Origin of the sequence: Solirubrum puertoriconensis (assembly GCF_001483135.1) — a bacterium.
In the GTDB taxonomy this organism is placed as follows: domain Bacteria; phylum Bacteroidota; class Bacteroidia; order Cytophagales; family Hymenobacteraceae; genus Solirubrum; species Solirubrum puertoriconensis.
Window position 1 is genome coordinate 513,413 of the sequence record NZ_LNAL01000007.1, and the last position, 229,180, is coordinate 742,592.

Annotated in this window: 201 protein-coding genes (2 of these 201 cut by a window edge); 98 read left to right on the forward strand and 103 right to left on the reverse strand. The window is 58.4% G+C overall.

The genetic code is table 11. The features are described from left to right. A protein-coding gene (locus tag ASU33_RS12680; RefSeq protein ID WP_059071200.1) for a peptidylprolyl isomerase crosses the window boundary here: on the reverse strand, positions 1-237 show its 5' portion. The gene continues 222 nt to the left of window position 1, outside the view; the window shows 237 of its 459 coding nt (coding positions 1-237); the start codon lies at positions 235-237; its stop codon lies off the left edge, out of view. Positions 238-425: 188 nt separating this feature from the next. On the opposite strand from ASU33_RS12680, the gene ASU33_RS12685 reads away from it, so the two are divergent. Continuing rightward, a complete protein-coding gene (locus ASU33_RS12685) occupies positions 426-1,046 on the forward strand; it encodes a fasciclin domain-containing protein (RefSeq protein ID WP_059071201.1) in 621 nt (206 codons plus the stop codon). A 79-nt stretch (positions 1,047-1,125) separates the two neighbouring features. On the opposite strand, the gene ASU33_RS12690 is transcribed toward ASU33_RS12685, so the two are convergent. The 6 genes from ASU33_RS12690 to ASU33_RS12715 form a co-directional block, all read right to left on the reverse strand. Then, the gene (locus ASU33_RS12690) at positions 1,126-2,019 is read right to left on the reverse strand and encodes an NAD(P)-dependent oxidoreductase (RefSeq protein WP_059071202.1); all 894 of its coding nucleotides are present in this window, start codon (positions 2,017-2,019) and stop codon (positions 1,126-1,128) included. 83 nt (positions 2,020-2,102) lie between these two features. Beyond that, positions 2,103-3,032, reverse strand: a complete 930-nt coding sequence (gene rsgA / locus ASU33_RS12695; protein ID WP_059071203.1) for a ribosome small subunit-dependent GTPase A — start codon at positions 3,030-3,032, stop codon at positions 2,103-2,105. A 64-nt stretch (positions 3,033-3,096) separates the two neighbouring features. Further along, entirely contained in the window at positions 3,097-4,347 is a 1,251-nt protein-coding gene (locus tag ASU33_RS12700) for a 3-deoxy-D-manno-octulosonic acid transferase (protein WP_059071204.1), read from the reverse strand. A gap of 187 nt (positions 4,348-4,534) precedes the next feature. Continuing rightward, on the reverse strand, positions 4,535-5,179 hold the full coding sequence (locus ASU33_RS12705) for a peroxiredoxin (protein WP_059071205.1): 645 nt from the start codon (positions 5,177-5,179) through the stop codon (positions 4,535-4,537). A 69-nt stretch (positions 5,180-5,248) separates the two neighbouring features. Next, a complete protein-coding gene (locus ASU33_RS12710; RefSeq protein ID WP_059071206.1) occupies positions 5,249-5,701 on the reverse strand; it encodes a Fur family transcriptional regulator in 453 nt (150 codons plus the stop codon). A gap of 255 nt (positions 5,702-5,956) precedes the next feature. Continuing rightward, positions 5,957-7,255 carry an aspartate kinase gene (locus ASU33_RS12715; protein WP_286130526.1) on the reverse strand — a complete coding sequence of 433 codons (1,299 nt, stop codon included), beginning with the start codon at positions 7,253-7,255 and terminating at the stop codon, positions 5,957-5,959. Positions 7,256-7,354: 99 nt separating this feature from the next. Between ASU33_RS12715 and fbp the strand changes: the two genes are divergently transcribed. Continuing rightward, positions 7,355-8,389 carry a class 1 fructose-bisphosphatase gene (gene fbp / locus ASU33_RS12720; protein WP_059071208.1) on the forward strand — a complete coding sequence of 345 codons (1,035 nt, stop codon included), beginning with the start codon at positions 7,355-7,357 and terminating at the stop codon, positions 8,387-8,389. Positions 8,390-8,463: 74 nt separating this feature from the next. Here the strand turns inward: fbp and ASU33_RS12725 are convergent, their stop codons facing one another. The 3 genes from ASU33_RS12725 to yihA form a co-directional block, all read right to left on the reverse strand. Then, positions 8,464-9,036: a DUF5606 family protein gene (locus ASU33_RS12725; RefSeq protein ID WP_059071209.1), complete on the reverse strand. Its 573-nt coding sequence runs from the start codon at positions 9,034-9,036 to the stop codon at positions 8,464-8,466. 42 nt (positions 9,037-9,078) lie between these two features. Beyond that, complete coding sequence (locus tag ASU33_RS12730) at positions 9,079-9,540, reverse strand: energy transducer TonB (protein WP_059071210.1); 462 nt, start codon at positions 9,538-9,540, stop codon at positions 9,079-9,081. Positions 9,541-9,614: 74 nt separating this feature from the next. Next, positions 9,615-10,232, reverse strand: a complete 618-nt coding sequence (gene yihA, locus ASU33_RS12735) for a ribosome biogenesis GTP-binding protein YihA/YsxC (RefSeq protein WP_059071211.1) — start codon at positions 10,230-10,232, stop codon at positions 9,615-9,617. A gap of 530 nt (positions 10,233-10,762) precedes the next feature. Here yihA and ASU33_RS12740 point away from each other — a divergent pair. The 4 genes from ASU33_RS12740 (at position 10,763) to ASU33_RS12755 (ending at position 15,464) form a co-directional block, all read left to right on the forward strand. Further along, the gene (locus ASU33_RS12740) at positions 10,763-13,015 is read left to right on the forward strand and encodes an OmpA family protein (protein WP_286130527.1); all 2,253 of its coding nucleotides are present in this window, start codon (positions 10,763-10,765) and stop codon (positions 13,013-13,015) included. 126 nt (positions 13,016-13,141) lie between these two features. Beyond that, positions 13,142-13,867, forward strand: coding sequence for a bifunctional demethylmenaquinone methyltransferase/2-methoxy-6-polyprenyl-1,4-benzoquinol methylase UbiE (gene ubiE, locus ASU33_RS12745; RefSeq protein ID WP_059071213.1), 726 nt, complete (start codon positions 13,142-13,144; stop codon positions 13,865-13,867). Further along, positions 13,816-14,613 (forward strand): type IX secretion/gliding motility protein PorT/SprT, encoded by a 798-nt coding sequence (porT, locus tag ASU33_RS12750; RefSeq protein ID WP_078063099.1) that lies wholly within the window; start codon positions 13,816-13,818, stop codon positions 14,611-14,613. The genes ubiE and porT overlap by 52 nt, the downstream gene beginning before the upstream one ends. 95 nt (positions 14,614-14,708) lie before the next feature. After that, positions 14,709-15,464 carry an SDR family NAD(P)-dependent oxidoreductase gene (locus tag ASU33_RS12755; protein WP_059071215.1) on the forward strand — a complete coding sequence of 252 codons (756 nt, stop codon included), beginning with the start codon at positions 14,709-14,711 and terminating at the stop codon, positions 15,462-15,464. Positions 15,465-15,492: 28 nt separating this feature from the next. Here ASU33_RS12755 and ASU33_RS12760 read toward each other — a convergent pair whose 3' ends face one another. Then, positions 15,493-16,161, reverse strand: coding sequence for an alpha/beta hydrolase (locus ASU33_RS12760; RefSeq protein ID WP_059071216.1), 669 nt, complete (start codon positions 16,159-16,161; stop codon positions 15,493-15,495). Further along, positions 16,161-16,649: a cytidine deaminase gene (locus tag ASU33_RS12765; RefSeq protein ID WP_059071217.1), complete on the reverse strand. Its 489-nt coding sequence runs from the start codon at positions 16,647-16,649 to the stop codon at positions 16,161-16,163. The genes ASU33_RS12760 and ASU33_RS12765 overlap by 1 nt, the downstream gene beginning before the upstream one ends. A gap of 205 nt (positions 16,650-16,854) precedes the next feature. Between ASU33_RS12765 and ASU33_RS12770 the strand changes: the two genes are divergently transcribed. Beyond that, complete coding sequence (locus tag ASU33_RS12770; protein ID WP_059071218.1) at positions 16,855-18,204, forward strand: saccharopine dehydrogenase family protein; 1,350 nt, start codon at positions 16,855-16,857, stop codon at positions 18,202-18,204. Between the two features lie 67 nt (positions 18,205-18,271). On the opposite strand, the gene ASU33_RS12775 is transcribed toward ASU33_RS12770, so the two are convergent. From ASU33_RS12775 to aroQ, 6 genes are all read right to left on the reverse strand, one after another. Further along, a complete protein-coding gene (locus tag ASU33_RS12775; RefSeq protein ID WP_059071219.1) occupies positions 18,272-18,937 on the reverse strand; it encodes a tRNA1(Val) (adenine(37)-N6)-methyltransferase in 666 nt (221 codons plus the stop codon). Beyond that, the gene (locus ASU33_RS12780) at positions 18,934-20,097 is read right to left on the reverse strand and encodes an acyltransferase family protein (RefSeq protein WP_078063100.1); all 1,164 of its coding nucleotides are present in this window, start codon (positions 20,095-20,097) and stop codon (positions 18,934-18,936) included. The genes ASU33_RS12775 and ASU33_RS12780 overlap by 4 nt, the downstream gene beginning before the upstream one ends. Before the next feature lie 99 nt (positions 20,098-20,196). Continuing rightward, complete coding sequence (gene rnhA, locus ASU33_RS12785) at positions 20,197-20,667, reverse strand: ribonuclease HI (RefSeq protein ID WP_059071221.1); 471 nt, start codon at positions 20,665-20,667, stop codon at positions 20,197-20,199. Positions 20,668-20,798: 131 nt separating this feature from the next. Next, on the reverse strand, positions 20,799-21,362 hold the full coding sequence (locus ASU33_RS12790) for a MarC family protein (protein ID WP_059071479.1): 564 nt from the start codon (positions 21,360-21,362) through the stop codon (positions 20,799-20,801). Positions 21,363-21,472: 110 nt separating this feature from the next. Further along, complete coding sequence (locus ASU33_RS12795; protein ID WP_059071222.1) at positions 21,473-22,534, reverse strand: aminotransferase class V-fold PLP-dependent enzyme; 1,062 nt, start codon at positions 22,532-22,534, stop codon at positions 21,473-21,475. A 214-nt stretch (positions 22,535-22,748) separates the two neighbouring features. Next, positions 22,749-23,195, reverse strand: coding sequence for a type II 3-dehydroquinate dehydratase (aroQ, locus tag ASU33_RS12800; RefSeq protein WP_059071223.1), 447 nt, complete (start codon positions 23,193-23,195; stop codon positions 22,749-22,751). 141 nt (positions 23,196-23,336) lie between these two features. On the opposite strand from aroQ, the gene xerD reads away from it, so the two are divergent. The 9 genes from xerD to ASU33_RS12845 all read left to right on the forward strand — a co-directional run bounded on the left by xerD (position 23,337) and on the right by ASU33_RS12845 (position 35,427). Beyond that, on the forward strand, positions 23,337-24,242 hold the full coding sequence (gene xerD / locus ASU33_RS12805; RefSeq protein ID WP_059071224.1) for a site-specific tyrosine recombinase XerD: 906 nt from the start codon (positions 23,337-23,339) through the stop codon (positions 24,240-24,242). A 126-nt stretch (positions 24,243-24,368) separates the two neighbouring features. After that, positions 24,369-26,105: a DUF6044 family protein gene (locus ASU33_RS12810; protein ID WP_059071225.1), complete on the forward strand. Its 1,737-nt coding sequence runs from the start codon at positions 24,369-24,371 to the stop codon at positions 26,103-26,105. 83 nt (positions 26,106-26,188) lie between these two features. Then, positions 26,189-29,143: an FtsK/SpoIIIE family DNA translocase gene (locus tag ASU33_RS21020; protein WP_078063101.1), complete on the forward strand. Its 2,955-nt coding sequence runs from the start codon at positions 26,189-26,191 to the stop codon at positions 29,141-29,143. 111 nt (positions 29,144-29,254) lie between these two features. Next, the gene (gene lolA1 / locus ASU33_RS12820; RefSeq protein ID WP_059071226.1) at positions 29,255-29,899 is read left to right on the forward strand and encodes an outer membrane lipoprotein periplasmic chaperone LolA1; all 645 of its coding nucleotides are present in this window, start codon (positions 29,255-29,257) and stop codon (positions 29,897-29,899) included. Between the two features lie 117 nt (positions 29,900-30,016). Next, complete coding sequence (locus ASU33_RS12825; RefSeq protein ID WP_078063102.1) at positions 30,017-31,321, forward strand: DUF2851 family protein; 1,305 nt, start codon at positions 30,017-30,019, stop codon at positions 31,319-31,321. A gap of 41 nt (positions 31,322-31,362) precedes the next feature. Further along, the gene (locus ASU33_RS12830) at positions 31,363-32,592 is read left to right on the forward strand and encodes a hypothetical protein (protein ID WP_160328190.1); all 1,230 of its coding nucleotides are present in this window, start codon (positions 31,363-31,365) and stop codon (positions 32,590-32,592) included. 118 nt (positions 32,593-32,710) lie between these two features. Then, positions 32,711-33,343 (forward strand): NeuD/PglB/VioB family sugar acetyltransferase, encoded by a 633-nt coding sequence (locus tag ASU33_RS12835; RefSeq protein WP_059071229.1) that lies wholly within the window; start codon positions 32,711-32,713, stop codon positions 33,341-33,343. Positions 33,344-33,444: 101 nt separating this feature from the next. Then, positions 33,445-34,401, forward strand: a complete 957-nt coding sequence (gene trhO / locus ASU33_RS12840; RefSeq protein ID WP_059071230.1) for an oxygen-dependent tRNA uridine(34) hydroxylase TrhO — start codon at positions 33,445-33,447, stop codon at positions 34,399-34,401. 153 nt (positions 34,402-34,554) lie between these two features. After that, positions 34,555-35,427, forward strand: coding sequence for a nucleoside phosphorylase (locus ASU33_RS12845; RefSeq protein WP_059071231.1), 873 nt, complete (start codon positions 34,555-34,557; stop codon positions 35,425-35,427). A gap of 80 nt (positions 35,428-35,507) precedes the next feature. On the opposite strand, the gene ASU33_RS12850 is transcribed toward ASU33_RS12845, so the two are convergent. Together ASU33_RS12850 and ASU33_RS12855 are read right to left on the reverse strand one after the other, a co-directional pair. Beyond that, the gene (locus ASU33_RS12850; protein WP_059071232.1) at positions 35,508-35,807 is read right to left on the reverse strand and encodes a hypothetical protein; all 300 of its coding nucleotides are present in this window, start codon (positions 35,805-35,807) and stop codon (positions 35,508-35,510) included. 113 nt (positions 35,808-35,920) lie between these two features. After that, a complete protein-coding gene (locus ASU33_RS12855; protein WP_059071233.1) occupies positions 35,921-36,937 on the reverse strand; it encodes an aldehyde dehydrogenase family protein in 1,017 nt (338 codons plus the stop codon). Positions 36,938-37,112: 175 nt separating this feature from the next. Here ASU33_RS12855 and ASU33_RS12860 point away from each other — a divergent pair, with 175 nt between their 5' ends. Next, the gene (locus ASU33_RS12860; RefSeq protein ID WP_059071234.1) at positions 37,113-37,463 is read left to right on the forward strand and encodes a 4Fe-4S dicluster domain-containing protein; all 351 of its coding nucleotides are present in this window, start codon (positions 37,113-37,115) and stop codon (positions 37,461-37,463) included. A gap of 174 nt (positions 37,464-37,637) precedes the next feature. Here the strand turns inward: ASU33_RS12860 and ASU33_RS12865 are convergent, their stop codons facing one another. Next, entirely contained in the window at positions 37,638-38,855 is a 1,218-nt protein-coding gene (locus ASU33_RS12865; RefSeq protein WP_059071235.1) for an N-acetyl sugar amidotransferase, read from the reverse strand. Positions 38,856-38,914: 59 nt separating this feature from the next. Continuing rightward, a complete protein-coding gene (locus tag ASU33_RS12870) occupies positions 38,915-39,850 on the reverse strand; it encodes a carbon-nitrogen hydrolase family protein (RefSeq protein ID WP_078063103.1) in 936 nt (311 codons plus the stop codon). Positions 39,851-40,065: 215 nt separating this feature from the next. Here ASU33_RS12870 and ASU33_RS12875 point away from each other — a divergent pair, with 215 nt between their 5' ends. Then, complete coding sequence (locus ASU33_RS12875) at positions 40,066-42,696, forward strand: valine--tRNA ligase (protein ID WP_059071236.1); 2,631 nt, start codon at positions 40,066-40,068, stop codon at positions 42,694-42,696. A gap of 83 nt (positions 42,697-42,779) precedes the next feature. Here ASU33_RS12875 and ASU33_RS12880 read toward each other — a convergent pair whose 3' ends face one another. From ASU33_RS12880 to ASU33_RS12890, 3 genes are all read right to left on the reverse strand, one after another. Beyond that, complete coding sequence (locus ASU33_RS12880; protein WP_059071237.1) at positions 42,780-42,998, reverse strand: hypothetical protein; 219 nt, start codon at positions 42,996-42,998, stop codon at positions 42,780-42,782. A gap of 101 nt (positions 42,999-43,099) precedes the next feature. Further along, complete coding sequence (locus ASU33_RS12885) at positions 43,100-44,509, reverse strand: dihydrolipoamide acetyltransferase family protein (RefSeq protein WP_059071238.1); 1,410 nt, start codon at positions 44,507-44,509, stop codon at positions 43,100-43,102. 199 nt (positions 44,510-44,708) lie between these two features. Continuing rightward, positions 44,709-45,965: a competence/damage-inducible protein A gene (locus tag ASU33_RS12890; protein ID WP_059071239.1), complete on the reverse strand. Its 1,257-nt coding sequence runs from the start codon at positions 45,963-45,965 to the stop codon at positions 44,709-44,711. Between the two features lie 97 nt (positions 45,966-46,062). Between ASU33_RS12890 and ASU33_RS12895 the strand changes: the two genes are divergently transcribed. After that, positions 46,063-46,890 carry a DUF4197 domain-containing protein gene (locus tag ASU33_RS12895; protein WP_059071240.1) on the forward strand — a complete coding sequence of 276 codons (828 nt, stop codon included), beginning with the start codon at positions 46,063-46,065 and terminating at the stop codon, positions 46,888-46,890. 96 nt (positions 46,891-46,986) lie between these two features. Then, a complete protein-coding gene (locus ASU33_RS12900) occupies positions 46,987-47,751 on the forward strand; it encodes a DUF4197 domain-containing protein (RefSeq protein ID WP_059071241.1) in 765 nt (254 codons plus the stop codon). An 88-nt stretch (positions 47,752-47,839) separates the two neighbouring features. On the opposite strand, the gene ASU33_RS12905 is transcribed toward ASU33_RS12900, so the two are convergent. The 6 genes from ASU33_RS12905 to ASU33_RS12930 form a co-directional block, all read right to left on the reverse strand. After that, a complete protein-coding gene (locus ASU33_RS12905; protein ID WP_059071242.1) occupies positions 47,840-48,217 on the reverse strand; it encodes a hypothetical protein in 378 nt (125 codons plus the stop codon). A gap of 201 nt (positions 48,218-48,418) precedes the next feature. Then, complete coding sequence (locus tag ASU33_RS12910; RefSeq protein WP_059071243.1) at positions 48,419-49,045, reverse strand: ABC transporter ATP-binding protein; 627 nt, start codon at positions 49,043-49,045, stop codon at positions 48,419-48,421. Continuing rightward, positions 49,035-49,832 carry an acyl-ACP--UDP-N-acetylglucosamine O-acyltransferase gene (gene lpxA, locus ASU33_RS12915; protein WP_059071244.1) on the reverse strand — a complete coding sequence of 266 codons (798 nt, stop codon included), beginning with the start codon at positions 49,830-49,832 and terminating at the stop codon, positions 49,035-49,037. Before lpxA ends, ASU33_RS12910 begins: the two co-directional genes overlap by 11 nt. Before the next feature lie 109 nt (positions 49,833-49,941). Continuing rightward, the gene (locus ASU33_RS12920; protein ID WP_059071245.1) at positions 49,942-51,336 is read right to left on the reverse strand and encodes a bifunctional UDP-3-O-[3-hydroxymyristoyl] N-acetylglucosamine deacetylase/3-hydroxyacyl-ACP dehydratase; all 1,395 of its coding nucleotides are present in this window, start codon (positions 51,334-51,336) and stop codon (positions 49,942-49,944) included. Positions 51,337-51,477: 141 nt separating this feature from the next. Beyond that, a complete protein-coding gene (gene lpxD, locus ASU33_RS12925) occupies positions 51,478-52,527 on the reverse strand; it encodes a UDP-3-O-(3-hydroxymyristoyl)glucosamine N-acyltransferase (protein ID WP_059071246.1) in 1,050 nt (349 codons plus the stop codon). Between the two features lie 163 nt (positions 52,528-52,690). Then, the gene (locus ASU33_RS12930; protein WP_059071247.1) at positions 52,691-53,926 is read right to left on the reverse strand and encodes an HD domain-containing protein; all 1,236 of its coding nucleotides are present in this window, start codon (positions 53,924-53,926) and stop codon (positions 52,691-52,693) included. Positions 53,927-54,390: 464 nt separating this feature from the next. On the opposite strand from ASU33_RS12930, the gene porX reads away from it, so the two are divergent. From porX to ASU33_RS12950, 3 genes are all read left to right on the forward strand, one after another. After that, complete coding sequence (porX, locus tag ASU33_RS12935; protein ID WP_059071248.1) at positions 54,391-55,962, forward strand: T9SS response regulator signal transducer PorX; 1,572 nt, start codon at positions 54,391-54,393, stop codon at positions 55,960-55,962. A 451-nt stretch (positions 55,963-56,413) separates the two neighbouring features. After that, positions 56,414-56,773, forward strand: coding sequence for a winged helix-turn-helix domain-containing protein (locus tag ASU33_RS12945; RefSeq protein WP_059071250.1), 360 nt, complete (start codon positions 56,414-56,416; stop codon positions 56,771-56,773). Positions 56,774-56,906: 133 nt separating this feature from the next. After that, positions 56,907-59,537 carry a TonB-dependent receptor gene (locus ASU33_RS12950; protein ID WP_078063146.1) on the forward strand — a complete coding sequence of 877 codons (2,631 nt, stop codon included), beginning with the start codon at positions 56,907-56,909 and terminating at the stop codon, positions 59,535-59,537. 4 nt (positions 59,538-59,541) lie between these two features. Here ASU33_RS12950 and ASU33_RS12955 read toward each other — a convergent pair whose 3' ends face one another. From ASU33_RS12955 to ASU33_RS12965, 3 genes are all read right to left on the reverse strand, one after another. Then, positions 59,542-60,054: a hypothetical protein gene (locus tag ASU33_RS12955; protein WP_059071251.1), complete on the reverse strand. Its 513-nt coding sequence runs from the start codon at positions 60,052-60,054 to the stop codon at positions 59,542-59,544. A 126-nt stretch (positions 60,055-60,180) separates the two neighbouring features. Next, positions 60,181-62,667: a TonB-dependent receptor gene (locus tag ASU33_RS12960; protein ID WP_078063104.1), complete on the reverse strand. Its 2,487-nt coding sequence runs from the start codon at positions 62,665-62,667 to the stop codon at positions 60,181-60,183. Between the two features lie 157 nt (positions 62,668-62,824). Further along, positions 62,825-63,256, reverse strand: a complete 432-nt coding sequence (locus tag ASU33_RS12965) for a MarR family winged helix-turn-helix transcriptional regulator (RefSeq protein ID WP_059071252.1) — start codon at positions 63,254-63,256, stop codon at positions 62,825-62,827. 319 nt (positions 63,257-63,575) lie between these two features. Between ASU33_RS12965 and ASU33_RS12970 the strand changes: the two genes are divergently transcribed. Further along, positions 63,576-63,893, forward strand: coding sequence for a VF530 family protein (locus ASU33_RS12970; RefSeq protein WP_059071253.1), 318 nt, complete (start codon positions 63,576-63,578; stop codon positions 63,891-63,893). Positions 63,894-64,007: 114 nt separating this feature from the next. On the opposite strand, the gene ASU33_RS12975 is transcribed toward ASU33_RS12970, so the two are convergent. Beyond that, entirely contained in the window at positions 64,008-65,264 is a 1,257-nt protein-coding gene (locus ASU33_RS12975) for a pyridoxal phosphate-dependent aminotransferase (RefSeq protein WP_059071254.1), read from the reverse strand. A gap of 136 nt (positions 65,265-65,400) precedes the next feature. Between ASU33_RS12975 and tsaE the strand changes: the two genes are divergently transcribed. The 4 genes from tsaE to ASU33_RS12995 all read left to right on the forward strand — a co-directional run bounded on the left by tsaE (position 65,401) and on the right by ASU33_RS12995 (position 69,606). Continuing rightward, positions 65,401-65,838: a tRNA (adenosine(37)-N6)-threonylcarbamoyltransferase complex ATPase subunit type 1 TsaE gene (gene tsaE / locus ASU33_RS12980; RefSeq protein WP_059071255.1), complete on the forward strand. Its 438-nt coding sequence runs from the start codon at positions 65,401-65,403 to the stop codon at positions 65,836-65,838. A 52-nt stretch (positions 65,839-65,890) separates the two neighbouring features. Continuing rightward, positions 65,891-67,126: an alanine dehydrogenase gene (locus tag ASU33_RS12985; protein WP_059071256.1), complete on the forward strand. Its 1,236-nt coding sequence runs from the start codon at positions 65,891-65,893 to the stop codon at positions 67,124-67,126. 165 nt (positions 67,127-67,291) lie between these two features. Then, positions 67,292-68,137, forward strand: a complete 846-nt coding sequence (locus ASU33_RS12990; protein ID WP_059071257.1) for a GNAT family N-acetyltransferase — start codon at positions 67,292-67,294, stop codon at positions 68,135-68,137. A gap of 353 nt (positions 68,138-68,490) precedes the next feature. Beyond that, complete coding sequence (locus ASU33_RS12995) at positions 68,491-69,606, forward strand: hypothetical protein (RefSeq protein WP_059071258.1); 1,116 nt, start codon at positions 68,491-68,493, stop codon at positions 69,604-69,606. 78 nt (positions 69,607-69,684) lie between these two features. Here ASU33_RS12995 and ASU33_RS13000 read toward each other — a convergent pair whose 3' ends face one another. Both ASU33_RS13000 and ASU33_RS13005 read right to left on the reverse strand, forming a co-directional pair. Further along, entirely contained in the window at positions 69,685-70,620 is a 936-nt protein-coding gene (locus ASU33_RS13000; protein ID WP_059071259.1) for a flavin reductase family protein, read from the reverse strand. Between the two features lie 56 nt (positions 70,621-70,676). Further along, a complete protein-coding gene (locus ASU33_RS13005; protein ID WP_059071260.1) occupies positions 70,677-71,210 on the reverse strand; it encodes a hypothetical protein in 534 nt (177 codons plus the stop codon). A 62-nt stretch (positions 71,211-71,272) separates the two neighbouring features. On the opposite strand from ASU33_RS13005, the gene ASU33_RS13010 reads away from it, so the two are divergent. Continuing rightward, positions 71,273-72,196 (forward strand): M28 family peptidase, encoded by a 924-nt coding sequence (locus ASU33_RS13010; protein WP_078063106.1) that lies wholly within the window; start codon positions 71,273-71,275, stop codon positions 72,194-72,196. 7 nt (positions 72,197-72,203) lie between these two features. Here ASU33_RS13010 and ASU33_RS13015 read toward each other — a convergent pair whose 3' ends face one another. Then, positions 72,204-72,779, reverse strand: a complete 576-nt coding sequence (locus ASU33_RS13015) for a hypothetical protein (RefSeq protein WP_059071261.1) — start codon at positions 72,777-72,779, stop codon at positions 72,204-72,206. A gap of 120 nt (positions 72,780-72,899) precedes the next feature. Here ASU33_RS13015 and ASU33_RS13020 point away from each other — a divergent pair, with 120 nt between their 5' ends. The 8 genes from ASU33_RS13020 (at position 72,900) to acs (ending at position 84,579) form a co-directional block, all read left to right on the forward strand. Further along, a complete protein-coding gene (locus ASU33_RS13020) occupies positions 72,900-73,322 on the forward strand; it encodes an IS1/IS1595 family N-terminal zinc-binding domain-containing protein (RefSeq protein ID WP_059071262.1) in 423 nt (140 codons plus the stop codon). Between the two features lie 146 nt (positions 73,323-73,468). Beyond that, positions 73,469-75,103, forward strand: a complete 1,635-nt coding sequence (locus ASU33_RS13025) for a hypothetical protein (protein ID WP_059071263.1) — start codon at positions 73,469-73,471, stop codon at positions 75,101-75,103. Between the two features lie 116 nt (positions 75,104-75,219). Further along, on the forward strand, positions 75,220-76,674 hold the full coding sequence (locus ASU33_RS13030) for an MFS transporter (protein WP_059071484.1): 1,455 nt from the start codon (positions 75,220-75,222) through the stop codon (positions 76,672-76,674). 170 nt (positions 76,675-76,844) lie between these two features. Beyond that, the gene (locus ASU33_RS13035; RefSeq protein ID WP_059071264.1) at positions 76,845-77,069 is read left to right on the forward strand and encodes a hypothetical protein; all 225 of its coding nucleotides are present in this window, start codon (positions 76,845-76,847) and stop codon (positions 77,067-77,069) included. Positions 77,070-77,143: 74 nt separating this feature from the next. Further along, the gene (locus ASU33_RS13040) at positions 77,144-79,927 is read left to right on the forward strand and encodes a sensor histidine kinase (protein ID WP_059071265.1); all 2,784 of its coding nucleotides are present in this window, start codon (positions 77,144-77,146) and stop codon (positions 79,925-79,927) included. 87 nt (positions 79,928-80,014) lie between these two features. Next, positions 80,015-80,404 (forward strand): response regulator transcription factor, encoded by a 390-nt coding sequence (locus ASU33_RS13045; RefSeq protein WP_059071266.1) that lies wholly within the window; start codon positions 80,015-80,017, stop codon positions 80,402-80,404. 146 nt (positions 80,405-80,550) lie between these two features. Next, a complete protein-coding gene (locus tag ASU33_RS13050) occupies positions 80,551-82,509 on the forward strand; it encodes a propionyl-CoA synthetase (protein ID WP_059071267.1) in 1,959 nt (652 codons plus the stop codon). Between the two features lie 141 nt (positions 82,510-82,650). Beyond that, complete coding sequence (gene acs, locus ASU33_RS13055; RefSeq protein WP_059071268.1) at positions 82,651-84,579, forward strand: acetate--CoA ligase; 1,929 nt, start codon at positions 82,651-82,653, stop codon at positions 84,577-84,579. An 84-nt stretch (positions 84,580-84,663) separates the two neighbouring features. Here acs and ASU33_RS13060 read toward each other — a convergent pair whose 3' ends face one another. Further along, the gene (locus tag ASU33_RS13060) at positions 84,664-85,254 is read right to left on the reverse strand and encodes a hypothetical protein (protein WP_286130529.1); all 591 of its coding nucleotides are present in this window, start codon (positions 85,252-85,254) and stop codon (positions 84,664-84,666) included. 19 nt (positions 85,255-85,273) lie between these two features. Then, positions 85,274-86,428, reverse strand: a complete 1,155-nt coding sequence (locus ASU33_RS13065) for a zinc-dependent alcohol dehydrogenase (RefSeq protein WP_059071269.1) — start codon at positions 86,426-86,428, stop codon at positions 85,274-85,276. 545 nt (positions 86,429-86,973) lie between these two features. On the opposite strand from ASU33_RS13065, the gene ASU33_RS13070 reads away from it, so the two are divergent. Further along, entirely contained in the window at positions 86,974-88,635 is a 1,662-nt protein-coding gene (locus ASU33_RS13070; protein WP_286130530.1) for a glycerol-3-phosphate dehydrogenase/oxidase, read from the forward strand. Positions 88,636-88,721: 86 nt separating this feature from the next. Here ASU33_RS13070 and fahA read toward each other — a convergent pair whose 3' ends face one another. After that, positions 88,722-90,005 (reverse strand): fumarylacetoacetase, encoded by a 1,284-nt coding sequence (gene fahA / locus ASU33_RS13075; protein WP_059071270.1) that lies wholly within the window; start codon positions 90,003-90,005, stop codon positions 88,722-88,724. 177 nt (positions 90,006-90,182) lie between these two features. Here fahA and ASU33_RS13080 point away from each other — a divergent pair, with 177 nt between their 5' ends. Further along, positions 90,183-91,049: a hypothetical protein gene (locus ASU33_RS13080; protein WP_216818567.1), complete on the forward strand. Its 867-nt coding sequence runs from the start codon at positions 90,183-90,185 to the stop codon at positions 91,047-91,049. 149 nt (positions 91,050-91,198) lie between these two features. Here the strand turns inward: ASU33_RS13080 and ASU33_RS13085 are convergent, their stop codons facing one another. Together ASU33_RS13085 and ASU33_RS13090 are read right to left on the reverse strand one after the other, a co-directional pair. Then, positions 91,199-91,528: a NifU family protein gene (locus tag ASU33_RS13085; protein WP_059071272.1), complete on the reverse strand. Its 330-nt coding sequence runs from the start codon at positions 91,526-91,528 to the stop codon at positions 91,199-91,201. Between the two features lie 59 nt (positions 91,529-91,587). After that, entirely contained in the window at positions 91,588-92,688 is a 1,101-nt protein-coding gene (locus ASU33_RS13090) for an Mrp/NBP35 family ATP-binding protein (RefSeq protein ID WP_059071273.1), read from the reverse strand. Between the two features lie 419 nt (positions 92,689-93,107). On the opposite strand from ASU33_RS13090, the gene ASU33_RS13095 reads away from it, so the two are divergent. From ASU33_RS13095 to dnaG, 4 genes are all read left to right on the forward strand, one after another. Continuing rightward, complete coding sequence (locus ASU33_RS13095; RefSeq protein WP_059071274.1) at positions 93,108-94,631, forward strand: hypothetical protein; 1,524 nt, start codon at positions 93,108-93,110, stop codon at positions 94,629-94,631. 109 nt (positions 94,632-94,740) lie between these two features. Continuing rightward, positions 94,741-96,504 carry a hypothetical protein gene (locus tag ASU33_RS13100; protein WP_059071275.1) on the forward strand — a complete coding sequence of 588 codons (1,764 nt, stop codon included), beginning with the start codon at positions 94,741-94,743 and terminating at the stop codon, positions 96,502-96,504. 42 nt (positions 96,505-96,546) lie between these two features. Beyond that, positions 96,547-97,374: a peptidoglycan-binding protein gene (locus tag ASU33_RS13105; protein ID WP_059071276.1), complete on the forward strand. Its 828-nt coding sequence runs from the start codon at positions 96,547-96,549 to the stop codon at positions 97,372-97,374. Between the two features lie 204 nt (positions 97,375-97,578). Next, complete coding sequence (gene dnaG / locus ASU33_RS13110; RefSeq protein WP_286130532.1) at positions 97,579-99,645, forward strand: DNA primase; 2,067 nt, start codon at positions 97,579-97,581, stop codon at positions 99,643-99,645. Positions 99,646-99,651: 6 nt separating this feature from the next. Here dnaG and ASU33_RS13115 read toward each other — a convergent pair whose 3' ends face one another. Continuing rightward, positions 99,652-100,179 (reverse strand): hypothetical protein, encoded by a 528-nt coding sequence (locus tag ASU33_RS13115; protein WP_149867200.1) that lies wholly within the window; start codon positions 100,177-100,179, stop codon positions 99,652-99,654. Between the two features lie 21 nt (positions 100,180-100,200). Further along, the gene (locus ASU33_RS13120; RefSeq protein ID WP_078063107.1) at positions 100,201-101,376 is read right to left on the reverse strand and encodes a metallophosphoesterase; all 1,176 of its coding nucleotides are present in this window, start codon (positions 101,374-101,376) and stop codon (positions 100,201-100,203) included. Positions 101,377-101,542: 166 nt separating this feature from the next. Between ASU33_RS13120 and ASU33_RS13125 the strand changes: the two genes are divergently transcribed. From ASU33_RS13125 to ASU33_RS13150, 6 genes are all read left to right on the forward strand, one after another. Continuing rightward, positions 101,543-102,565: a potassium channel family protein gene (locus ASU33_RS13125; protein ID WP_286130533.1), complete on the forward strand. Its 1,023-nt coding sequence runs from the start codon at positions 101,543-101,545 to the stop codon at positions 102,563-102,565. A gap of 162 nt (positions 102,566-102,727) precedes the next feature. Next, positions 102,728-103,948 carry a glycosyltransferase family 4 protein gene (locus ASU33_RS13130; RefSeq protein WP_059071279.1) on the forward strand — a complete coding sequence of 407 codons (1,221 nt, stop codon included), beginning with the start codon at positions 102,728-102,730 and terminating at the stop codon, positions 103,946-103,948. After that, on the forward strand, positions 103,945-105,138 hold the full coding sequence (locus ASU33_RS13135) for a glycosyltransferase (protein WP_059071280.1): 1,194 nt from the start codon (positions 103,945-103,947) through the stop codon (positions 105,136-105,138). Before ASU33_RS13130 ends, ASU33_RS13135 begins: the two co-directional genes overlap by 4 nt. Before the next feature lie 164 nt (positions 105,139-105,302). After that, positions 105,303-106,556 (forward strand): bifunctional 3,4-dihydroxy-2-butanone-4-phosphate synthase/GTP cyclohydrolase II, encoded by a 1,254-nt coding sequence (locus tag ASU33_RS13140; protein ID WP_059071281.1) that lies wholly within the window; start codon positions 105,303-105,305, stop codon positions 106,554-106,556. Between the two features lie 114 nt (positions 106,557-106,670). Next, positions 106,671-107,435: a hypothetical protein gene (locus tag ASU33_RS13145; RefSeq protein WP_149867201.1), complete on the forward strand. Its 765-nt coding sequence runs from the start codon at positions 106,671-106,673 to the stop codon at positions 107,433-107,435. Positions 107,436-107,692: 257 nt separating this feature from the next. Continuing rightward, positions 107,693-108,325, forward strand: a complete 633-nt coding sequence (locus ASU33_RS13150; protein ID WP_149867202.1) for a hypothetical protein — start codon at positions 107,693-107,695, stop codon at positions 108,323-108,325. A 78-nt stretch (positions 108,326-108,403) separates the two neighbouring features. Here ASU33_RS13150 and ASU33_RS13155 read toward each other — a convergent pair whose 3' ends face one another. The 6 genes from ASU33_RS13155 to ASU33_RS13180 all read right to left on the reverse strand — a co-directional run bounded on the left by ASU33_RS13155 (position 108,404) and on the right by ASU33_RS13180 (position 114,171). Continuing rightward, positions 108,404-109,180 carry a tetratricopeptide repeat protein gene (locus tag ASU33_RS13155; RefSeq protein WP_078063108.1) on the reverse strand — a complete coding sequence of 259 codons (777 nt, stop codon included), beginning with the start codon at positions 109,178-109,180 and terminating at the stop codon, positions 108,404-108,406. Between the two features lie 39 nt (positions 109,181-109,219). After that, positions 109,220-109,987 carry a DUF2705 family protein gene (locus tag ASU33_RS13160; protein WP_059071285.1) on the reverse strand — a complete coding sequence of 256 codons (768 nt, stop codon included), beginning with the start codon at positions 109,985-109,987 and terminating at the stop codon, positions 109,220-109,222. 15 nt (positions 109,988-110,002) lie between these two features. After that, positions 110,003-110,914: an ABC transporter ATP-binding protein gene (locus ASU33_RS13165; protein ID WP_059071286.1), complete on the reverse strand. Its 912-nt coding sequence runs from the start codon at positions 110,912-110,914 to the stop codon at positions 110,003-110,005. Positions 110,915-111,018: 104 nt separating this feature from the next. Next, positions 111,019-112,782 carry a M14 family metallopeptidase gene (locus ASU33_RS13170; protein ID WP_059071287.1) on the reverse strand — a complete coding sequence of 588 codons (1,764 nt, stop codon included), beginning with the start codon at positions 112,780-112,782 and terminating at the stop codon, positions 111,019-111,021. Positions 112,783-112,972: 190 nt separating this feature from the next. Further along, entirely contained in the window at positions 112,973-113,407 is a 435-nt protein-coding gene (locus ASU33_RS13175; RefSeq protein ID WP_059071288.1) for a DoxX family protein, read from the reverse strand. A 119-nt stretch (positions 113,408-113,526) separates the two neighbouring features. Beyond that, a complete protein-coding gene (locus ASU33_RS13180; RefSeq protein WP_059071289.1) occupies positions 113,527-114,171 on the reverse strand; it encodes a hypothetical protein in 645 nt (214 codons plus the stop codon). Positions 114,172-114,321: 150 nt separating this feature from the next. Between ASU33_RS13180 and surE the strand changes: the two genes are divergently transcribed. From surE to ASU33_RS13210, 6 genes are all read left to right on the forward strand, one after another. Continuing rightward, positions 114,322-115,197 (forward strand): 5'/3'-nucleotidase SurE, encoded by an 876-nt coding sequence (gene surE, locus ASU33_RS13185; RefSeq protein ID WP_059071488.1) that lies wholly within the window; start codon positions 114,322-114,324, stop codon positions 115,195-115,197. A 181-nt stretch (positions 115,198-115,378) separates the two neighbouring features. Then, complete coding sequence (locus tag ASU33_RS13190; protein WP_149867203.1) at positions 115,379-116,377, forward strand: DUF1028 domain-containing protein; 999 nt, start codon at positions 115,379-115,381, stop codon at positions 116,375-116,377. 59 nt (positions 116,378-116,436) lie between these two features. Beyond that, positions 116,437-116,979 carry a SixA phosphatase family protein gene (locus ASU33_RS13195; RefSeq protein ID WP_059071290.1) on the forward strand — a complete coding sequence of 181 codons (543 nt, stop codon included), beginning with the start codon at positions 116,437-116,439 and terminating at the stop codon, positions 116,977-116,979. Positions 116,980-117,252: 273 nt separating this feature from the next. Beyond that, a complete protein-coding gene (locus ASU33_RS13200) occupies positions 117,253-118,113 on the forward strand; it encodes a universal stress protein (protein WP_059071291.1) in 861 nt (286 codons plus the stop codon). A gap of 174 nt (positions 118,114-118,287) precedes the next feature. Then, positions 118,288-119,685, forward strand: coding sequence for a M28 family peptidase (locus ASU33_RS13205; protein ID WP_059071292.1), 1,398 nt, complete (start codon positions 118,288-118,290; stop codon positions 119,683-119,685). 47 nt (positions 119,686-119,732) lie between these two features. Beyond that, complete coding sequence (locus ASU33_RS13210) at positions 119,733-120,308, forward strand: 2'-5' RNA ligase family protein (protein WP_059071293.1); 576 nt, start codon at positions 119,733-119,735, stop codon at positions 120,306-120,308. Positions 120,309-120,385: 77 nt separating this feature from the next. Here the strand turns inward: ASU33_RS13210 and ASU33_RS13215 are convergent, their stop codons facing one another. Further along, positions 120,386-121,216, reverse strand: coding sequence for an OmpA/MotB family protein (locus tag ASU33_RS13215; RefSeq protein WP_059071294.1), 831 nt, complete (start codon positions 121,214-121,216; stop codon positions 120,386-120,388). A 156-nt stretch (positions 121,217-121,372) separates the two neighbouring features. Between ASU33_RS13215 and ASU33_RS13220 the strand changes: the two genes are divergently transcribed. The 3 genes from ASU33_RS13220 (at position 121,373) to ASU33_RS13230 (ending at position 124,621) form a co-directional block, all read left to right on the forward strand. Beyond that, positions 121,373-123,157 (forward strand): S8 family serine peptidase, encoded by a 1,785-nt coding sequence (locus ASU33_RS13220; RefSeq protein ID WP_059071295.1) that lies wholly within the window; start codon positions 121,373-121,375, stop codon positions 123,155-123,157. Continuing rightward, on the forward strand, positions 123,154-123,873 hold the full coding sequence (locus tag ASU33_RS13225; RefSeq protein WP_059071296.1) for a hypothetical protein: 720 nt from the start codon (positions 123,154-123,156) through the stop codon (positions 123,871-123,873). The genes ASU33_RS13220 and ASU33_RS13225 overlap by 4 nt, the downstream gene beginning before the upstream one ends. Before the next feature lie 142 nt (positions 123,874-124,015). Further along, positions 124,016-124,621 (forward strand): hypothetical protein, encoded by a 606-nt coding sequence (locus ASU33_RS13230; RefSeq protein WP_059071297.1) that lies wholly within the window; start codon positions 124,016-124,018, stop codon positions 124,619-124,621. 83 nt (positions 124,622-124,704) lie between these two features. Here the strand turns inward: ASU33_RS13230 and ASU33_RS13235 are convergent, their stop codons facing one another. Then, entirely contained in the window at positions 124,705-126,057 is a 1,353-nt protein-coding gene (locus ASU33_RS13235) for a M23 family metallopeptidase (RefSeq protein WP_059071298.1), read from the reverse strand. A gap of 154 nt (positions 126,058-126,211) precedes the next feature. On the opposite strand from ASU33_RS13235, the gene ASU33_RS21290 reads away from it, so the two are divergent. The 5 genes from ASU33_RS21290 to ASU33_RS13260 all read left to right on the forward strand — a co-directional run bounded on the left by ASU33_RS21290 (position 126,212) and on the right by ASU33_RS13260 (position 129,979). Next, positions 126,212-126,817, forward strand: coding sequence for a helix-turn-helix domain-containing protein (locus ASU33_RS21290; RefSeq protein WP_059071299.1), 606 nt, complete (start codon positions 126,212-126,214; stop codon positions 126,815-126,817). A gap of 111 nt (positions 126,818-126,928) precedes the next feature. Next, a complete protein-coding gene (locus ASU33_RS13245; protein WP_059071300.1) occupies positions 126,929-127,906 on the forward strand; it encodes a hypothetical protein in 978 nt (325 codons plus the stop codon). A gap of 72 nt (positions 127,907-127,978) precedes the next feature. Continuing rightward, complete coding sequence (locus tag ASU33_RS13250) at positions 127,979-128,830, forward strand: hydroxymethylglutaryl-CoA lyase (RefSeq protein WP_059071301.1); 852 nt, start codon at positions 127,979-127,981, stop codon at positions 128,828-128,830. 116 nt (positions 128,831-128,946) lie between these two features. Beyond that, positions 128,947-129,684 (forward strand): (Fe-S)-binding protein, encoded by a 738-nt coding sequence (locus ASU33_RS13255; protein WP_059071302.1) that lies wholly within the window; start codon positions 128,947-128,949, stop codon positions 129,682-129,684. Next, the gene (locus tag ASU33_RS13260; protein WP_149867204.1) at positions 129,662-129,979 is read left to right on the forward strand and encodes a hypothetical protein; all 318 of its coding nucleotides are present in this window, start codon (positions 129,662-129,664) and stop codon (positions 129,977-129,979) included. Before ASU33_RS13255 ends, ASU33_RS13260 begins: the two co-directional genes overlap by 23 nt. Before the next feature lie 116 nt (positions 129,980-130,095). On the opposite strand, the gene dapA is transcribed toward ASU33_RS13260, so the two are convergent. Next, positions 130,096-130,962 carry a 4-hydroxy-tetrahydrodipicolinate synthase gene (dapA, locus tag ASU33_RS13265; RefSeq protein ID WP_059071304.1) on the reverse strand — a complete coding sequence of 289 codons (867 nt, stop codon included), beginning with the start codon at positions 130,960-130,962 and terminating at the stop codon, positions 130,096-130,098. A 123-nt stretch (positions 130,963-131,085) separates the two neighbouring features. Here dapA and ASU33_RS13270 point away from each other — a divergent pair, with 123 nt between their 5' ends. After that, positions 131,086-132,015: a polysaccharide deacetylase family protein gene (locus ASU33_RS13270; protein WP_059071305.1), complete on the forward strand. Its 930-nt coding sequence runs from the start codon at positions 131,086-131,088 to the stop codon at positions 132,013-132,015. Positions 132,016-132,037: 22 nt separating this feature from the next. On the opposite strand, the gene ASU33_RS13275 is transcribed toward ASU33_RS13270, so the two are convergent. After that, positions 132,038-134,458, reverse strand: a complete 2,421-nt coding sequence (locus tag ASU33_RS13275; protein ID WP_286130535.1) for a glycosyltransferase family 2 protein — start codon at positions 134,456-134,458, stop codon at positions 132,038-132,040. Between the two features lie 201 nt (positions 134,459-134,659). Between ASU33_RS13275 and ASU33_RS13280 the strand changes: the two genes are divergently transcribed. Continuing rightward, positions 134,660-136,039 carry a glycoside hydrolase family 2 TIM barrel-domain containing protein gene (locus tag ASU33_RS13280; protein ID WP_059071307.1) on the forward strand — a complete coding sequence of 460 codons (1,380 nt, stop codon included), beginning with the start codon at positions 134,660-134,662 and terminating at the stop codon, positions 136,037-136,039. Between the two features lie 4 nt (positions 136,040-136,043). Here ASU33_RS13280 and ASU33_RS13285 read toward each other — a convergent pair whose 3' ends face one another. From ASU33_RS13285 to ASU33_RS13305, 5 genes are all read right to left on the reverse strand, one after another. Then, a complete protein-coding gene (locus tag ASU33_RS13285) occupies positions 136,044-137,939 on the reverse strand; it encodes a T9SS type A sorting domain-containing protein (protein WP_059071308.1) in 1,896 nt (631 codons plus the stop codon). Positions 137,940-138,280: 341 nt separating this feature from the next. Beyond that, the gene (locus ASU33_RS13290) at positions 138,281-138,637 is read right to left on the reverse strand and encodes a rhodanese-like domain-containing protein (RefSeq protein ID WP_059071309.1); all 357 of its coding nucleotides are present in this window, start codon (positions 138,635-138,637) and stop codon (positions 138,281-138,283) included. A gap of 109 nt (positions 138,638-138,746) precedes the next feature. Continuing rightward, positions 138,747-140,780 carry an NAD-dependent DNA ligase LigA gene (ligA, locus tag ASU33_RS13295; protein ID WP_059071310.1) on the reverse strand — a complete coding sequence of 678 codons (2,034 nt, stop codon included), beginning with the start codon at positions 140,778-140,780 and terminating at the stop codon, positions 138,747-138,749. A 126-nt stretch (positions 140,781-140,906) separates the two neighbouring features. Continuing rightward, positions 140,907-141,413 carry a DUF4920 domain-containing protein gene (locus tag ASU33_RS13300; protein WP_059071311.1) on the reverse strand — a complete coding sequence of 169 codons (507 nt, stop codon included), beginning with the start codon at positions 141,411-141,413 and terminating at the stop codon, positions 140,907-140,909. Between the two features lie 53 nt (positions 141,414-141,466). Then, positions 141,467-142,300, reverse strand: coding sequence for a TapB family protein (locus ASU33_RS13305; RefSeq protein WP_149867205.1), 834 nt, complete (start codon positions 142,298-142,300; stop codon positions 141,467-141,469). Between the two features lie 169 nt (positions 142,301-142,469). Between ASU33_RS13305 and ASU33_RS13310 the strand changes: the two genes are divergently transcribed. From ASU33_RS13310 to ASU33_RS13320, 3 genes are all read left to right on the forward strand, one after another. Further along, complete coding sequence (locus tag ASU33_RS13310; RefSeq protein ID WP_059071313.1) at positions 142,470-142,715, forward strand: hypothetical protein; 246 nt, start codon at positions 142,470-142,472, stop codon at positions 142,713-142,715. Next, positions 142,708-143,046, forward strand: coding sequence for a hypothetical protein (locus ASU33_RS13315; protein WP_059071314.1), 339 nt, complete (start codon positions 142,708-142,710; stop codon positions 143,044-143,046). Before ASU33_RS13310 ends, ASU33_RS13315 begins: the two co-directional genes overlap by 8 nt. Positions 143,047-143,195: 149 nt before the next feature. After that, positions 143,196-143,840, forward strand: a complete 645-nt coding sequence (locus ASU33_RS13320; protein ID WP_059071490.1) for a cytochrome c oxidase subunit 3 — start codon at positions 143,196-143,198, stop codon at positions 143,838-143,840. Between the two features lie 76 nt (positions 143,841-143,916). Here ASU33_RS13320 and ASU33_RS13325 read toward each other — a convergent pair whose 3' ends face one another. Continuing rightward, a complete protein-coding gene (locus ASU33_RS13325) occupies positions 143,917-146,154 on the reverse strand; it encodes a T9SS type B sorting domain-containing protein (protein ID WP_059071315.1) in 2,238 nt (745 codons plus the stop codon). 189 nt (positions 146,155-146,343) lie between these two features. Between ASU33_RS13325 and ASU33_RS13330 the strand changes: the two genes are divergently transcribed. Continuing rightward, on the forward strand, positions 146,344-148,377 hold the full coding sequence (locus tag ASU33_RS13330; protein ID WP_059071316.1) for a M1 family aminopeptidase: 2,034 nt from the start codon (positions 146,344-146,346) through the stop codon (positions 148,375-148,377). A gap of 81 nt (positions 148,378-148,458) precedes the next feature. Here the strand turns inward: ASU33_RS13330 and ASU33_RS13335 are convergent, their stop codons facing one another. The 5 genes from ASU33_RS13335 to ASU33_RS13355 form a co-directional block, all read right to left on the reverse strand. Beyond that, positions 148,459-149,049, reverse strand: coding sequence for a hypothetical protein (locus tag ASU33_RS13335; protein WP_059071317.1), 591 nt, complete (start codon positions 149,047-149,049; stop codon positions 148,459-148,461). 61 nt (positions 149,050-149,110) lie between these two features. Then, the gene (locus tag ASU33_RS13340; RefSeq protein WP_286130536.1) at positions 149,111-149,590 is read right to left on the reverse strand and encodes a DUF2147 domain-containing protein; all 480 of its coding nucleotides are present in this window, start codon (positions 149,588-149,590) and stop codon (positions 149,111-149,113) included. A 117-nt stretch (positions 149,591-149,707) separates the two neighbouring features. After that, positions 149,708-150,151 (reverse strand): DUF2147 domain-containing protein, encoded by a 444-nt coding sequence (locus ASU33_RS13345; RefSeq protein ID WP_059071318.1) that lies wholly within the window; start codon positions 150,149-150,151, stop codon positions 149,708-149,710. A 583-nt stretch (positions 150,152-150,734) separates the two neighbouring features. Beyond that, entirely contained in the window at positions 150,735-151,505 is a 771-nt protein-coding gene (locus ASU33_RS13350) for a hypothetical protein (protein ID WP_160328191.1), read from the reverse strand. 52 nt (positions 151,506-151,557) lie between these two features. Further along, entirely contained in the window at positions 151,558-152,082 is a 525-nt protein-coding gene (locus ASU33_RS13355; RefSeq protein WP_160328192.1) for a C40 family peptidase, read from the reverse strand. 221 nt (positions 152,083-152,303) lie between these two features. Here ASU33_RS13355 and ASU33_RS13360 point away from each other — a divergent pair, with 221 nt between their 5' ends. Both ASU33_RS13360 and ASU33_RS13365 read left to right on the forward strand, forming a co-directional pair. Beyond that, positions 152,304-154,109, forward strand: a complete 1,806-nt coding sequence (locus ASU33_RS13360; RefSeq protein ID WP_078063112.1) for a M61 family metallopeptidase — start codon at positions 152,304-152,306, stop codon at positions 154,107-154,109. A gap of 77 nt (positions 154,110-154,186) precedes the next feature. Further along, a complete protein-coding gene (locus ASU33_RS13365) occupies positions 154,187-154,825 on the forward strand; it encodes an NAD(P)H-dependent oxidoreductase (protein WP_059071493.1) in 639 nt (212 codons plus the stop codon). 83 nt (positions 154,826-154,908) lie between these two features. Here the strand turns inward: ASU33_RS13365 and ASU33_RS13370 are convergent, their stop codons facing one another. The 17 genes from ASU33_RS13370 to ASU33_RS13440 form a co-directional block, all read right to left on the reverse strand. Then, positions 154,909-156,483, reverse strand: a complete 1,575-nt coding sequence (locus ASU33_RS13370; protein WP_059071321.1) for a S8 family peptidase — start codon at positions 156,481-156,483, stop codon at positions 154,909-154,911. Positions 156,484-156,637: 154 nt separating this feature from the next. Beyond that, positions 156,638-158,608, reverse strand: coding sequence for a KUP/HAK/KT family potassium transporter (locus tag ASU33_RS13375; RefSeq protein ID WP_059071322.1), 1,971 nt, complete (start codon positions 158,606-158,608; stop codon positions 156,638-156,640). 104 nt (positions 158,609-158,712) lie between these two features. Further along, complete coding sequence (locus tag ASU33_RS13380; RefSeq protein ID WP_149867207.1) at positions 158,713-159,255, reverse strand: hypothetical protein; 543 nt, start codon at positions 159,253-159,255, stop codon at positions 158,713-158,715. 167 nt (positions 159,256-159,422) lie between these two features. Next, positions 159,423-160,049 carry a BamJ family beta-barrel-assembly machinery protein gene (gene bamJ, locus ASU33_RS13385; protein ID WP_059071324.1) on the reverse strand — a complete coding sequence of 209 codons (627 nt, stop codon included), beginning with the start codon at positions 160,047-160,049 and terminating at the stop codon, positions 159,423-159,425. Positions 160,050-160,375: 326 nt separating this feature from the next. Continuing rightward, positions 160,376-161,401, reverse strand: a complete 1,026-nt coding sequence (locus ASU33_RS13390) for an alpha/beta hydrolase (RefSeq protein WP_286130537.1) — start codon at positions 161,399-161,401, stop codon at positions 160,376-160,378. 135 nt (positions 161,402-161,536) lie between these two features. Beyond that, complete coding sequence (locus ASU33_RS21490; protein WP_160328193.1) at positions 161,537-161,674, reverse strand: hypothetical protein; 138 nt, start codon at positions 161,672-161,674, stop codon at positions 161,537-161,539. 202 nt (positions 161,675-161,876) lie between these two features. Continuing rightward, on the reverse strand, positions 161,877-163,580 hold the full coding sequence (locus ASU33_RS13395; RefSeq protein WP_059071325.1) for an OmpA family protein: 1,704 nt from the start codon (positions 163,578-163,580) through the stop codon (positions 161,877-161,879). Positions 163,581-163,831: 251 nt separating this feature from the next. Next, entirely contained in the window at positions 163,832-164,896 is a 1,065-nt protein-coding gene (locus ASU33_RS13400; protein WP_059071326.1) for an OmpA family protein, read from the reverse strand. Between the two features lie 118 nt (positions 164,897-165,014). Next, a complete protein-coding gene (locus ASU33_RS13405) occupies positions 165,015-165,890 on the reverse strand; it encodes an aldo/keto reductase (RefSeq protein ID WP_059071495.1) in 876 nt (291 codons plus the stop codon). A gap of 74 nt (positions 165,891-165,964) precedes the next feature. Continuing rightward, a complete protein-coding gene (locus ASU33_RS13410) occupies positions 165,965-166,372 on the reverse strand; it encodes a hypothetical protein (RefSeq protein ID WP_059071327.1) in 408 nt (135 codons plus the stop codon). Positions 166,373-166,626: 254 nt separating this feature from the next. Further along, the gene (locus ASU33_RS13415) at positions 166,627-168,459 is read right to left on the reverse strand and encodes a peptidoglycan D,D-transpeptidase FtsI family protein (protein ID WP_059071328.1); all 1,833 of its coding nucleotides are present in this window, start codon (positions 168,457-168,459) and stop codon (positions 166,627-166,629) included. A gap of 138 nt (positions 168,460-168,597) precedes the next feature. After that, entirely contained in the window at positions 168,598-170,034 is a 1,437-nt protein-coding gene (locus ASU33_RS13420; RefSeq protein ID WP_059071329.1) for an APC family permease, read from the reverse strand. A gap of 149 nt (positions 170,035-170,183) precedes the next feature. Next, positions 170,184-170,603 carry a hypothetical protein gene (locus ASU33_RS21295; RefSeq protein ID WP_149867208.1) on the reverse strand — a complete coding sequence of 140 codons (420 nt, stop codon included), beginning with the start codon at positions 170,601-170,603 and terminating at the stop codon, positions 170,184-170,186. Between the two features lie 73 nt (positions 170,604-170,676). Further along, positions 170,677-174,141 (reverse strand): methylmalonyl-CoA mutase family protein, encoded by a 3,465-nt coding sequence (locus tag ASU33_RS13425; RefSeq protein WP_059071330.1) that lies wholly within the window; start codon positions 174,139-174,141, stop codon positions 170,677-170,679. A gap of 262 nt (positions 174,142-174,403) precedes the next feature. Continuing rightward, a complete protein-coding gene (locus ASU33_RS13430; protein ID WP_059071331.1) occupies positions 174,404-175,279 on the reverse strand; it encodes a carboxypeptidase-like regulatory domain-containing protein in 876 nt (291 codons plus the stop codon). 128 nt (positions 175,280-175,407) lie between these two features. After that, positions 175,408-176,262: a carboxypeptidase-like regulatory domain-containing protein gene (locus tag ASU33_RS13435; protein WP_078063114.1), complete on the reverse strand. Its 855-nt coding sequence runs from the start codon at positions 176,260-176,262 to the stop codon at positions 175,408-175,410. 141 nt (positions 176,263-176,403) lie between these two features. After that, entirely contained in the window at positions 176,404-177,270 is an 867-nt protein-coding gene (locus ASU33_RS13440; RefSeq protein ID WP_059071333.1) for a carboxypeptidase-like regulatory domain-containing protein, read from the reverse strand. 282 nt (positions 177,271-177,552) lie between these two features. Between ASU33_RS13440 and lepA the strand changes: the two genes are divergently transcribed. The 7 genes from lepA (at position 177,553) to ASU33_RS13475 (ending at position 184,470) form a co-directional block, all read left to right on the forward strand. After that, positions 177,553-179,340, forward strand: coding sequence for a translation elongation factor 4 (gene lepA, locus ASU33_RS13445; RefSeq protein WP_059071334.1), 1,788 nt, complete (start codon positions 177,553-177,555; stop codon positions 179,338-179,340). 99 nt (positions 179,341-179,439) lie between these two features. After that, the gene (locus ASU33_RS13450; protein WP_059071335.1) at positions 179,440-179,628 is read left to right on the forward strand and encodes a hypothetical protein; all 189 of its coding nucleotides are present in this window, start codon (positions 179,440-179,442) and stop codon (positions 179,626-179,628) included. Between the two features lie 3 nt (positions 179,629-179,631). Beyond that, positions 179,632-180,543 carry a bifunctional 5,10-methylenetetrahydrofolate dehydrogenase/5,10-methenyltetrahydrofolate cyclohydrolase gene (locus ASU33_RS13455; RefSeq protein ID WP_059071336.1) on the forward strand — a complete coding sequence of 304 codons (912 nt, stop codon included), beginning with the start codon at positions 179,632-179,634 and terminating at the stop codon, positions 180,541-180,543. A gap of 216 nt (positions 180,544-180,759) precedes the next feature. Then, on the forward strand, positions 180,760-181,341 hold the full coding sequence (locus ASU33_RS13460) for a 7-carboxy-7-deazaguanine synthase QueE (protein WP_059071337.1): 582 nt from the start codon (positions 180,760-180,762) through the stop codon (positions 181,339-181,341). Between the two features lie 11 nt (positions 181,342-181,352). Beyond that, the gene (locus ASU33_RS13465) at positions 181,353-183,293 is read left to right on the forward strand and encodes an OmpA family protein (protein ID WP_286130538.1); all 1,941 of its coding nucleotides are present in this window, start codon (positions 181,353-181,355) and stop codon (positions 183,291-183,293) included. A gap of 344 nt (positions 183,294-183,637) precedes the next feature. After that, positions 183,638-184,012 carry a hypothetical protein gene (locus tag ASU33_RS13470; RefSeq protein WP_149867209.1) on the forward strand — a complete coding sequence of 125 codons (375 nt, stop codon included), beginning with the start codon at positions 183,638-183,640 and terminating at the stop codon, positions 184,010-184,012. A gap of 89 nt (positions 184,013-184,101) precedes the next feature. After that, a complete protein-coding gene (locus ASU33_RS13475) occupies positions 184,102-184,470 on the forward strand; it encodes a hypothetical protein (protein ID WP_059071339.1) in 369 nt (122 codons plus the stop codon). A 73-nt stretch (positions 184,471-184,543) separates the two neighbouring features. Here the strand turns inward: ASU33_RS13475 and ASU33_RS13480 are convergent, their stop codons facing one another. Further along, positions 184,544-185,836 (reverse strand): citrate synthase, encoded by a 1,293-nt coding sequence (locus tag ASU33_RS13480; protein WP_059071340.1) that lies wholly within the window; start codon positions 185,834-185,836, stop codon positions 184,544-184,546. A 320-nt stretch (positions 185,837-186,156) separates the two neighbouring features. Here ASU33_RS13480 and ASU33_RS13485 point away from each other — a divergent pair, with 320 nt between their 5' ends. Next, on the forward strand, positions 186,157-187,053 hold the full coding sequence (locus ASU33_RS13485; RefSeq protein WP_059071341.1) for an aldo/keto reductase: 897 nt from the start codon (positions 186,157-186,159) through the stop codon (positions 187,051-187,053). An 18-nt stretch (positions 187,054-187,071) separates the two neighbouring features. Here ASU33_RS13485 and mnmE read toward each other — a convergent pair whose 3' ends face one another. From mnmE to ASU33_RS13505, 4 genes are all read right to left on the reverse strand, one after another. Next, positions 187,072-188,454: a tRNA uridine-5-carboxymethylaminomethyl(34) synthesis GTPase MnmE gene (mnmE, locus tag ASU33_RS13490; RefSeq protein WP_059071342.1), complete on the reverse strand. Its 1,383-nt coding sequence runs from the start codon at positions 188,452-188,454 to the stop codon at positions 187,072-187,074. Positions 188,455-188,488: 34 nt separating this feature from the next. Beyond that, the gene (locus tag ASU33_RS13495; RefSeq protein WP_059071343.1) at positions 188,489-189,148 is read right to left on the reverse strand and encodes a metal-dependent transcriptional regulator; all 660 of its coding nucleotides are present in this window, start codon (positions 189,146-189,148) and stop codon (positions 188,489-188,491) included. Between the two features lie 145 nt (positions 189,149-189,293). Then, on the reverse strand, positions 189,294-190,304 hold the full coding sequence (locus ASU33_RS13500; protein WP_059071344.1) for a 3-oxoacyl-ACP synthase III family protein: 1,011 nt from the start codon (positions 190,302-190,304) through the stop codon (positions 189,294-189,296). Between the two features lie 78 nt (positions 190,305-190,382). After that, the gene (locus ASU33_RS13505; protein ID WP_160328194.1) at positions 190,383-191,597 is read right to left on the reverse strand and encodes a glycosyltransferase; all 1,215 of its coding nucleotides are present in this window, start codon (positions 191,595-191,597) and stop codon (positions 190,383-190,385) included. A gap of 70 nt (positions 191,598-191,667) precedes the next feature. Between ASU33_RS13505 and ASU33_RS13510 the strand changes: the two genes are divergently transcribed. Further along, complete coding sequence (locus ASU33_RS13510) at positions 191,668-192,486, forward strand: 2,3,4,5-tetrahydropyridine-2,6-dicarboxylate N-succinyltransferase (RefSeq protein ID WP_059071346.1); 819 nt, start codon at positions 191,668-191,670, stop codon at positions 192,484-192,486. A 69-nt stretch (positions 192,487-192,555) separates the two neighbouring features. Here the strand turns inward: ASU33_RS13510 and ASU33_RS13515 are convergent, their stop codons facing one another. The 3 genes from ASU33_RS13515 to ASU33_RS13525 form a co-directional block, all read right to left on the reverse strand. Continuing rightward, the gene (locus ASU33_RS13515) at positions 192,556-193,491 is read right to left on the reverse strand and encodes an isoaspartyl peptidase/L-asparaginase family protein (protein WP_059071347.1); all 936 of its coding nucleotides are present in this window, start codon (positions 193,489-193,491) and stop codon (positions 192,556-192,558) included. 175 nt (positions 193,492-193,666) lie between these two features. Then, a complete protein-coding gene (gene msrA, locus ASU33_RS13520; RefSeq protein ID WP_059071348.1) occupies positions 193,667-194,209 on the reverse strand; it encodes a peptide-methionine (S)-S-oxide reductase MsrA in 543 nt (180 codons plus the stop codon). A gap of 255 nt (positions 194,210-194,464) precedes the next feature. Then, positions 194,465-195,355 (reverse strand): 3-hydroxybutyryl-CoA dehydrogenase, encoded by an 891-nt coding sequence (locus ASU33_RS13525; RefSeq protein ID WP_059071349.1) that lies wholly within the window; start codon positions 195,353-195,355, stop codon positions 194,465-194,467. Positions 195,356-195,702: 347 nt separating this feature from the next. Here ASU33_RS13525 and ASU33_RS21300 point away from each other — a divergent pair, with 347 nt between their 5' ends. Further along, on the forward strand, positions 195,703-195,867 hold the full coding sequence (locus tag ASU33_RS21300; protein WP_149867210.1) for a lmo0937 family membrane protein: 165 nt from the start codon (positions 195,703-195,705) through the stop codon (positions 195,865-195,867). An 81-nt stretch (positions 195,868-195,948) separates the two neighbouring features. Here the strand turns inward: ASU33_RS21300 and ASU33_RS13530 are convergent, their stop codons facing one another. Together ASU33_RS13530 and ASU33_RS13535 are read right to left on the reverse strand one after the other, a co-directional pair. Further along, the gene (locus ASU33_RS13530) at positions 195,949-196,899 is read right to left on the reverse strand and encodes a hypothetical protein (RefSeq protein ID WP_059071350.1); all 951 of its coding nucleotides are present in this window, start codon (positions 196,897-196,899) and stop codon (positions 195,949-195,951) included. A 78-nt stretch (positions 196,900-196,977) separates the two neighbouring features. Next, complete coding sequence (locus ASU33_RS13535) at positions 196,978-198,603, reverse strand: ABC-F family ATP-binding cassette domain-containing protein (RefSeq protein ID WP_059071351.1); 1,626 nt, start codon at positions 198,601-198,603, stop codon at positions 196,978-196,980. A gap of 308 nt (positions 198,604-198,911) precedes the next feature. Here ASU33_RS13535 and ASU33_RS13540 point away from each other — a divergent pair, with 308 nt between their 5' ends. Together ASU33_RS13540 and ASU33_RS13545 are read left to right on the forward strand one after the other, a co-directional pair. Further along, positions 198,912-199,382: a DUF4199 domain-containing protein gene (locus tag ASU33_RS13540; RefSeq protein ID WP_059071352.1), complete on the forward strand. Its 471-nt coding sequence runs from the start codon at positions 198,912-198,914 to the stop codon at positions 199,380-199,382. Positions 199,383-199,614: 232 nt separating this feature from the next. Then, positions 199,615-200,016, forward strand: coding sequence for a hypothetical protein (locus ASU33_RS13545; protein ID WP_059071353.1), 402 nt, complete (start codon positions 199,615-199,617; stop codon positions 200,014-200,016). An 85-nt stretch (positions 200,017-200,101) separates the two neighbouring features. Here ASU33_RS13545 and ASU33_RS13550 read toward each other — a convergent pair whose 3' ends face one another. Further along, complete coding sequence (locus tag ASU33_RS13550; protein ID WP_149867212.1) at positions 200,102-200,506, reverse strand: hypothetical protein; 405 nt, start codon at positions 200,504-200,506, stop codon at positions 200,102-200,104. Between the two features lie 107 nt (positions 200,507-200,613). Between ASU33_RS13550 and ASU33_RS13555 the strand changes: the two genes are divergently transcribed. Continuing rightward, the gene (locus ASU33_RS13555; protein ID WP_059071355.1) at positions 200,614-201,402 is read left to right on the forward strand and encodes a murein L,D-transpeptidase catalytic domain family protein; all 789 of its coding nucleotides are present in this window, start codon (positions 200,614-200,616) and stop codon (positions 201,400-201,402) included. Positions 201,403-201,480: 78 nt separating this feature from the next. On the opposite strand, the gene ASU33_RS13560 is transcribed toward ASU33_RS13555, so the two are convergent. Then, the gene (locus tag ASU33_RS13560) at positions 201,481-201,672 is read right to left on the reverse strand and encodes a hypothetical protein (RefSeq protein WP_059071356.1); all 192 of its coding nucleotides are present in this window, start codon (positions 201,670-201,672) and stop codon (positions 201,481-201,483) included. A gap of 171 nt (positions 201,673-201,843) precedes the next feature. Here ASU33_RS13560 and ASU33_RS13565 point away from each other — a divergent pair, with 171 nt between their 5' ends. Together ASU33_RS13565 and ASU33_RS13570 are read left to right on the forward strand one after the other, a co-directional pair. Continuing rightward, positions 201,844-202,656 (forward strand): M48 family metalloprotease, encoded by an 813-nt coding sequence (locus ASU33_RS13565; protein ID WP_059071357.1) that lies wholly within the window; start codon positions 201,844-201,846, stop codon positions 202,654-202,656. A 100-nt stretch (positions 202,657-202,756) separates the two neighbouring features. After that, positions 202,757-203,671 carry a diacylglycerol/lipid kinase family protein gene (locus tag ASU33_RS13570; protein WP_059071358.1) on the forward strand — a complete coding sequence of 305 codons (915 nt, stop codon included), beginning with the start codon at positions 202,757-202,759 and terminating at the stop codon, positions 203,669-203,671. Here the strand turns inward: ASU33_RS13570 and ASU33_RS13575 are convergent. Further along, a complete protein-coding gene (locus ASU33_RS13575) occupies positions 203,622-204,845 on the reverse strand; it encodes a metallophosphoesterase (protein ID WP_286130548.1) in 1,224 nt (407 codons plus the stop codon). The two genes, ASU33_RS13570 and ASU33_RS13575, sit on opposite strands and share 50 nt — an antisense overlap. Before the next feature lie 152 nt (positions 204,846-204,997). Then, positions 204,998-205,636 (reverse strand): LON peptidase substrate-binding domain-containing protein, encoded by a 639-nt coding sequence (locus ASU33_RS13580; protein WP_059071360.1) that lies wholly within the window; start codon positions 205,634-205,636, stop codon positions 204,998-205,000. 121 nt (positions 205,637-205,757) lie between these two features. Here ASU33_RS13580 and mtgA point away from each other — a divergent pair, with 121 nt between their 5' ends. Together mtgA and ASU33_RS13590 are read left to right on the forward strand one after the other, a co-directional pair. Continuing rightward, positions 205,758-206,507 carry a monofunctional biosynthetic peptidoglycan transglycosylase gene (mtgA, locus tag ASU33_RS13585; RefSeq protein WP_059071361.1) on the forward strand — a complete coding sequence of 250 codons (750 nt, stop codon included), beginning with the start codon at positions 205,758-205,760 and terminating at the stop codon, positions 206,505-206,507. Positions 206,508-206,513: 6 nt separating this feature from the next. Beyond that, positions 206,514-206,975 carry a YybH family protein gene (locus tag ASU33_RS13590; RefSeq protein ID WP_078063117.1) on the forward strand — a complete coding sequence of 154 codons (462 nt, stop codon included), beginning with the start codon at positions 206,514-206,516 and terminating at the stop codon, positions 206,973-206,975. Between the two features lie 128 nt (positions 206,976-207,103). Here ASU33_RS13590 and ASU33_RS13595 read toward each other — a convergent pair whose 3' ends face one another. After that, positions 207,104-208,252, reverse strand: a complete 1,149-nt coding sequence (locus tag ASU33_RS13595; protein ID WP_059071362.1) for an App1 family protein phosphatidate phosphatase — start codon at positions 208,250-208,252, stop codon at positions 207,104-207,106. Positions 208,253-208,350: 98 nt separating this feature from the next. Between ASU33_RS13595 and ASU33_RS13600 the strand changes: the two genes are divergently transcribed. Beyond that, positions 208,351-208,878 (forward strand): hypothetical protein, encoded by a 528-nt coding sequence (locus tag ASU33_RS13600; protein WP_059071363.1) that lies wholly within the window; start codon positions 208,351-208,353, stop codon positions 208,876-208,878. A gap of 52 nt (positions 208,879-208,930) precedes the next feature. On the opposite strand, the gene ASU33_RS13605 is transcribed toward ASU33_RS13600, so the two are convergent. Continuing rightward, positions 208,931-209,749: a M48 family metalloprotease gene (locus tag ASU33_RS13605; RefSeq protein ID WP_059071364.1), complete on the reverse strand. Its 819-nt coding sequence runs from the start codon at positions 209,747-209,749 to the stop codon at positions 208,931-208,933. A gap of 230 nt (positions 209,750-209,979) precedes the next feature. On the opposite strand from ASU33_RS13605, the gene ASU33_RS13610 reads away from it, so the two are divergent. Continuing rightward, complete coding sequence (locus tag ASU33_RS13610) at positions 209,980-210,732, forward strand: carboxylesterase family protein (protein WP_059071365.1); 753 nt, start codon at positions 209,980-209,982, stop codon at positions 210,730-210,732. 79 nt (positions 210,733-210,811) lie between these two features. After that, on the forward strand, positions 210,812-211,927 hold the full coding sequence (locus ASU33_RS13615) for a DNA topoisomerase IB (RefSeq protein WP_286130551.1): 1,116 nt from the start codon (positions 210,812-210,814) through the stop codon (positions 211,925-211,927). A 135-nt stretch (positions 211,928-212,062) separates the two neighbouring features. Here the strand turns inward: ASU33_RS13615 and ASU33_RS13620 are convergent, their stop codons facing one another. Next, positions 212,063-213,670, reverse strand: a complete 1,608-nt coding sequence (locus ASU33_RS13620) for a hypothetical protein (protein ID WP_059071366.1) — start codon at positions 213,668-213,670, stop codon at positions 212,063-212,065. A gap of 166 nt (positions 213,671-213,836) precedes the next feature. Between ASU33_RS13620 and ASU33_RS13625 the strand changes: the two genes are divergently transcribed. Continuing rightward, positions 213,837-215,429, forward strand: a complete 1,593-nt coding sequence (locus ASU33_RS13625; RefSeq protein WP_149867213.1) for a hypothetical protein — start codon at positions 213,837-213,839, stop codon at positions 215,427-215,429. An 8-nt stretch (positions 215,430-215,437) separates the two neighbouring features. Here ASU33_RS13625 and ASU33_RS13630 read toward each other — a convergent pair whose 3' ends face one another. From ASU33_RS13630 to ASU33_RS13640, 3 genes are all read right to left on the reverse strand, one after another. Continuing rightward, entirely contained in the window at positions 215,438-216,913 is a 1,476-nt protein-coding gene (locus ASU33_RS13630; RefSeq protein WP_059071368.1) for an exonuclease domain-containing protein, read from the reverse strand. Positions 216,914-217,071: 158 nt separating this feature from the next. Next, entirely contained in the window at positions 217,072-217,545 is a 474-nt protein-coding gene (locus tag ASU33_RS13635; RefSeq protein ID WP_059071369.1) for a ferritin-like domain-containing protein, read from the reverse strand. A 148-nt stretch (positions 217,546-217,693) separates the two neighbouring features. Continuing rightward, the gene (locus ASU33_RS13640; protein ID WP_078063119.1) at positions 217,694-218,887 is read right to left on the reverse strand and encodes an AI-2E family transporter; all 1,194 of its coding nucleotides are present in this window, start codon (positions 218,885-218,887) and stop codon (positions 217,694-217,696) included. Positions 218,888-219,097: 210 nt separating this feature from the next. On the opposite strand from ASU33_RS13640, the gene ASU33_RS13645 reads away from it, so the two are divergent. From ASU33_RS13645 to ASU33_RS13670, 6 genes are all read left to right on the forward strand, one after another. Further along, on the forward strand, positions 219,098-221,029 hold the full coding sequence (locus tag ASU33_RS13645) for a DNA topoisomerase IV subunit B (protein WP_059071371.1): 1,932 nt from the start codon (positions 219,098-219,100) through the stop codon (positions 221,027-221,029). Between the two features lie 203 nt (positions 221,030-221,232). After that, positions 221,233-221,697, forward strand: a complete 465-nt coding sequence (locus ASU33_RS13650; RefSeq protein ID WP_059071372.1) for a BLUF domain-containing protein — start codon at positions 221,233-221,235, stop codon at positions 221,695-221,697. A gap of 117 nt (positions 221,698-221,814) precedes the next feature. Next, a complete protein-coding gene (locus tag ASU33_RS13655) occupies positions 221,815-223,680 on the forward strand; it encodes a PAS domain-containing sensor histidine kinase (protein ID WP_059071373.1) in 1,866 nt (621 codons plus the stop codon). A gap of 794 nt (positions 223,681-224,474) precedes the next feature. Next, positions 224,475-227,174: a DNA gyrase/topoisomerase IV subunit A gene (locus ASU33_RS13660; protein WP_286130559.1), complete on the forward strand. Its 2,700-nt coding sequence runs from the start codon at positions 224,475-224,477 to the stop codon at positions 227,172-227,174. Positions 227,175-227,444: 270 nt separating this feature from the next. Then, complete coding sequence (locus tag ASU33_RS13665) at positions 227,445-228,143, forward strand: tetratricopeptide repeat protein (protein WP_149867214.1); 699 nt, start codon at positions 227,445-227,447, stop codon at positions 228,141-228,143. 126 nt (positions 228,144-228,269) lie between these two features. Further along, positions 228,270-229,180: the 5' portion of a L,D-transpeptidase family protein gene (locus tag ASU33_RS13670; protein ID WP_059071375.1), read on the forward strand. It continues 529 nt past the right edge of the window; only the first 911 of its 1,440 coding nucleotides appear in the window; it begins with the start codon at positions 228,270-228,272; its stop codon lies off the right edge, out of view.

Below are 229,180 nucleotides of genomic sequence, written 5' to 3' on the forward strand. Positions count from 1 at the left end.
TTCGCAGGCAATTTTGTAGCCGGGGCCACCGGTGCCCGGAGCGCCTTTAGCGCCTTCGCGGGTGTTGGGGCAGCCGCCCTGAATAACAAAATTCGGGATTACGCGGTGAAACTTGAGGCCATCGTAGAAGCCCTGCTTGGCAAGGTCGGTGAAGTTCTTAACCGTGTTAGGGGCGTCTTGCTCGAAGAACTCGACCTTCATCACGCCTTTGTTGGTGTGGATTTCGGCTGTTTTCATGGGGTGCGTTTACGATTAACTTAGCCCGAAGGCTACTTGTAGGGGCGCAAAGGTAAGTTTTCGGCCGAAGACCTTGCTTGCGCCTTCCTCCAACAACTAGTGACCTTCAATGATTCAGCCTAGGTGGGAGTAACCCCCGTCCTTGGTCAGCACGTACTTTTGCCCATACTTAAACCCCACGATTCCGCATGTACCACCGCCTACTACCCTTGGCCGGCCTGCTGGCGCTGCTGGCGGCCTGCAACTCGGGCCCTACCGAAACCACTGGCGCGGCCGGCGCCGAAGAAGCCGCTGCCGCCGATACCACTAGCTACGACCCCGATGCCAGCACCGACTCGGCGCGCATGGGCAAAACCACCGGCGTAATGGTGGGCAACGTTTCGCTCACGCCCAACAAAACCCTGGCCCAAAACGCAGCCGCGAGCCCCGAGTTCAGCCAATTGGCGCAAGCTGCCAAGCAAACGGGCATAGCCGAAAACCTAGGCGGCGACGGGCCTTACACGATTTTCGCTCCTACGAATGCGGCCTTCGACAAACTGCCCTACGGAGCTATGGCTGGCTTGCTAAAGCCCGAAAGCAAGGAAAACCTAACCGGCGTGGTGAACTACCACATTATACAAAGCCGCTTGCTGGCCATGGACTTACGCGATGGGCAGGAGCTAACCACCATGAATGGGCAAAAGGTTAAAATCGGCGTGCAGGGGGGCAAAATCACCGTCAACGGAGCCAACGTTACCACATCCGATGTGGTGTCGAGCAACGGCATTATGCACGTAATCGACAAAGTATTGCTGCCGCCCCAAGAATAACCCGGCAGTTACAGCTACGCCACGCGGCCCGGCAACTCTGTGCAGTTGCCGGGCCGCGTGGCGTAGCTGTAACTGGGGCTCAGCGGCTGAACCCGGCGCCTTCGGAAATGCGGCGGGCAAAGGAAGTCCAGTCTTCGTCGGCGGAGGTGTGGCGGGCTACCGTAGCCGTTAGGTGGTCGAGCACGATGTTGGCCACGGGCATGGGCACTTTATGCTCGCGTGCTTCGGCCAGCGTTAGGCGCAAATCCTTCTGGAGCAGAAATGGCGCGGCACCGGCCGGTTTGTAGTCTTCGTCGGCAATCATGCGGCCGTAGCTGCGGTAGGCCGGGCTATCGAACAGCGACGTGGTCATGATTTCGTAGACTTGCTCGCGGCTCACCCCACACTTTTCGGCCAGCGTAAATGCTTCAGCCATAGCTTCAATGGCTGCGCCAAGCATGAAATTGCCGCAGAGCTTTACCACGTTGGCCGCGCCCACATCATCGCCTAGGTCGAAAGTGCCTTGGCTTAGCGGCAGCAGCAGGGGGGCAAGGCGGGCTTTGGCTTCCGCCGGGCCCGACAGGCACACCCACAATTGCCCGGTGGCCGCCACAATGGGTTTGCCAAATACCGGCGAGGCCACCAGGTGAGAGCCTTTTTCTGCGTGGGCCTGGGCAAGCTTAGCATTAGTACCCGGTGCCACGGTGCTGCACGAGGCGTGCACGGCTCCGGCACCTAGGGTTTCCAAAATGCCATCAGGGCCAGTGGTGAGTTCAACCAAGGCCTCATCGTCGGTCACCATCGTAAACACCACCTGTGCTTCGCGCACCGCATCGGCAGGCGAATCGGCCACGCGGGCGCCGCGTTCTTCGAGGGCGGTAGTGCGCCCCCCGGTGCGGTTGTAAACCGTAAGGCGATGGCCGGCCAGCAACAGGTTGGTAGCCATGGCCTGGCCCATGTGACCAAGGCCAATGAAAGCAATGTGTTCCTTCATAGGTGCGCGAAGTGAAGCCAGAGTAGGAGCTGCTGCCTCCGTATTCGCACCTAGGAGCACATTAGTTGTGGCCGGAGCTAGGTTTAGTGGCGATTGTCCTCGTCGGCCATCATGCTCAGGTAGCTGTCGTAGCGCGGCAAGGCTATTTTGCCTTTCTCCACGGCCTCGCGTACGGCGCAGCCTGGCTCCTCGAGGTGGCGGCAGTTGTGGTAGCGGCACTGGTTTAGTCGCTCGCGCATTTCAGGGAAATAATGCGCGAGCTCGCCCTGCTTCATATCCACAAGGCCCAGTTCTTTGATGCCCGGTGTGTCAATCAAGTACGTGCCGGGGCGCACTTCCAGCATTTCGGCAAAGGTGGTGGTGTGCTTGCCTTTGTCAGAGTACTCGCTGATTTCGGCCGTTTTCAAATCGAGGTCGGGCACCAGGGCGTTGATGAGCGTGCTTTTCCCCACGCCCGAGTGGCCCGATAGCAGCGTGGTTTTGCCATCGAGTAGCGCATCAATAGCGGCCACGCCTTCGCCGGTATGCGCCGAGCTGCGCAGGGTGGGGTAGCCGGTACGCTCGTACATTTTCTGCACTTGCCCTAGGTAGTCGAGCAGTTCTTCGTCGTAGATATCGACCTTGTTGAACACCAGCGTAGCCGGAATGCTATAAGCTTCGGCCGTTACCAAAAACCGATCAATAAACCCAAACGAGGTGGCCGGCGACGCCAGCGTAACCACCAGCATGGCCTGATCGAGGTTGGCTGCCACGATGTGCGAGTGCTCCGATTTGTGCACCGAGCGCCGGATGATGTAGTTGCGCCGCGGCTCGATGTGGTCGATAACGCCCGTGCCGGCGTCGCCGGTTTCGTCCGTTTCAAACTCCACCACGTCGCCAACGGCCAGGGGGTTACTCACCTTCAAGCCTTTGTGCTTGAAACGCCCGCGCAAACGGCAGCGGTGCAGGTGCAGGGTGGCGTGGTCGCGTACCACATACCACGAGCCCGTGGATTTGACGACGGTTCCGGTCATGTAAGGCTGGTTAAGAATTGAGCTGTTGGGAGTGAGCGAAAGGAAAGAATGGGTCGACTGAAACTTAGCGCGCCAGCAGTTTCTGCAAAGCCAGCATAATGCGGCCCGTCGCACCGGCCGACTCGTGTACATACGCGCGGGCCCGTTGCCCGAGTTCGGCGCGAAGCGCGGCATTGTTGAGCAGGAGGGCGAGTTGTTGCTCGGTTTCCTCGGCTGTGGTGAGGGTAGCCGCCGCGCCTAAGGCTACTAAGTCGCGGGCTTCTTTGAACTTCTGGTACCTAGGGCCGAATAACAGCGGCAGCCCAAATGCCGCGGCCTCCAAGGTGTTGTGCAAGCCCTTGCCGAAGGCGCCGCCAATATAGGCCACCGAGCCAACGCGGTACAGCTCGCGCAGCAGGCCTATGTTATCGATCAGCAACACGCGAGCCTGGGCCACAGCAGCCGGTGTGGCTTGCGAGTACCGCACTACCTGGCCCGGCAACACGGCCTCAACTTGCTGCAAATGCGCCTCGTTTATCTCGTGAGGCGCCACAATCGTGCGCAAGTTGGCCGACCAGCCTCGCAATGCCGGGGCCAGTGCTTCCACATCGGGCGGCCACACGCTGCCGGCTACCAGCACGGGGGCGCCATCGGCCACAAAGGCGGCTACCACGGGCAACGCACGCGCAGGAGCGGCAGCCGTGGCTACTACCGTATCGAAGCGCGTGTCGCCGGCAACGCTCACCTGCGTCAGGCCAATGCCGCGCAGCAGCTCGGCCGAAGCATCATCTTGGGTGAAAATGTGCGCTAACTGCCGCAACACACCTTTGAAGAAACCGCCCCAGGGCTTGAAAAACACCTGATCGGGCCGGAAAATAGCCGACACGCACACCGTGGGTATATCTTGGCGCCTCAGCTCGGCTAGGTGGTGGTACCAGAACTCGTACTTCACAAACACGGCCAGTTGCGGGCGTACAGCTGCCACAAACGCGCGGGCGTTGGTGGCGGTATCAAGCGGCAGGTAGTAAATGTAATCGGCACCCGGCCACTGTTTGCGCACCTCGTAGCCCGAGGGCGAGAAGAACGTCAGGACGATTTTATGGTGCGGATACTGCAAGCGCATTGCCTCCATGAGTGGGCGGCCTTGCTCAAACTCACCCAGGGAAGCGCAATGCACCCACAGCCGCGGAGTAATGTCGTTGCCAAGCTCGGTTGCTACGTGGGCCTGCCAGTTGCGGCGCCCCTCAACCCACTGCTTAGCCTTCGGGATAAAAGGAGCTACCAAGTGCAGCAGCAGGCCGTAGAGGCGGATGGCAAGCGAATACAGGAAAACCAAAACGAGAAGGGCAGAAGCGCAATACAGATTAGCTGGAACCGCTACTACCAAGGATTCGGCTGTCGGCTCGAGCTGCAAAGTTAGTCAGGTGGCACCTAGGGTAGCAGTCCACCAACACCTAGAACAAAAGAAAACAGCCCCGGCACGAGGCCGGGGCTGTTGACAAACTTGCGGAGCCTAGGCGCGATTAGCGCGAAGCCTCTTGCTTAGCCAAGTAGTTAGCTACGCCTTCGCGGGTGGCCGACATAGCGTCTTTGCCTTCTTCCCAGTTGGCGGGGCATACTTCGCCGTTTTTCTCGAAGTACTGCAGCGCGTCAACAAGGCGCATGGCTTCGTCGATCGAGCGGCCCAGCGGACCGTCGTTCACCAGCTGGTGACGCACGATGCCGTCGCGGTCGATCAGGAACAGGCCGCGGTAGGCTACCGGCGAGCCAACGAAGGTCATTTCGCCGGCGTCGTTGTAGTCGTAGTGGCCGCCCAGTACGTCGTAGTTGGCCGCAATGGTTTTGGTAGCATCGGCTACCAGCGGGTAGGTTACGCCAGCAATACCGCCGTTTTCGCGCGGGGTTTGCAGCCAAGCAAAGTGCGAGAAGTGCGAGTCGGTAGAGCAGCCAACAACGGCTACGCCTTTGGCCTCAAACTCGGCCAATTTCTCCTGAAACGCGATGATTTCGGTGGGGCAAACGAATGTGAAGTCAGCGGGGTAGAAGTAAAAAATCACGTGCTTCTTGCCCAGGTAGCGGTCGAGGCTGAAGTCCTCTTCGAAGTCTTCACCGTTTACGACTGCCATTGCCTTGAACGAAGGGGCACGCTTGCCTACGAGAACTGCCATTTGAAATGGATTTGTGTGTAAGTGGTAAGTGGGTGTGTCGGGAGGGGGCCGCTGATGCCGGTATGCCGGCTAGCGGGGCTTCACATCCTTGCGGGTATCAAGCTTGTTGCCGCTGATGTGAAGGGAAAAGGAGTGGGGCTGGAAGTTGTCGAAGCCCCGCGAGGCGAAGAACTCCTGCAGCAACTGATCCAGCTTGGGGTCGCAGTAATCGATAATTTCCTGCGTTTCCTGGCAAAACAGGTGGTGGTGGTTGGAGCAATCCGTATCGTAGCGGCGGCGGGTGCCGTCGGCATCCGCCACGCGCTTGAGCAAGCCGGCTGCCACAAATGAGTCGAGGGCTTTGTACACCGTGCCCAACGAAACCGTAGGGTTGGCCGGCCGCACGCTGCGGAACACCTGCTCGGCCGTGGGGTGGCCGGGCAGCACCAGCAGCGCTTCCAAAATGGCAATGCGCTGCTGCGTAGCACGCAACCCAGCGTCGGTAAGGCGCTGGTGCAGTTGGTCGCGGTTGGGGGCAGGCATTAGCTCAGTCGGGCTCACAGATAGGAATCATTCTCCGATGCAAAAGTAGTCCTATAAGCGTATGCCAAGCAAAAAGGTTTGCTTATCCCCCCAACACATGGCACAAAACCTCTCAAAGCACTCAGGTGCATCGGCTGCACGTAGTGGCATTAGCTCACCCTCAATGCCTACCAAGCTTTGAGGTATTTGAATTCCGAGCAAAGATTTCTGGAGCTAACTTCCTTGCTAATCGGCTTCTGGCTTTACTCCATCGACCTAGGCCGGCTGGCCCACAGCCCGCGAAACAAACTGGAACGTTTGGCGCGTGCGCTGCTCCAGCAGCAATTGGCGGCCATCGGTCAGTCGGCTGATGGCTTCAGACGTGTAGTTTTTAATGGTGTAGAGCTCCAGCCCGGTGTTGTAGTAAATGGTGAAATGTTCGCGCAGGTGCTCCAGCAGTTTGCGCAAGCGGTACTCGTGCCAGTCGGTACACACCGAAAACGAAATGGCCGAGTTTTGCATCAGATTGATTTTGAGCCGCACTTGCGCCAGTGCCCCAAAAATCACCTCCAGGTTTTCTTCCGATATAAACGTGAGGTCCTTCGACTCGAAGGAAATCAGGCACTGGTTGGTTTTCAGAATAAGTGCCGGGGCCAGCGTGCCGTGCTTGCAATCGTGGATTTTGGTGCCTTCCGCCTCGGGGTCGACAAACGACTTAACGTACAGTGGGATGCGCCGTACCGCCAGTGGTTTTATGGTTTTGGGGTGAATTACCGAAGCCCCGTAGTACGCCATTTCAATGGTTTCCTGGTAGCTGATTTCAGGATAGCGCACCGTGTTCGGGAAGATCTTGGGGTCGGCGTTGAGCAAGCCGGCTACGTCTTTCCAAATCGTTACCGACTCGGCACCTAGGCAATAGGCAAGTATGGCGGCCGTGTAATCGGAGCCTTCGCGCCCTAGGGTAGTAGTTTGCCCACTAGCCGTGCCACCCAGAAAACCTTGCGTAAGCACCACGCCTTGTTGCAGCAACGGCTGTACCTGCTCGCGCACGTTGCGTTCGGTGGTGGGCCAGTCCACGCGGGCTTCGCGCCACGAGTGGTCAGTTCGGATGAGCGGCCGCACATCAAGCCACTTAGCACCCACGGCAGCGGCCACAATGCACGTAGCTAATAGCTCGCCGTAGCTTACTACTTGGTCGTATTGCCGGTCGTATTCACCTTTGGTTAGGGTAGCCAGCTTATCGCCGAGCTCCTGCAACAAGCAGTGCAACGAGCCACTGCCCTCGCCGCATACCAAGCGCCCTTGCTCGTCGCGCGATGCCTCGGGCAGTAGGCCCTCGGCCACGCCTAGGTGAAATTGCCGTAGCTCCTCGAAGGGCAGGGTATAGTCCTGACCGGTATGCGCTAGGTGATATATGTGTTCCAGCGCGTTGGTAGTCTTGCCCATAGCCGAAACCACCACCAGTAAGGGCTGGATTGTGGGCTGGCGCTGCACAATGGCTTTGAGGTTGCGGATGGCGGCGGCATCCTTCACGGAGGCTCCACCGAATTTGTAAACACGAAGCGAATGCGACAAATGCATGCGCCAAAAGTAGAAAGCAGCCGCTAACTAAGGCCGAAAACCCTTAGTTTTGCCTAGCTTACTATATCCCGCCCCCGTTTTCTTCTTGCTTTTATGGAACACAACCCTGACCGCCTTGCGCTACCCGTCGGTACTACTCTCGACCGTTTCATCATGCGCAAGCAGGAGGACTTCCCGTACGCTACCGGTGAGTTGTCGCAGCTGCTGCGCGACATTGCCCTTGCGGCCAAAATCGTAAACCGCGAAATCAACCGCTCGGGCCTGATTGATGTTGCCGGGGCTTACGGCCAGCAGAACGTACAAGGCGAGGAGCAGCAAAAGCTCGATGTTATTGCCAATATCCGCTTCATCCGCGCGCTGCGCAATGGCGGCGAGGTGTGCACGGTTATTTCCGAAGAGGAAGAGGACATGATCCAAACCGGCAAAAACCAAGGCAAATACGTGGTGGCCATCGACCCGCTCGATGGCTCGTCGAACATTGACGTGAACGTATCTATCGGTACCATCTTCTCGATCTACCGTCGCCAGTCGGGCATCGGGCAAGAAGGCACCCTCGAAGACTGCCTCCAGAAAGGCATTCATCAGGTAGCAGCCGGCTACGTAATCTACGGCTCGAGCACCATGCTGGTGTACACCACCGGCGCTGGCGTAAACGGGTTCACCTACGAGGCCTCCCTAGGTGAGTTTTTCCTGTCGCACCCCAACATTACCACGCCCAAAACCGGCAACCTGTACTCGATCAACGAAGGCTCGTCGAACTCGTTCACGCCGGGCGTACGCGACTTCGTGCAGTACTGCAAGGATCAGAATTTTTCGGCTCGCTATATCGGCTCGCTCGTTGCCGATTTCCACCGTAACCTACTGAAAGGCGGTATCTACATCTACCCCTCAACCAACAAAGCTCCCAACGGCAAGCTGCGCCTGATGTACGAAGGCAACGCTTTGGCTTTCATTGTGGAGCAGGCAGGCGGCAAAGCTAGCAACGGCGCTAAGCGCCTGATGGAAATTGAGCCCTCTTCGCTGCACGAGCGTTGCCCGCTCTTTATTGGCTCCACCGAACTGGTAGAAAAAGCCGAAGAGTTCTTGACGAAAGAACGCCAGGCCGTGTCGGCCGCACAGGAGGCCTAGTAGCCAATTGCAAGCCCAACAAAAAAGCCCGCTGCATTGCTGCAGCGGGCTTTTTTGTTGGGCTAAACCAGCGTTTACTCCGATTTTTTGCGAGTGCTCTTAGCTTTGGTACCAGCAGCTTCGGGCGAGCCAGCAGCATCGTTTGCCTCGTCGTTCTGGGCCGGAATGGCGCCAGCGGTGCTCAACGTGTCGGTGGTGGGGTCCGTTTCTTCGGCTTGGGCAGCGGCTTCGTCGCCGGCGGCGGCTTCTGCCGATTGATACTGCAAGCGGCTGCTAACAGCGCCATACCAGGTGATGAGCTTACGAATGTCAGACATATACACGCGCTGACGATCGTACTCGGGCATAACCTCGGCCATAAAGTTGGAGAGGGCAGCATCGTCGGATTTGCTCGTCACGGGCAGTTGCTGGCCGTGTTTCTGATAAATCCGGTCGAACACCTCCGTCAGCGGAACAGTTTGATCCGGGTCTTCGGTGTAAATCGAGATTTCGTGCAGCAACGACACCTTGTTGCGGGCCGAAGCTACCGAGCGGCGGGCTTGGGCATCCAGAGTTTCGACCAGCACACCATTGTGAGCCGGACGTACCAGGCGGTACAAGCCGCTCATGCCGCTAATGGCAGCAATTTCCCTCAAGTCGTAGGGCATAGAAACGGAAAAAGGTTAGAAATTATCGATGGGTAGCGCGGGCTACTCAGCAACGTTGTTGCCAGCGGCGCCAAGCTTAAAGGCAATGGGCAAGCTGGTAAGGATGGGGTATTCGGGTTTCTTGAATTTAAGAAGCTTTACTACGCGCAGGGCCTCTTCGCCACAGCCCCCACCGATTTGTTTCACGAGCTTTACACCGCTCATGCTGCCGTCGGGGTTCAGGGTAAAGCTCACAATGCAAGTGCCCTGAATGCGGTTGCGCCGGGCCAGCAACGGGTATTTCAGCTCCTTGTATATGAAGTCGTACATGGCTTCCTGGCCTCCTTCGTAGTAATCGGCTACCGGAATGGCGGCAGTTTTGCCGTGAGCAAGAGGAGCTTGGGCCGGAGCAGCCTGAGCATCGCCCTCGGTCGCGGGTTTCACTTTCACATTCTGCTGCGCCAGGGCCGGCGTAGCCGCTAGCGCCAGCAGGGCCAGGGCCAGCGTGAAGGTGTTCTTTTTCATGGGTAGGGTAGAAAGTAAATGAGTAGAAGTTGATGCTAAGATTGCGGCTTAGGCCCGGCAATTACAGGGCCAATCTACGCATTCCCATCCGCTTCCTTTACTTGCCGGTTCACGTCGTCAATAAAATTCAGCAGGTCGTCGCGGCCTTCTTTTACCGCCGACGAACTAATAAACCATGACGGCAACTCGTCCCAGGATTCGCGCATCTTTTCCAGAAATACCTGCACATTTTGGCGGGTGCGGGTATTCGATTGTTTGTCGGCTTTGGTGAATACCAGCGCAAATGGTACACCCATTTCGCCAACCATGTTTATAAACTCCAGGTCGACGGCTTGTGGGGGTAAGCGCGAGTCGATGAGCACAAATAAACAGCTCAGGTTTTCGCGCTTAGCTAAGTAGCCCTTAATCATTTTACCCCATTTCTCACGCGACTCTTTACTTACACGCGCATATCCATAACCCGGTAAATCAACCAAATACCACTCGTCGTTTATTAGGAAATGGTTGATAAGTTGAGTTTTTCCGGGCAGCGACGAGGTTTTAGCCAAGCTATTGCGCCCGGTGAGCATATTTATAAGCGACGATTTGCCGACGTTGGAGCGACCGATGAAGGCGTATTCGGGCAAGGAGCCGGTTGGGCATTGCTCCACGCGGGTATTGCTCATCACGAAGCGGGCATCGCGAATAACCATATTGAGGGCGCTGTGTAATTGAAGAAATGAGGAGGCGCAAAAGTAAGCCATCCGGAGTTAGCGGGAGGAAAGTCCTATTTTTTCTGAGTTCGAATTAAATTTTTGCTGTTGCATCATTGCAGTTATTAACCTACCTATATATTTGTGCGGGCTAGACTAGAAAATTTCGACTTTTTGCATCCGGCAAAATGATTGAAGGTCTGCTGACGGTTTAGCTCACCGAATAGGATGTGGCTAAGGCCGCATTATATAAAATCTATCTTTACCTGCATTTTGCTCACTTTTTACGGGCTTATATGCAGGATTAGCAATACATGGCTTTGTTTTTGAAGCAATGTATTTTCTGAATTTGCCTTCGCAGCCGACTAACCTTAAACCGGGTTTTAAGTATACAGGGACGCTTTTGCCGCCCTAGGTGCCCCAAATGCCCTCAGACGTGCAATAGCATCTCCCTTCTCTGCAACTCCTTATTCCAAACTCCCCTTCCAATGGACAACTTCGTCAGAAGGTTACTACAGGCCTCTTGCGCAATGGCTCTGGCCGCCGCCGTGGCTCAGCCTTCGATGGCCCAAAGCACACGAAAGACCTTGAAAACTGCCAACCGTTTCTTCGATCAGGAGAACTACCGGGCGGCAATTCCTTTTTACGAGCAAGTGCTGGCCAAAGAGCCAAACAACGCTCAGGCTCTTTTCCGTGCCGGTATCTCGTACATGTCGTTTGACAAGGAGAAGGCCAGCGACTACATCTACAAGTCGCAACGCATCAAAAAGAACGTATCGAAGGATGTTGAGTATTGGCTTGGTCGTGTCGACCACCTGAACTACAACTTCGACGAGGCTATTACCCACTTCCAAGCTTACAACGCTACCCTTAAGAAGAAGGATACGCGCAAGGTTGAAGTAGGGCAGCTGATTCAGCACTCGAAAAACGCCAAGGTTCAGTTCAACAGCCCCAAGGACATCTTTGTAAAGAACCTCGGGCCGTCGATCAACACGGCATACTCGGAGCACAGCCCCGTAATCTCGTCGGATGACAAGTTGCTGCTGTTTACCTCCCGCTCGGAAAACGTAACCGGTTCCAACGTAACCGGCGACGACGCCAAAAAAGGCAAAGGCAACGTTGCCGCCGACGGCGAATACTACGAGGACATCTTTGAAGCCAAGCGCATTGGCGATGACGAATGGGAGAAACCCCGTTCGCTGTCGGGTGCGCTGAACGGGAAAGGCCACGATGCTTCGATTCAGGTGTTCGACAACGACACCAAGATGCTGATGTACCGCCAGGATGAAAACGGCGACATCTTCTACACGGAGCGTGCCGGCGGCGACTGGTCGGCTCCGAAGAAGCTGAACGGCAACATCAACTCGAAAGGATTTGAATCGGATGCCTTTATCACTCCAGATGGCTTAACGATCTACTTCTCGACCAGCAAGTACTCGGAGGATAACACCCTCGACATTTACTATGCTACCCGCAAGCCGGGCGGCGATTGGGGCGAAGCCAAGCCGGTGGCGGGCATCAACTCGAAGTACGATGACGATAGCCCGTACCTGAGCCGCGACGGCAAAACGCTGTACTTCTCGTCGCGTGGCTACAACACCATGGGTGGCTACGACATTTTCAAGTCGGATTACGACTCGATCGGCAACAAATGGAGCCGTCCCGAGAACATGGGTTACCCCATCAACACCCCCGACGACGACACGTACTACCGCCTGTCGCCGGATGGCTCATACGCCTACCTGTCGTCGTACCGTATTGGTGGCTACGGCGAAAAGGACATCTATACCATCAACTACATCAAGAACGTAACGATTCGCGGCAAGGTATTTTCGGCCCGCGACAGCGTTTCGATCATTCCGGGTGTGGAGCTGGTGTTCAGCGGTACGCAGGCCGACAAAACGGCTATCAGCTTCCGCGACGTAACCAAGCCCGAAACCGGCGACTACTCGGTAAGCGTGCTTTCGGGCCGTACCTACCAAGTTGCCGTTTCGAAGGATGGCCAGAACATCACGACGGAGGAGTTTGCCGTGCCGGTAATCACCAACGATACTTCCTCCATCGTTAAGAACTTCTACGTGCCTTACGTCGACACGACCAGTGCTTCGATGTTCGCGTTCAAGAAAATCTACTTCGATACCGACAAGTACAACCTGCGCCCCGAGTCGGTGCGTGAGCTGAACAACATTGCCGGTATTCTGAAGGCCAACCCCGGTGTGAACATTTCGATCGAAGGCCACTGCGACTCGCGCAACACTGACGAGTACAACATGGTACTCGGCCAGAACCGCTCGAACTCGGCTTACAACTATCTGAAGAAAAACGGTATTGGCGAGACTCGCATGGTAACGGTAAGCTACGGCGAGCGTCGTCCGTCGGCGCCGAACGATTCGCCCGAAAACATGCAGCTGAACCGCCGCGTGGAGTTCCGCGTGATTCTGAAGGAAGGCCAGACCATGGCTGACCTGAACAAGAGCGCCAACGCTGGCGGAGCTACGGGCACTGGCACGGGTTCCGGTACTACCAGCACCTCGGCTTCGGGCACTAGCACCAGCTCATCGACCCGCACTACGGCTCCGCTGCAACCCGGCAAAACCAAGGTGAAAACTGCTGAAGGCACCAAGGTGAAAACCAAGGTTGACGAAGACAGCGACAAAGTGAAGGTGAAAACCGAGTCGGAAAACGGCGAGAAAACCAAAACCGTAACCAAGGAAGGCGAACTGGACTCGAAAGCTAAAGACGAGGCCGGCGACAAAACCAAGGTGAAAACCAAAGTAGAATAGCGCCCTTGGTGCTAGCGTCGAAAACGGGTCGGGCCAGTAGCCCGGCCCGTTTTTTTTAACATTATGCGCGTCGGCCCGTTGTTATTGGGCAATTTGCGGCCTGTTTGGCCGTTTGTACCGCACCCCATGACCGTACTTCCTTACAAAGACGACCCCACCGGCAAAAAGTCGCAAGTGGCCCAGATGTTCAACAGCATCGCGGGCAAGTACGACTTCCTCAACCACTTCCTGAGCGCCGGCACCGACATTTACTGGCGCCGCAAAGCCGTGGGCGAGCTGCGGCAGCTGCGCCCGGCGCGCATTCTGGACATTGCCACCGGCACCGGCGACTTCGCTTTTGAAACCTTACGCCTAGGTGAGGAAGTAAAAGTCACCGGCGTCGACATCTCCGAGGGCATGCTCGAGGTGGGGCGCCGCAAAGTGCGGGAGCGGGGCCTGGGGCACCGCGTGGAGCTGCAGCTTGGCGACTCCGAAAACCTGCCTTTCGACGACAACACGTTTGATGCCGTAACGGCCTCGTTTGGGGTGCGCAACTTCGAGAATCTGCAACAAGGCTTGGCCGAAATGCACCGGGTGCTAAAGCCCGGGGGCAAGGTTGTGATTCTGGAATTTTCGAAACCCCGCGTTTTTCCGTTTAAGCAGGCGTACAATTTTTACTTCCGGCATATTTTGCCGGTATTCGGCAAACTGATTTCCAAAGACCGCGCCGCGTACTCGTACCTCCCCGAATCGGTGCAGGCTTTTCCGGATGGCCCCGCATTCCAAGCCATTCTGAAGCAAGTCGGCTTTAACTCTCCCCAATGGCAACCGCTCACGTTTGGCATAAGCTCCATTTACACCGCCACCAAGTAACCCTGCGCCTAGGAGTGCTGCTGCTGCTGGCTCTGCCCACGGCCGCCCTAGGTCAGAAGAGTAGCTACACCAAAGCCAACCGCAGCAAAAGCGGCCGGGTAAAAACCGTTACGGTAAACAACCTGCCCGGCTACGATACCCGCTGGTTTCATCCGGGGTTTTTCGTGGGCGTGAACGGCAGCCGCTACCGCCTCGAGCATTCCCAGACGTACGTCAACAACCTGCAGAACGGGCAGGGCATTTCGGCCAACGCTAAATTCAGCCCCGGCTTTGCAGTCGGCTTTATCGGCGATGCGCGCCTGACGGATTACCTGAGCATCCGCTTTACGCCGGGTGTGTCGTTTCTGACGCGGCAGGTAGAGTTCAAGAAGATTGGTAGCGTGGCCGATTCGATCGTCGACCAAGACATCAGCTTCACGCAACTCGATTTGCCCTTGCTGTTTAAGCTAAAATCGGAGCGGCGCCGCAACACCCGCGTGTACCTGGTAGGTGGGGTGCGGCCGAGCATCAACGTAGGTACCCGCCGCCGCGACCCGGTGAGCAGCCAGCTGAAAGTAGGCAACTCCGACTTTTCCATTGAGTATGGCGTGGGGCTGGATTTGTTTTACCCGTTCTTCAAGTTTGCGCCTGAGCTGCGCTTCTCGCATGGCTTGCCCAACATGCTGCAGCCTGGCAACGACGTGTACACCAACAGCTTTCAGCGGGTGCGGAGCAGCACCGTTACGCTGTACCTCAACTTTGAATAACGCCTAGGTGGGTTACTGCGTGGCTAGCCGGCCAGTGCTCCGGATATGGGGTAGGCGCTGGTAAGCGGTGCAGCAATTCGGCTTTTACTTCTTTCATGAAAACTGCATTGGTTACCGGCGCTTCGTCGGGAATTGGCCGCGCCACCGCCGTGGCTTTGGCGAAAGTTGGCTACCAACTGGTGGTAACCGGCCGGCGGCGCGAACGACTCGAGGAACTGGCCCAGGAGGTAGCGCCTGTGCCTGTACACATCCTCACGTTTGATGTGCGCAACCGCGCCGAGGTAGATGCCGCCATTGGCAGCCTGCCCGCCGAGTTTCGGCAAGTGGACGTGCTCATCAACAACGCCGGCAACGCCCACGGCCTGGCACCCATTCAGCAGGGCGACGTGAACGATTGGGACCTGATGCTCGACACTAACGTGCGCGGGTTGTTAAACGTAACGCGGGCCGTGCTGCCGGTAATGCAGGAGCGCCGCAGCGGTTTTGTCATCAACATCGGCTCCATAGCCGGCCACGAGGCTTACGCTAACGGCAACGTGTACTGCGCCTCCAAAGCTGCCGTGGCTTCGCTCAGCAAAGGCATGCGCATCGATTTGGTAGGCCTAGGTATTCGGGTGGCCGAGGTAAACCCGGGTGCCGTTGAGACGGAGTTTTCGGAAGTGCGCTTTAAAGGCGACAAAGCCCGCGCTGCCAGCGTGTATCAAGGCTTTGAGCCGTTGCGCGCCGAGGATGTGGCCGACATCATCCAGTTTATGGTGACGCGCCCGCCGCACGTGAACATTGCCGAAGTGCTGATTCTGCCGAGTGCCCAAGCAGCCGCTACCGTAATAAACAAACAGCCCGCTAGTTAAGCGGGCTGTTTTGCTACCTAGGGGTATGTTATTGGGCCAACTCGCGAAGCACAGCTGCATCGAGTTGATGACCGCCCACAAAGCGCAGTAACCTAGGCTTGGCGCCGAGTTGGGCCAAGTACTCTAACTGGGCTTGCAAACGCTCCTCGGTTATGAACGCGTCGGCATTGCCGCACACATAGCTGAGCTGAGGTATGCGCTGAAACAACGCCTGCGCAGCTGGCGGCTCCACGTCTTCGGGGAAAGCGCCAGCCCACAGCACCAAACGCGCCGGGGTAAAGGAGCTGCGCATCAACCAGCGGCTCAGCGTTGAGGCACCTTGTGAGAAGCCCAAAAGCGTCACCTCCACACCGGGCGGGCAGTAGGTGAGCAGTTGCGCAAGCAACAGATCGAGGTACGCAGAACAATCCTCAATTTCGCTGAGGCGGTCTTCGCGCGTCATCCAGGTGGCGCCCACCCGGCCGCTGGTGCCTTGCAGGTAAAAGCGCGAAAGGCCTTCGGGCGCTACCACGGCAGTATCGGGCGCGTGCTCGAGCACTGCCCGGAAGTGCCGCACAAAAAACGAAGCCAGCTGGCCGTAGCCGTGGCACACCACCCATAAGCGTTTGGCCGTGCCTAGGTTACCCAGCTGAAAATAGCGGGCCGTGCGCGGCACCACCAAGCTATGCTGCTGCGCCTCTAGGGGGTCGGCAGCCATTAGGCGCGGGGTGGCAGTACGTCGGGCGAAAACTGGAAGGGCAGCAGGTCGGCCAGTTGCTTAAAGCGCCAGATGGTGTTTTCGGGGCCAGGCAGCAACAGGGCAATCGGCTCGTGTTGGCGGTTTTCGAACTCAATCATTACCTGACGGCAAGCGCCGCACGAGGTTACGGGTACAAACTGGCCGTTTTGCGGGCGGGCAGCTACGGCCATGCATTTGATTTGCTGTTTGGAATGGCCGTTCAGGCCAAACAACACGGTACGCTCGGCGCACAGGCCCGAGGGGTAAGCGGCGTTTTCCTGGTTGGTATTCCAGATAATCGTACCGTCGTCGAGCAGCAGGGCAGCGCCTACGTGAAAATGCGAGTAGGGAGCGTACGAATGCTGCGTTGCGGCTTTAGCTGCCTGCCAGCACTTGGCTTCTTCGGCGGAGAGTTCGGCCTCAGTGAGTACCTCGGCGGAGATGGTCAGGTTAAGGGTTTGTGCCATTGGAGGCGCAAAAACGGCGGGAATGGAGTGTAAATCGGCCACCTGACGGTGGCCCCGTTGGGCCACGGGGGACGAAAATAGTACATTTCAGCGGAAAACGGTTGCAAGTTGCACTTAGGCCACTGCGCGGGTAGATAATCACGCCCGACCAATGGCAAAGCTGCTGCCGCGCCCGCGAACTCACTACCCACCCACCCGCATTCTCATGACGCGAATTTTGCTGCTCGGCGCCGGTCGCTCGGCCTCGGCTCTTATTCAGTACCTGCTCCGCCAAACCACCCAACACAATTGGCACCTCACTATTGCCGATGTAAACCCCACACCGCTGCACCCGCTGTTGCAACCGTACGCCGAGCGTGCTGCGGCGGTGGCGTTCGAAATAAGCGAGCAGGAAAAGCTCAGCCAGCTGGTGGCCGAGCACGACATTGTTATTTCGATGCTGCCAGCGCTGTTTCACCCGTTGGTGGCCCGAGCTTGCTTGCAGCACCGCCGGCACCTGGCCACGGCTAGCTATGCCACGGAAGAAATTCGCGCTTTCGATGCCGAAGCGCGGAGCCTAGGGCTGACGTTCCTGATGGAGTGCGGCCTCGACCCTGGGCTTGATCATATGTCGGCCATGCCCATCATCAACGAAATCCGCGCACAGGGCGGGCGGCTCACGTCGTTTAAATCCTACTGCGGTGGGCTGATGGCGCCTGACTCGGAAGGCGACAACCCCTGGCGCTACAAGTTTACCTGGAACCCTCGCAACGTGGTGGTAGCTGGGCAAGGTACTGCGCGCTATATCGAAAGGGGGCACCCTAGGTTTATTCCGTACCAACAGCTGTTCCGGCGGGTAGAGCTGTTGGAGGTGCCGGGTTACGGCGAATTCGAGGGCTACGCCAACCGCGATTCGCTCAGCTACCGTCCGCTTTATGGCCTCGAGGAAATACCCACCATGCTGCGTGGCACGCTGCGCCGCCCGGGGTACTGCGCCGCCTGGCAAGCCCTGGTAAGCCTTGGGCTGACCGACGATTCGTGCCGCTTGGGTAACGCTGCCGAGCTACCTTGGGCCGACCTAATCAAATCTTTCTTGCCCACCGCCCCAGCCTCAGCACCTTTGCCCGCGCGGGTGGCCAACTACCTAGGGCTTAGCATTGAAGGCCAGGAGATGCAACGGCTTACCTGGGCCGGGTTATTCTCGGACGAACCCGTTGGCCTGCCCGATGCTACACCCGCGCAACTGCTCGAGCGGCTGCTCACGGCCAAGTGGCAGCTGCAACCCACCGACCACGACATGATTGTGATGCAGCACTTGTTCGAGTTCGAGCTCGGCGACGAGCGGCGGCAGCGCACTTCGTCGTTGGTAGTAACGGGCGATGATGCCGTGCACACCGCCATGGCCAAAACTGTAGGGCTGCCGTTGGGTATGGCCGTACGTCGGCTGGCCCTAGGTCGGGTGCCGCACCTCGGCGTGGTGGTGCCCGTGCACGCCGATTTGTACGAGCCTATTTTGGATGAACTGCAAGCCGATTATGGCATCCGGTTCCTGGAAATGGAGTACGCTTTAGCGTAGCTAAGGACCATTTAAAACGACAGCGGCACCGCCCTAAGGGAGCGGTGCCGCTGTCGTTTGTGGGTTGTCAAAAGGCGAGGTAAAAGTCGCGCAAGAGGTTTATGAACGCGTCGGAATAGGCTTCCGAGTCCGCATCGTGGATGGCTAACTCACGGGTGCGGCTGGCTTGTGGCGCAAACCCGAACTCGGTTATGTGCCGCAGGGGCTTGCTGCATGGCCGATGGCGCACCACTAGCCTGGTAGTAGGGTAGAGGCCAGCACGGTGGGCTTCCTGCTCAAATGCCAGCATTTCGGTGGGCGGCAGCAACACCGTAAGGCCACCATCAGCTACTAAATGGCGACCTGCAAAGGTCACGAGTTCGGCAAACGTGAGGGTGTCGGCGGCGGTATGGCGGGCAATAGTGCGGGCCGTATCGGGCGAGCGGAGCGAGTGCCGAAAAAACGGTGGGTTGCAGAGAATGTGGTCGTAGGGCGCGGGGCAAGTAGCTGCAAATTCGGCCAAGCTGCCGGCATAAATGCCAAGACGCTTGGCCCAAGGGCTGGCTTGCGCGTTTTGGCTGGCTTGCGCCGCTGCGGCTGCATCAATTTCTACGGCTTGTATGCTTGCTGAAGCGTTGCGCTGGGCTGCCATGAGGGCCAGCAGACCCGTGCCGGTGCCTATATCCAGTATGCGTTCGGCGCCGTTGAGGTTGGCCGCGGCTCCTAGAATGCAGGCATCGGTGCAAACCTTCATCGCACAGTTTGCCTGCTCGATGCGGAATTGCTTGAAACGGAAATAGGAGTTAGCCAATTAAGCCGAGAAGTCAGTGAGCGTATTTTTTTATTTACTGGCTCTTCAATTAGATAGTAAGCCATTATTGATATGAGCAGCAAAACCGTAAAGTTGAGGCTGTATTCCAGGGCTGTTTTTTCATTGAAATAGCCAATCATAGCGTGCACAAAACCCATATTAATTAAATAAAATGCGTACGAGCTTTTGCCAAGCACGGAAAATACATTGGTTGAAAGTAATTTAGAGATAATGGTTTGCTCGGTAAGCAAGCCGGCAAAAATCAGCGAAATGCATAAAGGGAGGTAAACGTTGTTTACTAACACTCCATACGGGTGGCTGATTCCGTAATTTACGTTGTACTGCTGCTTGATTTGAATAAGTAAAAATATGCCTGCAGCAAACGCCGCCATGCCCAAATAGGTAGGCGCCGGAACTTTGAGAGTAGTGCCGTTTCGGTTAAGTAAAAATGCAAGCCCGCTGCCGATGAAGAACTCTGTGAAGCGACCGAAGAAAGTGTAGGACGCTACAAATGGAAGATTTTCAAAGTACTCGATGCCTAGGTGGTTGCACAGCATTACCAAGCCATAACCCAGTGCGGGAAGCAGGAGGGAAGCCATTACCCACGCAAGCCATTTGGTGCGCCGCAACGACTGAAGCACAACCAAAAAGAACAACGCAAATACGTAAAAGCATTCCTCGGCGGTGAGGGACCAGCCTTGGGGCAAACCTGTGCAGAAGTACTTATAAGAAAATCCTCTTAGAAATGTCGCGTTGAGTACGTATTCCTTAGTTAGTTCAATGGTTGCACCATGCTCAATAAAGTTCAAAACATAGAACAGCGTGGTAAGGAGTATATACAACGGATATATTCTTGCAAAGCGATTAATAAAATACGTCCATACATAAGTTTTAGATAAGTGAATATGATTGTAGTAGCGCGTGGTAATGAGGAAGCCGCTGAGGGTGAAGAATATGGTTACCCCCACGTGCATTTCATGGCAGATATCCTGTATTGTCTGACTATTAAATAACGCAAGACCCGGGTTATAATGGTGCAGGTACACCATAAAAGCGGCAGCCGCTCTAACTCCGGTTAAGGCTTTGTAATATGGTTTTGCCATATAAGATAAACCTACAATCAATGCACAAGCACAGATTTAGAGTGGTTTCCTCAGGAGCCAATGTAGTGCAGCTTAGGTTCGGCAGCGCACTTGTTATACTTAAATCAACCGAGCTGCCTCAATGCGCTCGTACCCTTCGTCAACCAGCAGGGGGCCTTGCAGGGCGCTGCGTACGGCGAGTTGGTCGCAGCGCTCGTTTTCGCGGTGGCCGGCGTGGCCTTTAATCCATTTAAATTGCACGTTGCGCTTGCGGTACACTTTCAGGAAGCGCCGCCACAGGTCCTCGTTGGCTTTTTTGCCGAAATCCGGTTTCTTCTCCCAGCCAAAAACCCACTTCTTGTCCACAGCTTCCACCACGTACTTGGAGTCTGAAACCACCATTACGGGCAGTTCGGGGCGCGTAATTGCTTCGAGGCCAATAATCACGGCCAGCAACTCCATACGGTTGTTGGTGGTGAGGCGGAAGCCCTGGGAAAGCTCCTTTTCGTGCGGGCCGTAGCGCAAAATGGTGCCGTAGCCGCCGGGGCCCGGGTTGCCCCGCGACGAGCCATCGGTAAACAGGTAAATCAAGTCAGTTTGGGAATTAAAGAGTTTGGGAGTTTAAGAATTGAGGAGGTTGTGGGAGTCCTAGGTGCACAACTGAAATCAATCGGCAGAACCATAAAACTCACTGACTCCCAAACTCATCAACTCTTAAACTATCAAAAGTTTGCTTTGAAGAGTTTGATAGCAATGGCGAGCAGGATTACCCCGAACACGCGGCGCAGAATATCCTCACCCGCTTTGCCTAGCTTACGCTCAATCCAGGCGCTGCTTTTCAGTACCAGGTACACAAACACCAGGTTGGCCACAATGCCCACTAGCACGTTTGGCAGCGAGTAAAGTGCCCTGAGGGAGAGCAGTGTGGTCATGGTGCCAGCACCCACAATCAGCGGAAACGCCAAGGGCACGATGGAGCCGGTGCCGCTTGCCAGCGTATTGTGCTTGAAGAGCTCGACGCCTAAAATCATTTCGAGCCCGAGCAGGAAGATGATGAGCGAGCCGGCCAATGCAAACGAAGGAATATCGACGCTGAACAAGGCCAAAATGCTCTGCCCCAGAAACAGGAACGCAATCATCAGCACGCCGGCTACCAGCGTTGCCACCTCGGAGTTGATCTTGCCCTCGCGCTGCCTGATCTGGATGATAATGGGGATGGAGCCCAGAATATCGATAATGGCGAACAACGTGAGCGTAACCGACGTGATTTGCTTCAGCGAAAACATGGCGGCGAAATCAGACATAGCAAGCGGCAACGAAGGCGGTAACAAAACAAGGGGCCTAAGCCCGCGGCACCTAGGGCATTCGGCGCCGCAAAGCTACGGCCCGCAGCGCCTTACACGTGCACCGCGGCCAGTATTTGCGTCAGCTGCTCGAAGGCCACATCGGGCAGGGCCGGGAAGTTGGCAATGCGGAAAGTGCTCTTGGCCCACTTGCCGTAGCCATTACCTAGGGTAAGGCCGGCCGCGGCCGCCCGGCGCTTGGTTTCGTCGATGAGGGCAGGGGAGGCTTGCACCGCAATAACGGTCGTGGAGCGGGTTTCGGGGTTTTGTACCAGCGGGCTAAACTGCGGATTCTCCTCGAAGAACTGATACAGGCGGGCGGCCCGGTCGCGCAGGTGCTGGTCGATGGCTTTGATGGGGGCCCGGTCGAGCAGCACCCGGCAAAGCAAATAGATGTTGAGCACGTTGGGCGTGTGCGTAGTCTGAAAGTTGAGCATCTTTTCGTACATGCTCACCAAGCTGTTGTAGTGGCCCTTTTCGCCCAGCTCGCGGGCCCGAGCAATAGCGCGGGGCGAGCAAATCAGCAAGCCCAGGCCGGCCGGCAAGCCAAAGCACTTCTGCACCGAGGCAAACCACACATCGGCCTTTATGTGCTTCAGCTGAATGCCACCTAGGGAAGAAGTAACATCGACGGCCAGCAACGCGCCCAATTGCTGACAGCGGTTATAGAGGTTTAGTACGGCGCCATCGCGCAGCTGCGTGGCGGTGCTGGTTTCGTTTTGAGTGATGCACACCACCTCGGCGTCATCCGGAATCAGCGACGCATCGGGCACTTCCTCGAGCTCGAACTGGCGGCCCCGACTGCCGGAGCGAATGGCGCGGGCGTAATCGTACCACTTTTCGCCAAACGAGCCGTTGTAGAGGTGGAAGCTGCTGCGCTCGGTAAGGCTTTGCGCGATAATCTCCCAGCACTCCGTGGCCGAGGAGGTGAAAAAGACAAAGTAATCCTGCGGAATGTTGAGCTTGGTTTTAAGCTCGGTTACGGTTTGGCGTACCAAAGCCGTAAACCGGTCGCCGCGGTGCGGGGCCGAAAGCCAGCCTTCGTCGAAAGCCGCCGTGAGGTACTGCCGCACAGCGGGGTACACTTGCGACGGACCCGGGTTGAACGTATACATGGTTGAGAAAGGCTAGGTGAGGGGCGGCCCCACAAAGGTAGACCGCCATGGCGTGGAAAGGAAGGCAAAAGCCCAGGACCGTGGGGCCCTAGGTCAGCAAAAAGCCCTACCATAACGGCAGGGCAACGGGTTTTCGTGAACCACGGGGCTCACATTCCCGGAAGCGCATAAGCCTTAGCGGCTTAATTTCTGCCCGGCTATACCGCGGCCGGTGCTATACCTTAAACCCCACGCGCTTGGGCCGCAGGTTTTGGAAATACTGCAGGGCCAGGCGGTAGCTCTCGAGCTTAAAGCCGCTGATGGAGCCCGTGCAGTGGCGCCCAATGAGGCTGCGCTGCCGGAAATCCTCACGGGCGGCTAGGTTCGAGAGGTGCACCTCGATAACCGGCGTGCTGATGGCGGCAATGGCATCGGCCAGGGCCACACTGGTGTGGGTATAGCCCCCCGCGTTCAGGATAACGCCGTGGTAGCTGTAGCCAACTTCGTGCAGCTTATCAATCAGTTCGCCTTCGTGGTTTGATTGAAAGTGCTCGATGGTGAAATCGGGGAAGGCCTCTTGAAGTTCGGGAAGGTAGTCTTCGAACGAGCGGGTACCGTAGATGCTGACTTCGCGGCGCCCCAAGAGGTTGAGGTTGGGGCCGTTGAGGATAAGAATTTGCATAGCAATAAGGGGTGTGCAGCGGCAAGGTACCCCAATGCGCGGCACAACGGCAAAAGCTCGGCTGCTTTTTCAGCCGCAATTGGCAGATAAACCCTAGGTAGCTGCGCGCCCGCCCCGCCACAAGCGGTACTTTTGCCTCTGATGAGCTTAAACTGGACTCTTTGCCTAAAACAGTTTCAGGGCTATTTGCGCCTCGAGAAGTCGCTTTCGGGTCATTCCGTAGAGGCCTATGTGCGCGATGTCGACAAGCTGCGACAGTACCTCGAAATCAGCAAGCTGCCCGCGCGGCCCGACCAAGTTACGAGCCGCATCATCCGCGATTTTTTGGCTTGGCTGGGCGAGCTGGGCATGACGGCCACCTCGCAGGCTCGTACGCTCTCGGGGCTCCGCGCCTTTTACAAGTTCCTGTTGATTGAAGACCTGGCCACGCAGGACCCTACGGATACCGTCGACTCGCCCAAGCTCGGCCGTAAGCTCCCCGATACCCTCGCATACGAGGAGGTGGTGCAGCTGCTCGACGCTATTGACCTGAGCACGAACGAGGGCACCCGCAACCGCGCCATGCTGGAGGTGCTGTACTCCTCGGGCTTGCGCGTATCGGAGCTGATCGGGCTACGGTTGTCCAATATTTACGTGGATCAGGGCTTTGTGCGGGTGCTGGGCAAGGGCTCCAAAGAACGCTTGGTGCCCATCGGCCGCGATGCGCTCAAGCACCTAGGGTTTTACCTGGAGGGTGTGCGGTGTCACCTCGATATTCAGCATGGCTCCGAAGACATCGTGTTCCTCAACCGCCGGGGTGGGGCTATGTCGCGCGTCATGGTGTTCAACATCATTAAAGACACGGCAGCCAAAGCGGGCATCCGCAAAACCATTAGCCCGCACACCTTCCGTCATTCGTTTGCCACCCACCTTATCGAAGGCGGCGCCGATTTGCGCGCCGTGCAGGAGATGCTCGGGCACGAAAGCATTACCACTACCGAAATCTACACCCACCTCGACCGCGACTACCTACGCCAGGTAATTACTTCATTTCACCCACGGAGCTAGCCGCTCTTAAGTGGTATTGTTGCCTTCCGGCAAGGCAACCCCGAGTAAACTACCCAAAACCCCGGCGAAGGCTGCTAAGCGCCACCTAGGGTTGTAACGAAGCGGGTTACGACTTTTGTCGTGTATATGATCCTTCTGCGAAAAACTTTCAAGGCCAATACACCACTGCTGCTGGCTGTATTGGCCTTGTTGCTGCTGTGGTTGCCATGCCTCCTGCGCGGTGCCGATAGCTATATTTTAATTGATGATAATCTCGATACCGAAATCGGGGTTCCGTACCTGCTGCAACATTTCGGGGTAGCGCTGGATTACCGCCCGTCGGCTACGCTGCCGGCCATTATGAACGGCTTGCCGCGCAATGCCCTACGCCCCGGCCTGAGCGTGCCGGTAGCTCTGTTCGGAGTTTTTGGACCGCTAACGGCTTACTGGGTTAATCATTTGCTGGTGCGCTTGGTCGGTTTGCTCGGCATGTACTTGCTGGTACGCCGCTACGGGCTTAGCAACCCTGGGCAACGCTGGCTTGCCGCGGCCGTGGCATTAGCATGGGCGGTGTTGCCGATCTACTCGATGTACGGCTTATCGGCTTTAGGCGTACCGTGGCCGTTGCTGGCAATACTGGAGCTCCGTAACGGGCGCGGCACTTGGTGGCACTGGCTGACCCTGCTCTTATTCCCGACGTGGTCGATGTTTGTGCTGGCTGGTTTTTTTGTTATCGCAGGGTTAGGCCTGATGCTCGCTGCCGATTGGGCGTTAAGCCGCCGAGTTTCGTTGGCTGTCTGGTTGGGCGTGGTGGTGTTGGGCTTGAGCTATTGCGTGGTTGAATGGCCTTTGATTAACTCATTGCTGGTGCGGCAACAATTTGTGCCCCACCGCCTCGAATTCAGGTTAGCGGAGTTGGCTCCGCAAGGAATTGCGGCCGGCTTGCGAAGCACGCTGCAGTACCTAGGATGGGGGCAATACCACAGCAGCAGGTTCTTCCATGGGGGCATTGCACTGGCGTTGCTGCTGGCAGCATGGCAAATGCGCAACGCCGACCAGAAGCTAAAACGAGTGTGGCTGCGCAGGGTAGGAGCGGGGCTGATGGTAATCGTCGCATTATCGCTGTTTTGCGGGTTTTACCCGCAGGCCATGGCACCGGTACAGCGTATTGCGCCCGCGCTAGGCGCTTTCAACTTTACCCGCTTTCACTTCCTGATGCCCCTGCTGTGGTTCGGCTTGTGGGTGGTGGCGCTGCGGCAACTACCGGCTGGTGGCCTGCAAACCAGCTTGGTGGTGCTCCAACTTTGCATAGGCTTTGGTAGCAATACCGAGTGGCTAAACAACCTGCGCCTGTGGGGCGGCCGGCCCGCAGCGCACGAGCCCACGTGGCGGCAGTTCGTAGCTCCCGACCTCTTTCGGCAAGCCAAAACTCAGCTAGAGCGGCGCAGTGGCCAACCTGCCGCGACCTGGCGGGTAGCTTGCCTAGGGCTGCCGCCAACGGTTGCTCACCTCAATGGCTTTTATACCTTGGATAGCTACCAGAACAACTATCCATTGCCCTACAAGCATCAGTTCCGGCGCATCATCGCACCGGAGCTAGCCAAAAGCCCCGAGCTGCAGCGGTATTTCGATGCTTGGGGCAACAGGTGCTACCTGTTTTCGGCCGAGTTGGGCCGCAATTTTCGCGTTGGCCGCGCCGATGGCGTTGTGGTGCAGGACTTCCGAATGAACACAGCCGCCTTCCGAGAAATGGGCGGCCGCTACGTGCTGTCGGCGGTGCGATTAGCCAACCCGGGCGCTACTGGTTTGCAGCTAATTGCGCAGCTTCATAGCCCAACCGCTTACTGGGCTCTCTATATTTACGAAATACGGCCCTCGGTTTAAGTACTTCCGGGCGGCTGTTTCAAGTGTTAGTTCTCGTCGGCTACCGGCGAAAAACCCATAATTTTGGCCCTTTGGCGCGTCAAATGGCAAAGAATACTTACAAACCCGCGAATGGCTCGGCTCCTCGGGCCACCAACGAACCCCGCCCGCGCAACCAACCCAAGGTAGCGGCGGCCGAGCCCGTGCGCGAGCCCAAGCGCAATGCAGCGCCGGCCACCCCCAAAGCGCCTCGTCAGCCCCTGAAGCTGCCCAATATCGGAATCTCGATTGCCTTTCTGCGCGACCGGCGTTTTCAGTTGTTTGTGGGCTTTTTCTTTCTGCTCACCTCGTTGTACCTCACCATTGCCTTCCTCTCGTACCTGTTCACGGGCCACGCCGACCAAAGCGTGGTAGAGGGTATTGATCAGACTTCGGTGAAAGAAGCAGGGCAAGAGTCGGGCAACTGGCTGGGGCTACTCGGTGCCTGGGTTTCGCACCTGCTTATTCTGCAAGGCTTCGGTATTGCTGCCTTCTCGCTGATACCGGTGGCTTTTGTGGCTGGGTATAAAATCGTGTTTCGGCGTGCCGAGGTGTCGTTGAGCTTCGTAGCGGCGGTGTGCACCTTTACCATGCTGTGGCTAAGCATGCTGATGGGGTATTTGGTGCTGAGCATCCAAACGCCCGACGCCGACCCGCGCGTAGCCCATAGCCTCGACTTTTTGAGCGGCCGGGTGGGCTACGAAGCAGCGTTGTGGCTCGATAGCCTTATTGGCTGGGGCACGGTGCTGTTACTGGCTTTCCTACTGATTTCCTTTGTGGTAGGCTTCTTCAACGTCACCACGCTCAACCTGCCGCGTCGCCTAGGTGCTTCGGCTGATGAGGACGAGGAGGACGCCAGCACTCCCGAGCCCGCCTTGTATGGCCAAACGGGCCTAGGTGTAAACCACGCCGCCAACCCTGTTGCTACCCTCGATGGCGAAGACGCCGAGGACGACACCATGGGCTTTACCCTGCGTCGGGTTGGTCCGCTGGCCGATGCCGAAAAGCCTGCCCCGGCAAAACCCGCCAAGCCTGAGCCGAAACCCGAACCCGCTCGTCCAACCGCCGCCTTTACCATCGACGACGAAGAGGAGGCTCCTGCATCCTTCGACCTTAGCCCGGCCGCCTCGGTAGCTACGGCATCGGCTGCGCTGGCGATGGGCGGAGTGGCGCAGGCCGCCCCCTTAATGGGTGCGGGCGCAGTAGCCGCGGCAGTTAGCAGTGGGCCTAGTTTCTCTTTTGAGGCCCCGGCGGCCGAGCCCGCTCCGGTGGTTGCTGCGTCCAGCATTCCTACGCCGTTGTCGTTGGCCGACTTGGCCGATAACGATGCGCCTCTGCCTGCCCCAAGCACGCCCAAAGGTCCGGCATTCGAAGTAGAAATTCCGCGGGAACCAGAGTCTGTGCCGGCACTGGCCATCGAATCCAACCCAGACGAGCTGGACCCATCGGCTGGTGCTGCCGTGGCGGCCGTGGTAGAGGAGGACGAGGACACCATGCCCATGGTGAACTACGACCCCACGCTCGATTTGCCTCGCTATCAATACCCCGCCCTCGAACTGCTCAACGACTATGGGCAAGCCAAGGCGCAGGTGAGCAAAGAAGAGCTAGAGGCCAACAAAGACCGGATTGTGGAGACGCTCGGCCATTACGGTATTAACATCGCCTCCATTAAGGCTACCATCGGCCCAACCGTCACGCTCTACGAAATTGTGCCCGACGCCGGGGTGCGCATCAGCAAAATCAAGAGCCTCGAAGACGACATTGCGCTCAGCCTTGCCGCCCTAGGTATTCGAATCATCGCGCCCATTCCGGGCAAAGGCACCATCGGTATTGAGGTGCCGAACACCAAAAAGGAAATGGTGTCGATTCGCTCTGTTTTGGGCACTGACAAGTTCCGGAACAGCGAGATGAGCCTGCCGATTGCCTTCGGCCGCACCATCACCAACGAGGTGTTTGTAGCCGACCTGGCCAAGATGCCGCACTTATTGATGGCCGGTGCCACGGGCCAGGGTAAATCGGTTGGTCTGAACGTAATCCTAGCCTCGCTGCTTTACAAGCGCCACCCTGCGCAGCTCAAGTTTGTGCTCGTCGACCCGAAAAAGGTTGAACTCAGCATCTTCAACAAAATCGAGCGCCACTTCCTGGCCAAGTTGCCCGACACCGACGAGGCCATCATTACGGATACCAAGAAGGTAGTGCATACGCTCAACTCGCTGTGCATGGAGATGGACCGCCGCTACGACCTGCTGAAGGACGCTGGCTGCCGCAACCTGAGCGAGTACAACCGCAAGTTCACGGAGCGCCGCCTCAACCCCAAGAAGGGTCACCGCTACATGCCCTTCATCGTGTTGGTAATCGACGAGTTGGCCGACTTGATGATGACCGCCGGCAAGGAGGTAGAAACACCCATTGCCCGCTTGGCTCAGCTGGCCCGCGCTATTGGTATTCACCTGATTGTGGCTACGCAGCGCCCGTCGGTAAACGTAATTACGGGTATCATCAAGGCCAACTTCCCGTGCCGCATCAGCTTCAAGGTAACGTCGAAGATTGACTCGCGCACCATCCTGGACACGGGCGGCGCCGATCAGCTGGTGGGCCAGGGCGACATGCTGTTCTCGGCTGGCTCCGACCTTATCCGTGTGCAGTGCGCCTTCATCGACACGCCTGAAGTAGACCGGGTTTGTGACTTTATCGGTGAACAACAAGGTTACTCCGATGCTTATATGCTACCGGAAGTAGCCGGTGCCGACGGCGACGCTGGCGGCGGCAACGAAGACATGGACCCCGCCGACCGCGACTCAATGTTTGAGGAAGCCGCCCGTGTAATTGTGCAGCACCAGCAAGGCAGTACTTCGCTGTTGCAGCGCCGCCTCAAGCTGGGCTACAACCGTGCCGGCCGATTAATCGACCAATTGGAACACGCAGGCATCGTCGGACCGTTTGAAGGAAGCAAGGCCCGCGAGGTTTTAATCCCCGACGAGTACGCTTTGGAACAGTTGTTGAATAGCCTTCCCAAGTAAGAGAACCTAGGGCCGAAATCAGCGCTTAGACTTTTTTCTGCTCAAAACTGCAACCCTACCTTAAACTAAGTTCTCTGCTTTCGTATCTAAGCGCTGAAACCTTTCTCCCCCATGAAAAAAATCGTTGCCCTGTTGGCCATTGCCGTTTCGTCTGTTCAGTTGGCCGTGGCGCAGCAAGACCCCAAAGCCACAAAGATCTTGGATCAGATGAGTGCCAAGTATCAAGCGATGAAAGCCTTCCGGGCCTCGTTCACGCAAACGCTCGAAAACCAATCGGCGAAGGTGAAAGAGAACATGAACGGCGACATCATCGTGAGCGGCCCTAAGTTCCGGCTGAAGTTGAATGGCCAGGAAGTCATCAACAATGGTCAGACGATGTGGACGTACATGAAGGCCGAGAACGAAGTAAACATCTCAGACTACGACCCCGAGGACCAGGAAATCTCGCCCTCGCAGATCTACACCCTTTACAAAAAGGGTTATAAGTATGCGTACGCTGGCGAAACCGTAGAAGGCGGCATTCCTTGCGACGTGATTGAGCTTTCGCCCGAGGACCACAACAACCAGGTGTACAAAGTGCGCCTGAACGTGAGCAAGAAGGATAAGTCGGTGAAGAGCTGGAAGATGTTCAAGAAAAACGGCAACCGCTACACCTTTGCCATCAAAAAGTTTGAGCCGAATCCGCCGGTGGATGCTACGACCTTCAACTTCGACAAAGCGAAGTACAAAGGCGTGAAGGTTGTCGACCTGCGCTAAGCTGCCCTAGGTGCCTTTACCCGCGGCCCGCTTCTGCCACCTAGGCAGGGGCGGGCCGCGGTGTTATGAGGCCCACCTTGTATTTTCGTAGGAATATTCGGGTCGACATATTCCGCTATGCAGGAAGATTTCCTTCATTACGTCTGGCAACATCAGTACTTCGGAAAAACCGATTTGCAAACGGTTGAGGGAGAGGAACTGGTGGTACTACGCCCCGGACACCGAAACTCCGATGCAGGACCTGATTTCCTGAATGCGCGTCTGCTGATCGGCGATGTTGAATGGAATGGTGCTGTCGAAATTCACCTGCGTGCTTCCGATTGGCGGCGTCATCAGCATCAGGTTGATAAGAAATACGACCAAGTGGTGCTGCATGTGGTATACACCGCTGATGTGCCCGTGCACCGCACCGATGGTACCCCGGTGCCTACCCTCAACCTAGGGCCGCGCATTGAGCCTGCACTGTTGACCGCTTACAACGCCCTCACCACTGCCCCGATACCGACGCTTTTGCCCTGTGCCGGTGCCTTGCCAACCGTTCCGGAACTGACCCGCCTGATGATGGTAGAGCGTGTGCTGCTCGACCGCGTAACCGAAAAGGCTGCCGTTTTGCAGGCGCTGCACGCCCGTACTGGCCACGATTGGGAAAGCACCGCCTGGCATGCGCTGGCTGCAGGCTTCGGTTTTAAGAAGAATACTGAGCCACTAGCTCGCCTTGCGCTAGCCTTGCCGCTGGCCGTTTTGCGCAAGCACCGCTACGATTTGCGGCAAACCGAGGCTTTGCTATTCGGCCAGGCTGGGCTGCTGCCACCTGCCGATTCGGCTCCCGACGACTACTGCGCCGCCTTGCGCCGCGAGTACGATTTTCTGGCGCACAAGTACAACTTGGGCCCAACGGCTATGGCCGCGCACGAGTGGAATTTTCTGCGGCTGCGCCCTGCTAATTTCCCGACGGTACGACTGGCGCAATTAGCCGCTTTGCTGCACGCCCAGCCGCGGTTGTTTCAGCCGCTGCTCGATGCGCCCGATGTACGCACCTTGGAAAAAATACTGCTAACGTCTGTTTCGGACTATTGGCAGAATCACTACCGGCCGGGGGTATCGGCGGCTAAGGTGCCGGGGCTGGGTAAAAGCAGCGCCCATCTGCTCATCATCAATGTGGTAGTGCCGTTGCGTGTGGCCCACGCCAGGTCCATCGATAACCAAGCCGGGGTGGAGGCTGCGGTGGATTTGCTGACGCAACTGCCGCGCGAGCAAAACAGCATTCTGGCCATCTACGACGAATTGCAGTTTCGGCACCGTACGGCCGCCGATTCGCAGGGCCTGCTAGCTTTGCACAACGGTTATTGCGCACCTAGGCGGTGTTTGCACTGCGCCATTGGCAGCCGTATTCTTCAACGAAACGTTGCGGCCACCAAGTGAAGCTGCTGCTAGCAATTGTAGGAAACCTCGCGGTAGCTTGGATGCTGTGGCGCTGGCTGCGGGCGCAACGCCATGTAGCAGGGTTTCGCTACGTGCTGGTGCCGGCCCTTGTGCTGCGCTTGCTGTCGGGAGCCATAAGCGTGGTGCGGCCAACATCCGATGCCAAGTATTACTACTATTGGTCGCAGTGGCTGAGCAAACAACTATGGAATGAGCCTGCCGGGTGGCTGAAAACGCTGGCAGGAGAGGAGTTCAGGTTTGCCGGGAAAAAGCTCATTTTCCATGGCTACTCCAACTCGTTCTTCTTCATCAAGCTGCTTTCCGGTCTCAATTTGCTTACGGGCGGCTCTATGCTCCTAACGGCCATCTACTTGTCCCTGATTAGTTTTTTAGGTTGCTGGGCGGCAGTACAGGTTTTTGGTAGAGTGCTGCCCGGAACAAAAGGCGCGGCAATACTCGGCTTGCTCTTTTGGCCCTCGTCGCTGTACTGGTCGTCGGGTATAACCAAAGAGTGCTTACTGATGGCCAGCAGCGCCGGGTTGGTAGCTTCGGCCATTGTGTTGCTCTACGGTAACCCGGAGCGCCGTTGGCTGTGGATGCTGCTCGGGCTGTTCTGTGCCTGGTTGAACTTCAAGATGCGCTTTTTCTACGGCGGCGTACTGCTAGCGGTGCTCTTGGCGCTGACTGTGGTACGAGTTGCGCAGCGCCTGACGGCGCTAAAAAAACGCTGGCAGGTTGTTGTATTTGCGTTTACGCTTGGCTTAGGAGCGTTGGCAGCCAGCGAAGTGAGCCCGGTATTCCGTTTCAACAAATTTGCAAGCCAGCTCACGCGCACCTATTCGGCGCTGCAGCAGAAATCTGTAGGCCGACCGCACATTGCGCTGCCTCACTTAGCGCCTACAGCCGAGAGCATTGCCCGCTACACGCCCAAAGCTGTGGCAAGTGCGCTGCTCAGGCCCTTTGCCTGGGAGGGCGACAGTATGTTTTACGGTTCTGCGGCTCTCGAAAACCTAGCCTTGCTCGTGCTGATGGCTAGCGCTTGTTGGGACCTAGGAAACCGGCAACACCGCCAAGCACTGCCGTTTGCCTTGGCCCTGGCATTGCTTACCTATTGTTTCGTGTTGGCTGCATTGCTCGGGCTGAGCACGCCCAACCTAGGCACGCTTAGCCGCTACCGAGCACCCATGTTGCCAATGCTGGTAATGGTGCTCAGCTGCCAGCCTACCGTGGCCAACCTGTTGCGCCGCATGCGCGTGTTTGTGCTACGCTAACAAGTGGCGGCACAAGCACTGGGCTGTTTGCTGACATCAGCCATGACTTTCGGTGGTAGGCGCCGTATCTTTGCGGCTTGTGGCGCCGAGGTGTGGCGCCTACCCAGAAGCTTCGCGCATGGAAAACCCTGTTATCATTCTTGGTGCCCAAAACGTTGGCACCGCCGCCCTCGATGCCTTCGACAGCAATGAGGTGGTAGTGTACTGCTTGCTCGACGACAACCAGAAACTGCAGAACACCGATCTGCACGATGTTCCGGTGATGGGCAGCACCGACGACGAGCAGTTTTTGAAACTGCTGGGCAAAAAATGCGAGGTGTTTGTAGCCACCGAAGACACAGCCAGCCGCCGCGCCCTCACCAACATGCTGCGCGAGGAGTACGAGCAGGTGCCGGTAAATGCCATTCACCGGGCAGCCAGCGTTTCGGAGCACGCGTGGTTGGGCCATGGTAACCTGGTGTCGGCCGGGGCTGTTCTCAGCTCCGACTGCAAGGTGGGCAATGGCTGCATTATCGGCGTTCGGGCGGTTGTGGATGTCCGCGCTCAGCTTGCCGATTACGTGCAGGTGGGAGCAGGCGCTATCATCAACAGCGAAGCCGTGGTGGAGGAGCAGGCCTTCATTGGCTCGGGCGCGGTAGTCGTTTCCGGCGTCAAGATTGGGGCCAAGGCGCGCGTTGGTGCTGGCGCCGTAGTGGTAGCTGATGTACCCGCTGGCCAAACTGTGTTTGGCAACCCCGCCGCAAAAGTTTAATGCCGTTTGCTGAAGCCGCTAATCTGAATTGTTGAAGGCTATATCCTGTTGTAGCACTTCCAATTCACAACTCAGCATCCAACTCTTAGGATTCACAAGAAATGGATTACCGCGTACTGCTTTACTACTGCTATACACCCATTGAGGATGTGCTGGCGTTTCGTGAAGAGCATCATCGCCTCTGCCTGAAGCTTGATCTGCGGGGCCGCATAATCGTGGCCAGCGAGGGCCTGAATGGTACGGTATCGGGTACCAAGGAAAGCTGCGAAGCATATATGCAAGCAGTGAAATCCGACCCGCGTTTCGCTGCCCTGGAGTTCAAGATAGAAGAGGCACCGGCTCACGCTTTCCAAAAGCTGCACGTGCGCATCAAGCCCGAAATCGTGCACGTCGGCCTGCCAGCTATTAAGCCTTACGAGCGCACGGGCGTGCACTTGTCGCCGCAGGAATTTCGCGATATGAAAGACCACGAGGATGTGGTTATTCTTGATGTACGCTCCGATTACGAGCACAACCTAGGCCGTTTCAAAAATGCGGTAACCCTTGATATCGGCAACTTCCGTGAGTTTCCGGAGAAAGTGGAGGAACTGCGGAAGTACCAGAATAAAAAAATCCTCACGTATTGCACCGGCGGTATTAAGTGCGAAAAGGCCTCGGCCTACCTGTTGGAGCAAGGTTTCGAGAACGTGTACCAGCTCCACGGCGGTATCATCAAGTATGGCCTTGAGGCAGGCGGCGAAGACTTCGAGGGCAAGTGTTACGTATTCGACGGGCGCGTGGCGGTGGATGTAAACACCGTCAACCCAACCGTGGTGGCACACTGCGTTAATTGTGGGCAAGCCAACGAGCGGATGGTAAACTGCGCCAACCCCCATTGCAACGACCACGTGGTGCAGTGCGAAAGCTGCGGCGAAAAGCTCGATGGCGCCTGCTCGGAAGCTTGCCAACAGCACCCCGACAAACGCCCCTACGACGGTACGGGCAATTATCCCAAGCAAAGCAACCACTACAACCCCGAGCAAGGGTTGTACTCCTACAGCCCACCGGTGCTTTCGTAAGCGACTCTGGCTGAAACGTATTATCGTAATGTTATGAAAAACCCTGGCCGCGGCCAGGGTTTTTTCGTTTTTTACCCGACGTTTGCCGGGTGGCGCAGCCATGTTGCGCTACGTTCCGTTTAAAACCCATTGTCCCACCGAGCGCCCTTTGCTATGCCGATTCCTTCGTCGGAACTCATCCTGAACCGCGATGGTAGCATCTACCACCTCAACCTGCTGCCCGATCATATTTCCGATACCATCATCACCGTCGGCGACCCCGATCGTGTGGCGTTGGTGAGCCAGCATTTCGACTCCATCGAGACCGAAATAGCCAAGCGCGAATTTGTGACGCACGTGGGCTACTACCGCGGCAAGCGCCTCACGGTGCTTTCCACAGGCATCGGCACCGACAACATCGACATTGTGCTGAACGAGCTGGATGCGCTGGTTAACATCGACTTCGTAACGCGCGAGCCCCGCCCGCTGGAGGAGCGCATCTCGTTGCGCATTATCCGCGTTGGCACCAGCGGCTCGCTGCAACCCGACATAGCAGTTGGTTCGCACCTGGTTACCGAGCATGCCATTGGTTTGGAGTCGTTGGTGCAGTTCTATCCGCTTGTCGAAACAGGTGCCGAAGTGGAGTTTGCCACTACGGTGCAACAAGCCATCGGGCTCGATTACCGGCCATACTGCGTGCTAGGTTCCGACTTGCTGCGCGAGCAGTTGGGGGCTGGCATGATTAACGGCAATACCGTAACGTGCCCCGGCTTTTATGGCCCGCAGGGCCGTTCGCTGCGGTTGGAGCTGCGCTACCCCGATTTGCTGGAGCGCCTGCGCAGCGTTCAGTTCAGCAATCCCGAGGGCACCTTCCGCCTCACCAACTTCGAGATGGAAACAGCCGGTTATTACGCCCTGGGTCGGATGCTGGGTCACGAGGTGGTATCGTTGAACGCCATTGTGGCGAACCGCGCGACCGGCGAGTTTGCCGAAAACGGCGACCAAATTGTAAACGACCTGATTGCCAAAACGCTCGACCGCGTATAAAGCTCTTCTGTGCCCAGCTAAAGCCAAGGGCCACCCAAAACTTGGGGTGGCCCTTGGCTTTGGTGAAGCGGTTAGCTCACCTAGTAAAAATCAAAACCAATAATGGCGTTCAGCGGAATGGTGATACCGGCTTTAAGCGTGATGTAACTTTCGTGCACCGCCCACACGGTGGTTTGCACTCGTTTTACGTTACCGTCGTCCGTCTGAAAATAGATGTCGAGCTTGCCGTGGTAGTTGTTACCTAGGGCACAGGCTCGCTCGGCGTCGAAACGCCTTACTTTCTGCTCAGCAGCGGTGGGGAGCACGTCTTCGTGCGGAAATCGGAGGGTCGGAATCGTTTCTTTTGCAACGGTTTCGGCCGATTGGGTTACGACTTGCATAGGCGTACAAAATCGGTGTGGTTGGTACACTTTGAACAAACAACCGTGCCAAAAAGTCTGCTGCAAGTGGATTTAGCGTGAAGAACGACCTAGTGGAGCCCGGCTCCCATAATTTACGATAAGGCCGTCAGAAAAGCCATAGTATCAACACCATCGGCGTAATCATCTACACCGGGTTGCTGCGCCCGGCCAGCGGGTACGCTGCCGGGGTACCAGCCGTTTACCGAAACCACAATTTGGGTCTTCTGAGCCACTTCTGCCAATTGCTGGCGCAGGTCCTCTTCGCTCTGATAATGGCTGTAGTGTATTACCGATATGGGCGAAACCAGCTGCATGCTTTCGGTAAGCATCATGAACCCCGTATCGAGGTGCGGCACTCGGTTCACCAATAGCAGGCTTTTCTGATAATCGTAGTTGTTGTTGTACCGGTTGTGTTCCAGCACATGGGCCCACGAGTGCATGGCGTTCAGGAAGGGCACAAAATCGTAGTCGGCCGGCACCAGCAGCTTGGATACGTTGCGGCACCCTAGGCCGAAGTACTGAAAGATGTCGGGCCCGAACTGCGCCAGCTCTTCTTCCGGTTCGAAACCGGCAATTACCCCAATGCTCGAACGGTTGCGGCGAATTAGGTTCGGCTTTTTGCTGAAATAAAATTCGAAGTAACGCGCCGTGTTGTCGGAGCCGGTTGCAATGAAGGCGTCGGCCTCGCGCAGCATTTCTACGAAGCGCACACTTTCCTGAAACCGGGGCTCAATTTGCAGCAGTTCGTCGGCCACCCAACGCAGCAGGATGTTGTCGTCGGCCGAGAGCTTAGCCAGCAGTATGTGGCCGCTCACGAGTACGCACAGCAGATCGTGGAAGCCAACCATCGGGATGTTGCCGGCCATCACCACGCCCACCCGGCGCGGCTCACCTAGGGGCTCGGCCGGGTAACGGCTGGCCCACTGGCGCAAGGCATCTTCTTCGAGCAGATGGGCAACGCCTTGCACGGCGTTACGCACGTTGGCTTCGTCGAACCACGGGTTGTGGCTGCGTGCGCGTCGGGCCAGCGTGGTCAGTTCATCGTCGGGGAGGGTGCGCAGGCGTTGGCCTAGGCGTACGAAGGCGGCAATGCGTTCGGCTTGGGTCATAGAGGGCATAAGCGGGAATCAGGGCCGAAAGTTCGCAAGAAACCGCGGGCAGTACTACTTTTGCCCGACTGTACGCGGCCCTACTGCCGAGTTGCTCTCTGCCGCAAGCAAACCTCAAACCCCGGCGGCTGCGTATCAGAAACACTTCCCATACCAAACCTGACGACCTACGGCCATGGCCATCATGATTACCGACGAGTGCATCAACTGTGGTGCCTGCGAACCCGAGTGCCCCAACAACGCCATCTATGAGGGCGGCGCAAATTGGCGCTGGGCCGACGGCACCACCTTGAAAGGCAACATTGAGGTGGATGGCGGCAAGCAAGTAGATGCCACCAGCCCACAAGTACCCGTTTCCGACGAATACTACTACATCGTGTCGGACAAGTGCACCGAGTGCGTAGGCTTCCACGAGGAACCCCAGTGCGCCGCGGTGTGCCCCGTCGACTGCTGCGTCGACGACCCCGATTACCGCGAAAGCCAGGATCAGCTGCTTAAAAAGAAAGACTGGCTGCACATCGCCTAGGTTCGTTCGGGGCAATTCGGGCTTATCCAGTTGCCTACACGTCCTCCTTCATCTGCCGTACGCAACGCGAAGGACCTCATCACCGCAGAACAAGACGTTGTTACGTCAGCCGTTCGCAGTGGTGAGGTCCTTCGCGTTGCGTAGAGGAAGGAGTACAAATGGCAGGGAAAGCCCTTACGTGCCGCAGTTAAAATACTTGTCGTAGGCCGATTCGGGCAGCAGGCGCAGCTTGCTGGCAACCTTAATAGGCCAGCGTAGCAGCCGGATGAGCGCGTAATTGTTAGGGTAGTCGCGGAAGGTTTTGACGGGGGCCGCTACTATCTGCTCAAACTCTTCGCGCGTCAGGCCTAAGCGTTTAATGCACAAGTTGATGACTTTCTCATCCTCGATGGCGTTTACGTGTTTGCAGCGCTCCAAGGCCTCGTCGCGCGTCATCTGGCCCGAGCGCACCAACGCCGAGTAGTTGAACAAGCGGCGGTCGATGTTGAACTTGGTGCGGTTGAGGTAGTAGATGACGCTCTGGTAGAGGTCGTCGAAGTAATGCGCGCCGGGATTTACCCAATCCAGTTCGCGCTGCAATAACTCGTCTGCCTCGGCGCGCACGTAGGGCACGTGGTACAGCAGCGTTACCGTGCGAATGCCGCGAATAACCGAGTAGTAGAACATTTCCTTCAGATCCAGATTAAAGCCTGGGTCATTGGGCGTCCATTTACGCAGCGGCACGGTGCCAAACTGTCGGTGCACGGCCTTCAGGTACTTGCCATCGAGGTAGTTCCACGATAGGGGGCAGATGCCTTCGGTGCGGAAGCTCTGCCCGATGATGATGCGCGTAAGTCCTTCTTTGGCGGCCACTCCATACAGTGCGGTGGCAATGCCAACGTCGGTGCCTTCCTCAATATCCGGCGTCGAGGCTTTCAAAAAGGCAATCTTCAGGTCTTTCGATTCGCGCCAATCGGAGGTAATGGTACGTAGCTCCACACCCAGCTTGCGGCAGGCTTTCACCATGTTTTCGCCCGCTACCGGGTTGCCGAAGCCGTCGTTGAAATGTACGGCCAGGGGGCGCAGGCCAAGCTTCACCACGCAGTACCAAAGCGTAAAGCTGCTGTCGCGGCCACCGCTTACGCCTAGCACGCAATCGTACTTCTTACCCCGCCCTAGGTGCTTCAGCTCGGCAGCTACCTCTTGCACGTACCGCTCGCCTTCCGGACCTAGGGGATTTTCGCGGTCCATTTTGTCGTGCACCGCGCAAAAGTTGCACTCGCCATTGGTGTCGAAGCGAATGCCGGGCACGGTAGTATCCATAATGCACCGCGAGCAGCGCTGCACATCCACCGAGGTAGTAGAAGCAAAAGGGGCCGAATTGGTATCGGCCTGAGCAGGGGGTACTGTCATTGAGTAAACCTGTTTCAATAGGCGCAGGTATGGGCTAAGGAGTTCAGGAAAAAATCCGTTTACAACAGCTCGTCGAAGCGGTAGCCGCGCTGGCGCAGCTTTTCGCTGATGGCGGTGCCGCGCTCGGGCCGGTGTGGGCGCGGTAAGTCGGCCACGATTAGCTCGCCCGCAAACTCATTGAAAGTGCCTTGGGCTTTAATGCCATCAGCGGCTACGGCCAACGAGCAGCCCACGCTTTTTTTACCCTCGTATGGGCCGCCTACGATGTACCCCACCGATGTGGTGCCCACTACCACCACGTTGTAAAGCGAGGCTAGGATTTTGTAAGGCTTCACCCACTTCTCCTGATACGGATCGTCCTCTTCGGTCAGGGAATAGTCAACCGTCCAGGAAGAAGGCGAGAGGATGATTTCGGCCCCCATGCGAGCCAGCGTGTGCCCGATAGACAACCCATCGAGGTAGTTATCAGCGCAGATGTTGACGCCGATTTTACCTAGGGGCGTATCAACCACGTTCAGGGTTTGGCCTACTTCGTAGAACGGTTGCTCCACGGTGAGTAGGTTGATTTTGTGATACTTGAGCAGAATTTCTCCTTCTGGGCTAATCAGGAGGGCGGCATTGAATACGCGGCCGTCGGGGGCACGTTCCGTAAGGCCAGCGCACACGTAAATGCTATGCGCCTTGGCTTCTTGGCACAACCGGGCGGAGAACTCGCCCGGAATAGGCTGAGCCTCGGTAAGGGCGCTGGGGTGCGTCCAGGCAAAGTCGAGGGTTTCGGGCAGCAGCACCAGCTCGCAGCCTTGCTGCGCGGCTTGGGCAATCATTTGCGCGGCGCGCTCAAGGTTGCGGTGCGGTTCGCCGCCTTCTACTAGTAATTGGGCCATGCCTACGCGTAAGCTGCCCTGGGTAGCGGCATCCGAAGCAGGCAATGGCGAAGGAGCCGAGGCAACGGCCGGGGCGGACGGCTTTTTCCACCGACTAAAAAGCGAGTTCATGCGCAACAGAGAGCTTCAAGTTCAGAGCCTTGCAAGGGCTACGAGCCAAACCTTAAAAATAGTTGTTTGGCTTGTTAAACCTTGGTGCGGCCAGCTTGTCGGGACGAAAATACGGGCTTAGCCGCACACATGCCTTGAGGCAGCATTAGCGTATGCTTCCGCCCACGCCCCGAAATGCCTACTTTTGCCGCTTCCGAACTGATTCTCGAGCGACTATGTCCATCCCAAAAACCTACCAGCCAGCCGAGGTAGAAGATAAATGGTACCAACGCTGGCAGGAGCAAGGCTTTTTTAACTCGAAGCCCAATCCGCGCAAACCCGCTTACTCGGTGGTAATTCCGCCTCCGAACGTAACCGGCGTGCTGCACATGGGCCACATGCTGAACAACACCATTCAAGATGTGCTGGTGCGCCGTGCCCGCATGCAAGGCAAAGAAGCCTGCTGGGTACCCGGCACCGACCACGCCTCCATTGCCACCGAGGCCAAAGTGGTGCAGATGCTGAAGGAGCGGGGCATCGAGAAAAAGGACCTCTCACGGGAGGAGTTCCTAAAGTATGCCTGGGAATGGAAGGAGAAGTACGGCGGTATCATTCTGGAGCAACTGAAAAAGCTTGGTGCCTCCTGCGACTGGTCGCGTACGCGTTTTACCATGGAGCCCGACCTTACGGAGGCCGTACTGCGCGTATTTGTTGATTTGTACCGCAAGGGCCTGATTTACCGCGGTATTCGCATGGTAAACTGGGACCCGCAGGGCCGCACGGCTTTGTCGGATGAGGAAGTAATTCCGAAGGACACCGTGGCCAAGATGTACCACCTACGCTACGAAGTGGTGGGGCAGGACGGGCAGTTCCTTACCGTAGCTACCTCGCGCCCCGAAACCATCATGGCCGACGTGGCCGTGGCCGTGAACCCCAACGATGAGCGCTACCAGCACCTGCACGGGGCTAAGGTGCGCATCCCGCTCCTAGGTCGCGAAATTCCAATTATCCTCGATGAGTACGTAGCCATTGATTTCGGCACGGGCGCTTTGAAAGTGACGCCAGCCCACGACCTCAACGACTACGAGCTTGGCCTGAAGCACAACCTGCCGGTTATCGACATCCTCAGCGACGACGGCTCGCTCAACGAGAAAGCCGTGCTGTACGTGGGCCAGGACCGCTTTGCTGCGCGCCGCAACATCGTAAAGGACCTAGGCGACGCCAACCTGCTCGATAAGGTAGAGGAGTACCAGAGCGTGCTGCAAACCTCGGAGCGCACCGGGGCGGTTATCGAGCCGCGCTTGTCGCTGCAGTGGTTCCTGAAGATGGCCGACATGGCTGGCCCGGCCCTGGAGGTGGTAGAAGACGACCGCGTGAAGCTGCACCCGCCCAAGTTCAAGAACATGTACCGGGTGTGGATGGAGAACGTGCGCGACTGGTGCATCTCGCGCCAGTTGTGGTGGGGCCAGCGTATTCCGGCCTACTACCTGCCCGACGGCACCTTCGTGGTAGCGCTGAACGAAGAAGAAGCACTTCAACTGGCACGTGAGCAAAGCGGCAACAACGAGTTGCAAGTTAGCAACTTGCGCCAGGACGAAGATGTGCTCGATACCTGGTTCTCGTCGTGGTTGTGGCCGATTTCGGTGTTCGATGGATTTAAAGATCCGGACAACCCTGAAGTCAACTACTACTACCCAACCGACGACCTCGTAACGGCCCCAGAAATCCTGTTTTTCTGGGTAGCGCGTATGATCATGGCCGGTCTGGAGTACCGCAAGGATGTGCCGTTTCGCAACGTGTACCTCACCGGTATTGTGCGCGATGCCCAGGGCCGCAAGATGAGCAAGAGCCTCGGCAACTCGCCCGACCCGCTCGACCTCATTGCCCAGTACGGCGCCGATGGCGTGCGCACCGGCATGCTGTTTTCGTCGCCGGCTGGCAACGACTTGCTTTTCGACATCAAGTTGGTTGAGCAAGGCCGCAACTTCACCAATAAGCTCTGGAATGCCTTCCGCCTCACGCAAGGCTGGGAGGTAAGTGAGGAGCTGCCGTTCGTGAATGAACGCGCCACCGAGTGGTTCCAGGCCAAACTACAGAGTACCCTGGCCGAGCTGGACGAGCACTTCGACAAGTTCCGCATGTCCGATGCGCTCATGACCATCTACAAGCTCGTGTGGGACGACTTCTGCTCAGTGTACCTTGAGATGATCAAACCGGCTTACCAAGCGCCGATTGATGCCGAAACGCTACGCCGTACCACTGGCTTCTTCGAGCAGTTGCTGAAGCTGTTGCATCCGTTCATGCCGTTCATTACGGAGGAAATCTGGCACCACCTAGCCGAGCGTGGGCCCAAGGACTACCTCTGCGTAGCCGCCTGGCCCAAGCAACAGCCCGTGGCAGGCGGTGCCGAATTACTGGTCCGCATGGAACGCGCACTCGACATAGTGGCTGGCGTACGCAACATCCGTAACCAGAAGGGCCTAGGTCCGAACAAACCACTTACGCTGGCTGCCAAGACTGAGGATACGGCACTGCTACAGGACTACGACGGCATCATCCGTAAGCTGGCCGCCCTTACCGAAATCAACGTGGTAGATGCTGCCCCGGCTGCTGCCGTGGGCTTCGTTTCGGGCGGTTCTGAGTTCTTCGTACCCATGGAAGGCCAGATCGACTTAGAGGCCGAGCGCGACCGGCTGTCGAAGGAGTTGGAGTATGCCCAAGGCTTCCGCGAATCGGTGCTGAAAAAGCTCGCTAACGAGAAGTTTGTGCAGAACGCCAAGCCCGACCTGGTAGAGCGCGAGCGGCAGAAGCTTGCTGATGCCGAGGCCAAAATTGCTGCCCTCGAGCAAAGCATGGCCGCTCTCTAAGCTGCACGCTGGCAACCAAAACAAAGCGGCCACACCCAAAAGGCGTGGCCGCTTTGTTGTACTACAAATCCCGGGCAGAGCCGTTACTCTTGCTCGCCTGGCACGGGCTGACCGGCTTCGCGCGCTTGCATGCGTGCTTGTTGGCTTAGCTGGTTTTGCAGCTGAAAAGTCACTTGCTCGCAGTCGGCCATGCGGCGCTGCGCGTCGGTTAACTGACGCTCGGTAGCGGAGAGGCGTACGTACAGGTAGATGATCAGGGCCAGCGAAATTACCAGCGCACCTAGGGTCACAAAGTTTTTCATAACCTGAAAGAAATCAAAAAGAAAAGCCCGCCGATCTGACGGGCTTGTTCAAGTAGCAGGCCGTGGCAAATGCGTTTGCAAATGCTACGGCTTGGTACTTGTTAGATGGTCGTGTTGGGGTCGAACTGCTCGAGGTAGTCGGCCACGCGGCGCACGAACATGCCACCCAGCGAACCATCAACAACGCGGTGGTCGTAGGAGTGCGACAGGAACATGAAGTGGCGAATGCCGATCAAATCGCCCTGCGGCGTTTCAATCACGGCCGGCTTTTTCTTGATGGCACCTAGGGCCATTATGGCTACCTGCGGCTGCATGATGATGGGCGTGCCCATCACGTTGCCAAACGAGCCCACGTTCGAAACGGTGTAGGTGCCGTTGGCGAGGTCCTCGGGCTTCAGCTTGTTCTGGCGGGCGCGGTTGGCTAGGTCGTTCACGCGCTTGCTCAGGCCGTTCAGGTTCAGCTGGTCGGCATTGTGAATAACCGGCACAATCAGGTTGCCCGACGGCAGGGCTACGGCCAGGCCAATATTGATGTCGCGCTTCTTGATGATGTAGTCGCCATCAACCGACACGTTGATGTTCGGGAAGTCCTGAATGGCTTTCACGATGGCCTGCACCAGAATGGGGGTGTAGGTCAGGTTTTCGCCTTCGCGCTTCTTGTAGGCGTCTTTGTGCTTCTCGCGCCACTGCACAATGTTCGTCACGTCGGCCTCCACGAACGAGGTAACGTGCGGCGAGATGCGCTTCGAATCGACCATGCGCTGGGCAATCATCTTGCGCATGCGGTCCATCTCGATCAGCTCTTGGTTGCCGCTTACCGACGGAGCCGGCTTGCTGGCCGGAGCTGTAGCCGCAGCAGGCTGAGCGGCGGCAGCGGGGGCGGCAACTGCAGCCGTAGCTTGCGGGGCCGGGGCAGCTACTTGCGCTACCGGAGCGGCAGCAGCCGGAGCAGCTTGGGCCGGCTCCTGGCCGCGGTTGGCTACGAAATCGAGGATGTCTTTCTTGGTAACGCGGCCGCCTTGGCCGGTGCCGGGCAGGCGCTCCAGGTCAGCCATCGAAATGCCTTCTTCACGTGCAATGTTCAGCACCAGCGGCGAGTAGAAGCGGCCGGGCTGAGCCTCGCCCAGCTGCGAACCACCTGATGCGGCGGCTGATGCAGCAGCGGCATTCGGTACGAACGGTACTTGCTCGGCAACCTGGGCTGCTTCGGCCTCAACGGCTACCGGAGCAGCTTCAGCCGCCGGAGCCTGGCCGTTGGAGGCCGCAGCGGCATCGGTTTCGATGATGGCAATGGGGGCGCCAACGGCTACCACCTGGCCTTCTTCAACCAAAATCTGCTGCAAAACGCCTGCGTGGATGGCGGGCACCTCGGTGTCCACTTTATCGGTGGCCACTTCCAGCACCGATTCGTCCTGCTCAATGGTGTCGCCCACCTGCTTAAGCCATTTGAGGACGGTGCCTTCCATGATACTTTCGCCCATTTTGGGCATCACCATTTCCACTCGTGCCATGCGTGATTTGATTAGAAGAATTGGGGTGGGAAAGGAAGCTAGATCGTGAGAAAACAGGCTTTGGAGGCCCGAAATCGGGGCCAAAGGTAGCTGATTTGTGGTATGCTACCTCATGCGCAAGCCTAGGTTGGCGAACAGTCGTTAGGAGACAAGAGCAAAACGCTGATCCACAATTAAGTAAAACAGCAGCAAGCCCCCGCTAGCTAACCGTGGGCAAATGCTGGCGCACCAGATTCAGCGCAGCCGTGGTTATGAACTCAATGTTGAGCTGTCGGCCGCGGTTGAACGTGATTTTGCGTGCTACGGTTTGGTGCGCATCGGCGTAGGCCAGCCAAAAAGTGCCAACGGGCTTCTCCTCGGAGCCGCCGCCCGGGCCGGCAATGCCGCTGGTAGCCACGGCTACATCAACCCCTAGGTGGCGGCGGGCGCCTTCGGCCATTTGCCGCACGGTTTCTTCGCTTACCGCGCCGTGGGTTTCCAGCGTGGTAGGCTGCACGCCAAGCTGTTTCACTTTCACATCGTTGGCATAAGCTACAATGCTGCCCAGGAAATATGCTGAGCTGCCCGCCACGCCGGTTAGCTTGTGGGCAATGGCGCCGCCGGTGCAGCTTTCGGCCGTGCCCATGGTCAGGCCCCGCTCTTTCAGCATGGCACCTAGGGCGGCTTCCAGCGGCACCTCGCCTTCAGCAAACAAGTAAGGGCCGATGAGGGCGCGCAGCGGCGGAAGCTGAGCTTCGAGCCGTTCCCGCAGGTTAGGTTGGCCGTCGTCGGTGGCAGTGAGGCGCAGGCGCACACCTCCTAGGTAGGGCAGGTAAGCCAGCTTCATGTTGGCAGGCAACTGCGCTTCCCAATCGGCAATTTGCTCGGCCAGGAAGGATTCGCCCTGGCCAATGGTTTGCAGTACGGCGTGCTCGATGGGCGGCACCCGGAAGTACTCCTGAAGCTTGGGCAGTACGTGCGTGGTCATCAGGTGCTTCATCTCGAAAGGCACACCCGGCATCGACACGAACACCACACCACCATCGTCGAACCACATGCCGGGCGCGGTGCCCACGGTATTGCGCAGCGGCGTGCACGCTTTGGGCAAGTAGGCTTGCTGGCGGTTTACCTCGAGCATGGGGCGGTTGAAGCGGGCAAAAATGGCTTCTACATCGCGCAAAGAGGGTTCGTAAAGCTCCAGCTCACTACCGAAATAGCGGGCCAGCACGTGCTTAGTCAGGTCGTCTTTCGTGGGACCTAGGCCACCGGTCATCAGCACTACTTGCGCGCGTTGCCGGGCTTCGTCGAGGGCACGCACAATCTCCTCGGCTTTGTCGGATACCGAGCTGATCTGACGAATGCGGAGGCCGATCTTGCCTAGCTCTTGGCCCATCCAGGCCGAGTTGGTGTCGATGACTTGGCCGTAGAGCAGTTCGTCGCCTATGGTGATGATTTCGACGGCAGGAATATGAGACATAGCGAGAGTAGCGTTGAAAGCAGGCAAATTCGGCGCAATTTGTGCACTCGTTTCAAAAGACCACGACCGGAGCCTTCCGGTTTATACATTTCTTCGCATGTCTGCTCCCCGCTTTACTTTGCTGGCCTTGGCTATTGGCCTGATGGCCGCTCCGGACGCCTCAGCTCAAACCAAAACCACTACCACCAAGAAAACTACTACAACCAAAAAACCAGCAACAAAGACTACCGCTAAGCCGGCAGCTTCCAAAACCACCACCACCAAGGTGGCCACTACTACCAAAGCCCCTGCCGCGCCAGCACCGGCGCCCCTTACGGCGGAAGAGGCAACTGCTGGCGTGCGCGAAGCCTTAAGCCTGAGCATCACTCGGGGCCTCGAAGCCGGGGGCCAAGCCGACGGCTTCAATACCAACCCCGATGTACGACTGGGTTTTCCGCCCGAGGCCGAGCTGGTAGCTACCACGCTGCGCGGCCTGCGCATGGGCGCTGTCATCGATAAGTTTGAAGTGCTGCTCAACCGCAGTGCCGAGAGTGTGGCGGCCAATCCGCAAACCGCAACCATCCTGAACAATGCCCTGCAGCGTTTGGCCATTGCCGATGCGCTTGCCCTGGTAAATTCGCGTGAGGGCCGCGCCGCCTCGCAATTGCTGAAGCAGCAGACGGCCGCCCAGGTGCGCGAGGAGCTAAAGCCCCTAGTGGCTGCTGCCTTGGAGCAAACCGGCGCCAAGCAGCTTTACGGCGAACTAATGCTGCGCTACAAAAAGGTACCGCTCGTTACGCCCATTACCACCGACCTGCCCACCTACGCCACCGATAAGACAACTGAGGGCCTTTACACGCTGCTCGCCGACGAGGAAAGCCGCATTCGCCTGAATGCTTCGGCACGCACAACCGCCTCGTTGCAGCGCGTGTTTGGCTCGCGCTAACCGAATGGCCGGTTTTGCCACCAAGTGCAGCACCCCTGAACTTTGGTCCGGTTTCTGCCATTACAGCCACACAGCCATGTTACTGGCTTTTCCGATATGAAAACCGTTCGCTACGTTGTTCTAGTTGCAGGCTTTGCCTTGGGTGCTACCTCATCGGCCGAGGCGCAACTGATTAAGCTGCCCAAAATTGGTAACACCACCATCCAACTGCCCAAGCCGCCAACAACCACTGCTGGCAGAACCGGTAGTGTGTCGCAAGAGGAAGCGGCCCTAGGTCTGAAAGAGGCGCTAACCCAAGGCATCAGCAAAGGAGCCGACCAGGCCTCGAAGCAGGATGGGTTTTACCTGAACAAGCTAATTCGCATTCCTTTTCCGCAAGATGCGCAGCGGGTAGCTACCACCATGCGCCGTTTGGGCCTGGGCTCCGAAGTCGACAGATTTGAGCTAGCCCTGAACCGGGGGGCCGAACAAGCTGCTACCAGTGCCAAGCCCATCTTCGTTTCGGCCATCAAAAGTCTTACTTTCAAGGATGTGTGGAATATCTTGTCGGGGGAGAAGGATGCTGCAACCCAGTACCTGAAGCGCACTACTACTACGCAGCTGGTGTCGGCGTTTTCGCCCATCATGCAGCAAGCCCTCGACCAAACCAACGCCACTAGGTACTACTCGGCCTTGGTTACGCGCTATAACAAAATTCCGTTGGTACAGCCCGTTAATCCCAACCTGAACGAGTATGCAACGGGCAAAGCTGTGGATGGCCTGTTCACGCTTATTGCGCAAGAGGAAGCTAACATTCGCGAAAATCCTGTGGCCCGCACTACCGACCTGCTCAAGCGAGTATTTGGTAGCAAGCGCAGCTAAGAACAGAAGTTGTAACAACCAAAAAGGCCCGCCGGAACCAAGTTCCGGCGGGCCTTTTCGTGGGCCGTGGCCCTGTTGAGTGTATAGCTTAAAACTCGTCTTCGTCGTAATCGCGGTTGCCCCGACGGCTGCGGCGCTGGGCCTCGTAGCTGTCGTCGTCGCCTAGGTCGTCTTCTTCTTCGTCATCACCGAAGCCGCCCGAGCCGTAACGGCCCGAACCTTCGGGGTCTTCCTGAGCCTCGGCAGTGGCAAATTCGTCTTCCGTGAGGCTGGCCAAATCGAGGGCCTCATCGTGCGACGAGCCAGTGTCGCGCCACATCAGGTAATCGGCGTATTTCGTCGCCAGCGAGTCTTCCGAGGAAGCGCCTTTGCGGCTGCCTTTGCTGGGACGGCTGTTGGTGACGGAGCTATCAAGCTCATCGTCGTCATCGAACAGATCGTCGTCGAGGTCGTCGTAGCTTCTCATGAGAGCGGTGAATTGATGGGGTTGAGCGGGGTAAAATAGGGGAGCAGCCTCAGTTGAGCCCGGAAACGCAGACTCGGAAGTGCAGGTTACGCGGTTACCCGAAAGCGGTTGGCAGTTAGCTGAAAAAAGGGTTTAAGAACTAGACGCTTACCCTAAGATAAGCAGCAAAACTTGGATGGCGCCGGCAAAAAGAGCAAGAATCTACTTGCGCGGGGCGTAATCGGTTACGTGCAGCCGCGTTTGGCAAAAGGTGTATTCCTCTTCCACGTTTGAGCTTACCAGCACCAAACGGCCCGGGGTAGTAGCGGCTACGTGCTCGTGGTACCACGCTATGCCCGTCCGATCGAGGTTGGTGGTGGGCTCGTCGAGTAGTAGCAATGGCGCATCGGCGTACAAGGCCAATGCAAGCTTTACGCGCTGTTTCATGCCCGACGAAAAGTCGCGCACCAACTTGTGCCGCGCGTGCGGCAGTTGCATCAGGTCGATGAGCTGCGTGTGCGACATACCCGCTCGCAAGGGCCGGAACCGGGTATGGAAATGCACTAGTTCGGCCAAGGTAAGCTCCTCAATCAGCTCGAGGTAGGGAGCGCACAGCCCTAGGTGCCGAGCCACTTCGTCCGCCGGTACGTTGCGGCCTTGCAAGGTAAAGCGCAGCTCGCCGGCCGAGGGCAGGGTATAAGCTGCCAGTACTTGCAAAAGCGTGCTTTTGCCCGCGCCATTCGGCCCGAGCAAAGCTGTGGCTGTGCCGGGGCCGAACGTATGCGTTAGCTCCCTGAAAATCCAATCACGGCCGAAGCGTTTGCCCAGCCCGATGGCCTCAATCTGCACTGTTGCCGTTGCGCGAGAAGCCCTTGATAATGCCGCGGCTCGAGTTGCGCACGAAGTTTACTACCTCGTCGCGCTCGGGCGAGGGCAGCAGCTCCAACTCAATTTTATCGAGCGCGTCGCTGGTGTTCAGGCCGCTCATGAAGAGCAGGCGGAAACACTGCTGAATTTGCAGAATTGCCTCCTCGCTGAAGCCGCGGCGGCGCAGGCCAACCGAGTTTACACCGGCATACGTAAGGGGTTCGCGGCCTACCTTGATAAACGGAGGCACATCCTTACGCACCAACGAGCCGCCCCCGATAAAGGCGTGCTGGCCAATGTGCACAAACTGGTGCACGGCGGAGGTACCACCTAGAATGGCCCAATCGCCCACCACCACGTGGCCGGCCAGCTGGGTAGTGTTCGAGAGGATGCAGTTGTCGCCCACAACGCAGTCGTGCGCAATGTGCACGTAGGCTTGCAGCAGGCAGTTGCTACCTACCACCGTTTTCATCCGATCGATGGTGCCGCGGTTAATCGTAACACACTCGCGGATAACGGTATTATCGCCGATGTGAGCTGTGGTTTTCTCGCCAGCAAACTTCAGGTCTTGCGGAATGGCCGAAATAACTGCGCCCGGAAAAATCTTCACGTTTTTACCGATGCGCGCCCCGGGCATAATCGTTACGTTGGGGCCAATCCAGGTGCCTTCCCCAATCTCAACGTCTTGCGCAATGGTGGAAAATGGTTCGACCACCACGTTCTGCGCAATGCGCGCGTCGGGGTGAATATAGGCGAGCGGTTGATTCATTTATGCAATGAACAATTAGCAATGAGCAATGATCAACGAACAACGATTGAGCCGGAATTCCAGCTATCTGTGTTCAGTGAAAATTGTTCATTGATCATTGATAATTGGGTTAAGCGTCTTTCCGAACAATACTGGCCGACATTTCTGCCTCCATTACAACTTTGCCGTTGACAAAAGCTTGGCCCCGCATTTTGGCGATGCCGCGCTTTACTGGCGAAACCAGCTGGCACTTGAAGATGATGGTGTCACCGGGGATAACCTTGCGACGGAACCGGCAGTTTTCGATGCCCAGAAAATAAGTCCAGTAGTTCTCAGGGTCGGGTACGGTGTTCAGCACCAGAATACCGCCCGTTTGAGCCATGGCTTCAATCTGCAGCACGCCCGGCATTACGGGGTTGCCCGGAAAGTGGCCCGTAAAGAACTGCTCGTTCATCGTCACGTTCTTCACGCCGGTTACCGTAGTGCCATCGAGATGAATAATCTTGTCGATGAGCAGAAAAGGGTAGCGGTGGGGCAGGGTTTGAGCAATTTGGTTGATGTCCATTACCGGCGGGCGCGACGGATCGTACTGAGGTACCGGCGAGGTATCAACCTCCAGCATTTTTTTCTTGATCTTCTTGGCAAACGCTACGTTGGCAGCGTGGCCAGGGCGAGCTGCCAGGATCTGGCCCTTGATGGGGCGGCCCACCAAGGCCAGGTCGCCTACTACATCGAGCAGTTTGTGGCGGGCGGGCTCGTTTTTGTGGCGCAGGTCCACGTTGTTCAGGATGCCTTCCTTCTTTACGGCCACCTTGGGCTTGCCCAGCATGGTAGCCAAGTCGCCCAGCTCTTCTTCGCTCACCACGCGGTCTACCACCACAATGGCGTTGCTCAGGTCGCCGCCCTTAATCAGGTTCGATTTGTAGAGGGCTTCGAGCTCGTGCAGGAAGCAGAAGGTGCGGGAGGCGGCAATTTCCTCCGAAAACTGCTCGATGTTGGTGAGCGAAGCGTGCTGCGAACCCAGTACCGGCGAGTTGTAGTCAACCATCACCGTTACGCGGTAGTCGTTCAGCGGCAGCGCGGCAATTTCAACACCACGGGCGTTGTCGACAAAGCGGATTTCGTCAGGAATCTCGAAGTAGTTGCGCAGGGCGTTCTGCTCTTCGAGGCCTACTGCCTGCAGGGCATCCACAAACGGCAGCGACGAACCATCCATGATGGGCGGCTCGGGACCATCGAGCTGAATCAGCACATTGTCGATTTGCAAACCAACCAAGGCCGCCAGCGTGTGCTCCACGGTGTTTACGCGGGCGCCGTTCTGCTCAATAGTGGTGCCGCGCGAGAGGTCAACCACGTTGTCAACATCAGCGTCGACGATGGGCTGGCCGTCTAGGTCGATGCGCTGAAACTTGTAGCCGTGGTTTACGGGAGCAGGGCAGAAGGTCATGGTAGCCTGCACGCCCGTATGCAGCCCCACACCGCTTACGGTAACCGGGGCCTTAATCGTATGCTGTTTGTCGAACATTCTAGGTGCTGTAGCTGGTAGCTAGGAACCAGTGGGAAAGCAATGACAGGATAAAGCTTGGCAAACCTGAACAAGTGGCTGATTTGCGGCTTCGAATCCGGACTTAGTATATCCCTCGGCCTCTGAGCTGGCGGCGCAAAGCTATGACTTTTCCGCCTCGTCTGGTTTTGCTTGGGCGCGTTCCAGGGCCAGGAGGCGGCGCTCCAGCTCGGGTAAGTGCCTGAAAACCGCATTGGCCCGTAGGCTGTCGCGTAAATTGAAGGCTGGGGAACCCTGCAAAAACTGGCCTTCTTCTTTGATGGATTTACCCACGCCCGACTGCGCCGTAACCGTAGTGCGGTTAGCCAGCGTTAGGTGCCCGGCCAGGCCGGTTTGCCCGGCTAGCACGCAAAAGTCACCGATTTTAGTTGATCCTGATATGCCTGTTTGCGAGGCAATTACGGTGTGGCGGCCAACCTCCACGTTGTGCGCAATCTGTACGAGGTTATCAATTTTGCTGCCCTCCCGGATGATAGTAGAGCCCATCGTAGCGCAGTCGATAGTGGCATTGGCGCCCACGCTCACGTTGTCCTCGAGCACAACGTTGCCAATCTGCGGAATGGCGCGGTACGAGCCATCGGGCTGCGGCGCAAAGCCAAAACCATCGGACCCGATTACGGCGCCGGCATGAATGACGCAGCGGGCCCCGATAACGGTGTCGGCGTAGATTTTGGCGCCGGCATAGATGATGGTGCCCTCGCCAATGCGCACCCGGTCGCCGATGGTAGCGTGCGGAAAAATCAGCACGCCTTTGGCAATCTGGCAGTTCTCGCCCACGTAGGAGAAAGCGCCGCGGTAGCCTTCCTTCCCAATTTCGGAGCCTTGGCCCACGAAGGAAGGCTCTTCTACACCGCGTTTGCCGGCCCGCGTAAACTGCTGGTAAAACTCGAGCAGCATCGTGAAGCCTAGGTACGGATCATCAACCCGAATCAGGGCCGAATGCACCGGCTGCTTTAGCTCGAGCGTTTTACTGATGATAACGGCCGAGGCCTCAGTGGTGTAGAGGTGGGGCTCGTATTTGGAGTTGGCCAAAAAGGCCACGGCGCCAGCGCGGGCTTCTTCGATTTTTGCCAGCCGGTCGACGCGCAAAGCAGAATCACCTTCTACCGTGCCGTTCAAAATGCCCGCAATCTGGCCTACCGTAAATTCCATAGGCGGCAAAAGTAGGGCAAAATTCAGTTGCGAGTTGCCTGAGAGGTTCGCGCAAGGTGCCGGCGGCGGCCATTCGCTTCAAACGATGCAGCACCAGCTTTACGGAAATTGTATTGACGGAGCGAGCTGACAGCGAAGCAATAAAGCTGATCGGCGCCCTAGGTTACATATTCGTTATTTCCTTGGGGTAGCAGAGGTAATACTTTTCGACGCGCTTGCTCAAGGAGCGGATGTTCGGCAAATCAGAGGCTTCGGCTACGTCGATAACGTGGCCGCGTTTGGTAAGCACATTAATGGTGTCGCCGCCGGCGTCGTAGGCGTTGTTGCTGATGCGGCCCTCTATCATGAGTTGGGCAGCCTCGTTCATGGGCAGGCGGAAGTGCTCGGCAATCAGTTCTATCACACCAAGGCGGAAATCCTCGTCGAGCGGCTCGGACGATAGCGTGATTTTAAAAAGGTGTCGTTCGAGCAAGCTGTGCGCCAGAAATGACAACACAAAATCGGGATGCGAGGCCCACACCTTTACGGCCGCCCAAATATCCACATCATCGAGGCGCACGAAGCGCTGAATTATGCTGGCATCCTGCTCAAAATCGAGCATCTGCACGGGGCTGGCCAAAAAATAGCCCAGCTCGGGCGAGGCCGGCACTTGCACCCCGGAGCGGGTAAGGTCGCGGGCCCGCTCCATAATGCGGATAACCATTTGCTCGGCCGAGGTAACGGCTTTGTGCATGTACACCTGCCAGTACATCACGCGGCGGCTTACCAGGAAATTTTCGATGCTGTACACGGCCTTTTCCTCCAGCACCAACCGCTCGTCGGGGCTTACGGTGAGCATCTTGATGAGGCGGTCGGCGCCGGGCTGGCCTTCCTTTACGCCGGAATAAAACGAGTCGCGGTTGAGGTAGTCGAGGCGGTCCATATCGAGCTGGCTGCTTACCAGCTGATGAAAGAACGGCCGCGGGTAGGTGCCCCGGAAAATATCGATGGCCAGCTGCAGGCGCCCCTCAAACTCTACGTTCAGCAGCTCCATGAGGTGCAGCGAAATCTGCTCGTGCGGCACATCCTCGAATAGGGCGTGCTCGAGCGCGTGGGAGAGCGGGCCGTGGCCAATGTCGTGGAGCAGAATGGCTATTTGTGCCGCTTCACCCTCCTGCGCCGTGATGCGTACGCCTTTGTCCTTGAGGGTGCGCAGGGCTAGCGACATTAGGTGCATGGCACCTAGGGCGTGGTGAAAGCGGGTGTGCAGGGCGCCGGGGTATACAAAATCGGTAAGGCCCAGTTGCTTAATGCGACGTAACCGCTGAAAGTAGCGGTGCTCAATGAGGTCGAAGATCAGGTCGGTGGGTACCGATACAAACCCGTAAACGGGGTCGTTGAGGATTTTACGCTTGTTCACGCAGCAGGAGGAAGGACCGGATTAGCCGGCGAAAAGTACGGCATACCTAACGCAAATGCGCGGTAAAGGGCTGCGCTCATGCTTTTTTCAGGAAGAAGACCGATGATTGCACGCCACACTATGTGCTTGCAACCCTAGGTGGCTTAGGTGTAATCAGCTGGGCAGAGCCACGATCCCGCAAAGCACCTAGCCAAGGGCGCACAGCATAGTGCCGAGCTAATTTTTATGTTAACTGCTGAGCAAACTTTCGGCTTGCCAATTGGTCCAACTCGTTGGCAATGCAACCCTTAGGGCCAGTTCATGGTTAGTCTAGCTTAGAGCAACCCGTTACAGCGCCCTCGCGACTGTATCATTAATGCGCTACTATGCGTTAGGTTGCGCGGTGCAAACTGCCCTCGGGCCTTTGCGCATTCGTGCCGCACCCGGCCGCCTGGCCACCTCAAACCACACTTGAAAACAACTGCATGCAACGCTACAATATCCTCTGGGCCGACGACGAAATCGATCTGTTAAAACCGCACATCCTGTTTTTGAAGGAGCGCGGCTACGACGTAACCGGAGTAAACTCCGGCGCCGATGCCATTGAAGAGGTGCAGGCGCAGAACTACGACTTGGTGTTCCTTGACGAGAACATGCCCGGCATTACGGGCCTCGAAGCGCTGTCGGAGATTAAAGCCGCGCGGCCTACGCTGCCGGTCATCATGATTACCAAAAGCGAGGAAGAGCACATTATGGAGGAGGCCATCGGCTCGAAGATTGCCGACTACCTCATTAAGCCCGTCAACCCGAACCAGATTTTGCTGTCGGTGAAGAAGGTGCTCGATTACAACCGCTTGGTGTCGGAAAAAACCAACAGCTCGTACCAGCGCGATTTCCGCCAGCTGGGCATGCAGCTTTCCGACCGCCTCTCGCCCTCCGAGTGGACCGATGTGTACAAGAAGCTGGTGTACTGGGAATTGGAGATCAACGAGACGGAAGGCAAGAGCATGGCCGACGTCTTCAACATGCAGAAGGACGAGGCCAATACTTACTTCGGACGCTTCATCACGGAGAACTACGAGGAGTGGGTAAACAACGAGTCGGACGACGCGCCCCTGATGTCGCACCAGCTCTTTAAGGAGCGCGTGTTTCCGTTGCTGAAGGAAACCGGCGACCAGCCCGTGTACTTCGTGCTCATCGACAACCTGCGCTACGACCAATGGAAGGTGCTCGAGCCCATTATTGCCGAGATGTTCACGGTGGATCAGGAGGAAATGTACTACTCCATTTTGCCTACCACCACGGCCTACGCCCGCAACGCCATTTTCTCGGGCATGATGCCGGGCGAAATCCAGAAAAAGTACCCCAACCTATGGGTGTGGGACGACGACGACGAGGGCAAGAACCTGCACGAGGCCGAGTTCATGGAAATCATGTTCCAGAAGGCCAACCAGAAGCACAAGTACAGCTACAACAAGGTGACCAACCTGCAGGCTGGCAAGGATTTGCTGGGCAAAATGTCTAACCTGCACAACAACTACAAGCTGAACGTCATCGTCTACAACTTCGTGGACATGCTTTCGCACGCCCGCACCGACATGGCCATGATTCGGGAGCTGGCGGCCGACGAATCGGCGTACCGCAGCATTACCCGTTCGTGGTTCCTGCACTCGCCGCTGTATGAGATGCTGCAGCAGATTGCTGACAAAAAAGGCAAACTCATCATCACTACCGACCACGGCACCATTCGCTGCAAGCGCCCCTACAAAATTGTAGGCGACCGGAACACCAACACCAACCTACGCTACAAGCACGGCAAAAACCTGGGCTTCGATGAGTCGCGCGATGTGTACGTGGTGCGCAAGCCCGAGCGCGTGTTCCTGCCCCGCGAAAACGTCTCGACGGCGTACGTATTCACCCTAGGTGACTACTTTTTCGCCTACCCCAACAACTACAACTACTACGTCAACTTCTACAAGGATACCTTCCAGCACGGCGGTATCTCGTTGGAGGAGTGTATCATACCGTACATCACGCTTACGCCGAAGGGGGCGTAACCGTGTTCCGGAATAAATGAAAAGGGCGCCCATTAGGGCGCCCTTTTCGGTTAGCTGCATAGCCAATGGCCGTAATGTTGGTGGTGGTAAGGGAAAGTCACTTCAGCTTCCTCGTACCCTTTTGCAAGCAGTTGCAAGGCGTGGCGCTCCTGTGCGCGATGTTGTGCCCAGAGGTGCTGGGTAAGCCACAATGGAGGTTGGTAAAGGCGGTAGCTAAAGCTGCTGTAAAGGCGAATACGGCTACGCTGTTTGGCTGTCCAAGCCCAACGTTTTGTGGGTTGATGCATTGAGGTTGTAGGTTAGTACCTACAGCTCGTGGCAAGTAGCCTGGTAGCGCTTCATAGAATTGCAGTTATTACCATGCACAGCCAATCAATATGCTGCGCCTGCGTTGTTCAGACTCTAAAGGTGAAGTCCTGCTCGGCCAAGGCGTTCAGATTCTAATAAGATTATGAAAGACCTCTTACCCGATACTACCAGCTACCGCGTAAACGGCCGCTTGTGGATTGAAGGCCCCACCGACCGTTTCCTAGGTATTGGCCGGCTCGAGCTGCTGCAGCACATCAAGGTGCAGGGCTCCATTTCAAAAGCGGCACAGGCCATGAGCATGTCGTACAAGCGGGCGTGGGAGCTGGTAAGTTCGATGAATGCGCAGGCCCGCGAGCCGCTGGTGAGTACCCAAACTGGTGGGCAACGCGGTGGCGGCGCGGTGCTGACGCCCACCGGCGAGCAGGCCTTGGCCGAGTTTGAAGCCATGCAGGCGCGCTTTCGGGCGTTTATGGAGCAAGAAACCGCGCGGTTGCTGGCTTAGCGTAACCCATGTGCTGTTGCGGCGTTATGTTTGCTCGGGAATAACGCTGCAGTAGCTTTTGCTTATCCGGCTCTGCTGTGACGTACGGTTGCCCTAGGTAGGGTGGCTTCGACTAGTGCCCAAGAGCTATTGCATGAGCAAACCCTTACGCCTGATTTGGCCTGCAGCCGCCGCATCGTGCCTTGCGGCTTGGCCTTTACGAGTGGCTGAAGCCCAAGTAGTAGAGCATGCCAAAGAAACCGTAACCGACACCACCCGCCGGCCCATAGCCCTAGATGAAGTGGTGGTAGCCGCCTCGAGGATAGAGGAGAGCCTGCTGAAGTCGCCGGTGACGGTGGAAAAGCTAACTGCCCGCGACTTGCGCCTGGCACCGGCACCGTCGTTTTTCGAGGCCATCGAGAACGTGAAGAGCGTGCAAGTGATTACGCCCAGCCTCGGCTTTAAGGTGATAAACGCCCGGGGTTTTGCCAACACCACCAACGTGCGGTTTGCGCAGCTGGTGGATGGCATCGACAACCAGGCTCCGCACATCGGCGGGCCCATTGGCAACGCGCTTGGCTCCAGCGACCTAGACATTGCCAGCGTGGAAATTGTGCCGGGCACGGCCGCGGCGTTGTATGGGTTGAACGCCATCAACGGGCTTGCCAACTTCAGTACCAAAAGCCCTTTTACTTCCGAAGGGCTGAGCCTGCAGCAGAAAACCGGCGTAAACCACCTAGGCGATGCCAGCAGCCCGGCCAAGCTGTACTCCGAAACCAGCCTGCGCTACGCCCGGGCCCTAGGTACCCGGTGGGCCTTTAAGCTGAACGGCACCTACACCCGCGGCTACGATTGGATAGCCAACGACCAAACCGACCTGTTTCCGCAGGGCAACGCCACGGCCGGGCTGCCGGGTGGCCCCGCCAACCCCGCCTACGACCCCGTGAACGGCTACGGCAACGAGTCGTCGAACCGCAGCACGCTGAGCCTGGGTGGCAAAAGCTACGCCGTGGCGCGCACCGGCTACCTCGAAAAAGACGTGGTGGATTACCGGTTGCGCAACCTCAAAGCCGACGCGGCCGTGCACTTCAGGCCCCATGCCCGCACCGAGTTGGCTTATACCTACCGCGTGGCCGAGTTAGATAACGTGTACCAACGTTCGAATCGTTTTCGGCTGCAAGACTACGTGCTGCAACAGCACGCCTTGGCCTTCACAACGCCCACGGTGCAAGCCCGGGCTTACTTGACGCGCGAAAGCACCGGCCGCAGCTACAACCTGCGCAGCATGGCCGAAAACCTCGACCGCAGCTACAAGCCCGATGCCCAGTGGAACCGCGACTACACCGCCGCCTGGAACGCGGCCGTGCAAGCCGGCCAATCGGTAGCCGACGCCCATGCCACCGCTCGCGCCGCCGCCGATGCTGGCCGCCTGCAGCCAGGCACCGCAGCCTTTCGGCAAAAGCTGCGGGAACTGCAGGATATCAACAACTGGGACCAAGGCGCCGCCCTGCGCGTGCGGGCCGACCTACTGCACGCCGAAGCCCAAGCCGACCTAGGGCGTGCCCTGCGCAACCACCTGCTTCCGCGCCTGCCGGCTTTCCTCGATTTGCGGGCCGGGCTCGACCACCGCACCTACGTCATCGTGCCCGATGGCAACTACTTCATCAACCCCAATCCCAAGAAAGACCAGTTCAGTAACCTGACCTACAGCAAAACCGGCGGCTTTGTGCAGGCGGGCGCCCGGGTGTGGCACGATGCGGTGCGGCTCACGGCCACGCTCCGCGCCGACAAAAACGACTACTTCCGGCTGCGCCTGAATCCGCGCTTTACGGCAGTGGTGTCGCCCACACCGCGGCACAACTTTCGGCTGAGCTACCAAAGCGGCTACCGCTTCCCAAGCTTATTTGAGGGCTTTTCGAACGTGAACAGCGGGCAGGTTAAACGCATAGGGGGGCTGCGCGTGATGTCGGATGGCGTGTTCGAGAACAGCTACCTGCGCAGTAGCATTGATGCGTTTAATGCCGCCGTTACGGCCGCAGTAAATGCCAACACCAGCTCGGCCTCGGCAGCTGAGAAACGGCGCTTGGCTATCGAAAACAACAAGGGGCTGCTACGTCGCAACCCGTACTCGTACCTCCGGCCCGAGCAAATTCGGTCGCTCGAGGTGGGCTACAAAGCGGCGCTGCTGCCTCAAGGCAGGCTGCTGCTCGATGTGGACTTTTACTACAACCGCTACCGCGATTTTATTGCGCAGGTTGAGGCCTACGTGCCTAAAACCAACAACCCCGATTCGGCCGCGATATACCTGAGCAACCGTGCTACCCAAAACCGCTACCGCCTCTGGACGAGCTCGCAAACCCAGGTGTACAACTATGGCGGTTCCGCTGGCTTGCGCTATGAGTTACGCGGCGGCTACCTAGCTGGGGCCAACGTAACCTACGCCCGCCTCGACCGCGCCGAATCGGGCGACGGGCTAGAGGACGGCTTCAACACGCCGCGCTGGATGTATAACCTAAACCTAGGTAACGAAAACGCTTACCGCGGTTTGGGCTTCGGCATTAACTACCGCTGGCAAGCTAGTTACTACTCGCAAACATTTCTGGTAACCGGCACGGTGCCGGCCTACGCCACCCTCGATGCGCAGTTAAGCTACCACTTAACAAAACCCAACGTGCGCTTAAAGGTGGGCGCCACCAACCTGCTTAATCGGTACTACGAGTCGTTTTTGGGCGGGCCAAGCGTGGGCGGCTTGTACTATGCAGCCGTCAGCTACGGGCTTAACTAGCCACTTAGCGTAGGGCCAGGCTTTGGCGCTGTTGCTTGCGTTGATTAAGCTCGTGCTGGCGGTACAGGTGCTTCACCAGTTTAGCGCGGTATTGCGGCGTGGTGCTGGCGTAAAAAGCCGTTTCGTAGTCGAACAGCGTTTCGGCGTTTGCAGCGGGCGGAGCCGGAGCTTGCAGGTACGTTACCATCAGCTCGAGCACGCGAGGACTAGCACCCTCTACGCATACCACGTCCACGCCCGTAGCCCCAATTTTCTTGCGGGCCTGCGCGGGGTTGAGCGTGCGCGTGCGCAGCACCTCGGTGGGCAGCAGCGCGGCAGCGGCGGCAGGCTGCAGCAGCACGCCGTTGTAGAACACCAACGGATGTTTGTTGCTGCTAGGCACGGCAGCGTGGGCCCCAAATGCCTGGCTAATCTGCGCGTTGGCGTTGGGCGAAATATGGAGGCTTTGGGCCGAGGCCGTGCCGAAGCACAGGCTGCAGAGCAAAGCCCCTAGGTAGGTGCGGGCGAAGTGAGGCATAGGGCGAGCAGTAAAAAACCGTGCCCGGTGTGGCGCTGGCAGCATGGGCTGCAGCTGCCGGCTCGGGCACGGTTTCTATACGTAAGGGTGCTTGCCTAGGCCGAAGCCCAGCCTTGCCAAAGCGGCTTAGCTGCCCCCGCCAGCGCGGCGCTTTTCGTCTTCGGCTCCGCCTTGGCGGCGCTTGGTGGGTGCTACCTTATCGTTGCCGAAGCGGTAGCTAAACGACAGCGTAGCCTGGCGCGAGTCTTGCCGCTGATAAAAGTTCTCGACATAGTTGGCGTATGTAGAGGTGGCCCGCACCGGCGAGGTGAAGAAGATATCCGAAACGCTCAGCTTCAGGTTGGCCTTCTTGTCCCATAGGCTCTTCTGAATTCCGGCCGCTACTTGGCCTAGGGGCCGCACATCCAGGAAGCCGTACAGCTCGCGCGCCTGGTAGTTGCCGTTCAGCTCGGCGCTCCAGCCTTTGCCAATCAAGAAGTTGTGGTTCGAGCTCAGCGTGTACGTCATGCGCCCGGCGTTGAGGTTGGTGCCTACCAGGTTGCCTTTGAAGCGCGTGTAGTAGAACACGGCGTTGTTGTACATATTCCACCACTTGGCAATTTCTATGGGCGCTGTGAGGGTAAGCGCATAGTAGTACTGCTTGTCGAGGTTGTTGGTCGTCGAGACGACGTTCACGCTCGTAGCCGACTCGGGTCGCACCACGCCCACCATGGGGTTGTCGGTGATGCTGTAGCTCAGGCCCGCGCTGTACTTCTGCTTGAAGGTGTGCGTCAGCTCCGTGTTGTAGCTGGTTTGGGGCAGCAGTTCGGGGTTGCCCTCGCCGCGGGTGTTGGCGTCGATGATAACCCGGAAGGGGTTGAGCTGCCCGTACGAAGGCCGGTCGATGCGGCGGCTAAGCGAAAGCGAGGTTTCGTGCTTATCCGAGAACTTGCGCTTAAGGGCGGCGCTCGGAAACAGCTGGAAGTAGTTGCGCTCGAAATCGGGGTCAACCCCTTCCTGAATTACTTCCTGCTTGCCCTCGGCATCGGTGCTCTCGGCGCGCAAACCGCCTTGCAGGGTGTACTTGTCGGCCGTGTAGTTGAAGTTAACGTAGCCGGCGTAAATCTTTTCGTCGTAGCGGAAGCGGTTGGTACGCCCTAGGTCGATGTTGCCCTCGCCGTCGGTGAACACCACGTTGTTGTCGGAGTACACGTGGCTGATTTTGCCGCCGCCCTCAAAGCGCAGCGCCTTGGTTAGGGGCTGCACGTAGTCAACCTTCGCCGACTGAATAGTTAGGCGGCCGTCCTGATCACCTAGGGTTACTTCGTTCAGCTGGCTGTCGCGGAAGATGCGCAGCTCCTGCCGGCGGTCGGTGATGTAGCGGGCAAAGTCGGCATCGGCTGTCAGCTCGCGCAGGCCCAACGAATCCTTAAAGGTGTGGCGGAAGTTGAGGTTGCCGGCAAAGTTGGGGCTGGTAGAGTTGCGTAGGTTATCGGCCCGGAAACGGTCGGTTTGTTGTGCCCGCGTGGCGCCGTAAATAGTGGTAAGGTTGCTGCCATCCTGCACCACGCGGTTGGTAAGGCCGCTTACCACGCCGCCAATCACCGTACGCTCGCCCAGGTTGTAGTCGAGGCCGCCTTTCCAGCTCAGTGAGCGGAGGTCGAGCGGGCTGCGGTTTTGCTGCTCCGTGATGCGAAAGGGCAGAGCCCCGGGCGTTAGCCGGTCGCCTTCGCGGTAAAAATTGCGGGTGATATCGAGCTTGGCAATGCCTTCGCGGTCGGAGGCGTTCAGCGAACCAAACAGGTTTAGTCCCTTGCGGCGGTGGTTCAGGCTCAGGCCCGTGTTAAACTTGTTGTACTGGCTGCGGCCGTAGCTGCCCGTAAAGGTGCCGTTGGTGCCCAGGCGCTGGTCTTTCTTGAGGTTGATGCTGATAATGCCCGCTGAACCAGCCGCCTCGTACTTAGCCGGCGGGTTGGTAATCAGCTCAATATTTTTCACTTGCTCGGCCGGCAGGGCGCGCAGGTAGTCGGCCAGCTCTTGGCCCGTCATGGGCATGCGGCGGCCATCAATCAGCACCATCACACCTTGGCGGCCGCGCAGGGCAATGTTGTCGCTGTTATCAACCGTTACGTTGGGCGAGCGGCGCAGCACCTCCAGGGCGGTGTTGCCGGCGGCTAGGGTGCTGCCTTCCACGTTCACGATGGTGCGGTCGGCTTCGCGCTCAAACGTGGGGCGCTGGCCCGTCACTTTCACCTCCTTCAGTTGGGTGGTGGCACTTACGGGCAACGAAAGCGCGGGCACTTGCACGCTCTCGCTGGCTACCTCAAAAGGCTGCGACCATTGCCGCACAAAACCCAGCTGCGAGGCGGAAATCAGGTACTTGCCCGCTGCCGCCTGCTCGAACCGGAAAGCCCCTTTGTCGTCGCTGAACTCGGTTTTTACTACTGTTGAGTCGGCAGCGCGGTGCAGCGTAACGGTGGCGTAGTCGATGGCCGGGCCGGCCGCCGAGCGCACGCTGCCGCTCACGGCAGCCGGGTTTTGCGCCTGAACCGAGCGGTGGGTAGCTAGGCCAGCGAGTAGCAGCAGGGCCACGCGCGGACCTAGGGAGGTGGCATGGGGTAGCGGAAGTTTCATAGCTGAATGGGAGTGGGCTGTTGAGCTGAGAAGAGAGGTGGAATCCTTACGAAAAGTTTCGTAGCAAACGTACGAAGACGTTCGTATTTGTTGTAGTGTTAGTCGGGAGAAAATTTTATGAATGCGCCAGGTAGTTTAGGCGCAAGGGGTTAGCACGTCAGACAGGGGAGTGGCAGTTCTGCGTAATTCGCTCGAGCAAGCCGCGCAATTGGGCAAGCTCGTCTTCTGAGATGCCCGCCAGCGCCGTTTTCCGGTTGTCATTCACGATGGGCTGCACCGCGTCGAGAATGCGGTGCCCTTCTTCGGTAACCCGCAGCTGGGTGCGGCGGCCGTCGTGGGGCAGGGGCACGGCCGATAGCAGCCCGCGTTGGGTGAGCAAAGCCAGAATGCGGGCTACCGAGGCCTGGTCTTTGAAGACGCTTTCTGCAATTTCATTCTGCGTCAGGTCGTCGTGCTCCAGTAGCACCCGCAACACCAGCCACTGATCGATGGTGATGTTGACGCCCGCCCGATCGATGTTCGCTTGCGCCATGCGGCGGTAGCTCCGGATAGCCCGGTCGAGCGAGTAGAAAATGATGTTGGAAAGCATGACGGTGGTAATCGAAGTTCAGCGGACAGAAAGACTATGATATGTCATTGAAGTTGCACTGCGCTTTAGCAGAATGTGGGCAACAAGTGCGAAGGAGAAGCATTGGCTGGCAGCTGCTGTCCGGTATTGTTCGGTTTTTCAGCAGTGCGTTGCTACTAAGCCAATAAGGATGCCAAATTCATAAATAGCTGATAAACAGTTTATTATGTAGATATGCTTTAATCTGGCTGATCAATAAAGTGTCCACTTTCGGACGCAGTGTTCAAAAACGAACCGCGGCCGTGTCCGTATCTGCCGCGTTAGCGTTCTTTGTAGCACAATGGCATACATCAACTACTCCGACGTACGCGAAGACGACGGGCACCTTGTGCGCGAGCTGCACGGCGTAACGCTCGTGCAAATACTCGATTACCTGCTGGCGAACTACAGTTGGGCAGAGCTGGACGACCGCATCCGAATCAACTGCTTCGCCAACAACCCCACCAAAAAATCGAGCCTCAACTTTTTGCGCCGCACGCCTTGGGCCCGTGAGAAGGTAGAGCAGCTCTACATCGATACCCGCGCCCGGGAGCTGGTGCGCCTGCGTCGCACCGAAAACCAGCAGGCTGCCGATAACAAGCCGGAGCAAACCCAATAGTCTAGCTGCAACTCCTGGCCCTAGGTGCAACCCAAGGCCTTTAAACGACAACCGCCCGGGCACTGCCCGGGCGGTTGTCGTTTGCGTTAGTAGGCTCCTGATATCGCCAGAACGTTATTGCAGCGCATCCAAAGCGGCCTGCAAGCGCGGCAAAGCTGCCTGGATTGATTCCAGCGAAGCGCCGCCCACCGATGCCCGGAACCACGGTGCCGTGCCTTCGGTGCCAAACGCGCTGAACGGCACCAACGCCACGCGTGCTTCGCTGATGAGGTACGACGTGAGCTCCTTGGTGGAGCTGAGCACCTGGCCAGCGGGCGTGCGTTTGCCCAGCACATCGAGCTTGATGGTGAGGTAAATAGCGCCCATGGGCACAATGGCATCAACTGCGTAGCCCTGCTGTTGCAGATCTTTGAGGCCGCGGTACAGCGCACCCAAGCTCTGCTGAATTTTCTCGCGGAAGCCACTCACGTAGCTATCCACGTTGGTTTGCTGGGGTAGGTAGTGCGCTGTGGCCATTTGTTCGGCCTTGGGTGCCCAAGCCCCGATATGACCCAGGATGGCCTTCATCTTGTCGATGATGTTGCTGGGGCCAAAAGCGTAGCCCACGCGCACACCCGTAGCGGCCAAGGCCTTCGAAATGCCGTCGATGTAAATGACGTAGTCGCGCAGCTCGGGGCGCAGGTTCACGGGGTCGTAGTGCGCGGTGTTGCCGAAGGTGAGCAGCCAGTAAATCTGGTCGTACATGATGTACAGGGGCTTCTCATCGGGGCCGCGGCGCTTGTTTTCGGCAATTACCAAATCGCAGATTTCCTCCAGGTCCTTCTGTGCGAACATGGTACCCGTGGGGTTCAGCGGCGAACAGAGGGCCAGCAGCGTAGCCCCCGGCAGGTGCGGCGCCACCTCGGCGGCGGTGGGCATAAAGTTGTTTTCGGGCGAGGTTTCCAACATCACGCCCTGTGCGCCCGAGAGGTGGCAGTAGCGGTTGTTGTTCCAGGAGGGTACCGGAAAAACCACCTTGTCGCCCGGGTCGATGAGGGCCATGTAGGTGGCATAGATGAGCGGGCGCGAGCCGCCGGCCACCAGAATATCGTTGGGGGAGTAGTCGAGACCTAGGCGGCTCCGCAGAAACTCAGTAGCGCTTTGGCGCAGCTCGGCTACGCCGTTGGCGGGCGGATAGTTGGTGTTGCCTGCTTGGTAAGCCTGGGTTATTTCAGTGGCCAGCTCCGCCGGAATTGGGTAAATGCTTGGGTCGAAGTCGCCGATGGTGAGGTTGCAGATTTGCTCCCCCTTCCGGATCATGTCGTTTACCTCGTTGCCGATTTTGATAATTTCGGAGCCGATCAGGCTGCCGGCCATTTTAGAAACTTGCATTGAGTTAGTGTTCAGCAGGTGCAGAGATGCGGCGCCCTAAGTGGGCGTAGGCCCCGCAAGTTAGGCCGGCGGTTCGTTTTTGTTGTCGGGCACAGCAAGAGTGTGCCGGCATTGCCCGGGCCAGTACTTTTGTTTTATGCCAACCATTATCGAGATACCAACGCTGCATGCCTTACCCGCTGCCGCCCAGCAACTGCAGGCCGCCATCGAAGCCGAACAGTGCCCCATTGTGTTGCTGGAAGGGGAGATGGGCGCTGGCAAAACCACCCTCATCCGGGCCTTGTGCAAAGCCCTAGGTGTGCACGATGAGGTGAGCAGCCCTACCTTCTCCCTCGTCAACGAGTACCGCGACAGCCGCAATCATCCTATATATCATTTCGACTTCTACCGCATCGACTCGGTTGAAGAAGCCGAACGAATTGGGGCACAGGAGTACTTCGATTCTGGTTATCTTTGCCTGATAGAGTGGCCGAGTCGCGTCGGGCCGCTGCTACCGTCGGATCGGCTGCTCGTTACCGTGGAGGTAACCGGGCCCGAGTCGCGCCGGGTGCAAGTGCAGCGCGAAATGACCTAGGCCACCAGCATCCGCCCACTCCGCCTAACCGAGCTACCACGCCCCCGCAAGAATGCCCGAACAGCTACCACCCGGCTTTTCGTCGTTGGCGACGAACCCTGGCCGTGCCTATGTGCCCCAGGAATCCATGCTGGCCGTTGAAACCCGCCGCCGCAAGCTGTTCATTGGCTTACCCCGCGAAACCTCCTTGCAGGAAAACCGCCTAGGCCTTACGCCCGAAGCGGTAAAGCACCTCGTGAACGAGGGCCACGAAGTAGTGCTGGAAAGCGGCGCCGGCGAGCCCAGCAAGTACTCCGACCACGACTACTCCGAGGCGGGCGCCAGCGTGGTGTACACCCCCAAAGAGGTATACGAGGCCGATCTGGTGCTGAAAATTGCTCCGCCCACGCTCGACGAGATGGAGCACATGCATGCCGGGCAAACCCTTATTTCGGCGCTGCAGTTCGGCTCGCTTACCGTTGAATACCTTGCCGCTCTGCAGCGCAAGAAGATCAACGCCATCAGCTTCGAGCTCATCAAGGACCCCTCGGGCGCTAAGCCGGTGGTGCGGGCCATGAGCGAAATTGCCGGCTCTACGGTAATGCTGATTGCGGCCGAATACTTGGCCCGCTCCAACGAGGGCAAGGGCATCATTCTAGGCGGTATTACTGGGGTGCCGCCGTCGCAGGTGGTTATCCTGGGTGCCGGCACCGTGGCCGAGTACGCGGCCCGCGCTGCCATTGGCCTGGGCGCCGATGTAAAGGTGTTCGACAACCACCTCTACAAGTTGCGCCGCCTCAAGCAAAACCTGGGTGCGCCGCAACTCTTCACGAGCACCTTCGACGGTTTCACGCTTAACCAGCAAATCCGCCGCGCCGACGTGGTGATTGGCGCCCTGAACGCCGAGGAAGGCCGCATTCCCTTTATGGTGTCGGAAGACGTGGTAAGCACCATGTCGCCGGGTTCAGTAATCATCGACGTGAGCATCGACCAGGGCGGCTGCTTTATGACCAGCGAAATCACGACGCACAGCAAGCCGGTGTTCCGCAAGTACGACGTGATTCACTACTGCGTGCCCAACATTGCCTCGCGCGTGCCCCGCACCGCTACCAATGCCCTGAGCAATATCTTCATGCCCATTCTGCAGGAAATCAGCCAGCACGGTGGCATCAACGAAGCTCTGTTTGCCGACGAGCATTTCCGCTCGGGCGTGTACCTCTACAAAGGCTCGCTCACCAACGCTACCATTGCCCGCCGATTCAACCTGCGCTACAAGGAACTGGGGCTGATGATTGCGGTGCGTAATTAGAACAACAGCATTCACGGTTGCGGCTACTTGAGCTGATAACGTGAAGGTTTTAAGCTACGGAGCCCCGGTTCAATGCCGGGGCTCCTCTTGTTTGCTAGCAGTGCCTCGTTGATTCAGCGCAACATTAACTCAAGTCGGGTGTCTGTTGCCGCAAATCATTCAGCTATGCCCTTTACCCTCGATTTGCTTACCTCGCGCACTGTGCTGGAGTGCAACTCGGCCACCTTGGCCGACGCCATGAACCGCTCCTTCGAGCAGTACTTCGTGCCCATGCACTTCGATGCGGGTTCGTTTGAGCGGCGCTTCCGCAGCGAGCATCTCGACCCCGAAGCAAGCCGTTTGTGGTTCAGCGGCGACGAATTGGTTGGCGTAGTATACATCGCCCGCCGTGGTTGGACGAGCCGCGTGGCTGCTATGGGCTTGGTGGTGGAAGCGCGGGGGCAGGGCCTAGGTAAACACATGCTGCAAACCGCTATCGACGAAGCCACCGCGCGCGGCGATAAGTCGATGTTGCTGGAGGTGTTTACGCCGAACGAACCCGCGATTCGGCTTTATGAGCGCCTGGGGTTTGCCAAAGCGCGCACCCTCACGAGCTTTCGCCGCATGCCCGATAACGGCGCCATCGGTACTGAGCAGCTCGTAGAGGTCGATCCGCTGCAGGTGGCCCGCTTGGTAGCGCAACAAGGCGACGCAAACCTGCCGTGGATGTTTGCGGCCGAAAGCCTGCCAGGCCTGGCCACTCCGCACCGCGCCTACCACTTAGGCGAGCAGGTGTACGCCATTGTGCGCCCCGATGCCGAGCGCACGGTGCTGGTAAGCTTGCTTGTGCGGCAAGAGGCGCGGCGGCAGGGGTGGGCGTTGCGTATGCTGCGCGCCGTCGAAGCTCAGTTTCCGCAGAAGCCGTTGGTGGCGCCGCTAGTGGCAGAAGGAGCCTTGCACAACACGCTGACCGCGGCCGGTTGGGAGGCTTTGCCACTCACCCTGTTCGAAATGGAGCGGCTCTTCAACTAAGCCACAAAATAAGACTGAAACCGGCAGAGCCGAACGCACTTAGCGTTCGGCTCTGCCGGTTTTTTGGGCGCTATTTGCAATTGTTTGGTAAAAGATATTAAACGTCTATTTCTTTTGAGTTATCGAGGTAAGCGGCAGCTATATAGATGTTTATATTTTTCGTATAGATGAGCCAAGCTGGTGTGAATAGCTTCCAAGGATCAGGGTTGAGCTTGATTACATACATAATCATTCCTAGATTTATTATGATACTTCCTTCGAGCCCCCTGCGCCCTATGTGGTGAGATTGGTACTCCGCCTGCAGTAACTGGATTTTGCTTGCAAGTACATCACCCCCAAATCACACCAACCACATGAAACATTATGGTATCACAGTACTTGTTACCGGCTTGTTGCTGGTAGCGAGCTGTCAGAAGCATGACGTAGAGCCAGCCAACCTGCCTTCGGCTGATGCCGCCATCAACAACATTACCACCACCTGTGTAGAAGATCAGATTACCTTCAACAACGTTTCGGCCGGCACCCTGCTTGGGGCAGCCGGCAGTACCATTAGCAGCACCGGCGGCGTAACCGTAGGGGTAAGGGCCGATAACCCCCACTATACACAAGCCAACGAGGCAATTGTGTTCAGTACCAATCCGCTTTCCAGCTCCGAGGACAACGATTTGGGCACCCCTAACTGGGTGCATGGGGGCACTGGTACCGGCGACGCGGGCATCAGCGGGCCATACATCAACAATAAACCGCTGGGCAATATCCTTGTGTTGCACAACTATAAGGAATTCTCGGTTTCGCAACCCAACGACGACGACTTCAGCGGTTCCGTCTCGGATTACGGCACCATCACGTTCGACTTCGCCAGTGTAGGCTCGGTCACGGCTAAGTCCATCACGGTAATCGATATCGAGGCGGCGGAAAAAGAATACGGCCGTGCGCTGCTCTACAATGGCGCTACCTTGCTCAGCACCGTTGTGTTTCCAAGCACTGGTTCGAACGGGGTGGCTATCGTCGACCTAGGCAGCGTACCCGATGTTACCTCTATTGAGGTAATCATAGGGGGCTCGATGGGTATCGATAACCTCACGTTCTGTGCTACTCCGCCGCCTAGCAATTGCTGCACTTACACCCAGGGTTACTGGAAAAACCACCCGAACAACTGGCCTGTAAGCACCCTCACCTTGGGTAACGGCACTTATAGCAAAGATCAACTCCTCGAAATTCTGAAAACGCCGGTTAAAGGCAATGGCTTGATTTCGCTGGCTCACCAGCTGATTGCAGCGAAGCTGAACGCGGCCAACTGCAACGGGACGTCGCCTGTTACAAGCACTATTTCGCAGGCTGATCGGCTGATTGGTGGCCTGGTAGTGGGTGGTTCGGGTTACTTGTCGCCGTCGTCGACCAGTGCGTTAACCGACCGCCTCGACCGCTACAACAACGGCTTGCTCGGCACACCGCACTGCGGCGACTGAACTGAACATTGATTTAACCAAAAAACGCCCGGAGCAGTCCGGGCGTTTTTTGTTTTTAAACGGGTGCTTCCATCCTAACTATTCGGCTGCCAGGAGCAACACCTTCCAGGCTTCTTCGAGGCGGCCTTCTTCCAGAATATTCTTTCCGAGCAGCATTAATTGCTGGCGTAGCTCGGTTGGGTTGTCGCGGTACTTGTTGAGGGTGTAGGCTACCAACGGGTCCTCACGAAACGCCGCCACCGCTTCGGGGCTGGGCAGGGCTTGCTGCTCGATGTTGCCGAGGCGCCCTAGGTTGTTGCCGGTGAGTACATCGGAAAGGCGAATGTGCTCGGGCAGCTGATCGATGCCGATGCCTTTATTGCGGTTGGGCTTGGGCACCTCAAACAGGCTCTCGGGGATTACGCGCGAGTACCAGTCGCCGCCGAGCCGCGCTACCGCATCAAACTTATGCGGATCGACGCCTGCGTTGCCGGGCAGCAGGATGTCTTCGCGGAAGTGCGACTGCACCACGCGGCACACCACCAGGTTGCCGCCGCCGTGCTCGTTGCCGATGGCAATTACCTGCTCCACCACGCACTCAAACGACACCGGGCACTCGGCCACCCGAGGCGGCCGTACCATGTCAGACTTCAGCTCCGTAAGGCCGGCTTTCTTGAATTCGTTGACGCTGCGCTCGTACTCCGTGGAGGCCAACGACATTTGCTCGACCAGCGGGTAGTCGCAGATGTTGATGACGCACTCGGGTACCTCGTCGCGCACGTTGTAGAGGGTGTGCTTCTGGGTGTTGTCGCGCACGCGGTTGGCCGGCGAGAAAATAAGCGTGGCCGGGTTGGAGCTGAACACGTTGAAAAACGAGAACGGGCTCAGGTTCACGTTGCCTTCGCGGTCGATGGTGCTGACGAAAGCAATGGGCCTAGGTGCCACGGCGCCCAGCATAAACTGGTGCCACTCGGGGCCTTTAAGCGTGCCAGGTGTGATGGTACGAAACGAAGCGGTAGGAGCAGGGGTGGGCATGAACGGCAAACAGTATTTGCGCCCGAAGTTCTGGCTTTGGCGCGAATTCGTTGCTGTTAATCCTCCGAATGCCACTTGTTGGTGGTACTGTTGTAAGTGACAGTTACCATGGAACCGTTGTAATAGCCAAGGGAAAAGTTTGCAGCGGGCGTTTTTTGTTGAGCGGGAAGCGAGGAATCCTGCGTCACCCTGTAATCAAATGGTCGACCTTTTATTAGGCCCTCTGCAGTGCTTGGAACCTTGGGTAGATACGCGGGCACAAGCAAGGCTAACGAATTGGGATAATGGCCGTGTTTTCCGCGGAATGACTCCAGCCGATCGATAATAAGGTTGGCCCGCTGCTTCGTGATGTACGACTGTACACTCCAAATTGGGAGCATCAACGGAATACTCATGAACAGAGCGCTGAGCAAAGGCCAGAAAAGACGTCGGATTGCAAGGGAGTACCTTGATAGGGTGAGGTCAAGCTGCGCGTACAGCGCGGCTACTAGCAAACCGGCTAGCAGCTGAAACCAGATCAGCATTGGTTCGCTTGCTTCCGTGTGGAAGTAAACCAGTGCTGCGAGTAGCACAAGGAAAATTCGCGACATGGATACGCGCCGAATAGATAACTTCAAAGCCGATTTCTTTAGCGATAATAGCTCCGCAGTTTATGCATTTTCGGGTATTGGTGCTAACCGGCATGCTGGTAAGCGGATTTGTGGCAGATACCATGGGCATGTCGGCCGACTCAGCCCGGCTACGCCAGCACCTCAGGTACTTGGTTAGTACGCCTCAGCCCCGCAACCACGAGCAAGTGCAAGTGCTTGATACCGTGGCGGCCTACCTAGGGCGGCAGCTAAGGGCGGCCGGTGCCCGCGTGAGCGAGCAGCCTTACCACGCTGGCGGCAACACCTACCGCAACGTTATCGGCTCCTTTGGGCCCGCCGTTGCACCTAGGATAATTGTAGGTGCCCATTATGATGTGTGCGGCACGCAACCGGGCGCCGACGACAACGGCTCGGGCGTGGCTAGCTTGCTCGAGTTGGCCCGCCTGCTGGGCCAGCAAAGTCAGCTCCGCCACCGCATCGATCTGGTAGCCTATACCCTCGAAGAGCCGCCTTACTTCCGCACTAAGCAAATGGGCAGCTACGTGCACGCCCAGTCGCTGCACGATGCCAAGGTGCCGGTGCTCGGAATGGTGTCGCTGGAGATGCTGGGGTATTTCGATGAGCGCAAAGGCTCGCAGCACTACCCGTTTGGGCCCCTAAAGCTGGTGTATGGCAGCCGGGGTAACTACGTTACTACCGTCCGCAAATTTGGCAACGGCAGCTTCAGCAGGCCTTTTGCTCGCACCTACAAACGCATGGCCCAGCTGCCGGTACGCCGCTTTCAGGCGCCTGCCGCGCTGCCCGGCATCGATTTCTCCGACCATCTGAACTACTGGCAGTTCGGCTACTCGGCCCTTATGCTCACCGACACGGCTTTCTTCCGCAACCGCAACTACCACCACGCTACCGACAGCATCGAGAAGCTGGATTTCGGCCGCATGGCCTTAGCTGTTGATGCGGTGTTGGCAACGCTGCTGCGGATGTAAATGACGGCTAGGAGCTGAGTAGCTGACCGACCCAAACGGTGCCCCCGCTCCGCAGGAGGCAATATTCCTCGCCTAGGTCGGTAGTGGCCTTGCGGTACTGGTCAGGTAGGATGCCGACGGGCAACTCATCGGGCCAGAGCGGTATCTCTTCGTGGTAAGCTGCCCATTGAAGCTGCTCTACACCAGCTAGGTTGCGGTACTCCGCAGGCAATTGTGGGGTGGGCAGTATAGCAGAGGAGTGCAGGCGTGTGTACCACTCAATTCGTTCCCGAATGCCTACCACCACTTGCGAATCGCGGAAACTCAAATCCGTTACCCAAACGGCCGCATAATACGGCTCGGGCAGAGCTTCGAACTGCTGCTGCCAGTTCCAAAACGTATTCAGTAGACCTAGGACGGCTTGTTGTCGGAAACGTGTAGGCGGGTTACTGGCGAAAGACCACCCCACCCAGGGATGCAGGCCCAATTGGGAGTGAGCGTAGCTATGCTGGTAGAGACGCTCAATTGGAAGATGTTCCGGATGCTGCTTAAGCTGAACAAAACGATTGTAGTGCCGGCGTAGGCCTCTGATTTTCTTCGCCATGAAGAGGAAGTTAATAGGCTCTTAGTGTGGGTGCAGAATCTCAAATTAGCTATACTTTGCTAATCTGCTATATGTTTGCTAACTAGGTATAGCAGCGCAACCTCCGCTGCTGTACCACCGATGAATAAGCCGCCTTGTCCTAAATGCGACTCCACGGATGCTACCAAAAGCGGCGTTATCGGCGATAGGCAGCGTTATAAGTGCAAAAACTGCGGGTATCATTTCACGGTGGCCAAGGTAGGCCGCGAAATCAACTCGTACTACGTCATCAAAGCCTTGCAACTCTACATCGAGGGTGTGAGCTACCGCGAAATTGAACGGCTCCTAGGTGTCAGTCACGTATCGGTGATGAACTGGGTGAAGAAGTACGGCGTGAAGGCACCTAGGCAAACCGAGTACCACCCGACGTACCAAATTCTAAATCAGAAGGAGCTGACAGCATTTTTTCAGGACCCGAAGAACCTGAAAGGAGCGGGGCTGGTGGTGACAGAATTGGGCGACAAATTCATGCTGATTCGGTGGGAGCGGTTTAAGCACTCCTAGGCGAAAAACTATAGGCTTAGCGGAACGATAGCACGCGCGTGACTTCGCCCGTTGGATTTCTCTACTTGGTTGGGCCGCGCCGCTAGTCCCCCCCCTCGGTGTACGGTTAGTGTGTATCCCATTCCACATCAACCAACCAAAACATCATGCAGAAAGCCAGCTACGCATTGGTTTTGAGTGCTTTGCTTGCGAGTGGAGGTGCTGCGGCCCAGGTTACGCCGCCAGCGCAGCCAAGCACGCCGCAAACGCCTACGCCCCCGGTGCCTGCAAGCCCCACCGAAACGGCACCGGCTCCCGCGCCGCAACCAATTCCGCCAGGCGTGCCGGCACCGCCTACGCAGTCGCAGCAGGCAATTGCGCCGCCCCCGCCACCGGCAGAGTCGGTGCCGTACGGCGCGGGCATGAAGGTGAACCTCTCGCCCGATGGCTCGAAGTACCTGCGGTTTATTACCTGGCACCAAATCTGGACGCGCTACACCCAAAACAACACCGGCACGCTACGGGCACAGGGCAAGCCTCAAGCCGATCAGGTTGACTTTGCGGTACGTCGCTCGCGTCTCATCATTCTGTCGCAGCTGAACCCGCGCTTCCTGATTTACACGCACATCGGCATCAACAACCAAACGGCCGTGAGCGGGGGCGTAAACCCCACCGCCGACGGCAAAAAGCCCCAGTTGTTCATTCACGAGGCTGTGGTGGAGTTTAAGGTAAACAAGTACCTGAGCCTGGGCTCGGGTATGCACTACCAAAACGGCCTGTCGCGCCTCACGCGCTCCAGCACCCTCAACTTCCTCACGCTGGATGCGCCGCTTACCAACTGGCCCATCATCGAAACCGCCGACCAATTTGCCCGCGGCATTGGGGCCTACGCCAAAGGACGCGTAAGTAAACTCGACTACGCATTCTCAGTAAACGAGACTTTTCTCACGAATCAGACCAGCACACCGCTTTCGTTGGGCGTGACGACCGGCACGGGTACGGCCGTTACCAGCACCGGCACCAACGTAGCGCAGTACAATCCCCAAAGCACCAAGCACATTTTTCAGGGGTATTTGAGCTGGGAGTTTCTGGAGCAGGAATCGAACCTGCTGCCCTTCAACGTGGGCAGCTACCTAGGCACCAAGCGGGTGTTTAACCTAGGCGGCGGCTTTTTGTACAACGCCGATGGCATGTACTCGCGGGCTACCTCCAGCGTGGTAAACGGCCCCGTTATGATGGCCGCCGGGCAGCCAGGCGCCAACGTTTTCGACCTGATTCCGACGCGCAAGCACGACATCGCGCTGCTCTCGGCCGATGTGTTTTTCGACACCCCCATCAATAAGGAAAAAGGCACGGCCTTTACCGTGTACGGCGTGTACTACAACTACAACTTCGGGCCGAACCACGTGCGCTACATTGGGGCCTCCAACCCGGGCTACGGCGCCAGCGCGCTGCGCGGCAACGCCGTGCCGCACTCCGGCACCGGCAACATTGGCTTCGTCGAATCGGGCTACCTGCTGCCCAAAAACACGCTCGGCCCCAAAGTGCGCCTGCAGCCCTACGCCTCCTACCTGCTGGCCAGCTACGAGGGCCTGCGCAAGCCCAACGGCAACATTCAGAACGTGAACATCCTCGACGCGGGCGCCAATTTTTACCTCGACGGGCACAACGCCAAGTTCACCATCAACTACCGCCACCGGCCCGACTTCACCAACCAAACCCCCACGCCCGAGGGGCCGGCCCGCGTCAACGGTGTGAAGTACCGCCCCGAAATCACCTTGCAAACGCAGGTTTTCTTGTAAGCCAATCGTCGCCGAAACGCCTTTTCAACTTCTCTACTTCCCGAAACATCATGGCACATAACCTTCCTAACCGCGACGCCGCCGCCACGGCCGCCATGGCGGGCAACCTCAGCGGTATGGCCGCCGAGCCGCTGGCCCACGACAACAACAACGTGTCGAAAAGCAAGATCTGGCAGGTCATCACGGCCTCGTCGGTGGGTACCGTTATCGAGTGGTACGACTTCTACATCTTCGGTTCGTTGGCGGCCATTATTGGGCCGGTGCTGTTTGGCTCGGCAGGTAAAATCGAGGATACCATACTCGGGGCGCTGGCCGTGTTTGGGGCCGGCTTTGTGGTGCGCCCGTTTGGGGCACTGGTGTTTGGCCGCATCGGCGACATGATCGGCCGCAAGTACACCTTTCTGCTCACGCTGCTCATTATGGGCGGGGCCACTTTCGTTACGGGCCTCATCCCTAGCCACGATAAAATTGGTATTGCTGCCCCGCTGATTGTGCTGGTGCTGCGCCTGCTGCAGGGCTTAGCCCTAGGTGGCGAGTACGGCGGTGCCACTACCTACGTGGCCGAGCACTCGCCCGATAAGCAGCGCGGATTCTATACCTCGTTTATTCAAATTACCGCTACGGCCGGCTTGTTTTTGAGCATTCTGGTGATCATCGCCACGCGTAAAATTATGGGCGAAGTCGAATTTAAGGAGTGGGGCTGGCGCATTCCGTTTCTGCTGTCGGGCTTCTTGGTAATTGCCTCGTACTATATCCGCCGCAAGCTGCACGAGTCGCCGCTGTTCGCCAAGGCTAAAGCCGAGGGCAAAACCACCCAAAATCCGCTGAAGGAGTCGTTCCTGAACCCCGTAAACCGCCGCTTAGTGCTCATTTCGTTGTTTGGCGCCACTATGGGGCAGGGGGTAGTGTGGTACACGGGTCAGTTCTACGCTTACTCCTTCATGCAGAACACGCTGAAGATGGACATTGTGGATGCCAGCCTGGTGCTGTGCATGGCTTTGCTGCTGGCCACGCCATTCTTCGTGTACTTCGGTTCGTTATCGGACCGTATTGGCCGCAAAAAAATTATCATGATGGGCCTGCTCTGCGGCGCGCTGTTTACAATACCCATCTTCTACGGTATCAAGCAGTTTGCGGGGCCTATTACCGAGGTTACGCCCGCTACCATTGATGCCGCTGGCAATGCCGTGCCAGCCGTGATGAAAGCCCTCACGCCGCAGATTATCCCGATGACGGCGCTGGTATTCTGCCTGGTATTGTTCGTAACGATGGCCTACGGCCCGATTGCGGCTTACTTAGTCGAGCTGTTCCCCACCAAAGTGCGCTACACCTCCCTGTCGTTGCCGTACCACATTGGCAACGGGGTGTTCGGGGGCTTTGTGCCGCTGATTGCCACGGCCCTTACCCTGCGCGCTGCCGCTGCCGATTCGCCCTTCGTGAAAGACAATAGCTTCCTGGCGGGCCTGGTTTACCCCGTGGGTATTGCCTTAATCTGCTGGATTATCGGCATGGCGCTGATGAAGGATGTGCGCAACGTGAAGCTGATTGAAGAGCAGCCCGAAAACGCCTAGGTACCCATGCCCAACGCTGCAGGGGGCAGGCCCGCTCACAGGCCGAAAGCTGCAGTACCGTTCGTGCTAAAGTTGGTTTGGAAAAAATGTCCGCCGTTCCGTTGGGGGCGGCGGACTTTCCCTTACCTAGGATTTTCGGTAGCTTTTGTCAGCACCATTACCTCCGCGCTATGCAACCGTCATCAGCCCCCGAGCAAGCCGAACAACGCCGCGGTCAGCGCCTGCTGTTTATTGCCGCGCTGTGCACGGTGCTGCTCACGTTTCCGCTGCTGGCCATCGTCGATCGGCCACTGCGCTTTTCCGGGGTGCCGGTGCTGTACCTCTACATCCTGGCCGTGTGGCTGCTGGTGGTACTGCTAACGGGCTGGCTGGTACGGCATAAAACAGAACATTAACCCAGCTCGACTACCACAGCAAAGCGCTTCAGCTGGCTCGCCTCGCTCCCCCACGCGCCACCCCGCACTTACTCATGAATAAACTGCTCGTAATTGGCTGTTCGCTGGGCTACCTGCTGCTGTTGTTTGCAGTGGCCTACGCCGCGGAGCACCGCTCGGCGCGGCGGCGCAGCCTTGTGAGCAATCCCTACGTGTACGCCCTGAGCATGGCCGTGTACTGCACCGCCTGGACGTACTACGGCTCCGTGGGACGGGCGGCGCACTCAGGCCCCGAGTTCGTTACTACTTACCTAGGTCCCACCTTGCTGGCGCCGGTGTGGTGGCTGGTGCTGCGCAAAATCATCCGCATTTGCCGGCTGCAAAGCCTCACCTCGTTGGCCGATTTCATTTCGGCTCGCTACGGCAAAAGCGCCTCCCTAGGTGCCTTGGTTACGGTGCTGTGCGTGCTGGGGGTGGTGCCTTATATCTCGTTGCAGATTAAAGCCATTGCACAGTCGTTCGATATCCTCACGCACGGTGCCGCGGCCTTATCGGCGCTGCCGCCAGCGGACGGTGCGCTGGCTCAAAGCACTGCGTTCTATACCACTGCCGCGCTGGCCTTCTTTACCATCATTTTTGGGGTGCGCTCGGTAGAGGCTACCGAGCGGCACGAAGGCATAGTGCTGGCTATTGCGTTGGAGTCTCTGATCAAGCTGGTGGCGTTCCTTGCGGTGGGGGCCTTTGTAACGTTTGGCTTGTTTGGCGGCTTCACCGACGTATTTAACCAAGCCGAGGCCGTGCCCGCGCTGCAACGGTTGTTTACGCTCGAGGGGGCCGGTACCAGCCCATCGAAGTGGCTAACGCTGCTGCTGCTAAGCGGGGCCGCCATTTTGCTGCTGCCTAGGCAGTTTCAGGTGGCCGTGGTAGAAAATGCCAGCGAAGACCACCTGCGCAAAGCCATGTGGCTATTTCCGCTGTACCTCATCGTTATCAACGTGTTTGTGCTGCCCGTGGCCCTGGGTGGGGCCCTACGCTTCGGCCTAGGTGCAGGCGGCCCCGATGCCGACACCTTCGTGCTAGCCCTGCCGCTGAGCAGCGGGCACACGGGCTTGGCGCTGCTTACCTACTTAGGCGGCGTATCGGCAGCCAGCTCCATGATTATTGTGGAGACCATTGCGTTGGGTGTCATGATCAGCAACCACCTGCTCATGCCGCTGCTGGTGCGCATACCCGCCTCGCGGCCCCAGCTGCAGCCGCGGTGGTTTGCTTACCTAGGGCGGGTAGTGCTGCACAGCCGCCGCGCGGCGGTGGTGCTGGTACTGCTGCTCGCCTACGTTTACTACGCCACAGTGGGCCGGCAACTGCCGCTCGTCAACATTGGCTTGGTGTCGTTTGCGGCGGTGGCGCAGTTGGCGCCGGCCGTATTGGGCGGTTTGTACTGGAAGGGCGGCACCCGCATGGGCGCAACGGCCGGGCTAATTGGCGGCTTCGCGGCGTGGTTTTTTACGCTGGTGCTGCCCACGGTTGGCGGTACCCACATGGTGCCCGCCTCGGTGCTTACCCACGGGGCCGGTGCCGTGGCCGAGCTGCGGCCCGAAGCCTTGTTGGGTCTCGAAGGCCTCGATCCGCTGCCGCACGGCTTGTTTTGGAGCTGGCTGCTGAACATTGGCCTGTACGTGGGCGTTTCGCTGGCCGGCCGGCCAACGGCTACCGAGCAGCGCCAGGCCGAGGCCTTTGTGGATGTGTTTCGGTTGGGCAACACGGCCGATGCGCCCGCCACCTGGAAGGGCGCTGCGCCCATGCCCGATTTGCGCGCCTTACTAGTGGGTTTTTTGGGCCGGAAGCGCGCCAACCAAGCCCTGCGGCAGTTTGAGGAGCGCTACCCCGATGCCGCTGTGCACGCTGCCGATGGCACCCCCGTAGCCCACGCCGACCCTAGGTTGCTGGCCTATGCCGAAACCTTGTTGGCCGGTACCATCGGGCCGGCTTCGGCGCGGCTGTTGCTGGCAACCTCGGTGGGGGCCGAGGAGATGAGTTTTGATAACGTAGTGGGCGTGCTGCGCGAGTCGCAACAACTCCTCGAAGCCAACCGCAAGCTGCGCAAACAATCGCAGCAGCTGCAGCGCCTCACCGAGGAGCTGCAAGGCGCTTACGACCGCCTGCGCGAGCTGGATCAGCAGAAGGATGAGTTTTTGTACACTGTTACGCACGAGCTGCGCACGCCGCTCACCAGCATCCGGGCGCTTTCGGAAATCCTGGCCGACAACCCCGACATCGACGAGGAAGAACGTTTCCGCTTTCAGAGCACCATTACCAAAGAAGCCGAGCGCCTGAGCCGCCTCATTACGCTGGTGCTCGATCTGGAAAAGTTTGAATCGGGCAAGGCAACGCTGGAGCGCATGCCCGTGGACGTTGCCGAAGTAATCAACGACGCTACCGAGGCCGTGGGCCAGCTCGTGCGCGACAAGCAGCTTACCCTCGATGTGGTGGTGCCGCCTGGCTTGCCACGGGTGCCCGCCGACCGCGACCGGCTGATGCAGGTGCTCGTGAACTTGCTCTCCAACGCCGTGAAATCGTGCAAGCCCGACGAAGGACGCATCGGTATTGCCGCCGAAGCTGCCGCGGGTGGCATAGTGCGCATCACCGTCAGCGACAACGGAAAAGGCATCGACCCCGCCTACCACGAGCTGATTTTCGACAAGTTCTTTCAGGCCAAAAACCAAACCATGCGCAAGCCCGAAGGCTCGGGCCTGGGCCTGGCCATCACCAAGAAAATTGTGGAGCTACACGCCGGCCGCATTGGCGTGGTAAGTGCCCCGCAGCAAGGTGCCCGCTTTTGGGTAGAGCTGCCGGTGGCGCTGCCGCTCGTTAGTACCTAGGGTATCTGCCCCGCGTTACGGTAGGGGTGCGCCAAACGCTGTTTTTCGCGTCCTTGCTGTCGCTTCACTACCGCTTACCCAACACCCATGAAAACAACCGAAGCTGCTCATAAAGTACTGGTCGTCGACGACGAACCGAACATCGTGATGTCGCTGGAATTTTTACTCCGCAAAGCCGGCTATGCCGTGAGCATTGCCCGCAACGGCACCGAGGCTCTCGAAGCCATCGACCGGGAGCCGTTTGGCGTGGTGCTGCTCGATATCATGATGCCCGATGTGGATGGCTACCACGTATGCCGCCACCTGCGCCAACTGCCCGGGCATCAGGAAACCAAGGTGATATTTCTGTCGGCCAAAAGCCGCGAAGCCGATATCCAGAAGGGCTACGAAGCCGGCGCCGATCTGTACTTAACCAAGCCCTTTTCCACGCGCCATCTCCTCGAGAAAGTTTGCGAGCTGGCCCCGCTGACGACGTGATGTAGCGCGGGCTTCAGCCCACGTCCGCCAGCACGATAACCGTTGCGTCGGCTTCGTTCCCTTGCCAGCATTTCGCTGTGGTCGTTCTGATGTCACTGTTCTAGCAAACACGGGCTGAAGCCCGCGCTACTCCCACAACCTGCGCCATGAAACCTGCTCCCGCCTCAACCTACGCTGCGGCGCATGCCGCCAGCCTCGCTAATCCGGCCGGTTTTTGGGCCGAGCAGGCGCAGGCCATTCAGTGGGATACGCAGCCCATGCAGCCGCTTGCCTTCGAAAAAGGGTTGTACCGCTGGTTTAAAGGCGGACGGCTGAACACCTGCTATCTGTGCCTCGATTACCACGTGGCCAATGGGCGGGCCGAGCAAGTGGCACTTATCCAGGACTCGCCGGTGACCAACACCGTGCGGCGGTTTACTTACCGCGAGCTGCTCGACCTCACGGCCCGCTTTGCCGGTGGCCTGCGCGACCTAGGCGTAAGCCACGGCGACCGGGTTATCATCTACATGCCCAATGTGCCCGAAGCGGTAGTGGCCATGCTGGCTTGCGCGCGCCTAGGTGCCGTGCACTCGGTAGTGTTTGGGGGCTTTGCCCCGCACGAGCTGGCCGTGCGCATCAACGATGCCCAACCCAAGGTGATAATCTCAGCGTCGGGCGGCATCGAAATCGACAAAATCATTCCGTACAAACCTTTGGTTGATGCCGCCATTGAGCAGGCCAGCCACAAACCCGCCCATGTGGTGGTGCTGCAGCGCGACGCCCTTGCCCAGCGCGTGCACGCCCACATGCAGCCCGGCCGCGATGTTGATTACCAAGCCTTGCTGCGGGCCGAGCCAGCCGCCTGCGTACCCGTTGCGGCCACCGATCCGCTGTATATTCTGTATACCAGCGGCACCACCGGCAAGCCCAAAGGCGTGGTGCGCGACAACGGCGGCCATGCCGTGGCCCTTAGGTACAGCATGAGTGCCATTTACGGCGTGCAGCCCGGCGAAACGTTTTGGGCCGCTTCGGATATTGGTTGGGCCGTGGGGCACAGCTACATCGTGTACGGGCCATTGCTGCACGGCTGCAGCTCGGTGCTGTACGAAGGCAAACCCGTGCGCACGCCCGATGCCGGCGCGTTCTGGCGCGTAATTCAAGAGCACGGGGTAAGCGTGCTGTTCACGGCGCCTACGGCCATTCGGGCCATCAAGAAGGAAGACCCCGAAGGCTTGCTGCGGAAACATTACAACCTCGGCTCGTTGCGCCACCTGTTTTTGGCCGGCGAGCGGTGCGACCCTGCCACCTACGAGTGGGCCGGAGCGCACCTAGGCGTGCCTGTAGTCGACCACTGGTGGCAAACCGAATCGGGTTGGCCGATGCTGGCAACTATGGTGGGCCTGGCCGATATGCCCGCGCCACGCGCTGGCTCGGCCGGCCACCCCGTGCCGGGCTACGATGTGCAGATCCTCGACGAAGCCGGCCAACCCGTGCCCGCCGGTACTACCGGCCTGGTGGCGGTGCACCTGCCGCTGCCGCCCGGCTGCCTGCCCACGCTTTGGCACGACGACGAGCGGTTTCGGCAATCGTACCTGAGCACCTTTCCGGGCTACTACCTCTCCGGCGACGGCGGCTACCAAGACGCTGAGGGCTACCTCTACATCATGGGCCGCGTCGACGACGTGATCAACGTGGCGGGCCACCGCCTGAGCACCGGCGAAATGGAAGAACTGCTGGCCGCGCACTCGGCCGTGGCCGAGTGTGCCGTGCTGGGCATTGCCTGCGAGCTGCGCGGCCAACGACCCGTAGGGCTGGTGGTGCTGAAAGACGGGCAGACCATTGGCGAAGCGCAGCTCGAAACCGAGTTGGTGCAGCGCATTCGCGAGAAGATTGGGGCGGTGGCTTGCTTCCGGCAGGTGCTGGTGGTAAAGCGCCTGCCCAAAACGCGTTCGGGCAAAATCCTGCGCAAAACCATGCGCCAATTGGCCGATGGCGAAGCCTTCAGCACTCCCTCAACCATCGACGACCCCGCCATTCTCGACGAAATAAAAGCCGCTATGGCGCAGCGGGGCATGGGGCGTGCCTTCGAGCAAACCGCCGACTTAGTACCGGCACCTTCGGCTTAGGTTGCGGCGGGCCGATTTGTGGCTGCCACCCAACCTTTCACTTGTCATTTCACCTCCAAACACCCTACTTCGATGCTCACGACTCCTGCCGCGCGTACTTCCGAAAAAGCTACGCTTCCCACCAATCCAGCTCCGCCCGCCATGCCCGCTTCCATTCCGAGCCACGCCCGCATCCACTCCTTCGAAGATTACCAGGAAGCGTACCGCAGAAGCGTGGAAGACCCCGACGCCTTTTGGGCCGAAGTAGCCGAACCTTTTACCTGGCGCCGCAAGTGGAACAAGGTGCGCGGCGGCGAGTTTTCGCCCGCCGGCCAGTCGACGTGGTTTGAGGGGGCCAAGCTAAACATCACCGAAAACTGCCTCGACCGCCACCTAACTGCCCGCGGCAACAAGCTGGCCATCATTTGGGAGCCCAACGACCCCAAGGAGCGCCATTTGCGCTTAACCTACCGCGAGCTGTACAACGAGGTGTGCAAGTTCTCGAACGTGCTGCACAACCTAGGCGTGGAGAAAGGCGACCGGGTGTGCCTTTATATGCCCATGATTCCGTCGCTGGCTATTGCGGTGCTGGCGTGCGCGCGCATTGGGGCCATCCATTCGGTCATCTTCGCCGGCTTCTCGGCCACCGCCATTGCCGACCGCGTGAACGATGCGCAGGCCACTTTCGTGATTACCGCCGATGGCCTGAACCGCGGCCCCAAGCAAATACCCGTTAAGCGCGTGGTAGACGAGGCCCTGGAGCACTGCCCCTCGGTGCGCAAGGTGTTGGTGATTGAGCACCTAGGCTGGCCGGTGCACATGCACGAAGGCCGCGACGTGTGGTACCACGAAGAAGTGAAAGAAGCGGGCAAAACCTGCACCGCCGAGGAAATGGACGCCGAAGATCCACTGTTCATTCTGTACACCTCGGGCTCCACGGGCAAGCCCAAAGGCGTGGTGCACAGCACCGCCGGCTACATGGTGTGGGCCGATTACACCTACCGCAACGTATTTCAGGTGGAGGAAAACGACGTGTACTGGTGCACCGCCGACGTAGGTTGGGTAACGGGGCACTCGTACTTGCTCTACGGGCCGCTGCTGGCCGGGGCCACCACGCTGATGTTTGAGGGCGTACCCACGTACCCCGATGCGGGCCGTTTCTGGCAGGTGTGTGACAAGCACTCGGTTACCATCTTCTACACCGCGCCCACGGCTATTCGCTCGCTGATGGCGGCCCCGCTCGACAACGTGCTCAGCTACTCCCTCGATTCTTTGCGCGTACTAGGTTCGGTAGGGGAGCCCATCAACGAAGAGGCCTGGTACTGGTACTACCAGCACGTGGGCAAAGAGCGTTGCCCGGTGGTAGATACCTGGTGGCAAACCGAGACTGGCGGCATCATGATATCGGCGCTGGCTGGAATTACGCCCAGCAAGCCCGCGCACGCCGGGTTGCCGCTGCCGGGCGTACAGCCCGTGCTGCTCTCGCAGGAAGGGCAGGAGGTCGAAGGCAACGACCAGGAAGGCTACCTCGCCCTCAAGGCTTCGTGGCCGGGCGTTATCCGCACCACGTTCGGCGACCATGAGCGCGCCCGCCAAACCTACTTCGCGCCCTACCCAGGCTACTATTTTACCGGCGACGGCGCCCGCCGCGACGAGAACGGCCTCTACCGCATCATCGGCCGCGTCGACGATGTGATCAACGTATCGGGTCACCGCTTCGGCACCGCCGAAATCGAAAATGCCATCAACCAAAACCCGCACGTGGTAGAGTCGGCGGTGGTGGGCTATCCGCACGATGTAAAAGGCCAAGGCATTTATGCTTACGTGATCTGCCACCAAGGCGAGGGCAAAACCGAAGCCGAGCGCAACCACATGGAGGCCAGCATCATCGAAACCGTGGTGGCCGAAATTGGCAAAATCGCCAAGCCCGATAAAATTCAGATTGTATCGGGGCTACCGAAAACGCGCTCCGGCAAAATCATGCGCCGCATTCTGCGCAAAGTGGCCGAAGGCGAAACCGGCAACCTAGGCGACACCACCACGCTACTTGACCCCCAGGTGGTGGATGAAATTATCGGCGGGCGTAAGTAGCCTACCTACGTCAGTGGCAAAGCAAAAACGCCGACCCATTTGGGTCGGCGTTTTTCTGTGGTTGGCTTAGCACCTAGGGCAGGCCTAGTACTGGTTTTCGTCGTAGTAGCGGTCGTCGGCGTAGTACTCGTTCTCGTCGTAGTACCGAGCCTTTTTCTTGTTCTTTTTCTTCTTGCGCGAGCCTTTGCTGTCGTCGCCCGAGGTCATCCAAAGCACCAGGCCGGCGGTAACGGCAGCAAAGGCCGATAGGCGCAGAATCAGGCTAGTGCGGTCGTGCTTCCACGAGGCGTTGTAGCCTTTTTCCTTCCAGATGTTCGGGAATTTGCCGTGGGCAATGTCCTCGATAACACCTTCTACAACGTTCACGCGGTCGGCCAAAATCAGCGGCAGCCAGTGGTTGTATTCGTTTTCGCTCCACCGAAATGCCCAGCGCCGGATCATGCCGCTGAGGCCTTGTGGCGGCGAGGCTGTGCCGAACACAGACGTAACATTGGGCCGCTCGTTGGAGTGCAGGATTTCCACGTCAATGGGTTGCTGCGTGGGTCGCTCCCAGTTGTAGCCCTGTTCCTCCAAGTCGGAGCGGTGGGGCTTCATGGGGTAGGTGGGGTCGTTTTCCGGGTCGGCGTCAACACCCCAGCCCGGAACGCTCTTAGGGTCGATTACGTGCTTTTGCATGGTTGTGCGGGGTTGGAGGTTAGCGAGCTGTCGGCATCATCAGAACGGGCTTGATGCAGTTATCAAGCTTGTCGGAGAAGATGCGGTAGCCATCGGCAATGTCTTCGAGCGGAATGCGGTGCGTGATAATTTCCTTGGGCTTGATCACGCCGTTCATCACGTGCTCGATGAGGCGCGGCAAGTGGCGCTTCACGGCGGTTTGGTTGCCCCGGATGGTCAGGCCCTTGTTGAGCACGTTGCCGATGGGTACTAAGTTGTCGGTGGGGCCGTACACGCCCACGATGCTCACCACGCCGCCCTTCTTAACCGAGTTAATAGCCCAGTGCACGGCCGTAGCCGAGCCAGCCTGCACCAGCAGCTTGCGGCCGGTTATGGTCTGCAGCACGTCGCCGGCGGCTTCGGCACCCACAGCGTCAATTACGCAGTCGGCGCCCATCCAATCGGTTTGCTTCTTGATGAAAAGCACCGGGTCTTCCATGTCCTTCTCAAAGTTGTAGGCTTCGCAGGGCGCATAGTTCCGCACGAATTCCAGGCGGTAATCCTCCTTATCGAGCACGATAACGCGCCCCGCGCCGAACAACCAGGCCGATTTGGCGGCCATGATGCCTACCGGGCCAGCCCCGAATACTACCACCGTGTTGCCGGGCTGAATGCCAGCCATTTCGGCGGCCTGGTAGCCCGTGGGTACCACGTCGGTGAGCAGCACGGCGTCGTCGAGGTCCATGCCGGGCGGAATGACGGTGGGGTTGAGGTTGGCATACGGCACGCGCACGTACTCGGCCTGCCCACCGTGGTAGCCGCCCGCCGTGTGCGAGTAGCCGTAGATGCCGCCCACGGCCGTAGCCATCGGGTTCGACTCGTGGCAGTTGCCGTAGAGCCCTTGCTGGCAGAAGTGGCAACGGCCGCAGGAGATGTTGAAGGGTACGAGTACCTGGTCGCCTACCTTGAGCTTGGTTACCTCGGCGCCAATTTCCACTACTTCGCCTACAAACTCGTGGCCGAAGGTGGTGCCTACCCGTGTATCGGGCACGTTGCCATTGTAGAGGTGCAAATCGGAGCCACAAATGCAGGAGCGCGTTACGCGCACAATCGCATCCTCCGGGTGCTTAATTTCCGGCATGGGTTTCTGCGTGGCGCGGACCCTTTTTGGGCCCCGGTAATCCATAGCTAGCATACGAATCGGGGTTTTAGGTGCATGGAATGCGTTGGTGAGCAAGGTGCCCGCTAATTAGATGTAGAAAGCATCCAATCTTGAATAGAACTCCAGCGGACAAGCATAGAGTACTCCCACACGCCGTTTAGGTTGCGGATTAATCCTAATTCCCGTGGTAATTATTGAAGCAAGCAGGTGTAATTCAGTTGCTTGTGCAGAAGGTGATTGAGGATATTGTGAGCCTGGAATTGATAATTATCAAATTGACTACAGTGCTGTTTTGCTGCGCGAAAATCAATTAGTAAACATGCTTAATAGCTATAAGGTGAGTTGATTAATGTGTTTGTAAACACATTTACTAACTTGGTGTAAGTCGATCATTGTAACAACACAAAATTTGTAAACTAAGCGACTAATTATCTCATAAACTAAATGTGTAATGCGTGACAGCAATCATAATACTTAGTCTAGTAACTAATTTTAATTAAAAATCTAGTGATAAGGATTGTTGTAGGAATGCTCATCAGGCTTGTTTTATTTCAAAGCTTCACCTAAGTACCGCTCCTTTGAAGCCCTCTATTCACGCTTTCCAGCGCGATACCCAACTCCGGCAACTTGCTGAGGGTAAGCTGTGGGATGTGATTGTAATAGGAGGGGGTGCAACTGGGCTAGGAGTGGCGCTCGATGCCGTAAGCCGGGGCTTCGCGGTCCTGCTGCTCGAGCAAGCCGATTTTGCCAAAGGCACTTCCAGCCGCAGCACAAAGCTGGTGCACGGCGGTGTGCGGTATCTGGCCCAAGGCGACTTAGGGTTGGTACGCGAGGCGCTGCGCGAACGGGGCTTGCTGCTGCGCAACGCGCCCCACTTAGTGCATAACCAAACCTTTGTAATTCCGGTCTACAACCGGTTGAGCCGCCCGTATTACACGGTTGGCCTTAAGCTGTACGACGCCCTGGCTGGAAGGCTCAGCTTAGGCTCGTCGCGGATGTTGACCGCGGAGCAAACCCTCAACCACCTAGGCCAAAACCTGCAAACGAGGGGATTGCGCGGCGGCGTGCTGTACCACGATGGTCAGTTTGATGATGCCCGGCTTGCCCTGAACGTTGCCCAAACCTGCGTACAGCACGGCGCCACCGTGCTTAACTACGCCAAAGTGAGCCGCCTGCTCAAAAACAACCTAGGGCAAATAGAAGCCGTGGAGGTGTCGGACATTGAAAGCGGCACCCGCTACCAAGCCCAAGGCAAAGTGGTGGTAAACGCCACCGGCGTATTCGTGGATGATGTGCTCCACCTCGACGAACCCACCCAAGCCCCGCTGGTGCGGCCCAGCCAAGGCGTACATTTGGTACTGCCGCAGCGGTTTTTGCCGGGAGCAGCAGCCCTGCTCATTCCGCGCACCGACGACGGCCGGGTGCTTTTTGCGGTGCCTTGGTACGGCCACGTAGTGCTGGGCACCACCGATACTCCGCTGCCCCAAGCCAGCCTCGAGCCAAGGGCTCTGGAGCAGGAGGTTGACTTCATCCTGAACACTGCCGCCCGCTACCTACAAGCGCCACCCACCCGCGCCGACGTACTCAGCGTGTTTGCCGGCTTGCGCCCCCTCGCGGCCCAGCGCAACGGCAGCAACGCTACCAAAAACATTTCGCGCCGGCACTACATCCGCGTATCGGCCTCGGGGCTCCTAACCATTGCCGGGGGCAAATGGACGACTTTCCGCCAAATGGGCGAAGACGTACTCGACCGTGCCATTGCCCTAGGTAAGCTGCCAGGCCGCCCCAGCCGCAGTGCCGAGCTGCGCCTACACGGTGCACCATCAGCTTCCGATCAGCCTCAGTTGCCCGAGCACCTAGGCGTATACGGCAGCGACTTACCCGCCCTGCAGCAGCTAATTGCCGAAAACCCTGCATGGGCCAATCCCTTGGATAAAGCCTTTGGGTACCTGCAGGGCGAAGTGATGTGGGCAGCCCGCTACGAAATGGGCCGAACAGTAGAAGACGTGCTGGCTCGGCGGCTGCGCGTGTTGTTTCTGGATGCACGCGCTGCCCAACGCATGGCACCTTGCGTAGCGGCATTATTGGCGCAGGAGTTAGGGCGCTCCAGTAGCTGGCAGCAAGAGCAGGTTATCAGCTTTCGGGCGTTAGCGCAGGGCTACCTACTGCCCGAAGCCACAAATGCCGCAACCCCAACACAGGTGCCAGCTTCCGCCGCTTCGGCCACTGAACAAGCTTAGCATTTACCGGGGCCGATGCCTACAAAAAAGCTCCGGAAGAAAGCCGCAGCGGCGGCTTTCTTCCGGAGCTACTCCTAAGTGGTGCGCTATTGCTCCAAGGCCGGCAGCACAGTGCCGCGCACCTCGCCAAAGCCAATGCGCAGGCCGTTCCGCTCGCAGAAGCCCCGCATAATTACGGTATCGCCATCTTGGATAAACTTGCGCTGCGAGCCATCCGACAACGTCAGGGGTTTGGTGCCGCGCCAGCTGAGCTCCAGCATCGAGCCGTACGAGTCGGGCGTGGAGCCCGAGATGGTACCCGAGGCGTACAGGTCGCCTACCTCCAGCGGGCAGCCGTTGGAGGCGTGGTGCGTGAGCTGCTGCGCCATGCTCCAGTACATGTACTTGAAGTTGGAGCGGCAGATAACGTTTTCGTCGCCATCCTGCGGCTGAAGGCTCACCTCCAGCTGAATATCGAAGTTGTGGGCGCCCACCTGGTGCAGGTAGGGCAGGGGCTCGGGGTCTTGCTCGGGGCCGGTTACCCGGAAGGGTTCCAGCGCATCGAGCGTAACCACCCACGGCGACACGCTGCTGCCGAAGTTCTTGCCCAAAAACGGACCTAGGGGCACGTACTCCCAACTTTGCAGGTCGCGGGCGCTCCAGTCGTTGAACAGCAACAGGCCGAAAATGTGCTCTTCGGCTTGCTCCAGCGGCACGGTTTCGCCCAGCGCGGTGCCCTGGCCTACTACCATCGATACTTCCAGCTCAAAGTCGAGCTGCTGCGAGGGGCCGAAGGTGGGCACCTGGGCATCGGGCGCCTTCCTTTGGCCTAGGGGCCGGCGAATGTCGGTGCCGCTTACCACGATGCTGCTCGTGCGGCCGTGGTAGCCAATGGGTATCCACTTCCAGTTGGGCAGCAAGGCGTTGGCCGGGTCGCGGAACATGGTGCCCACGTTGGTGGCGTGCTCGATGCTGCTGTAAAAGTCGGTGTAGTTGTTGGGCTTCACGGGGCGCAGCATGCGCACATCGCGCTGGCGCACCAGGCAGGTGCGCATGGCCTCCTCGTTGTCGCGCAGCTCAGTATTGTCGTGGCGCAGCAGCTGGCTTACGCGCTGCCGCACGGCCCGCCACACCGGCCGGCCCAGCTTAATAAAAGCGTTGAGCGAACGACGGCGGAATACCCGCGGCTCCGAAGGCAGATCGAGCCCGCGGAAGAAGCCGAACTGGCTTACGGCGTACAAATCGAGCACGTACTCGCCAATGGCCACGCCCACCCGCGTACCGCGCTCCTCCGTTTCGAACACGCCAAACGGCAGGTTCTGGATGGGAAAGTCGCTGTTGGGCGCAATGTCAATCCAGGAGTGCAGGGAGGGGTCGTTCGGGTTGGCCATATGTCTGAAAGCAGGGTGGATTGCGGGCAAAGGTAGAAGCGAGTCGGGAAACGCAGGAAAATACTGCGGCAGAAGTAGCCCGCTTGCTAACTTGGGCCGCTTTCTAGGATCTGAAGTCAATAAGGAACAAGCGGCATCAGTGTCGAGAATGACAATAAATAATATCACCCATAAATGATGAAAAGAATTCTCTTGCTGCTACTTGTTTGTAGCACCTACAAATCATATTCTCAAAAAGTCTTGACTTCATGGAGTCAACAAAATATAGAGAACTATACCAAAGACATGTATGATGAAGCTCAGAAGCTTACTTCCGCGCAACTCTTAATTAAGAATGCGAATGATACAAGCTGGAGCGACGTTTTCTTAACGCTAAATGCTTCCGTAAATAATTACTCAAAAGACATTGGGTATCTTAAGGCGCTAGCTGCACAGGTGATAAACACAAAAGAAACAAAGCTGCAAGGAACAAGTAGATTAATTATTTGGAACCGAGTGGTAAGTGGGGATATCGTGTTTGAGGGAAAAGGGTTGATTATTGATAATGATTTATACAAAGTTGGGGGGCGGGCCAATCAGCTACTGCAGAGCTTGACTAATAAAAATTTCGGTTTTGTAACTGTCAACTCAACAGAAAAACAACTTAAAATTATTAGTAACAAATGGCTTGACTATTTGTCGGGAAAGCCGGTCGAAGAATATAGGATTGATAAAAATGAAAATGCAAAAATACCAGAAATAAGCAATTTAGAGGCAGTTGAAGCTTTAATAGTATCACTGCAGCCTAATTCCACCAAGGAAAATATAACAAAGAATTGTTTGAAAAGAGTGTATAATCTAGAAGAGATGCCAAGCGAGAAAGGCTCACAAGCTAATTATTGCAATCCTGATACTTATACATCTGCTTACTTAGGTATTCTATTCGGTGATGAAAAGGTGAGTAATATTAAGGATGCTATATGGTGGAAAAACTTTTGGCTTGCTAACCATTCCAATCTGGTTTGGAATGCAGAAAAGGGCTTTTACGAAGTAAAAAAATTATGATAACGAGTAGAGCACAGCTTATTAGCTGTTTTTTTGTGCTCAGTTTAGCAAACGCCCCGCTCAACGAAACATAAAGTCCCAAAACCACCGCGCCCCGCCTCCGCCGAAATCGGCAGAAGCGGGGCGCGCTACTATTCAGAAGCTAAAGCTTAGTTCGGCGTAGGCACCGGGTTCGGCTGCACGGGGCGCCCAACCTGGCCGGCTGGCTGCGGCGCCGTGATGCCGTTTACGGCCTCTACGGCCACAATCTCCGGCACCGCCTTCTTCACCGATTCTTCAACGCCGGCTTTCAGCGTCATCGGCGACATGGGGCAGGTACCGCAGGCACCCATCAGCTCCAGGCGGAGCACCATATCGTCGGTAATCTCGAGCACGCGCACGTTGCCGCCATCGGCTTCCAGGTACGGACGAATGCTGTCGAGAGCTTTCTCGATGCGGGGCAGCAAGGGATGTTCGAGGAGAGTGGCAGACGCTGACATACTTACTAGACACTTGACCTTAATGCGAAGTTCGCACTTTCGCACCAAACGAGTCGGCTTTACTTGACTTCCACCACTTGGGTGCGCGGCGTAATGTTGTTGCGGATAGACACCTGCTGCGCCAGGTTCTCGGCCAATTGCTCGAAAGCCGGAGCTACCGCCGAGGTGCTTTGCAGCACCACCGGAATGCCCGCGTCGCCGTTTTCGCGGATGCCTTGCACCAGCGGAATCTCACCCAGCAGTGGCACCTGGTGCTTGCGCGCCAGCTCGTGGCCACCGCCCTGCCCGAAAATGTAGTACTTGTTTTCGGGCAGCTCGGCGGGCGTAAACCACGCCATGTTCTCGATTACGCCCAGCACCGGAACGTTGATTTGCGGCTGGCGGAACATCTGCAAACCCTTCTGCGCGTCGGCCAGGGCTACTTTTTGCGGGGTAGTTACGATAACAGCGCCGGTTACGGGCACCGTTTGCACCATCGTCAGGTGGATATCCGAAGTGCCGGGCGGCATATCCAGCAGCAGGTAATCTAGCTCGCCCCAGTCAACTTCGGTGATAAACTGCTTCAGAGCCGACGAAGCCATGGGACCCCGCCACACAATGGCGCTTTCGGCGGGGGCCAAAAAGCCAATGCTCATAATCTTCACGCCGAACCGCTCGATGGGCTCGATGAGGTTGCGGCCGTCGGGCGTCTGGAATACGTGTGGACGCGCATCCTCCACGCCGAACATTACGGGCATGGAAGGGCCGGAAATATCGGCATCCACAATGCCTACTTTGGCACCCGAACGAGCCAGCGCTACGGCTAGGTTGGCCGTAACGGTGCTTTTGCCCACGCCGCCTTTGCCCGAGGCAATGGCCACGATGTTCTTCACGCCGGGCAGTATGTCGCGGTTCTGGCGCATGGTCGTCACGCGCGAGGTCATGTTCACCGTTACGTCGGCGTCTTTGTCAACCATCGTCTGGATGGCGCGCACGCAGGCGTTGCGGATGAGGTCTTTGAGCGGGCAGGCGGGCGTGGTCAGAATCACGGTGAAGGAAACCTTCAGTCCGTCAATCTGCACGTCCTCAATCATATTGAGCGTCACGAGGTCTTTCCCGAGGTCGGGTTCCTCCACGTAGCTCAGGGCTTTCAGTACAGCTTCTTGGGTAATGGCAGCCATTAGACTACTTCTGAATTAGGAAAGTGCAAGGCGCAAAGATAACCCCTAAACCAGGGGTAAAGTTGACTGGCAGCTGATTTTCGCTTGCTAGGTGGGTAGGTGGCATGGGTAGGGCAGGAGGGTGGTAGCCTGAGAAGCCGTAAGTGTCAGATCGGGTGCAGGTTAACGGCGGATTGCAGTTTGCCTAGGTGCTGGTACTTAGCCCAATCATGTGATGCGCGGCGGTAGCATACATACATGAATGTGTGATTTTGTCGAGTTTAAGCTGGACTAATTTTGCCTCAGTTCAAATCCACTGCGGGTTTGCTCTCATTCACTTCTCGCTTTTTCTGCTTCAGTCTGGCCGCTTATGGGCCTTGCTCGGGCTTGCTTTTACCCAATCCATTACCCATCCACCAACCCATTTTTTCTTCTCTATTATGGCAGTTTTTAGTTCGAAAGATTTGATGCAGGCTACCATGGCCAAGCTCAATCAGGTAATTACCGGTGGCGACCAATACGCTCCCGCCAACGCGAACAACTTTGTATCGTGGATGACGCCGGGCATCCCGTTCGCGCCGCAGGATTTTGCTTTCCTAGAGAAAGGCTACAACGGCAAAACCGCCGAAGAAACCCGCTTGCTCATCCAGAGCGCGGCCGATTTCGCCCAGTTTGCCGACCTCGTGCCCGACCCCACGGCCGTGTACAACATGCAGGCTGGCCAAACCCTCGACCGCAACAGCCAGGAGCGCCTCAGCAGCATCTACAGCAACATCCTGCGCTTTGCCAAGGTAACCAACCTCGAGCCTACCGAAACCGAGAAGAAGAAGCTCGATAAATTCCGGAAGCTGCTCTACACCACCAAAAAGGTAACCGACATCATCACCGATGAGGTGCGCGAAGAAGTGGTGGAAGGCCCCGTAAAGCAGGCTTACAACGAGAAGATGCAGGCCTACGAAGACGCCGCGCTGCTCTACAACACCAAGCGCCTCAACGCCATGACGAGCGACATGAAGGAGGCTGTAATTGACTTCTCGCTGAATGCCTCTACCTACCGCAACAAGGTGAAAGCGGCTATGAACGCCTGGCAAACCGCCGGTTACAAAAACCAGGTGGAGGACATGGAAGCCTACATTGCCCAGGTTACGGGCCGCAGCATGTCGGCATGGATGGCCGAGCTGCGCGACACCCTCGACAAAGCCCAGTTTACCGACAGCAGCTCGAACATGAGCTTCTTCCCGGCCCGCTTGTACCCGGCCAACTTTATCAAGAAAAGCTGGCCCAAGTACAGCTTCTCGCAAAACGAAGTAACCACCCACCTGAAGGAATCGACCACTAAGTGGAACGTGGACGGCGGCCTGAACCTAGGGCTGTGGAGCGTGGGCGCCAAGGCCGACGGCACGCACACCCGCTCCAACGAAACCTTCTCGTCGAACGACTTCTCAATGGAGTTTGAGCTGTGCCAGGTGAAGATTTTGCGCCCGTGGCTGGGCACCGAGCTGTTCTCGTGCCGCGGCTGGAAACTCGACAACACCTGGAGCTTCGGCGACCGGCTGCTGTCGCCGAAGGGCGAGCCGCTGCTCTCGAACGGCGGCACCCCGCCCAAGGGCTCGTTTATTGCCTACTCCACCAGCGCCATTTTTGCCCGCAACCTGAAGGTGAAGTTCAACGAGGAGGCCTGGCAGAAAAGCGCTATCCGCAACCAGATTGGCGCCGGCGCCAACGTGGGCTGGGGGCCGTTCCGCATCGGTGGCGGCTTTTCCACCGACAACTCGCAGAAGGACTTCCACTCGCTGGTAACCAAGCAGGGTTTTGAATGCCCCGATATTCAGCTGATTGGCTTTGTAAACCGCTTGGTGGGCGTGTGCCCCAACACCGACCCCAACGCCAAGTTTGATGAGGAGCCGGCCGCCAAGCCCGCTACCAAATCAAAAACCAAGGCCAAGGCTGCCGTAGCCCGCTAGCTGCTACCCGCCGTCGGGGCCCTAGGTGGCGCTAAGCACCTGGGCCACCTAGGGCCCCCGACCAGCAGGACTATCCGCGTTTTTCTATCCGCTAAACTCCGCCAATCCCATGGATGCCGCTATTGCCGTGGCCTTTCTGACCAAGCTGAAGCTCATATTTGAGACTGATGCCGCCGGCAACCCCCAAACCGATAAGTTTCTGTCGTTCCCGAACGGTACCTCGCTTATGGCCAAGGACACGTTTGTGGAGATGGACCCCAAGCGCAACCCCGGCGGCGAGGCAGGTGCCCTGCTTCGGGCCGCCGATTTTGCCAACCTGGTAAACTTTGTGGCCCAGCCCGGCGCGCTGGTGTCGCCGGCGGCCGATAAGCTAAGCGCGGTATACCGGCGCACGCTGCAAATCTGCCAGCCAGCCCGCAGCACCCGTACGGCTTCGCAGGAGCGCAGCCTGAAATCGGCCATGACGTACCTGAACCGCGTGGTGAAAACCGACGACGGCCAGCGCATGAGCCGGCTCGACAACTACCTGCGCTACAAAGAGGCTTACCAGCAAGCCCTAACCGCTTACAAAAACGCCTCCATTGCCGCCCAACTGGCCGAGGGCGAAGGTGCCGAGGAGCTGAAGCGCCAGTGGGCCGAGCAGGAGCCCGCCCTGCGCGAAGCTCGCGACCGAGCCTTGCTGAACTGGGAGAAAAAGGGTTTGCGCGCCGCGGTTGAAAGCCGCCAGGCCACAGCCCTGCGCCTCATGGGCTCGTCGCCGGCCACTACCATTGCCAACCTCACGGCCGACTTTGACTTGCTCGCCAAAGTTACCGCCCTCGACGGCCAAGGCGGCGAAGTAGAGTACCTGCCCACGCAGTTTTCGCCGAGCAATTTTTTCGAAGACCACGTGGGCTGGCAAAAGCTCACCCTCAGCAAAGCCGAAATTGGTGGCTTGCTGGGCAAAGCTCCGGCCAGCCTGCAACAGCTGTTTGATGTAGGCGCCACCCGCAACCTCGAAAACCTGACGGTAGAGTACGCTGTGGTGGAGTTGCAGCGCTCGTGGTTTCGGTTCGAAGATTTTCTGCTGCAGCGGTTCTGGCGCTTGCCAGCTGGCGAGGCACCATTGGCCGATCAGCAAGGCCGCGGCCAACTCCCGGCTTTTCCCTCGAAGCTGATTTTTGTGCGCAACGTGAAGGTAACGAGCTGGACCACGCCGGGCGTGGCCAAGCCCGCCGGCGCCATGCTCAAGCGTTTTAATTCGCAGTTGTTTGAGCACGCCAAAACCACCACGGCCAGCAACCTGCACATCAAAGCCACGCAAGTGAACGGGCTTGATGGGGGCCGCGTAGCACCGGCCGTTGCGCCTGCAGTGCAGCCGCATGCAGCAACCATCAAAATTGCCGCCGTACCGCCCTTAACTGCCGCGGCCGTGCACGCCGCCACGCCGGTGAAAGTGCACGAGGCTACGCCCGTAACCCCTCGGCCCAGCGCCGGCAGCATTCTCGATGCCATTCGCAACGGCAACGTGGTATTGCCAAAGCCGCCGGGCAGTAGCTGGGGCACTACGCCTGCTCCCAAACCGCCGGTGCAGACGCCGCCCAACGGCGGCTGGGGTGGCGGCTCGCCCGCACCCGGCGGAGGTTGGGGAACACCTAGGCCCACACCACCGCCACCTGGCAACTGGGGCACGCCACCACCGCCTCCGGGCAATTGGGGTGCGCCGCCTCCCGGCCAGCCCACCAACCCACCACCCGGCCAGCCTACCGCGCCGCCTCCGCCGCCGCAACCAGTGCTGCAAACCGAGGAGCAGAAAGAAATGGAGCTGCTGGCCTTTGTGTGCCGCGCCCTGCCGCTGTGCCCCAACCCCGATCTGCAGTTGGTGTGGGACTAACCCCGGCTGCTTTTCTCCACCACATTTTATCCTACTGAAATCATGATTAAGACCCGTTATCAGAATGAATTAACCCTCTCGGCAACGTGCCGGGCAGGCTCGCGTGGCCAAGATGTGCGCCGCGTACAGGAGTGGCTTTCGTTGGCAGCTACGCAGTACCCCGGGGTGGCCCTGAACACGGCCGTTGACGGGGTGTATGGCGCCGCTACCGTGCTGGCTGTGCAAAACCTGCAGCGCGCCCTAGGTAAGCCCACTACCGGTGAAACCGACCAAGCCCTATTTGCTACCCTAACGGCCCCGCTGCGCAACGCCTACGAACTCACGCAATCGTACCGCAGCTTGCGCACGGCTGTGGTGCAAATTGCGGCCAACCACCTGCGCCACGTACCGCGCGAGCTGCAATACAACGGCCAGCAAAACCTAGGGCCCTGGGTACGCAGCTACTGCAACGGCTACGACGGCACCGATTTCAAGTGGTGCATGGGTTTTGTGCAGTCGGTGCTCGACCAAGCGGCCTACACCACCGGCCGCCGCTTCACCGACCTAATGCCCCAAAGCCTGAGCTGCGACGTGGTGGGCACCTCGGCCGAGCAGCGCAAAACGCTCATCCGCAACGCGGCCATTCGTCAAAACCCCAGCTTGGTGCAGCCCGGCGACGTGTTTTTGCTGCGCAACACCGCCGCCTCAGCCGATTGGTACCACACTGGCATCATCACGCGCGTAGTTGGCGACTGTTTCGAGACAATTGAGGGCAACACCGACCAGGGCGGCTCGAGCAACGGCATTGGCGTATTTGCCCGCACCCGCAATTTCCGCAAGTCAGTAATTGATGCCGTATCCATCAGCAAGCTGGAGGCGCTGATTTCGTAGCGGCACCAACCCAGAGCGAACCAACGCCCCCGCAATACCTGCCTAGGTGCTGCGGGGGCGTTGTAGTTTAGGAGCAGGTGCTGATGAACTGCTAGCAGAAGGGCCCTAGGTTAACGTGGCGAATTGTTAGCTAGGAGAGCGGCCAAACGTGCCGCCGCCACGGGTACCAGCACCGCGGCCGAGTTCGTACCTTCGCAGGCCAAATTGCTCAGCTCCGCCGTGGCACTTATTCCGAAGGAAACCATCGACCAAGTACTGCACTACGCCGACATTGTGGAGGTAGTAGGGGACTTTGTCACGCTCAAGAAAAAAGGCCAGAACCTGTGGGCCTGTTGCCCTTTTCACCACGAAAAGTCGCCGTCGTTTTCGGTAGCACCGGCCAAGGGCATTTACAAGTGCTTTGGCTGCGGCAAGGCCGGCGACGTGGTGCGCTTCGTGATGGACGTGGAATCGGTGAGCTACCCCGAGGCCATTAAGTGGCTGGCCAAGAAGTACGGCATCGAAATAAAAGAAGAGGAGAAGACGCCGGAGCAGCAACTGGCCCAAAACGAACGCGACTCGCAGTACATCGTGTCGGATTGGGCAAAAAACCGCTACAAGAAGCTCCTGCAGGAGTCGGAAGAAGGGGAGAGCATCGGCTGGGCCTACCTTAAGGAGCGCGGCCTGAACCAGGCCACCATCGAAACCTTCGAGCTCGGCTACTCGCTCGATAAGTGGGACGACGTGCTCGCTGAGGCCCAGAAAGCGGGCTTCGACGTGAAGTACCTCGAGAAAACCGGCCTCGTGATTAAGCGCGAGGAAGACGGCCGCCGCTACGACCGTTTCCGGGGCCGCGTGATGTTCCCGATCCACAACATTTCGGGCCGCGTGGTGGGCTTCGGTGCCCGCACCCTGCGCCGCGACGAAAAGGCCGGGGCCAAGTACCTGAACTCGCCCGAATCGGAGATTTACCACAAGTCGGATGTGCTGTATGGCCTGTACCAAGCCAAGCAGGCCATTCGGCAGGAGGAGCTGTGCTACCTCGTGGAGGGTTACCTCGATGTAATTAGCCTGCACCAAGGCGGCATTAAAAATGTGGTGGCCTCGTCGGGTACCTCGCTCACCGAAGGCCAGATACGCCTGATTGCCCGCTACACCGACAACGTAACGGTGCTCTACGACGGCGACGCGGCCGGTATTCGGGCAGCTTTGCGCGGCCTCGATATCATTCTGGAGAACGGCCTGAACGTGCGCGTGGTGCTGTTCCCCGACGGCGACGACCCCGACAGCTACATCCGCAAGGTCGGCGACAAACGCTTCCAGGAATTCGTGGAGGCCAACAGCCAGGACTTTATTTCCTTCAAAACCAAGCTCGCCGCCCGCGAAGCCGCCAACGACCCGGTAAAAAAAGCCGAGGCCATCCGCGACGTGCTGCAGAGCATTGCCAAAGTGCCCGACCCGCTGAAGCGACAGGTGTTTCTGCAGCAAACCGCCGCCACTTTCCACATCGACGAGCAGGTGCTTATATCTGAGTACAACAAGCTCGTGAAGCAGGGCGCGCCTAGGTCGTCGGGCGGCAGTGGGAGCGGGGCCAGCAGTACCCGCGGCCACAGCGGCACCGCGGCCGTGCAGCCCGGCGGCCAGCTTACGGGCCTGGGGCAACAACCGCCGCGCCCGCAGCCGCAGCACGATGATGCCATGCCCGACGAGGCGTATGGCTTCATGGGCGATGAGCCCGCCGACGACGTTGCTGAAGCCGAGCCGGTGCCCGATGTGCAGCAAGCTTGCGAGAAGGAAGTAGTGCGCCTCATCCTGAACTACCCGGCGCAACAGCTGGCCAACGAGCACACCGTGGCCGAGTACCTGCTGGGCCAAACCGACGAAACGCCCTTCCGCACGCCCATTTACGCCGACCTGATGCACCTGTGCCGCGAGGCCCTAGGTGCCGGCCGCTTCCCCGACGCCCGGGAACTGGTGCGCCACGAGCGCTCGGATATACGCACGATTATTACCGACTTGGTAACGGAGCCACACGAGCTCAGCCCGAACTGGATTACGCACAGCATTTACGTGCCGCGCGAGCTGGATATGCTGCAAGAGGCCTGCGACAACGCCATTCTGCGCCTGAATAAGTGCAACGTAGAGCGCGAACTTACCGACTGCCTCGCCGCCATGAACGCCCTCGACCCGAACAATGTGGAGGAGTACCTGGCGCAAATGGCCATTTTTAAGTCGCTGAAGCAGCTGGATATGCAGTTGGCCGGGTTACTGGGCACCATTGTGTCGCGGTAAAGCAACTCAGGGTACAAAATTGACTCCAATCTGCACTGTGTCGGGTTTGCCGGAAGGTGCAAACAGCAATTTGCCCAACGCGCTCTTTCCGGCGTTTTCCAAAGCCTGCATAGTTTCGGGCGGGTAAGCTGCTTCCGTTAAGGTCAGCTGGCTTTCGGGGATGGTAATTGAATGAATAGAACCGTCGGCTGCGACAACCAGGCGGAAGGATATAATACCCGACGGCGGACCGTTGCTGTTTGCTTGGCGGTACGCATCCTCAGGGTACGGCAGCTTACGCATGAGTTGAGAATAAACGCGCCGCATTTCACCCACTTGCTGGGCTGAATCTTTCGTCAGCCAGAAGCGAGGCAAAACCACCGGCGGACGAGCCGGAATATAGGGCTCTGGCTTGCCTCGCTGCACATGGAGAGGTTTGCCGGGCGCCGTGTGCAGGCTGCCCGGGCGAGGCGTTTGGGCACGGGCGCTCAGCGGGAGCAGGGCTAGGATGGGCAGCAACGCGACCCAGCGCAGCGGGCAGGCAAGCCTGTTCATTCCATCAGTGTCAGGCCACATTTACAACGCCTGCTTGCGCCCTAGGTTGTCGACGACCGAAAACCTCCCGCCTTCAACCCATAGCGCCTGCATAAAGTCCTCTTTTACATGCTCCTGATGCGGTAGGTCGATGGCAATAACCTGCCCGTTGTAAAGCGGCGTAATTTCCTCGACGGGCGTATGCGCAATAACCATACGCGTAGCGCCGTATTGCCGCAGCACCGCCGCTACGTGTGCTGCCGGGGCTTCTTCCTGCGCGATGCCACGGTACCAATCGGGGCTGAGTTTGGGGTTGCGCACCAGCAGCTCGGCGTCGGTGCGGCCAGTGGGTTTTGGGGAATCAATACTGCGGCGGGTTAGCTCGTTTAGCTGCCGTAAAGGCAAGCGTAGCGCGGCTACCTCGGGGCTGATGCCGCCGTGCACGAACAGCGTGGGGCCGATGCGCTCCATCACGTTTTTGGTGCGCAGCCAGCGGCCCAGCTCGGTGTCGGGAGCGTACCAACGGGCGTAATCCATGCGCAAGGAGTCGGCGTTCTTGCGGTATTTGTGGCACAGGTACTTGGTGTGGCCGGTCAGGTTCATCACCTCGTGGTTGCCCAGGATGAAGTGCACTTTGCCACCAATTTGCGCAGCCTCCTGCTCCAGCTTGTAAAGCAGCCACAAGCACTCCGTCACCTGCAGCCCGCGGTCGAACATGTCGCCCACAAACACCAGGTGGCCCGTTCCAAAGCGCCAACGAGCTTGTTTGTCCATTACGCCCGCGCCGGTAAGCAGCTGCTGCAACCCCTTGAAGTTGCCTTCGATGTCGGATACCACCAACATGCGTGCGGGTGCGGGGTACTCGTTTGGCTCGGTGCTTAGGAAAGTGTGCCGCGGAAAGCGAAACGTAAAGTTGGTTTCCTGCACAAAGCAGGTAAGCGAATCAGACGCATGGCGGAGGGTATCGGTCTGCACAGTGCCTCCGGAGGGGCTAGGTATAATGCGGCGGCTTAGCGCCGTGCCATCGGGCTGGTAATGCACCACGGGACCATCGGGCGAAAAACCGGATTCGTCGGCGATTGGCCGCTTAATGGCAAAGCCCGGAAAAAAGTACACACGGTCGATAACAGCCTGAGAAGCCAACGCAAGTCCGCCGGCGAGGTATAAACAATACAATCCGACCAGCGCGAGCAGTACGCGTTTGGGTTTTAATGCCATCAAGAGGATGCGTGAAAATGGATAAGGCTCCTAGTTAAGCAGATCTGCAGCAAGCATGCAATGTAGTGCGCATGCTATACCGCTGCTGCTTAAACATGATCCGGCAAAATGCAACACTGGGCCAAGGAAACTAGCCCCGCTGCGCCCTACCTTCGCGCCACGCACTATGTGGAAACGCGCCAACCTTAGCCGCCTCATGCTGGCCATTGTCTTGTCGGTGCTCAGCTTGGGCATTGGTATGGCGGGCTTCATGCTTATCGAGAATTACAACTGGCTCGAGGCGTTTTACATGACCATCATCACCATCTCCACCACAGGGTTTGGGGAGGTGCGGCCGCTCTCCGATGGCGGTCGGTTGTTCGTGTCGGCCTACATCATGTACAACCTGCTGATGGTGGCCTACTTGGTGTCGGTGCTGACGCAGTACTTGTTTGATGGCGAGCTGCGCAACTTGTTCAAGATGTTTATGACGGATCAGGAAATCCGCGCTTTCCAGGACCACGTGATTGTGTGTGGGTTCGGGCGCAACGGCAGCAAGGCGTTTCATGAGTTGCGCGCTAGCGGGGCCAAAGTGGTGGTGGTAGAGCAAAGCCAGGAGTTGATGCGCCTCGCCGCCGAAACCCTAGGTGAAAACGCCGTGCCGGTGGTTTTCGGCGACGCCACTGCCGACGAAACACTGCGCCAAGCCGGCATCGAGCGGGCCCGGGCCTTGATTTCGGCTTTGCCCAAAGACGCCGACAATGTATTCGTGACGCTCACGGCCCGTGAGCTGAACCCGCGCCTGAAAATCATTTCGCGCGCCTCGCTGAAAACCTCCGAAAGCAAACTGCTTCGGGCCGGTGCCGACTCGGTGGTGATGCCCGACGAAATTGGGGGCTCGCACATGGCCAACCTGGTAATGCGCCCCGAGGTCATTCGTTTTCTCGACATGATAAACGGCCTAGGTCCGAACCGCCTGCGCCTGGAAGAACTGACGTTCACGGATTTGCGCACGGAGCTGCGTGGGCGGTCGATCCGCGAGCTGGACATCCGCTCGCGTACCGGTGCCACCGTTATAGGCCTGAAAGACTCCGCCGGGCACTTCCTGGTAAGCCCAAGCGCCGATACGCGCCCCGGCCCCGGCGACGTGCTGTTGCTCCTGGGTACCGACGAACAAATTCGGCGCTCTGTAATAGAGTATCGAGGGTAGGAAAACCAAAGCCGCATTGGTAAGTGGCCGCCGCTGGCATAATGCGAAGGGCCTGCTCGGCGTTATCAGCGGTGAGTTGAGAAATGGTTGCCACGGCACCTGCGGGGCGCTTTCGTTCGCTTTGGCTCGTTACCTTTGGCATCTGAACAGCTGTGCCCAGTCTTGAATATCCTGCAAATCTGTCCGCGAGTGCCTTTTCCGCCCACCGACGGCGGCGCCATTGCCATGTACGACGTGGCGGCTGGGCTTACGCGGGCGGGGCACCACGTAACGGTGCTGGCAGCCAACACCCCCAAGCATCACCAGCCCGATAATGTGCTGGAGCACCTAGGGCCCAACGTGCGCCTGGTAACGGTGGATGTCGACACGCGCTTGTCGCCTTTTGCGGCCTTGCGCAACCTGTTGTTCAGCCGCAATCCTTATAACGTCGAGCGGTTTATTTCGCCCGATCTGGAAGCGCGCCTGACTCAGTTGCTGCGGCAGGAGCAGTTCGACGTGGTTCAGATTGAAGGCACGTTCGTATCGTGGTACGTAGAGGCCGTGCGGCGCGAAGCGCCGCAAGTGCCGGTAGTGCTGCGGGCCCACAACGTAGAACACGAAATTTGGCACCAGCTGGCCGCTAACGAGCGGTCGACGCTAAAGGCCGGCTACCTGCGCCACTTGGCCCGCCGCCTGCGCCGCTTCGAGCAAAATTATCTGCCCCGTTTTTCGGCCATTGCCTCCATTACCGAGCCCGACCGCAACCGCCTGTTGCAACTAGGTTGCCCCGAGCCGGTGGTATTTGTGCCGGCGGGCGTAAACCTGCTGCGCCTCAATCCCGATGCCAGCATTCAGCCCGCTGCCAAAACCCTGTTCTTCCTAGGTTCGCTTGATTGGATGCCGAACCAAGAGGGCTTGGTGTGGTTTCTGGAGCAGGTGTGGCCCGAGGTGCAGCGCCGCTACCCCGCGCTGCAATTGCACGTAGCAGGCAAAAACGCCCCCGAGCCCCTGATGCGCATGCAACTGCCGGGCGTGCACATGCGCGGCTTCGTTGAATCGGCCCCGCGCTTTATGCAGGAGCACGAGCTGATGATTGTGCCACTGCTTTCGGGCGGCGGCATGCGCGTAAAAATCATTGAGGGTATGGCCATGGGCAAGTGCATCCTGAGCACCGGCCTAGGTGCAGAAGGCATTGCCTGCCGGCACGAGCACGACATTGTAGTGTGCGATACACCGCAGCAATGGATCGAAGCTATCGGCCAATACGCTGAAGGCAGCCTCGACTACCAGCGCATCGGTGCTGAAGCCTGCCGCACCGCCACTACCATTTACGACAACGACCGCGTGGTGCAGCGCTTTGTGGAGCTGTACCAACGCGTGCTTGCGCCTGCAACCCTAGCATGAACCTAGCCTTGGCCATACTGTTGTGGGCGAGCATCGTGCTGGTAGCGCACACCTACGTGTTGTTTCCGTTGCTGCTGAGCCGCTTGGCCAAAGGCCGAAAGCAAAACCAACACGTGTACGCCCCGCAAAGCAGCGAGCTACCAGCGGTGGATGTGCTGCTGGCCGTGCACAACGAGGAGCAGGTAATTGAAGAGAAAATTCGCAGCACCTTCCGGACCACGTACCCGCTGGACCGGCTCACTTTCTACATCGGCTCCGATTGCTCCTCCGACCGCACCAATGCTTTGGTAACGCAGCTCCAAGCTGAATTTCCGCAGCTGCGTTTCGAGGCATACACCAAACGGCAGGGCAAACCCGGCGTGATTGATGCGTTGTCGTGGCAGGCCACGGCACCCGTGCTAGTGCTTACCGATGCCAATGTGTTTTTTGCCCCCGACACGCTTTACCATTTAGTCAAGCACTTTCACAACCCGCAAATCGGACTAGTAGGAGGCAATATTATCAACCCCGAGCACAACGCCGAAGGCATTTCGGGCCAGGAGAAAGCCTACCTCGAGCGCGAAAACCTGATTAAATATCAAGAGGGCGTAGTGTGGGGCGGAATGATGGGAGCGTTTGGCGGTTGCTTTACCGTACGCCGCGCCTGCTACCACCCGGCGCCGGCAGCTTTTCTGGTCGACGACTTTTACATCACAATGGCCGTGCTGCGCGATGGATACCAAGCCATCAACGAGCTGGAGGCGGTGTGTTACGAAGACGTGTCAGACCACTTACCCGAGGAATTCCGGCGCAAAGCCCGCATTGCAGCCGGCAACTTCCAGAACTTAGGGGAGTTTGCCGGTCTGCTGTGGCCCGTTTGGCGCGGCATTCCGTTTGCTTTCTGGTCGCACAAGGTATTGCGGTGGCTTACGCCATTGCTGCTGTTGCTGGCCCTAGGTGCCAACGCGCTGCTGGTGGCCCGAGGAGCGCATTGGTTTTACTCGATAATGCTGCTAGGACAACTGGCACTTCCCTTGTTGCTGCTGCTCGACAGGGGCCTGAAACGCGCGGGCGTGCACCTGCGGTTGTTGCGCTTTATCACACACTTCTACAGCATGAATGCCGCGCTGGCTTTGGGCTTCTGGCGCTACGTTCGTGGCATTCGCACCACTGTTTGGCAGCCTACGCAGCGGTTTCAACAAGCTCGCTGAGGTAAGCAGATCGGCCGTGCATCGGTAACTTCGGGAACCGAAACCGAGCGGCAAACGATGACATCAACGGCGCCTGTGTAACTTCGCCCGGCCGCTGATGGTTGTCAGCCCGAAACCAACCTCCGACCGGTTCCCCGGGGCCGGCCGCTCATATTTAGCAAGCCATGCTTGACCCCATCGAAGACGCCATTGCCGACATCCGCGCCGGTAAAGTGGTAGTAGTTGTGGACGACGAAGACCGCGAGAATGAAGGCGACTTTATTTGCGCGGCCCGTTGCGCCACACCCGAAGTCATCAACTTTATGGCTACCCACGGCCGCGGCCTGGTGTGTGCCCCGCTTATCGAAGACCGTTGCGAAGCCCTAGGTCTGGAGCTGATGGTAGGCCGCAACACCGCTTTGCACGCCACGCCCTTCACGGTGTCGGTTGATTTGCTGAAGAACGGCGTAACCACCGGCATTTCGGCTTCCGACCGTAGCAAAACCATTCTGGCCCTCATCGACCCCGAAACCAAGCCCGAAGAGCTCGGCAAACCGGGGCACATCTTCCCGCTGAAAGCGCGCAAGGACGGCGTACTGCGCCGCGCCGGCCATACCGAAGCCGCCATCGACCTGGCCCGCTTGGCCGGGTTCGAGCCGGCTGGTGTGCTGGTAGAAATCCTGAAAGAAGACGGCGAAATGGCCCGCCTGCCCGAGTTGCGCGAAATTGCCAACCGCTGGAACCTGAAGCTCATATCGGTGCAAGACCTGATTCAGTACCGCCTGAAGCAGGAGAGCCTGATCGACCGCGAAATTTCGGTGAAGATGCCCACCCAGTGGGGCGACTTCGACCTGATTGCTTACACCCAGCGCAGCACGGGCGCCCAGCACCTAGCCTTGGTAAAAGGCGATATTTCGGGCGATGAACCCGTGCTGGCGCGCGTGCACTCCTCGTGCGTAACCGGCGACATTTTCGGCTCGTGCCGCTGCGACTGCGGCCCGCAACTGCACCACGCCATGGAGCAGATTGAGCGCGAAGGCCGCGGCGTGCTGCTGTACATGAACCAGGAAGGTCGTGGCATCGGCCTGCTCAATAAGCTACGCGCTTACAAGCTGCAGGAACAAGGCCGCGACACCGTGGAGGCTAATCTAGAACTAGGCTTTGGCATGGATGAGCGCGACTACGGCGTAGGAGCCCAAATCCTGCGCGACCTTGGCTTGCACAAGCTGCGCTTGCTCACCAACAACCCCCGCAAACGCACCGGCCTGATCGGCTACGGCCTCGAGATTGTAGACACAGTAGCTATTGAAGTACTGCCCAACGAGCACAACGAGCGGTACCTAACCACCAAGCGCGACAAGCTCGGACATACCATTCTTACCAAGGATCGGGGGCCGCACCCGGCGCAAACTGCTGCTGAGGTACTGCCGACCGAGTAAGTAGGTAAACTAGCCGCCTAGGCACGGGTAGGTGGAGTATTTTCTGCGTATATTAATACTGCTATGAAAATGCTCCGCCTATCCGTGTGCCTTTTAGGGGCTTTTTGTTTGGTTGTGCTATGTGCAGCACCCGATGCGCTGGGTCAGCGCAACTTGGTTCAGCAGTTTGATGCTGCCACGGTAGTGCTTACCTCCGGCGACACCCTGCGCGGACCCGCCGCCCTGCACACCGACCGCGACGTGCTGCTCATTTCAATGCCCGATAACTCGGTGCGCACCGTGGCGGCCTTGTCGGTGGCGGCTTTTGCTACCCGCGGCGAAAAAGAGCATCCTGCTAACTACTTCGATCAGTACTACGACTTCTACGACGCCCGGCGGGGGTATTTCTACGGCAATACGGGTTGGGGGCCATTGCCCATGCAAGCCCGCCGCCAGCGCCCCGATACAGCTCGGGTGCGGGAGTTTCGTACGTTCCGCTGGAATCGTGGCAACGATTACTCAGATTTTCGCTCGCCCGCTTTCTTTGAGCAGCTTAGCCAAGGGCCGGTGCTGCTGCTACGCCGCGAATCGCTTACGGAAAGGCCCGTTTCGGCTGCCGACCCCATGTTTAGGCCGTATTACGCCTACGCACCAATTGCGGCTTTGCCGAGAGGTACCATGGGCTATTACACCACCATCCGCGACCAGTTCTTCCTGGGCACTCCCGATGGCAAAGTGGTAATGTTGCGCAACCCTAAACGAGACTTGCTGGCCTACTTCAAACCTGAGTCGGACCGCGTAGAGCGTTATGCCAAAGAGCACCGACTGAGCTTCAGCGAGGCCCACGACTTAGCGTTTATTGTTAACTACGCCAACTCGTTGCGGCACCCCGCACCCTAGGTACTACCGATAACACACTACTTAATAGAGCGAAGGAGGTGCACTTATAATGGCATTATTGTTGAGCTTAGCAAAACCGCGTTATAACTTTTAAATTGTCATTATTAGCTCCGCTTATGCGTCGAATTTCTACGCTTCTGTTACTCACCAGTGCATTCCTATTAAGTACCAAAGCCAGTGCCCAGACGCAGCTAGTTTAGCACTTTGCCGGATCAACAGTTATTACCACCGCTGGCGACACCTTGCGCGGCCCGTTGGTGCTGCACGTCGATAAGAATGTGCTGATGGTTACCACGCCAGATGGCGCCATCAAAACCTTTCCGGCTTCGTCAATAGCGGTGTTTGCCGTAAAAGGTAGCTTGTCGCATTATACTCCCGATCCGGTTGCTATTCAGATAAATCGGCAGATAGCCAGCGGCTCGCAGTGGGGCATGGGAGCTCCCCATTCGTCGTTTATTCCGCGGCACCATCTGGGACAATTCGATACTACGCAGGTACGCGTTTATCGCACTTACAACTGGCAAAAAAAGCCGACAGCTTACGCGCGGCGTCCTATGCCCATGTTCTTCGAGGAGCTAGCAACTGGCCCGGTAAATTTGTTGCAACGCGAAACATTGGTGCTGGGTAGCCCTGGCCTCTCCTACATGGGGGCCCGCGGCGGGATGTCGCTGGCTGGCGGAACCAGGCCTATACTTTACCTGCACACCAAAAACAAGTTTGTGCAGCTGGTTCATCCGAGAAAACAGCTTAAACAGCACTACGGTGAGCAAGCCGTGCTGCTGATAAAGTACGCGCGAGCCAACAGGCTAAACTTTGTTTTTCCGCACCATTTGGCGCAAATCATTAACTATTCGAACTCGCTTGAGGCTAGTGCGAAGAATGACCGATAGCCTTTGAAGACAAAGTTTGTTTGATGACAAAAAAGGCCCTGGGTGAATAACCCAGGGCCTTTTTGGTGGGCGCCAGCGCTACTTGCTGTTGCACCCGCACGACCAACGCTGTGTGCCTTTGTCGGAGTTGAATTCGATATTCAGCTGCGATACTTTGTCGCCGGGGGCGAAGGTGGTTTTAGGCTTGCCGGCTTCGGCGAAGTAGCCGGTTATCCAGTTGAGCTGGCGCGTTTGGGCGTTGTAGGTGTAACGGCCACTGGCGCTGCCATCGAGGTAGCGGTAGGTGCCGTTGGCATTCAACTCAAAAGCGCCTTTGGGTATCGAGGTAAAACGTTGGCTGGCAGCATCCCAGTTATCGAAAGAGCAGGTGTAGACCCCGTAAACGAGCGGCGCGGAGGCTACGGGGGCGCTAAACGCAGCGTTTTTGGCGACAGCATCGGCTTCGGCGCGAGCTTTGAGGGCGGCAGCGGCGCGGGCCCGAACGGCCGCCGCTTCGGCCTCGGCTTTGCTTCGCGCGCCGGAAGCAGATTTTTCGCGGGTATCGGCAAGGGCTAGGTATTCGTCGGCGCGCGTTTTCAGGCTGACGTCGAGCTCGGTGGCTTTGGTTAGGGCGGTACGGGCTTCGGCGTAGCGGCCGAGCTCGGTGTAGCACTGCCCAAGGAGCAGCTGCGCTTCGGCATGGTTGGGCGAAGTGCGGCTTACGGCTTCAAAACGGCGGGCGGCGTTGTCGAAGTTTTTGGCAGCCAGCAACTCGCGGCCGGCTTTCAGCTCGGCCTCGGGTGTGGCGGGGGCCTGCGCAGTCGCTGCAAGCGAAACGGAGAGCAAAGTGCCCGTGAGTAAAGCTGCTAAACGCATACCAACAAGAAGAAAAAAGTGAGGCCGTAAAGGTAGGACCTAAAGGTCGCGGGTGCGCAGCAAAAATGCGCCTAGCAACCAGCAAAGGCCCACATAACCTAGAGCGACTACCGCCGCTTGGGTTGGTGCCAAGGCTCCCGAAGGCCCAAGCATGGTATCGAGCGTTTGGGCAAACGGCGAAGGCGTGAGCATGTCCATGGCCTTTATCGGCAGAAACCGATCGACGGCATCGGGGAGGAAGTACCGAACAAGCCGCTCCGCTACCCACACGTACAGCAGCAACGCAACAATTGCCGGTGTGCTTTTGCGGATGAGCAAGGCTAGCAGCGCGGCTATCGAAAGGTACCCGAGCAGTTGCAGGCCGTAGAGCAGCAATGGCTCGGCAGCGCCGCCAAACACGTTGGCCAACGTAGCATCGGGGTTGCGCGTGAGGCCGAAAAACACCCCAGCAATCAGCACCGAGAGCATGCCCCACAAGGTGAGCAGCAAAGCCACCATCAGCTTATCGAGCAGCAATTGCTCGCGCGAAGTACCATCGATGAGTTGCTGCCGAAAGGTGCGGTACTGAAACTCGTCGGTAATGACCATGATCAGCAGAAAAGCCGGCAACAAAGAAAAGTACCCGGCGATGTAAGCCAGCTTCGCCCACATGCCCGGCAACGCGTACAGGGCAGCACCTAGGGTTTGGCCATTTACGGTTACGCCGCCTGCGCCCGCTACCGTGGCTGCTAATAAAGCGCTGAAGAGTAACAAAATAACCCAAGCCGTACGGTAGGGCAGCAGCTTACGAAGTTCGGTTCGGAGCATGAGGTGCAGGCCGGGTTAGGAATTCTGAATAATCTGCATGAACTCGGCTTCGAGGCTGGGACGCTCGGTGCTGAGGTGGGCCAACACCAAGCCGTTGGCAAAAAGGGCTCGGTTGAGGTCGGCAGCGGAGTACCCATTGGCAAGCGTGAGGCTGCAAGCACCGGTGGGGAGGGTTTGCACATCGTGCACAAACGGCAGAGCGGCCAGTGCTTGGGCCAATGCTTCGGGCGCCGCACCGGCACCTAGGCGCAGGTGCACGCGGTCGGTAGCGGCCAGTATGCTGCCAACCGGACCGGCGGCGCGTAGCTGCCCTTGGTGCATTACGCCTACGTGGGTACAAACCTTCTGCACCTCATCGAGCAGGTGGCTGGCCAGGATGATGGTTTTGCCCTCGGCTGCCAAACGCAGTATCAAGGCGCGTACATCGGCAATGCCCTGTGGGTCGAGGCCGTTGGTGGGTTCGTCGAGCACCAGCACTTCGGGCTGGCCGAGTAGGGCCGAGGCCAGGGCGAGGCGCTGTTTCATGCCAAGCGAGAAGCCGCGCACCGGCTCGTGCTGGCGGTTGGCTAGCCCCACGGTTTGCAGCGCTGCCTGAATGTCCGCTTCGCCGGCTTGTTTGATATCGGCGGCGATTTGCAGGTTTTGACGGGCGCTCAGGTAAGGGAAAAAGTTAGGCGTTTCTAGCAATGCTCCAATGCGCCGCCGCGTTGATGCGGAGGGCAGCTGGCCAAACCAGCTTGCGGTGCCGCCAGTGGCGTGCAGCACACCTAGGGCAATGCCCAGGGTAGTGGTTTTGCCGCTCCCGTTGGGCCCGAGCAGCCCGTACACGCTGCCCCGCGGCACCGATAAGGTAAGATCCTGGACGGCCTTGGTGCGGCCGTAATGCTTGGTAAGCTGCTGGAGTTCGAGAACGGTTTCGGCCGCCACGGGAAAGGGAGTCAGATGGTAAGTGGATGTAGCGCTACGCCGCTGCGCTCAGGCATTAAGAAACGGTAAACCAATAGGGAACATGGTCATGCAGTGCGCAGTGGCTATTCTGTTGGCAAACTGCCGCCTTGCCAGCGGGCCACGGGGTAGCGCAGGTGCGTCGGCTCGTAGTTGGGCGACTGGCGGTACACCCAATCGAGCTGCGCGGCGGCACTTTTAGCAAACGCGGGGTCGGCCTTTCTGCGGGCCTCGAGCTGCTGGCGTAGCTCAGGCTTTTGGCGCAGCAGCTCGGCGGCAACGTCCTCAAACACATAGTCGGAGAAGTATTCTTTCTGCTGCAGAATACTGTCGAAGAAGCCCCACGCGAAGTACGAGTCGGTGGCATGCGGCTCCAGGGTTTCGACGGCGAGGCGGTTTTGGGGCTGATTCAGCCACACCACGTAGTCGCCGCGGCGGTAGGCCACACTGCGCTGCTCGGGCCGCACGCGCACTTGGTTGTGCACATAGTGGCCTTCGTAAGGGCGCTGGCCGGTTTTGTAGTCCTCGATGAAGTACACCTCCGTGGTGAGGGTGGTGTCGCGGGTAAGGCGCTGCAGCTGCAAGCCGCCGCGCTGGAGGCGCTCAATTACCTCGCCCCAGGCCTGCGGCACCAGGTAAGCCCTAGGTGCTGTGGCCTGCACGCTGGGCCGGAAGGTGTTGTAGTAAGGTATGGCTTTCGTGAATGGGGCTTTCCGGTCGTAGTACAGGCGTGGCTGACCGCTTACCTCGCTGGGCTTGGTTTTCCCTTGGTAACCACGGAAGTTGAAGGTTTCGGCCTGGGTGGTATCGAGCTGCCAGGCCAGGGTAAACTGACGTTGCGCGGCGGTTTGACGGTCGGCTTCGGCGCGGGCCGTGGCAATGGCGGCCGCGTCGGTGTTCACCTGGCTGAGCAGCACCTGCAGAAAGTCGTAGGTAGCCTGCACGCGCGGCTTGTAGGCCTTCAGCATGTGGGTTTCGGTTACGAAGCCAACCGTGTTGAAGAGAGTGGTGTAGCCGGTGGAGTAGCGCGGCGTTTCCAGAAAACCTTGTATGCCGCGGGCATCGGGCGTGCGGCCCTCAAAGTCAACGTAGGGCGTAAGGGGCCACTTTTTCTTTTCCATGCCGCCGTACAGCGCGGGCAGTAGGCGCTTGGTCATGTACTCGCTCATGGCTGGGTGCAGCTTGTCCTTCTGCGTGGCAATCAGCGTCATGGTGTACTGGTAGTCGGCGCCGTTGGAGGTGTGGGTATCCACAAACACCTCGGGTTGCCACTTCCGGAACAGCTCGGCAAAGGAGCGGGCATTGCGCGAATCCTGCTTGATGTAGTCGCGGTTGAGGTCGAGGTTACGGGCGTTGCCGCGGAAGCCGTATTCCCTAGGTCCGTTTTGGTTGGCCCGGGTGGTGGCGTTGCGGTTCAATGAGCCATCGACGTTGTAGATCGGGATGATAACCACCGTTACATTCTGCAGCAGCAGGCGCAGCTTTTTCTGCTGCACCAAGTCGCGGGCCAGCATCATGGAGGCGTCAATACCCTCGGGCTCGCCCGGATGTATGCCGTTTTGGATGAGCAGCACGCGCCGGTTTTTTTGGCGGGTACTGCTCGGCTCGGCGTCGCCGTCGGCCGAAATTATCACCTCGTGCAGGGGCAGGCCCACATCGGTCGAGCCGGTTTCGCGCACCTCAATTTCGGGGTATGCAGCTGCCAGCCGCTGGTAGTAGGCAATGCACTCGGCGTAGGTTGTGGTGGTATTGCCTTCGCCTTTTTCGAAGGGGGTGCGCCAGTCGGGCTTGGTATCAGCGGCAGGAGAGGAGGCCAGCAGGCCAGCGGCCAGGAGCAGCGTGGTGAGCATTGGGCAGTGGGAGGTTGGAAGCGGCAAGATGCCAACGTTGCGGCAAACCGGCGAGAATGAATGGGCTTAAGCCAACAACGAGCAGCTCAAAGCCGGGAACTACCAAAAAACAAAAGCCTACGCTTGGCGCAGGCTCTATTTGATGTTAAATAACTAACAAGCAAATGTTTGACGATTTTCGTGTGAAGTATTAATACAAGCGGCGGCGAGGCGGAAACAACGTTTGATCGGCGCTGAATTTGCCTGGGCCCGTGAAAAGCAGACCCAGAAAAACAATGCCTGACTCGACGGCGTGGGAGTAGCCACCGAAGCCTTCGCCCGTGGCGATGTGCGAGAAGGCAGCAACTACCATCGTGAGCAGCAGCATAACACAGGCTACCCGAAACAGCAGGCCCAGCGCCAGTAGTTGCCCACCGATGGTTTCGGCTACGGCAGCGGCAAAGCCCCAGGCGGCAGGGGCCACCGTGATGCCGAAGTGCTTCATGGCGTCGCCCACGGCAACCCATTTTTCGGGCCCACCCATCAGCTTGGGGTAGCCATGAATGGTGAACATCACGCCCAGGCCAACGCGCAGGACCAGCAGCCCTAGGTCGGCGTAGCGGTAACGGTTTTCAAACAGCGGCATCAGGTAAGAAAAGCGGTGTGGTAAACGGCTAGCGCTGCCCGACTTTGCGTGCTACAAGCAGAGCCTTCGCCGCCAAAGTACACAATCGTTTGCTGAATCTCACGCCCAGGCCTAGCACCTTAGCGGAAAAGTATAACCCCGACGATTTGGGTAGCCGGTGGAATATCGTCTTTGCGCAGTTGGCCCGTGGCCGGCAAGGTCTTCGCATCAAGTATCCAGCTGGCATTTAGCCGCTCCGAAACGGCCACCACGCCCGCTTCGGTACGCTCGATGGTTTGGATGCCGTAGGCTTGGCGTGCCTCGCCGTAGGTGCCGCCCACGCCAACGGCCTCGGCCGTGCGGTAGCGCCCATCGCGCACCTGCACGCGCCACAGCCGGTAGCCTTCTTCCTCGTCGCCCACCATTTCGAGCAGCAGCGGAGCCGTGGTTGCCGGCGTGCCAGCGGCGCGGTACTCGTACACCGGATAAGTAATGCCCTCGAGCGTGCGGGTGGTTTTGCGCAGACTGCTTTCGGGTACGGCAGCCAGCAGCGCGCCCTCTTTCATGTTCAGCCTCAGCGGGCCTACGTAGCCGCGCCGGATCAGAAAGGCGCTATCGGTAGTTGCTGCGTCAGGCCGATTTTCAGCAGGAGCTACGACCGAATCCGGAGCAGTACTCGGGGTAGCCTGTAGGGAGGGGGGAGCGGTTTGTTCGGTGGTGGGCTGGCGGTCGGGCTGGCAAGCGGCGAGCAGGAGCGCCGCTGCATAGGTAGAGGTACGTAGCATGCCGCAAACCTACGTAACCGGTTGATTTTGGCTGCCTGCCGTTGCCCATGGCGCCGGCACCTAGGCAGATAACGAAGCCGTAACCAAGCGGTATGGTGGCCGCGCCTACCTTTGCCGCCGTATTTAGTGCCGACCAACCTAGCTTCTGCCGTGAGTAACGCTGCTACTTCTCCTCGCCCCCTCATCCTGATTTCAAACGACGACAGCATCGCGGCGCCGGGTATTGCCGTGCTGGTGCGCGTGATGCAGCGCCTGGGCGAGGTTATTGTGGTGGCGCCGGCCTCGCCACAATCGGGCATGGGCCACGCCATTACGCTGGCCGAGCCGCTACGCCTCGACCGCAGCCACCTGTTCGAGGGTTTGGAGGCTTACACCTGCTCCGGCACGCCCGCCGACTGCGTCAAAATCGCCAAACACCTGGTGTTGAAAGACCGTCGGCCCGACCTCGTCGTGTCGGGCGTAAACCACGGCTCCAACGCCTCGGTGAACGTGATTTACTCCGGGACTATGTCGGCGGCGATTGAAGCGGCAATTGAAGGCTTACCGGCTATCGGCTTCTCTTTATGCGACTTTTCGCATCAAGCCGATTTCTCTCACGCCGAGCCGTGGATTGAGCACATTGCTCGCGAAGCTCTGGCTAAAGGCATTCCGACCGGCACAGCCCTGAACGTTAACATTCCCAAAAAATCGAACGACCCCATTGTGGGTGCCCGCCTGTGCCGGCAGGCCAAAGCCAAGTGGCAAGAGGAGTTCGATACCCGCCAAGACCCCTACAACCGGCCCTACTACTGGGTGCTGGGTAACTTCCTCAACGAAGACAACGGCGAGGACACCGACGAGTGGGCTTTGGCGCACAACTACATCAGCATTGTGCCCTGCCAGTTCGACCTTACCGCGCACCACCACCTGCAAAGCATGAACTCGGCTTGGGAACTGCAGTTGCCGGGCCGCCCCACACCCGCCGAGCCCACGCAGCCGCACCCCGTCAGCCCCGGCGACTACGGCCCCGCCAATCCGCAAGGCTAATTGGCACCTATGGCGACAAGCTTCCGACGAATATGTACACGCGCTGGCTCATTGGGCAGGCGCGTGTTTTTGTTGGGGGCGGTTGCTGAAGCAGCAAGCAGTAGTTGCCGAAGGCCGCGCGGCTTCTATCTTCAGCCCCGCATTCCATAACATTTCACCTCCTCATTCCCATATCAAATCCATGTTCCACCGCGGCCTACTCACGTTTTTTGGCTTGCTGCTGCTGAGCCTAACCGGCTACGCGCAGCAGGTTTTTTCGAAGCAAGAGCCCTTTGCGCACACCTACTCCATTGTAGCCCGCGACCCCAAAACCGGCGACATGGCCGTGGCCGTGCAAAGCCACTGGTTTTCGGTTGGCACGGCCGTGTCGTGGGCCGAAGCAGGGGTAGGCGCCGTGGCCACGCAGTCGTTCACCAACAAATCGTTTGGTATGCGCGGATTGGCGTTGCTGAAAAGCGGCAAAACGGCCCAGCAAGCCCTCGACGAGCTGCTAGCGACCGACGAAGGCCGCGACGTACGTCAGGTGGCCATCGTCGATAACAAAGGCAATGTGGCCGCCCACACCGGCAAAAAGTGCGTTGATATGGCTGGGCACATCACGGGCAAGCAGTTTTCGGTGCAGGCCAACATGATGCTCTCCGACAAAGTATGGCCCGCTATGGCCAAGGCTTTCGAGCAAAGCGAGGGGCAGCCGCTGGCCGAGCGTATGCTGGCGGCGCTGGATGCGGCTCAGGCGCAAGGCGGTGACATCCGGGGCCGGCAATCGGCCGCGTTGCTGGTGGTGCGCGGCCAAGCCAGCCAAACGCCCTGGGACGACCGCCTCGTGGATTTGCGCGTGGACGACAACCCCGAGCCGCTAAAGGAGCTACGCCGCCTGCTGAAGATGCAACGTGCCTACGACCACATGAACGCCGGCGACCTAGCCGTGGAGAAAAACGACATGCCCACGGCCGTGCGTGAGTACCAAACCGCCGAGCAAGCCTTCCCGCAGAACCTTGAAATGCGCTACTGGCACGCCATTACGCTGGCCAACAAAGGCCAGGTAGCCGAGGCCAAGAAGATGCTGCAGCCCATTTTTAAGCAAGATGCCAACTGGCGCACCCTTACCGAGCGCCTGCCCAAAGTGGGCCTGCTGACGGTGTCGGCGGCGGAGCTGCAGCAAATTTTGAGCTTGAAGTAATGCGTCCTCGGCTGGGCAGCCGCGTCTGTTGAGTTCCACACCCGATAAACCCGACCGTTATGATTTCTGCGCTCCGCACCCTGTGCCTGTTGCCGCTATTGTTTGGCACCGTAGCATCAACCACGCCTGAGGCTGTCAAACCCAAAATCACCACCGTGTACGTGGTGCGGCACGCCGAAAAGGCTACCGAGCAGAACCCGCAAGATCCGCCCCTGACCGAAGCCGGCCAAGCCCGCGCCCGCGCCTTGGCCGAGGTGCTGCGCAAAGCGCCCATCGTGGCGGTGTACTCTACCAACACCCGCCGCACTAAGGATACCGCCACGCCGCTGGCCGAAGCCAAGAAACGGACCATCGAGCCTTACGAAGCCAACGCCCCCGGTTTGGCTGCGCTGGCGGCACGCATTCGGCAAACGCCCCAGGGCAAAGCCGTGCTGGTAGTGGGGCACTCCAATACCATTTTAGAAACCGTTGAGGCCCTAGGTGCCCCGCGCCCTGTGCCGACCATCGGCGACGATGAGTTCAGCTACTTATTTGAGGTGAAGCTCCCGGCTAGCGGCGGCCCGGCTACCGCTACCGCCCGAAACTATGGGGGCGGCAAATAAGCAGCTACGTACCTAGGGCAACCCTTACGCAGCAGGCAAAAGGCAGGGGCCGCGGATTAGGAAAACTGATCCGCGGCCCCTGCCTTTTTGCTTGTTTTTGTCTTCACAAATTCACCTTCGAAGTAAAGGGTGGCGTCAGCTTATATGTTGCTGATCTAAAGGGCGTGTTGCCTGGCTGAGATATGTCATATATCAAGCTGATATCCATCATAGAGTAAGCTCGGCGCTGGCGGCACCTTTGAGGCATACCTGAAACCAGGAATTACCCCCGCCATGGACACCATCGTTGTTCTTACCGATTTGTCGCCGGCCGCCGAGCAGGCCCGCCGTTACGCTGCCCAAGTAGCCGCCCCATTGGGCACTCGTGTTGCATTGCTGCATCTGAGCCAGGAGCTAACTCTGCCTGGCAACGCTACCCAGACATCGGCTGAAGTGCGCCGAACCTTGCCTGATAAGCTACAAGCCTTGGCCGATAATATGTTGGTGCCCACCACCGCCGAAGTGCTCGACGGCAACTTCGAGGATGACATGGATACCATTATTGCGCGCTATAACCCGATGCTGCTGGTGCTGGGTCTTACCCAGGCCAACAGCTATTTCGAAGCGCTGCTCTCCAACCGGGCGCTGAGCTTACTGCGCCATTGCGGCTGTCCGATTGTGCTGGTGCCTGCCTCGGCCGCCCTTACGCCGCCTTATCGCATGGTGCTAGCCGTTGATGACGAAGCATTTGTGGTGCCCCAGCCTGCTGCGGGCGTGCTCGATGAGCTGATTACTACCTGGGCCGTAAGCCCCACCGTAGTGAATACGGTTAGCTCGGCGGCGAAGGCCAGCATTGCGGCGTTGCAGCAGCTACAAGCCAGCGGATTGTTGCGCGGCGAGCAACAACTCGATTATCAGCAGCCGGTGGTGAGTGCGCCCGAAGAAGGTATTTTGCGGGTGGTAGCCGAGCAACGCGCCAATTTGCTGGTGATGGTTACGCGTCGGCGCAGCTTGCTTGGGCAGCTGTTTCATCGCAGCGTTACCGCGCGGGTGCTGCGCAGTACCACCGTCCCGGTACTGCTGTTGCCCTGCGACGACACACCCGTAGCCGCCAAGCCCAAAGCCGCCGATACGTACTTCGTGCCGCTGGTATAATTCCAATGCGGCTTTGCAACGCGCCCAGCGCGGCACCCACCGGTTTGGTTGGGTGCCGCGCTGGGCTTTTATTTGCCGCCGCCGCTGCCACCGATTCAGCTGCGCAACTACGGTGGTATTACACGTGTCTGTGCCCGTAGCGCCCGGTTGGCGTTTCTACCCACAGTTAGTTCAATGCTCCACCGTTTTCTTACCGCAGCCGCGGCCATGCTGCTCACGGCAGGCCTTGCTGCGCCGGCAATGGCCCAAACCGCCGATGCCAAAACCGACTCAGCCAACATCCGCAAAATTTACGACGAGGCCCTGCTCCGGGGCCAGAGCTACGAAAACCTCCGCTACCTCTGCCAGAATATTGGGGGGCGCCTGAGCGGCTCGCCGCAAGCCGAGCAAGCCGTGCAGTGGGGCAAGCAAACCATGGAGAAGCTGGGCTTCGACCGTGTATACCTGCAAGAGGTGATGGTGCCGCACTGGGTGCGCGGCCCCAAAGAGAAAGGCAGCTTTAAAGCCGGCAAAGGCAAAGCCCAAAGCGTAGCCGTGTGCGCGCTAGGTGGCTCGGTAGGTACCAAAGGCAAGCTGAAGGCCGAGGTAGTGGAAGTGCGCAGCATTCAGGAGCTGCGCGACATGCCCGCCGAAAAGGTAAAAGGCAAGTTCGTGTTCTTCAACCGGCCGTTTGACGACCGCCTCATCGAGCCCGGTGCGGCCTACAGTGGTGCCGGCGACCAACGCCGCAGCGGTGCCGTGGAGGCCGCCAAACGGGGCGCGGTAGGGGCTTTGGTTCGTTCCCTCACCAGTGCCATCGACGACAACCCGCACACAGGCACCATGCGCTACGAAGATGGCGTAGCCCAAGTGCCGGCTGCTGCACTGAGCACCCTGGCGGCCAACCGCCTCAGCGAGCAGCTAAAGCAAGATCCCACGCTGGCGTTTGAGCTGGAAATGGGCTGCCAAACCCTGCCCGATGTGAAATCCTACAACGTGGTAGGCGAAATCAGAGGCAGCAAGCAGCCCGATGAAATCATTACCGTAGGCGGCCACCTCGACTCCTGGGACCTGGCCCAAGGCGCCCACGACGATGGTACCGGCTGCGTGCAGAGCATGGAGGCCCTGCGCTTGCTGCTGGCCTCGGGCCTACGCCCCGAGCGCACCGTACGGGCCGTGCTGTTCATGAACGAGGAAAACGGCAACCGCGGCGGCATCAAGTACGCCGAGCTGGCCAAAGCCGCCGGCGAAAAGCACCTGGCGGCTATTGAGTCGGATGGGGGAGGATTTACTCCGCGTGGCTTTGGCCTCGAAACCAACAACAAAGCCACTATAGGGCTGATGCAGAAGTGGAGCCCGCTGCTGCAGCCCTACAACGCCGGCAACCTGCAGCCCGGCCACGGCGGCACCGACATCGGCCCCCTGAAAGACCAGGCCAAGGTGCTGATCGGTTACGACTGCGACTCGCAGCGCTACTTCGATATTCACCACACCGCCGCCGATAACTTTGACAAGGTGCACAAGCGCGAGCTGGAGCTGGGCGGCGCGGCCATGGCCAGCATGATTTACCTGCTCAGCAAATACGGCCTGTAGCACCTAGGGCTGTAACCCCAAAGCTGGCGGCGTGCGTTGGAGTAGCTGTGAACGAACAGCAAACCTCCACTCGCACGCCGCCTTCGCTTTACCTGTTGGCTACCTTGCCGCCCGAGCCCGTGTTTTCGGAAGTGTGGGCCCTAAAGCAGGAGGTAAACCGCCGCACCGGTTCGCGCAACGCCGTGCGCCTGCCGCCGCATATCACGCTTATTCCGCCATTTCGGCTAGTGCCGGCCGAGTTCGAGCCCGAAGCATTGCCGGCGCTGGCGCGCTTTGCAGCCGAGCAAGCGGCAGTGGAGGTGGGGCTGCACAACTTTGCCTGGTTTGGCAACCGCACCCTGTTTGTGCACGTGTCGGGGGCCGAGCCGCTCAAGCAGTTGCACGCCGAGCTGGTGCGCTTCTGCAAAGCCGAGCTGCCTACCATTCCGCACGAAAAGCGGCCCTTTACGCCCCACATGACGCTGGCCACCCGCGACTTACCGCCCGAGCAAGTATCCGAGCTCAAGCAGGACTTCGCGCAGCGCAGCTACGCGGCTACTTTTCCGGTTACGTCGTTGGTGCTCTTTCGGCACGATGGCCGCCAATGGCAGCCCGTGCAGGAGTTTCACCTAGGGCGGGAGTAGCCCGAAGCCGAAATCAGTAAAAACAAACGCCGCGCACCCGATGGGGTACGCGGCGTTTGTTGCTATAACCGCCTAAGTTAGTTCTGCTCCAGAATCTGGAACAGCTCGTCGAGCTTGGGCGTGAGGATAATTTCGGTGCGGCGGTTCAGGGCCTTGTTCTGCGGCGTGTCGTTCTGGGCTACCGGCACGTACTGCGAGCGGCCCGAAGGAGTAACTTGGGCCGCCGTCATACCCGATTCGGTGAGGATGCGCGTAATTTCAGTAGCGCGAAGCACGCTCAAATCCCAGTTGTCGCGAATGCTGGCGGTGCCTTTCAGGATGGGCACATTGTCGGTGTGGCCTTCTACCAGCACGTTCACGTCCTGGTTGCCTTTAAGGGCCGTTGCCAGCTTGCGCAGGGCTTCCTGGCCGCGTGGGTCAACTTTCGTCGAGCCCGATTTGAACAGCAGTTGCTCCGACAGCGACACGTACACCTTGCCGTTGCGCAGGTTTACTTGCAAATCCTGGGCGTTGAAGCCCAACAGGGCATCGGCCACGCGCTTACGCAAGGCTTGCACGGCGCGGTCTTTCTCGGCCAGCTTGGTTTGCAGCTCGGCCAGGCGCTGTTCGCGCTCCTTCAAATCGGCCGACAGCTGCGAGTTGGTTTTTTCGGCCCCGCTCAGGGTTTCGTTGAGCTGGCTTACTTGCTGGCTGCGCGATACCAGACGCTGGCGCAGCTCTTCCTCGGTGCGGTTTTTTTCCTGCTCCAAGGCATTCTTTTCGGCCTGAAGCCGGTCGCGCGAGCTGGTTAGCTCGGTGTTTTGGGTTTGCAGGGCAGTGTATTTCTTCTGCGACACACAGCCCGGGGTAAAAGCAAGTGCGGCTACCAACGCAGTAGCTGGCAACAGGTTACGGAGGGTCGTTTTCATGGTGCGGTGGAATGTTGCGACGGCGCAGCTCAACAGTAGCGCGCTTGCCGCACCGTACGCAGCCGCGGCGCGGTAAGTTGTAAGCGCCTAGGTGCGGGGGCTTGCCCGTGGCGCCGAACTGCTGTATTTTTCGGCTTCTCATCTACTGCTTTTTCGTTGTTGCTCCATTTTCTGCTGCCCGCCCTTATCAGTGCCCTTGGGCTCAGCCCTGCAGGCGCATCGGCTCAGCAGCCGGTAGCAGCGCCCAGCGCCCCGCCCGTCCCCGCTAAGTATTGGGTGTTTTTGCGCGACAAGCGGGGCATGCGCTTTGATACCGCAGCGTACTTTTCGCCGCAAGCGTTGGCCCGCCGGCGCCGGCAAGGCCTGCCGTTGGCCGACACTACCGATTTTCCGCTGCGCCCCGATTACCTGCGGCAGGTGCAGCAGCGCGTCGATTCGGTGGCGGGCACCAGCCGTTGGTTTAATGCGGTTGCTTGCTGGGCCAAACCGGGGCAAGTAGCCGAGCTGCGCCGCTTGCCCGGCGTACGGGCAGTAGAGCTCATGCCTCAGGCCGAATTGCTGCCCGCCTCGCGCCCGCTGCACAGCAGCTTTTCGGCCAACGAGCTGTCGGCTACCGAGCGGCAGCTGGCCCATCGCCAAACCAGTTCCCTAGGTGCCGAAGCCGTACGCAAAGCCGGGCTCGATGGCAAGGGCATGCGCATTGCTATTTTGGATGTGGGGTTTAGCGGTGCCAGCGGCCACCCGGGCCTGGCGCATCTGCAGCAGGAGCGGCGGGTAGTAGCCACCTACGATTTTATCAAGAAGGATGCATTCGTGTACGGCGGCGGTATGCACGGCACCGAGGTGCTTTCGTGTATGGCCGGCAAATTGCCCGATGGCACGCCGTTGGGCCTGGCGCCGCAAGCCGAGTACCTGCTGGCCCGCACCGAGCGCACCAGCCGCGAAACCTTCAGCGAAGAAGAAGCCTGGTTGGCCGCTGCCGAGTGGGCCGACCGCAACGGGGCCGATATTCTGAACTCCTCCCTAGGTTACACTGATACCCGCTACTTCCGGGAGCAAATGAACGGCCGTACCTCGCTGGTGGCGCGGGCCGCTGCCATGGCCGTGCGCAAGGGCATGCTGGTGGTGTGCGCCGCCGGCAACGACGGCGACGACCCGCGCTGGCGCACCGTAGGCACCCCGGCCGATGCCGATTCGGTTTTGGCGGTGGGCGGCATCGAACCCGATACCTGGCTGGCTAGTGATTACAGCTCGCGCGGCCCGGCTCCTGGCGGGCGTCGCAAGCCTAATGTGGCGGCGTTTGGCAGCGTGGTAGCCGCCGTGCCCGGCGGCCGGTACGAGCGCACCGAGGGCACCTCGTTTGCCAGCCCGTTGGTGGCGGGCTTGGCAGCTTGCGTGTGGCAGCAGCAGCGCGGGCTAAAAGCCATGGAGGTATTCCGAACGCTGGAGCAATCGGGGCGGCTTTATCCTTATTTTGATTACGCCCACGGCTACGGCCTGCCCCAGGCCAGCAAGTGCCTGCAGCCGGCAAGTGCTACTCCCTCGCCAACGCTCGATGTGGTAGCTACTGCCGAAGGCGTAGAGGTAATTATCCGGCCCGAGGCTACGCTTGTGCTGAAGCACTTGCCGTTGCGCGCCGATTCGGCTGCGGCAGCACCTAGGGCGCCGTTAGCTGATGAACGGCCGGAAGTGCCGCGCGCGGGAAAGGAGCGCACCGCTACATCGGAACCTGCTACCGAGCCCGAGGGCTTTCCGTTGCCGCCGCCAAACCCGCAGTATTGCTACTGGCAGCTGGCCGATGCCAAGGGCCACTTGCGCCGCTACGAGGTGCTCGAGGTAAGCCAGCGCGCGGTGCTGCAGCTGCCCACCGGCACCTGGCAACCCGGCGACTTGCTGCGCGTGCATTACCGCGGCTACACGCTCAACTACCAACTGCCATGAAGCACCCCTTCGCATTGCTGCTGACCGGCTTGTTGGCAAGTGCCGCACTACCGGCTGCCGCCCAACGCCAGCTGCTGAGCACCGATGTAGCTGCCGATACGGTACGCCAGCGCTACGGCCCCAACCGACAGCTTTTCCGCCACCTGTACGTGGGCTACGCCCTTGTGCTGGGGCAGCCCGAGCGCAGCGGCGCCGAGCTGCGCAGTGGCGCCTCGGCCGAACTAACCCTGGGCCTGCGGCAAAAGCACCGCTTGGCCGAGCACCTGGCTTTGGGTTTTGATGTGCGCTACGCCCGCTTGCAGTACAGCCTCGCCCAAAACGACGCCAAGGTACTGCCAACGCCCGCGCAGCACTACCGCGAATCGCTGGTGCTGCAGCGCGCCGACCTCGAGGCCTGGCTGCGGCTGAACGTGGGCCGGCGTGGCAACATTGTGGGGCGCTACTTCGATGTTGGGGGCTGGGGCGGCCGGGTTATCGGCACTGCGCACCGCACCGAGGATAAGCCCAACTCAGGCGCGGCGCGGCGCGTGAATGTGGTTGAGCACGGCTTGCCATACCTGCAAAAATGGTCGTACGGCCTTGTGGGCAGGGTAGGCGCCAACCGCTACGCCGCCGTAGTGCGCTACCGCTTGGCCGATACTTTCCGGGGCGAGCGGGCTGCTTTGTACCCCGAGCTGCCCCCGTGGCAGCTGGGTCTGGAAATCGGCCTCTTCTAATAGCTGTTGAGGTGCAACCATGCCCCCCGGTGCCTGCGTAGGTGGAGCAAGCAAAGCCGGTATGAAAAATCCGGTACCAAATGCCCGCCGAGGCCGTGGCGCTCTTACTTTCGTTTGCCTCCCTTCTCTCTACTCCACACCCATGAAAAAAATAATTTCTCCTATTGCTTTGTTGTTGCTGCTTATGCAGGCCTCATGCGTCACTACCGACCGTGAGGTGGGCACCTCCAGCAACGCCGACAAGCTCTTCACGCCCAAGCCCGAAGCCAATCGTAGCCGCCTCACCAGCCGCTCGGTGCTGCGTACAGTGGCTGTGCAGCGCAACTTCTCCGATGGCAAGAGCAAAGACAACTTTGTGCTGCTGCTGCAAGGCCCGAAAATTATCGACGCCAATGCCCGTTTCCTGATCATCTCGGCCAAAGGTGACACCCTCCGCAACGAGGTAATGCCCGCCAAAACGCTAATTGATGAACGCACTTTGCAGAACGACCCGCAGGCAGGCTCGGTGCGCGCCCGCGAGCTGGCCATCTTGCAGGGTATGAATAGGTTTTTCGCCGAAGACAAATTCACTTCGCCGGCTATTCCGCGTACGCTCACCTCGCCGCCCGCCGAAATTGATGCCGAAGGCTGGAGCGCCGTGCAAACCGATAAGCGCGCTGTGGGCTTTGACTATACCGATGCCTCGGGCCGCGAAAAGCGCATTGCTTACGCCCGCAAACTCAACAAAGCCGTGATAATTGCCGAGTAAGCTCTCGGCAGCTACCAACGCCAAACGGCCCGCTCCACCTACGTTGTGGAGCGGGCCGTTGTGTTTTTAGCCAGTAGGCAAGCCTAGGTGGTGCGCAGCCAGCCTACCTGGCCGGCAGCGTTGCGCACCAGGCGGTAGCCGCTCCATTCGCCCAGCACGGCCACATTGGTATTGGCCGGTAAGGTATCGAGCGGGGCCGCGGCCGAGGTAGGCTGCGCAAGCAGGTCGGCGTTGGTAGCCAAGGCTTCGCGGCGGAGCGCCTCGGTGGCTACAGCTTTGGCGGGCACGTAGCCGAGCTTGCCGTTGGGGTCCTGCACGCGCAGCCAATTGGCCGTTGCACCTACCACCAGCAGGGGGGTGTTTTTCGGCATGCCCGTTTGCTTGCCACGCACCTCGGTAGGTACTGGGCGCAGGGCCGTATTGCTGGCCGTAAGGCGTACCCACTGACCTAGGCGCTCGGGCGCGGTGCGCGGGGCCGCAGGCTCCTTATCGGCCCGGCGTACAAAGGGGTAGGGGTCGACGGCACCCCGGCCGCTGCGGTACACGCCAAAGTGCAGGTGGGGCTTGGTAGTGCGGGCATTGCCGGTATTGCCCACCAGGCCCAAGGTGTCGCCGGTTTTCACGATCTGGCCGGGGTGCACCAGTTGCTTATCAAGGTGGGCGTAGTAGATGTGCTGCCCGTGCTGGGCATCGGCCAGCCACACCACCAAGCCACCTAGGGGCGTTTCGTTTACGCGGGTTATCATACCCGGCGCTACGGCCACGGCAGGCGTACCACGCTTGGCAAAAATGTCAATGCCCTCATGGCGGCGCGCACCCCGGTCGCGCTCGGCACCCCAAAACGAACCCACGGCTACGTCGTTCTTACCCTGCACCGGGAAGGCCAACGAGGGAGCCCGCTGAATACGAATGGTAAAGCGGCCGCTGCGCAACAGCTCGGGCTGCACGCGCAGCAGGTGCTGGTGGTCGTCTTCGGCTACGTAGCTAAAAGAGCGCGAAACGGTATCGGCCGAGGCAATGGGGCGCAGCCGACGGTCGTCGGGGTCGAGCTCAAAAGCATCCAGAAACACGTGCACATCGGCCGTGGCGGGCTCCATGGTCAGCGAGATGTTGATTTTCTCGCCGGCCCGCACGGCATAGCGGTACGAGGCCGCATAGGCCTGATCGGCGCGGAAAATGCCGGTTTCCTTAAAGGGCAGCGTAACCACCAGCGAGTCGCGCAGGGCTTGGTCGGCCGCAGCCAGCCAATCCTTACCTAGGGCCGTTTGGTCGAGGCGAGCTTGGCGCAGCTTACGCGCATAGGCCTCGTGCGGAGTGCGCGGCTGGCTGAAAATGCCCTGCAACGTTTGCTGCTTGCCGCAGGCTAACAATAAAAACGGCAGAACTATAATGAAAAGCCGGCTCAGGGGCCGGCGGATCGTCGTGGGTAGGTGCATAGCTGACAAACACGAGGTTAATGGCAGAGGTTCGGTCGGGGCGCATTCGGTCATTTAACAATACACCGGAGGAAGTGCAGCCTGGAATGGCACGGGAGCCTGCAACAGAAGCTGTATTATTGGCAACGCCTAGCTACCCTATTATTGTCTTTCTATGTTTTCCGCTGCCCGAATCCAGTCTATCCGCAAACGAAAAGGCTACTCGCAGGAGCTGCTGGCGGAGCACTCGGGCGTAAGCCTGCGCACCATTCAGCGGGTGGAGCAAGGCGATACGGTGCCGCGCGGACATACCCTGCAAGCCCTGGCTACGGCCTTAGGTGTTTCGCTCGAAGATTTTGCGCCCGAGCCAGCCACCCTGGCCGCGGTCCAGCCACAGGCGGCTGCCCCGCCAGCCCTGCGCTCCGATCCGCAGTTTCTGCAATTGCTCAACCTCAGTGCCCTCAGCTTTCTGGTGTTGCCTTTGCTAAACGTGGTAGTGCCCTTGTTGCTGTGGCGCGCCCGGCGGCACCAGGTAGCGCACGCGGCCGAGCTTGGCAGGCGGGTACTTGGGTTTCAGATACTGTGGCAGGTGGTGTGCTTTTTCGCTTACATGGTGCTGGTGCTGGGCCACTGGCTTGCCGCACGCTATTTCCAGGTGGTGGTGCCGGGTACTTACCTAGTAGTATTCATCCTTAGCTACACCGTAAATGTGCTTACGGTGCTCTATTACGCGTGGCTAATACGCTTGGGTAAACTGGATGTGTATTGGATTCGGCTGTAATGTTTGATGCTGACTATTAGCCACTTATTGCAAGTGGCGGCAAAATGACGCAAGCACGAGAAGGGGGCTCGGGTAGGTTTGGCTTCACAAACAAACCCGACCTGTCGCGTTATGAAAACCTTCCGCAAAATCCTTCTGCTGGTGCTAGCCCTGCTTGTGGCTGGTGGCGTTGGCGGCTACTTTTATGCCCGTCAAAAGTTCGAGCCGGGGGTCAATCAGCTTGCCGTTACGCAGCTGCCGGCCACCTGCGCTTTCGAGTGGAAGGCCGATACCACCGCTCGCCCAACCGTGGCTCATGCGCAGCAACTCGTGCCCATAACCGTGCCTGGCTGCCCGCGCACCTGCTACCTGCAGTTTGATACCGGGGCCCCGTACACGCTACTGTACGAACACCCGCTAGCTGCGCTGCGCGAGCAGTACCCCGCCACCCGGCGCACGCTTACGCTTCGGGCCGATTCCGTCCGGGACTTCCGGTTTGCGCTTGGGCAAGGGCAGGTGCAGGCACGCAAACTTCCGGTGCTGCGCTACGGCGCTCGTCAGCTGCCAGCCGATAGCACCCAGCCGTTTATCATCGGAACCCTAGGTGCCGATGTGCTCGAGGGCCGGGTGCTGATAGTCGACTACGCTCGTCGGCGTTTTACTCTGTGCGAACGGGTGGCCGACAGCCTAGCCAGCCGCACCGATTTTGTGCCGCTTGCCTTTACCAGCCGGCGCGTGCTGCTGAGCGCAACGTTGCAGGGCGAGCCACGCCAGCTGCTCTTTGATTCGGGCAGCAGTGCCTTTGCTTTACTAACAAGCCAGAGCCGCTGGCAAGAGCTAAGCAAGCCTGCCGCCGCGGTTGCCGTGAGGCCGGTAAACTCGTGGGGCAAAACGCTGACTTCCTACACGGCCCCAAGCGCTATGAAACTAGGTTTTGGGCCGGCTGCCTTGCCGCTGCACACGGTATCTTACATCGAGGGCATGAGCTGGTGGCAAAGTGCCCTGATGCGCTTTAGCGGCATGGAGGGCATGCTCGGAAACCAGCCGTTTGCCGAGCATACCGTGGTGATGGATGTGCCGGGCAAGCGCTTCGGCGTAGTGCGCCAGTAGCCTCCCAGCCGGTGCGCGTATGTTGGTTCGGCCGTTACCTTTGCTGCTGCCCCATCACCTGCACCTCCACCCATGAAACTAATCGAGTGCCCCCGCGACGCCATGCAAGGCTGGGCCGACTTCATTCCAACCGAAGCCAAAACCAAGTACCTGAATGCGCTGCTGCGGGTAGGGTTCGATACGCTTGATTTTGGCTCGTTTGTGTCGCCGAAAGCCATTCCGCAGCTGCGCGATACCGCCGAAGTGCTGGCCGGCCTCGATTTGGGCAGCACCCGCACCAAACTGCTGGCCATTGTAGCCAACCTGCGCGGCGCCGATACTGCCCTGGGCTACAATGAAATTCAGTACCTAGGCTTTCCGCTGTCGGTGTCCGAGACGTTTCAGCAGCGCAACACCAACAAAAGCATTGCCGAGGCCCTAACCGAAGTAGGCGAAATGCAGAATCGCTGCGAGCAGCGCGGCAAAACCCTGGTGGTGTACTTGAGCATGGGTTTCGGCAACCCCTACGGCGACCCTTGGAACCCCGAAGTGCTGGGCGAATTTACCGCAAAGCTGGCCGCCCTAGGTGTGCGCGTGGTGGCTTTGTCCGACACCATCGGGGCCTCCACGCCCGAAACCATCATTCCGCCGTTCCGCGAGCTGATTCCGGCTTTCCCTAACATCGAGTTTGGCGCCCATCTGCACACCACGCCAAATACCTGGCGCGAGAAGGTAGATGCCGCTTTCGAGGCCGGTTGCCGCCGCTTCGACGGGGCCCTAGGTGGCATTGGCGGTTGCCCCATGGCTGCCGATCAGCTTACCGGCAACATGGCTACCGAAAACCTGGTGGCCTACATGGAGGCAACGGGCGTGCCCACCGGCCTCAACATGGAAGCCTTACGCGAAGCCCAACGCCTCAGCCGGCGGGTATTTGTTGGCCATTAAGCCGTAAACTCGCGTTTGTGCCCGCCGCATGCTGCGCAAACTAATGCCTGACTGCAAGAGTTGCCGAGCCCTAGGTGCCGCACACCCTCAACTACCGATTGCCCTACTTATCACCTATGCCCGCTGCCCTCGTCGACCTTTTCGTACCCTGCTTTGTCGATCAGCTTTTCCCCGAAACCGCCATGAATATGGTAAAGGTGCTGGAAAGCGTTGGTTGCCAAGTAAACTACAACCCTAACCAAACCTGTTGCGGACAGCCGGCCTACAACGCGGGCTACCGGCAGGAGAGCCAGCAGGTAGCCGAGAAATTCCTGACCGACTTTGCCGGCGCGCCCGAGCGGTACGTGGTAGGGCCTTCGGCCTCGTGCGTGGGCATGGTACGCAACCACTACGGCGAGCTGCTCGAAGGTTCGCCGCGCTGCGGCGAGTTTCCGGCCCTGCAGCGGCGCGTGTTTGAATTCACGGAGTTTCTGGTTGGCGTGCTAGGCGTCACGAGCATTGCGGGTGCCAAGCTGGCGGGCAAATACACCTACCACGATACGTGCTCGGCCCTGCGCGAGTGCCACATCCGCGAGGAGCCGCGCCAGCTACTTGATTCGGTGGCCGGGCTGGAGCGCCTCGAAATGGCCGAAACCGAAACCTGCTGCGGTTTTGGCGGTACGTTTGCCGTTAAGTTTGAGCCGATTTCGGTGGCCATGGCGCAGCAGAAAGTAGAGCACGCAATGGCTACGGGCGCCGAGTATCTCATCAGCACCGACACCAGCTGCCTGATGCACCTGGATGCCTACATTCGAAAGGAAAAGCTGCCCCTGCGCACCCTGCACGTGGCCGATGTTCTGGCTAGTGGTTGGTAAAGCTTCAGGTATGTTGAGGAAGGTGGTTTCAGATTGGTTCGAGAAAGACCAAGTGCAGTTTCTCGGTAGAGCCGGCATGTTTTATAAGTGCCAAGCGGAGAAATACTTCATCGATTCGGAAATGAGCTTCGATGGTATGGACATGGTGGTATTCGGAGACCCAGTAAAAACAGCGGCCGAATTCGAGGCCCGGGTGTCACGTAGCACACTTAGTGAAGCAACGAAAGCAGTAGCTCTGCAAGGCTTGCTCGACCACTTACAACACGAGAAGAGAATGCGCATTCAAGTCCTCTGAACACGGACACGGGAAGCCAACAGCCCTGTGTTCACCCGCAAGTGCTAGGATAAAAAAAGCCTGGGGCCGGACTAGAAGTCCGGCCCCAGGCTTTTTAGCGCGAAGGCAACAAGCCCTTACAACAGCTCCTTAATGCGCTGCTTCAAGCTTTCAGAAGCAGCCACCAGCGGCAGGCGCACGGCGCCCGAGCAGATGCCCAGTAGTTCCAGAGCCGTTTTCACCCCAACGGGGTTGCTCTCTTCGTACATCAGCGGGTTCAGCGGGAGCAGTTCAAACAAGCGTTTGGTAGAGGCTGCAAAGTCGCCGGCCAAGGCTTGGCGCACCATGTCGGTGAAGGGCTCCGGGAAAGCATTAGCTAACACCGAGATGACGCCCACGCCGCCGAAGCTTACCAAAGAGGAGGTCAGCACGTCGTCGCCGGAGATGAGCAGGAAGTCGGCGGGCTTGCCGGCGGCTATCTGCATGCACTGCTCCATGTTGCCGCTGGCTTCTTTGATACCGATAATGTTCGGGTGCTGAGCCAGCGTGAGAGTAGTTTCGGCCGTCATGTTCGACGACGTGCGGCCGGGCACGTTGTAAAGGATAACCGGAACGGGCGAGGCATCGGCCAGGCGCTGGTAGTGCGCTACAATGCCGCGCTGCGAGGGTTTGTTGTAGTAAGGCGAGGCCGACAGAATGGCGTCGATGCCCGCGAGGTCGGTGTTGCGGATGGTGCGCTCCACGGCGGCAGTATCGTTGCCGCCGATGCCGTACACGAGCGGTACGCGGCCGGCCACGTGCTCCTTAGCTACGCGCAGGATTTCGGCCTTTTCTTCGGCCGTGGTAGTCGGCGACTCGGCCGTGGTGCCGTTAATCACGATGTACTCAACACCGCCTTCAATCACAAAATCGAGCAGACGACGCAGGGCGGGGTAATCAACCGAGAAATCGGTAGGAGAGAAGGGCGTAACGAGCGCAACGCCCGTACCGCGAAATTTGTCCATGAGGAGCAGAAACCGTTGTTTTGTAAGAAGAACCGGCCGCGCGAAGGTACAAAAGCGGCCGTGTTCGGTTGGTCTCCGGGTTTGATTTCCTCCATTCTGGCCTTCTAGGTCGCTTTTCCCTGCATGTCGCACCGCTTCTCCACTCTTCTGCTCGGCGCTGCCGTAGCCGCTGGCATTGCTTTGCCCGCTTGTAACACCGAAAAAGCCTCGGCTTTGGAAAACGCTTCGCCCACGAGCGAGGCTGCTGCCACAGCCATGTCGGGCGCAGCTGCCACAGCCGAGGCAGAACAGGCTGCCACCACGGCTGCTCCTGATCCGAGCAGCATTCCGGCCAGCAAAATTGCTTCGGCTGCCGAAATTCTGGCCCGCCCGCAGGTGGCAATTTTGTGCTACCACCAAATTCGTGACTGGCGCGCGAAAGACTCAAAAGGCGCTAAGGATTACATTGTTCCGGTAGCTGAGTTCAAGAAGCAGATGCAGATGCTGGCCGATTCGGGCTACCACACCATCTTGCCCGATCAGCTGTACGCTTACCTGACTACCGGCGCCAAACTGCCCGAGAAGCCGGTGATGCTCACCTTCGACGACACCGACCTCGATCAGTTTACCGTGGCCAAGCCCGAAATGGACAAGCACGGCTTCAAGGGCGTGTTCTTCGTGATGACGGTGAGCCTAGGTCGGCCGAACTACATGAGCAAGGCGCAGGTAAAGCAGCTCGCCGACGAAGGCCACGTTATCGGCTCGCACACCTGGGACCACCACAACGTGAAGAAGTACCAAGGCGAAGATTGGGTAACGCAGATCGAGAAGCCCACCAAAACCCTGCAGGAAATTACCGGCAAGGAAATTAAGTACTTCGCTTACCCCTTCGGCCTGTGGAACAAGGAAGCCATTCCGGAGCTGAAGAAGCGCGGTATGGTATCGGCCTTTGTGCTGGCCGAGAAGCGCGACGAACAAGACCCACTGTTCACCATCCGCCGCATTATCGCCAGCGGCTACTGGAGCCCCAAAACCCTGCACAACAGCATGGTGCAGAGCTTCGACGGCAAATAGTTTCAGTAGCCCTAGGTGGCAACTAGTTGCTTGCCGCGGGCAGCGCCAGTTGCCGCCAAGCTATGCTCTCGGGGTGTAGGTATGGCGTAAACACCACGGCCCGCACCTCGGGGTATAGCGATGCCAGTGCGTTGGCTTGCTCAGCTCGGCTGCCCCTAGGTTGCTGGGCGGCCAGCAGTAGCACAGGCTTGGGGTGCAACTCTAAGCAAGCGCCGATTTGCTGCCGGTAAGGCTCGTAAACCGTTTTAATGCTTGCCGCATCATCGGGGCGCAGGCAATCAATGGCTACCCAGTTGAGGTATGCCGCACCTGGCATGTAGGCCAGCAACGAATCGGGGTGGGGAGCCGACCACACCCACGATACGTTGCTGGCCTCTGCCTTTCTGAAGCTTTTTACCATGGTGCGCCAGTTGTCCCGGTAAGTGCTGGGGGTAGTGTAGGGCAGTAATGGTTTCAGGAGTACCGGCTGACCCAGGCTCTGCACTGCTTCGGCAACGCGCTGCCAGGTTGCGGGCGTTTCGTAGCCGCTTACTTGCAGAGTTATCATGGGCACCTCCGGGCGCTCGGCAAACTCAGCCAATACCCAGGGCAACTCGGCCGGCGTGCAGGCATAATCAAGTGCTACTATCTGGTTGGTACTTGGTTGCTGAACAAAATTTTCGGACACCGGCCGGTTAAGCCCCTCGGTTCCTGTGGAGGCGACAACCCGCCCGGTTACCACCGAAGCCGGCCCGGCTGCTATCCAGCGCGGTGCCCCCGTTTTCTGATCTAGCGCAAAGCGGTAAAGCGCTGGCCCGCCAATTATTACCAACACCATTACGGCTGCGAGCGGGAGCATTTGCCTTCGGAGCAGCAGCGGCAAGCGGTGGCCAAACCAAGCCTGCAGGCGCTCAAGAGCCAATACCAGCTGCCGGTAGGGCCGCTGGGCCATATCCGTAACCAAGTTGTGCAGCATGCGGTGCTGGCCCATAAAGGCTGCTACGGTAAGAATAGCCGCATTTAGCAGCACCAACCCAGCTAGCACATTGGTGTATTTATCAACGGCAATTATGCGGGCGTATTTTACGGCCACCACCGATAAGGCTGCCACAAGCAAGTTGGGCAGGGCCAACTTCAGCTCGTTTTTGAGGGTGCCCTCCTTGGGCGTAGGAATGTACGGCACCCGAACCTTCAGCAAAGCATAAATAAAGCCGAGGGAGTAAACCCACCAGGTGCCCACCCGCAAAATGCCACCTACCAAGTGCATGCCCGATTCGTGGGGTTCGCGCAACCATCGTTGCGCATACAACCTGATAAGCACACTCAGCAGCAGCAGTGGCGCGGCGTGCAAAGCAAGCTGGGGCAGCGACACATACCACGGAAAACGTGCCGTAAACAAGCACAGCAGCGGTACGGCAATATCAATCAGGCTGATGATGCCCGAGAGAAAGTACAGGGGAAGCGTGAGGTAATGGAGCTTCTGAGCGAAGCTAAAGCGGGAGAACAACTTCGGATACACGCGAAACAGCAGCTCGAACGAGCCCCTGGCCCATTTAAGCTGCTGCGCGTAAAAAGCACCTAGGGAAGAAGGTACCAAGCCGCGCGATACCACTTTGGGTACGTACACCGAACGCCAACCCGCAGCGTGCAGGCGCATGGCCGTGTGCATATCCTCCGTGAGGCCGGCAGCATGGCCGCCGATTGAGTCGAGCGCAGCCCGCCGAAAGGTGCAGTTGGCCCCGATGGCCATTGCCGTACCGTAACGGTGCATGCCCATCATCAGCGGCCCGTAGAAGTGGTACGTCTGCTCGGCTGCGCCGCGGGCCACCAGGCTTTCGTGCTGGTTGCCGTACGCTTGCACCACCTGCACAAAGCCAACGGTTGGGTCGGCGAAATATGGCAGTACCTCATCCAAAAAATCAGGCGTGGGCACGTGGTCCGGATCGAGCACCACGCAAATGTCGCCGGTTGCTTGGCGTAGGGCGTTGTTAATGTTCCCGGCTTTGGCGTCGATCTTCTCGGTTCGGGTGACGTGTACTACGCCCAGTTCTTCGCAAAGCGCGCGAAGCCACGGATCATTGCCTTCGTCGCAGAGGTAACTGGTATGCGGATACCGCACCCGTTGCATTGCGCGCAGGGTACGGGCAACCATGTCGCGCGGTTCGCCGGGGCAGGCAGTCGTGAGCATATCTACTCGCAGCTGCGGAGCGGTGGAAGCAGGTAGTGTGTCGGGTGGTACTGGCAAGCTTACGCCGGCGTAGTGCACCCATTCGTGCAAAGTGCGTAGCACCTTAAACCCCAGCGAAATAGTCAGCAGCCAAAACAATGGTCGGTAGCCAACGTGTGCCGGATCGATAAACCAGATCAAGAAGTACAGCAATGCCGCTACGCCGAGTATGATCAGCAGGCGCATCTGCGTTGTACCTTCTGCTAACTGCGCTCCTACGCCTCCTTTCTGTCTCACACCTCGCTTTGCTACAGCCATTTATGTTTTGCTGATAGAAATCTACTTGTGGTTTTCGCCTGCCTCATAGCGAGACTAACGCCAGAAAAGTTCAAGAATTTTGTTTAAAGGTGTTAGACTATAAAATAATTTATATATGTTACTGTTGGGTTCGCGTTATTTGCCTGATGCACAATTGCAACCAACATCAATAGCTACCGCATGCTGCCTTGGCAAATTGGTCGGACGCTGCTTGCGTTTGTTGCTGCGCCCAAAACCCTCGGGTACTGCCTGACTTTTGCTTTGGGTGTGTTGGTGGGCTGCCAAAAGCAAGCAGAATCGCGTGATGTACAACCCCCTAAAAGCGTTGTGCCGGTGCGAGTAGTAAAAACCTCAACCGGCTATCAACTGCTACGCGGCAACAAGCCTTACTTTATAAAAGGAGGTGCCGGCTTGGAGCATTATGCCGAACTACGCGCTGCGGGGGGCAATTCCGTTCGGCTGTACAGCACCGATTATGCCGAGGTTAAGCTCGACGAGGCGCACCGGCACGGCCTTACCGTAATGCTAGGCTTGTGGATGACGCCTGAATACGCCGGTTTTGATTACTACAACAAGCAGGCGGTTGAGCAGCAGTTCGAGGCAATCCGGAAGCAGGTACTGCGCTACCGCAACCACCCTGCGCTGTTGATGTGGAACGTGGGCAACGAGCTGGATATGCGTGCTAGCAACCCGCAGGTGTTCCGAGCACTAAACGATGTGGCCAAGCTGATTCACGAGTTGGATCCGTACCATCCGGTTACTACCTCGGTTACCGCTACATTGGATAAAATACCCGCCCTGCACCGGCTGGCGCCCGACATTGACTTGTTAGGCGTCAATGTATTCGGCGGGTTATACTCGCTGCCGACCGACATCCGCCAACAAGGCTGGGATGCTCCCTACATCGTTACCGAATACGGTGCCCGCGGCTATTGGGAGCCACCTAAAACTGCTTGGCAAGCCCCAATCGAGCAGACAAGTGCAAGCAAAGCCGAGTTTATGCTTGAGCGTTATCAGCGCAGCGTAGCCACCGACACCACACGTTGCCTAGGTGCCTATGCGTTTTATTGGGGCGGCAACCGCTTCGAGGCTACGCCCACCTGGTTCAACCTGTTTGGCCCAAAAGGAGAGAAAACCGCCCTGGTTGATGTGCTGCATTACCTCTGGCGCGGGAGCTTCCCCACTAACCAAGCTCCGCACGTTAGTTTATTGGAAATAAACGGGCAGTACGCCACCGACAACATCAAGCTAAAAGCGGGGCAGGAATACCGGGCAGCCGTAACCGCATTCGACCCCGAAGGGGACGAGCTTACGGCGCAGTGGTACATCATGCCAGACGTAGCCGTAGCGGCCGATTTGACTGATCAGGCCACCAAGCCTGAAATTGTGGGCGGATTAATAAAAGCGGCTTCGGGTAAGCAGGTGCACTTCCGAGCACCCGTCCGCGCGGGCGCCTACCGCATTTACGTAACCATATTCGACAAAAAAGGGAGCATTGGCACGGCCAATGCTCCCTTCTACTGCGATGTTGCCGCCAGTGCGGCGGCTCAACAGCCCTAGGTCATTATTCTGCGCTTACAATCAAGGGCAAGCCCGTGTGTAGCAGGCCACTCTCCACTTGTAGCACATAGCGGCCTGCAGCTAACCCACGCACCGAAACGCTGGTTTCGCGCGCGGCCACTTGGCTGGCCTCCAGTTGCTTGGTTTGGTGCAACCGGCCTTGTAGGTCGAACACCCGAATGGTTACAGCTTGCTTGAGGTCTGGCTGAAACTGAAGAGTCACTACGTCGGTGGCGCGGGTTGGATACGCATTGCACCACGCCGCCTGGGTTACGTTGCGGCGGGTTGACAGGGCAATGGCTTGTACTTCGTACGCACCAACGTTGGCTTTCCCGGTAACTGTGGGCGTGGGGTTGCCAAAGAAGTCACGTTTGCCGGTGTCTATACCGAAGCGGCTGCGCAGGTTTAGCCCAGCCCCGTTCAGGGTAGAGGTGGTTGCTAAGCGGTACGGCGTCAGCTGCAGGGTGTTGGCCGCTGCGTTGTTGCTGCCCGAGGCAAACTGCGGAGCTGCTTCAAGGCCTACTTCCTGAGTGCCCAGTTGCTCCTGCGTCGAAGCTGCGCGCCAAGTTGCTAGGTCGCCGTAGATTGTGCCTCCCCATTGAATGACAAAGGGTGCGCCCGTGCTCCAGTAAGCGTTGCCTTCGAGCCGAACCCCGCTGGTAGCCAAAGCCGTGACCAGCGGAATGCCCTTGGTCGTCTGAATAATGTTGTTGCGGAGTGTTATCCCCGCTATTCCGTCGCTCGTGATATAAACTGCTTTGGGCGATGAGCCATCGGCAGTTGGCGTTAGGTAAACGGTGTTGTTGTAGATATCTGCACCTTGGATGCCGCCGTTTGAGCCCGACGACCAAATCATAATAGCCCCTTGGTTGTAGCGGCGGGCATCGTTTTCGCTGATGTTGTAGCGCACCGTTAGGTTTTTCATGGGTGGGGCGCTGGGGTACTGAGCCAGCAGGTAGCCGGCGCCGTCGTTGTCGTGCGAGTAGTTGTATTGCAGCACCGAGTTGGTGCAGCCGCCATCGAGGTCGAACCCGCCGCCGTCGTGGGCCAGACCCGAGCGGTTGTGGTGCGATTCGCATTCCTGAATGATCAGGTTGTTGCAGCACCAACCCCAAATACCCACAGGTCCGCCTGCAGGGTTGGAGTTCAGCCAACCGTTGTTGTAGGCTTCGCAGTGTTCGATGAGGGCACCATCGATACCAGAAAGCACAATGCCGTTGCCGGTGTGCGTGTTGGTGATGTCGGTACGCCCGGAATTGTCGTAGGCCTTGCAGTTGCCCACGTACCAGTTGTGATGGGCACGCAGCTCCTCCGCATAAGATGAAATGCCCGCTTCGCCGTTGGCGTGGCTGCGGCTGTTGGTGATGCGCACATCGGTATAACCGCTGGTGCCTTTCCAACTGCCAACCGAAATACCAACCGAGCGGTAGCCGCTTACATCGAGGCTATCGAGACGCAGGTGCTGCAGCTGCGTGGCGGCTGAATCGAGGTAAAACACTACGCCAGAGTTCTTGTTGTTCAGCCGACCCGAGCCAACAAAGTTGAGTCGGCGCAACTCAATGCCCGCGTTGTTGTGCCCGTAGAACCCAAAACCGTTGCCACTGCTTACGGTTGCCCGGCCTTTGCCGTACGAGCTGATAACGATGGGGTTAACAGCTGTGCCTTGGCTGTAGCTTTTCAGCCAAATGCCGCCCTCAAAGGTATGGCCACCTTCCAACAGAATTTGGTCTCCAGCCCGAAACCGGGTTGCGTTTACCTTCTCGATGCTTCGCCAAGCCGCCGTTGCCGACGTACCTGCGTTGGCATCGTTGCCAGTCGGGCTGAGGTAGTAAGTGGTTGCAACAGCTTGTTGCGCGAGTAAGCAAGTAAGTGTTAGGAAAAGTAAAAAAGCCGCACGCATTCTCCTGGTTTAAAAATTTGCGACTCAATATTATATCATATCCGTGGTTATTAAAATATTGATAAAGTGCAGTTATTTGGGCGGCTTAATTGATGATTGTATCTAGTAAAGCTCAATTATATGCTAAACCCATTTCCCCGATTGATGATGTTTGCTTCGTTAAACGCTAAATGAGCTAAGTCCAATCTGCTGTGATTGGGCGGACTTGCGTATTTATCTAAACAGTGCGATTTAGTATCCAAATATTTGATACTGTTCAGATTGCTTAAAATCCAACGGCCCGCCAGATTTAGATCTGGCGGGCCGTTGGATTCGCGGTGATTGATGATGCAGGAACTGATTTACTCAGCAGGCAATCCACCGTCCTTTAGCGAGGCAAAGCCACCGGCATTAGCTACGTTCTTAAATCCTTTCTCCTGCATCCGCGTGGCAGCTTTGCCCGAGCGGTTACCCGAAGCGCAATACAGCACGTAAGTGGCATTAGGATCAAGCTTGGCTACTTGCCCGTCAAAGTCAGTGGAGAGGAAGTTGATATTACGCGCGCCCTTCAGGTGGCCAGCGCCAAACTCTACCGGCGTGCGCACATCAATGAGCACTGTGCCGGGCTGATTGAGTAGTTGCTGCGTTTCCTTGGGCGTAACGGTGCGCGTTGCCTGCGCCGACGATGGGCTTGAGCAACCTAGCACTAGCAGCAACATAGCGAGTGAGAGAAGCTTGTGCATAGCAATCCGGAAAAGTAGAGGTGAGGCTTCGCCAAATTAAACAAAGCCTCACCGCAAATACGTGCCCCGCTATATTAATTTATTCCTACAGACCACCGTCCGATACCATGGCCAGGAGGTCGGTTTCGCCGATGATGGGTACGTTTAAGGCTGTGGCTTTTTCGCGTTTGGCCGGGCCCATTTTGTCGCCGGCTACCAAGTAGCTGAGCTTCTTGCTGATGGAGGAGCTAAGCTTTCCGCCGTTGCGTTCGATGATCTGCTCCAGCTCTTCGCGCGAGTGCTGCTCAAACACCCCCGACAAAACGAACGAGAGGCCATTAAGCCGGTCGCTGAGTGGTTGTGGAGCTTCTCCGGTGAGTGCCATTTGCACACCTGCGGCCTTCAGGCGCTCCACCAACTCGCGGTTGGCCCCATCTTGGGCCCACAGCGCTACACTTTCGGCAATTACGCCCCCTACCTCGGGCACAGCGGCCAGCTCCTCGGCCGAGGCGCCTACAATAGCATCGATGGTGCGGTAATGAGCGGCCAGCTTTTCGGCTACGGTTTCGCCTACGTAGCGAATACCCAAGCCGAACAACACGCGGTCGAAGGGTACTTCTTTGCTTGCTTCGAGGCCTGCAAACATGCGCTGAACCGATTTTTCACCTAGGCGGTCGAGGTTCACGAGTTCGTCGCGGCGGTGGGGCAGGTCGTACAGGTCGGCAGCGGTGCGTACCAGCCCTAGGTCGAAAAATCGGCCTACGGTTTCGGCACCAAGGCCATCGATATTTAAAGCCTTGCGCGAAACGTAGTGCTCGAGCTTGCTCTTGAGCTGCGGGGCGCAGCCGCGTTCGTTGGGGCAGCGGTAATGTGCCTCGCCTTCGGGGCGCACGAGCGGCGTGCCGCAAGCGGGGCAAGTGGTGGGGTACACAATGGGCTGCGCATCGGCGGGCCGAGCCAGCAGGTCGACGCCGGTAATCTTCGGAATAATCTCGCCGCCTTTCTCCACAAACACCATGTCGCCGATGCGCAGGTCGAGGGCGGCAATCTGGTTGGCGTTGTGCACCGATGCGCGCTTGACAATGGTGCCGGCCAGCGGCACGGGCGTAAGCAGCGCCACCGGCGTAACGGCGCCTGTGCGACCCACCTGGTAGCTGATTTCGTTGAGGCGCGTGCGGGCTGCTTCGGCTGGGTACTTGTAGGCAATGGCCCACCTAGGGCTTTTGGCCGTGTAGCCCAGTAACTCCTGCTGGCGCAGGTCGTCTATTTTGATGACGATACCATCCGTAGCTACGGGCAGCTCGAAGCGGCGTTTCTCCCAATGATGAATGAACTCCAGCACCTCCTCGATGGTACCGCACAGGCGCCACGTGTCCGATACCGGCAAGCCCCAGCGCTTGAGGGCCTCCAAGGCGGCGCTGTGGGTCGGAAAATCGCGGCGCGGGCTTAGGAAGGAGTAGGCATAAAAGCGCAGGCGGCGGGCGGCTACCATGGCCGAATCCTGCAGCTTGAGCGTGCCGCTGGCCGCGTTGCGCGGGTTGGCCAGCAGCGGCTCACCGTTTTGCTCGCGTTCGGCATTCAGGTCGTTAAACACCGAAAGCGGCATGAAAACCTCGCCGCGTACTTCAAAGTCGGCTGGCTGATCGTCGGCGGCGCGCAGGTGCAGCGGCAGCGATTTGATGGTGCGTACGTTGTTGGTTACCACGTCGCCGCGGGTGCCGTCGCCGCGGGTTACGCCGCGGGTAAGCTGGCCGTTTTCGTAGGTAAGGCTCATGGCCACTCCGTCGAACTTCAGCTCGCACACATACTGGTAGCTGGCGCCCTCCAGGCCCCGTTGCACGCGTTCGTCGAACTCGCGCAAATCGGCCTCTGAGTATGTGTTCGAGAGCGAAAGCATCGGGTAGCGGTGCTCCTGGGTCGGAAATTGCTTGGTAATGGTGCCGCCTACGCGCTGGGTGGGCGAGTTGGGCTGGGCGTACTCGGGGTATTGCTTTTCCAGGCCCTGCAGCTCGTGCAGCATGCGGTCGAACTCCTGGTCGGGCACCTCCGACACGTCGTTCTGGTAGTATTGATAGTTTAGGTAGTGCAGGCGCTCGGTGAGGGCGCGAATTTTCTCCTGAACGGCGAACAGATCGGTCATAAAGGCAAGTGAGCGGTGGGCATAGCCGCACGGAGGCAGGCTGGGGGTAAAAATAACGGTGCCACGGCGTAAAGCCGTGGCACCGCCTTGTTCGGGTTCGAAATCCTAAGTAGGAATAGCTGGCTGCTAGTTTTTAATCAGTACGCCGTCGGCTTCAAAATTTACTTGCTGCTCATCCTTGGTGATGGCCGCCACCTCTTTGTCCGACTTGCCGGCGTCTTTCGCGTAGTGCTGCAAATCGGCTACGGGCACCACTTCGCGGTGCACCCAGCCCTCGACCACGGCGGTTTTGCCCTTTACATCTTTGGGTACGAAGAAGGCGTAATCCTTAAACCGAACGCGCATTTCCTTGCCGTCAGCGGTTTCCATTTTCATCCAGCAGCCCTTGGCCTGGCACACGTCGGTAATCTGGCCCACGAGCTTCACCTGCACCGAGTCCTTGCTGCCGAGCACCCCAGACAGGGCCGACATAGGCTGGGCACCTGCTTCGCTGACTTTCGCGCCGTAGGTGTTGCCAGCGGCGGCCTCGGTAGTTGGGGGCTTAGCGGCTGCCGTTTCGGGCGTGCTGGTTTGAGACTGGCACGCGCCTAGGGCGGCCAAGGCTACAACAAGGGCAAAATAGGGGCGTTTCATGTTCGGCAACTGTGTGTTAGCGGATGAGCGCAAACATACACAAACGAAGCGCGTTAGCGGCGGCCGGCCGTGCGCTTTATCAGCTCGGCCGTGTGGTCAAGCTCGCCGTCGGGGTCGCGCATTTCGGTGCGTACAATGCCAACGCTGGGCGCGTAGTAATCAACCACTTGCTTGATGGTGCGCCGAATGAGGTCGGGCCGGGCCTGCGTTACGTACTCGTAGCGCGACTCCACTTTGTAGCAGCTGAACTTGCCAGCCGGTACGGTTACGTTTTCGGGACCGCTGACTTTGCGGTTGGTAACGGTGGTCATCACCTTGGCAATGTCGACGCTGGGGCTGCTCACCTGCACCGTTAGGCTGCCACCGGGCAAAGTGCCTCCGGCCGGTTGGTTGGGCCACGCCAGCGGCACCGGCTCAAAGGCAAACTTACGGTCGCGGAAGGAGCGCAGCATGCCGGGGTCGAGCAGCAAGCGGCCATCGGTAAGTACGGTATCGTTGCGGCACACGTACTGGTACTCGTCGTTGCGCTGCAGGCGGTTGTTGTTGTCGTAGAGGGTGCTTTTGAGCAGCACCTGCGTGTAAGCCGCCTTTTTCTTTTCGGCGGGCTGCTCGCTGATGGTGGCCACTTTCAGAATTTGGATGCCCTCGGGTTGCTGTTTTTCGTTGGTAAGCTGGTAGGTAAGCTCGGTTTCGGGGTACAGGCCGAAGGGATGCGTGCAGTCGGAGGGCGTGCTGGCCGAAGCAGCCGCAGTAGCCGCAGGAGCAGCAACTGGTGCAGCGGAGCTTACATCAACAGGAGGCGGGGGTGTGTCGGGCCGGGTACAGGCGGCTATCAGGCCCAGCGCAGCTGCGGGCAACAGCAACTTGCGCAATAGGTTGTTTGGCATGGTCAGGATCAGTCTGGAATTATGGATGGGCTTGCGGCCCTGCATGCATACGCAAAACCCCGACCTAGGATAATGCAGCGCTCGGCCGCCGCTGCACGTATGGTGGTATGCGGCCGAGTTCCTTTCTTGCGCCCAAGTTGTACCATCACGTTTTTCATTGCCGCTTTCCATGGCCGATTCTTCGCAATCCAACTGGGCCGATATGGCCGCTTCGCTACTCTCCAAACTTTCGGGTGGGGTAGAGCTTGCCTGCACCTTCGATCATATGGAAGTGCAGTTGCCCAATCCCAAGAACCCGGCCGATACCACCACACTGCGCATCAATGGCTCGGTTCGCATCCGCACCAAGGGCGAAGCGCCGCCGGCCGTAGTGCTGCCATCGGCCAGCAACCCAAACCCCGGCATAGGTGGCTAAGGGGCTCGATTTAGAAGCCCGGCTGGTAATTACCTGGAATGGCAACGACATTCAGCTGGCCGCGGCGGGTACCTACATCATCCTTAACCTGCCGAGCGCGCAAGTACTCGATGAACTCACCGGCTCGGGCAAAAACAGCGGCCCCAAAAAGCCGAAGCCTCCGGGCGCGCCCGACCCCCTGCAGCAGCTAAACGACCTAATGCTGCGCTTGGGGCTGGTGCTCGATTTGCGGGTGGCTGGCAAAACTTGGGTAACGTTTGGCGCCGGCCGTGGGCCCAAAATCACGCTCAACGCCGTTTTAGGCAAGATTGGCGCCTTTTTCAAGGGATAAGGCGGCAGGGCGAAAAAGCGCGGAATCATCTGGCCGCTGCCTCTGTTTTTGCGTACCTTGTTAGAAGCACCTCTCGCAAAAAGCCCCGCAAAACCATCTGCGTTTATGGCGGTCTTATGGTTGGCGGTGCTTTAGCACTGCTTCAGGCCATGAACTCAGATAAGGAACGTAAGGACAAAGTGGGAGCAGGGCGGCCAGCGCCGGCCTTCGCACGGATCGAGAAAGTGCCTCCGCTGGTGATGCTGCTGTACCTAAGCCTGGTGGGCGTAACGGTGCTGTTTGCCATCTTGGTGGCGTTGTACATTCAAACCCGGGCCAACAACGGCTCGGTGGGCAGTGTGCACCCATTCCCTAGGTGGTTTTCGCTAAGCACCGTGGTGCTGGTTGTCAGCAGCTACGTGCTGAGCCAAGCCACGCGCCTCTACCGCGAAGACGACGTTAGCGGCCTAAGCCGCTGCCTTGTTTCAACGCTCATTTTGGGCTGCATCTTTGCCGGACTGCAGGTACTAGGTTGGCGCGAGCTGGATCAGCAGGGCATCTTCTTCACGGGCGAGCCATCGGGTACGTACGTGTACCTTATCTCGGCCCTGCACGTGGTGCATATGCTCGGCGGTATGCTGTTTTTGCTGGTGCTGCTGGTGCGCACCGTGTATGCCGCCCGCGACGGAGTTCGTACCCTGGTTTTCATCCGCAACCCGTACCGCCGGCTGCAATTGCGCTTGTTGGGCATTTACTGGCACTTCATCGATGGCCTGTGGGTGGCGCTGTTCATGATGTTCCTGTTCTTGTTCTAGATTAGCCTTTACACACAACGCAAAGGCCCGGCAGCTGAATCTGCCGGGCCTTTGCGTTGTGTGGGCTAGTGAGTACCTAAGGAATTACCGTTACGGTGCCTTTAAAGGAGCGTCCATCGGTGTACTCCACCAGGTAGTAGTACACGCCCTCCGGCACGTCTTTGCCATTCCAGCGGAAAGTGCGCTCAACGGAGTGATACACCTTGTTGCCCCAGCGGCTGAAGATGGTAATGGCCGCAAAACGCTGCTCGCAGAAGTCGGGCGGGAGCGAAGGCATTTCGAAGTAATCGTTGCGGCCGTCGTTGTTGGGCGTGAACACGTTGGGCGGCACAAACTCCGGAGCCGTGGGCCGCTCAACCTCAAAGCGCACCAAGCGCTGCTGGGGCACCGGGCGGCAGGTGTTGTCGGTGAGGGTAAACACAACGTCCATGGGTTCATCGGAGGCGTTTGCGCAAGTGGCCTCCCATCTGAATTTGCCCGTGGCCGTGCCCGGCGAGCCACTGGTGCTCATGCTCATGCCCATGGCGGCTAAGTCTGATTTGGTACCGGCAGCCGTAAGCGTGAGGCCATCAAGGTCCGAATCGGTGCCATCTAGGGTGGCTTCGTACACGCCACCTAGGGGCATGCGCACCACCACCGGCGGATCGGCCGGGTTGGCCGAGCCCGGCGGGAAAGTAGTTGCCAGCCTAGGTGCGGCATTGCTGTAGTTTACCTGCACCGGCAATAGCAGGGTGCTGCTGGTTTGCCGCTGCTGGCAAGGGTTGGCAGCCGCTAGTATCAGAAACTCGTGCAGGCCTCTTTCCACCGCTCGGCAGTCGACCTGCCAACGGAACCGCGCCACGGTCCGCCCCGGAGCGTTGCTTACGCTCACCAACTGCGCACCAACCTGCGCCGCGTTAAAGCCCCGGCCCGATAGCTCGAGCGTTACGGCGTCAAGGTCGACGTCGAGCCCTAGCACATCAAACTCAAGCATCTGGCCCACACGCGCCTGCACGGGCAGGGCGGAGGGACCATTTACCAACGATACGGTTGGCACTTCGTTGGGCGGAGCTTCGGCTGTGAAAGCCACCCGCACGGTGTCGCGCCTAGGTAAGCTGCAGCCATTGTCGGCCACAATTACATCGAGCAAGTACACTTGCCCCTTGCTATCGAAGCAATCGGGAAAACAGATTTCGGAAGTAAGCGTATCGGGCTGGCCAGGGGCCCGAACGGTGCCTTGCCGTAGGGTAGGAGCCGGCACCAGGTTTTGCGGAAAGTTGATGGCGCGCAGCTCCAATTGCAGGGCCGAGGCAGGGTCGATATCCGTAAAGTTGAAGCGCATGCAGCGGTTCTGGCCAGCGCGCAGGCGTAGGGTGTCGCGGCCCTCGCGGTAAGTGGCCCGTGGGTTGCCGGGTGGGCGCACCGTTAGCTGCGGGGTTTGGTTGCGCGGGCAGTTGATAACGAGCAGTTGAAAATCGCGGCGTACTTCCCCGATTTTCACGCCGTTGCGGTATTCCGAGCATTTCACCGCAAACACAAACAACCCCATGCGGGTAGGCCGTACCGTTAGCCTGCCCGTGTTGCGGCCAATGGAGAGGGTTGGCGCCCCGGGCATTTGGTTGTTTACGCTCAGGCCCTGCTGCCAGGTAATTTCGCGGTACGGAGCGGGCTGGGCTTGCGGCGGACGCGGCAGCAGCGTGTTGGCATGGCCGTTAAGCGGCGTAGCCATTTCGTACACCAGCGAGTCGCGGTCGGCATCTTGTCCGCCGAAATCAAAGTAAAACAGCTCGTTGATGCAGGCGTAGTCGCTCAGGGGCGGAAAGATGCGTGGAGAAGAGTTGCGGAAAGCCTGGCCGTTACGCACCACCGCCGGAAACTCGAGGTAATAAGTCTGGCCAGCGTCGCCGGGCAGCACAATGTTGTTGATGACGCCGTTGCGGCAGCAGCGCTCCACGGCCACGTAGTAGCCGTTGGGCGCGCCGTATTGCCCAGGCGTCATTTCAATCAGGCTAGAGTACACCAAGCGCCGCGTGCTGAGCGAGCCAATGGTGCAGGCCACGTTGGTGTAGGGCACAAACGTGTTGGTAATCAACGGAAGCTCTACGTCGCGGATGCGGCGGTTGGTACCGCGCTCAAAAATGCTGGCCGTCGCCTCGTTATCGAGCGCGCCCGCGCTGCCGTTAATGGCGTCGAAGTACAGCGTGAGGGTAAGCCGGTACTGGTTGCCCGACTGATACTGCAAATCCAACTCGCCACCCACTATGTGGGTGGCCTGGGCCCTAGGTATCAGCAGCAAAAACAGCAAGCACAGCAGAGTGTAGCGGTAGAGGAGCATAGGCACAGGATAACGGGTGCAAACAGGCGGCCGCCCAGCTGCGGCTACTTTCACTAAAAGATAACACAATCAGTGAGTTATTGCGTAGCCTATCTTGAAGCTACTGGGTAAGCAGCCCCGAACAGCCTACGGTAGTCTTTCAGTTGGTACATGCCGCGGCCGGCGTAGGTCGCCATCGAAGCTATACATATGCGCCTGATTTTTAGCACGCTGATAGTAGTTGTGGGCACAGCGCTGCCGGTGCGGGCGCAGCTGGCAACTCCCCGCCTTGGCATTGCCGACTTGGAGGCCGGTGCGCGCGAGTGCGTAAAAACGCGTTTGGATGCGAGCCAGAGCCAGAGCCAGAGCCGCACAAGTGCCGCCCCGCGGCACCGCGAAAAGATGGAGCGCTACGATGTCTTGTTTTATAAGCTCGACATAGCCCTCGAAAACAACTCGCGCGACGTAAGCGGCAGCACCCTCATTCGGGCGCGCAACACCTCGGGCCAGCCGCTCGATTCGCTGGCGTTCGAGCTATATAACCGCAACTCCGCCAACAACTCCGGCTACATCATCGACTCGGTGGTGGTGGCGCGCCGCCGCAGCCCCGGTTGGCGCCGTGCGGGCAACGACGTAACCGCCGCCCTGCCGCAGCCCGTAGCCGCTGGTGCGCAATTTGAGGCCCGCATCTACTACCGCGGCACCGCCCCCAGCGGCAACACGGCTGCTATCGGCAATGCCCTCAGCACCGCTTCGGTGGTGGGCACCAACGTTACCTGGAGCCTTTCGGAGCCCTACAGTGCCCACGAGTGGTTTGCGTGCAAGCAGGTGCTTACCGATAAGGCCGACTCCAGCGCCGTGTGGGTAACCACCGCTAGCACCAACAAAGTAGGCTCAAACGGCTTGCTCAAGCGCGTAACACCCATGCCCAACGGGCGCAGCCGCTACGAGTGGCACTCGCGTTTCCCAATTGCCTACTACCTGATTTCGGTAGCCGTGGCGCCATACGTCGAGTATGTTAACTACGCCAATCCGCCGGGTGGGCCGCGCATCCCGGTCGTCAACTACATCTACAACCAAGCCACGCTCGACAATTTCAAAACCGAAATCGACCGCACGCCTGGGTTCATTGAACACTTCTCCAGCTTGGTGGGTTTGTACCCCTTTGCTGCTGAAAAGTACGGGCACGCCATGGCGCCCATGGGTGGGGGCATGGAGCACCAAACCATGACCACGCAAGACCGCTTTAACTTCACGCTCACGGCACACGAGCTGTTTCACCAGTGGTTTGGCGACAACGTAACCTGCGGCGCCTGGGAGGATATTTGGCTGAACGAAGGTTTTGCCAGCTACGGCGAGTATCTGGCTTTGTCGCGCTTTGCCTCGGCTGCTGATGCGCGGCAGTGGCTTGAGCTGACCAATGCAGCTGCGCGGTACACGGTAAACCCAGCAACGAGCAGCAACGTGTTTCAGCCCGGTGGCTCGGTACGGGCTTCCGATACCACCAATGTAAGCCGCATTTTCAGCTCGCGCCTGAGCTACAAAAAGGGCGCTATGGTGGTGCACATGCTCCGGTATCTGCTCGCCGACGACGCCAAGTTCTTCCGGGCACTACGCACTTATCAAAGTACTTACAGCAACCGCACCGCCCGTACCCGCGATTTGCAACGCATTTTCGAACAAGAAGCCGGCCGCTCGCTGCAGTACTTTTTCGACCAATGGTACCGCGGCGAGGGGTATCCGACTTTCAAAGCCTCTTGGCGACAGGACGGCGACAACCTAGGGCTACGCGTGGCCGAAACTGTGAGCATGCCCAACGTTACGCCCTTCTTCGACACGGAAGTGGATTACCTCGTCCGATATGCTTCGGGGCAAACCAGCTTGGTGCGGCTGCGGCAAACTCAGCCAACGCAGTCCTTCATTGTGCCGCTGTTGGCCGGACAAACGGTTACCGGCGTCGAAATTGATCCAAACCAGTGGATACTCGATCATTTAAGCACTGCCGAACCCGAGGGCGCAGCAATGCAGCTGTACCCCAACCCCGCAACCGAAACCCTCTTGCTACAAACTGCGCTGCCGCAAGCTACCGAGGTGTGGGTGGTTGATGCCCGCGGCCGAACGGTGCTGCGCCAAACCGTGCAGCCCAATAGCCCTGTTATTGATGTGCGCCGACTGGCGGCCGGCATGTACTTTGTGCGCATGGCCAACTCCGACCAATGGGCCCGATTTGCCAAAATTGAGTAGAAACAGCAGGTGCTGCTACGGCTGCCTTAGATTGCCCAACAGTGTAAACTTAGTCAGCACCAAGCATAAGGATAGAGGCAATCAGATTGCTGGCACGTGGAAAACCGCTTCCATGAGCTTGTCGAACGATTCGGCCGGGCAGAACAGCGCGTCCTGAATGGGGTTGCATACCACGCGTATGAAACCCGGATGCCCGTTCAGGCTAACCATATCCACGGCCACGGTGCCGTAGCGCTGCTCGCAACGGCCGGTTTCGGGGCAGCAGGTTGGGTTGGGTTTCAGAAAGTGCTTGGCAATGGTTTCGGTATAGCGCGGATGCTTGCGCGTGCGCACGTCCGAGGTGGTGAGGTGGTAGCCAAGCGGGAGCGTCCGGTCGCGAATCAGATCGAACAGGTGCCGAAAATTGTGCGGGCCAATGCTGGGGTCGTAAAACAGCAAGGCGCCGTGTTGCCCGCAGCCTTCCACCAATTGCACCCGCAAGCCATTGGGCCCGGGTGGCAAACCTGCTTTGGAGTAGTGGTAAGCTTTAAAGTAAGGGTTGAGCCAGTTGAGGTATACCTTCTCCTGTACCCATTGGGCATAGGCCTTCAACTCCGCGGCCGAGCGTTGGAGCGGCTGCCAGCTGGTTGGGGAGTTCTGGCCCTTAAGTAGTTTTTGGAGGAAGCGGAACAAGCCAGAATAAAGCACGTCGAACAGGCCAAGAACACCCGCTCAGCCAAATAGTTTAAACGGCTTATTTAGGACTGGTCTCTTCGGCCAGAGGCTTGCGCACGCGCGTCCAGTATTGCGACCTGCCTACCAGCGCAAAGCCTATATAACCTTTCACCTCGAGCTTGTCAGGGCCAAGCTGGCGCACAAAGCAAGAGTAAGTGCGGCCGTTCTCGGGGTCGTAAATTTCGCCGCCGTCCCAGCGGTTGTTGCCTGCATCGAAGGTCAGGTGTTGCAGCACCACCAGTCCTAGGTGCGGTTGGGTGCGCTTCTTCGGGTCGGGGTTGTGCACGTCGAGGCGGGGGTGGCCCTCGGCGTCGTTGGGGTGCTGCAGGTTCACGATTTTGCCACACAGCTGCTCGCCGCAGCGGTACAGCTCGATGTGGCTCTCGCCTTGCTCATCGGCCCACACACCTAGGGGCATTGCAGCCGGTTGGGCGAAGAGCCGCGCCCACGGAGCCAGCGCTAGCGCCAGCAGCAGGGTTAGTAAACGAATGGCTTTCACGGGTAGGTGTTTGGTCAGAGGCGTTAAGGCAAGGTAATAAACTGCGGGCCGATCAAAGCAAATGCCGCCCGTTCCGGTACTCCGAAACGGGCGGCATCAATGGTAAGTTCAGCTTGCTTACTTCACGCGCGTCCAGGTTTGCGAGCGGCCAATCATCGAAATACCGATGTAGCCCTTCACTTCCATGGTGTTGGCATTAAGCATCTTCATGTAGCAAGAGTAAGTTTTGCCCGTTTCGGGGTCGTAAATCTTGCCGTCGTCCCACTTGTTGGCCTCGTCGTACTCAAAGCCTTCCATAAACACCAGGCCCAGGCGCGGGCGGCTGCGCAGTTTCGGGTCGGGGTTTTGCGAGTCCGTTTTGGGCTTGCCGGTTTTGGGGTCGTTAGGAGTGGTTAGCGACACGATTTTGCCGCACAGCTTTTTGCCGTTGCCGCACTGGTAAATCTCGAAGGTGGCCTTTTTCTCGCTGTTCGTCCACACGCCAAGCGGGGAGAGGGTTTGCGCCGAGGCTACACCTACAAAGCCCAGCAGGAACGCCAGGCACAGGAGCAGTTTCTTCATGATAAGAGGAGGGTGTGAAAAGAGGTTGGGAGGGAAAAATATGCAAAAGCAACTCAACTATGCAATATGCGTGCTGAGCTGTTGTAGACAAGGAGTGTACCAATACCTAGGGCGCAGGGCTTGGGCACGGGTAGTACAGAAAATAAATACTCTGACATTCAGCTTTATGCTTGAAATATCCGCCCCACTGCCTAAAAAAAGCGCTTTTTATTTTGAACCAATCGTATGATATATAACTTTAATGACCGTAGCGAGTGCTACAGCCCCAGCTAGCGGACCCGTGTTGTCGGTAGCGCCCCTGGGGAGATGTTTTACTAACGAGAAAGGAGGTGTACAATGTCCAGTAGTCCCAAATCCATCCTGCCAAGCCTGAGTAATGTTGTCCGCCTCACCGCCGGACGCGCGTAACACTCAAGTGTCGTGGGGATGCGTATGCACTCTCACATTACGGCAGGTCTTCGCCTAAGATGACCACTCCGGTGTCCCCGGGCTGGTCGCTTGGTAAGATGGCCACAGGATTAGAGGCCCGGTTACCTGTGAAGGCAACCGGGCCTCGCTTTTTGTACCCTCTTTAACAATACGCTTATTTTTGCGTGTTGCTAGCAGGTACTGAGCGACCTTGCCGCATGAGGTTCTGCCGAAGCTCAACCAACACCCCACGGGCAGTGCGATCCAGCAGCTGGGCGTCTTGTAAAGTGGGCTTGCCAGCCTGAGGCGGCGTTTTGCTAGCCGGCGCTACTTTGTAGCCGGGTAGCCAAGTTTCATAAAGCGTTTCGATGGGTGTGCTGGCCGGAGGGCGCGTTGGCGTGGTTGGTTTGTGGCCTTGAGTCATGGCGGAATAACCGGCCATGCGCCGCTCCATTTCGCGCTTCATGGTGGTTGTGCGTTGGTGCAGCTCGGTGATGGAGAGGTAACACACCCCAGGCTCGGCGCGCAGCCGCAACACAAAGTGCAAGTAACGAACGGGTGTAGGGGCTTCTAAATTGGCCAAAGGACTTACCCCAGCTACGTACACGATTTCTTCGCCGGGTTTCATCATCATTGCCGTACCGAGCATTAGGTATTCGCCCGGGTCGGCCTTTTGCCGCGTGCGCAACACCTGAGCCGAGTCTGGAAGACCAGGTTGATAATCGGCGAAAACAAAGCTTTTGGCGTAGGTATCAGCAACTGCGTTGAGTAGGTTTTTGGCCGTAGCGTTGGGTACGCGCACGGTGTCGGAGTATGTAACGCGCCCGGTGCCTGGGGACACGGGTAGCACCAAACGCTGAGCCTTGCCTGCGGGGCGAGGTTGCTGCGCGCGTGCCGACCAGGTGGCTAACCCTAAGAGCACGCATAAACCGAATAGTTTTTTCACGGAGGTAAATTACGCATTCCAACGCCCAGAGAGGCATTATGCATACAGCCGGCTACAATACCCGCCGCACCCCTAGGAAACGGCGTTCGTAGTCGGTGCCATCTACCTGGCTGATCTTAACGCCTGGGTCGCGGCGCGACGATGATGAATGCACAAACCGTAATGGCTGACCGGGTTCCGAAATAACAATGCCGGCGTGGCCTGGAGTAGAGCTGCCCTGCGCTGTGCCCGTAAAAATGATTAGGTCGCCTTTGCGGGCCTGCTGCCGCGCTACGGGTTGGCCAATTTTGTACTGCATGGCCGAGGAATGCGGCAGCTCCACGCCAAACTGGTTGTATACGTAGGTCAGGAAGCCCGAGCAATCGAAGCCGCCTTGGGGAGTAGTGCCGGCGTAGCAGTAGGGCTTGCCGAGCTGGCGCAAAGCAAAGCGCACCACGCTATCGGGGCGGGTAACGGGCGCGGCGCCGGTAGTGGCGCGGTACACTACGGCCCGCACGCGGGGTAAATCGCCGGAAGCGGGTACGGGCGCAGTAGGGCTGAGGCGCGGCCAAGCCCACAGGGCCAGCAGTAGGGTCATGCAAATACCAAACATCAGCCAAACGTAACGCATAATCGTGCCAACCGCCTGGGGTGGTTGCAAGTGCGGCGGCTGAAGTTGCTAACGGAGTAAGGGCAACATGCGTTTCGCACGGCCGAGCTAGGGTATATTCACGCCGGCTTTGCAGCCCCTGGCTATGCGGGGCTGTCTGTAGCTCATTTCGCTTTCCGCACCCACTTCACTCACCTTTCCCTGAACGCATGCTTCAATCAACCAAGCGCCGCCTAGGTGCCACCGCCGTGGTGGTGCTATTGGGCAGCGCGCCTGTGCTGGCTGCGCCGGCACTGCGCTACGTGCTTTCGATGCCGGCGCCGCAAACGCACTACTTCGAGGTAGAAATGCAGCTCAACGGCTTTGGCGGCCGCACTACCGATGTGAAAATGCCAGTTTGGGCACCGGGCTCATACCTAGTGCGCGAGTTTGCCAAAAACGTGGAGGGCTTTGCGGCCAACGCAGGTGGCAAGAACCTAGGCGTTACCAAAATCGATAAGAACACCTGGCGCATCGAGCACCAAGGCCAGAAGAACTTCACGGTGCGCTACCGCGTGTACGCCAACGAGCTGAGCGTGCGAACCAGCTTCATCGATGCTTCGCACGGCTACCTCAACGGCTCGAGCGTGTTTATGTACCCAGCGCAGCAGCAGCAACTGCCGAGCACGTTGGAGGTGCGCCCCGCGCAGGGCTGGAGCAAAGTATCGACCAGCCTAAAGCCCGCCGGCAACGGCCCGACGTTCACGTTCCAATCGAGCAACTACGACGAGCTGGCCGATTCGCCCATTGAAATTGGCAACCATAAGGAGCTGACGTTTGAGGCCAACGGCACGCCGCACCGCATTGCTATGTACGGCTCCGGCAACTACGACGAGCAGCGCATCACCCAGGACTTCAAGCGCATTTGCGAAACCTCGCAAAAAGTAGTCGGCCGCAACCCGCTCGACCGGTACTTGTTCATCGTACATAACCTGGAACGCGGCGGCGGGGGCTTGGAGCACCTGTACTCTACTACGCTGCAGGTGTCGCGCAACGCGTACAACTCCGAGGCGGGCTATATGGGCCTGCTGGGCTTAGCGGCGCACGAGTACTTTCACCTCTGGAACGTGAAGCGCATTCGGCCCATTGCCCTAGGTCCGTTCGACTACGACAAGGAGAATTACACGCGCATGCTGTGGCTGAGCGAGGGCGGCACCGAGTACTTCTCCAACGTAATTGTGCAGCGCGCCGGCTTCCAGAAGCCGCAGCAGTACCTCGATCAGCTAGCTACCGGCATTACGCGCGTAGAGAACACGCCCGGCAACCGCGAGCAATCGGCGGCCGAGTCGAGCTTCGATGCCTGGATTAAGTACTACCGCCCCAACGAAAACTCCGTCAACACGGGCATTAGCTACTACGATAAGGGGGAGGTGATTGGGGCCGTGCTCGATCTGATGATCATCAACGCCACCAAAGGCCAAAAAAGCCTCGACGACGTGATGCGCTACCTCTACGACGAGTACTACGTGAAGCAAAAGCGCGGCTTCCGCGACGAGGAGTTTCAGGACGCGGTAGCCAAGATAGCCGGCCGCCGCTTCGACGACTTCTTTAAACGCTCGGTGTACGGCACCGTGCGCCTCGATTACGAAGGCACCCTGGGTTACGCCGGCCTTCGTCTCGTAAACACCACCGGCCAACCCGAATCAGCCCTAGGTGCCAGCGTTTCGGCTACCGGCGGCCGGCCAACGGTAACAACTGTGCTGCGCGACGGCAGCGCATGGCAGGGCGGCCTGAACGTGGGCGACGAAATTCTGGCCCTCGACGGCATGCGCGTCACCGACGACATTAACCGCTACATGGCTGCACGGCCCGTCGGCAGCACCGTGCGCCTGCTGGTAGCCCGCGATGGGCAAGTGCGCGAGCTGTCGTTCCCGCTGCTGGCCAGCACCGCCGCCAAGTACCGCATCGAAATGGCCGACAACGCCACGCCCGAGCAGCTGGTTGTGCGCCGCAAGTGGCTGCAACTCCCAAGCTAAGCTGCTCTAGCCACGCAATAGTGCTTACCTACCCGCCGATGCGCCATTGGCGCATCGGCGGTTGCTTTTCTCTCATCATGAATGTTCTACTTGTGCTGGCTCATCCCGAGCCGGCGTCGTACAACGGGCACCTGGCCCGCTTGGCCGTCGAAACCCTGACTGCAGCCGGCCATACCGTTGAGGTTTCCGACCTGTACCGCCAACGTTTTGCGGCCATAGCCGGCCCCGACGACCTGGAGCCCGCCTACGCGGCCGATTTCTTCGACCTGCAAGCGGCCCAGCGGGCGGCTATAGCTGCCGAAAGCTTTGAGCCGGCCATTAGTGCCGAAATGGATAAGCTGCGCCGCGCCGATTTGCTGATACTCCAGTTTCCGCTATGGTGGCACTCGGTACCGGCTATCCTGAAAGGCTGGATCGACCGCGTTTTGGCCGTGGGCTTTGCTTACGGTGGCACCAAAGAGCTGGCCGGCAAAAAGGCGCTGGTGTCGCTGACCTCGGGCACGCCCAACGAACTGTGGGACGGCGTAACGCTACCCACCCTGGAATCGACGCTGAGCCACTTGCTGCGCGGCACCTTCGGCTTTTGCGGAATGGAGGTGTACGAGCCGTTTATGATTGGCAGCGCCAAGCACCTAGGGCCCGAGCAGCGTACCGCGGCCGATGCCGAGTTTGTGCGCATGTTGCAGGAGCTCGAAACGCGCAAGCGTATCTTTTAGCCCTAGGTAACAAAGCCCCGAAGCAGCCACGGCCCGCCCCAAGAGCAGGGGCGGGCCGTGGTGTTTGATGGTAAGTGCTTACGTTACTGAACCAACGCACCCACTGCTTTGGCGAGGTTTACGCGCCCGTAGCCAAAACTCGGATTTCGGTTGGTGGCATTGGAGCTAGCCGCCACCAAGCGCTGTTGTATTTGCTCGCGTGTTTCGGTGGGGTACTTGCTCCATACCACTGCAGCCATACCGGCCATGGAGGCCGTAGAAACCGACGAGCCGCCCACGGTGCTAGGTGCGTCGCCGCTCATGGCCAGCGACAGGGGGCGGAGGTTGTTGCTGCTGCGTTGCATTACCACCGTAAACTCCACATCGGAGCCCACGTGGCACTCGTCGCAGCGCGAGGTAAGGTTGTCTTTTATACCTGTTACAGCCACGGCTTCGGCCATGTTGGCCGGGAAGATGACCCCTACCCAACCTGCCGACCAATCGAAGGAGGTGCCGGCCGCGCAGAAGATAAGCTTGCCCCGCGAGTGTGCGTAGCGAATGGCATCGGCCATTTGCGAGCTGCTTGTAACGCGGCCCATGCTCATGCTGATGATGCGTACATCGGGGCGGTTGGCCGCCAGCGTAAAGGCATCCGACACACCCTTAACCTCGCGGCTTTCGTCCAGAAACACATCGGCCGCGGCCCGAATGGAAATCAGGTTGGCGTTGTAGGCAATGCCCACCGAGGCGCCATCGGTGCCACGCGGGGCGGCAGCCGCCCCGGCCATGCTGGTGCCGTGGCCGCATTGGTCGTTGGGGGTTTCAACGGGGCCGGTGGGTATGCCGAAGATGCTGGCGCGGGGCAGCGTAACCAGCCGCTCAATGGTGCGGCCCGAGCTGAGCCCTTGGTTGAACGCGCTACCTAGGTTCTCCTGAGCATCCGAGGCACCCGTGTCAATCACAACAAGCTTTATGCCGCTGCCTGTGCTCTGCGACCACGCCGAGCGCACGCCGTGGTACACATCGGCCTGGTTCCACGACGATTTGCTGCCGTTGCTGAGGACGGTGTAGTCGGAGCCAGCTACCAAGTTGGGCGTGGCCGCGTTGGAGCCGCAACCGCTGCTGCTAAGGCTGCGCTGCGCGGCCGTGCTGGTGCGCGGGCGGTAAGGGTCGTAGCCCATGGGCTCGGCGTAGCGGACCAAGGGCGAGCGGCGCAGGCGCTGCACGGTGCTCAGCTGGCGCACTCGCACGTTCAGTACGGGCAGGGTTTCTTCGCCGAATACAACCAGCTGCTCAAGCGTGAGCGTAGGGTCGGCTTGCTGCTCGCTGCTCAAAATCAGCCGCAACACCTGCTCGCGGGCTTGCTGATACGCGGCATCGGTAACGGCTCTAGGTGGTAGGGCGGCTTGGGGGCTGCATTTGTCGGCGGGGGCGTAACCCACGCTCAGTACTTGGTCGGAGCGCTGCAGGGCGCTCCACACCACGTGTTCAGCGGCCTGGTTCCAGTCGAAGGGCGCGTTCGTGGCTTTTACCTTTTCCCAAATCTGCTCATCGAGCTGTTGGGTGCTGAGGGCTTCGCCACCTAGGGCGGGGTTGGGTTGTGCCAGCTCGGCATCGGGCGTGCGGGCACAGGCGACCAGCGCCAGAAGCGCGGCCGTTGCGGGGGTAAATTTGGGCATAGGGCAGTGTTTGGTTAAGTGGGAAGAACATATCAAGCGCAACGTATAAAGTGGTGGCAATGTTGGGCTTGTGAGAGGGTGCTACCCAAAGCGAACAACAAAAAAGCCGCTCCGGCAGGCGGAGCGGCTTTCAGGCAACCAGAAAGCGGTGGGTTTAGTACACGCGCTTCAGATCAACGGTTTTTGGGGGCGTGATGATGAGCGGTACTTTCTCAATCTTCACCGATGAGGTATCGAGCCCGAAGTACTTGTCTTCGGATGCGATGAATTGCTTGATGTAGAAGTACGCCTGCATCACGAGGTTCTCGACGAAGGGGAATTCGTTCTCGACGGACAGGAATTTCTCCAGCACTACAAAGCGGAAGTCGCCGGTTACGTGCTGCTTGCTCAGCGACTCGTAGCGCGAGGTAATGTCCACTTCCTTGTTGCGAACCAGGTCTTCCACCACCTTGCGGAAGTACAGGTTGATGCGCTGCTCGACCCGGAAGCCGAGGCGGAAAGTGATGCGGTAGGCGTCGTCGTTGGCCAACTCCGTAACCTTATACTCCATCGTGTATGGCTCGTCGGTGGTATCCACGTGCACAAACCAGTAGATGTCGGCGCGCTTGGGGCGCTTCTGGAAGATGGAGTAGATGATCTTCGATTCGATTTCCGTCTGGCGCTCGGCCGAGGTCATGAACACCAAATGGGTAGCGTATTTCGGCACCGTTTCGTCGCCGGAGAGCTGCTTTAGTGCGTCCATGTACGGGTCAATTTTCACGAACTCCGTCAGGCGGCGTTTGATGTAAAAGGCGCGCATCCAAACGTACATCACCGCAATTAAGCAGAGGCTAATGGCCACCGATACCCAGCCGCCGTGCGGAAACTTGATGAGGTTGGCAACCAGAAACGAACCCTCGATGGCCAGGTACACCACCAAAAACAGCACTACCAGCGGCATGGCCACGCGCTTAGTGCGCAGCCACATCGCGAGCAGCAGCGTGGTCATGAGCATGGTTACGGTGATGGCCAAGCCGTAGGCCGCTTCCATGTTTTCGGATTTGCGGAAATACAGCACCACCGCAATGCAGCCCAGCAGCAGCAGGCGGTTCATGGAGGGTACGTACAGTTGGCCCTTCACGTCGGTGGGGTAGTTCAGCTTCACTTTGGGCCACATGTTCAGGCGGATAGCTTCAGCCACCAGCGTAAACGAACCCGTAATGAGCGCCTGCGAGGCAATAATGGCCGCAATGGTAGCAATACCGATACCGATCAGCAAAAACCACGAGGGCATCATTTCGAAGAAGGGGTTGCGCCCGTTAAGCATTTCGCCCTGGTGCGTAATCAGCCAGGCGCCCTGCCCAAAGTAGTTGAGCAGCAAGCAGCTTTTCACAAACACCCAGCTGATGCGGATGTTGCCCTTGCCGCAGTGGCCTAGGTCGGAGTACAAGGCCTCGGCCCCGGTGGTGCACAGGAAAACGGCCCCCAGCAGCCAGAAACCGCCGGGGGTGTTCACCAGGAGGTTGTAGGCATAGTAGGGGTTGGCGGCCCGCAGGATTTCGGGGTGCTGCACAATGCCCACTACGCCCAGGGTTGCCAGCATCGAGAACCACAGGAACATGATGGGCCCGAAAGCTTTGCCTACGATTTGGGTGCCGAAGCTTTGCAGCAGAAACAGCATCACCAGAATGGCAATAACAATGGGCACCGTCTGGATTTCGGGGTACACCCGCTCAAGTCCCTCAATAGCTGATGATACTGAAATGGGCGGCGTGATAACTCCGTCGGCCAACAGGGCGGCGCCGCCCACAATGGCTACGGCCGAGAGCCAGGCCCCGCGCCGGCGCACCAACGCGTAGAGCGAAAAAATGCCACCCTCACCGTTGTTGTCGGCATTGAGTGTGAGCAGCACGTACTTCACGGTGGTTTGCAGCGTGAGCGTCCAGAGCACGCACGAGATACCGCCGTACACGAGGTCGGCGGTGATGCGGCCCGGCACAACAGCCTTCATTACGTACAGCGGGGAGGTGCCGATGTCGCCGTAAATGATACCGAGGGCAATAAGCAAGCCCGCCGTAGATACTGCGGTGTGGGCATGGTGCGAGGTCGTGGTTCGGGCCTCGGTCAAGGTTTTGGTGTCACTCATATACTCGCGACAACATGGAAAAATATGCACCCCTGAAAAAGAGGCGGGCAAAGGTAGTAAGCGACACTCAGCCGTGTACGCACGGCCGGTGTAATTGAGCTTGGCTAAGAAGTGGGGATACTGGGACTAGCGTCGGCATCGGGGCCGAACTCGGCAGCTTCGGCGGCTGCGGCAGCTTGCTCGGCCGCCAGCAGGGCCATGGCCTCGGCGGCAGCGCGTTGGTGGCGCAAGTAAATGCGCACGTTGGTTTCGGAGGCCAAGGGCTGCCAGGTTTGCAGCTCACCGCCTAGGGCGTGGTGGGCTTCTTCGCGGCCCAGCCGGTGCAATCGTATTCGTATGGCGCCGCGGCGGCCCCAGGCCAGCAGCAGTGCCCCAATGCCCATGCCCAGCATAGCCGTGGGCGTCCGGATCCAGTTCTGCAGGAAGGCGAGCGTAAAGCCGCCGAGCACCAAGCCACCCACCATAATCCAGAGCAGCCAACGTACCGGCTGCACCGATACTTGCTCCAGCTCAAGCAGGCTGTAGCTGTGGCCTTCCAGGGTCAGCTCGTCGTTGGTGAGGAGCCAGCGGCCGTCCGGGCTTTGCATGGGCGGCCGGGGAGGCGGGAGCTGAGGTGGCGCGAAGCCAGGGTGGGTAATGGGTTCCATGAAGTACTCAGTACTGGAGTAGTCAGTAGCCTGGCTGCTGGGAGGTTCAGGTTGGTATGTCCAAACTCGTTCCAACAGGCAGCATCCGGCCTGAACCGGACAATATGCCAGTGGCTGTACGCCCCTGCGTGCGCGGCTACCGACTACTCGAGGTACCGATTACCGGATTAGTTGTTCACTTTCAGCAGCTCCACGTCGAAAATCAGCGTGGCGTTCGGGCCGATATCCGAACCGGCGCCGCGCGTGCCGTAGGCCAGCTCCGACGGGATGTAGAGGCGGTACTTCGAACCCTCGCTCATCAGCTGCAGGGCTTCCGTCCAGCCGGCAATTACACCGTTCACAGGGAAGGTGGCCGGTTGGCCGCGCTCGTAGCTGCTGTCGAACACAGTGCCGTCGATGAGGGTGCCGTGGTAGTGCGTGGTTACCGAGCTCTTGAGCGAAGGCTTCTTGCCCGAGCCCTCGTTCAGCACCTCGTACTGCAGGCCACTGGGCAGCGTGTTTACACCTTGCTTGTTTTTATTTTCGGCCAGGAAAGCGGCGCCTTCCTGCTTGTTCTGCTCTGCCGACTGGCCACCGCCGTCTTGGGGCTGCTGCTCGGCCATTTGCTGCTGAAATTGCTGCATGGCCGCTTGCATTTGTTGCGGCGAAAGGCGGCTCTGCTGGCCGCTCAAAGCCTCTTTCAGGCTTTGCGTCAGCGTGTCGATGTCGAGATCCAGGCCTTGTTGGGCAAAGTTGCGGGCCAGGTCGCGGCCGATGATGTAGCTGATTTGCTGCTTAAGCGAGGTCAGTTCCATGGTATGGGTTAGGGTAAATGGGCACTCGGGCCAAAAGCCGTTATACGACTGCCGGGGCGAAGGTGCAGAAAAAAGTCAGCACACTACGGCAAAGCCGCCCCTGTAACCGCTGTTGGGGGCGGCGCTTCCCCAACGAACCCTTGCGCACCGCCGATCGGATGTGCCTGTTAGGCAGTGCGCCACGTTGCGATTGTGGAGTGGCGGTATATTTATGCGCGTTGTGCGCTGGGCTGATTTCAGCTCCTAAATTGATGTTGCGGCCGCGTGCAGCCGGGGCTTTCTGAAAAGCCGGGTGGCAATGCCTGCGCAAGGCAAACAGAGATGGTTTAGCGGGGCCTGAACACCCGGTTGAGAAAGTCGACGGTGTGCTTAAGCGTGGGCTCGAACCAGGGGTTGAAGAGCGGAAAAGTGTGCGGCGCATCGGCAAAGCGGTGCATTTCGCTGTAGATGCCGTAGCTGCTCAGCTTCTGCCGCAGGTCGTCGCGGCCGGCGTGCATGCGGTCAACGCTGCTGTTGATGAACAACATCGGCGGCGTTTGAGCACTAACGTGGGTAAGCGCCGAAGCCTGCTCCCACAACGCTGTGCCCGCCGACCTAGGGCTGCCGAACCAATATGTAGCCGCCGATGTGCTCTTGCTGTCGTCGCCCTCGCCCGACTCGGGGTGAATAAACGCCAGAATGCCGTCGACATCCACAATGGCCTGCACGGCGCTGGAGTGCTTGGGGTAGCAGTAGGGTGTATCGAAGAGCGGGTTGCCGTTGGTGGTGCCCAGCAAGGATGCCAGCTGCCCACCCGCCGAAAAGCCCCACACCGCAATGCGCGTGGTATCGATGGCGTACTGCTGGGCATTGGCCCGCATCCAGCGCACGGCGGCCTTTAGATCCTGCACGGCTGCCGGGTACTTAGCTTCGGTGGAAAGGCGGTACTCGGCCGTAACGGCGACGTAGCCCCGCCCGGCAAGCTGCTGTGCCATGGGCACGTGCTGCAACCTGTTGCCGGAGCGCCAACCGCCGCCATGTATGAGCAGCACCGCCGGAAACCGTTGCTTGCGTTTGGCTTTGGGGTAAAATACATCAAGCTGTAAGGCCCGCCCCTCGGGGGTGGTGCAGTAGCTCAAATTGGTTTGGTTCCGCACGTTGGCAGGAACAGCCGGTTGCGCTACCGTAATGTTGGGGTGCTGCTTCCGGGCTTTCTGCAGGGCGCTGTGCACCGTGAACGAGGTGTCGGGTAGGGTGCTGGCCGGCTGCTGCGCTCTGCTGGCAAACGATAGGCCCAGCGCACCTAGGGCAACAAACAATTGGCGCCTCAGGCGGGCCGAACGCAGAGTTGGCTTTGAAGGAAATAGAGGCACAGGCAGTAGGAGTGAGGCGGCGGAAGAGTTTGCAGCCGTAAGCTACGCTTTGGCAACCGGCCAACACAAACAAAGCCGGCCCCGCACATTGCGGAGCCGGCTTATCGTATCAGCAAACCCGGAAATGACTGCCGATTAGCAGCAGTAGTCGCTCAGGTCTTCGTCGAGCGAATCGATGTAGAGGTTGAACTTCAGCGTGCGGGCCGCCCACAGCCCCAAGGACCCCAGGCCACCTAGCAGCAACAACGTCGAAACGGCGGTGGTCTTTTTCATAGTCTATGTTGTATGTAAGTGATGTTCAGATTATTGGTGCAAAGATACGGCATAAATGTTAATTGGTTGTTATGCATGCATCATTCTTTAGTTGTGTCCTAGGTGCTGTGGGCGTAAAAAACCTCCGGGAGCGAAGTACTGGGTTAGTGCCATTAAGGCGACCCGGTACTTAGCTCCCGAAGGCAACAGCATTCAGTTCAATTTAGGGCGTGCGCGGAGTGGGCTTGCGGGCCGGAGCCTTGGTCGCCGGCTTTCGGGTATTGTTGGCCCTGGGTGGGGAAGCCTTTGTAGCGGAGGGGCGGCGTACGGCAGGCTTGCGGGCAGGGGCTTTTTTGGTGGGCGCTTTGCGGATGGCAGCCTTTTTTGTTGGCGCAGCTTTGGCAGGCTTGGCCTGCGCCGGTGCCGTGGTGGGCTCGGTGCCGTACTTGGCATCGGCGGGGTTGGCCGAGCCGCTCAGGAACAAGTCGAACTCAACGCGGCGGTTGCGCACCCGGCCGGCCTCCGAGGCGTTGTCGGCAACGGGGTGTAGCGGGCCGTAGCCGCGCTGCTGAATGCGGCCTTCGGCAATGCCTTTGCTTGTTAAGTAGCTGCGTGCCGCGGCAGCCCGCTCGCGCGAAAGGCGCAGGTTGAAGGCGGCAGGGCCTTGGCTATCGGTGTGGCCCGTGATGCTGAGCGTGTAGTCGGGGTACTGATTCAGGATTTGCGCAATGGTATCCAGCGTGGCGTACGACGACGGCAGCAGCGTAGCCTTGTTGCGCTCGAAGCCGATAAACTGCGTAGCCTCCTGCAGCCGTTTGCGGGTTTCTTCCTTAATCTCGGGGCAGCCGTTGTTCGAGGCGGGGCCGGCGCTGTTGGGGCAGCGGTCGGTTTCGTTGGGCACCCCGTCGGCATCCGAGTCGGATTCGGTGACATTGGAGGTAGGGCAGCCGCTGGCATCTACCTGCGCTCCGGCCGGCGTATCGGCGCACTTGTCTTCCTGATCGGGGATACCGTCGTTGTCGGTATCGGGGCAGCCGCTCAGCTCGGCTTTGCCGGCTACTTCGGGGCAGGTATCCTCGGCGTCGCCCACGCCGTCGCCGTCCTTATCGGGGCAGCCTTGCAGGTCCGCGGTGCCTTGCTCGTTGGGGCAATTGTCGCGGTAATCGGCCACGCCGTCGTTGTCGGTATCGGGTGGGCAACCGTTGTCATCTACTTCTACGCCGGGCGGCGTGTTGGCGCAGCGGTCCTGGCGGTCGGGTACGCCGTCCTCGTCGGCATCGGAGGCTTGCCCCAGGTTAAAAGTCAGGCCCACGGTGTGCTGCAAAAAGCGGTCGGCCCAGCGCGGCACGTTGGTTTCAGGCACCCCATCGAAGTTGGCCTCCATGGGCATGTGCTGGGTGCTCTGTACAAACAAACCCACGCCGCCACCTAGGCGCAGGTTGATGCCCGCCCCGCCCATCACATCGATATAGCCTTTGTCTTCGTCTATTCGCTCGCCGTCGTTCAGGCCCGTGCGGCTCGCGTACGACCACCCCGAGCCCACCAGCAGGTAGGGCTGAAAGAAGGCATTTTCTTTCAGCGCCCAGCCGTTGTTGAGCTTTAGCTTCAGCCCTAGGTTGGCATTTACCAGGGTGGTGGTAAAGCGGGTTTGGGGGCTGCGGTTGCCGGTTAGCTCCCCAAAAAACACTTGCGTGTTAAGGTCGAGGCCACGCGTGAGGTACAGGTTTACGGCCAGGCCGGGCGCGTAGGAGCTGCGGTCGAACTTCCAATAGTCGGAGCCGAAGTTGCCTTGGTACTGCAGCGCGCTAATGTTGAGCCCCAGGCTAGCTCTGCGGTCGGGCGTTTGGGCTTGGGCTGCGTGCGGTAAGGCAGGCAGCAAGGCGAGGGGCAGAGCAAGCAACCTAAACGTTTGTACAAACTGCTTCATCGGTGGAGGCTTGGTGAAGGAGCAAGCTGGGCAATAGCCGGTACGCACGTATACCCGCTGTGGCGCGAAAGGTTAGCCTGATACGAAACGCACGAAGGTAGGTCGGCATTGCTGCATACCGTTGTAACGCTGCCGGGTAGTTATAATATTACGTAATCTATAAATAATATACAATAGTTAATTGATATAATGCAGTTATATCGTGTTTCTTCAGCTGCCAACAGATAAATGATGGCGCTGCTTCGGCGCAGTTATTTCGCCTCCGCTACTTCAACGCGGCGGTTGCGGGCGTCGGGCGAGGCATAGAGCGGGCGCGTATCGCCGTAGCCGATGGTGCTGATGCGTTCGGGCTCGATACCGGCTTTCACCAAGTAGGCCTTTACCGCCTCGGCGCGTTGCTCCGATAAGATTTGGTTTTTGTCGGACTCCCCAATACGGTCGGTGTGGCCGGCCACTTGCAGCCGCAGCGCCGGGCGGGCTTTCAACTCGGCGGCTAGCTGGTCGAGTGCGGGCAGGGCTTCGGCCAGCAACTCGGGCGTGCCGAGCTTAAACAGCACGGTGGGCAATACCACCGGCTTTTCGCTGATGGCCGGAGCGGGCGGCGGTGCTGAACGCGCTGTATCGGACGGGGCCGGTTTGGGAGCGGGCTTGGGTTTGGGTGCAGGCGCTGCACCGCTTGCCTGAATGGTAATGGGCACCACGGCGCTTTCGCGAGTGCGGTAATAGCCCTGCGTGATGTAAAACGTGGTGGTTTTGCTGAGCTTGGTGCGGTAAGCATTGCCCGAGTTCACCAACTGCTTCAGGTCGGCATCGGCGTACCAGCGTACATCGCGGCCCGATACCCGAATGGTGGTTTCGGTACCCGCCGTCACCTTCGCGGCCGATTTTAGCTTCACACGGTACAGCGTGAAGCTGCCTTTGTCGCAGTCGCCCACGGGCTCGTAGGCGGCGCGGCCTGTTAGTTTTTCCTCCTTGGCGTCGTAGGTGAAGGCAATAGTACCGTCGCACCAGTAGCTGAAAGGCGTGGCGCCGGTTTCGTTGAGCTTGCGCACGTGCTCCAGCGCCAGGCCGTTGGCAGTACGGGTAGCCCGCACCTGAAACGTTACAGTTACGTTGGGGCGGCCGGTGGCCTCCTGGTACAGCACCCCAAACAAACCGCTGCCCTTGCCCTCCTGCACGCGCAGCAACGCTGGCCAGGTGGCACCGGGCTCTTCGGGGTCGGTTTCAACGCCTTGCCAAATACCCGCCAACGACTGGGCGCCCACGTTGCCTGCCAGCAACCAACCCAGCAGGCCTAACCACATGCCGTGTTTCATGCCCTAATGTAGGCCAAGTAGCAGGTTCGGTTCAAGCCTCTTGGCCAAGCCACGGCTGCAGCCATCTGTTTCGCTGGCTTAAGTAAGCTTTTGGGGCACCGCTTCAGCAGCACGCAAACTAGCCTAGGTAAGCCATATCGTCGGGGCTGAGGGCAATGTTGGCCGCCTGCAGGTTTTCGCGGAGGTGGGCCAGTTGGGAGGTGCCAGGTATTGGCAGGAGCCAAGGCGAGCGGTGCAGCAGCCAGGCAATGTTAATTTGGGCTGGCGTGGCGTTGTACTTGCGCGCTACTTCCGCCACTTTATCCAGCTCTTTCGGTAGTGCATGAAGCAGCGAGAAGTACGGAATCAGCGGAATGCCGTGCTGCTCGCACAGGTCGAGTACTTCCTCGCCGCCGCGGCTTTCGAAGTGCGGAGTGCGGTGGGTGGTGCGCTGGGCGTAGCTGTACATGTTCTCGACGGTAGCAATAGCGCCCAAGCCAAGACCCTCTTGCAGTTCCTCGGGCGTAACGTTGCTCAGACCCACGTGCAGAATCTTGCCCTCGCGCTGCATGTCAAACATAGCACCTAGGGCCTCGGCGAGCGGCATGGGGCTATTGGGCATCACGCGGTAATGCACCACCTGAATTTGCTCCTGACCTAGGGTGCGCAGGTTTTTTTCGATGCTGGCGCGCAGCTCTTCGGGGCGGTTGTACGGCACCCAGCTTTTATCGGGCCGGCGCGTGGCCCCCACTTTTTTGCAGATTACCAGTTCCGGCGGGTAGGGGTACAGCGCTTCGCGAATCAAGCGGTTCGTTACATCCTCGCCGTAATAATCGGTCGTGTCGAGGAAGTTGACGCCGCTGCCGACCGCCGTGCGCAGGATTTGCAACGCCTCGACGCGGTCGGCCGGCTCGCCCCACACATCGGGCCCGGGAAGGCGCATGGTGCCGTAGCCGAGGCGGTTAACTGTGAGTGGCCGAGCGGAGTGTTGCGCGATGGTGATGGTCGTGGACATGGTAGCATCAGCGGTTAGAATGCGTATCTGTTTCTGGTACAACAGAAACCTCTACTGCATGCACTGTACCGGGCTTAGCGCTGAGCACGCAGCCACGCCTGTGCCGCGGCCAGGTTATCGAACAAAAAGAGGTCGAGCTGATTGCCAATGCGGTGTTGCAGATCCTCGTTGGAGTATTGCCCAAACACATCGGCCGCAACAACTTGCCCGATTGAGCGCAGCCCTGCTGAGATGATCAGGGGCGTCCAAATCTGCTGAATCCAGTCGTTGGCTTCCAGGAAAGTGCCCACCAGGTCGCGGTGGTCGTTCAGCAGCTTGGAGCAGGGCTGTTGCCGGATCATCTCGAGGTGTGTAAGCCCGCCGTTCATTACCGTGCTCAGGGTTTGTCTGCCGTACCAGTGCGCATGAATCCAGTCTTCGGTTTCGTTGTATTGCAGCGTCAAGAAAATGCTGCCGTCGCCGCGGCGTAGGGTTTCGTTCATGAACTTGGATTCAGAGAAGCCTTTTGGCCCCCGTGGTGCTACGGATGTAAAGAAAGCACCTAGGGGCCGAAGGAAAGCTCGCGGCTGAAATAACCGCAACCGCCCGGAATGGTTGCGGCGCCAGAGCGCGGCTGCGGCTGTGGGGCCTGTGGTGCCGCAATCCTAGGTGGCTACTGCTTTAAGGCTAAACGTGCTACGAGGCTTGATTTGCTTTTTCCACCCACGAAAACCTAGGAAGCCGACAAAGGACTGGCCTAATATTCCTCGCGTCGCGCCCGGTTTTGGATACGTTTTTCCCAACGCTTACGCTTGGGCGCGATAGAGCCGCGCAGGTACTTCTCCATCACCAGCACGGCGCAGGGCGCCGCAGCTGTGGCCCCGAAACCCGCGTTTTCGAGGTAAACCGCCACCGCAATTTTAGGGTTGTCGGCTGGCGCGAAGCCCACGAAAGCCGCGTGGTCGTCGCCTTCGTCGTTTTCCACCGTACCCGTTTTGCCGGCCACCTTAATGCCCACGTCGGACAGGCTCGACGCATCGGCGGTGCCGCCGCGCTGCATTACGGCCACCATGCCGGGCACCAGAGCGGCAAAGTGTACGCTGTCAATCAGGGTGCGGTGTTTTTGAGTGAAGCGCGGCAGCGGGCCACTGCCGCCCACGCTGCGCACCAAATGCGGCGTGTAGTACCAGCCCCGGTTGGCAACAATGGCTGCCATGTTGGCCATCTGCAAACCCGTGAGGTTGATTTCGCCCTGCCCGATGCTAAGCGAGTAAATTGAGCGGTACGTCCAGCCCCGGGTGCGGCGGGCTTTGTCGTAGTACGCCGGGGTGGGCAGGTGCCCCCGGGCTTCGCGCGGCAAATCGACACCTAGAGCCGAGTCGAGTCCGAAGGAGCGGGCGTAGCGGCGCCACTGGGCCAAGTTGGCATGGCGAGCTGCAATAGTGTCGCCGGCCAGGGTATCGGGCACGCAGTCGATCAGCGTCTGCATCACGCGGTAGAAGTACGGGTTGCAGCTGTACTTGAGAGCCGCTGTGAGGCTTTTGCCGGGCGGGTGGCGGTGCACGCAGTTCACCAGCGACTGGTCGCAGCGGAAAGCCGAAGCCGGCGTAATGGCGTGCATCTGCAGCGCCACGGCGGCATTCACCAGTTTAAACACCGAGCCGGGCGGGTTAGCCAGCATGGCTGGGCGGTTCAGCAGGGGCATGTCTTCGTGCTCCAGCAGTTTGGTGCGCACGCCGGCTTGGTCGGGCGCGGTAATGGTGCTGGCTTGGTACACCGGCCCCGACACGTAAGCCAAGATTTCGCCGGTGCGCGGGTCGAGGGCTACCAAGTAGCCTTTGCGGCCGCCCATTAGCTTCTCGGCGTAGGTTTGCAGCTTCACATCAAGGGTCAGGTGCAAATCCTGGCCTTGCTGAAAAGCGGTGTCCTTGGCCCAACTGCCGTGTTGATTGCCCTGCGCATCTACCAGCGGGTGCAGGTAGCCGCGGTGCCCCGCCAGCAAGCCGTTGTAGTACGCCTCCACGCCGCCATTGCGCAGGCGGTAAAAACGGCCGCGCCGGTAACGCTTGGCTTGGTTGTAGAAGGCTTGCGCCTCGGCCCCTAGGTAGCCTAGCACGGGAGCGGCGGCAGGGGAGGTGTAGGTGCGTCTGGGCCGCTCCCACAAGGTGAGTTGCGGCACCGTGGCGCTGCTATCGCGGCGTATGCGTTCGGCTTCGGCTTTGGTTAAGCTAAGCTGAACGGCGTAGCCGCGCGACGCCTGGCCGTAGGGCAAGGCATCGGCAATGCGTCGGCGCACCGTGGTCGAGTCCCAGCCGAGTAGCTCACCTAGGGCCAGGGTATCGAGCTGCCCACGGCGGGGCAGCTTCAGCAAGTACTGCGTGCGGGTATCAACCAGCACGGAGTCGTGGCGGTCGAGAATGCGGCCGCGCTGCGGCACATCGGGCAGCACCACGCGCTTGGCGGTGTAGCGTACGCTTGGGCTTTGGTTGAGGGTAGGCTGGTCGGTGGGCTGATCGGGCGAAGAGCAGGCGGCCAAACCCACCAGCACCGCTAGCAAGCGTTTTTTCGACCAGTTGAAGGCTGCGCGCATGAGGGTAAAGCTAAACAATTACCCGCTGTGCGCTACCGCCCCACCCAGGCAGCCCGAACGGCCGGTGCCGAGCCGAGTTGGGAATCAGCCACAACGCTTCGCCGCACAAGCTCCGGGTGCTACGTTGAGCAACCCGACCTAGGCGCCCTGCTGCACGGCCTCGGTTGGTTGCGTGCGGACCTTCCGGCGGAAATACACGAACAGCGGCAACCCCGTCATGATCAGCCCAAGCCCCATGGCCGACTGCACCGGTTGCGTTACAAGGGTGTGCAGCGTGAACGTAGCGGCAAACAGCAGCAGCAAGATTTGCACGTACGGGTACCCCGGCACCGGGCCCGGTATCCGACCTAGGCGCTTCATCTTGACCACGGCCACGGCCAGCAAGCCATAAAACAAAAACGTGGCGAAGATGACCAGATCGGTTAGCCGCTCAAAGGTTCCTGACACAATGAGCACGGTGCTCCAGGCCATCGTGAAAAGCAAGGCCCGGTGGGGCGTGCGGTAGCGCGGGTGCACCGCGGCGGCCGCCGGAAAAAAGTAGCCTTCCTGCGCCATCCGAAACTGCACGCGGGCGTGCGAGAGCAGTACCGCGTTCAACGTACCAAATACGCTTATCAAGATGAGCACCGCCACGCCGGTTTTGCCCCACGCGCCCAGCAGCGCCTCGGCCGCCGCAGCCGCGCCAATTTCGTTGGGGCCCACGGCGGCTAGCGCGGCCAGTGGCAAAGCCCGGAGGTAGGCGTAATTTACCAGCACGTACAGGATAATGGCCACCGTTACGCCCCCAATAATAGCCCTGGGTACATTGCGGCGCGGGTCTTTGATTTCGCCCGTCACGAAGGATAAGTCGACCCAACCGTCGTAGGCCCAGAACACGCTTAGTAGCGCGCCCAAAAAGGCACTGGCCAGCGACACCTCGTGCACGGGCGCCGGGGCAACCGCTGCCGCGCCATCCGGCGTCGGCGCCGACAGGAATATCCCCGCCAGAATCAGCAGGAGTATGCCCCCGATTTTGGCCGCCGTAAACACAATGCTGAGCCGCCCGCTGCCGCTTACGCCCCGGTAGTTTACCCAGGTAAGCGCCGCCGTGGTGCCAATGGCCAGCAGCTTAATGCCCGAATCGGCGAAGGGGTAAATCCAGCCCGCCACCGACAGCTGCGCCCAGGCCTCGGCCGGGTTTGGCAATGGCAGCAGGGAGTTTACCGATTGGGCAAAAATGAAGGCCAGCGCCGCTACCGAGGCCGAGCCGATAATGGCGTAATCCGTCCAGCCGAACAGAAAAGAAGCAAAGTTGCCGAACGACAACCGCAGGTACTCGTACACCCCGCCCGACTCCTCGGTGAGCGACGCCATTCCCGACAGATTCAGGGCTCCGCAGATGGTAACCAGCCCCGCCGCTACCCAGGCTGCCAGTATCCACTCCTCGCTCAAGCCGCTCTGCGCCAGCGGTACGATTTTCTTGAATACGCCGGAACCAATCACGATGCCCGCCACCAGCATAGTGCCGCTCGCGGCGCCAAAGGCACGGATTAGGGTTGCGGGTGCGGCACCGGCTGGCTTTTCTGGAACGTTCATGTTCCCAGCGTACCGGTTTTGCTGCTGTTGAGTTGCGCGGGGCAGTAGCCTGACATTTTCAAACCACCGAACACCAATCACTCCCTCATCATGGCTGGCACAACTTACCCTCAACTTACCCTGCGCTAAACCTGCACCAGACGGGAGCGTTATTTTTCATTCCAAAGCAGGTGAAGTTCTTTGTGCGCCTCTGCTCCTAAAGCTACAATCCGAATCCACTCAGGGTCATTTAGAATTGCTGCATCATCATAATCATCATTTCCCGGAGAACTGTAACCATCAACAGCATTATGCCAGTCAAGAAGCGCAGCTTTTTCCTGCTCACTTACATATCCATTCTCCACAAGCTGACTGTAAGTCAAGCCACAAAGCAAGTCATTGAAATAGCAGCACATAAACTCTACGTAGGTGTAGTGTACGCTAGGCTTCGCTGCATCTAGCCAAGTTTTGGATTGATGTTCGATAGAAGTTAATTCTTCAATCGAATGCTTCCATCGAACCCTCCACATTTCGCGTAGCTCCTCCTCAGAGAATGAATCTATAGGTGTTGAAGATTCTTCTAGGTCCATAGAATTGCATAAAAAACGGGTGCTGCCTTGAGAGAGGCAGCACCCGTTTCCATTTAGCCAAACTGGCTCCAACTTACATATTACGCCGGTACTGGCCGCCTACCTCAAACAGGGCATTGGTAATCTGCCCCAGCGAGCAGGACTTCACCGTTTCCATCAGCTCCTCGAAGAGGTTTTCATTCTGCACGGCCTTTTGCTGCAGGCGCTTCAGGGCGTTGTCGGCCGTATCGCGGTTGCGGGCGTGCAGGTTCTGCAGCATCGAAATCTGGTACTGCTTTTCCTCCTCGGTGGCGCGGATAACCTCGGCCGGCTGCACCGTGGGCGAGCCTTTCGACGAGAGGAAGGTGTTCACGCCGATGATGGGCAGTTCGCCGGTGTGCTTCTGCATCTCGTAGTAAAGGCTTTCCTCCTGGATTTTGCCGCGCTGGTACATGGTTTCCATGGCACCCAACACGCCGCCGCGCTCCGTAATGCGGTCGAACTCGGCCATTACGGCTTCTTCCACCAGGTCGGTCAGTTCCTCGATGATGAACGAGCCCTGCAGCGGGTTCTCGTTCTTGGCCAAGCCCAGTTCGCGGTTGATGATGAGCTGAATGGCCATGGCCCGGCGCACCGATTCTTCGGTAGGCGTGGTAATGGCCTCGTCGTAGGCGTTGGTATGCAGCGAGTTGCAGTTGTCGTAAATGGCGTAGAGCGCCTGCAGCGTGGTGCGGATATCGTTGAAGTCGATTTCTTGCGCGTGCAAGGAGCGGCCCGAGGTCTGGATGTGGTATTTCAACATCTGCGAGCGGCTGTTGGCGCTGTATTTCAGCTTCATGGCCTTGGCCCAGATGCGGCGTGCCACGCGGCCCATCACCGAGTACTCGGGGTCCATGCCGTTCGAGAAGAAGAACGACAGGTTGGGAGCGAAGTCGTTCACGTCCATGCCGCGGCTCACGTAGTACTCCACGAAGGTGAAGCCGTTCGAGAGCGTAAGGGCCAGTTGCGTAATGGGGTTGGCGCCGGCCTCGGCAATGTGGTAGCCCGAAATCGATACGGAGTAGAAGTTCCGCACCTTGTTCGTGATGAAGTACTGCTGTACGTCGCCCATCAGGCGCAGCGAGAATTCCGTCGAGAAGATGCAGGTGTTCTGGGCCTGGTCTTCCTTCAGAATGTCGGCCTGCACGGTGCCGCGCACCTGCAAGAGCGTGCGGGCTTTGATTTCCTGGTACACCTCGGCGGGCAGCACCTGGTCGCCGGTTACGCCGAGCAGCATCAGACCCAGGCCGTCGTTGCCCTCGGGCAGCTGCCCTTGGTAGCGCGGGCGCTCCTGACCTAGGCCCTCGTAGATCTGGTTGATTTTGGCGTCGACCTCAGCCTCCAAGCCATTCTGCTTAATGTACAGCTCGCACTGCTGGTCGATGGCCGCGTTCATGAAGAAAGCAGCCAGCGTAGCCGCGGGGCCGTTGATGGTCATCGACACCGAGGTAACCGGGTCGGCCAGGTTGAAGCCGGAGTACAGCTTCTTGGCGTCGTCGAGGCAGCAGATGCTTACGCCCGAGTTGCCGATCTTGCCGTAGATATCGGGGCGCAGGTCAGGGTCTTCGCCGTAGAGCGTCACCGAGTCAAACGCCGTGCTCAGGCGCTTGGCGGGCAGGCCAGCCGACACGTAGTGGAAGCGGCGGTTGGTGCGCTCGGGGCCACCTTCGCCGGCAAACATGCGCGTGGGGTCTTCGCCCTCGCGCTTGAAGGGGAACACGCCGGCGGTGTAGGGGAACTCGCCGGGCACGTTTTCCTGCAGCATCCACTTCAGCAGGTCGCCCCAGGCTTCGTAGCGCGGGGTGGCCACCTTGGGCACTTGCAGGTGCGAGAGGGTTTCGGAGTGCGTCTTGATGCGAATTTCCTTGTCGCGCACCTTAAAGATGAACTTCGGGGCTTTGTAAGCGGCTACTTTTTGCGGCCAGGTCTCCAGGAGTCGCCAGTTTTGCCCGTCCAGCCGGAGCTTGATTTCCTCGAAGGCTTTCTCCAGGCCGGTTGCGAGTTCGGCTGGTTGGGGTCCGTGGCTGCTGCTCCCCCCGGCTCCGTTAGCGGTTGCTCCTCCGCCGCCGAGGCTTCGAACGGCTTCGATGCTTCGCTGGATTCCGTAGAGTTGCTGAGCGGTTTCGGCTTGTTTATCGACCCACTGGTCATACTGACGAATCGTTTCGGTGATTTCGGAGAGGTAACGCGTGCGGTGGGGCGGAATGATATACACCTTCTCGCTGGCAGCCTCCGAAGTTTCGAGCTGCGAGCTGAACGTGGCCCCGGTTTTCTGCTCGATGGTAGCCAGCACCGCGCGGTACAGGCGGTTCATGCCCGGGTCGTTGAACTGCGAGGCAATGGTGCCGTACACGGGCAGCTCGTCGAGGGGCTTGTCCCAGAGCTGGTGGTTGCGCTGGTACTGCTTGCGCACGTCGCGCAGGGCGTCCTGGGCGCCGCGCTTGTCGAACTTGTTCAGCGCGATGACGTCGGCGAAGTCGAGCATGTCGATTTTCTCCAGCTGCGTGGCGGCGCCGTACTCGGGCGTCATCACGTAGAGACTGGCATCGGAGTGCTCGATGATTTCGGTGTCGGACTGGCCAATGCCCGAGGTTTCCAGAATGATCAGGTCGAAGTCGGCGGCGCGCACCACATCCACGGCATCCTGCACATACTTGCTCAGGGCCAGGTTGCTCTGGCGGGTAGCAAGGCTGCGCATGTACACGCGCGGGTTGTTGATGGCGTTCATCCGGATACGGTCGCCAAGGAGGGCACCGCCGGTTTTGCGCTTCGAAGGGTCAACCGAGATGATGGCAATGGTCTTGTCGGGGAAGTCGAGCAGGAAGCGGCGCACCAGCTCATCCACCAACGACGACTTGCCCGCACCGCCGGTGCCGGTGATGCCGAGGATAGGCGCCTTCTTGGTTTGGGTCGATTGTTCGGCCTGGCCTTCGCCCGCCTGGAAATCGGCCACCAACTGCTGCTTTACCTTCTCGTACTCTTCGGGGAAGTTCTCGGCAGCCGAGATGAGTCGACCTAGGCTCAGGGCGTCTTTTTCCTTTACATGCTTGGCTTCTCCGTTCAGGTTTTTGCCCGTCGGGAAGTCGGCCTTTTCGAGCAGGTCGTTGATCATGCCCTGCAGGCCCATGGCGCGGCCGTCGTCGGGCGAGTAGATGCGCGTAATGCCGTAGCCGTGCAACTCTTCGATTTCCGAAGGCAGAATTACCCCGCCGCCGCCGCCGAAGATTTTGATATGGCCGGCGCCCCGCTCCTTGAGCAGGTCGTGCATATACTTGAAGAACTCGTTGTGGCCGCCCTGGTACGAGGTAATAGCAATGGCCTGCGCGTCTTCCTGAATGGCGCAATCCACGATTTCCTGCACCGAGCGGTTGTGCCCTAGGTGAATTACTTCAGCGCCTGAGGCTTGGATAATACGGCGCATGATGTTGATGGCCGCGTCGTGGCCATCGAACAGCGCCGCCGCCGTTACGATGCGAACGTGGTTCTGGGGTTTGTAGGGAGCTACGGGAGCAGCTTGCATAAGGTAGTCCTGAGCGAGTGGGATTTTGGAGTGGCTAAAGTACGAAAAAGCCCCGGCGGGGTAGGCGCCAGGGCTTACAAGTGTTAGTCAACCGTTCTTGGTTCGTAAGCGAAACGGATAATCGAAAGGTTTCAGCCCCTGGCACAGACTTGCTTAAGCAGATAAAGTTTAGGGGCAGCGCTTACTAAGCTGGGGGTGCAGAGCGCAGGAGCAGTGTTGCGAGGTGCTTACTAAACCCTGACTTCAACCGGTTAATCCTCAGTTACTCCGTGGGGCTTGCGGCCGTTACGTACAAACTTAGGCTAGCCCGCAGGCTGTGCCATTCGTCAGCCGATTTGTCGCGGTACACCATGCGGTGCATGGGGCCTAGGGGAGCGGGCATCAGCAGGGTTTGCCAGGAGCGTTGCGGGTCGGGCATGCCTTCCAGCCATTCCAGCGTCACGGCTACCCGGTTGTGGTTGCCGGTGGCAATGTGGTAGGGGCGCAGGTCGAGGTGCTGCCAGCCTTTGGCGTCGTCGGGTAACACGTAGTGCACATCCTGCGTGAGCAAGGAAGTGGTGGGGTTTTCGTTGGTATCCAAGGCCCGCACGTTCAGGCGCAGGCGCACGCCCCTGAAGGTATTTTGCCCGATGTAAAAGTGTACGTCTTCAATCTCGCTCTGCGGCCGAATGCGTAGTACCGCACCCACTTCGCGGCCCAGCTTGCGGGCCGGCTCGGTATCGTTGTTGAGGTGAAAGTTGTAGTGCGTAAGGCTGAACGAACCGTCGTGACCTACGCGTCGGCGCTTCCAGCCAGTCGCGCGAATGGTTACCGTGCTGAGCTCCTGCGTGAGCGGCGTGAGGTGCACCGTTGCTTCTTGCAGCAACTGGCTCAGCAGGAGCTTGCGCGGCGCGTAACCTACGCACGTCACCACTACCGTATCAGATGGCAAAGCGGCGGCAAGTGCTTTGAGACTGAACTGGCCCTCGGCATCGGCTACCGTGCCCACGGGCTTAAGCTTAACTCCTACGGAAGCAAAAGGTACCGCCTCGCCGATTCGGGCATCGAGTACGTGCGGCTGGGGCTGCTGGGGCGAGACGTGCACGCAGGACAGCAGGGCGTAAAGCAGACTGCTGTGCTTAAGCCAAGCAATAATCATAGGCAGGGTAGCAATTGGGTTACGCTGTAAGGAGTCAGCAACAAGCTCGACGGGTTGCACGCAGGCTGTCCCTTCATGTAGGGGACGAATGCGCTTGTTCCGCAAACTAGCCCGCTTCGCGTCGTCAGTTATTCCGTGAGCAGCTCAAAGTACAGGCTGGGTTGCATGGCATGAATCGTCCAGGCAGCTTCGCTGTTTTCGCGCTCCAGCATCACCTGCTTGGGCTGGCGCTTTACCGGCACCGAAAAATATTTCTTCTGCGGCTCGGCTGTTTCGCTTTGCAGCCACTGAATGGTAGCCGCTACAGGTTGCGCTTCCAGGTTTATATTATAGGAGCGCAGATCAACCGTGAGCCAACCCTTCTGCTTAGGCCACGCCTTCAGCTGCACATCTTGTTGCAACAATGTTTTACCGGGCTTGCCTTGCCCGTAGGCGTACAAGTTCAGCCGGAAGCGCAACAGCTCGTAGTTGTTGTCGTGCAAGTACACATGGAACGCCTCCAGCACGGCCGGCTTGGCGGGGTGCAGTACGGCGCCAAGCTCCCAGCCCCATTCGTCGTCGACGGTGTTCTTGCCGCTCGAGCCGGCCACCCAGCGCAGGTCGCCCTTGGCGGTTTTTCTACCTAGGGTAGCCGGTTTAACGCGGCGGTGGGCTACTACCACGTTTTCCAGGGTTTGCTCCTGGGGTGCGAGCCGCACCACGCGTTGCCCGGCGGCTAGGTGAGCGGGCAGTAGCAGGGCGCGCGAAAATCCAATGCTCGTTACCACCACCGTGTCGGCGAAGTTATCGGGCAGGCGCAGGAGGTAGCGGCCGTTTTCGTCGGCCACGGTGCCCAGCCCGCGGCGCGGCACGCCCAGGGTGGCAAAGGGCACGGGCTGGCCGGTACGTGCATTTAGCACTTGGCCTTCCAGGGGCTGGTGCTGCCCATGGGCCATTACCGATAAACCACTTAGGGAAAGTGTGGCGAGTAGCCGTCGAATCATCAGCCTGCAAAACAGAAGCCTGCAGGCCAAGTGCACCCCGTGCGCACCCGTCTGGCTTCCCGACCTAGGACAAAGTTATTGCCCTGTGCTGCCGCTTGGGTTGGCGTTGATAAATATTGTTGTGGGTTTGTGCAGCGGGGCCTAATCGTATTCCTGCACAGCCAGGTACATGCTGGCGTTGATGGGAAAGGCGCGCCACTCCGCCTCGCTTTTATCGCGCACTACGGCCCGGTGCGTCGCCGACGGAAAGGCCCCGGGTCCGCCAAACTTGCTGCTCTCGGGGTGCAGCTTTTCGCCCTGCAGCCACTGAATGCCCGCCGCTACGGTTTGCCCTTTGTGCAGCTGCAGGTTGTACTGGCGCAAATCGACGCTCGCCCAGCCGGTTTGCTCGCTCGGAACGGTAAACTGAATGTCCTGCGTCAGTAGAGGCTTGGTAGGTTTGCCGTTTGCCACTTCGTAGAGCATAAACCGCAGGCGCACCAGCTTAAACTCATTTTGCTCGAGGTAAAAGTGGAAGCCATCGATGTAGCCGTTGCGCCGAACGGGCAGGATGGTGGCTACTTCCCAGCCGCGCTCATCGTCGCCTACGGCGGCAAGGTCGCGGGTGGCGGTGCTCCAGTGCGCGGTGCCGCTTTGCATTTTCCCACCTAGGGTAGCTGGGCGTACGCGCCCGTGCTTCACCTTCACCTCCTGCAAGGGCTGGGTAACTGGTTGCAACGCCCAGGCCTGGGGCTGACTGCCCAAAGCCGCTATGGTAGTGCGGCACGAGCGGTAGCCAATGCAGGAGATGATAACCGAATCGGCGCCTGTAATGCTAGCTGACGTGTTGAGCACAAAGTTGCCGGCGGCGTCGGTGGTGGTGCCTACGGGTTTGCCTTTCACGCCTACGGTAGCAAAGGCCACTGCATTTGCCGAGTGGGTGACCACTACCCGCCCTTTGAGCTGCTGGGCCTGCAAGGGCAACCCAACACCTAGGGCCGTAAAAATCAAAAGTGTGCTGCGGAGCATGGGCTAAGGGGATATTTCAGGCAAGAGTGCGCCGGCCGCTGCGAAGGTTGCCTAGTAGTATTTTTTTTGGCGAATGCGTTCTACTTCCCGGTCTACCCAGCGGGCTGCATTCCCGGCTTATGAATCCAGCTGAGGAATATTCTGCCAACGTAATTTTGTGGAACTCTGGCCGGCAAGGCACGGTTGCCAAAACGCAGCCAAAGGCCTTGTTGGGGCGTTCCGTAGCAATTGCGGCCCCAAAACGCTACCTTCGTGGCTGCATAAAGCCTTATTTCAAGCCGAGTGAAGAACATTCGCAACTTCTGCATCATCGCCCACATCGACCACGGCAAAAGCACGCTGGCCGACCGCCTGCTGGAATTTACCAGCACGGTGAGTCAGCGCGAGATGCAGGCGCAGCTGCTCGACAACATGGATTTGGAGCGGGAGCGGGGTATCACCATCAAGAGCCACGCTATCCAAATGCAATTTCCCTACAAAGGGGAGATGTACACGCTCAACCTGATTGATACCCCCGGTCACGTCGACTTCAGTTACGAAGTGTCGCGCTCCATCGCCGCCTGCGAAGGCGCCCTGCTGATCGTTGACGCCTCGCAAGGCATCGAAGCCCAGACTATTTCGAACCTGTACCTAGCCATCGGCGCCGATCTGGAGATTATTCCGGTTCTGAACAAGATCGACCTGCCGCACGCCATGCCGGAAGAGGTTTCGGACGAAATCGTTGACCTGATCGGCTGCAAACACGAGGACATTATCCACGCCTCGGGTAAAGCCGGTATCGGTATCGAAGAAATACTGAACGCCATCGTGGAGCGTATTCCGCCGCCCTCGGGCGACCCGGAGGCTCCGCTACAGGCCCTTATTTTCGACTCGGTTTTTAACTCGTACCGCGGCATCGAAGTACTGTTTCGCATCAAGAACGGCACCATGCGCAAAGGCGACAAGCTGCGTTTCCTGGCTACTGGCAAGGAATACGGCGCCGATGAAATTGGGGTATTGAAGCTGAACCAGGAGCCCCGCGGCGAAATGTCAGCCGGCAACGTAGGCTACCTGATTTCGGGCATCAAGGAAGCTCGCGAAGTAAAAGTTGGCGACACCATTACTCACGTGGCGCGCCCTACGCAAGAGGCCATTGTAGGCTTCGAGGACGTAAAGCCCATGGTATTCGCCGGCATTTACCCCGTGGATACCACCGAATATGAAGAGCTGCGCTCCTGCATGGAAAAGCTGCAGCTCAACGACGCCTCGCTGGTGTGGGAGCCCGAAACCTCAGCTGCTCTGGGCTTCGGCTTCCGTTGCGGTTTCCTAGGTATGCTGCACATGGAAATTGTGCAGGAGCGCCTGGAGCGCGAGTTCAACATGACGGTGATTACCACTGTGCCTTCGGTGCAGTTCAAGGTCATCAGCAACCGCGACGAGCTCAAAATGGTATCGGCCCCGAGTGAAATGCCCGAGCCCAACCTGATCAAGCACATCGAGGAACCCTACATCAAGGCGCAGATCATCACGGCGGCCGAGTTTGTGGGACCCATCATTACGCTGTGCATGGAAAAGCGTGGCATCATCAAAGGCCAGTCGTACCTGACGTCGGAGCGGGTGGAGCTGTCGTTTGAGCTGCCGCTGTCGGAAATCGTGTTCGACTTCTTCGACAAGCTGAAGACTATTTCGCGCGGTTACGCTTCCCTCGACTATGAACTGATTGGTTTCCGTCAGTCGGACATGGTGAAGCTGGACGTGATGCTAAATGGCGAGAAGGTAGACGCCCTGTCGGCCATCGTACACCGCTCCAAGAGCTACGACTGGGGTAAGCGCCTCTGCGAAAAGCTCAAAGAGCTGCTGCCCCGCCAGATGTTCGAAATTGCCATTCAGGCTGCCATTGGCCAAAAGATCGTAGCCCGCGAAACCGTGAAGGCCTTGCGCAAAAACGTAATTGCCAAATGCTACGGCGGCGACATCTCGCGTAAGCGCAAACTGTTGGAGAAACAGAAAGAAGGTAAGAAACGGATGCGCCAAGTGGGCTCCGTGGAAATTCCGCAAGAAGCCTTCCTGGCAGTGCTAAAAATCGACTAATGCGAAAACGCGGCTCCAAGTGGGCCGCGTTTTTTTTACCATTCACTTTTTTCACTTCATGCAATTCTTGCAAAAGCGCTGTGTGATAACCCCAATGATATGAATGATGCGCTAACCAAGAATTGCACGAGCGAAGCTCAACTCGAGAAGATCCGCCGCGGTCAGGAACTGCGCTTTCGCTGGCGCGACGACTGGCCCGTGATGGAAAAAGCCATCCTCATAGCCGGTCGCGCGGCCATTGCCCGAAACAACGAAACTCCCAATCCAAACTCCTCCGAACAGGAATAAGCTATGACCACTGCTCCCGACGCCACTACCTACCGCCTTATCGACGGCAAGCAGACCGCCGAGAACATCAAGCGCGAAATTGCCACCGAAGTCGAGCAGCTAAAAGCTGCCGGCCAAAAGGTGCCGCACTTAGCGGCTGTGCTCGTTGGCCACGACGGCGGCTCCGAAACCTACGTTCGTAATAAGGTACTGGCTTGTGAGGCGGTGGGCTTCAGCTCCACCTTGTTGCGCTTTGAAGACGACATCAGCGAGGCGCAGCTTTTGCAGCAGGTTGACGACTTAAACAACGATCCGGAAATTGATGGCTTCATTGTGCAACTGCCGTTGCCTAGGCACATCGACACCAACAAGGTTATTGAGGCTATTCGGCCGGAGAAGGACGTTGATGGTTTTCACCCCATGAACATCGGGCGAATGGTAGCTGGCCTGCCATCGTTGCTGCCGGCTACCCCATCGGGTATTGTGGAGTTGTTGCGGCGCTACGAGCTTACCACCGATGGCAAGCACTGTGTGGTAATTGGTCGTTCGAACATCGTTGGTACGCCAGTTAGTATTTTGCTGGCTAAAAACTTAGAGCCTGGTAACTGCACTGTTACTTTATGCCATTCCCGCACCCAGGATTTGCCTAGCATCACCCGTACAGCCGACATCTTGGTGGCGGCCCTAGGTCGGCCGGGCTTTGTAACGGCCGATATGGTGAAGCCAGGCGCAGTGGTTATCGATGTAGGTACTACCCGGGTGGAAGATGCCTCCAAGAAGAGCGGCTGGGCGTTGCGCGGCGACGTTGATTTTGCCTCAGTAGCACCTTTAACGAGTTATATTACTCCGGTGCCCGGCGGCGTTGGGCCCATGACAATTGCCATGCTGCTGCTTAATACCCTGCGGGCGGCAAAAGGAGAGATTTACCCAAAATAGCTTTGAGCTTGGCTTTGGGAATTGCCAAAGCCGTTGGGTTGTTTTAATTTTAATGTTGGGCCGCTAGGAAGCGAGAAAATCCCGCCAAGGATGATTTCCGTTTACTCAGCGGCCCAACGTATTTCTTCTTGCGCTTACTGTACTGTTTTGACTTACCCGCAGCTTACCGTCTTGTCATCTGCCCCAACGGCCTCTGCCTTGCCAGCATTGCCCGTAATGGAGCAGTTCTATACCATCCAGGGCGAAGGCGCCAACGCCGGTCGGGCAGCCTACTTCATTCGCCTGGGTGGTTGCGACGTGGGCTGCCATTGGTGCGACGTTAAGGAATCGTGGGATGCTGATGCACACCCGCGGCTTACCATCGAAAGCCTTATAGCCGAGGTACGGCAACACCCCGGACGTAACGTGGTAATTACAGGCGGTGAGCCGCTGATGTACGACCTAGGCCCGCTTACGCAGGCCTTGCACGCAGCCGGTTGCCAAAACTGGATCGAGACCTCCGGCGCCCACCCACTATCGGGTGAGTGGGACTGGATATGCGTGTCGCCGAAGAAGTTTAAGGCTCCGTTGCCAGAAGTGCTCCTGCATGCCCACGAGTTGAAGGTGGTGGTCTTCAACAAAAGCGACTTTGCTTGGGCCGAGCAGCATGCCGCCCTAGTGGGGCCGCAGTGCCGATTGTTTTTGCAGCCCGAGTGGAGCAAAGCAGCTGCCGTAACTCCGCTCATCATCGACTATGTGAAGCAACACCCGCAATGGCAGGTGTCGTTGCAAACGCATAAATACCTGGATATTCCCTAGCCAACTTGCCCATGCGCCGTTTGCTGCTGCCCCTCGTGGTTGTAGCTGCCGGTAGCCTGTTGCCCGTGCAGCACGCCGCCGCGCAAGCTCAAGTACCCATTGCTAATACCAAAGCCCGTAACCTGTGGGAGAAAGCGCAGCAACAAGCCAAGGAACGCGATTTTGCAAAGGCACTCGAAACGCTCACCACGCTTAACCAAAAGTTTCCGTCGATGGCGGAAGCGTTCCTGCTGAAAGGGCAGCTTTATAAGGCCATGGGCGAAACCCGGCCGGCCTACGAGGCTTATCGCGAAGGTGTTGAAAAAGCGGCGTTTGCACCCGCTCGCATGAATGATTACTTCAATCTAGGCGAGCTGGCCCTTGGCCTAGGGGAGTACCAAGTGGCAAAGTCGGCGTACGAGAAATACTTGAAGGCAGCTCCTAAAGGGCAGCGTTACATTACTCGGGCTCAGTTTCAGCTGAAGAATTGCGATTTTGCCATCAACTCCATAGCAAACCCTGTGGGGCAGGTACCCGAACGCTTGGGTGCTCCGCTGAATACTTTCCGGTTTCAGTATTTTCCTGCTGTCACTGCCGATAACCGCTTTCTGGTTTTCACGGCTCGCAAAACCGCCGACTCCGACGAAGACATTGTAGTAAGCCGGCTGGAGAAAGACGGCTCCTTCGGCGACCCGGCGCTTATCTCGGCCGCCATCAACTCGCAGTTCAACGAGGGGGCTGGCACCATTTCGGGCGACGGCAAAACGCTGGTTTTTGCCTCCTGCGACCGGCCCGGCGCCGTAGGCAATTGCGACTTGTACATCTCCCGCCGTACGGGCAACGCCTGGAGCAAGCCACGTAACCTAGGGCGCAACGTCAACTCGACTAATTGGGACTCGCAGCCCACTTTATCGGCCGATGGACGCACGCTGTATTTTACTTCCGACCGCCGAGGTGGCCAAGGCAAAGAGGATATTTACGTTACCACCTTGCAGGAAGACGGCACTTGGAGCCTGGCCCGCAACCTAGGGGCTCCGGTGAATACGCCTGGCAAGGACATGGCTCCGTTCATCCACGCCAGCGGTACCACGCTCTACTACGTTACCGATGGGCTGGTGGGCATGGGCGGACTAGACATTTACAAGAGCAGCCTTACTGGCGGTAAATGGTCGGTGCCGCAAAACCTGGGGTACCCGCTCAATACCTACGAAAACGAAGCCTCGCTTTTTATTTCGTCGGATAACCGCCGGGGGTTCTGCTCGCGCACCCGCCCGGCCGAGGCCGCTGTAGCCGAGCGCGACCGGCCGGTAGAGCTATTTGGCTTCGAGGTACCCAAGCAAATTCGCTCGCAGGAGCAAAGCACCTACGCCCAGGGGCGCGTATTCGATGCCATAACCAAGAAGCCCCTGCAAGCTGATGTACAGCTCTACGACCTGCGTACCGACGAGCTGACGCAGTCGGTTACCAGCGACCCGGTTGAAGGCGACTATACCGTGGTGCTAAACGAAGGCCACCAATACGGTATGTACGCCGTGGCCGACAAGTACCTGATGAAGAGCCTCAACTTTGACTACTCCGACAAGCGCAGTTTTGACCCCTTAACGCTGGATATTTACCTGGAGCCCGTGAAGGCTGGCCGAAGCATCGTGCTCAATAACCTGTTCTTCGATACCAAGCAGTACGCCTTAAAGCCCAACTCGAAAACCGAGCTCAATCGCCTCATCAAATTCATGGCGCAATACCCGGATATTCAGGTAGAAATATCGGGCCATACCGATGACGTTGGTACCGATTCGGACAACTTAGTACTGTCGAAAAACCGGGCAAAATCGGTGTACAGCTACCTCGTTGAGCACGGTGTGAAGGCCGAACGCCTCCGTTTCAAGGGTTTCGGCGAAACCAAGCCATTAGCTCCAAATACCTCCGACGAAAATCGGCAACAGAACCGGCGCATAGAGTTGAGTATTCTGTAGCAAAATTCATCTATATCCTGGTTTAAGTGCTAAAGCCAGCCCTGTGAGGGGCTGGCTTTTTCGTTCTTGAATAGTTGCTATTGGGTTTTTGAGTGAACGTTGCACCTAGCAGGCATAATCATCTAAGAACGAGATAAATGTGCTGGTTATGTGCAAGGTTTACGGGAGAATAGTTATAATTTTTCTTTTTTATTTTAAATTAATCTCTACATTTGGGCCATGCCGAACCCCATCCGTTTAGGCAGTCTTTCACCTTCGAATTTTCAAATCAACTCCTAGTACATGCATTTACGCTACGCACACTTCTCTTTAAACAGTCACCAACCCTCCTTCACCAACTCCACATGAAAAAGCTTCTTCTACTCGCGGGTCTGGCATTCGGAATTCAGTTGGCCGTACGGGCTTCTGATCCGGAGAACGAAACCCCCAATGGCCTGAATTCGCGCGCTACGGCGCTTACGCGGGCCATGGCTGGGAAAATTCGCCTCGACGAAGGCCAGTATGTAAAGCTGAAGCAATTGAACCTGCGCATGCTCTCTACCATGGACGACCTGAAAGAACGCTTTGCTGCCGATCCGGAAATCCGGGATGCGCGCATGGCCGAAGCCCAGGTGAGCTACAACATGGAGCTAGCCCTTATGCTACGCCCAGCGCAGCTCACGGCCATGCAAAAAAGCCAGGAGAATATGACCGCCCTAGGTTCAATCAGCCAACAATAAACTAGGCAGGAGGGCTCCGCCACGCTCACAGGCGGAGCCACCTTCCGAATTTCTTTCAGACTTCACAAACCCAGTTCAACTCCACCGTTATGAAAAAGCTGTTCTACCTACTCGCTTTCGCTCTGCCGCTTTGCTTTGCCCAAGTTGCTACAGCCGCTGATGATGCCTCGCTGAATGGCCGTGCAACCAAGCTCACGCGCCAATTGGCCGAGAAAGTGCCGCTGAACGAAGCCCAGTTTGTAAAGGTGCGTCGCCTCAACCTCGATATGCTTTCGGCAACGCAAAGCCTTAAAGAGAAATTTGCCGCCGACCCCGCCCAGCTCGACATTGCTTTGGCCGAGCTGCAAGATCGTTACGAGTGGGACATGGCTTCCATTCTGTGGCCGCGTCAAATGGTTGCCTACCGCCAGTCCAAGGCGAACATGACAGCAATGGATAACTCGTCGTCGAGCCGCTAGTACCCACCGGCCCAAACGCAAAAACGCCAGCCTTTTCGGGCTGGCGTTTCTGTTTGTAGAGAGTAGGTGGTAGCTAGGCGCGCTCGGTCAGCGGCACGTAGTTACGCTCTTTCTCACCCACGTAAATCTGACGCGGACGGCCGATCGGCTCTTTGTTTTCGCGCATTTCTTTCCACTGGGCAATCCAGCCGGGGAGGCGGCCCATGGCAAACATCACCGTGAACATTTCCGTCGGAATGCCGATGGCTTTGTAGATGATGCCCGAGTAGAAGTCTACGTTCGGGTAGAGCTTGCGCTTGATGAAGTACTCATCGGTTAGGGCGGCCTGCTCCAACTCCTTGGCAATCTTCAGCAGGGGGCTGTCTTCCAGACCTAGGGCGGTCAGAACTTCGTCGGCAGCCTTCTTGATGATGGTAGCGCGCGGATCGAAGTTTTTGTACACGCGGTGACCGAAGCCCATCAGGCGGAACGAATCGTTCGGGTCTTTGGCTTTGTCGACCCATTTCTGGGTGTTGCCGCCGTCCTTTTGGATTTCTTCCAGCATTTCGATAACCTCTTGGTTGGCACCGCCGTGCAGCGGGCCCCACAGGGCGCAGATACCAGCTGAAACCGACGAGTACAGCGAAGCGTTGGCCGAGCCCACCATGCGCACCGTCGAGGTCGAGCAGTTTTGCTCGTGGTCGGCGTGCAGGATCAGTAGCTTATTGAGGGCGCTGGTTACCACCGGGTTGACTTCGTAGTCTTCCGTCGGGAAAGCGAACATCATGTGCAGGAAGTTCGACACGTAGTCGAGCTTGTTCTTGGGGTAGTTTACCGGGTGGCCTACCGAATTTTTATACGACCACGCTGCCAGCGTCGAGATTTTAGCAATCAGACGCTTGATGTTCAGGTTTACTTCATCTTGGCTCTGGTTCGGGTCGAGCGACTCGGGGTAGAACGCCGTAAGTGCCGAAACCAGCGACGACAGCACGCCCATGGGGTGTGCACCCGAGGGGAAACCGTCGAAAATCTTGCGCACGTCCTCATGAACGAGGGTGTGGCGCATGATTTGGCTGTTGAAGTCGTTGAGTTCCTGCGCGCTCGGCAGTTTGCCGTAGATCAGCAGGTAGGCCACTTCCATGAACGTAGACTGCTCGGCCAACTGCTCGATGGGGTAGCCGCGGTAGCGCAGAATGCCTTCTTCGCCGTCGAGGAAAGTGATGGCACTTTTGGTAGCGCCGGTGTTCTTATAGCCCGAGTCCAGCGTGACGTAGCCCGATTGGTCGCGGAGCTTGTTGATGTCGATTGCTTTTTCGTTCTCGGAGCCTTCCACGACCGGCAGCTGATAGGTTTGGCCGTCGAGGATGATTTCAGCAGTTTCTGCCATTACAAACAGATTAGTGGACAGGAGTGGGTGCGTACAAAGGCGAAGTACGCAATTAGGCTGTTGTCGTACAACCCAAAGATGTAATTGCACGCGGCCACGTGTAGTACAAATAAAGCTGCCGGGTTGTTTCCTATTGAAAGCCAAGCAGAACCTAGCGCGAATTGGCTGCCGGATTAAAATTATTTAAGCCACAATGGTGCGTTGCTGAACACCGCCAGCGGACCTCAACCGCCCCCTTCGCGGCATATATGGCCCTCAGCTGCGCAACAGCGTATGAGCCGGTACAATTGCTTGTTGCACTATCCAACCCCCGTACGTTTATGAAGTACAACCACCTAGGCAAATCCGAGCTGCAGGCAAGCGAAATTGGGTTTGGGTGCATGTCGCTTGGCTTGGAGCAGGCGCACACCTCACGGTTGCTGCGCTTCGCCTTCGATCAGGGCATCAATTACTTTGATACGGCCGATTTGTATGACAAAGGCCAAAACGAAACCGCTGTTGGAGCTGCCTTGCGGGAAGTGCGCCAACAAGTAATCATAGCCACCAAAGTGGGCAACCAGTGGCGGCCCGATGGCAGCGGCTGGGACTGGAACCCGCGCAAGGCGTACATTCTGGAAGCCGTTGAGCAAAGCCTCCGCCGCTTGCAAACCGACTACATCGACCTGTATCAACTACACGGCGGCACCCTCGACGACCCCATTGACGAGGTAATTGAAGCTTTCGACTTGTTGCAACAGCAAGGCAAAATCCGCTGCTACGGCATTTCGTCCATCAGGCCCAATGTTATTCGCGCTTATGCCGAGCGCTCCAAGGCCGTCAGCGTAATGATGCAGTACAGCCTGCTCGACCGCCGTCCCGAGGAAACGTGCCTGCAGCTCTTGGAGCACAACCAGATAAGTGTGTTGGCTAGGGGTAGCCTTGCCCAAGGCTTGTTGCTTGGCAAAGAATCCAAATCGTACCTAGGGCATTCGGCCGGACAAGTAGCCAAAGTGGCAGCGGCAGTTAAGGCAGTAGCCAGCCCTGGCCGAAGTGCGGCTGGTGTAGCTGCACGCTTTGTGCTGCAGCAGCAAGCGGTAACTTCGGCGGTAATTGGCATTCGTACGGAGGCACATTTGCGCGAAGCTTTGGCCACCAGCAGCATGGCCCCACTTACCCCTGACGAGTTGGCCGCTTTGCGCGTAGCAGCGCCTGCGCTGTTGTACGAGCAGCACCGCTAACGCACCTAGGGCCGCTGCTTATTTGCCGATGCAAAAGCGGGTGAAGATGCTGCCCAGCAGGTCGTCGGTGCTGATGTCGCCGGTGATTTCGCCCAGGGCTGCCAAGGCACGGCGCAGGTCGGAGGCAACGAGCTCGGTGCCCAGCCCGTGCTGCAAGCCGTACTGCACAGCACCTAGGGCCTCAAGCGCAACCTCGAGCGAGCGAGCATGGCGCAAGTTGGTTACAATGGTAGCGGCACCGGCATCGAGGCCTTCGCGGCGCACAGTGGCCAACAGGCGTTGGCGGAGCGCCTCGAGGCCATCGTGGCTGGCAGCCGACAAGAGCAGCATCTCGGGGTAAGTCGCCTGCATGGCAGCCACGGGGGCGGCGGGTGCTTCGTCGAGCTTGTTACCAACGAGCAGCAGGTGGGCACCAGCGGGAAGCGGCAGTGCGGCTATATCGGCAGCCACCTCGGCCGGCGTGGCAGTTGCCAGATCGAACAGGTACAGCACCACGGCGGCTTGCTGCACGCGTTGGCGGGTGCGCTCCACACCAATGGCCTCAACGGTGTCGGTGGTTTCGCGAAGACCGGCGGTATCCACAAACCGGATTTTGATGCCCTCAAGGCTTACTTCATCCTCGATGAAGTCGCGCGTGGTGCCCGGAATGGCCGATACGATGGCGCGCTCCTCGTTGAGCAGCGCGTTGAGCAGGGTACTTTTGCCGGCGTTCGGCCGGCCGGCAATTACCGTGGTTACGCCGTTCTTGATGACGTTGCCCAACTCAAACGAGCGCAGCAGCTTCTGCACCAACGTTTGCACCTCCGTTAGCAGGCGCTGCAAACCGGTGCGGTCGGCAAACTCCACGTCTTCTTCGCCGAAGTCGAGTTCCAGCTCCAGCAAAGCGGCAAAGTCAATCAGGCGCTGGCGCAAGTCTTTTAGCTCGCGCGAAAAGCCGCCGCGCATCTGATTCATGGCCACGCGGTGCTGCAGCGCCGAGTCGGCGGCAATCAGGTCGGCAACGGCTTCGGCCTGGGCAAGATCGAGGGCTCCGTGCAGAAAGGCGCGTTTGGTAAACTCGCCCGGCTCGGCCAGGCGGGCCCCGCGGCGCACCAGCAAGGCCAGCAGCTCGCGCACGATGTAGTCGGAGCCGTGGGTGCTGATTTCGATTACATCTTCGCGGGTGTAAGAATGCGGCCCTCGGAAAAGGCTCACTACCACCTCATCGAGCAGGCGCTCGGCATCCCGAATGGTGCCGTAATGCAAGGTGTGCCCCAGTTGATCGGTGAGCTTCTTGCCCCGAAAAACTTCATCGGTAATGCTGATGGCAGCTGGGCCGGAAAGGCGGATGACGGCAATGGCACCGGCGCCAGGCGGCGTAGAAAGCGCAACGATGGTATCGGAAAGAGCAGGTGGCAGCACGGCGGAAGCAGGAATAATCGGACCTGAAGAAAAGCTAAGCCGTAACGTAAAGGTTGCGGCTTACCTCGGCTGATATTTGAATTTTTGGTGCTTGGTTAATGCTAATTTCTAACGAGTTGTCGAAGGATATTTTATCCAGTACTTTAACCTCGCATCCCAGGCCCAAGCCTACTTTGTTGAGGTACTGCAGAAAGGGCTGGGAGGTATTCTTCACAGCTACGAGCAATCCACTTTGCCCCGACTGCAGCTCCGACAGCAGCAGGTGTTGGGGGCGGTGCATCTCGCCGTCCTCGCGCGGAATAGGGTCGCCGTGCGGATCGACTTGCGGAAACCCCAGAAACTGATCGAGGCGGCGCACCAGCAGCGGCGAGCTGATGTGTTCCATTTCCTCGGCTACTTCGTGCACCTCGTCCCAGGCAAAGCCCAGCTTCTGCACCAAAAACACTTCCCACAAACGGTGCTTGCGAATGGTAAGCAAGGCCAGCCGTTTGCCTTCGGGCGTAAGCAGTACCCCGCGGTAGCGTTGGTAGCTCAGCAAGCCTTTATCACCTAGGCGACGCAGCATATCGGTAACCGAGGCCGGGCGAGTGTGCAGCACCTCGGCAATGCGGTTGGTGCTTACTTCGGCGCCGGGCTCAGCTTCAGAAAGCTTGTAGATGGCCTTTAGGTAGTTTTCCTCGGTGTGGCTAGGCAAGGCTTTGGGTATTCTGGATTGAGAATAACGAGCTCTGGAGTAAGTCAGCGGAACTCGGGGCAAAGGTCCCAAAAAAAAGCGAGGCTGGCATAATGCGCCAGCCTCGCTTGCAAGTCTGCTGAATTAGCCCTTCAACTGTTAAGCCTTACCACTTAATAAGCGCCGAAGCCCACGTAAAGCCCGAGCCGAAAGCGGCCAAGCACACCAGGTCGCCGCGCTTGATGCGGCCGGCCTGCAGGGCTTCACTCAGGGCCAGCGGTACCGAAGCGGCAGTGGTGTTGCCATAACGCTGAATGTTGCTGAATACCTTGTCTTCGCCCAAGCCCATTTTCTGGCCCACGTACTGCGTAATGCGCAGGTTGGCTTGGTGCGGAATCAGCTGGTCGATATCAGAAGGCTGGTAGCCGTTGGCATTTAAGGCTTCCATAATTACCTCCGGGAAGCGCGTTACAGCGTGCTTGAACACGGTGTTGCCGTTCATGTAGGGGTACATGGCTTCGGGTTTGTCGAGCACCACTTGCACGCGGTTATCCTTATTCGAGCCAGGCTCCACGGTAATCAGCTCCTCGGCAAACTCGCCCTGCGCGTGCAGGTGCGTGCTCAGGATACCGTGGCCCTCGCGGGTGCTGGGGCGCAGCACAGCGGCACCGGCACCATCGCCGAAAATTACCGATACACCGCGGCCGCGGGTGCTTTTGTCGAGGCCCGACGAGTGGATTTCGGAGCCTACTACTAGCACGGTGTCGTACATGCCGGTTTTGATGAACTGATCGGCAACTGACAAGGCGTAGATGAAGCCCGAACACTGGTTGCGCACGTCGATGGCCGGGATGTTCTCCTTAATGCCCAACTCGCGCTGCAGCAGCACGCCCGAGCCCGGGAAAACGTAGTCGGGCGAAAGGGTAGCAAACACGATCAGCTGCACGTCTTCGGCTGTGATGCCAGCTTGCTCCAGGGCCATGCGCGAGGCGTTGGCGCCCATGTTGGCGGTGGTGTCTTCGCCTTCGTTAAACCAGCGGCGCTGTTGGATTCCGGTGCGTTCCTGAATCCACGCGTCGGTGGTTTCCATCATTTGTTCGAGGTCGGCGTTGGTAACTACGCGGGAGGGTACGTAGTGGCCTACACCGGCAATTTCAGAGCTACGGAGTTGGGGCATGATGATGGGGGTGTGGTATGAGGTCGGGGCGGGAAAAACAGGCAAAAAAGGCGTCAAAGATAACAACTAGTGTTGCGCTTACAACGCAGCGCCTAGGTGGCTAGTTGCCGCTGGGGGTGGCGGCAGGCCAGCAGCTACGGTGGCAAGCAAACGCGGAGCTTCGGTCTGCCACATAGCCTCGGCCACTGGCCCAGCTGGGTAGTACTTTTCGCTGATCAGCTCGGTTGCCAGTTCAGTGAGCTGTGCGGCGGTAAGCGCTTCGCCAAAAGGTACTACAAGCCCCGCCGAATGTCGATGTATTTCAGCGTGCCACAACTGGTTGGGCGGTATCAATACGGGTAGGCAGTTTGCCATGTACTCGTAAAGCTTGGTAGGTATGCACCGCCAAGAGCTAGGGTGCGGCTGATAGGGTAGCAGCCCTAGGTGGTGCTGGCCATTGGCAGCTATAATAGCGGTGTGCGCTACGGGCTCGGCACCACCAACCAAGGTAAGCCAACTGCTATTGGCTGCCACGATTTGCTGCAGCCGGTACAATTCCTGGGGTTGTTGGCAGTAGCCCATTACGGTAAGCTGCAGCTTGGGCCAAGCCCCTCGGAGTTGATCGGCAAACCTAATGGCTTCGAACACGCCGGTAAGGGCCGAAAGTGTACCCGAGAATAACAACCGCAGCGGCTGCTCCCTCGGTGGTAAGCTCACGGGCCAATCCTTTGCTGCTGACTGATCAGTGCCAGGCGGCGCTACGTACTTGTTTTCGAGCACCACGGTGCGCTGCGGGGGCAAGTACTGGAGCTCCTCGGCGTAGCTGCGCTCAGCTAGCAGCACGGCGGCGGCGCGGCGAACGGCGGCCTTTTCGATGAACGCAACGCCCGCGGCCAGGAGGCGTTTCAGCCCCCCGCGATATACGTGCTGCGTGCGGATGTTGAGCGCGTAGTTTTCGCGCACATCATATATGAAGCTACGGCCAGCGCCGAGCCAACGCCAGAGCAACGTAGCCGGCAGCAGCTCGGGCGCGTGCACCACCACCAAGTCCGGGCGCAGCTGCCGTAAAAGCTGCCAGTAGCGCCACTGTGCTGCCAACCTACCCAGGGAAAGGCGGTAGCCGCTGAAGAGCGGGTGCAGTTGAATGCCCTCGGGCGGCGGCGTACCTAGCTTGCTGGCGCGGCCGGCAATGTGCACCTCGTACCCCGCCTCGGCCAGGGTGCGCCCGAACTTCTCGTACATGCGCGTATCGTCGACGGGCTTGAGCACCGAAGCCAATAAAATGACGGGAGTAAGGCGCGAAGGGGGATGCACAAGGTCAAACCTACTACTTTCGCGCGGCCGCATGAAACCTGCGGCCGCTTAACTCTCCTTTGGACTCATCATGACCGACACTCATTCTCTTATCGAAGCCGCTTGGAACGACCGCAGCCTACTGCAAGATGCGACCACGCAAGAGGCCATTCGTACCGTAATTGAACACCTCGACCGCGGCCAGCTGCGCGTGGCCGAACCCAAGGAAGACGGCACCTGGCAGGTAAACGACTGGGTTAAAAAGGCCGTTATTCTGTACTTCCCGCTGCAGCAAATGCAAACCACCGAGTTGGGCATCTTCGAGTTTCACGACAAGATGAAACTCAAGACCAACTACGCTCAGCAGCAAGTGCGCGTGGTGCCCCCGGCCGTGGCCCGGTACGGTGCGTTCTTGGCGCCCGGCGTAATCATGATGCCCTCGTACGTGAACATCGGTGCCTACGTGGGCGAAGGTACTATGGTAGATACCTGGGCTACCGTGGGCTCGTGCGCGCAAGTAGGTTCGCACGTGCACCTGTCGGGTGGGGTAGGCCTAGGTGGCGTACTCGAGCCGGTGCAGGCTGCGCCAGTTATTGTCGAAGACGGTGCCTTCATCGGTTCACGTTGCATCCTGGTTGAAGGCTGCCACATCGGCAAAGAGGCCGTAATCGGTGCAGGCGTAACCATCACGGGCAGCACCCGCATTATTGATGTGAGCACGCCCGAGGGCAAGGAATACCGCGGCTACGTACCGCCGCGCTCGGTGGTAATTCCCGGCTCGTTGCCCAAGCAGTTCCCGGCCGGCGAGTTCCACGTGCCCTGCGCGCTCATTATTGGCCAGCGCAAGCCCAGCACCGACCTCAAGACTTCGCTCAACGACGCGCTGCGCGAGCACAACGTAGCGGTGTAGTATCAGCTGCTCTTAAGTAAAAAGCCCGGCCTAGGTGGTCGGGCTTTTTTGTTGGAAACAGGGAAGGGGCTACTTGAAGTGTTCTTCCAGTTCCTCCTTCCAAATGGCAATAAACGGTTCTTTGTCGTCAGTGAGGTAAGCGCAGCGGAACACATTGGTGTTCGACTCAATGGCGACGTTGCCTTCGGGGTCGACGGCAATGATGCCCCGGTCGCCGGCGAGCTTGTCGGCGTACATCTCCACGGCAGCCTGAGCAGCTTTGGTGATGGTCATTTTTTTGTATTTGCGAAGTGCGTACACTTCGTGCGCTACGCTAGCCAGCATGATGATTTCGCCGTCGCCGGTGCAAGACACGGAGCAAACTTCGTTGTTGGCGTAAGCGCCGCCGCCGAAGATGCAACTGTCGCCTACGCGGCCGCGCAGCTTGCCTTCGATGCCACCGGTGGAGGTAGCCGAGGCTAAGTTGCCGTGCATGTCCAGTGCCACGGCACCTACAGTGTCGTGCTTGTTTGCGTGTTCTACCTCGGCTTCTTGCAAAATCTCCATCCACTCTTGCCGTTGCTCGTCGGTTTTGAAGTAATTGGGGTCTTGCAACGTTAAGCCCTGCGACAACGCAAACTCCTGCGCGCCTTCGGCGGTCAGGAAAGAGTGCTTACACTTCTCCATCACGGTGCGGGCCAGGCTTACCGGGTTACGCACCAGTTTAAGTCCGCTAACCGCGCCTCCGCGCAAGGTGGCGCCATCCATTATAGCGGCTTCGGTTTCAACTTCGCCGTTGATGTTGAACATGCCGCCCCGGCCCGCATTGAAGAGGCGGTTGTCCTCCATGCTTTTTACGGCTGCCTCAACGGCATCGAGCGCGTGGCCGCCGCGTTCCAGAATCTCATAGCCGGCCATCAGCGCTGTTTTCAGGCCTTTCTTCAGTTGTTCTTCTTTTTCGGGCGGGATGGTAGCCGGATCGGTGTTAACAGCTCCGCCATGAATAATAAGCACGCATTTGCCCATGCTCGGTAAGTATTAAAGGGTGCGGTGACTAGCGGTGTGGGTGCAATGCGGCCACGTGTGTTACGGAAGGCTGTGGGCAGGGTTTGGGCGAAGGTTCACCTAGGACAAAGCAGGGCTAAGGTAAAGGCACAAAAAAGCCTGGCACTGGACCAGGCTTTGTGTAGGGCTGCGGATGCTAGCGTTTGGCTTCGGCCTTAAGCTTATCGCCGAACACCTGCCGAACTTTGTCCACCTTGGGTTTCACCACAAACTGGCAGTAAGGCTGCTGCATGTTCTGGTTGTAGTAATCCTGGTGGTAGTTCTCGGCGGCATAGAAGGTAGGCGCAGCCTGAATTTCGGTTACCACGGGCTTGCCAAACGCGTTGGCTTCGTTCAGCTTCTTTTTGTATCCTTCGGCCAGGCGCTTCTGCTCATCGTTGTGGTAAAAGACCACCGAGCGGTACTGCGTACCTACGTCGTTGCCCTGGCGGTTGAGGGTCGTCGGGTCGTGGGTTTTCCAGAAGATTTCGAGCAGCTCGTCATACGTGATTTTGCTGGGGTCGAAGGTAAGCTGAATTACTTCGGCGTGCCCCGTGAGGCCTGAGCACACCTCTTTATAAGTAGGGTTGGCAATGCGGCCCCCGGCGTAGCCCGATACCACTTTTTCAACACCATCCAGGTCCTGAAAAACAGCTTCGACGCACCAGAAGCAGCCGGCGCCAAACGTTGCAAGTTCCATTCGTTTTGCTGATTGTGAAGTAGATTTTGCTTGCCCCATTGCGCCAATGGCTAAGCCAAGCAGCAAGGGCAGCACAAGCATGTAGCGTTGCATACGTACATAAGCCAAAACACGGCGCGAAAGTTTGCGAAGCATAAAGAGTCGGCAATTTGGGCTTACCTACGAGGTGCCCCAGGACCTAGCTTTACTACTACTTAAAAAAAGCGGACCAAAGCCGCAGCCTTGGTCCGCCAACAAACAAGCCTCGGGCGTGGCCTACTTCGCGAAGCGCGGAGCAACTACCAACTCTTTGGAGCCCGGCGTGTAGGTGTAAAAGCCTTCGCCCGATTTCACACCTAGGCGCCCGGCCATTACCATGTTCACGAGCAGGGGGCAAGGAGCATACTTGGGGTTGCCCAAGCCTTCGTGCAGCACGCGCAGAATAGCCAGGCAAACATCCAAACCAATAAAGTCGGCGAGTTGCAGTGGGCCCATGGGGTGTGCCATGCCGAGCTTCATTACGGTGTCGATTTCCTCTACGCCGGCTACACCTTCAAACAGCGAGTAGATGGCCTCGTTGATCATGGGCATCAGAATGCGGTTGGCCACAAAGCCGGGGTAGTCGTTTACCTCGGTGGGCACCTTCTGCAGCTGGCGCGAAAGCTCCATGATTTGCTGCGTTACCTCGTCGGAGGTGGCGTAGCCGCGGATAACCTCAACCAGTTTCATTACCGGCACCGGGTTCATAAAGTGCATGCCAATTACCTTATCGGGACGCTTGGTAGCGGCGGCAATTTTGGTGATGCTGATGGAGCTGGTATTCGAGGCCAGAATGCATTCGGCCGGGGTAAGCTCGTCGAGCTGCCGAAACAAATCCAGCTTGATGGTTATGTTTTCGGTAGCGGCCTCTACTACCAAGCCAGCCTCGCGTACGCCCTCGGCCAGCGAGGTGCTGGGCCGCAGCCGACCTAGGGTAGCGGTTTTGTCGTCTTCCGTCAGCGAGCCTTTGCTTACCTGGCGGTCGAGGTTTTTGGTAATCGTTAGGATGGCCTTATCGAGGGCAGCCTGATTGATATCGATTAGGGTAACGGGGAAACCATACTGGGCAAATACGTGGGCAATGCCATTGCCCATGGTGCCCGAGCCAATAACGGCAACGTTCAGCATGTGGTGGGATGTAGGGGTGATGAGCGTAATGGAAGGCGCCGCTTGCCGCGGCGAATGGGCAAAGCTAACCTAAACCATTGGGCTGCCCAAGCCGCATTGCAGCGCCCTAGGGCAGTTTAATGCGCCTAAACAGCAGACAACAACGAAAGTTTTTGTTCAGGCAATCAATTACATACATAGATGTATGCCTATATTTTTTATTATTTTTTGCTTGTCCTTATATCCTTTTGCATAACCCCGCGTAAAAACCTGCAGAACGCCTCGCCGACCAAACATCAAACAGGATGTAACCGGGGCGGCGACATTTCGTTCTCTTCCACACCTCTCACCTAAACCTTCCCCCAACCATGGGCAACCTCCTGTATATCATTGCCGTCGTCCTGATTATTATCTGGCTACTCGGCTTCATCGGTTTCGACAGCTTCGGATTGGGTAACCTCATCCACATCCTGCTGGTAATTGCCATCATTGCCATTATCCTGCGTCTCATACGCGGCGGACGGGTCGTCTAACCCGCTGCTTAGTTGAGTCTGAAAAACCGAAAAGGCTGCCCCCGTTTGGGAGCAGCCTTTTTTCGTATGCGGCACCTAGGGCTATTTGCCTAGGTCGAAGAGGAAGCTGAAGCGGATAACGGGCTGGCCGTAGATATTCGCTTCGAGGCCGTCGTTGAAGTTGTAAAGCACCGCAATATCACCCGCGGCCCGGTCGCCGAACTGCTGCCGGTAGCCGATGCCAGCTAAAGGCGTCTTTACCGTGGTTTCCACCTTATTTACATACACGGTGTTGCCTACCACGTAGTCGCCGATCAGCTCGGCGCGCGTTACCTCGTATTCGGCGTGTACGAAGAACTGCTTGAACACAATTACCTGCCCAAAGATTTTACCGCCAATGTTGTGGCCCGAAACGTTGCGTGGGTCGCCTGGGCTGGCCACGCGCTTAGGTATGGAGTAGTTGTTGAAGGAGTACACAACCCCCGGCCCGATGGCAATGCGCGGCGTGATGCGGTAGCCAATGGCAGGCGAGGCACCAACATTAAATACGGTACCACCTAGGGCGTTGGAGTTCAAACCCAGGCTGAAGTTGGTGTAGAGGAAGTACTTGCTCGGCTCGCGCTTTTGCTCCAGCGTAGCGCCGGGCACCGCGCCACTGCTCGGCAGAGTTTGGGCCGGGCGGCCATCGTCATCAATACCACCACGGGGAGAAGCAGGCGCAGTGGTGGGGGCTTGCTGCACCGGCTGCTGCGTAGGTGCCGGCGTGCCAGGTAGCGGCTGCGCGGGGCGGCCGTCGTCGTCGATCCCGCCGCGCGGGTTGGCGGGGGTAGCAGGCGGAGCTTGCTGAGCCGGCTGTTGTTGCTGCGGCTGCTGCAAAACGGGCGCCGGTTGCGTAGTGCGGGTGGGCTGTTGCGGCCGGGGCGGGGCCATGGGCGGCCCGGTGGGCAACTGCGGCTTTACGTACGTGCTATCGGTGCGTTGGGCGTGGGCATCGGGCCTTGGGGCCAACAGCCCGGCGGCACCTAGGGCCGCCGCCAGCAGAAAACGCTTCATATGAAGAGTAGTAGAAGGACTTATTGCGTGAAGAAACAAAAAGGCCGCGGATCGTTGCATCCGCGGCCTTCGCAAACGTTAGGCGCCTACCGTTTGGTACATGCGTTGGCGTTGGGCCTTGATGGTTTCATCGGCCAGGTATTCTTCGTACGACATCCGCTTGTCAATGATTCCATCGGGCGTCAATTCGATGATGCGATTGGCAATGGTGTCAATGAATTGCAAGTCGTGCGAAGCAAACAGCATGGTGCCGTTGAAGTCGCGAAGCGAGTTGTTCAGGGCTGTAATGCTTTCTAGGTCGAGGTGGTTCGTCGGGTCATCCAGCACCAGCACGTTGCCCGATTCCATCATCATCTTCGACAGCATGCAGCGCACCTTCTCGCCACCGCTCAGCACATTCGATTTCTTCTGCGACTCTTCGCCCGAAAACAGCATGCGGCCCAGGAAGCCCCGGATAAACGATTCGTCTTTCTCTACGGAGTACTGACGCAGCCAGTCCACCAAGTTCAAATCAGTGTTGAAGAACTCGGTGTTCTCTTTGGGGAAGTACGACGGCGTGATGGTAGTGCCCCACTTAACGGAGCCCGATTCGGGCTTGGTTTGCTCGAACAGGATATTGAACAGGAAGGAAGCGGCGCGGTCGTCGCGGCTTACGATGGCAACCTTGTCTTTCTTATCGAGCGTGAAGGACACGTTGCGGAAGATCACCTCACCATCAACCGAAGCTGAGAGGTTCTCAACCGTCAGGAGTTGGTTACCGGCCTCGCGCTCCGATTTGAAGGCGATGTACGGGTACTTGCGCGAAGACGGCTTGATGTCTTCGATGGTCAGCTTCTGAAGCAGCTTCTGGCGCGAGGTAGCCTGCTTCGACTTTGAAGCGTTGGCCGAGAAGCGCCGCACGAATTCTTCCAACTCCTTGCGCTTGTCCTCGGTCTTCTTGTTGGCCTCCTGGCGCTGGCGCAAAGCCAGCTGCGACGACTCGTACCAGAACGAGTAGTTGCCCGGGTACATGGTGATTTTCGAGAAGTCGAGGTCGGCCATGTAGTTACACACAGCGTCGAGGAAGTGACGGTCGTGGCTAACTACAATAACGGTGTTCTGGAAGCTGTCGAGGAAGTTCTCGAGCCACAGCACGGTTTCGGCATCAAGGCCGTTGGTCGGTTCGTCGAGCAGTAGCACATCGGGGTTGCCAAATAGTGCCTGGGCAAGCAGCACGCGCACCTTGTCGGAGGTGCCTAGGTCGCCCATCGTGGTGTAGTGCTTGTCTTCCGAAATGCCAAGGCCCGAAAGCAGCTCGGCGGCTTCGTACTCAGCATTCCAGCCTTCGAGGTCGGCAAACTCGCCTTCCAGCACGGCTGCCCGCTCGCCATCGGCATCGGAGAAATCAGCCTTGGCATAGATGGCATCCTTTTCCTCCATCACTTTCCAAAGGCGCTGGTGGCCCATGATTACGGTCTGGAGTACGGGGTGCTGGTCGTACGCAAACTGGTCCTGCTTCAGTACCGACAAGCGGGCACCGGCAGGCATGTCAACCGAGCCGGTGTTCGGCTCAATCTCGCCCGACAGGATCTTGAGGAATGTGGATTTGCCCGCCCCGTTGGCCCCAATAAGGCCATACACGTTGCCGGGCATGAACTTAATGGTGACGTCTTCGAATAACACGCGCTTACCGTAGCGCAGGCTGACGTTGGTAGTACTGATCATGCAAATTGAGTAGCAGAGTGGGGGGCGGACCGGCGCCGAAAAATCGCGCAAAGGTAGCTAAAAAATAGCCTCCTCTATTGGTCCGAGCTGTTGTTAAACACCAAAGTATGACTAAAAAATCCCTAAAGCGAAAACTTCATTATCAGCTATTTGCAACAAAAAACCGGGCGAAAAAGTCGACAGTACCATAACCGCGGGCTGGGATTAGCAGTATTATGAAAGCAAAGCACCCAACCTGGCGTAGTGTGGTGAGTACCACTCCACTAAGCAGAGGTTTCCCTTCTCTAACAACTAAAACTACCTGCCTTATGGCTGACGCCCTTCTTTCTCCCGAACGCAACGCAATCCGTTATGGCATTTTCTCGGCCATTGGCATGAGCATCTATCTGGTAATTGCTTCGCTATTTGGCTTTGCGTCCAACATGAGCTACAGCTGGCTAAACCAACTGGTGCTAGTGATTGGTATTTGTATGTCAATCGCGCATTTCAAACGTGTACGCCACGACCGCATGCCCTATCTGCAAGGTTTTGGAACCGGCATCATGACGGGCATTGTGGGTTCGGTGCTGTTCGCGCTCTTCTTCGTTATTTACGTTGCGCTGTTTCCTAACCTGATGGAAGAGTTGCGCGAGGAACAGCTCTTCGGCTTTGATCTGTCGGTAACCATTGCCTTTCTGGCCATTGTGCTGCAAGGTTCGTGGGGCGGCATGATTATTTCGTTGGTGGCGATGCAATACTTTAAAAGCCCCGACCACAAGCCCCTGCAGCACATTGAGTAGCCTTTTGATGCTTACTAATACCAAGCCCCGCCGCCAGGCGGGGCTTTTTTGTTTTGAAAGGCTCCTTAAAACTCATCCATATTTTACTATTCTGGGAACAATGTATTCTAAGAAAAATGTTAATGAAGAGAGTTGTTTTAAAACTTAACAAATATATATTTGGATAAAACATAGCAACTTCTGCATGATTGCTACGTTTTAGGCTCAAATACCTCCTGTTGCTTCCTCCACCATGAAATCATTTTACATCATTGTACTGCTGTGCGCCTTGGCCTGCACAGCCCACGCGCAAATGCGCGACCCTCAGCCCGAGTCGCCCAGCCACGATCCGGTGCTGGTTGAGGCTAACAACCTGACGCGACACATGTCGGAACGCTTGCGTCTGACTGAATCGCAGGTAGTAAAGCTTCGCAGCATCAACCACATCAAGCTGGCCCGCATGGATGAAATTCAGTGGCAATACCACTACGATGCTAACGCCCGCAAAGCCAAGCTGCTCGAACTGGAAGCCCAGTACGAGCAAGAGTGTCAGCGAATTCTGACTCCTTCGCAGATCAGCCTGATGCGCGAAGAACAGCAGCAGCGCGACTCCGTGCCGGCTGATGCCATTCCGACCGAGAACGGGCTCGGCTGATTTAACATCTTTGCTTTTAGCACCGAAACGAAGCGGGCTGCCCAGATGGGCAGCCCGCTTCGTTTCGGTGTTGCTACAACTTGCCCTATTGAGCAGGGCTAATTGCTGCTGGAGCGCTGGGCAGCAACTCTATCACGGTACCCAACGAGCCGAAACGCACCATCAGGCGCCGGCTCTTGGGGGCTGTGCTGCCCGGAGTGCATTGTCCACCGGGCTCTAAGTAGTAGTAGTATACGCGCTGAACTTGCTCCTGTAGCTCTTCTTCGTCGGGGCGACCTAGCAATTCCGATACGGCCCCGATGTGCACACCGTACAGTTCGTCGCGCTGCTCGTAGAGCGTTTTAAAAAGGGCACGCCGCTTGCCATTGCAACCCCGGGCATCCTGCCGCCAAGCCGCAGCATCAAAGCCCGGCAGGGTAGGAGCCGACTGTCCGCAGCTGGCCAACGCCAGCGTGCACGAAAAAAGCAAGAACGTTCGTTGTAACTTCATGGGAACCAGCATGCCCTATCACTAGTTAGGGGGCATTAGTTAGGACAAAACTAGTATTTTTGCTTTCAACGCGTTAGCCACCCCCTTACGTCGTTACTCTCCACCATATGAAGCTATTCCGCTACGCCGTCCTAGGGCTGCTGTGCGCCCTGAGCAGCTGGCAGCCCATTGCCAAGGCAGCGCCGCCTCCCGCCCGTACCCTAGGTACCACGCAGGCCGCTTATATGGCAGCCTTTGAGCAACATTTGGTAAGAACCTATGCTGGAGCAAAATTGGCGCAAACCGGCCTTAATGTGCAGGTGCTTCGCAACGCCATGATAGGGTACTACAACCTGAAGAGCCGCGGTTTGGCCAAGAACTCGGTACTTACGGTTATTGATTTCAGCCGCTCGAGCCGCCAAAATCGGTTGTGGGTAATCGATTTGGCACGGACGCGTTTGCTGTACCACACTCTGGTTGCGCACGGCAAAAATACCGGCGCCGATTTGGCTCGCACATTTTCCAATCGACCGGGGTCCGAGATGAGCAGCCTCGGGTTTTACCTCACAGGCCAAACCTACTATGGCAAGCACGGCTTATCCTTGAAGTTGCATGGTCTCGATCCGAAGTACAACTCCAACGCTGCTAGCCGGGCCGTGGTGGTGCACGGCGCCGACTACGTGCAGCCCGATTTCATTCGGCAGCATGGCCGCCTAGGTCGGAGCCAGGGGTGCCCCGCTTTGCCACCTCAGCAGAGCGCCAGCATCATCAAAACCATCAAAAACGGTTCGGTGATGTATGTACAGGGGCCTTCCTCGGTGCCGTACGCCTCCAACTGGCTTAACCTGAATGCTGCTCTGCCGGCTTTTGCCCGCACGCAGGGCATTTCGCCCATGCTTGGGCAAGCCGGCCAGTAACAGAACGACTACACATGAAAAGCGCCCTACTTCCGAGCGGAGGTAGGGCGCTTTGCGTTAGCAAACGTGCAAGTAAGCTTAGGCAGGTCGGTCGCCGGTAGCACGTACCAGGCTGATGCCGGCAAAGAAGAAGATGAGGCCTACACCTAGGGGTACAAGCGAGTTGATCTTGCTGAGGGCAACCATGCCGAGCAGGCCCAGCGCACCGTAAATGATGGCAGCAATGCCGAGCAGCGTCAGCAGTGAGCCAAAGGTTCGTTTCTGATTCATGATTCGGAGGAGTTGTGGTCGATGGCGCGGGCGCTAGGCCAGCGCGTTTTAGCCTGATACGCATGCTCTACCATTTTGGCTGCATTGCGGCTGCATAACCCTGTTGGGCTGCCTTCGTTAGAATGTGCGGCGTATTAATTCGCCGTTGTTACACCCCCACGCAACCACACCATGAGAGGCGGACTCCGATACATCATTGCCCTGCTGGTAGCAGGATTTTCGCTCGTTACTTATTACTGCAAGCGGCAAACCAACCCCGTAACGGGCGAAGTGCAGCACGTAAACATGACCACCGAGCAGGAAATAGCTTTGGGCTTACAGGCAGCGCCGCAAATGGCGCAACAATACGGGGGCTTGCACCCCGATCAGCAAGCCCAAGCCTCCATCGACCGCATCGGTGCCGAGCTGGTGCAGGCTTCAGGAGCGGCCCAATCGCCCTATAAATTCAACTTTCACCTGCTTGCCGACGAAAACACCGTCAATGCTTTTGCCCTGCCAGGGGGGCAGATTTTCCTGACGGCAGGCTTATTGCGCAGGCTGGGCACCGAAGGGCAGGTTGCCGGCGTACTGGCCCACGAAGTAGGCCACGTAATTGGCCGCCACTCGGCCGAGCAGCTGGCTAAAACCCAGTTGACCCAAGGATTGGCCGGCGCGGCCGGTATTGCCGCCTACGACCCCGAGCGGCCGGGTAGCTCGGTGGCCAATGCGGCCGTGGCCGCGGCTATTGCCAAGGTGGTATCGTTGCGTTTCGGCCGCGAAGACGAGCTGGAATCGGACCGGTTGGCGGTGAAATACACTGCCGAGGCCGGTTACGACCCCCGCGCCATGATACAGGTAATGCAAATTCTGGAGCAGGCCGGGGGCGGTGGCCGCGGACCCGAGTTCCTGAGCACGCACCCCAACCCCGGCAACCGCGTTGGGGTACTGGAGCGCGAAATTGCCGAGCAATTCCCGAGTGGCATACCAGGCGGCCTGAAGCGCTAGGTAGGAGCTACTACCGAAAGAAACCAGGCCGGAGCGTGTGCTTCGGCCTTTTTTTGGGTAAACTCGTTTCACGCTTACTGCCGCCACCATTCTCCTTCTCATGACTCCAACAGCACCCACATTGCAGCGGCTTTTGTTTGTAATGAACCCCATTTCGGGCGACATCGACAAAGCTGAGCTATCCGATTTGATTAAAGAAATATGCACCAGCCGAGGCACCGCCGCCGAGCTGTACAACACTACCGGTGAGAACGACCTGGAGCAGTTACGCGACAAGGTTGGCAGCAATGCCTACGACGCGGTTTTTGCCGCCGGCGGCGACGGCACCGTGAATTTGGTAGCCCAGGCCTTGGTTAGCAGCGGCGTTCCGCTAGGCATTTTGCCGTTGGGCTCGGGCAATGGCCTTTCCAAAGACCTAGGCATTCCGCAAGACGCCGAGCAGGCCCTGCACTTGGTATGGGAGCACCAAGTGAAGCCTCTTGATACGCTGGAGGTAGGTGGCCATTTCAGTACCCACCTCGCCGACCTAGGGTTTAACGCCCTAATCGTGGAGCGGTTTTCGTCTGGTGATACCCGCGGGCCGGGCGCGTACGTGCGGGTGGCTTTGCAGGAATATATGGGCTACGAACCCGTGCACTACCGCATCGTAACCGACCAGGAGACGTGGGAAGGCGAAGCTTTTATGCTTACCATTGCCAATGCGCGCACCTTCGGCAGCAATGTGGTTATCAACCCCGATAGCCGCATGGACGACGGACGTTTTGAACTGTGCGTAATCGAGCCTTTTCCGGCTACGGCTGCTCCGGGCATTTTGTACCGCCTCTACACCAACGATTTCGACGACTCGGAGTATACGCGCCGGTTGCGTTGCCGGCACGCGAGCATAGAAGTACCCGGGCAACAACAGGCATTGGTGCAAATTGATGGGGAGCCTATGCACTTGCCCCTGCCCATCCACATCGCGATTAAGCCGCAGAGCCTGCAGGTGTTGGCGCCTCCGTCTGCTGCTGAGTGAAGCCCGTAGCAAATGCCCAGCGGAACACCGCCGGGGCCGGGGTACCTTGTGCATCGGTGGGTTCCCAGGTGTCGAGCCAAAGCTGGCCGTCGGCGTAGTAATCGAGCGAGAAGAAGCCTTTGTGCTCGTGCACGAAGGTGGCTTTGCCACCCGCCTCAACATACGCCGTTTTGCTGCCCGAACCGCTAACGAGGTAGTGCACGTCGCGCCGGTTGAAGTACTGGAGGTTGTGGTCGTGACCGGCGGCGTAAACCACCCCCGGAAACTGCCGCAACACCTGCAGCAACCGGCGGCGCATGCGCCGGTAGCGCGGATGCGACATATCCTCGGCAGCCCCTAGCACGCGGCGGTAAGCCGGGAACAGGGAGCCCACCACAGGCAAGGGCACGTAGGCCTTTTTGTGGGCCGCCGTAAGCGGAAACACGTGCTGTTTTACCGTGAACTTGCCCCCGTGCATAGCATTGGAGTACAGGGGGTGGTGGCCAGCTACTACCACGCGCCAGCCCCGGTACTGCTCGAGCAAGCTGCGGAGCTGCACAAAAGGTTGGCGCGAATCGGAAGCGGTGCAGCCTTGGCCTTTACCCAGGGGCCTAGGTCCGTTTTGCACCCACCACTGGGTATTCAGCACAATTAGCACCAGGCCATCGGCGAGGGGTAGCGCCACGGGCCCGGGGCAGCCATTGGGCGGTAAATAGTGGGCGGTGGGCAGGTGTTGCAGCACGTATTTCTCCTGCTCCAACAAGTAAGCGTAGCCATCGGCTCGGCCCTTGTTCCAGTCGTGGTTGCCGCTGAGGAATACTACTTGGCCCGGAAACTCGCGCAGCAAATCGAGTTGCACATTCATGCGAAGCTCGGCAGCGGCGCGGCGCGGATTGCCCATGGGCGGGATACCCGTGGGGTACACATTGTCGCCGAGGATAACCACCGTGCCGTTGGGGCCGGCTTCTTGCAGCCACCGGCGCAGCAGGTTCAGCACAGGATCGGGGCCATCGGTAGCCACTGCGCCTAGGTCGCCAACCAGGCAAATGCGGTGCACAGGCGCTGCGGGCGGCGGAGGCACGGCCGACCAATTGCGGGCTTTGGGCGCAATGTAGGGCTGGCGCCGGTGCTGGCGCTCCTGCCAATAGCGGTAGAGCAGCCAAATACCTAGGGCGGCAATGGCCAGTAACGGCAAAAGGTATGGTGAAAACGGAAGTGGCAACATGCGGGGCATAAACGCGTCGGTATACGGCAAATGCGGCCTCGCGGGGGCATGGCAGTCCAATAAGCAGCTTAGCAGCTAGAAGCTAGGTTACCTAGGGCCGAACATGGTGGCCTAAGTGGTGCTCAAAAGTTGGGCGGCGTTAGATGTTTGAAATGCCCGTTTTGCCGCACGCGCTCCTTCAGCTTTTCCGACTGCTGCAGCACCGGCAATACACGCTCCAGATGCTCCAGCACGGTTTCTTGCCGTTCGGTTTCGCTTAATGAGCTAAGCAGTTGGTATTCCTGCTCGGTATTCAGCCCTAGGTGGTGCGCAATATCAAAAGTACTGTAGGCAGGGTCGAGGTCGATGAACAGCTTCTGCAGCCCCAAAATGTTGTACAGCTGCTCTATGAGGGCCGTGATGCGCTGCCGCAACACCGGGTCGGCCGTTGGCTCGTCGTGCAGTTCCTCTACGTAGGCTGCTGCATAAAGCTTGCCCGGAGCTTGCTTGAGCACCTCCTGAATGCGAAAACGCCTGAAGCCCAAAGTGCGAACATCCGACTCGCCCGAAGGATAAGTGCGCTCGAGCTTTACGAGCCGCATTTCGGTACCGATAATCTGCAGATTATCGTCGAGGTAAGGCGGAATGCCGAAGGTGATGTTGCTGGCCACGCAATCGGCTATTAGTTGCCGGTAGCGCGGCTCAAAAATGTGCAGGTTCAGCTTTTCGCCGGGGTACACCACCAGGTTGAGCGGGAAGATCGGCAACAATCGAAGTGACATAGCAGTAGCGGCAAACCCTGGGCATAAGGTACAATGCCAAGGCTTAGGTTGGATGGGTTGGGTGTTAATTTCGCCGCCGTATGGCCGGCGTACGTCGTGCCGATTTTTAACCAACAGGCCTATGGCAGAGTTTGCTGAGCAGCTACGGCTAGCACGGCGAGTGGCATTGCAGGTGCTAGCATCCGTGTTTTTAATGTCGGTGTTGTGGGTACTGCTGTACCGTTGGGTTTCGCCCCCGGCCACCTGGCTGATGCTGGAGCGACGCAGCCACCGGCCCGAAGCCAACTATGGCGGCTTGCTGCCCGAAGATGCCTCGCGCAAGATTCACTACGATTTTGTGTCGCTCGACGAAGTGTCGCCCCAACTGCCGCTGGCTTTGGTGGCAGCCGAAGACCAACGCTTTTTGATGCACCACGGCTTCGACGCCGATGCCATCATCAAAGCCGCGAAGCACAATTTTGGCGAAAAAGGTGGGGGCATTAGGGGTGGCAGCACCATTTCGCAGCAAGTAGCCAAAAACGTGTTTTTGTGGCAGGGGCGTAGCTACGTGCGCAAGGCCGCCGAGGCGTATTTTACGGTGCTGATCGAGCTGCTCTGGAGCAAACGGCGCATCCTGGAAGTGTACCTGAATGTGGCCGAAATGGGCGACTGCGTGTTCGGAGCCGAAGCTGCGGCTCAAAAGCACTTCGGGCGTTCGGCCAAAAAACTCACGCCCTCGCAGGCGGCAATGCTGGCGGCTGTGTTGCCCAACCCGCTTAAGTTTAGGGCTGGCAACCCGGGGCCGCAGGCCCGCGCCAAGCAGCGCCGCGTGCTGCGCAACATGCACCGGCTGGGCGGTACCCGCTTTATTGCCAACGTTCTGGAACATTAAGTAGCCATGCCTACCCTCAAGAAACTAGCCCTAAGTGTGCTGTGCGGTGTGTGGCTGCAGGCCTGTACGGCCGCCAAGCCCGGCACCGCCCAAACTTTTGCCCGCGACGAGCAGCAAATTCGGGCCGTGCTAAGCACCCAAACCGCTGCCTGGAACCGCGGCGATGTAGCCGCTTTTATGCAAGGCTACTGGCAGAGCGATTCGCTGTTGTTTATCGGCAAAAACGGGCCCACCCGCGGTTGGCAACGCACCCTCGAGAATTACCGCCGCAGCTACCCCGATGCAGCCGCCATGGGTCAACTCTCGTTTTCGCAGCTACGGGTGCATCCCATTGGCGCCGATGCTGCCCACGTGGTAGGGCACTGGCAGCTGGCCCGACCCACCGCAGGCGACGTGGGCGGCTGGTTTACGTTGCTCTTCCGCAAGATCGAGGGCAAGTGGGTGATTGTGGCCGACCACTCGAGCTGATGCCGTGGTTATCTGCTGCGAGTGATTAGTTGCCAGTAAAACAGCAAAGCGCCCGTTGCCGATTGGCAACGGGCGCTTTGCTTTGATACGGGTAGAAGTACAAGGTGTGCGCCTAAGTAGCTGACAACTCACTTTACTTCGCCGGGGTCTTCGGGCGTGGCTTCGTCCTTTTCTTTTTCGGCCTGTACGGCTTGCACGCTTTCGCTGAACACCAGGCCCGAAGCGGCCGCGTGTTCGGCAGCGTTTACGGTGTCCTTCACCAGCAACATTTCTACCTGTTCGCCGCGCAGCTCCTTCGATACGCGCTCCACCATTGCGGAGCGCTCGGGCAGGTTTACATCGCGGATGTAAATGGCCAAAATACGACCGGGATGGCGGCGCACCACCTCGCGGTAAATGTTGGCATCCTCCTGGCCCGAGTCGCCGATGAGCACGAACGGCAGCTGCGGGTAAGTGAGCAGCAGGTTGTCGAGTTCCTTGAGCTTGTGGCCGTGGTGCTCCGAGGCGTCGCCTTGTTGTTTGCGCTTCAGGGCCATATCGCGCAGCAGCAGCGGGCCGGGCGGAATGTTGTTTAGCGCCAGGAAATCTTCGAGCAGATCGTAGAGGTTCCAGGGCGAGGAGCTGACGTAGAAGAAGGGGTTGTTGCGCTTGCCGTTGCGGCCCAGCTGCAACTGCCGGTAAAACTCGGCTACGCCTTTGAATGGCATGCGCGAGCGAGCATTGCGCAGCAGCACGGTGCGGGCCATGCGCATGATGTCGGTGGCGGAGGTTTGGATAACGGTATCGTCGAGGTCGGAAATGATGCCGTACTCGGCATCGGCGGGGGGTACCAGCACCGGTGCCGTGCTGATGCGCATTTCGGGCAGGGGAGCAGCTACTTGCAGCAGTTCTACCTCAACGGGATGCCACAGGTAATCAACCGGGGCATTGAGCCGCTGGGGCTCGATGTTCAGGGTAAAGTAACCTTCCTCGTCGGTAACTACGGTGTGCTCCGAGCCGTCGCCGGGCCTGATGCAAAGGTGCGCACCGGGGATTTCCTGCGAGTCGAACCGGCGGTACATGTTGAGCAGGTTGTGCAGGTACGAGTCGGAAGGGTCGGGCTCGGTGATGCCTTTGTTGGTAAGCACGCGGCCCTTTACATACAGTCGGTTGGGGGTACCGTAGCTGCGGTACGGCAGCACTTGTACGGGGTGCAGCAAACCTAAACGGGTGCGGGCACGCCGCAGCAAATCGTCGGCGTTTTCGGCAAGGTTGCTGAGGTGGTTGAGTAGCGACATGGGTGTGTAGGAATGGCGGTAAGCTACACAACGGAGCAAAGCCCCTTGCCGTTGAGGAATTTCCTAGGTCGTTACCATCCGATTAAGGTTTTTAACTCATGCTCAGAGTTATTTTTATTGCCGCAACGTTGTTGCTGGCCGCGTGTGCAGGGCGCATCGGCGGCCCAGGGCTAGGGGCTGACGCGGTTGAAATACAAGTGCAGGCCCAAGCCGCTTCGGCCTACAACATTGCGTGGCTGCGGGCCACCATCAGCAACCGCGGCACTCGCCCAATACGCCTTTTGCAACTGCCCGATACCATCGAAACGGCCTGTGCACCTTCGGCCAACCTGACCGTGCGAGGCCTCACGCCCAAAGCCGACACAGCCGCCGTTTGCAGGCGGTGCCCCGCACCTGGCTCGGCTACGCGCTATGTAGTGCTGCGCCCCGGCCAGCAGCTTACCACCAATTTTCAAATCGACTTCAACCGCGTGCTGCCGCGTGCGGTAGCCGATACGCTGGGCCAGTGCCTGCGCTACAACAACCGCACCCTAGGTGAGTACCGCTTTTGGGTGCAGTATCAGCCAGTAGGCAACATCCACCCCGCCACGAATAGCAATATCGTGAGCGTATACCGCAAACAATAAGGCCAGCCACTTACCGTGGCTGGCCTTTGGTAATGGCTGCGTAGGCCGAAGCTTACAGCAGGTTTTTCAGCTCCTGGAAGTTGCTATTGTTGACGTTGCGGTTGGTACAGTTCAGCTCGGTGGCTTTGGTGTTAATGGCCTGAACGCGCGAACCCGGATCGGGGTGGGTGCTCAGGAACTCGGGGCCGCTTGCTTGGCCTTCGGCTTGCGCCTTCTCGAAGAAGCCAGCCGTACCGTTGCAAGCGTAGTGGCCGGTTCCATTAAGGTACACAACCGAGTACTCGTCGGCCTCGCGCTCAAAGTCGCGGCTAAACTTCAACTGACCTAGGCCAGCCGCAATTTGCGCCAGCTGGTTGGGGTTTTCGCCCAGTACCACGCTCAGCAACAGACTAATACCATACTGATTCTGGAGCTGGCGCGAGGTGTGGCGGCGGTCGGCGTGGGCAATTTCGTGGCCGATTACGCCCGCCAGCTGGCTTTCGTTATCGAGGTACTTAATCAGGCCCGTGAACACGTAGATGTGGCCACCGGGCGTAGCAAACGCGTTTTGCGTCTGATCATCCTTGATGATCTTCACATCCCACGGAAACTCGTTGCGGTACTGCAACTGGCCCGAGTTCAGCACGCGGTTTACTACACCATCGAGCAATTGATAGGCCCGGGCATTGCGCGCATCAGTACGCTCGAGCAATTGACCTTTGGAGCGGTACGTGGAGTCGGTTTGGTGAGCAACCTGCTCGCCAAGGGCTTTATCGTCTTCGACGCTGAACAGCACCGGGTTGCCGTTTTCATCGGTGCAAGAAGAAGTGGCGCCTAGGGTAAAAGCCAGGGCACCCAGCAGGTATAGGCGAGAGAAAGAGCGTCGGAACATAGCGGTGAGTAGAAAATGGTAAGTGGGTAAGAAGCCAGCGGCTGGCTGAGCTGAAAGAAAAAACGGTGCCAAAAATGCTGGCGGCTCCGATACGGCGCGCCAGCAGGGTGCGTTGCACTACTCCGCTGCGGAGGTACTTTTTTACGTAGTTTTCGGCGCAAACTTAAAGCGGCAAAATTGGTATGAGGGCACGTTCTGCAGCAGTGTTGGGCACTGTATTGGCGTTGTGGATGCTTACTCAGGCAGTTACGGCTCGGCCGCGCAGCACCGGTTTTTTAAACCGAACCCTGCAGAGCAACGGCATTACTTACCGCTACCAGGTGTATGTGCCGGCGGGCTTTTACGAGCGCAAAGGCAAGTGGCCGGTAGTGCTTTTTTTGCATGGGGCCGGAGAGCGTGGAACCGATGGCTTGCAGCAAACGCAGGTGGGCTTGCCTGCCAGCATCCGCAAGCATATGGAGCGCTGGCCCGCCGTGGTGGTGATGCCGCAGTGCCCCGCCGAGCAGTACTGGACAATGCCGGCCATGTATCAGATGGCCATGACAGCGCTGGAAAAAAGCACCCGCGAGTTCCGCGGCGATGCCCAGCGCATTTACCTCACCGGCCTCTCGATGGGCGGGTATGGCTCCTGGAAATTAGCAGCTACATACCCCGGTAAATTTGCCGCCGTGGTGCCCATTTGCGGCGGGGCCATATTGCCGGCTGTGCTCAAAGCCAACGATGCCCCCAACCCCACGCTTTACGGGCAATTTGCGCAAGCCATTGGCCGCAGCGCACCGGTTTGGACGTTTCATGGCGCCCAAGACTCCATTGTGCCCGTAACGGAAACCCGTCAGTTGGTGGCGGCCCTGCAGGCAGCGGGCGGCAACGTTCAGTACACTGAGTACCCCGAAGCCGGGCACGACTCTTGGACAGCCGCCTACGACGACCCTGCGTTGCCGCAATGGCTGTTTCAGCAACATTTACCTAGGACAGGCAAATAGCTGCCAACAGCCATTTGCACGTATGAACAAAGGCCCGCTCAGTAACGCGGGCCTTCGTTGCTTTTACCGCCCTCCCGATATGGCTGTTGCCAACACAACCCTCCGCACCAAAGTCAAGAAGAAGAAACTCATGCCCGTTGAAGCCGACGTGCACGAGCTTTATAAAGACCCCGCCATGCAAGCCGAACTGGCCGGTCTGCGCTACGTTACCGATACCAAACCCGGCATTACGCGCCAATCCGGCAAGGATGGTGCTTTTGCTTACCTCGATGCCAAGGGCCAACCCCTAGCGGATGAGAAAATTCTTGCGCGTATCAACGGCATGGTAATCCCACCGGCCTGGACTGACGTGTGGATTGCGCCCACCGCCAACGCCCACTTGCAAGTAACCGGCCGCGACACCAAAGGGCGAAAGCAGTACATCTACCACCGCCTTTGGGACCAAGCCCGCAGCCTTACCAAGTTTAGCCGCTTGCGCGCGTTTGGCGAGAAGCTGCCCGAGTTGCGCCAGCGCATCCGCAAAGACCTAGGCCGCCCCAACCTCGATAAGCAAAAGGTAGTAGCCGTGGTGCTGACGCTGATGGATCAGTCGTTCATTAGGGTAGGCAACCGCGAGTACGCCAAGAAAAACAAGAGCTACGGCCTTACGACCTTGCGCGACAAGCACGTGAAGGTAGACGGTGCCGACATCCGCTTCAGCTTTGTGGGCAAAAAGGGCGTAGCGCACGACGTGACCCTGCACGACCGGAAGCTGGCTCGTTTGGTGCAGAAGTGCAAGGAGATACCCGGCCAGCACCTGTTTCAGTATTTCGATGCCGATGGGCAGCGGCAGGAGCTGGAATCGGGCGATGTAAACGAGTACCTGCGCGAGGCTACCGGGCTGGCGCTATCGGCCAAGGATTTCCGGACTTGGGGCGGCACCGTAAAGATGGTAGAGTGCCTCGAGAGCGTACTGCACGAAGAGCCCGAACTGTCCAAAGACAAGGTGCTGAAAAAGGCCGTGAAAGACGTAGCCAAGAACCTCGGCAATACTCCCACGGTATGTTCAAAGTACTACATTCACCCGCAAGTAGTCGAGCTCTTCAGCTCCGATAAGCTGATCGACTACTTGCGCCGCCACGACGCCGACCCCACCGAAAACGACCTGCTTTCGCCCACCGAGCACTTGGTGCTGGATATGCTCTCTGAAGTTTAAAAGTTAGGGAGTTTTTGAGTGTAGAGGGCTGAAGGTCGGGAGTTACGCAGGGCGACATACCAACGCCTTATGTAAGTCCCGACCTTTAACTCAAAACCTCATTAACTCCTAAAGGCCCTAACGCTTAAACTGAATCTACCTTCCCGAGCCGTCGCGGTCGAAAGCATAGGAGCCCACGCCTCGCGTGGTTTTGATATTCAACTCAGGAGCGAGTTCAACTTCGTTGTTGCGCTTGGTGTCGAAGTAGCGGGTTTTGCGGCGCAGGCCCGCCACGCGCGATTCATCTTTCACCTTGTCTTCGTGCGGGCCGCCGTAGATATCGACTATGGGCGAGCGGCGTACTTTGCCGCGTACCTCAAACTCGTCTTCTTCGCCTAGTCCGTGTAGCACAAGGCGCTTGGTTTCGGTGGGCCGAAAACCACGTTGGTAAAGCAGCGTTTCGGATTTGTCTTTTTCGTCGGAAACGCTGAATACCGATACCACCGTAAGCGTGTCGCTCTGCCGATCAACCACGAAACGTTCCTTTTCGTCGGTGCCGGGTATGAGTACCTCGCGGGCTTGCAAACGGTAAAAGTCCAGTGCGGCCTGCGGCAAACTTCCCCGACGCGCTTTCAATGCATTTTCGAGGCGTGCGCCCTCAAGCTTATACACCTCGGGCGGCAGCCGGCGTGCCGCCTGGCTGATTACTTCATCGGAAAGGGCCTTCTGCAACGCTTCGGCAGTAGCTAGGTATTGGGCCCTCGGAAGCTCGTTTAGGGCGCGGGCATCAATAAAGCGGGCGTTGCGCGCGTAGCCTTCGATGGTCTCGTAACGGGGCTTGAAGGTGCGAAATTTGGCCACCGCCCACGGCCGGCTAATCAGCCAGGAAATGATTCCATCGGAAAACCGAAAGAATACCTGGTCGCGGTCGATAGGAACGGGGCGGTACACTGTGCGGCCTTCCGGCTGCTCGTAGGCTACCCAATCCCATTGGCCCTCGTGCCGGTCCCAGTCGCCGAGCCACAAATCGAGTAGGCGGGCGCGAAGAAACGCTTGCTGATCAAGCCGGTGTTTGGCGTCGGCGTACACTTCCGACAGCATGTCGTCGCTTTCCTCCAGATCGGTGGCCCCTTGGCCAAACATGCGCCCTAGGTCGTCCTTGCTCTCGAACTTCTGCTCCAGCAGCACCACCTTGCCCCGAAACCGCTCCGAAGCTTCGCCCAGCTGGTTTTCATCGGCGCGCACGTAAAAAGGGCGCGGGGTGGTGTGTAACACGCCAGCGGCTTGGGCCAGCGGAGGCACCACAAAAGCGCCGTAAGGGTTGCCGGCCGAGGTAGCATCGCGCACTACGTTGAGCACAAAGGTGTGGCGCAGCACTTTTGGTACAGCCTTATAAGGGTCTTTATCGAGGCTGCGGAGTGCGTATGCTCGGCCGGTGGGGCCGTTCAGCGTCATGCTGGTGGTTTGAAAGCCGCCGCCAATTTTGCCCGGCGTCAGCCCACCAGGCACTACGCGGTTGAGGTTGAGCACGGGCAGCGTAACCGGTTGGTACCATACCGGGCGGTAATGTTGGCCAAAAAGCGCCCGGTGCAGCGGGCCGCGGCGGTAGTGCCGACCGGCGGTTACGCGGGCGCTATCGGGCGAGGCAGTACGAACTTGCGCATTGGGTACGCGGGCGTCGGGCTGAAAAAAGCGCTGCCGGGCGCAACCGGCCGAGAGCAGGCCAAGTAGCAGCAGCGCTGAACCGGAGATACGGCTCGTCATGGGGCAAATAGGGCAGAGGTGTGGCAATGGTGCTGCTTCCTTCAACGCAACTGGGCAGTAAACGGCTGCATTTTTCATTTTTCCGGCACAACCGCCTTGCTACGCTCGGGGTATAAAGGCTGCCGCTACCCTTTGGGATGCTTGGTTTTCCTGTTACTCCAGAGCCTTGCTGTCGTTGTTACCCGCATTTCGTTTGCTTTTGCTAGCCCTAGGGCTGCCCGCTTCGGCCCGGCCGGCAGTGGCCCAACCCGCGCGCCCCGTTATCGGGCCCGACTCGGTGGTGCAGGTGGCGGCTGGAACGCAATACCGCCGTGGGTGGCTACACCAGCTGTTCTGGGGCTTTCATTACCGCGAGGAGTGGGCTATACCGGTGGAGGCGCCCGTGTTCAACTTGCGCACCGCCGTGCCCGGAGGGTTAGTTCCGGTGAAAGAGGGGGGCAGCTTTCAAACCCAAAACCTGCGCTTGCTGGCCCGCGACGGGCGCCAGTACGTGCTGCGCTCCGTTGACAAGGACGCCACAGCCGCCCTGCCCGAAAACCTGCGCGACGGTACGATTGGCCGTCTGATGAAGGATCAAACCAGCGTCATTCATCCGTACGGGGCATACATTGTGCCTCGGCTGGCGCGGGCGGCCGGCGTGTACCACACCAACCCGCGCCTGGTGTACGTAGCCGACGACCCCGCCCTAGGTGGTTTCCAAAAAACCTTTCGGCACGCATTGTACCTGTTTGAGGAGCGCCCCGAGGGCAACCTCAGCGCAGAGGCCAGCTTTGGCAACTCCAGCTCGGTAGTAAGCTCGCGGCACGCGTTCGGGCAGCTGCTGAGCTCTCCGCAATACCGCGTAGATGCCCGCCGGTACCTGCGCAGCCGCTTGTTTGATATGTGGTTGGGCGATTGGAGCCGGCGCGAAGACCAGTGGCGCTGGGCCGCATTTCGGCAGCCCGATAGCAGCACGGTGTACCGGCCAATTCCGCGCGACCGGGACCACGCTTTTTTTAAGTTCGACGATGGCGTGTTCACCCGCGTTATCAGCTTCGTGAAGACAAACTACCAAACCTTCACGCGCACCATTCACTTGCACGATGTAGAGGGCCTGAACCGCGCCGCCCGGCCCATGGATAAGTCGCTGCTGGTATACCTCTCCGAACAGGATTTTCGGGAGGTGGCCGACTCGTTGCGCCGCGCCTTGCCCGATCAGGTTATTGCCGAAGCCCTACAGGTGTGGCCACGCCAGATTTATGCGCTTTCGGGCGAGGAGTTTGCCGACAAGCTGCGCAGCCGGCGCGAGCAGTTGCCCATGGTGGCCGAAGAGTTTTACCGGCAACTGGCCCGGCACGTGGAAGTACCCGGGACCGATAGGCCCGAGCGGTTTGTAATAGAAGCTGCCGGGCCTTGGAAAGCGTGGGTGCGGGTATACACCCGCGAAACGGGTAGCCGCGGTACCCTAATTGGCGAACGGCTTTTCGATGCCCGCCAAACCGCCGACATCCGGCTGTACGGCCTAGGCGGCAACGACGAGTTTGAAGTGATTGGCCGGCCCGACCGGCGCTTGCGCATCTATCTCTACGACGGGCAGGGGCAGGACATAATCCGTCAAACCAACCCCGGCCGTACCGGCAGCATGCGCGTTACCCTCTTCGACTCCGCCGACGGCAACCTAATTCAGGTTGACAAACGCTTGGTTACAGTAGAGGTGTACCAACCCAAAGCCAACGAGTACGACGGCGCCGGGTGGCTGCTGCGGCACCGCTTGTATTAACCGGCTACCTAGGCAAACACCTTTACCTTGTCTTTGTGCTTGGTGCGCATGTACTGCCTGATGATTTGCTGCACATCCTTGTTATCCACCTGCGACTTAATCACGTCCTTAAAAGCCTCGAAACGCCGCGCCGTAAAGGTCTCGTCAATGTAGCCGAACCCTAGGTAGCGGCCGTGCTCAATCACCACCACCGACCGCTCGCCGGCGCGGCGGCCCTGGCCGATAATTACAAAGGTTTGGTGCTCGTAGGTAATGCTTTCGATGGCTTCATCTACGCGAGCGTTGTACTCCTCCGGCGACTCCAGCCCCACACAAGCGCCCTTGCACCGGTGCACCTGAAAATCGAAGCACGAGCCGTTGGTTTTGTACAGGTCGCACATCTTCTGGCATAGATTGTACTTGGCCACCTTGTGGTACAGAAAGCCCTTCGCCTTGAACTGATTACCTAGGGCGATGATCGGAATTTCGCTGTTACGCGCATCGGCGCGGCCGTAGTACAAGCGCTTGTAGCCATTCTCGTCCACGCGCAGGTAAATGCCCGCCGGAAACACCGAGCGGCGCTGCGCCCGGTTGTACTGCGGTTTCAGGCGCTTAATTTCGGCCGATTCATGCAGCAGGGCCACCAGCTCCGAGCCCGTTAGCTCCCAGGTTATATCCGCAATGGAGTTCTTAAACTCCAGCGACTTCCGCGATTTGTAATCGACGGCGAAATGTTGCTGAATGCGCTTGTAAATGTTGATGCTCTTGCCCACGTAAATGACCTCGCCGTGCTCGTCGTGGAAGTAGTACACGCCTGCTTCTTGCGGCAGCGAGGCTACTTTTTCGGGCGTGATGAGCGGCGGCAGCAGTGCCGTACGAATGGCTTGCTGCACGGCTGCCACTTTGCGGGCCGTGGGTTGTTTTGGCGAACGGCCATTGGGTGCCGAAGCGTCCACGGCAGCCAGCTTATCGGCCGGAGCAGCGGCTTCGTAGCCGGGCGCTTCGGCCACTTGGCTAATTTTCAGAAGCCGGTCAAACAAAATGGCCGTTGCCTCGGCGTCGCCGAAAGCGCGGTGGCGGTTGTTGAGCTCGATGCCGATGTTGGCGCACAGCTTACCTAGGCTGTAGCTGGGCTGGCCGGGTATCAGCGAGCGGCTGAGGCGCACGGTGCACAACGTTTTGCGCGAGTACGTGTAGCCTAGGTCGGCAAACTCTTTTTTCAGAAAAGAGTAGTCGAAGCGCACGTTGTGCGCCACAAATACGCAGCCTTCCGTCATTTGCACCACCTTCTTGGCTACCTCATGGAATTGCGGCGCCTCGCGCACCATCTCATCGGTAATACCCGTGAGCTGTTGGATGTAGAAGGGGATAGGCCGGCCGGGATTGAGCAGGGTGGTATACGAATCAACCACCTGTTCGCCATCGTGGATGAAGATGGCTATTTCGGTGATGCGGTCCTGCGTGGGTTGCCCCCCGGTAGTTTCTAGGTCGATGATGGCGTACAAGTCAGCAGCAGCTAAATAGGTGCGGTAGCCGTTGATAACAAAATTAGCAGCCGAAAAGTCCCAACTCAGATATTTGGCTACTTAGGGTTGGGGTAAATACAAAAAAGAACGGCCTGCCTCACAGCAGACCGTCCCTTCTCTCAACAGCCAGGTTAACCCTAGCGGTTGGCGCCTTTCCACTGCGTAATCTGGTTTTTGGCAGCCAGTATTTCGCCGTGTTGTTTTTGAATGATCGACGATGCTTGGCCAGACAGGCTTTGCGACTTCAGCGCCGTTTCGTAAGCCTGCAGGGCTACTTGGTCGCCGGTTTCGCACTCGCCCAGAATAGCAGAGTCGTTTTGGCCCGTGATGGCCGATTTGAGGTTGATCCAACCGCGGTGTACGGCGGCAGCAGCATCGGCCACTACGCCTTCTACCGTGTTGTCGTTGGTTACATCAACGCCCATCTGGCGGGCAGTTTGTTCGAGTTCCGAGGCAAACTGAGCACGTTGCTGGCTTAGGCGGCTCAGCTCCGATTTTAGCTGCGGATTGGATACGCCTTCAGCTGCTTCTTGGTAGCCTTTGGCGCCGGTTTTATTGATTTCAACCAGGTCGTTGAAGGCCCGGGCGGCATCAGAATTAATAGCGGCCATGACGGTCTTGGTTTTAGGTGTTGGTATGGTGCGGGTTGTAGCACCGCCGCCGGAGCAGCAGCGCTTACAGGGGGCTTATACTTTCAGGTCGGGCTTAGGGTTACGGCTGTTGTTGTACTTTTTCTTAAGCTTGCTGGGCCTGTGCTGTTTAGCTTTTGCCGAGGAGCTTATGCCAGAAGCCCCGGAACCCTTTGGGCCGGCCGGGCTCCCCATCCAAGGCGCCCTGCGTTTGGGTGTCGTCGCCATTGGCCACGTCGCCCAGCAGGAACCCAAACGGCTCGAGGGGCTTATAGGCATCCATGATGACCTTGAGTACCGCTATCAGCGGAATGGAAAGTATCATGCCCGGCGTACCCCACAGCTCGCCACCTAGGATAAGCGCAATAATGGCTGCCATGGGGTTTATGCTCACTTTGGAGCCAGTAATGGTAGGCGTGATAAAATTGCCCTCTAGGAATTGCACCACCATAAATACACCCACCACGGCCAGCGCCCGGGCCACCGAACCGGTTTCGACGAGGGTGATGAGCGCTGGGAGCGTGGCTCCAATGGCAATGCCGATGTATGGAATAACGGCCAAAATGGAGGCGAACACCGCAAAGAAGATGGCGTACTTGACGCCTAGGATGAGCAGCCCGATAGCGTTGAGCACGGCCACAATCACGATTACCGTAAGCAGCCCAGTGATGTAGGCCTGCACCACGGTTTGCACGCCATCGAGCGTGTTAAGCGCTTCTTTGCGTTTGTCGGGCGACACGAAGCGGAACAGAAACTGCCGCAGGTGGTCGCGGTAGTACAAAAAGCAGAAGATGTAAATGGGCACCAAAGCCAACACGCTTAGTACCCCGGTGGTGGTGTTGATGGTAGTACCTAGGTAGCCGCCGGCTTTTTTGCGCACCGAGTCGAGCGACTGATCAATCAACTGATCCTTGCTCACGGGCTCCATGTTGAACTTGCGACTCAGAAACTGCTGCACTTGGTCGAAGTACTCGGCTAACTTTTCCTGCAGCTTGGGTAACTCTTCGCGGAACTGCACTATCTGCGAGCCAAACAGGTATACAAGGCCTGCTAATAGTAAGAATATCAACAGAATGCAGGAGATAATGGCCAGTATGCGTGGCAGGCCCCAGCTCTCGAACCGGCGGCAAAGCGGCAACAGCAGCAGCGACAGCAGCACCGAGAATAAAATTGGCAGCAGCACGCCATCGAGCACGCGAAGGGAGTACACCAGCAACACCAACCCAAGCAGGATCATGCTGTAGAGCACTGCGGGCGGCCACTTTATTTCGGGGGGCTTAACTGGAGTAGGGTGCCCAGGAAAATTATGGGTAGACTGCGACATTTGCTAAAAAAGTTGGGAGAAGAGAAAGTGTCTTATTGTTGTATTGCTGAGCTTATTTTCGCATTTTTGGGTGAACCTAAGCTCTGCTAGCGGGGTTGGGAATATTGCAGTTGTGCCAAAAAAAATAGTTTAAGCCAGCTGCTCTGCTAACGCGGTAAACATTTCGTTTCTGCGTTATTTTACATCAAAAATGGGTTGAAGGATTTAAGAATGGCTGACGAACAATTACCACTTGCCGCTGCGGCACCCGACCACGGCTACCACGAGGATTCGATTCGCTCCCTCGACTGGCGCGAACACATCCGTCTGCGCCCGGGCATGTATATCGGTAAGCTGGGCGACGGCTCCTCGCCCGACGATGGCATCTACATCTTGGTAAAAGAGGTGATAGACAACTCCATCGACGAGCACATGATGGGGTTTGGGCGCACCATTGACGTTAAGATTACCGAGCAGCGGGTAACCGTGCGCGACTACGGCCGCGGCATTCCGCTAGGTAAGGTTGTCGATGTAGTCAGCAAGATCAACACCGGCGGCAAATACGACTCAAAGGTGTTTCAGAAGTCGGTAGGTCTGAACGGGGTGGGTACCAAGGCCGTGAACGCGCTGAGTACCAATTTTGTGGTGCAGAGCGTGCGCGATGGACAGATGAAGTCGGCTGAGTTTCAGGCGGGCCAGCTCATCAGCGACCCGAAGCCGGTGAAAACTTCGCAGCGCAACGGCACGCTGATGTCGTTTGAGCCCGACCCGGCCATCTTCCGCAACTACCGCTTTATCCCGGATTTTCTGGAAAGCCAGATCTGGAATTATGCCTATCTGAACGCGGGGCTGACCATCAACTTCAACGGGCAGAAATACCACTCGGAAAACGGCCTGCGCGACCTGTTGGAGCGCAAAACCGACCCCGAGGCCATTCGCTACCCTGTCATTCACCTGAAGGGTATCGATATTGAGATGGCCCTGACACACGGCAACGACTACGGCGAGGAGTATTATTCCTTCGTGAACGGCCAGTACACCACCCAAGGCGGTACGCACCTAGCAGCTTTCCGCGAGGGTATTGTGAAGACGCTGCGCGAGTTCTACAAAAAGGAGTACGACGCTACCGACATTCGAGCTTCCATTGTTGGCGCCATTGCCATTCGGGTGCAGGAGCCGGTGTTCGAGTCGCAGACCAAAACCAAGCTGGGCTCGATTACGATGGAGCCCGATGGAGCCTTAACGGTGCGCAACTTCGTGGTCGACTTCGTGAAGGAGCACCTCGACAACTACCTGCACAAAAACCCCGAAACGGCCGAGGCGCTGAAAAAGCGCATCGAGCAGAGCGAGCGGGAACGGAAGGATATGGCGGGCGTGAAGAAGCTGGCCAACCAGCGCGCCAAAAAAGCCAGCCTGCACAACCGCAAGCTGCGCGACTGCCGCTTCCACTTTAGCGAAGGCAAGGACGTAGACAAGGAGGCCCTTACGACCTTATTCATTACCGAGGGCGACTCCGCTTCGGGCTCAATTACCAAGAGCCGCAACGTGGAGCTGGAGGCCGTGTTCAGCCTGCGCGGTAAGCCGCTGAACTGCTTCGGCATGAAGAAGAAAATCGTTTACGAAAACGAAGAGCTTAACCTGCTGCAGCACGCCCTCAACATTGAGGAAGGCCTGGAAGGCTTGCGTTACAACCGCGTGGTAATTGCCACCGACGCCGACGTCGACGGCATGCACATTCGCCTGCTGCTGCTCACCTTCTTCCTGCAGTTCTTCCCCGATTTGGTGCGCAACGGCCATGTCTATATCCTGGAAACGCCGTTGTTCCGGGTGCGCAACAAGAAGCAAACCATTTACTGCTACGACGAGCGCGAAAAACAGGCTGCTATCCGGAAGCTGGGCCGCAACCCCGAAATCACCCGCTTCAAAGGCCTAGGTGAAATTTCGCCCGACGAGTTCGGCAAATTTATTGGCGACAACATCCGCCTCGAACCCGTGATTTTGCAGTCGGACCGCTCGATTCAGAAGCTGCTGACGTATTACATGGGCAAAAACACTCCCGACCGACAGAACTTCATCATCGATAACCTGCGAATGGAGAAAGACTTAGTAGCCGGCGACGCTCCGTTGGCCGAAGAAACCGTGCTGGAAGCCGAGCTAGCTTAACCTTTTGGCAATTGCTGTTGCGCTTGCAGCCCCGTGCCACTCAGCGCGGGGCTGTTTGTTTGTGGAAGGAACAGTAGAAATAGCTTGCTAGAAAACGTAATGGGGTAACCATCGTATCTTGCAAGCATACCACACCTGGCTTGCTGCCTTTCGCAACTTGGTAGGGCTCACACCACCTATTGCCTTGTTGCCCTTTCCGCCGCATGAATCACATTATTTACATGAGCCGAGCAGTCCGGCCCTTATCGGACCAGGACCTGCACGAGCTACTGGAGCAATGTCGCCGCGACAATGCCCTGCACAACGTCACGGGCATCCTGTTCTACAGCCACGGCAACATTGCGCAACTGATTGAAGGAGAGCCAGACATTATTGGGCCGCTGTATGAGAAGATTGCCCGCGATGGGCGCCACTCCAACGTGCACAAACTGGCCGACAAGCCGATAACCGAGCGCAGCTTTCCGGGCTGGTCGATGGCCTTCCACCCGCTCGAGCCCCAAGGCTTTCACGAGCTAACCGATTTTCTGCTGCCCGAAGCCGTGCCCGAATCGCCGAGTACCCTTACCATTGCTGATGCTTTGATACTCGACCTGGTGCGCCAAGCAGTATTCAACACCGAGCGCAGTGCTAGTTCCGCAGCACCAACGTTGAGTTCGGGTGGCGCGTAGCACCGCATTGCTACCGGCGGCGTGGGCTTCTCGCAAGTACCAATTTGTATTCCCTCAGTTTCCAAGCTTAATTGTACCTAGGGCGGATATGCCCCAGGCGTAACCCATTACAGCACTATGCAACACCAGCAGCTTCAACATATTCTGAAGCATGTGCCAGCTGGCATTGCCACGCTGTTGGGACCCGAGCTGCGTTTTAGCTTCGCCAACGAAGCGATGCAAACGTTGCTGGGGGGTAAGCCCTTGCAAGATCAGAAGCTGGCCGATCAGGTCGATATTCTGACACCCGAACTGGTGGAGGTGATGCAGCAGGTATACCAAGCGGGTACGCAGTTCGTGGCCAAGGCTTACGGCCTTAAGCATGCCCTCAGCGAGGCTGCCGAAGACGAGGTGCCCAGGTATTTCGACATTGCACTCGAGCCGCTCAAGGACGAGCACGACGCAGTGCAAGGCTTACTGGTTTTTGTGCTCGATGTTACGCAGCAAGCGTTGGCCCAGCAGCGCGCCCACGAGTTGGCCCGTGAAACCCGGCGTTTAGACGCCCGTTTGCGTGTACTTACCGAAACGGCACCCCAAATTATCTTCACGGTTGATGCCGAAGGCCGATTTGAGTACGTAAGCCCGCAGTGGTATTATTTTACGGGGCAACCCACCACCGCCGACCTGAACCTGATCTGGCCCCTGCTGATTCACCCCGACGATCGGCTGCGGGTCATGTACCAATCGGAGTCTGCACGCAAAGCCGGTGTTGGTTGGAGCTACGAGTACCGCCTGCGCCGCCACGATGGGCAGTACCGTTGGATGCTTAGCCGGGCACTGCCGGAATTGCACGTGCCCGATAAACCTGTGTTCTGGCACGGAGCCGTTACGGAAGTAAACGACCAGCGCGAGCTATCGGAAGCGCTTCGGCGCGGAGAAGCCGAGCTGCGTTTCTTGGCTGACAGTATTCCGCAGCTGATCTGGACGGCTACTTCCCAAGGCTTTATCGACTATTACAACCAGCACACCCTTGCATACAGCGGCCTTTCGGGCGAGCAGCTAGGCCCGACGGGCTGGATTTCGTTGCTGCACCCCAGCGAGCAAAACTTAGGTGCCCGGCGCTGGGTACACAGCGTAGCCACCGGCGAGGATTACGAGGGCTTGTTTCGGATGCGCCGCAACGATGGCGAATACCGCTGGCACATTATTCGGGCGCGGCAGCTGGCCGATTCGCGCGGCCCTAGGTGGTTCGGCTCCTGTACCGATGTGGACGATCAGCACCGTTTGCGCGAGGTGCTCCAGGCCCAGTACGACGAGCTGGCCCGCACCAACCGCGACCTTGACACCTTTGTGTACACAGCCTCGCACGATTTAAAGCAGCCGCTGCACAACCTGCGGGGTTTGTTCGACGAACTGCGCCGCGCCGCTACCTTCCAGGACGAAGAAGCCAGCGTAATGCTCGAAATGCTCGACGACTCGCTCAGCCAGCTTGATGTGACCTTGCAGGAGCTGGCCGCCACGGTGCAGGAGCAACGCCAGCTCAACGTCCCCGCCGAAACCATCGATTTGCAGAGCGTTACCGAGGAAGTGCTGCTTGGGATGCGCCCCCAAGTGCAAGAAACAAACGCCACCATCGAGCTGAACTTTGCAGCAGCCCCAAAGCTGCTTTACGGCCGTGCCAACCTGCGTAGTGTGCTGCACAACCTCATCAACAATGCCCTCAAGTTTGCTAGCCCGCTGCGCGAACCGCGCATCTGCGTAAGCAGCGCGCTTTCCGAAACCGGCAAGCCCTTGCTGCGGGTTGAAGACAACGGCTTGGGAATGAAACCAGGCGATGCCGGCGACGGGATGTTCCAGGTTTTCGACCGACAGCACCCGCATATTGCCGGGGCTGGGGTTGGTCTTTACTTGCTCCAACGCATTGTAAACTCGCGTGGCGGGCATATTGAGGTAGACAGCACTCCCGGTACGGGGACGCGTTTTACCGTATACTGGTTTGAGTAAGTGCCGCAAAGCCCTTGCTGAATAGCATATTATTCTGCTGAAGCCGTTCTTGGCATCGGCTCAGCTGGTCGGCGCACGGTGTTTTATCTATAAATTGATGTATTCTGAGGTGTGCATGCTAATTATGTTAGGTAATGGTGCGGAGCATAGGAACCACAAATATGAGTTTTAAGGCAAAATAAAGTGTTTTGATAAGTGATATATACTAAAAAAGTTAGGAACTTTATTCGCGTACAAAGCCTTGCTAATTGTTGTGCTCTGCGCGGCAAACGGTAATTTTGAAGGCTATTGGGTGGCCGGGTAACGTACCGGCGTCGCGCTTAGCCGAAGTTCTGCATTTGCCTAGCTGGCGGCGCCTTTACGTTTCATCAGTAGCTTTTGCTTTCGCCCATGAGCTAGTTTTTACAACTATTGCCTTCGCACTAAACCTGCTGAGGTGTTGTTTTGAGAAGCCTTCGGCAGTGGGTTTGCTGCCGAAGAGAGGTACAAGAACATAACGTGGCCAAAGCCACACCCCACGAGTGTCTGACGACAACCACATCCCCGCCGCCGACGACCTGAACCAGAACGGTCAACCCTCCGCCGAGTTGTTTGGCGTCGGCGACACAATTGAGTTTGGCGCCGATTCCCCGGCCGATGTTGCCAACGCTGCTGAACTAACCGGTGAGGCTGCTTTGGCAACGGAAGATGATTTGCCCAAAGGCGACGAGCAGGAGCAAGCCCTAGGTGAAACTACGGGCGAAGAAGAGGAAGCACCTGCCTTCGGGGAGGCCGATTTCACCCCCGGCGAAACCGTGCACGACATCAGCAGCATTGGCGGCATGTACCAGAACTGGTTTCTGGACTACGCCTCCTATGTAATTCTGGAGCGTGCCGTGCCCGCCATTGAAGACGGCCTCAAACCCGTGCAGCGCCGCATCATGCACGCCATGAAGGAGATGGACGATGGCCGCTTTAATAAAGTGGCCAACGTAATCGGCCAAACCATGCAGTACCACCCGCACGGTGATGCCTCCATCGGCGACGCCATCGTGAACCTAGGGCAAAAGGAACTGCTCATTGAAACCCAGGGCAATTGGGGCGATGTGCGCACCGGCGACGGTGCCGCTGCGCCGCGTTACATCGAGGCCCGCCTCAGCAAGTTTGCGCTCGATGTGGTCTTCAACCCCGATACTACCGAGTGGCAGGCTAGCTACGATGGCCGCAAGCGCGAGCCGGTAACGCTGCCGGTCAAGTTTCCGCTGTTGCTGGCGCAGGGCATCGAGGGTATTGCCGTAGGCCTGAGTACCAAGATCATGCCTCACAACTTTCGCGAGTTGTGCAAGGCCTCCGTCGACGTGCTTAAGGGCCGCGACATTGTGCTGTATCCCGACTTCCCAACGGGCGGCCTTTGCGACATCACGAACTACAACGGCGGCCTGCGCGGCTCCAAACTACGCCTGCGCGCTACCATTGAGAAGGTCGACAAGACCATGCTCATCATCCGCGATGTGCCCTACGGCACCACCACTACGGGCGTGATGGAGAGCATCGTAAAGGCTTCTGAGGCGAACAAGATCAAGATCAAAAAGGTGGTCGACAACACGGCGGCCCACGTGGAAATTCAGGTGCACCTGCCAGCCGGCGTGTCGCCTGATTTGACCATGGACGCGCTGTACGCCTTCACCGATTGCGAAATCTCGCTGTCGCCGAACACCTGCGTTATCATCGAAGACAAGCCCCGTTTTGTGTCGGTGGAGGACATGCTGCGCCTCAGCACCCACAAAACGGTGCGGTTGCTGGAGCGTGAGCTTGAGATTCGGCAGGATGAGTTGCAGGAGAAATGGCATGCAGCCTCGCTCGAAAAGATCTTCATCGAAAACCGCATCTACCGCAAAATTGAGGAGTGCGAGACTTGGGAGGATATTCTGCAGACCATTGATGCGGGCCTGAAGAAGTACGTGCGCATAGAAGGCGAAAAGGAAAAGGCCAACGACACGCGCATTGTGCTGCGCCGTGCCATCTCCGAAGACGACCTCACGCGCCTGACTGAAATCCGCATCAAGCGCATTTCCAAGTTCGACGGCTTTAAGGCAGATGAATACATTCAGAAGCTGGAGGTGGAGCTTGCCGAAGTGGCCGACAACCTAGCCAACCTCACGCGCTACGCCATCCGCTACTTCGAAGGCTTGCTAAAGAAGTACGGCGACGGCCGCGAGCGAAAAACCGAGCTGCGCACCTTCGATGTGGTAACCGCTCAGAAAGTAGCCGTGGCTAACCAGAAGCTGTACGTAAACCGCCAGGACGGTTTCGTGGGCTACGGCTTGAAAAAGGACGAGGCTGTGGAGCTAATATGCGACTGCTCCGACCTCGACGATATTATTGCCATTAAGCGCGACGGTACGTTTGTAGTAACCAAGATTGCGGAGAAGACCTTCGTTGGGAAGGATATTCTGCACGTAGGCATCTACAACAAAAACGATGACCGCCTGGTGTACAACATGATTTATCAGGATGGACCGTCGGGTATCAGCTACGCCAAGCGCTTCCTCGTAACGGGCATTACGCGCGACAAGTCGTACGACCTCACCAAGGGCGGCAAAGGCTCCAAGGTGTTGTACCTCACGGCTAACCCGAACTCCGAGTCGGAAATCGTTTCGGTGCAGCTGTCGGATAAAGCACCGGCCCGCGTAAAGCAGTTCGACTTCGATTTTGCCGAACTCGCCATCAAAGGCAAAGGCTCGATGGGCAACATCGTGACGAAGCAGCCCTTAAAGAAAATTACGCAGAAATCGAAGGGCGACTCGACCCTAGGTGGCCGCGAGGTGTTCTTCGACGAGGTAGTGGGCCGCCTAAACACCGGTGGGCACGGCCGCTTCTTGGGTACCTTTGATACCGACGAGACGGTGCTGGCTGTGTACAAGGATGGCTCGTACGAGCTAACCCTGCCCGACCCGGCTATTCACTTCGACCTGCGCAACATGGTGTTGCTGCGCAAGTTTGAGCCCGACACGGTGATTAACACGGTGTACATCGAGGGCGAATCGAAGCTGCACTACATCAAGCGTTTCCGGATTGAGACGAGTACCGTAGGCAAACGCTTCCTGTTTATCCCGGAAACCAAAGGCACGCAGTTGGTTTGCGCCACTTGCGGGGTGGTGCCCGAGATTGAAGTAAAAGTGCAGAAAGAGAAAAAAGGGGAGAAGCTGACCGAGCGCATTCACCTGCACGAGTTCATCGACGTGAAAGGCTGGAAGGCCATGGGCAACAAGCTCAACTACTTCAAGGTACTCAGCGTGGAGTTGCTTACCGACGAAGGTCCTGAACCCGAGCGCAAGCAGCAGGTGAAGAAAAAAGGCCCGGCTACAATTCCGCGCCCAGCCGCGCCTGTGCCCGTTGCCGAAGCTGAAGAGCTACCCGAAGACCTAGGGCCCGTTGAGATTTCGGCGGAAGAAGTGGAGCGGGCACAAGCCTTGCTGCAGCGCAAGCCCAAGTCGCAGATGACGCTGTTCTAGACCGACTCTCGCTTGCCAAACACCCCAGCCCGGCGGCTGCTTTGCACAGGCAGCCCAACCGGGCTGGGGTGTTTTTGTAGCTTTTCGGAAGTGTTTGCGTATCTTACCTTACGCACACTCATCAGCAACGAGTCACACATGCTTCGGAAGTTTGCTTGCCGCCTTGCTGCATTGCCGCGCCTCCTGGTAGTAGGGGGGGCTTGCCTGTGTGCGGCGAAGAGTGCCCGAGCTGGCGACCCCGTTAAGACCGAGCCTCCCTCAACGCTTGATGTGCCAGCCTTATTAACCGAGGCCCGCTCATTGCAGCAGCAGTACCGCGAATCGGCTGCGCTGGCCCGGTACGAGCAAATCCTAGGTGCTTTTCCGCGCAACTACGAAGCCCTTTGGCAGGCAGCGGTGCTCAGCGCCCGTATCGGCAGCCGCTACACCGATGAAAGCCAACGCGGTGCTTACTACACCGCCGCGCGTCAGTACGCCGATAGGGCATATGCTGTGAACCCCAAAGGGGGCGAAGCTAATTACGCTGTGGCTTTGTCGTTGGCGCAACAGGCTACCGTGCAGAGTGCCCGCTATCGGCTTAGCCTCTACAAAAGCATGAAGCCGTACGTGTACCGGGCTGTGGAATACAGCCCCCAACTGCCCGATGCCTGGCAGGTGCTCGGCCGTTGGAATTACCGCGTGGCGCACCTGAACTTGGTTGAGCGGGCGTATTACCGGGTTTTCTTGGGCGGCACACCTGCCGGCGCTTCGAATACCAAAGCAATGGATGCGTTGCGCAAAGCCCGCGCATTGGATCCTTGCCGCATCCAATACTGCTACGATTTAGCTCGCGTGTACTCCAACCAGGGCTTGCGTGAGCCGGCCATGCAAGTGCTTCAAGAAGCCGCTTCGTTGCTGCCCATGACGAGTGAGGAGCTGGAAATGAGCCGTCGTTGCCGCCGCTTGCTCGACGAGTTGGAGAAAGGTTAGCCGAGTAGCTGGGCTTTACTCTACCGGCGAGCTTCAATTTAATCTTGGCATATTCAAGAAAATTGCGGTGCCGTAGGTTATTTTAGAACAAGCAGATTGGGGTCAATTTCCCGCTGCCTGGCCTTCATGAGCCACTTGCTACCTGTTTCTTGGCTTCGATTCGTGGGGCTGGGCTTGTTGCTTTGTTGGGCGACTTATACCCAAGCGCAAACCAATGAGGGCACTACTGCACTCATCAAACAAACCTTATCGAACGAGTCAGCCTCAGCACTGCCGGCTACCCTTAATGCACAAGTGCTTCGGTACTACGCAGCGCTGAATTTTGAGCCTAGCTGGACAACCGACAAGAGTGCTACCGCATTGGCGAAAGAAGGCTTAAAAATACTGCGGCGCACACCGGAATTTGGGTTCCAATCAATTGATTATAAAGTTCAAGAGCTGGCGGTTAACCTCGATTCTTTTGCTATTAGCCCAGATTCGGAAGTACGCTTGCACCGCCGAGTAGCCGTCGAATTGCAGCTCACAGCAGCCTTGCTGGAACTCGGAGCGCACTTGCGGCGGGGTAGGGTGCACCCGCAAACACTGCTGCCAACCACCTGTGAGCCGGATTCGGTGTTCGACCCCGTACAATGGCTGCTAGGTGCTCGGCAATTAAACCAATTAAACCAACAAGTGGCGGCCTTGCAGCCCACCACTCGCAGCTACATCCGCTTGCAGTGGGCTTGGCAGAAGCTGCTGCGCGCCGACACCGCCGCAGCGCGCAAGGTAGCAGGTCAAGTAGCTGTTAACCTGGAGCGGTTACGCTGGGAACCTAGGGGCGACTCGGCCTACCTCCTCGTAAACATTCCGGCCTACACGTTGGAAATCGTGCGAGGGGCCAAGGTGGTGCGCAGCTTTCGAGTGATTGTTGGCGATGCCCAAACTCCTACGCCTGAGGTTTACAGCCATCTACGCTTCTTTCAAACTTCCCCCGAATGGAAGGTGCCGCGCTCTATCGCTCTAAATGAGATACTGCCGCGTGTGCGTCGGAATCCCGG

What these genes read in the sequence shown, in the direction of transcription:
- ASU33_RS12685 (WP_059071201.1), top strand. Translation starts at nt 426, where the DNA reads ATGTACCACCGCCTACTACCCTTGGCCGGCCTGCTGGCGCTGCTGGCG.
- ASU33_RS12690 (WP_059071202.1), bottom strand. Translation starts at nt 2,019, where the DNA reads ATGAAGGAACACATTGCTTTCATTGGCCTTGGTCACATGGGCCAGGCC.
- rsgA (WP_059071203.1), bottom strand. Translation starts at nt 3,032, where the DNA reads ATGACCGGAACCGTCGTCAAATCCACGGGCTCGTGGTATGTGGTACGC.
- ASU33_RS12705 (WP_059071205.1), bottom strand. Translation starts at nt 5,179, where the DNA reads ATGGCAGTTCTCGTAGGCAAGCGTGCCCCTTCGTTCAAGGCAATGGCA.
- ASU33_RS12710 (WP_059071206.1), bottom strand. Translation starts at nt 5,701, where the DNA reads ATGCCTGCCCCCAACCGCGACCAACTGCACCAGCGCCTTACCGACGCT.
- fbp (WP_059071208.1), top strand. Translation starts at nt 7,355, where the DNA reads ATGGAACACAACCCTGACCGCCTTGCGCTACCCGTCGGTACTACTCTC.
- ASU33_RS12725 (WP_059071209.1), bottom strand. Translation starts at nt 9,036, where the DNA reads ATGCCCTACGACTTGAGGGAAATTGCTGCCATTAGCGGCATGAGCGGC.
- ASU33_RS12730 (WP_059071210.1), bottom strand. Translation starts at nt 9,540, where the DNA reads ATGAAAAAGAACACCTTCACGCTGGCCCTGGCCCTGCTGGCGCTAGCG.
- yihA (WP_059071211.1), bottom strand. Translation starts at nt 10,232, where the DNA reads ATGGTTATTCGCGATGCCCGCTTCGTGATGAGCAATACCCGCGTGGAG.
- ASU33_RS12740 (WP_286130527.1), top strand. Translation starts at nt 10,763, where the DNA reads ATGGCTCTGGCCGCCGCCGTGGCTCAGCCTTCGATGGCCCAAAGCACA.
- ubiE (WP_059071213.1), top strand. Translation starts at nt 13,142, where the DNA reads ATGACCGTACTTCCTTACAAAGACGACCCCACCGGCAAAAAGTCGCAA.
- porT (WP_078063099.1), top strand. Translation starts at nt 13,816, where the DNA reads ATGGCAACCGCTCACGTTTGGCATAAGCTCCATTTACACCGCCACCAA.
- ASU33_RS12755 (WP_059071215.1), top strand. Translation starts at nt 14,709, where the DNA reads ATGAAAACTGCATTGGTTACCGGCGCTTCGTCGGGAATTGGCCGCGCC.
- ASU33_RS12760 (WP_059071216.1), bottom strand. Translation starts at nt 16,161, where the DNA reads ATGGCTGCCGACCCCCTAGAGGCGCAGCAGCATAGCTTGGTGGTGCCG.
- ASU33_RS12765 (WP_059071217.1), bottom strand. Translation starts at nt 16,649, where the DNA reads ATGGCACAAACCCTTAACCTGACCATCTCCGCCGAGGTACTCACTGAG.
- ASU33_RS12770 (WP_059071218.1), top strand. Translation starts at nt 16,855, where the DNA reads ATGACGCGAATTTTGCTGCTCGGCGCCGGTCGCTCGGCCTCGGCTCTT.
- ASU33_RS12775 (WP_059071219.1), bottom strand. Translation starts at nt 18,937, where the DNA reads ATGAAGGTTTGCACCGATGCCTGCATTCTAGGAGCCGCGGCCAACCTC.
- ASU33_RS12780 (WP_078063100.1), bottom strand. Translation starts at nt 20,097, where the DNA reads ATGGCAAAACCATATTACAAAGCCTTAACCGGAGTTAGAGCGGCTGCC.
- ASU33_RS12790 (WP_059071479.1), bottom strand. Translation starts at nt 21,362, where the DNA reads ATGTTTTCGCTGAAGCAAATCACGTCGGTTACGCTCACGTTGTTCGCC.
- ASU33_RS12795 (WP_059071222.1), bottom strand. Translation starts at nt 22,534, where the DNA reads ATGTATACGTTCAACCCGGGTCCGTCGCAAGTGTACCCCGCTGTGCGG.
- aroQ (WP_059071223.1), bottom strand. Translation starts at nt 23,195, where the DNA reads ATGCAAATTCTTATCCTCAACGGCCCCAACCTCAACCTCTTGGGGCGC.
- xerD (WP_059071224.1), top strand. Translation starts at nt 23,337, where the DNA reads ATGAGCTTAAACTGGACTCTTTGCCTAAAACAGTTTCAGGGCTATTTG.
- ASU33_RS12810 (WP_059071225.1), top strand. Translation starts at nt 24,369, where the DNA reads ATGATCCTTCTGCGAAAAACTTTCAAGGCCAATACACCACTGCTGCTG.
- ASU33_RS21020 (WP_078063101.1), top strand. Translation starts at nt 26,189, where the DNA reads ATGGCAAAGAATACTTACAAACCCGCGAATGGCTCGGCTCCTCGGGCC.
- lolA1 (WP_059071226.1), top strand. Translation starts at nt 29,255, where the DNA reads ATGAAAAAAATCGTTGCCCTGTTGGCCATTGCCGTTTCGTCTGTTCAG.
- ASU33_RS12825 (WP_078063102.1), top strand. Translation starts at nt 30,017, where the DNA reads ATGCAGGAAGATTTCCTTCATTACGTCTGGCAACATCAGTACTTCGGA.
- ASU33_RS12830 (WP_160328190.1), top strand. Translation starts at nt 31,363, where the DNA reads ATGCTGTGGCGCTGGCTGCGGGCGCAACGCCATGTAGCAGGGTTTCGC.
- ASU33_RS12835 (WP_059071229.1), top strand. Translation starts at nt 32,711, where the DNA reads ATGGAAAACCCTGTTATCATTCTTGGTGCCCAAAACGTTGGCACCGCC.
- trhO (WP_059071230.1), top strand. Translation starts at nt 33,445, where the DNA reads ATGGATTACCGCGTACTGCTTTACTACTGCTATACACCCATTGAGGAT.
- ASU33_RS12845 (WP_059071231.1), top strand. Translation starts at nt 34,555, where the DNA reads ATGCCGATTCCTTCGTCGGAACTCATCCTGAACCGCGATGGTAGCATC.
- ASU33_RS12850 (WP_059071232.1), bottom strand. Translation starts at nt 35,807, where the DNA reads ATGCAAGTCGTAACCCAATCGGCCGAAACCGTTGCAAAAGAAACGATT.
- ASU33_RS12855 (WP_059071233.1), bottom strand. Translation starts at nt 36,937, where the DNA reads ATGACCCAAGCCGAACGCATTGCCGCCTTCGTACGCCTAGGCCAACGC.
- ASU33_RS12860 (WP_059071234.1), top strand. Translation starts at nt 37,113, where the DNA reads ATGGCCATCATGATTACCGACGAGTGCATCAACTGTGGTGCCTGCGAA.
- ASU33_RS12865 (WP_059071235.1), bottom strand. Translation starts at nt 38,855, where the DNA reads ATGACAGTACCCCCTGCTCAGGCCGATACCAATTCGGCCCCTTTTGCT.
- ASU33_RS12870 (WP_078063103.1), bottom strand. Translation starts at nt 39,850, where the DNA reads ATGAACTCGCTTTTTAGTCGGTGGAAAAAGCCGTCCGCCCCGGCCGTT.
- ASU33_RS12875 (WP_059071236.1), top strand. Translation starts at nt 40,066, where the DNA reads ATGTCCATCCCAAAAACCTACCAGCCAGCCGAGGTAGAAGATAAATGG.
- ASU33_RS12880 (WP_059071237.1), bottom strand. Translation starts at nt 42,998, where the DNA reads ATGAAAAACTTTGTGACCCTAGGTGCGCTGGTAATTTCGCTGGCCCTG.
- ASU33_RS12885 (WP_059071238.1), bottom strand. Translation starts at nt 44,509, where the DNA reads ATGGCACGAGTGGAAATGGTGATGCCCAAAATGGGCGAAAGTATCATG.
- ASU33_RS12890 (WP_059071239.1), bottom strand. Translation starts at nt 45,965, where the DNA reads ATGTCTCATATTCCTGCCGTCGAAATCATCACCATAGGCGACGAACTG.
- ASU33_RS12895 (WP_059071240.1), top strand. Translation starts at nt 46,063, where the DNA reads ATGTCTGCTCCCCGCTTTACTTTGCTGGCCTTGGCTATTGGCCTGATG.
- ASU33_RS12900 (WP_059071241.1), top strand. Translation starts at nt 46,987, where the DNA reads ATGAAAACCGTTCGCTACGTTGTTCTAGTTGCAGGCTTTGCCTTGGGT.
- ASU33_RS12905 (WP_059071242.1), bottom strand. Translation starts at nt 48,217, where the DNA reads ATGAGAAGCTACGACGACCTCGACGACGATCTGTTCGATGACGACGAT.
- lpxA (WP_059071244.1), bottom strand. Translation starts at nt 49,832, where the DNA reads ATGAATCAACCGCTCGCCTATATTCACCCCGACGCGCGCATTGCGCAG.
- ASU33_RS12920 (WP_059071245.1), bottom strand. Translation starts at nt 51,336, where the DNA reads ATGTTCGACAAACAGCATACGATTAAGGCCCCGGTTACCGTAAGCGGT.
- lpxD (WP_059071246.1), bottom strand. Translation starts at nt 52,527, where the DNA reads ATGGAATTTACGGTAGGCCAGATTGCGGGCATTTTGAACGGCACGGTA.
- porX (WP_059071248.1), top strand. Translation starts at nt 54,391, where the DNA reads ATGCAACGCTACAATATCCTCTGGGCCGACGACGAAATCGATCTGTTA.
- ASU33_RS12945 (WP_059071250.1), top strand. Translation starts at nt 56,414, where the DNA reads ATGAAAGACCTCTTACCCGATACTACCAGCTACCGCGTAAACGGCCGC.
- ASU33_RS12950 (WP_078063146.1), top strand. Translation starts at nt 56,907, where the DNA reads ATGAGCAAACCCTTACGCCTGATTTGGCCTGCAGCCGCCGCATCGTGC.
- ASU33_RS12955 (WP_059071251.1), bottom strand. Translation starts at nt 60,054, where the DNA reads ATGCCTCACTTCGCCCGCACCTACCTAGGGGCTTTGCTCTGCAGCCTG.
- ASU33_RS12960 (WP_078063104.1), bottom strand. Translation starts at nt 62,667, where the DNA reads ATGAAACTTCCGCTACCCCATGCCACCTCCCTAGGTCCGCGCGTGGCC.
- ASU33_RS12965 (WP_059071252.1), bottom strand. Translation starts at nt 63,256, where the DNA reads ATGCTTTCCAACATCATTTTCTACTCGCTCGACCGGGCTATCCGGAGC.
- ASU33_RS12970 (WP_059071253.1), top strand. Translation starts at nt 63,576, where the DNA reads ATGGCATACATCAACTACTCCGACGTACGCGAAGACGACGGGCACCTT.
- ASU33_RS12975 (WP_059071254.1), bottom strand. Translation starts at nt 65,264, where the DNA reads ATGCAAGTTTCTAAAATGGCCGGCAGCCTGATCGGCTCCGAAATTATC.
- tsaE (WP_059071255.1), top strand. Translation starts at nt 65,401, where the DNA reads ATGCCAACCATTATCGAGATACCAACGCTGCATGCCTTACCCGCTGCC.
- ASU33_RS12985 (WP_059071256.1), top strand. Translation starts at nt 65,891, where the DNA reads ATGCCCGAACAGCTACCACCCGGCTTTTCGTCGTTGGCGACGAACCCT.
- ASU33_RS12990 (WP_059071257.1), top strand. Translation starts at nt 67,292, where the DNA reads ATGCCCTTTACCCTCGATTTGCTTACCTCGCGCACTGTGCTGGAGTGC.
- ASU33_RS12995 (WP_059071258.1), top strand. Translation starts at nt 68,491, where the DNA reads ATGAAACATTATGGTATCACAGTACTTGTTACCGGCTTGTTGCTGGTA.
- ASU33_RS13000 (WP_059071259.1), bottom strand. Translation starts at nt 70,620, where the DNA reads ATGCCCACCCCTGCTCCTACCGCTTCGTTTCGTACCATCACACCTGGC.
- ASU33_RS13005 (WP_059071260.1), bottom strand. Translation starts at nt 71,210, where the DNA reads ATGTCGCGAATTTTCCTTGTGCTACTCGCAGCACTGGTTTACTTCCAC.
- ASU33_RS13010 (WP_078063106.1), top strand. Translation starts at nt 71,273, where the DNA reads ATGCATTTTCGGGTATTGGTGCTAACCGGCATGCTGGTAAGCGGATTT.
- ASU33_RS13015 (WP_059071261.1), bottom strand. Translation starts at nt 72,779, where the DNA reads ATGGCGAAGAAAATCAGAGGCCTACGCCGGCACTACAATCGTTTTGTT.
- ASU33_RS13020 (WP_059071262.1), top strand. Translation starts at nt 72,900, where the DNA reads ATGAATAAGCCGCCTTGTCCTAAATGCGACTCCACGGATGCTACCAAA.
- ASU33_RS13025 (WP_059071263.1), top strand. Translation starts at nt 73,469, where the DNA reads ATGCAGAAAGCCAGCTACGCATTGGTTTTGAGTGCTTTGCTTGCGAGT.
- ASU33_RS13030 (WP_059071484.1), top strand. Translation starts at nt 75,220, where the DNA reads ATGGCCGCCGAGCCGCTGGCCCACGACAACAACAACGTGTCGAAAAGC.
- ASU33_RS13035 (WP_059071264.1), top strand. Translation starts at nt 76,845, where the DNA reads ATGCAACCGTCATCAGCCCCCGAGCAAGCCGAACAACGCCGCGGTCAG.
- ASU33_RS13040 (WP_059071265.1), top strand. Translation starts at nt 77,144, where the DNA reads ATGAATAAACTGCTCGTAATTGGCTGTTCGCTGGGCTACCTGCTGCTG.
- ASU33_RS13045 (WP_059071266.1), top strand. Translation starts at nt 80,015, where the DNA reads ATGAAAACAACCGAAGCTGCTCATAAAGTACTGGTCGTCGACGACGAA.
- ASU33_RS13050 (WP_059071267.1), top strand. Translation starts at nt 80,551, where the DNA reads ATGAAACCTGCTCCCGCCTCAACCTACGCTGCGGCGCATGCCGCCAGC.
- acs (WP_059071268.1), top strand. Translation starts at nt 82,651, where the DNA reads ATGCCCGCTTCCATTCCGAGCCACGCCCGCATCCACTCCTTCGAAGAT.
- ASU33_RS13060 (WP_286130529.1), bottom strand. Translation starts at nt 85,254, where the DNA reads ATGCAAAAGCACGTAATCGACCCTAAGAGCGTTCCGGGCTGGGGTGTT.
- ASU33_RS13065 (WP_059071269.1), bottom strand. Translation starts at nt 86,428, where the DNA reads ATGCTAGCTATGGATTACCGGGGCCCAAAAAGGGTCCGCGCCACGCAG.
- fahA (WP_059071270.1), bottom strand. Translation starts at nt 90,005, where the DNA reads ATGGCCAACCCGAACGACCCCTCCCTGCACTCCTGGATTGACATTGCG.
- ASU33_RS13080 (WP_216818567.1), top strand. Translation starts at nt 90,183, where the DNA reads ATGAAAAGAATTCTCTTGCTGCTACTTGTTTGTAGCACCTACAAATCA.
- ASU33_RS13085 (WP_059071272.1), bottom strand. Translation starts at nt 91,528, where the DNA reads ATGTCAGCGTCTGCCACTCTCCTCGAACATCCCTTGCTGCCCCGCATC.
- ASU33_RS13090 (WP_059071273.1), bottom strand. Translation starts at nt 92,688, where the DNA reads ATGGCTGCCATTACCCAAGAAGCTGTACTGAAAGCCCTGAGCTACGTG.
- ASU33_RS13095 (WP_059071274.1), top strand. Translation starts at nt 93,108, where the DNA reads ATGGCAGTTTTTAGTTCGAAAGATTTGATGCAGGCTACCATGGCCAAG.
- ASU33_RS13100 (WP_059071275.1), top strand. Translation starts at nt 94,741, where the DNA reads ATGGATGCCGCTATTGCCGTGGCCTTTCTGACCAAGCTGAAGCTCATA.
- ASU33_RS13105 (WP_059071276.1), top strand. Translation starts at nt 96,547, where the DNA reads ATGATTAAGACCCGTTATCAGAATGAATTAACCCTCTCGGCAACGTGC.
- ASU33_RS13115 (WP_149867200.1), bottom strand. Translation starts at nt 100,179, where the DNA reads ATGAACAGGCTTGCCTGCCCGCTGCGCTGGGTCGCGTTGCTGCCCATC.
- ASU33_RS13120 (WP_078063107.1), bottom strand. Translation starts at nt 101,376, where the DNA reads ATGGCATTAAAACCCAAACGCGTACTGCTCGCGCTGGTCGGATTGTAT.
- ASU33_RS13125 (WP_286130533.1), top strand. Translation starts at nt 101,543, where the DNA reads ATGTGGAAACGCGCCAACCTTAGCCGCCTCATGCTGGCCATTGTCTTG.
- ASU33_RS13135 (WP_059071280.1), top strand. Translation starts at nt 103,945, where the DNA reads ATGAACCTAGCCTTGGCCATACTGTTGTGGGCGAGCATCGTGCTGGTA.
- ASU33_RS13140 (WP_059071281.1), top strand. Translation starts at nt 105,303, where the DNA reads ATGCTTGACCCCATCGAAGACGCCATTGCCGACATCCGCGCCGGTAAA.
- ASU33_RS13155 (WP_078063108.1), bottom strand. Translation starts at nt 109,180, where the DNA reads ATGCGTTTAGCAGCTTTACTCACGGGCACTTTGCTCTCCGTTTCGCTT.
- ASU33_RS13160 (WP_059071285.1), bottom strand. Translation starts at nt 109,987, where the DNA reads ATGCTCCGAACCGAACTTCGTAAGCTGCTGCCCTACCGTACGGCTTGG.
- ASU33_RS13170 (WP_059071287.1), bottom strand. Translation starts at nt 112,782, where the DNA reads ATGCTCACCACGCTGCTCCTGGCCGCTGGCCTGCTGGCCTCCTCTCCT.
- ASU33_RS13175 (WP_059071288.1), bottom strand. Translation starts at nt 113,407, where the DNA reads ATGCCGCTGTTTGAAAACCGTTACCGCTACGCCGACCTAGGGCTGCTG.
- ASU33_RS13180 (WP_059071289.1), bottom strand. Translation starts at nt 114,171, where the DNA reads ATGCTACGTACCTCTACCTATGCAGCGGCGCTCCTGCTCGCCGCTTGC.
- ASU33_RS13190 (WP_149867203.1), top strand. Translation starts at nt 115,379, where the DNA reads ATGTTCCACCGCGGCCTACTCACGTTTTTTGGCTTGCTGCTGCTGAGC.
- ASU33_RS13195 (WP_059071290.1), top strand. Translation starts at nt 116,437, where the DNA reads ATGATTTCTGCGCTCCGCACCCTGTGCCTGTTGCCGCTATTGTTTGGC.
- ASU33_RS13200 (WP_059071291.1), top strand. Translation starts at nt 117,253, where the DNA reads ATGGACACCATCGTTGTTCTTACCGATTTGTCGCCGGCCGCCGAGCAG.
- ASU33_RS13205 (WP_059071292.1), top strand. Translation starts at nt 118,288, where the DNA reads ATGCTCCACCGTTTTCTTACCGCAGCCGCGGCCATGCTGCTCACGGCA.
- ASU33_RS13215 (WP_059071294.1), bottom strand. Translation starts at nt 121,216, where the DNA reads ATGAAAACGACCCTCCGTAACCTGTTGCCAGCTACTGCGTTGGTAGCC.
- ASU33_RS13225 (WP_059071296.1), top strand. Translation starts at nt 123,154, where the DNA reads ATGAAGCACCCCTTCGCATTGCTGCTGACCGGCTTGTTGGCAAGTGCC.
- ASU33_RS13230 (WP_059071297.1), top strand. Translation starts at nt 124,016, where the DNA reads ATGAAAAAAATAATTTCTCCTATTGCTTTGTTGTTGCTGCTTATGCAG.
- ASU33_RS13235 (WP_059071298.1), bottom strand. Translation starts at nt 126,057, where the DNA reads ATGCACCTACCCACGACGATCCGCCGGCCCCTGAGCCGGCTTTTCATT.
- ASU33_RS21290 (WP_059071299.1), top strand. Translation starts at nt 126,212, where the DNA reads ATGTTTTCCGCTGCCCGAATCCAGTCTATCCGCAAACGAAAAGGCTAC.
- ASU33_RS13245 (WP_059071300.1), top strand. Translation starts at nt 126,929, where the DNA reads ATGAAAACCTTCCGCAAAATCCTTCTGCTGGTGCTAGCCCTGCTTGTG.
- ASU33_RS13250 (WP_059071301.1), top strand. Translation starts at nt 127,979, where the DNA reads ATGAAACTAATCGAGTGCCCCCGCGACGCCATGCAAGGCTGGGCCGAC.
- ASU33_RS13255 (WP_059071302.1), top strand. Translation starts at nt 128,947, where the DNA reads ATGCCCGCTGCCCTCGTCGACCTTTTCGTACCCTGCTTTGTCGATCAG.
- ASU33_RS13260 (WP_149867204.1), top strand. Translation starts at nt 129,662, where the DNA reads ATGTTCTGGCTAGTGGTTGGTAAAGCTTCAGGTATGTTGAGGAAGGTG.
- dapA (WP_059071304.1), bottom strand. Translation starts at nt 130,962, where the DNA reads ATGGACAAATTTCGCGGTACGGGCGTTGCGCTCGTTACGCCCTTCTCT.
- ASU33_RS13270 (WP_059071305.1), top strand. Translation starts at nt 131,086, where the DNA reads ATGTCGCACCGCTTCTCCACTCTTCTGCTCGGCGCTGCCGTAGCCGCT.
- ASU33_RS13280 (WP_059071307.1), top strand. Translation starts at nt 134,660, where the DNA reads ATGCTGCCTTGGCAAATTGGTCGGACGCTGCTTGCGTTTGTTGCTGCG.
- ASU33_RS13285 (WP_059071308.1), bottom strand. Translation starts at nt 137,939, where the DNA reads ATGCGTGCGGCTTTTTTACTTTTCCTAACACTTACTTGCTTACTCGCG.
- ASU33_RS13290 (WP_059071309.1), bottom strand. Translation starts at nt 138,637, where the DNA reads ATGTTGCTGCTAGTGCTAGGTTGCTCAAGCCCATCGTCGGCGCAGGCA.
- ligA (WP_059071310.1), bottom strand. Translation starts at nt 140,780, where the DNA reads ATGACCGATCTGTTCGCCGTTCAGGAGAAAATTCGCGCCCTCACCGAG.
- ASU33_RS13300 (WP_059071311.1), bottom strand. Translation starts at nt 141,413, where the DNA reads ATGAAACGCCCCTATTTTGCCCTTGTTGTAGCCTTGGCCGCCCTAGGC.
- ASU33_RS13305 (WP_149867205.1), bottom strand. Translation starts at nt 142,300, where the DNA reads ATGCCAAACAACCTATTGCGCAAGTTGCTGTTGCCCGCAGCTGCGCTG.
- ASU33_RS13310 (WP_059071313.1), top strand. Translation starts at nt 142,470, where the DNA reads ATGGCCGATTCTTCGCAATCCAACTGGGCCGATATGGCCGCTTCGCTA.
- ASU33_RS13320 (WP_059071490.1), top strand. Translation starts at nt 143,196, where the DNA reads ATGAACTCAGATAAGGAACGTAAGGACAAAGTGGGAGCAGGGCGGCCA.
- ASU33_RS13325 (WP_059071315.1), bottom strand. Translation starts at nt 146,154, where the DNA reads ATGCTCCTCTACCGCTACACTCTGCTGTGCTTGCTGTTTTTGCTGCTG.
- ASU33_RS13330 (WP_059071316.1), top strand. Translation starts at nt 146,344, where the DNA reads ATGCGCCTGATTTTTAGCACGCTGATAGTAGTTGTGGGCACAGCGCTG.
- ASU33_RS13345 (WP_059071318.1), bottom strand. Translation starts at nt 150,151, where the DNA reads ATGAAGAAACTGCTCCTGTGCCTGGCGTTCCTGCTGGGCTTTGTAGGT.
- ASU33_RS13355 (WP_160328192.1), bottom strand. Translation starts at nt 152,082, where the DNA reads ATGACCCTACTGCTGGCCCTGTGGGCTTGGCCGCGCCTCAGCCCTACT.
- ASU33_RS13360 (WP_078063112.1), top strand. Translation starts at nt 152,304, where the DNA reads ATGCTTCAATCAACCAAGCGCCGCCTAGGTGCCACCGCCGTGGTGGTG.
- ASU33_RS13365 (WP_059071493.1), top strand. Translation starts at nt 154,187, where the DNA reads ATGAATGTTCTACTTGTGCTGGCTCATCCCGAGCCGGCGTCGTACAAC.
- ASU33_RS13370 (WP_059071321.1), bottom strand. Translation starts at nt 156,483, where the DNA reads ATGCCCAAATTTACCCCCGCAACGGCCGCGCTTCTGGCGCTGGTCGCC.
- ASU33_RS13375 (WP_059071322.1), bottom strand. Translation starts at nt 158,608, where the DNA reads ATGAGTGACACCAAAACCTTGACCGAGGCCCGAACCACGACCTCGCAC.
- ASU33_RS13380 (WP_149867207.1), bottom strand. Translation starts at nt 159,255, where the DNA reads ATGGAACCCATTACCCACCCTGGCTTCGCGCCACCTCAGCTCCCGCCT.
- bamJ (WP_059071324.1), bottom strand. Translation starts at nt 160,049, where the DNA reads ATGGAACTGACCTCGCTTAAGCAGCAAATCAGCTACATCATCGGCCGC.
- ASU33_RS21490 (WP_160328193.1), bottom strand. Translation starts at nt 161,674, where the DNA reads ATGAAAAAGACCACCGCCGTTTCGACGTTGTTGCTGCTAGGTGGCCTG.
- ASU33_RS13395 (WP_059071325.1), bottom strand. Translation starts at nt 163,580, where the DNA reads ATGAAGCAGTTTGTACAAACGTTTAGGTTGCTTGCTCTGCCCCTCGCC.
- ASU33_RS13400 (WP_059071326.1), bottom strand. Translation starts at nt 164,896, where the DNA reads ATGAAACACGGCATGTGGTTAGGCCTGCTGGGTTGGTTGCTGGCAGGC.
- ASU33_RS13405 (WP_059071495.1), bottom strand. Translation starts at nt 165,890, where the DNA reads ATGTCCACGACCATCACCATCGCGCAACACTCCGCTCGGCCACTCACA.
- ASU33_RS13410 (WP_059071327.1), bottom strand. Translation starts at nt 166,372, where the DNA reads ATGAACGAAACCCTACGCCGCGGCGACGGCAGCATTTTCTTGACGCTG.
- ASU33_RS13415 (WP_059071328.1), bottom strand. Translation starts at nt 168,459, where the DNA reads ATGCGCGCAGCCTTCAACTGGTCGAAAAAACGCTTGCTAGCGGTGCTG.
- ASU33_RS13420 (WP_059071329.1), bottom strand. Translation starts at nt 170,034, where the DNA reads ATGAACGTTCCAGAAAAGCCAGCCGGTGCCGCACCCGCAACCCTAATC.
- ASU33_RS21295 (WP_149867208.1), bottom strand. Translation starts at nt 170,603, where the DNA reads ATGGACCTAGAAGAATCTTCAACACCTATAGATTCATTCTCTGAGGAG.
- ASU33_RS13425 (WP_059071330.1), bottom strand. Translation starts at nt 174,141, where the DNA reads ATGCAAGCTGCTCCCGTAGCTCCCTACAAACCCCAGAACCACGTTCGC.
- ASU33_RS13430 (WP_059071331.1), bottom strand. Translation starts at nt 175,279, where the DNA reads ATGATTATTGCTTGGCTTAAGCACAGCAGTCTGCTTTACGCCCTGCTG.
- ASU33_RS13435 (WP_078063114.1), bottom strand. Translation starts at nt 176,262, where the DNA reads ATGATTCGACGGCTACTCGCCACACTTTCCCTAAGTGGTTTATCGGTA.
- ASU33_RS13440 (WP_059071333.1), bottom strand. Translation starts at nt 177,270, where the DNA reads ATGCTCCGCAGCACACTTTTGATTTTTACGGCCCTAGGTGTTGGGTTG.
- ASU33_RS13450 (WP_059071335.1), top strand. Translation starts at nt 179,440, where the DNA reads ATGAATGATGCGCTAACCAAGAATTGCACGAGCGAAGCTCAACTCGAG.
- ASU33_RS13455 (WP_059071336.1), top strand. Translation starts at nt 179,632, where the DNA reads ATGACCACTGCTCCCGACGCCACTACCTACCGCCTTATCGACGGCAAG.
- ASU33_RS13460 (WP_059071337.1), top strand. Translation starts at nt 180,760, where the DNA reads ATGGAGCAGTTCTATACCATCCAGGGCGAAGGCGCCAACGCCGGTCGG.
- ASU33_RS13465 (WP_286130538.1), top strand. Translation starts at nt 181,353, where the DNA reads ATGCGCCGTTTGCTGCTGCCCCTCGTGGTTGTAGCTGCCGGTAGCCTG.
- ASU33_RS13470 (WP_149867209.1), top strand. Translation starts at nt 183,638, where the DNA reads ATGAAAAAGCTTCTTCTACTCGCGGGTCTGGCATTCGGAATTCAGTTG.
- ASU33_RS13475 (WP_059071339.1), top strand. Translation starts at nt 184,102, where the DNA reads ATGAAAAAGCTGTTCTACCTACTCGCTTTCGCTCTGCCGCTTTGCTTT.
- ASU33_RS13480 (WP_059071340.1), bottom strand. Translation starts at nt 185,836, where the DNA reads ATGGCAGAAACTGCTGAAATCATCCTCGACGGCCAAACCTATCAGCTG.
- ASU33_RS13485 (WP_059071341.1), top strand. Translation starts at nt 186,157, where the DNA reads ATGAAGTACAACCACCTAGGCAAATCCGAGCTGCAGGCAAGCGAAATT.
- ASU33_RS13500 (WP_059071344.1), bottom strand. Translation starts at nt 190,304, where the DNA reads ATGCCCCAACTCCGTAGCTCTGAAATTGCCGGTGTAGGCCACTACGTA.
- ASU33_RS13510 (WP_059071346.1), top strand. Translation starts at nt 191,668, where the DNA reads ATGACCGACACTCATTCTCTTATCGAAGCCGCTTGGAACGACCGCAGC.
- ASU33_RS13515 (WP_059071347.1), bottom strand. Translation starts at nt 193,491, where the DNA reads ATGGGCAAATGCGTGCTTATTATTCATGGCGGAGCTGTTAACACCGAT.
- msrA (WP_059071348.1), bottom strand. Translation starts at nt 194,209, where the DNA reads ATGGAACTTGCAACGTTTGGCGCCGGCTGCTTCTGGTGCGTCGAAGCT.
- ASU33_RS13525 (WP_059071349.1), bottom strand. Translation starts at nt 195,355, where the DNA reads ATGCTGAACGTTGCCGTTATTGGCTCGGGCACCATGGGCAATGGCATT.
- ASU33_RS21300 (WP_149867210.1), top strand. Translation starts at nt 195,703, where the DNA reads ATGGGCAACCTCCTGTATATCATTGCCGTCGTCCTGATTATTATCTGG.
- ASU33_RS13530 (WP_059071350.1), bottom strand. Translation starts at nt 196,899, where the DNA reads ATGAAGCGTTTTCTGCTGGCGGCGGCCCTAGGTGCCGCCGGGCTGTTG.
- ASU33_RS13535 (WP_059071351.1), bottom strand. Translation starts at nt 198,603, where the DNA reads ATGATCAGTACTACCAACGTCAGCCTGCGCTACGGTAAGCGCGTGTTA.
- ASU33_RS13540 (WP_059071352.1), top strand. Translation starts at nt 198,912, where the DNA reads ATGGCTGACGCCCTTCTTTCTCCCGAACGCAACGCAATCCGTTATGGC.
- ASU33_RS13545 (WP_059071353.1), top strand. Translation starts at nt 199,615, where the DNA reads ATGAAATCATTTTACATCATTGTACTGCTGTGCGCCTTGGCCTGCACA.
- ASU33_RS13550 (WP_149867212.1), bottom strand. Translation starts at nt 200,506, where the DNA reads ATGAAGTTACAACGAACGTTCTTGCTTTTTTCGTGCACGCTGGCGTTG.
- ASU33_RS13555 (WP_059071355.1), top strand. Translation starts at nt 200,614, where the DNA reads ATGAAGCTATTCCGCTACGCCGTCCTAGGGCTGCTGTGCGCCCTGAGC.
- ASU33_RS13560 (WP_059071356.1), bottom strand. Translation starts at nt 201,672, where the DNA reads ATGAATCAGAAACGAACCTTTGGCTCACTGCTGACGCTGCTCGGCATT.
- ASU33_RS13565 (WP_059071357.1), top strand. Translation starts at nt 201,844, where the DNA reads ATGAGAGGCGGACTCCGATACATCATTGCCCTGCTGGTAGCAGGATTT.
- ASU33_RS13570 (WP_059071358.1), top strand. Translation starts at nt 202,757, where the DNA reads ATGACTCCAACAGCACCCACATTGCAGCGGCTTTTGTTTGTAATGAAC.
- ASU33_RS13580 (WP_059071360.1), bottom strand. Translation starts at nt 205,636, where the DNA reads ATGTCACTTCGATTGTTGCCGATCTTCCCGCTCAACCTGGTGGTGTAC.
- mtgA (WP_059071361.1), top strand. Translation starts at nt 205,758, where the DNA reads ATGGCAGAGTTTGCTGAGCAGCTACGGCTAGCACGGCGAGTGGCATTG.
- ASU33_RS13590 (WP_078063117.1), top strand. Translation starts at nt 206,514, where the DNA reads ATGCCTACCCTCAAGAAACTAGCCCTAAGTGTGCTGTGCGGTGTGTGG.
- ASU33_RS13595 (WP_059071362.1), bottom strand. Translation starts at nt 208,252, where the DNA reads ATGTCGCTACTCAACCACCTCAGCAACCTTGCCGAAAACGCCGACGAT.
- ASU33_RS13600 (WP_059071363.1), top strand. Translation starts at nt 208,351, where the DNA reads ATGCTCAGAGTTATTTTTATTGCCGCAACGTTGTTGCTGGCCGCGTGT.
- ASU33_RS13605 (WP_059071364.1), bottom strand. Translation starts at nt 209,749, where the DNA reads ATGTTCCGACGCTCTTTCTCTCGCCTATACCTGCTGGGTGCCCTGGCT.
- ASU33_RS13610 (WP_059071365.1), top strand. Translation starts at nt 209,980, where the DNA reads ATGCTTACTCAGGCAGTTACGGCTCGGCCGCGCAGCACCGGTTTTTTA.
- ASU33_RS13615 (WP_286130551.1), top strand. Translation starts at nt 210,812, where the DNA reads ATGGCTGTTGCCAACACAACCCTCCGCACCAAAGTCAAGAAGAAGAAA.
- ASU33_RS13620 (WP_059071366.1), bottom strand. Translation starts at nt 213,670, where the DNA reads ATGACGAGCCGTATCTCCGGTTCAGCGCTGCTGCTACTTGGCCTGCTC.
- ASU33_RS13635 (WP_059071369.1), bottom strand. Translation starts at nt 217,545, where the DNA reads ATGGCCGCTATTAATTCTGATGCCGCCCGGGCCTTCAACGACCTGGTT.
- ASU33_RS13640 (WP_078063119.1), bottom strand. Translation starts at nt 218,887, where the DNA reads ATGTCGCAGTCTACCCATAATTTTCCTGGGCACCCTACTCCAGTTAAG.
- ASU33_RS13645 (WP_059071371.1), top strand. Translation starts at nt 219,098, where the DNA reads ATGGCTGACGAACAATTACCACTTGCCGCTGCGGCACCCGACCACGGC.
- ASU33_RS13650 (WP_059071372.1), top strand. Translation starts at nt 221,233, where the DNA reads ATGAATCACATTATTTACATGAGCCGAGCAGTCCGGCCCTTATCGGAC.
- ASU33_RS13655 (WP_059071373.1), top strand. Translation starts at nt 221,815, where the DNA reads ATGCAACACCAGCAGCTTCAACATATTCTGAAGCATGTGCCAGCTGGC.